The organism is Streptomyces sp. JN8 (assembly GCF_055808075.1).
Genome location: NZ_CM147852.1, coordinates 2,110,248 through 2,340,933, shown reverse-complemented (window position 1 = coordinate 2,340,933; position 230,686 = coordinate 2,110,248). Strand labels below are relative to the sequence as shown.

Sequence of the window (230,686 nt, the reverse complement as noted above, 5' to 3'; positions counted from 1 at the left end):
CCGGGGATCCGGCGACCGTCGGCGGGCCCGTGGCCCCGGAGGCGGACGGGCTCACCGAGCGGGAGACGGAGGTGCTCGTGCTCGTCGCCGACGGGCTCTCCAACCAGGAGATCGCCGGTCGACTGCGGATCTCCACGGCCACGGTGAAGACCCACATCAACAACCTGTTCGCCAAGACGGGGGTGCGGGACCGGGCGCAGGCCGTGCGGTACGCATATCAGCACGGTCTGGTCAGGCCACCTGGGAGAAGAGTCACCTGATGGGGTGAAGAGCAGGAGGAGAAGAGTCCGGGATCTTCCCGCTCTGTCCATCCTTGGGCACGCGGCCGAAACGGTTCGCTCGACAAGGAGAGTTGGTCGGTGGAGCAGGTGGACAAGCAGGAGGGGCTCGACGCTTCGGCGGTGCCCTTCGAGGACCCCTGGTACGGCGCGACGGCCGCCGACCGCGGCGAGCACGCGGGGGACACAGCCCGCGGTGACGGCCCCGGCGACGCGGTGCCGCGGCAGCGGGTCCACAGCGCGGCGGAGATCTATCTGGAAGTGCAGCGGAGCCCCGCCTTCCAGGAAGTGCGAAGCCGCTACCGCCGGTTCGTCTTCCCGGCCGCCCTCGCCTTCCTCCTCTGGTACCTCGCCTACGTGGTGGCGGCGACCGCCGCTCCCGGGCTCATGGCGCGCCCTGTGGCCGGGGCGGTGAACGTGGCGATGGTGGCGGGGCTCGGGCAGTTCCTCACCACCTTCCTGCTGACCTGGGCGTACGCGCGCCACGCGCGGCTGCGGAGGGACCGGGCCGCGCTCGACCTGCGCTGGGACACCCAGGAGATGACCCGAGGGGTGGGGCGGCGGTGAACGCGAACCACCAGACCCTGGCCCTCGTGCTGTTCAGCGTCTTCATCGCGGTCACCCTCGGCATCACCACCTGGGTGAGCCGCAACCGGCGGGGCTCGGCGGAGGAGTTCTACGCCGGGGGCAGGCTCTTCTCGCCGCTGGAGAACGGGTTCGCCATCGCGGGCGACTACATGTCCGCGGCCTCCTTCCTCGGCATCTCCGGACTGATCGCGCTCTACGGCTACGACGGCATGCTGTACTCCGTCGGATTCCTCGTCGCCTGGCTGGTCGTGCTGCTGCTCGTGGCCGAACTGGTCCGCAACTGCGGACGGTTCACCCTCGCCGACGTCGTCGCCGCGCGGATGGCCGAGCGCCCGGTGCGGATCGCCGCCGGCACCTCCTCGGTGGCCGTCTCCGTGCTGTACCTGGTGGCCCAGATGGTGGGGGCCGGAAGCCTGGTAGCACTGCTGTTGGGCGGGAGCAGCGAGGCGGCGCGCTCCTGGACGGTCATCGGCGTCGGCGCCCTGATGGTGATCTACGTGTCGCTCGGCGGCATGCGGGCCACCACCTGGATCCAGATCGTCAAGGCCGTCCTGCTCATGGCGGGCACGATCACGCTCACGGTGCTCGTCCTGCTGCGCTTCCACGGCGACGTGAACAGCCTGCTCTCCACGGCGGCCGAACGCAGCGGCCACGGAATGGACTTCCTCGCGCCGGGGCTCCGGTACGGGGGCGACTGGACGGCCCGCCTCGACTTCATCAGCCTCGGACTCGCCCTCGTCCTGGGCACGGCGGGGCTGCCCCACATCCTGTCGCGCTTCTACACCGTGCCGACCGCCCGGGCCGCCCGGCGCTCGGTCGTCTGGTCCATCGGGCTCATCGGCAGCTTCTACCTGATGACCATCGTGCTGGGCTTCGGCGCCGCCGCCCTCATCGGGCCCGAAGAGGTCCGCGCCTCCAACGCCTCGGGGAACACCGCCGTACCGCTGCTCGCCCTCGACCTCGGCGGTGGCGCGGGTTCCACCGGCGGCACCGTGCTCTTCGCGATCGTCGCCGCCGTGGCCTTCGCGACCATCCTCGCCGTCGTCGCGGGGATCACCCTCGCCTCCTCCGCCTCCGTGGCGCACGATCTGTACGCCTCGCTGCGGCGCAGGCACGCGAAGCAGTACAGCGAGGTGTCGGTGGCCCGGGTCGCCGCCGCGGTGATCGGTGCCGCCGCGATCGGTCTGGGACTGCTGGCCCGTGACCTCAACGTGGCCTTCCTCGTCGGCCTCGCCTTCGCGGTCGCGGCCTCCGCGAATCTGCCGGTGCTGCTGTACTCGCTGTTCTGGCGGCGGTTCACGACCAGGGGAGCCGTCTGGTCGGTGTACGGCGGTCTGATTCCGGCGGTGCTGCTCGTCCTCGTCTCGCCGGTGGTCTCCGGAAGTCCGGAGTCGCTGTTCCCCGGTGTCGACTTCCACCTCTTCCCGCTGCAGAACCCGGGAGCGGTCTCCATCCCGCTGGGCTTCCTGGCCGGCTGGATCGGGACGGTGACGTCGCACGAGCCGTCCGACGAGGCGCGTCACGCCGAGACCGAGGTCCGGTCGCTGACGGGCGCCGGAGCGGCCTGACGGCCCGCAAAACCGGGCTGAAGAGCCAGGGGGACGGGGCGGCGCGCGCCACCATCGGGGCCGCGGGCGCCGCCGCTCTCGGCGGGCTGCCGGGGGCCGCTCAGCCGGGGGGCGTGGAGGCCGTCCAGGCGTAGCGGTGCTCGGGGCGGCCCGTCTCGCCGTACCGGAGGGAGAGGCGGACCCGGCCGGTGCGTTCGAGGAGCTTGAGATAGCGCTGCGCGGTCTGGCGGCTGACGCCGGATCGCTCGGCGATCTCCTGGGCGGACAGCGGCCCACCGGCGGCGAGCAGCACCTGGCGGACCAGCTCGGCCGTGGTGGGGGAGTGACCCTTCGGCAGGTCCGGGGCCACGGAGCCCGCCGACAGGACCCCGAAGATCCGGTCCACCTCGGCCTGCTCGGCCTCGCCGCCGCTCTCCAGGGTGCTGCGGAGCGTCGCGTACGCCTCCAGCTTGGCGCGCAGCCCGGCGAAGTTGAACGGCTTGACCAGGTACTGGAGGGCGCCGTGCCGCATCGCCGCCTGCACGGTGGCCACGTCACGGGCGGCCGTCACCATGATCACGTCGCACTGGTGGCCGCGCGCGCGGAGCTCCCGTACGGCGGCGAGGCCGTTCTCGTCGGGCAGGTAGTGGTCCAGCAGGATCAGGTCCACCGGGTGGGCGTCCAGGGCGGCGAGCGCCTCGGCGGTGGAGTGGGCGGTGGCGGTGACGCGGAAGCCGGGCACCTTGGCGACGTAGGCGGCGTTGATGCGGGCGACCCGCGTGTCGTCGTCGACGACCAGGACGTCGATCACCGGGCCTCCTCCACGGCGTCCGGGAGCGGCCCCCGGGCGGCCGGGGCCTGCCCGGGACCCGATTCCCGCACCGGCGGGTCCGGGAGCGGCTCGGGCTCGTTCAGGGCGTCCGGGAGGACGACCGTGAACTCCGCGCCGCCGTCGGGCCCGTCCGCGACCCCTGCCGTGCCGCCCCGGCGCTCGGCGAGCCGGCGCACGAGGGGCAGGCCGAGGCCGCGCTTCCCGTGCGACGGAGGCTCCTTCGTCGACCAGCCCTCGGTGAAGATCAGCTCCCGGCGCTCCTCCGGGACCCCGGGACCGCTGTCCGTCACCCGCAGCAGGACCGTGTGCCCCTCGGTGCGGAACGAGACGTCGATGCGGGCGCCGGGGGTGCCGGCGACGGCGTCCAGGGCGTTGTCGACGAGGTTGCCGACGACCGTGACCAGCTCGCGCGGGTCGACGAGCCGGTCCGGCAGGAGGGAGTCGGGGGCGAGGCGCAGCGAGGCGCCGCGCTCGGCGGCGACCGTCGCCTTGCCCACCAGCAGGGCCGCCAGGAGCGGGTCGTGGATCTTCTCCGTGACCTGCTCGGCGGTGGCCCGGTGCACCCCGACGACCTCCGTGACGAACTCGACCGCCTCCTCGTGCATCTCCAGTTCCAGCAGCCCCAGGAGGGTGTGCATGCGGTTGGCGTGCTCGTGGTCCTGGGCCCGCAGGGCGTCGATCAGGCCCCGGGTGGAGTCGAGCTCGCGCCCGAGCCGCTCCAGCTCGGTGCGGTCGCGGAGGGTCGCCACGGCGCCGCCGTCGTGCGTCGGCATCCGGTTGGCGATGAGCACCCGGTGCCCGCGGACGGTGAGCAGGTCCTCGCCGGTCACCCGGCCCGTCAGGACGTCGGCGGTGCGGCCCCGCCCGAGCACCTCGTCGAGCGGCCGCCCGGCGGCCTCGGGGCCCAGCCCCAGGAGGCGCTGGGCCTCGTCGTTCATCAGCCGGACGGATCCGGTGCGGTCCAGGGCCACGACTCCCTCGCGGATGCCGTGCAGCATGGCCTCGCGTTCGGCGAGCAGCGCGGAGATGTCGGAGAAGGCCAGGTCGTGGGTCTGCCGCTGAAGGCGCCGGGAGATCAGATAGGCGGCCAGGGCGCCGACGGCGAGCGCGCCGCCCGCGTAGGCGAGGAGCCCCGGGATCGCCGCGAGGAGCCGGTCGCGGACGCTGTCGTACTCGATGCCGACGGAGACCGCGCCGACGATCCGGCCGTCCGCGTCCCGCAGCGGCGTCTTGCCGCGCGCCGAGCGGCCCAGAGTCCCGCTGTCGATCTCCATCACCGCGCGCCCGGCGAGCACGTCGGTGGGATCCGTGGAGACGCGCCTGCCGATCGCGGCCGGGTCGGTGTGGGACCAGCGCACCCCGCGAGTGTCCATGACGACCACGTACTCCGCGCCCGTCGAGGCGCGGATGCGCTCGGCCTCCGCCTGCACCGGCCCCCCGGCCGACGGCTCGCTGCCGGTGAGGTCCGCCGCCAGCCGGGGCGACGCCGTCGTCCCGGCGATGGCCAGGGCGCGCCGCATCGCCTGGTCGTCGAGCTGGGCGCTGAGCGGGGCCAGGAACAGCCCGGTGGCGAGCACCGTCACACCGGTCGCGATGGCCAGCTGCATCAGCAGGACCTGCGAGAACACCCGCCGCGGCCAGCCGAACCGCCGACGGCGCGCACGCGGGCGCGGGGGGCTGGTCTGTGCGGGGCTCATGCCGGAAACGGTAAGGGGGCGCGCCCCGGGACCGGAAATGGCGTCGGCACGGGTGTCCGTGCGGAAACCTATTCTGGGGATCCCACAGCCGTGGGGCCCGACGGAACCGGAGGCACGTCCCTTGACCACGCAGCAGATCCCCGTCGTCGTCCTGGCCGGGTTCCTCGGGGCCGGGAAGACCACACTCCTCAACCACCTGCTGCGCAGCTCCCGGGGGACCCGCATCGGCGTCATGGTCAACGACTTCGGCGACATCGGCATCGACGCCATGAGGATCGCCGGCCAGGTCGGCTCCACCGTCTCCCTCGGCAACGGCTGCCTGTGCTGCGCCGTCGACGCGAGCGAGCTGGACGAGTACCTGGAGGTCCTCACCCGCCCCGAGTCGCGGCTGGACGTGATCGTGATCGAGGCGAGCGGCCTCGCCGAGCCCCAGGAACTCGTCCGCATGGTCCTGGCCAGCGAGAACGAGCGGATCGTGTACGGGGGGCTCGTGCAGGTCGTCGACGCGGCCGAGTTCTCCGCCACCCGAGAGCGGCACCCCGAGACCGACCGCCACCTGCCGATCGCCGACCTCGTGGTCGTGAACAAGACCGACCGGGTCTCCGCGGCCGAGCTGCGCGCCGTCCACGAGACGGTGGGCGGCCTCGCCGGGAAGGCCGTCGTCGTCGACGCCGCCCACGGGCGGATCGACCCGGAGCTGCTCTTCGACCGGGTCGCCCCCGAGGGGGAGATCGAGGGGCAGATGTCGATCGAGGACATCCTCTACGGCGACGGCGACGGCGATCCGCACGTCCACCCTCACGCGTCGTACCAGACGGTCTCCCTGACCGCCGCGACGCCGCTCGATCCGCGTCGGCTGATGGCGTTCCTGGACGCGCGGCCCGAGGGCCTCTACCGGATCAAGGGCTTCGTCGACTTCGGTGCCGCCGACCCGGACAACCGCTATGCCGTGCACGCCGTGGGCCGCTTCCTGCGCTTCTACCCCGAGCGGTGGCCCGCGGGCGAGGAGCGGCTCACCCAGCTCGTCCTGATCGGCTCCGGCGTCGACGCCGAAGGCCTGCGCAAGGAACTGGCGGAGTGCGAGCGGACCGGGCCGCAGGACGCCCCCGACGAGCACGGCATGTGGGGCGTCCTGCGGTACGTGCAGCAGACGGAGGAGGAGCCGGCCTGACCGGACCGCCGCGCGCGGCGCACGAGGCTCGGCGGGCCTCGGCGAGCTCCCCGGAATCCGCCTCGTCGCGCACGGGGCCGTCCGCACCGTCGTCCACGACGACCTTGCCCGTCCCGGAGGACACCCGGGCCGGCAGGGCGGCCTTCTCGCCGGACGACAAGAGACCCCGGGCGCTCGGCTGTTCGCCGGGCGCCCGGGGTCTCTCGGAGGGGCGGGCGGTCAGGAGGCCGGGCCGGCCACCACGTCCACCGGGTGGGGGAGCGGGGTGCCCGAGCCGTCGCGGCGGGGGTCGACGGACGGGAGGTCCACCGGGGTGCCGGTCTTCCGGGCGGCGCGGGCCGGGGTGGTGCCCGCCCAGGCCAGGATCAGGACGTCCTCGCCCTTCAGGAAGCGCTGGCAGCGGACGCCGCCGGTCGCGCGGCCCTTGCGCGGGTACTGGTCGAAGGGCGTCAGCTTCGCCGAGGTGCCCGCCGAGGAGTCGAGCGTGCCCGTGGAGCCCGCGACGGTGAACACGACCGCGTCGGCCGCCGGGTCGACCGCCGTGAACGAGAGCACGTCGGCCCCCTCCGCCAGCTTGACGCCCGCCATGCCGCCGGCCGGGCGGCCCTGGGGCCGTACCTGCGCGGCCGGGTAGCGCAGGAGCTGGGCGTCCGAGGTGATGAAGACCAGGTCCTCCTCGCCGGTCCGCAGTTCCGTCGCGCCGACGATCCGGTCGCCGTCCTTGAGGGTGATGACCTCCAGCTCGTCCTTGTTGGCCGGATAGTCCGGCACCACGCGCTTCACCACGCCCTGGAGCGTGCCGAGGGCGAGCCCCGGGGAGCCCTCGTCGAGGGTGGTCAGGCAGACCACGGTCTCGTCGGCCTCCAGGGAGAGGAACTCGGAGAGCGGCGCGCCGCCGGCCAGGTTCGGCGCGGAGGCCGTGTTCGGCAGCTGCGGCAGGTCGATCACGGCGATCCGCAGCAGCCGGCCGGAGGAGGTCACCGCGCCGACATCGCCGCGCTGGGTGGCGGCCACCGACGACAGGACGACGTCGTGCTTGGCGCGCGCGGCGTCCGGGTCGACCGGCGGCAGCTCCGCCGTCGCCGTACGGGCGAGCAGTCCGGTCGAGGAGAGCAGCACGCGGCACGGGTCGTCCGCGACCTCGAGGGAGACGGCCGCGACGGGCGCGCCCGCCGACTCGAGCAGCACCGTGCGCCGGTCCGTGGCGAACTTCTTCGCGACCGCGGCCAGCTCCGCCGAGACCAGCTTCCGCAGCTCCGCGTCGGAGTCGAGGATCCCGGTCAGCTCGTCGATCTCGCCGTTGAGCCGGTTCTGCTCGGTCTCCAGCTCGATCCGGTCGAACTTGGTGAGGCGGCGCAGCGGGGTGTCGAGGATGTACTGGGTCTGGATCTCGCTGAGCGAGAAGCGCTCGATGAGGCGCTCCTTGGCCTGCGCCGAGTTCTCGCTCTCCCGGATCAGCCGGATGACCTCGTCGATGTCGAGCAGGGCGACGAGCAGGCCCTCGACGAGGTGGAGCCGGTCGCGCTTCTTGCCGCGGCGGAACTCGGAGCGGCGGCGGACCACCTCGAAGCGGTGGTCGAGGTAGACCTCCAGGAGCTCCTTGAGGCCGAGGGTGAGCGGCTGGCCGTCGACCAGTGCCACGTTGTTGATGCCGAAGGACTCCTCCATCGGCGTCAGCTTGTAGAGCTGCTCCAGGACCGCCTCGGGCACGAAGCCGTTCTTGATCTCGATGACCAGGCGCAGGCCGTGGTTGCGGTCGGTCAGGTCCTTGACGTCCGCGATGCCCTGGAGCTTCTTGGAGCCGACGAGGTCCTTGATCTTGGAGATGACCTTCTCGGGTCCGACCGTGAACGGCAGCTCGGTCACGACGATGCCCTTGCGGCGGGCGGTGACCGTCTCGACGCTCGTCGTGGCGCGGATCTTGAACGAGCCGCGACCCGACTCGTACGCGTCCTTGATGCCGGCGAGGCCGACGATCCGGCCGCCGGTCGGCAGGTCGGGCCCGGGCACGAAGCGCATCAGCGTCTCGAGGTCGGCGCCCGGGTGGCGGATCAGGTGGCGGGCGGCCGCGACGACCTCGCCGAGGTTGTGCGGGGGCATGTTGGTCGCCATGCCGACGGCGATGCCCGAGGCGCCGTTGACCAGGAGGTTCGGGTAGGCGGCGGGCAGTGCCACCGGCTCCTGCTCCTGGCCGTCGTAGTTCGGCGAGAAGTCGACCGTGTCCTCGTCGATGGACTCCGTCATGAGCAGGGCGGCCGAGGCCATCCGCGACTCGGTGTACCGCATGGCGGCCGGCGGGTCGTCGTTGCCCAGGGAACCGAAGTTGCCGTGGCCGTCGACCAGGGGGAGGCGCATGGAGAAGGGCTGCGCCATGCGGACCATGGCGTCGTAGATCGACGCGTCGCCGTGCGGGTGGAGCTTGCCCATCACCTCGCCGACGACTCGGGCGCACTTGACGAAGCCCCGGTCGGGCCGGAGCCCCATCTCGTTCATCTGGAAGACGATGCGCCGCTGGACGGGCTTCATGCCGTCGCGGGCGTCCGGCAGCGCACGCGAGTAGATCACCGAGTACGCGTACTCGAGGAAGGAGCCCTGCATCTCGTCGACGACGTCGATGTCGAGGATTCGCTCCTCGAACGCGTCGTCCGGCGGCGGTGTCTTCGTGCTGCGGCGGGCCATCGCGGCTGCGGCTCCTTCACCAACAAGGTTGATCTGACGCGGACCATTGTGGACCGTGCCACCGACAACGCCGACCGCGACCCGGAAGAGGGACATCTCCCGGGGTCGGGAACTTCGCCAGGTGTCGGCGCGCTTGCATACAGTGGCAGGACTTTTTCACATCGCGATCGAAGGGACGTACATGCCCATGGGTCACACGGCCACGGCCGAGGCCGGCTCCGGCGGCCTGACAGCGACCGAGCACCGGTTGGCGAACGGCCTGCGCGTGGTGCTCTCGGAGGACCACCTGACCCCGGTCGCCGCGGTCTGCCTCTGGTACGACGTCGGCTCGCGGCACGAGGTCCCGGGCCGCACGGGCCTCGCCCACCTCTTCGAGCACCTGATGTTCCAGGGCTCGAAGCAGGTCCACGGGAACGGGCACTTCGAGCTCGTACAGGGGGCCGGCGGCTCGCTCAACGGCACGACGAGCTTCGAGCGCACCAACTACTTCGAGACCATGCCCACCCACCAGCTGGAGCTCGCGCTCTGGCTGGAGGCCGACCGCATGGGCTCGCTGCTCGCCGCCCTGGACGACGAGTCCATGGAGAACCAGCGGGACGTCGTCAAGAACGAGCGCCGCCAGCGCTACGACAACGTGCCGTACGGCACGGCCTTCGAGAAGCTGACCGCCCTGGCCTACCCGGAGGGGCACCCGTACCACCACACGCCGATCGGCTCGATGGCCGACCTGGACGCGGCGACCCTGGAGGACGCGCGGAACTTCTTCCGCACGTACTACGCCCCGAACAACGCGGTGCTGTCGGTCGTCGGGGACATCGACCCGGAGCGGACCCTCGCCTGGATCGAGAAGTACTTCGGCTCCATCCCCGGCCACGACGGCAAGCCCGCGCCCCGCTCGGGCGAGCTGCCCGAGGTCATCGGCGAGCAGCTGCGTGAGGTCGTCGAGGAGGAGGTGCCGGCGCGTGCGCTGATGGCCGCCTACCGGCTGCCGCACGACGGCACGCGCGCGTGCGACGCGGCCGACCTGGCCCTGACGGTCCTCGGCGGCGGCGAGTCCTCCCGGCTGCACAACCGCCTGGTCCGCCGCGACCGCACCGCCGTCGCCGCCGGCTTCGGCATGCTGCGGCTGGCCGGCGCCCCCTCGCTGGGCTGGCTGGACGTCAAGACCTCCGGCGGGGTCGAGGTCCCGCAGATCGAGGCGGCCGTCGACGAGGAGCTCGCCCGGTTCGCCGCCGAGGGCCCCACGCCCGAGGAGATGGAGCGCGCGCAGGCGCAGCTGGAGCGCGAGTGGCTCGACCGGCTCGGCACCGTCGCGGGCCGCGCCGACGAACTGTGCCGCTTCGCGGTGCTGTTCGGCGACCCGCAGCTCGCGCTGACGGCCGTCGACCGCGTCCTGGCGGTCACCGCCGAGGAGGTGCAGGCCGTCGCCGCGGCCACGCTGCGCCCCGACAACCGCGCGGTGCTGGTCTACGAGCCCGTGGCGACCGAACAGAGCGACAGCGACGAGGAAGAGGGGGCGGACCAGTGACCGACGCTGCCGCGTCTTTGACGAGCATGGACTTCCACCCGCAGCCGACGCCCGGCGACGCCCGGCCCTGGGCCTTCCCGGCCCCGGACCGCGGTGCCCTGGACAACGGCGTGACGTTGCTGACCTGCCACCGCCCCGGCCAGCAGGTGGTGGCCGTGGAGATCTTCCTGCCGGCCCCGCTGGACGCCGAGCCCGCCGGTCTCGACGGTGTGGCCACCATCATGGCCCGGGCCCTGTTCGAGGGCACGGACCAGCACAGCGCCGAGGAGTTCGCGGCCGAGCTGGAGCGCTGCGGCGCCACGCTCGACGCGCACGCCGACCACCCGGGCGTGCGGGTCTCCCTGGAGGTTCCCGCCTCCCGGCTGTCCAAGGCGCTCGGTCTCGTCTCCGAGGCCCTGATCGCGCCGGCGTTCCTGGAGACCGAGGTCGAGCGCCTGGTGCGCAACCGCCTCGACGAGATCCCGCACGAGACGGCCAACCCGTCCCGCCGCGCCGCCAAGCAGCTCTCCAAGGAGCTGTTCCCGGCGGAGGCCCGGATCTCCCGGCCGCGCCAGGGCACCGAGGAGACCGTCGCGGCGATCGACGCCGCCGCGGTCCGCGCCTTCTACGAGGCGTACGTGCGGCCCGGCACGGCCACCGCCGTGGTCGTCGGCGACCTGACCGGTGTCGACCTGGACAAGGTCCTGGCCGAGACGCTCGGCGCGTGGACCGGCGAGCCGGCCGAGCCGCTCCCGATGCCGCCGATCACCGCCGACGACACCGGACGGGTCGTCATCGTGGACCGCCCCGGCGCCGTCCAGACCCAGCTGCTGATCGGCCGGATCGGGCCCGACCGGCACGACAGCGTCTGGCCGGCCCAGGTCCTGGGGGCCTACTGCCTCGGCGGCACCCTCACCTCGCGGCTCGACCGGGTCCTGCGCGAGGAGAAGGGCTACACGTACGGGGTGCGCGCCTTCGGGCAGGTGCTCCGCTCGGACGGCCGGGGGAACGGCGCCTCGATGCTCGCCATCAGCGGCTCCGTCGACACGCCCAACACCGGTCCGGCTCTTGACGACCTGTGGAAGGTGCTGCGGACGCTGGCCGAGGAGGGCCTGACCGACGCCGAGCGGGAGACGGCCGTGCAGAACCTGGTGGGGGTCGCGCCGCTCAAGTACGAGACGGCCGCCTCCGTCGCCGCGACGCTCTCCGACCAGGTCGAGCAGCACCTCCCGGACGACTACCAGGCGCAGTTGTACGCCCGGCTGGCCGAGACGGGCACGGTCGAGGCGACCGCGGCCGTGGTCAGCGCGTTCCCCGTGGACCGTCTCGTCACCGTGCTCGTCGGCGACGCGTCGGAGATCGCGGAGCCGGTGCGCGCGCTCGGGATCGGTGAAGTGACCGTCGTGACCGGCTGATTCACGCGGTCCGCAGGGCGGGGAGGACCCCGACGGCCTGGCCCGTCGGGGTCCTCCCCTTTGTCCGTATTGGGGCAAGGGTTGGCTTTTGCCTTGTGGCATGTCTTACAAAATGCCTGTCCGGTTGGTGATTGAAAGACGATCCGCATAGCGTCAGGCCGTCTGTCCGTCAGTTGCACGTGCCGCACCCGCGGCATCGGTCAGACATCGCCGAGTCCCCGTCAGGCGCGAGCCTGGGGAGCCGGGGACCCACACGCAGTCCCTGGGGTGAATCGGGCGCCTTCGTCTCGTACGGAGGGGCTCGTAGGAGACCTTCCTGCTCCGAACCCGTCAGCTAACCCGGTAGGCGAGAGGGAAGGAAAGGACCAGCCCCTACATGGCGTTCACCCGTGCCACCGGGAAGCATCGTGCTCCGAGCCGGATGGCGCGCCGCGGCGCGGGCATCGCCGGCGCGGCGACCCTCGCCACCGCCGGCGTCATCGGCACCCTGGCCTCCCCGGCGCTCGCCGCCGACACGGACGACCGCTCCCTCGAGGACACCGGCCTCACCAAGGTGATCACCGAGGACGACCTCGCCGAGCGGATCGACGCCCAGGCCGCCGCCCAGGAGCGGGAGGCCTTCGAGATCGCCGCCAAGGCCAAGGCCGAGGCCGAGGCGAAGCGCAAGGCCGAGGCCCGCGCCAAGGAGATCCGCGAGGCCGAGCAGCGCGCCGCCCGCGAGGCCGAGCGCCGCCGCCTGGCCTCCTTCCAGCTCCCGGTCGACGGCTCGTACGTGTCCACCGGCTACAAGACCGGCGGCTCGCTCTGGTCCTCCGGCAGCCACTCCGGCGTCGACTTCCACGCCGCCTACGGCAGCACCGTGGTCTCGGTCGGCTCCGGCACCGTCGTCGAGGCCGGCTGGGGCGGCGCGTACGGCAACAACATCGTCATCCGGATGAACGACGGCACGTACACCCAGTACGGTCACCTGTCCTCCATCGGGGTCTATGTCGGCCAGACCGTCGAGCCCGGTGAGCGGATCGGCATCTCGGGCTCCACCGGCAACTCGACCGGACCCCACCTCCACTTCGAGGCGCGGACGACCGCCGAGTACGGCTCCGACGTCAACCCGGTCGCATACCTGCGCGCCCGCGGCGTCAACGTCTGACCCGACGCCCCCGGGCGGCTCGTCGCGCCGCCCCCGCCCGCATCGCAAAAGCCCCGGCTCGTACAGAGCCGGGGCTTTTCGTCGCGCGCGGCACATCGATATTCCGCCGGGGCATCGGAAATTCCGGCGCGCTGCAATAGAGTCGCAGATCGGGCGCAGAACAGGCGCCGGTGTAATTGACTCGCGCGGACCAAGGCGGAGGTCGGACATGCGCATTCCCGCGCACTCGGTATGCACGGCGATCCGGGACGACATCGTCACGGGCGTCTTCGAGCCGGGCGCCCGGCTGACCGAGGACCAGCTCGCCCGCCGGTACGGGGTCTCCCGGGTCCCGGTCCGCGAGGCCCTGCGGACCCTGGAGTCCGAGGGCTTCGTGGTCACCCGCCGGCACGCCGGGGCGCAGGTCGCGGAGCCCACCGAGCAGGAGGCCGCCGATCTGCTCGACATGCGGGCGCTGCTCGAACCGCTGGGGGCCGCCCGCGCCGCCCAGCGGCGCACGGAGGCGCATCTCAAGGTGCTGCGCGGCCTGGTCAGGCTGGGGCAGGAGCGGGCCAGGCGGGGGCAGGGCGAGGATCTGCGCTCACTCGGGGGCTGGTTCCACGAGACGCTGGCCCAGGCCTCCGGCAGCCCGGCCCTGACGGCCCTGCTGACCCAGCTGCGGCACAAGATCGCCTGGATGTACGCGGTCGAGCAGCCCGAGCGGCCGGTGGACGCCTGGGCCGAGCACGGGGCGATCGTGGACGCCGTGGCGCGCGGCGACGCCGAGCGGGCCAGGACGCTGACCGCGCTGCACGCCGAGCGCACGCAGCCGCTGCACCGTCTCAAGAACCCGGCCGGCGGCCGTGTGAGGGTTTCGCAACATGCAGTCAACACGGCGGGTTCCCGGAATTAACGCGCGCATCGTATACATGGAATAGCAATTCGAGGCCGTCGCTCCGCGCTGCCCGAAAAGGCCGCGACGGAAATGAGAAAAGGCCGTGACCGCCGGAATTCCGGCGGTCACGGCCTTTTCGCCGTGCAGTGGGTGTCGACCCGGATCAGACGGTCTCGGGAAGCTCGTCCAGGCCCTCGGCGACCAGCTTCGCCAGACGGTCCAGAGCGGCCTCGGCGCCGTCGGCCTCCGAGGCGAGGACGATCTCCTCGCCGCCCTGCGCGCCCAGGCCGAGCACCGCGAGCATGGAGGCGGCGTTGACGGGGGTGCCGTCCGACTTGGCGATCGTCACCGGAACGCCGGAAGCCGTGGCGGCACGGACGAAGATGGACGCGGGGCGGGCGTGCAGGCCCTCGGCCCAGCCGACGTTGACGCGGCGCTCAGCCATGGTGTTGCCCTTCAAGTCTCAAGCGGGTTGTCTAGACCAGTCTCTCACGGGATGCTCCGTGCTCGCGCCGACCTTCGGCCCGGATCGGACCGCCCTTCGGCCCTCCCCGCCCTACGGGGCGTGCTCCCTACCTTGCACGGCCGACCCCCGCCGCGCGAGCGATGCCGCCGCCGTGTCGCGGTCGGTGCCGCCACCGGGGCGCGACCCGTGCCACCACCGATCCGCGGCCGTAGGCTGACCCCATGCAGAGCGCGTCGGACCAGCCGCCGGAGCACGACTACCCCGACCACTGGGAGGCGGACGTGGTGCTCCGCGACGGCGGCACCGCGCGCATCCGGCCGATCACGGCCGACGACGCCGACCGCCTGGTCAGCTTCTACGAGCAGGTCTCGGACGAGTCGAAGTACTACCGCTTCTTCGCCCCCTACCCCCGGCTCTCCGCCAAGGACGTGCACCGCTTCACCCACCACGACTTCGTGGACCGGGTGGGCCTGGCGGCGACCGTCGGCGGCGAGTTCATCGCCACGGTGCGCTACGACCGCATCGACGACCGGGGCATGCCCGCCTCCCTCCCCGCCGACGAGGCCGAGGTCGCCTTCCTCGTCCAGGACGCGCACCAGGGGCGCGGCGTCGCCTCCGCCCTGCTCGAACACATCGCGGCGGTCGCCCGGGAGCGGGACATCCGGCGCTTCGCCGCCGAGGTGCTCCCCGCCAACACCAAGATGATCAAGGTGTTCACGGACGCGGGCTACACCCAGAAGCGCAGCTTCGAGGACGGCTCCGTACGGCTCCACCTCGACCTGGAGCCCACCGACCGCTCCCTCGCCGTACAGCGCGCCCGGGAGCAGCGGGCCGAGGCCCGCTCCGTGCAGCGCCTCCTCACACCCCGGTCCGTCGCGGTCGTCGGCGCCGGGCGCGCCCCGGGCGGCGTCGGCCGGACCGTCCTGCGCAACCTCCTCGGGGCCGGGTTCACCGGACGCGTGTACGCGGTCAACGCCGCCCTCGGCGAGGGCGGCGGGGCCGTGGAGTTCGACGGCGTCCCCGCCCACCCCTCCGTCGCCGCCATCGGCGAGCCGGTCGACCTCGCGATCGTCGCCGTTCCCGCCGAACGGGTGCCGGAGGTCGTCGCGGACTGCGGCGAGCACGGCGTCCAGGGGCTGGTCGTCCTCTCCGCCGGCTACGCCGAGAGCGGTCCCGCGGGCCGCGAGCGGCAGCGCGAGCTGGTGCGGCAGGCCCGCTCGTACGGCATGCGGATCATCGGCCCCAACGCCTTCGGCATCATCAACACCGCCCCCGACGTCCGCCTCAACGCCTCCCTCGCCCCGCAGACGCCGGCCGCCGGGCGGATCGGGCTCTTCACCCAGTCCGGCGCGATCGGCATCGCCCTCCTCGCCGGACTGCACCGGCGGGGCGCCGGGCTGTCCTCCTTCATCTCGGCCGGCAACCGGGCCGACGTCTCGGGCAACGACTTCCTCCAGCACTGGTACGACGACCCCGGGACCGACGTCGTCCTCCTCTACCTGGAGTCGATCGGCAACCCCCGGAAGTTCACCCGGCTCGCGCGCCGCACCGCCGCCGTCAAACCGGTCGTCGTCGTGAAGGGCGCCCGGCACAGCGGCAGCGCGCCCCCCGGCCACCGGGTGCCCGTCACCCGCATCCCGCACGCCACCGTCTCCGCGCTGCTCCGCCAGGCCGGCGTCATCCGCGTCGACACCGTCACCGAGCTGGTCGACGCGGGCCTGCTGCTCGCCGCCCAGCCGCTGCCCGACGGACCCCGGGTCGCGATCCTCGGCAACTCCGAGTCCCTCGGGCTGCTCACCTACGACGCCTGCCTCACGGAGGGGCTGCGCCCGCTCCGGCCGCTCGACCTCACCACGGCCGCGGAGCCCGCGGACTTCCGGGACGCGCTCGCCGCGGCGCTCGCGGACGAGACCTCCGACGCGGTCGTCGTGACCGCGATCCCGTGGGTCGGCGAGAACGGCGCCACCGAGTTCGGCGACGGCGAGGTCCTCGCGGCCGCCCTCCGCGAGGCCGTGGCCTCCGCCCAGGCCCCCACCAAGCCGGTCGTCGTCGTGCACGTCGAGATGGGCGGCCTCGCGGAGGCCCTGGCCGTCGCCACGAGCACCCGCCCGACGGCCCCGGGCCGCGCCGGCGGCACGGACCCGACGCCCCGGCCGGCCGCGCCGGGCACCGGAACCACGGCGGGGGCCGCCCCGGGGACCCCGAGGGAAGCCGGTCACGGAACGGAACCCGGCGCCGGCGCCCGGACCGGAGCCGGCCCCGGAGCCCCGGCCGGTGTGAGCCCCGGCGCCCGTACCGGAGCCGGCCCCGGAGCCCCGGCCAGTGTGAGCCCCGGCGCCCCGACCGGTGTGGGCTCCGGTGTCCCGGCCGGGCCCGGACTGGCCGGGTCCGGCCCTGGTGTGCCGCCCGGCCACGACCGCGGGGTACCGCCCGGACACGACCGCGGTGTCCGGGCCGGTCACGGCGTCGGCGCTCCGGGGCCGGTCCCGGGCGCGGCCGCGTCCCCCGGACCGTCGGCCGGTGCGGCCACGCCTCCCGGACCGTCGGTCCCCGCCGGCCACCCCGGCGCGGCCCCCGCCCCGGCTCCCGCGACCGAATCCGCCGCCGCCTCCGACTCCGCCCCCGCCGTCGTCCCGCCCGCCGCCATCCCCTCCTATCCCGCCGCCGAGCGGGCGGTGCGGGCGCTGGCCGAGGCCGTGCGGTACGGGGAGTGGCGGCGGCAGGCCGCCGATCCCGGGCGGGTGCCCGAGTACGAGGACATCGACGAGGCGGGGGCGGCGGCGCTCATCGGACGGGTGCTCGGCGGCGAGGACGCCGACCCCCGCGGTGTGACCCTCGACACCGCCCAGGCGGGGGAGCTGCTCGGGCGGTACGGGATCGCCGTCCGCCCCACCCTGCCCGCGCCCACCCCCGACGAGGCCGTCGCGGCCGCCGCCCGGCTCGGCTACCCGGTGGCCCTGAAGACGACCGCGCCCCACCTCCGCCACCGCCCCGACCTCGGGGGCGTACGGCTCGATCTGGCGTCCGAGGGGCAGCTCCGCACGGCCTACGCCGAGCTGACGGAGGTCCTGGGCAAGCCGGAGGAGCTGCTGCCGGTCGTCCAGGCGATGGTGCCCCGCGGCGTCGACACCGTCGTCCGCTCCGCCATCGACCCCGCGGTCGGCGCCGTCCTCTCCTTCGGCCTGTCCGGGGCGGCGTCGGAGCTGCTCGGCGACACGGCCCACCGGCTGGTGCCGGCCACCGACCGGGACGTCGCCGACCTGGTCCGCTCCCTCCGCACCGCGCCGCTGCTCTTCGGCTGGCGCGGCTCCGCCCCCGTCGACACCCCCGCCCTCGAAGAGGTCCTGCTCCGGGTGTCGCGGCTGGTCGACGACCACCCGGAGGTGGTCGCCGTCTCCCTGGAACCGGTGGTCGTGGCGCCCCGCGGACTGTCCGTCCTCGGCGCCACCGTCCGGCTGGCCCCGCCGCCGCCCCGCACCGACCTCGGCCCGCGCAGCCTGCCGAGCTACTGAAGGGCCTGAGGGGGGCCCGCAGCCCCGTAGGATGGAGTCCATGGCGAAGACCGGTACGACGACCCAGGGGCTGCGCGCGGCGATCGAGCGCAGCGGCTACTACCCGGCCCTCGTGGCCGAGGCGGTGGAGGCCGCCGTCGGCGGCGAGGCCGTCGCGTCGTACGTCGTGCACCAGGAGACCACCTTCGACGCCAACGAGGTCCGGCGCCACGTCACCGTCCTCGTCCTGACGCCGCACCGCTTCATCGTCAGCCACACCGACGAGCAGGCCGCCGACAGCAGCTCCCCGACGCCGTACGCCACGACGTCCACCGAGTCCGTGAAGCTCGACCGGATCTCCTCGGTCGTCGTCAGCCGCGTCGTCGCCAACCCGGAGTCGTACACCCCGGGCACGCTGCCCCGCGAGGTCGTCCTCACCATCGGCTGGGGCGCCGTCTCCCGCATCGACCTGGAGCCGGCCGCCTGCGGCGACTCCAACTGCGACGCCGACCACGGCTACACGGGCAACGCGACCGCCGACGACCTCAGCCTCCGGGTGAGCGAGGCCGGCGACGGTCCGGACACCGTCCGGCAGACCCTCGTCTTCGCCCAGGCCCTGTCCGAAGCCATCGCGGCCACCGCCGCCCCGACCCGCTGATGGTGCAGCCGACCGCCGCGACCCACGGCTGGCCCGACGACCCGGTTCCGCTGGCCCCGGAGACCGCGCCGGTCCCCGAGTACGCCTTCGGCTCCCTCGGCGACGTCCTGCCGACGCTCGTCGCCGGTCAGGGCGTGCCCGGCTTCGACGCCCGGATCGCGGAGCTCTCCCCGGCCGACCGGAACTGCGTCTTCCTGATCGACGGGCTCGGCTGGGAGCAGATCAAGGCCCACCCGGACGAGGCCCCCTATCTGACCTCGCTCCTCGGCTCCTCCCGCGGGGGCACCGGCCGCCCGGTGACCGCGGGCTTCCCCGCGACCACCGCCACCTCGCTCGCCTCCGTCGGCACCGGCCGCTACCCCGGCACCCACGGGCTCCCCGGCTACACCGTGCGCGATCCCGACACCGGCGAGCTGATGAACCAGCTCCGGTGGAAGCCGTGGACCGCCCCGCACGTGTGGCAGCCCTACCCCACCGTCTTCCGGCTCGCGCACGAGGCCGGGGTCCACACCGCGCAGGTGTCCTCCCCGATCTTCGAGCAGACCCCGCTCACCAAGGTCGCGCTCAGCGGCGGAACGTTTCACGGGCGGCTCTCCGGCGAGGAGCGCATGGACTTCGCCGCCGAGCAGCTCGCCGCCGGCGACCGCTCGCTGGTCTACACGTACTACAGCGAACTCGACGGCGCCGGACACCGCTTCGGCATCGACTCCGACGCCTGGCGCGGCCAGCTGATGTTCGTCGACCGGCTCGTGCAGCGGCTCGCCGAGCAGCTGCCGCCCCGCTCGGCGCTGTACGTCACGGCCGACCACGGCATGGTCGACATCCCCTTCGACGAGCAGCACCGCATCGACTTCGACGAGGACTGGGAGCTCCGCGCGGGCGTCGCGCTCCTCGGCGGCGAAGGACGGGCCCGGCACGTCTACGCGGTGCCGGGCGCCGAGGCGGACGTCCTCACCTGCTGGCGCGAGGTGATCGGGGAGCAGTTCTGGGTCGCGAGCCGCGACGAGGCGATCTCCCTCGGCTGGTTCGGCGACGAGGTCGACGAGCGCGTGTACGGGCGGATCGGCGACGTCGTCGCCGCGGCCCACGACGACGTGGCGATCACCGCGTCCGTGAACGAGCCCCACGAGTCGGCGATGGTCGGCATGCACGGGTCCATGACCCCCGCGGAGCAGCTCGTCCCCCTCCTGGAAGTCCGCTCCTGACCCCTCCGGAACCCCGGACGCCCACCCCCCTCCACGCCCCGAAAGGTCCCCGCCCCGTCATGCCCGAGCTGGTCTTCTTCTCCGGAACCATGGACTGCGGGAAGAGCACCCTGGCACTCCAGATCGCCCACAACCGCGACGCGCGAGGGCTCCAGGGCGTGATCTTCACCCGTGACGACCGGGCGGGCGAGGGCAAGCTCTCCTCCCGCCTCGGCCTGGTGACGGAGGCGGTGGAGGCGCCGCAGGGCATGGACCTGTACGCGTACCTCGTCACCCAGCTGTCCCAGGGCGGCAAGGCCGACTACGTGATCGTCGACGAGGCCCAGTTCCTCGCCCCGGAGCAGATCGACCAGCTCGCCCGGGTCGTCGACGACCTCGAACTCGACGTCTTCGCCTTCGGCATCACCACCGACTTCCGGACCCGGCTCTTCCCCGGCTCGCAGCGGCTCATCGAGCTGGCGGACCGCATCGAGCAGCTCCAGGTCGAGGCGCTCTGCTGGTGCGGGGCCCGCGCCACGCACAACGCCCGCACCGTCGGCGGCGCGATGGTCGTCGAGGGCGAGCAGGTCGTCGTCGGCGACGTGAACCGGCCCGCCGAGGAGATCGGCTACGAGGTGCTGTGCCGGCGCCACCACCGGCGTCGGATGACCTCGGCCGCGGCGCGCGCGGGAGCCCTCTCCCCGGACGTGCTGCCGGTCAACGGCTGAGCCGTCCCCGGGGCCGGTCCGTACGACGGGACCGGAGCGGGAGGAGAACGGTATCGGGGCGCTCGACTCTGGCGGAGTGGTTCTCTGCAGGAGGAGTCTTCGATGAAACATCCCCCGGACCGGATCGACGTGGCCGAGGGGCTGCGCCACATCCTTCAGGAGCTGTCCGCCATCGAGCGGTCGGTCGAGGGCGGGCGCGCGGGTCTGCCCGATGCCCGTACGGACGGAGAGGGGCCCTGGGACGGGCCCGAGTTCACCGTCGAGACCGTCAGCGACAACAGCATGCACACCGTGGTGGACATCAGGGCGCTCAGCGGTCCCGGCCAGTCCCCGCCCGACCGCGCGGGGCCGGGCGAGCAGGAGGTCGCCGAGCTGCGCGCGACCGTGCGCGCGCTGCTCGACCTCGCGGACATCGGCTCGGGGCGGGTCCGTACCACCGTGGTCCTCACCGAGCGGGGGCCGCGGGTGGTCAGTTGCCGGCTGGGCGGCGGCGCGACCGTCTTCGCGCGTGAGCCGGGGGCCGGGACGACGGGCTGAGGAGTCCTCGGCGGCGTGGCCGCACCCGGGCCGACCTGGCGGTTCCCGGGTGCGTTCCCCTGCCGTACCGGCGGGCGGTATCGGCTCGGGAACGGTCCGGGAACGGGTCGCCGGAGAGTACGTGGTGTCGGGAAGCAGAACCGCGCAAACCACGTAAAGGGGATAGGTCATGGGACGCAAGTCGACTGGACTCGCCGGGATCGTCGTCGCCGCCGCCCTCGCCCTCGGGCTCGGGGTCACGGTGGAGGCGGGTCACCAGCAGAGCCGGCCGGCCGGCGTGCAGATCCAGGCCGACGACCAGGGCCCGACGGTGATCGGCAAGGGCGGGGTCGTCCAGGCGGGTGCGTCGGACGATCAGGGTCCGACCGTCGTGAAGCCGGGGGTTGTTCAGGCGGGTGCGTCGGACGATCAGGGTCCGACCGTCGTGAAGCCCGGGGTCGTTCAGGCCGGTGCGTCGGACGACCAGGGTCCGACTGTGGTGAAGCCCGGGGTTGTTCAGGCGGGTGCCGCCGACGACCAGGGGCCGACCGTCATCGGTCAGGGTCTGCTCGCCGTCTGAATCCCCGCCCGGTGAGGCGACCGCGTCGGCCGCGCCCGGACGGGCCCCGGCCGGCCCGCCGCGTCAGCCGCGGCGGCGTTCCGCCGGGACGCCCATCTCGCCGAACAGGTCCTCCGCCGCCCGCTCGTTGCGCCCCGCCTCGTCCGCGAGGCCGAGGGCGGCCTGGGCGCGGGCCATGCCGGACAGGGCGTAGGCCATCTCGATGCGGAAGTCGAGGGAGTGCGCCACCTCGTGGGCGCTCTCGTGCAGGCCGAGCGCCGCCACGTACTCCTTGCGCTTGTACAGATACCGGCCGACGGTGTTCTCGACCTTGGCCCGGCGCAGTGGAGAAACGTTTGGCCCGATGGTTTCGATGGCCCGGTCCGCGTACTGGACCGCCTGCTCGTCCCGGCCGAGGCGCTGGGCGACCTCCGCGAGGAGCGCCAGGGCCAGGGCCACCTGCCCTGGATCGCTGTTCTCGGTCGACAGGGCCCGTGCCCGCGCGAGGCACGTGTCGGCGGCCTCGTCGTCACCGAGGCAGGCGTGCGCGAAGGCGAGATCCGTGAAGGCCACCAACTTGTTCTCGTGCTGGCCGAGTTCGTCGCAGAGCGCGATCGCCCGGCGGGCCGCGGACGCCGCCTCCTCGTGCCGCCCCCACTGCTCGTACAGGGTGCTGAGCAGGGTGAGGCTCTCCGCCTCCGCCCGGCTGGCGCCCAGCTCGCGCTGGTGCGCGATCGACTTCTCCAGATGGGACAGCGCCTGCGGGAACCGGCCCAGCAGACTGTTCAGCTGGCCCAGCGCGCCCTCGCTGTGGGCCAGCGTCTGGACATCCCCGAGCCGTTCGGCGACGTCCCGGCCCTCCGTGGCGACCTCGATCCCCTCCGCGAAGCGGCCCAGCTTCCAGCACGCGACGCCCAGATTGGACAGGCTCACCCCCAGCAGCGGCAGTTCGCCGAGCCGGCGCGCGGCGGCCACCGCGAGGAGCCCCATCGAGCGGAACTCCTCCAACTGGCCCCGGGCACTGAGCTGGAAGGCCAGATTGCGGCTCAGGAACACGGTGTGACGGTCGTGGCCGAGCCGGTCGGCCAGGCCCACCACCCCCAGCAGGGACCCCTGCTCCCGGGCGAACCACTGCTCGGCCCGCCCGCCGTCCGCCAGCCGCGGCAGCCGCGGCAGCCACGCGTCCGCGTCCTCCACCTCCGCCACCCCGGTCGGGATGCGGCGCCTGCCCGGGAACATCACCCGGCAGGCCGACTCCGTCGCCGCCAGGTAGTAGTCGAGCAGCCGGCGCGCCGACGCGGAGTCGTCCTCCTCCGTCGCCGGCGCCCTGAGGCTCTGCGCGAAGCTCCGCACCAGGTCGTGGAAGGTGTACAGGCCGATCTCCGGCTGCTTCAGCAGGTGCACGTCCAGGAGGAGTTCGAGGATGTCCTCGGCGTCGGCCGGATCGGTCTCCAGGAGGGCGGCCGCCGCGTACACGTCGAGGTCGCCCCCGGGGTGCAGCGCCAGACTGCGGAACGCGGTCCGGCAGTCCTGCTCCAGGGCCTGGTACGACAGGCGCAGGGTGGCGGCGACACTGCGCTGCCCCGAACTCAGCTCGTCCAGCCGCCGCGTCTCGTCCCGCAGTCGGTCCGCCAGGTAACGCAGCGTCCAGCGGGGTCTGTTGCGCAGCCGGGCGGTGGCGATCCGCAGCGCCAGGGGCAGCCGGCCGCACAACCGCGCCAGCTCGGCGGCCGCCTCCGGCTCCGCCGCGTACCGCTGCTCGCCCAGCGTCTCCGCCATCAGAGCCGCGCACTCCGCCGGCGACATCACGTCGATCGAGATCCACTGCGCCGAGTCCAGGTCCACCAGCCGGGCCCGGCTGGTGACGAGGACCAGGCAGCCCGGCGTGGTCGGCAGCAGCGGGCGCACCCCGTCGGCGTCGGCCGCGTTGTCGAGGAGGAGCAGCAGCCGCTTCCCCGTGACGGTCGACCGCCACAGGGCCGTACGGCCCGCGAGGTCCTCGGGGATGCGCGAGCCCGGCACGCCCAGGGCGCGCAGCAGGCTGTCGAGCGCTCCGCCGGCGGTCACCGGCTGCTCGCCGGGGGTGTAGCCGCGCAGGTCGATGTAGAGCTGGCCGTCGGGGAACTCGGAGGCCAGCGAGTGCGCCGCGTGCACGGCCAGCGAGGTCTTGCCGCTGCCGCCCATGCCGTCCAGGGCCACGATCCGGGAATGCCGGGCGCAGTCCCGGCCGGCCGAGTCGAGCAGCTCCCGCAGCTCGTCGCCGCGGCCCGTGAAGTCCGCCAGGTCGTACGGCAGGGTGCAGGGGGCCTCGGCGGGCACCGCCTCCGCTAAGACGGCCGGGGCCGCGGTCGGCGGGGGAGCGGGGGCGGCCAGCTCCGGACTGTCGCGCAGGATCCCCTCGTACACCTTGGTCAGCCGGGGGCCGGGATCGACGCCCAGCTCCTCCACCAGGAGTTCCCGGACCCGGCCGTACTCCTCCAGCGCCTCGGCCTGCCGGCCCGAGCGGTACAGGGCGAGCATCAACTGGGCGCGCAGCGACTCGTGCAGGGGGTGCGCCTGCACCAGGTCCCGGAGGTCGACGACGAGTTCCGCCGTCTCGCCGAGCCCGAGACGGAGCTCGAAGAGCTGCTCCGCGGCGGCGAGCCTGCGCTCCTCCAGCGCCGTGGCCGCCGCCTCGATCACCGGGCCGCCCGCGCCCGACAGGATCGGACCGCGCCACAGGCCGAGAGCCCGGCGCAGATCCGCCACGGCGTCGACCGCCCGGCCCTCGCCCGGCGCGTCCCGAGCGGATTGCACAAGAAATCCGAACTCCGTCAGGTCGAGCTGCTCCGGGGCCAGGACCACCCGGTAGCCGGGACCGTCGGTGACGATGACCTCGCTGCCCGAGGGGATGCGCCGGCGGAGGTCGGCGACCGCCTTCCGGACCTGGTGCGAGGCCGTCGCCGGCGGGTCCTCGGACCAGGCCGACTCCACGAGCCGGCCGATCGTCAGCACCCGTCCCGGCTCCAGGAGCAGCGTGCCCAGCACGCGTTCCTGGATGAGGCCCCCCAGCCTCAGGCGCGCACCGCCGGCCCAGCCCTCCAGGGGCCCCAGCACGTTGAATCTCAGCGATTGCTCCTCGGCACCGGTCATCGCCGCGAGCACCCCCCCAGGTCTTCCGGCCACGCCCTCGGCGCCGGGTTTTGCGGATCCTAGCCCGTTCCCGCGACCCCCGGGAACGAGGCGGTACGCGATCGGTAAGCGGTTCCCGCACGGTAGGAACCACGAGGCCGACTCCTGCACGGCCCTCGCGACTGAGGACCCCCCATGCAGCAAGGAGACTGGTCATGACCGAACAGGCATCGCCGGACGGACTCGCCGAGCAGCTGCGGGCGGCACGGCAGTGGGCCGGCATCACCCAGGAGCAGCTGGCCGGCCTGTCGACCGTCAGCGTGCGGGCCATCCGGGACCTGGAGCAGGGACGCGTGCGCCACCCGCGCCGCGAGACGCTCCGGCTGCTCGCCGGGGCCATGCGGCTGAGCGACGCCCGCCGGGCCGCCCTGGAGCTGGCCGTCGAAGGGGCCGAGGCCGGCACGGTCATGCGGGAGACGTACGGCGCCGAGCTCGCCCCACCGCCCAAGCCGCTGCGCAGACTCGTCGGCCGCGCCGAGGAACTCCGTGCCCTGACCGGACTGCTGGCCACCGAGCACGAGCGGCTCGTCAGCGTCGTGGGTCTGGCCGGCGTCGGCAAGACCCGGCTGGCCCAGGAGGCCGCCCTGCTGCTCCACGGCCGCGACCGGACCCCGGTCGTCTGGGTCGACATGACCGGGACCGCGACGCCGCCCGCCGGGCCCGCGGGGACCCGCAGCCCGCGCTCCGCCCTGACGGGCTGGGCCCGCTCCCTGGCCCTCGGCGGCCGCGGGCTCGACGAACTCGCCTCCGTGATACGCGGCCGGGACACCCTGCTGGTCCTCGACGGCCACGACACCGGCCCCCACATATCGCCCCAGCTCCTGGAACTGCTGCACGTCTGCGAGCGCCTCACGGTGCTGATCACCACGCGCGAGCCGCACCGCACCCCGGGCAACCGGATGCTGCCGCTCGGCCCGCTGCCCGTGCCCGACCCGGAGCCCGGGGCGTCCGCCGGGGGGACCGGCGCGCCGGGCGCCTCCCTGACCGCCGGGCAGCCGGCCGTCGAACTCATGCTGTCGTACGTCGCCCACATGCGCCCCGACCTGATGCCCGGCGACTCGCTGGTGAGCACGGTGGCCCGGATCAGCCGGGCCCTCGACGGGGTGCCGCGGGCGATGGAGGCGGCCGCCTCCTGGCTGCTGCTGCGTTCGCCCGCGGAACTGCTGCGGATCGCGCGGACCGCGCCCCTCGACGTCGTCGACGACGTGACCGCCGCGGACCCCGGCGGCGACGCGGCCGGCGAGGGACTCGCCGCCCTGCTCGCGGACGCCGTGGCCCGGCTCGACGACGGGCCCGCCGCCCTGCTCGGCGACCTGAGCCTGCTGCCCGACGGCTGGAGCGCCGACGAGGCCGCGGCCGGCCTGTCCGCGACCCCGGCGGGAGTGGTGCGCGACGTCCACGCGCTGATGCTCCGCGGCCTGGTGCGGCGCCTGCCCGGCGAGGAGGACGGCGCCCCGCGGTTCGGGGTGCTCCACCTGGTGCGGCGGCTCGCCGCCGAGCGCGCCGCCTCCCTCGTACCGGCGACCGCCCTCGTCTCCTCCTGACGGGCCGGCGTCCGCCCCGTCCCGCTCGCTCCTCCCGCCCCTCGTCTCTCCTCCCGTCCCTTGCCTCTCTCCTCCCTCCCTCCTCCCTCCCGTCCTCACCGTCCTGGAAAGGTCCGTCCGCCATGCGCAACCTGATCTCGCTCGCCGACCTGAAGCCCGAGCAGCTCGCCCGTATCGTCGCCCGAGCCGTCGAGTTCGGCACCGGCCGCGTCGACGACCGGCCGCTGGCCGGACGGCAGGTCGGCGTCTACTTCCGCAAGTCGTCCACCCGGACCAGGACCTCGTTCTGGAGCGGCGCCACCCGGCTCGGCGCCGACGTCATCACCTTCGGCCCCGACGAACTCCAGCTGACCACCGGGGAGACAGTGGAGGACACCAGCCGGGTCCTCGGCCAGTACCTCGACGCCCTCGTCGTCCGCACCAACGGGGACGTCGCGGAGATGCGCCGCCTCGGCGGCAGCCCCGACCTCGCCGTGGTGAACGCCCTCAGCCTCGACGAGCACCCGACCCAGGCGATCGCCGACCTGACCACGCTGGCGGAGCACTTCGGGAAGCTCGACGGCCTCCACGTCCTCGTCGTCGGCGAGGGCAACAGCTCCGGCGCCGCCCTCGCCCTCGCCGGCGCGCTGACCCCCGGACTGCGGATCACCCTGCTGAGCCCGGAGGGGTACGAGGTGCCCAAGAGCACCATGGACCTCGTCGACGAACTGAGCGGGGGCAGCCACCAGGTGCGCCGGATCACCGACCCGGCCGAGGTCGACGGCCCCGTCGACGCGGTGTACACGAGCCGCTGGCAGACCATGGGCGTACCGAAGGCGGACCCGAACTGGCTCGCCGCCTTCGAGGGGTTCGCCATCGACCGCGCGTTCTTCGAGCGGTACAGCGGCCCGGACACCGTCTTCCTGCACGACCTGCCGGCCGTCCGCGGCCAGGAGGTCACCGACGAGGTCCTCGACGGCGAGCGCAGCCTCGCCTGGCGGCAGGCCCACCACAAGATGACCGCCGCCATGGCCGTACTGGAGTGGTGCGTCGTCGGCGAGGAGTGAGACCTCAGGTCCTCGGCGCCCGTCCGGGCCCGCCCCCGAGGGGCCGGGCCCGGGAACGGGACGGGGACGGAGAACGGGACGGGGGCGGCGTCGGTACCGGGTTCGCGAACCCGGTACCGACGCCGCCCCCGCGGGTGCGTGGCGGACGTCAGCCGCCCATCGCGGCGACGACCGAACGGGGCCGCAGATCCGTCCAGTTGGCCTCGATGTAGTCGGCACACTCCTGCTTGCCGCCCTCTTCGCGGACCAGCTGCCAGCCCTCCGGGCGGCGGATCCGGGCGGGCCACAGCGAGTGCTGGCCCTCGTCGTTGGCCAGGACGACGAAACGGCCGTCGGCGTCGTCGAACGGATTGGTTGCCATGGCTTCACCTCTGTGGGTTCCGTGGAACGGGGATCCGGTGCCGCACCGGTCCCTCGACGCTACGAGACCGCCTCCGCCGGTTCGGGCAGCCCGGGCGGCAGTTCGGCGGCAGCCCGCCCGCGCCCCGCGCCCTCCGGCCGGCCGCGCGGGCGGGGGCCTACACGAGGACCCGCGACACCTCGTTGGCGCGCGTGACGGCGATGCCGGTGGCGACCGCGGCCGCCCGCACCGAGCCGAGCGCCTCGCGCAGCAGCTCCGTCCGGAGCCGGGGCTGGTCGGCCAGCTCCGGCCGGTCGGCGTCGATCAGCTGCACGGCCGCCTCCAGTACGGCGAACTTCGCCTCGCCCAGGGGCTCGTGGCGGTCGGCCTCGGTCATGACGTCGCGCAGGGCCGCGGCCAGTTCCGCGGCGGGGGCGATCTGGGACATGGATCCACTCCTCAGGGTTCTCGGACGCGCGTGCTCCCGTGTTCCGCTCCGGCCGAAGGGGCTGCGCAGCGGCGGAACCCGACTGTAGGGCGGGCCGGGAGGGCGGCGGCGAAGGGCACCGGCAACTGCCGCCCGGCTGCCGCCCGGGGCGCCGGTCGGCGGGGTTCCGCGTTCCTACGATCGATGCCGAAGGGACGTTCCGAGCGATCCAGGACCTCCTTCTCCCACTTGTCATCCCACGATGTGGACGAAGTGATGATGCAGACTGCGGAATGGGCGTCCCGGGAGCGATCCGGGCCGCTGGACGTCGTTGTCACCGGACTGCCGTCCGATGCGCACACCTGGAATCTCGTTTTCATCCAGCTGCTGATCGAGGACCTGGGACACCACGTCCTCAACCTGGGCCCGTGCGTCCCCCAGGACGAGATCGTCGAGTCCTGCGGCAAGTACCAGCCCGACCTGCTGGTCGTCAGCACGGTCAACGGCCACGGCTTCCAGGACGCCGAACAGCTCATCCGGGCGATCCGCTCGCGCTGGGAGCTCGCCGGCCTGCCGGCCGTCATCGGCGGCAAGCTGGGCGTCCTCGGCGCCGAGCAGCGCGCCGGGCACGGCCGCCGGCTGCGCGAGGCCGGCTTCGACGCGGTGTTCCAGGACGGCCCGGAGCAGGGCGAGGACGAGGGCCTCGGCGCCTTCGCGGCGTTCGTCGCCCGACTCGACGCGGAACGCGGCCCGTTCGCCCCCCTGGCGGACGGCCCCGCGACCGCCGGCCTCGTCCCCTCCGGTTCCGCCCCGGTGGCGTCCGCCACCTCCCTCGAAGGGGTGGCAGGGTGACCTCCTTCGGCCGGTTCGTGGCCGCGGCGCACGCGAGGGGCGCCCTCGTGGTCCAGCCCCGCATGGGCTTCTCCGCACCCGCCCGGATGAGGACCGGGCTCGCGGCCACCAAGGCCGCCACGGACGCCGTCGCCGGCACCCTCACCATCGACAGCTACACCCGGGTCTGCGACGAGCCCTCGGCCGTCCGGGCCCTGGGCGAGGGCATCCCCCTCAACGGCTACCCGATCACCTCGTACAGCCCGAGCACCTCGCGGTGGGTCCTGGACGGCCTCGCGGACGAGACCTTCCCCGTGCAGGTCCGGCACGGCTCGGCGAGCCCGCAGCGGATCGTCGCCGCACTCGCCCGCCTCGGCCTCACCGCGACCGAGGGCGGCCCCGTCTCCTACTGCCTGCCGTACGGGCGCACGCCGCTCGTCGACTCGGTCCGCAACTGGCGGGAGACCTGCGAGCGGCTGGCCGCCCTGCGCGCCGACGGGGCCGAACCCCATCTGGAGAGCTTCGGCGGCTGCATGCTCGGCCAGCTCTGCCCGCCGGGACTGCTCGTGGCCCTCAGCGCCCTGGAGGGCGTCTTCTTCCACCGCGCCGGACTGCGCTCCGTCTCGCTCAGCTACGCCCAGCAGACCAGCCCCGAGCAGGACCGGCAGGCGATCCGCGCACTGCGCCGGCTCGCGGCCGAACTCCTCCCGGACACCGACTGGCACGTCGTCGTCTACACCTACATGGGCGTGTACCCGAGGACCACCCCCGGAGCCCACGCCCTCCTCGCCGACTCCGCCGAACTGGCGGTCCGCGCGGGGGCACAGCGGCTCATCGTGAAGACCGCCGCCGAGGCCCACCGCATCCCGACGGTCGCCGAGAACGTCCGGGCCCTGCGCATCGCCGCGGCGGCGGCTCGCCGCGCCGCCGCCACCGCGGGCACCGAGGACGACGAGGGGGCCGCCAACCCCGTGTACGCGGAGGCCCGCGCGCTCGTCGACGCCGTCCTCGACCTGCACACCGACCCCGGCAGCGCGCTCCTGAAGGCCTTCGAGCGCGGCTACCTGGACGTCCCCTACTGCCTGCACCCCGACAACGCCGGCCGCTCCCGCAGCCACATCGACGCGGCGGGCCGCCTGAGCTGGTCGCACATCGGAGCCATGCCCATCGGGCGGGTCGCCGGACGCAGCGGCGCCCGGCTCACCGCGACCGGACTGCACGACGCGCTGACCTTCGTCCAGCGCCGATACGACCACCACGACACCCGCACCGAGGACGCCGGCACCACCCCCGCCGACGTCCCACTCCTCCAGGAGGTATGACCGTGACCGCCATCATCGCCGAGGCCGTGGACGAGGCTCTCCTGCCGTTCCCGGCGTCGCCCGACGCGCACCTGACCGATCCGCTGACCCGGGCCACCCTGCGCGTGCAGAGCCGGATGCTCGCCGCCACCCGCGCCTTCCTGGCCGGCCGCGGATTCCAGGAGCTGCTGCCGCCCGTCATCGGCCCGGTCACCGACCCCGGCATCCGGGGCTCCAAGCAGGTGGACGTCGACTTCTACGGCCACAAGTACAAGATGATGACGAGCGCGATCCTCTACAAGCAGGCCTCGCTCCTCGCCTTCGACAAGATCTTCTACATCGCCCCCAACGTCCGGCTCGAACCCCTCGAGACGGCCGTCACGCACCGCCACCTCGCCGAGTTCCACCAGATCGACGTCGAGATCCGCGACGCCCGCCGCGAGGACGCGATGGACCTGGCCGAGCAGCTCGTCGGCCACGTCGTCGCCGAGGTCCTCAGCGGCATGCGGGCCGAGCTCGACCTGCTCGGCCGGGACACCGACGCCCTCCGCGAGGTCTTCGCGGGCGCCTTCGGACGCGTCGGCCACCAGGCGGCCACCGCCGAGCTGATCGGCCTCGGCCACCCCCAGGACCCCGCCGCCGAGATCGACTGGCAGGCCGAGGAGATCGTCTCCGCCCGCGCCGACCGCCCCTTCTTCATCACCGACTACCCCAAGGGCTCCCGCGGCTTCTACGACAAGGAGGACGCGGAACAGCCCGGTGTGCTCCGGAACTTCGACCTCATCGCCCCCGAGGGCTACGGCGAACTCGCCAGCGGCAGCGAGCGGGAGCACGACTACGCCACCCTCGTCACCCGCATGCGGGAGACCGGCGAGAACCCCGCCAAGTACGGCTGGTACCTGGACCTCGCCCGCCGCGGCATCCCCGCCAGCTCCGGTTTCGGCATCGGCCTGGAGCGCTTCACCCGGTACGTCACCGGCCGCCAGGCCGCCTGGCAGGCCAGCGCCTACCCGAAGCTCCCCGGGGTGGTGTCGGCGTGAGCACGGCACTCGTCGCGGACGGCTTCCCCGAGGAGCAGGTCCGCCGGCGCGCCCGGCACGGCGCCGGAGCCGTCTTCCCGGCCGAGGCGGACTACGGCACCGGGCTGCTCGGCGCCGCCCCCCGCGGCCTCCCGGCCGCTCACGGCCCGGCCGCCGGACCGGGCGGGCACGACCCGGACGACGAGCTGGAGCAGATCCGGATCGTGCCCCCCGTCTTCATGCCCGAGCGGCTGAAGAAGCTCATCGACCTCGCCCGCGAACCCCTGTACAGCGACGTCGAACTCGACACCGTCGTCGGCGGGTTCACCAGCCGACTGCCCCTGTACGTGTCGGCCTTCGGATCCACCCGGGCCGCCAGCCACGACCTCGGCGAGGCCGCCGGACGCCAGGCCGGAGCCCTCGGCATCCCGCTGGTCATCGGCGAGAACGTCGTCCCCGTCAACGGCTACCGGAGCGCGGACGAGGCCGGCGCCTCCCCCCTCCTCGGCCGGATCGCCGCCTACGCCGCGGCGGCCGACGACGAGCACGGCGGCGTCGTCGTCCAGCAGTCCACCGAGGACGCCGACGCCGAGGTGTGGAACCTCGTCTACAGCGATCCGGTCACGGAACCCCTGCTCGCCACCGGCCGCCTCGCCTTCGAGCTCAAGGTCGGGCAGGGCGCCAAGCCCGGCCTGGGCGGACTCACCCTCCTGGACCGGGAGACCGCGGGCCAGGTCGCCGAGCAGTACTCCCTCGACGAGGTGTTCGGCGCCGGCGGGGACCGGGTGCTCCGGGTCGCCAGCCCCGGCACCTTCACCGAGGAGATCCTGCGCCAGCAGATCCGCCTCATGCGCAACAACTTCCCCCGCGCCCGCGTGTGGGTGAAGCTGCACCCCGGCCGCGACGTGGCCCACGCCGCGGCCACCGCCTGGGCGGCCGGCGCGGACTCCGTCACCGTCGACGGCGCGGAGGGCGGCACGGCCTGGGCCCCCACCGGCTTCCTCGCCCACGTCGGCCTGCCGCTCGCCGACTGCCTGCGCCGCGTCGGCCGCACCGATCACTGCCTCCTCGCCAGCGGACGCATGTGGGAGGGCACCCGGGCCGTCAAGGCCCTCGCCCTCGGCGCCCGCGCCGTCGGCCTCGGCCGGGCCGCGCTCCTCGCCGTCGACGAGGACCGCGAGGCGGGACTGACCCGTCTCGTCGAGGCCCTGGCCCTCGAACTGCGGATGCTGACCAGCGCGGTCGGCAAGTACCACGTGAACGCCCTGGACCCGGAGGACCTGCTCCTGCCGGGCCGGTGGGAGCGGGGGCCGGCGGCCCCCGGCGCCGCCTAGCCGGACCGCCAGGTCCGCGAGGCCCGGTTCCGCCTCAGCACCACACACGCGATTCCCAGTCGTGGCCGTACGGGACGTCCGGCACGCCGCGAGACCCGTATCCGCCCGAACCTTCGAGAATGGTGTCGAGAAGATGTCTCACCAGCACTCCGTCCAGGCTCCCGCCGTCGACATCGACGCGTACAACAGCACCGCCGTCCGCCTCCCCGAGGGCGCCCTGCACGAGCTGTTCGCCGCCCAGGCCGCACGGACGCCGGACGCCGTGGCCGTGGTGTGCGGGGAACACGAACTCACCTACCGCGAGCTGGACTCGGCCGCCACCGTGCTGGCGCACCGCCTGCGGGAGCGGGGGGTCCGCTCCGGCCACGGCGTCGGCCTCTTCCAGGACCGGTCCCCGGCCTACGTCGTCGCGATGCTCGCCGTGCTCAAGGCGGGCGGGGCGTACGTGCCGCTGGACCCGCGTCAGCCGGAGGAGCGGCTCGCGTTCATCCTCGCCGACACCGGGTCCGTCCTCCTCCTCACCGACCGGGACCCGCGGGACGTGGCCTTCGCCGGCGACCTGCCGGTGGTCCGGCTCGCGGAGGACGTGACGGACCCGGAAGGGGACGAGGTGGCGGCGCTCGACGTGCCGGTTCACCCGGACCAGTTGGCGTACGTGATGTACACGTCGGGTTCGAGTGGGGTGCCGAAGGGGGTGGCGAACACCCATCGGAACGTGGTGGAGCTGGCGTCGGATCCGTGGTGGGGTGCGGGTTCGGGGGAGCGGCACCGTCGGGTGCTCGCGTACTCGCCGCTGGCGTTCGACTCGTCGACGTACGAGCTGTGGGTGCCGCTGCTGAGCGGTGGGACGGCGGTGGTGCTGGGCGCGCCGAAGTTGGACATCGGCGAGCTGGCCCGGGAGATCACCCGGCAGGGCATCACCGCGGTGTACTTCACGACGGCGCTGTTCGACGCGATGGCGTCGGAGGCGGTGGAGTCGCTGGCGGGTCTGCGGGAGATCTGGACCGGTGGGGACGTGCTGTCGGTGTCGGCGCTGCGGCGGGTGCTCGATTCCTGCCCGGAGACGTCCGTGGTGCATGCCTACGGTCCGACGGAGTCGACGGTGTTCTGCAGTTACCAGGCGTTCGGGCCCGCGGAGCGGGTGGTGGAGCGTCTGCATCTGGGGGTGCCGATGGCGAACACCCGGATGTACGTGCTGGACGCGGGGTTGCGGCCGGTCGTTCCCGGGGTGGTCGGTGAGCTGTATGTGGCCGGCAGCCATCTGGCGGAGGGGTATGTGGGTCGGGCGGCGCTGAGCGCCGAGCGGTTCGTCGCGGATCCGTTCGGTCCGGCGGGTGAGCGGATGTACCGGACGGGCGACCTGGCGCGGTGGAACGAGTACGGCGAGATCGTCTTCGAGGGGCGTGCGGACCAGCAGGTGAAGCTGCGCGGGTTCCGCATCGAGCTCGGGGAGATCGAGACCGCTCTCCTGGCGCATGAGTCGGTGGCGCAAGCGGCGGTGATCGTCCGCGAGGACCGGCCCGGCGACAAGCGCCTCGTCGCCTACGTCGTCCCCGCCCTCGACACCCGCGTCGACACCGAGGCCCTCCACCGGCACAGCACCGAGCGCCTCGCCGAGTACATGATCCCCTCCGCCTTCGTCGAGCTCGCCGCGCTTCCCCTGACCGCCAACGGCAAGCTCGACCGCCGTGCCCTGCCGCAGCCCGTGGCGGGCGGCGAAGGCGACGGCCGGGCCCCGCGCAACCCCGTCGAGGAGGTCCTCTGCGGACTCTTCGCCGACGCCCTCGGCGAGCCCGCCGTCTCCATCGACGACGACTTCTTCCGCCTCGGCGGACACTCGCTCCTCGCCACCCGCCTCGTCGGCCGGGTCCGCACCGCCCTCGCCACCGAACTCTCCCTGCGCGACTTCTTCCTCCACCCGACCGTCGCCGCCCTCGCCCGGCTGATCACCGCCGACGCCGGGCAGACCCTCCGCCCCGCGCTCACCCCGGCCGACCGGTCCGACGACCGGCTCCCGCTCTCCGCCGCCCAGCGCCGCCTCTGGTTCCTCGACCAGATGGAGGGCCCCTCGGCCACCTACAACATCCCCCTCGCCGTGCACCTCACCGGCGCCGTCGACCCGGACGTGCTGCGGCAGGCGCTCGCGGACGTGATCGCCCGCCACGAGGTCCTCAGGACCCGCTACCCGGTGGTCGGGGGCGAGCCCCGCCAGCACATCGCCGACCCCGAGCGGGTCACCGTGCCGCTCACGGTCGCCGCCGTCACCGAGGACGAGCTGCCCGCGCGGCTCGCGGAGGAGACCGGGCACCTCTTCGACCTCGCCGCCGACCTGCCGCTGCACGCCGTGCTCCTCGAACTCGCGCCGACCCGGAGCGTGCTCGTCCTCGTCGTGCACCACATCGCCTCCGACGGCTGGTCGAACACGCCGCTCATGCGGGACCTCGGCGCCGCCTACACGGCCCGCGCCCAGGGCGCCGCCCCCGCCTGGGAGCCGCTGCCGGCCCAGTACGCCGACTACTCCCTCTGGCAGCGGGAACTCCTCGCCGACCACGAGGAGGGCCAGCTCGCCCACTGGCGGCAGGCGCTCGACCGGCTGCCCGCCGAGGTGACGCTGCCCACCGGCCGGCCCCGCCCGGTCGTGGCCTCCTACCGCGGCGCCACCCACACCGTGCACTGCCCGGCGGAGACCCACCGGGCCCTCAGCACCCTGGCCAGGGAGCACGGGGTGACCATGTTCATGGTGGCGCAGGCCGCGACCGTGGCCCTGCTGTCCCGCTCCGGAGCGGGCACCGACATCCCCCTCGGCTCGCTCGTCGCCGGGCGGACCGACGAGGCGCTCGAAGACCTGGTCGGGTTCTTCGTCAACACCCTCGTCCTGCGGACCGACGCCTCGGGCGACCCGACCTTCCGCGAACTCCTCGACCGGGTCAGGGAGACCGACCTCGGCGCCTGGGCGCACCAGGACCTCCCCTTCGACCGGCTCGTGGAGGCCCTCAACCCCGAGCGGTCCGCCAGCCGCCACCCCCTCTTCCAGGTCATGCTCACTCTGGCCGAGGCCGCCGAGGCGACGCCCCGGCTGCCGGGCGTCCGCGCCGAGACCCGGCAACTGAGCGCGGGCATCGCCAAGTTCGATCTCACGGTCAACTTCTACGAGCACCGCGACCGGCTCGGCCACCCCCACGGCCTCGACATCGTCCTGGAGTACGCCACCGACCTCTACGACCCCGAGGCCGTCGAGACGGCCGGCGAACGGCTGGCCCGGGTCCTGGACGCCGTCGTCGCCGACCCGGACGTCAAGGTCTCCGACATCGAGCTGCTCTCCGAGACCCAGCGCCGCCGCCTGCTCGCCGACTACAACGACACCGCCGTCCGCCTCCCCGAGGGCGCGCTGCACGAGCTGTTCGCCGCGCAGGCCGCGCGGACCCCGGACGCCGTGGCGCTGGTGTGCGGAGAGCACGAGACGACGTACCGCGACCTCGACCGCGCGTCGGACGCGTTCGCCGCCCGGCTCGCCGCGCACGGAGTCCGGCCGGGTGGCGCCGTGGGCCTCTTCCTCGACCGCTCGGCGGAGTTCGTGGTCGCGGCCCTCGCCGTGCTCAAGGCGGGCGGGGCGTACGTGCCGCTGGACCCGCGTCAGCCGGAGGAGCGGCTCGCGTTCATCCTCGCCGACACCGGGTCCGCCCTCCTCGTCACCGACCGCCCCGCCCAGGACGTCGGATTCGCCCGGGACCTGGACACGCTGCCGGCTCCCGACCTGCGGTCCCTTCTCGCCGAGACGCGTATCCCGGCGTCCCGACCGGTCGTCCATCCCGACCAGTCGGCGTACGTGATGTACACGTCGGGTTCGAGCGGTGTGCCGAAGGGGGTGGCGAACACCCATCGGAACGTGGTGGAGCTGGCGTTGGACCCGTGGTGGGGTTCGGGTTCGGGTTCGGGTTCGGATTCGCGTTCCGGGGAGCGGCATCGGCGGGTGCTCGCGTACTCGCCGCTGGCGTTCGACTCGTCCACGTACGAGCTGTGGGTGCCGCTGCTGAGCGGCGGGACCGCGGTGGTGCTGAGCGCGCCGAAGGTCGACATCGGCGAGCTGGCCCGGGCCATCGTGGAGCAGCGGATCTCGGCGGTCTACTTCACCACGGCCCTCTTCGACGCGATGGCGTCGGAGGCGGTGGAGTCGCTGGCGGGTCTGCGGGAGATCTGGACGGGGGGCGACGTCCTGTCGGCCCCGGCGCTGCGGCGGGTGCTCGACTCCTGCCCGGACACGTCCGTGGTGCACGCGTACGGGCCCACGGAGTCCACGGTGTTCTGCAGTTACCAGGCGTTCGGGCCCGCGGAGCGGGTGGTGGAGCGTCTGCATCTGGGGGTGCCGATGGCCAACACCCGGATGTACGTCCTGGACGCGGGGCTGCGGCCGGTCGTTCCCGGGGTGGTCGGTGAGCTGTACGTCGCCGGCAGCCATCTGGCCCGGGGGTACGTGGGCCGCGCGGCGCTCACCGCCGAGCGGTTCGTCGCGGACCCGTTCGGTCCGGCGGGTGAGCGGATGTACCGGACGGGCGACCTGGCGCGGTGGAACGAGTACGGCGAGATCGTCTTCGAGGGGCGCGCGGACCAGCAGGTGAAGCTGCGCGGGTTCCGCATCGAGCTCGGGGAGATCGAGACCGCGCTGCTGGCGCATGAGTCGGTGGCGCAGGCCGCGGTGGTCGTCCGTGAGGACCGGCCCGGCGACAAGCGCCTCGTCGCCTACGTCGTCCCCGCGCCGGGGACCCGCGCCGACACCGACGGCCTGCGGAGGCACGCCGCCGGGCGCCTCGCCGAGTACACGGTCCCCTCCGCGTTCGTCGAGCTCGACGTCCTCCCGCTGACCCCCAACGGCAAGCTCGACCGCCGTGCCCTGCCCGCGCCGCGGCTCGGCACCGGGCCCGGCGGCCGGCAGGGCCGCACCCCCGTCGAGGAGGTCCTCTGCGGACTCTTCGCCGACGCCCTCGGTCTGCCCGCCGTCTCCATCGACGACGACTTCTTCCGCCTCGGCGGGCACTCCCTGCTCGGCACCCGGCTGGTCAGCCGCATCCGGCACACCCTGGGCGCCCAGGTGTCCGTGCGGGACCTCTTCCGCTGCCCCTCCGTCGCCGGACTCGCCGCCTTCCTCGCCGACCCCGGCGCCGACGGGCAGAGCCGGCGCCCGGCCCTCGTGGCGGGCGAGCGGCCCGCGCGGGTGCCGCTCTCGCCCGCCCAGCGCAGGCTCTGGTTCCTCGCCCAGATGGAAGGCGGCTCGGCCACCTACAACATCCCCCTCGCCGTCCGCCTCACCGGACTCCTCGACGCCGACGCGCTGCGGCTCGCCCTGGCCGACGTCGTCGGCCGTCACGAGGCGCTCCGCACGCTCTTCCCCGCCGAACAGGGCACGCCCCACCAGGTGGTCGTGCCGGCCGCCGAGGCGCGCCCCGAGCTGCCCGTCATCCCGGCGACCCGCGACGCACTGGCCGCCGTCCTGCGCGACCTGTCCGCGACGACCTTCGACCTGGCCCGCGAACTCCCCGTCCGGGCCGACCTGGTGCGGCTCGCGGACGACGAGCACGTGCTGCTCCTCGTCACCCACCACATCGCCTCCGACGGCTGGTCGAACACGCCGCTCATGCGGGACCTCGGCACCGCCTACACGGCCCGCACCCAGGGCGCCGCCCCCGCCTGGGAGCCGCTGCCCGTCCAGTACGCCGACTACGCGCTCTGGCAGCAGGCCCTGCTCGCCGCCGACGAGGAGCGGCAGCTCGACCACTGGCGCGAGGCGCTCGACCGGCTCCCGGAGGAGGTCACGCTCCCCGCCGACCGGCCGCGCCCCGCGACCGCCTCGTACCGGGGCGCCTCCCTCACCGTCCAGTGCCCCGCCGACCTGCACGGCGCGCTCACCCGGCTGGCCCGCGAGAACGGCACCACCCTCTTCATGGTGGCCCAGGCGGCCACGGCGGTCCTCCTCTCGCGCTCCGGCGCCGGCACGGACATCCCGCTCGGCTCCCCGGTCGCCGGACGGACCGACGAGGCGCTGGAGGACCTGGTCGGCTTCTTCGTGAACACCCTGGTGCTGCGCACCGACGTGAGCGGCGACCCGACGTTCCGGGAGCTCCTGGAACGGGTGCGGGCCACCGACCTGGCGGCCTGGGCCCACCAGGACGTGCCCTTCGACCGGCTCGTGGAGACCCTCAACCCCGAGCGGTCCGCCGCCCGCCACCCCCTCTTCCAGGTCATGCTCTCGGTCACCGACGCGGCCGGCCCCGTACCCCACCTCCCCGGCCTGCGCGCCACGTCGGAGTTCACGCCGCTCGACATCGCCAAGTTCGACCTCACGTTCACCTTCCACGAGCACCGGACGGCCGACGGAGGTCCGGCCGGCCTCGGCATCACCGTCGAGTACGCCACCGACCTCTACGAGGCGGCCGGCGTCTCGGCCGTCACCGCCCGCCTGGTCAGGCTCCTCGAAGCGGCGGCCGGCGCTCCCGACGTCCCGATCGGCGACCTCGACGTCCTGGCCGCCGACGAGCGCACCCGGCTCCTCGACACCTGGCACGGCGCCCGCCGGGCACGCTCCGCCGCCTCGCTGCCGCAGCTGTTCGCCGCGCAGGTCGCCCGCACCCCGGACGCCGTCGCCGTCACCCTCGCGGGCGAGCGGCTGACGTACGCGGAACTGGACCGGCGCGCCAACCGGCTGGCCCACCGCCTGATCGCCGAGGGGGTGCGCCCCGGATCGCGCGTCATCCTCTTCCTGGAACGCTCCCTGGACGCCGTCGTGTCGATCCTCGCCGTGGTCAAGGCGGGCGCCGTCTACGTCCCGCTCGACACCCGCTACCCGGCGGACCGCATCGAGCTGATCGTGCGGATGTCCGGACCGAGCCTGCTCCTCACCGACCGCGAGCGCGTGGACCTCGAACTCCCCGCGGGCGCCCGCGCCCTGACGGTCGCCGGGGCCGACGTCCAGGACCTGCCGGACACGGCCCCCGCGGTCGACGTCCACCCCGAACAGCTCGCCTACGCGATGTTCACCTCGGGCTCGACGGGCGTGCCGAAGGGCGTCGCCGTCACCCACCGGAACGTCGCCGAACTCGCCGCCGACGCCCGGTTCGCCGGCGGAGCCCACCGCCGTGTGCTCCTGCACTCCCCGCTCGCCTTCGACGCGACGACGTACGAGCTGTGGGCGCCCCTGCTGTCCGGCGGCACCCTCGTCGTCGCCCCGCCCGGCCTGCTCGACACGGCGGCGCTGGCGAAGGTGCTGGCGGAGGAGTCGATCACCGGCCTGTGGCTGACGGTGGGGCTGTTCCGCCTGGTGGCCGAGGAGGATCCGGGAGCGTTCCGGGGACTGGGGGAGGTGTGGACGGGTGGTGACGTGGTGCCGCCGGAGGCGGTGCGCCGGGTGATGGACGCCTGCCCGGAGCTGACCGTGGTGAACGGCTACGGTCCGACGGAGACGACGACCTTCGCGACCTCCCACCGGATCCACCGCCCCTTCGACTACGACGGCGCGCTGCCCATCGGCCGCCCCCTCGACAACACCCGCCTCTACGTCCTCGACGACCACCTCGGCCTGCTGCCCGCCGGCGTCCAGGGCGAGCTGTACATCGCGGGTACGGGACTCGCCCAGGGCTATCTCGACAGGCCCGCCCTCACCGCCGAACGGTTCGTCGCCGACCCCTACGGACCGCCGGGCTCCCGGATGTACCGGACGGGCGACCTGGTGCGCTGGTCGCGGGAGGGCGAGATCGAGTACCTGGGGCGGGCGGACCAGCAGGTGAAGCTGCGCGGCTTCCGCATCGAGCCCGGGGAGATCGAGTCCGTGCTGGTCGCCCACCCGTCGGTGGCGCAGGCCGCGGTGATCGTCCGCGAGGACCGGCCGGGCGACAAGCGACTCGTCGCCTACCTCGTCGGCACCGACGGCACCGCCCCCGACCCCGACCTGCTCCGCGGCCACGCCGACGGACTCCTCCCCGACTACATGGTCCCGTCCGCCTTCGTGGTCCTGGACGCCCTGCCCCTCACCTCCAACGGCAAGCTCGACCGCCGCGCCCTGCCCGCACCCGCCGTCACCGGCAGCGGCACCGGCCGGCAGCCGCGCACCCCGCGCGAGGAAGTCCTGTGCGGACTGTTCGCCGACGTCCTCGGCGTCCCCGCCGTCACCGTCGACGACGACTTCTTCCGCCTCGGCGGGCACTCCCTGCTCGCCACCCGGCTCGTCAGCCGGATCCGCACCGCCCTCGGGGCCGAACTCCCGGTCCCCGCCCTCTTCGAGAACCCGAACGTGGCCGCCCTGGCCGAGCGACTCGACCGCGCCGAGACCGCGCGACCCAAGCTGCGGCCGATGCGCCGGATGGGAGCCTCCCAGTGATCCCCCTGTCATACGCCCAGCAGCGCCTGTGGTTCCTCGCCCAGCTCGAGGGCCCGTCGGCGACCTACAACATCCCGCTGGCCCTCCGCCTCACCGGCACCCTCGACACCGAGGCGCTGACCCGGGCCCTCGGCGACGTCGTCGCCCGGCACGAGAGCCTGCGCACCGTCTACCCGGAGCGCGACGGCACGCCCCACCAGGAGATACGCGGGACCGACGAGGCACGGATCGACCTGCCCGTCCTCACGGCCACGGAGGAGACCCTCGCGGACGTCCTCGCCGCCGAGTCGGCCCACGTCTTCGACCTCGCCGTCGACCTGCCCGTCGAGGCGCGGCTGATCCGACTCGCGCAGGAGACCGCGGACGCCGACGACGAGCACGTCCTGCTGGTCGTCATGCACCACATCGCCTCCGACGGCTGGTCCATCGCCCCGCTGCTCCGCGACCTCGCCCACGCCTACCGGGCCCGGGTCGCCGGCCGCGCACCCGAGCAGGACCCCCTGGAGATCCAGTACGCCGACTACACCCTCTGGCAGCACGAACTCCTGGGCGAGGCCGACGCCGAGGACAGCGTCATGGCCCGGCAGATCGCCTACTGGCGCGACCGGCTGGCCGGCCTCCCCGCGGAGGCCACCCTCCCGGCGGACCGTCCGCGCCCCGCCGTCGCCTCCTACCGCGGCGACACCCGCACCCTGCACTGCCCGCCCGCCACCCACGCCGCCCTCGTCGAACTGGCCCGGGGGAGCGGCGCCACCCTCTTCATGGCGGCGCAGGCGGCGCTCGCCACCGTGCTGGCCGCCTCCGGCGCGGGAACCGACGTCCCCGTCGGCTCCCCGGTCGCCGGCCGCACCGACGAAGCCCTCGACGACCTGGTCGGCTTCTTCGTGAACACCCTGGTGCTGCGCACCGACGTGAGCGGCGACCCGACGTTCCGGGAGCTCCTGGAGCGGGTGCGGGCCACCGACCTGGCGGCCTGGGCCCACCAGGACCTGCCGTTCGACCGGCTCGTGGAGGCCCTCAACCCCGAGCGCACCGGCGACCGCCACCCCCTCTTCCAGGTCATGCTGACCCTGGTCCAGGCCGGCGCGGCGAACTCCGGCGCGGCCGCGGACTCCGACACCGGCTTCCCCGGTCTCCGGACGCGCGCCGAGTACTCGCCCACCAGCACCGCCAAGTTCGACCTCACCGTCGGGTTCGACGAGCACCTCACCGAGGACGGCCGCCCCGGCGGCCTCGACATCACCGCCGAGTACGCCACCGACCTGTACGACCCCGAGACCGTCGAGGCCCTCCTCGCCCGCCTCGGCCGGCTGCTCACCGAGGCCGTCGCCCACCCCGACACACCGCTCTCCGGGCTCGACCTGCTCGACGGGGCCGAGCGCACCCTGCTCCTGGACACCTGGACGGGCCGCCCCACCCCCGTACCGGACGCCTCCCTCGCGGAGCTCTTCGCCGCACAGGCCGCCCGCACCCCGGACGCGGTGGCCCTCACCCAGGCCGGCGCCGACCGCACCTACGCCGAGGTCGACGCCCTCACCAACCGCTTCGCGCACCGCCTCCGCTCGCTCGGCGTGGGACCCGAGACCGTCGTCGCCGTCCTCATGGAACGGTCGCCCGACCTGGTCCTGTCGCTGCTCGCCATCACCAAGGCCGGCGGCGTGTACGCCCCGCTCAACGCGGTCGACCCGGCCTCCCGGCTCTCCCTCATCCTCGCCGACACGGCCGCACCGGTCCTCCTCGTCGACCCGGCGCTGTCCGACCACGACATCCTCACCGAGGCGGACGGCGTCCGGATCGTCCTGGTCGACGGGCTCGACCGCGACCCGGAGCTCGACGCCCACCCCGAGACGGCGCCCGAGGTCGCCACGCACCCCGACCAGTGGCTGTACGTGATGTTCACCTCGGGCTCGACGGGCGTGCCGAAGGGCGTCGCCGTCACCCACCGGAACGTCGCCGAACTGGCCCTGGACCACCGCTGGACCAGGCCCGCCCACGGACGCGTGCTCTTCCACTCCCCGCACACCTTCGACGCCACGACGTACGAGCTGTGGGCCCCGCTGCTGACCGGCGGCACCGTCGCGGTCGCCCCGACGGGTGTCCTGGACACGGCGGCGCTCGCGGGGGTGCTGGCGGAGGAGTCGATCACCGGCCTGTGGCTGACGGTGGGGCTGTTCCGGCTCGTGGCGGAGGAGGACCCGGCGGCCTTCGGCGGTCTGGGGGAGGTGTGGACGGGCGGCGATGTCGTGCCGCCGGAGGCGGTGCGCCGGGTGATGGACGCCTGCCCGGAGCTGACCGTGGTGAACGGCTACGGTCCGACGGAGACGACGACCTTCGCGACCTCCCACGAGATCCGCCGTCCCTTCGCCTACGACGGCGCGCTGCCCATCGGCGGCCCCCTCGACAACACCCGCCTCTACGTCCTCGACGACCACCTCGGTCTCGTCGCGCCCGGCGTCCCCGGGGAGCTGTACATCGCGGGCGCCGGACTGGCCCGCGGCTACCTCGGCCGCCCGGCCCTCACCGCCGAGCGGTTCGTCGCCGACCCGTACGGCCCCGCCGCCGGCTCCCGGATGTACCGGACGGGCGACCTGGTGCGCTGGTCGCGGGAGGGCGAGATCGAGTACCTGGGGCGGGCGGACCAGCAGGTGAAGCTGCGCGGCTTCCGCATCGAGCCCGGGGAGATCGAGTCCGCGCTGGTCGCCCACCCGTCGGTGGCGCAGGCCGCGGTGATCGTCCGCGAGGACCGGCCGGGCGACAAGCGACTCGTCGCCTACCTCGTCGGACACGGCGGCAGCAGCCCCGCCGGAGACCTCGACACGGCCGCCCTGCGCCGACACGCCGCCGACGCCCTGCCCGAGTACATGGTGCCGTCCGCGTTCGTGGTCCTGGACGCCCTGCCCCTCACCGGCAACGGCAAGCTCGACCGCCGCGCGCTGCCGCAGCCCGTCCTGACCGGCGAGAGCGACGGCCGGGCTCCGCGCAACCCCGTCGAGGAGGTGCTGTGCGGCCTCTTCGCCGACGTCCTCGGCCGCGCCTCCGTCACCGTCGACGACCACTTCCTGCGGCTCGGCGGGCACTCGCTGCTCGCCACCCGGCTCGTCAGCCGGATCCGCACCGCCCTCGGCGCCCGGATCACCGTGCGGGACGTCTTCCAGCATCCGACCGTCGCCCAGCTCGGCGAGCTGGTCGCCGCGGGCAACGGCGAGCCGGCCCGCCCCGCCCTGACGGTCCAGGACCGCCCCGAACGGGTGCCGCTCTCCTCGGCCCAGCAGCGCCTCTGGTTCCTCGACCAGTTGGAAGGGCCGTCCGCGACCTACAACATCCCACTGGCCGTCCGGCTCACCGGCGCGCTCGACGCGGAGGCCCTGCGCCGCGCGCTCACCGACGTCGTCGGACGCCACGAATCCCTGCGGACCGTCTTCCGCACCACCGGCGGCGAGGCCCACCAGCACGTCCTGCCCGCCGACGGGATCGACGTCCCCCTGCCGACGGCGGCGGCGACGGAGGAGCAGCTGCCCGGGCTGCTCGCCGACGAGAGCGCCAAGGTCTTCGACCTGACCTCGGAACTCCCGCTCCGGGCGGCCCTGTTCATTCTGGCGCCGGACGAGCACGTCCTCATGGTGGTCACCCACCACATCGCCTCCGACGGCTGGTCGAACGCCCCGTTCTTCGCCGACCTCGGCCGCGCCTACGAGGCCCGCGGCGCGGGCGTCGCGCCCGACTGGGCGCCGCTCCCGGTCCAGTACGCCGACTACACCCTGTGGCAGCGCGAGCTCCTCGGCACGGAGCAGCCGCCCCAACTCGACCACTGGCGGAAGGCGCTGGCGGACCTCCCCGAGGAGGCCACCCTGCCGACGGACCGGCCCCGGCCCGCCGTCGCCTCCTACCAGGGCTCCACCCTCACCGTGTCCTGCCCCGCTCCCGTCCACCGGGCGCTGACCGGGCTCGCACGGGAGACCGGCACCACCGTCTTCATGGTGGCCCAGGCCGCCGTGGCCACCGTGCTCGCGCGGTGTGGTGCCGGCTGTGACGTCCCGATCGGTTCGCCGGTCGCGGGGCGGACGGATCAGGCTCTCGACGATCTCGTGGGCTTCTTCGTCAACACGTTGGTCCTGCGGACGGACGTGGGTGGTGATCCCACCTTCCGTGAGGTGCTGGGCCGGGTGCGGGAGACGGATCTTTCCGCGTGGGCTCATCAGGACCTTCCGTTCGACCGGTTGGTCGAGGTGCTCAATCCTGAGCGTTCGGCTTCCCGGCATCCGTTGTTCCAGGTGATGCTCACCGTGGGTGACACGGCGGTGGGCGCGCCTGGACTGGGTGGTCTGCGGGCGGAGTTCGTGGCTCCGGAGCTGCGGATCGCGAAGTTCGACCTGACGTTCGCCTTCGGTGAGAGGCGGGCGGCCGACGGCGGGCCGGACGGGCTCGACATCACCGTCGAGTACGCCACCGACCTCTACGAGCACTCCACGGCCGAGAGCGTCGCGCACCGTCTCGCCCGCCTCCTCACCGACGCGGTGACCGACCCGGACCGGCCGATCTCCCGGCTGGCGCTTCTCGGCGACGAGGAGGACCGGCGTCTGACCGAGTGGGCGGGACCCGCGACCACGGCGCCCCGTCTCGGTCTGGACGGTCTGTTCGCGGGGCAGGCGGCGCGGTCGCCGGAGGCGACGGCGCTGGTGTTCGAGGACCAGGTGGTGTCGTACGGGGAGCTGGACGTCTGGTCGAACCGGCTGGCCCGTCATCTGACGGGTCGGGGTGTGCGGCCGGGGGATCTGGTGGGTGTGCATGTGGAGCGTTCGCCGCAGATGGTGGCCGCGCTGCTGGCCGTACTGAAGGCGGGCGCCGGCTACACGATGCTGGACCCGCTGTTCCCCGTCGAACGCCTCAACGGCGTCCTGGCGCAGGTGGCGCCGGCGGCCGTCCTCACCCAGTCGCACCTCGCCCCGCTGTCCACGCCCGCGGTGGTCGTCGACCTCACGGCGGAGATCGCCGAGGTCAGCGGGCTCTCGGGAGCCCCGGTGGAGACGGGCGGTTCACCCGAGTCGGTGGCGTGCGTGATGTTCACGTCGGGTTCGACGGGTCTGCCGAAGGGGGTGATGGCCTCGCACCGTGCGCTGGCCGCGACGTTCGTGGGTCCGGACTATCTGGCCTTCGGGCCGGAGCAGACGTTCCTGCAGTGCTCGCCGGTGTCCTGGGACGCGTTCGCCCTGGAGGTGTTCGGTCCGCTGCTGCACGGAGGCGTCTGCGTCCTCCAGCCCGGCCAGCACACCGACCCGTACCTCGTCGCGGAACTGGTCGAGAAGCACCAGGTCACGACCCTTCAGATGTCCGCCAGCCTCTTCAACCACATGCTCGACGAGTACCCCGCCGTCTTCGGGGAGATCCGCGAGGCCATGACCGCCGGAGAGGCCGCCTCTCCCGCCCACGTGGCCCGCGCCCTGGCCGATCACCCGCAGCTGCATCTGCTGAACGGCTACGGTCCGGCGGAGAGCATGGGGTTCACGACGGTGTTCGTGATCGAGCCGCGTGCGGCCGCGGGTGCGGCGAGCATCCCGGTCGGCGGTCCGCTCTCGGGCAAGCACGCCTATGTGCTGGACGCGAACCTGGAGCTGGTCGCGCCGGGTGTGCCGGGGGAGTTGTATGTCGCCGGTCATGGTCTGGCGCACGGTTACATCGGGCAGTCGGCTCTGACCGCGGACCGGTTCGTGGCGAACCCGTACGGGCCGGCGGGGGCGCGGATGTACCGGACGGGTGACCTGGCCCGCTGGAACAAGCAGGGTGCCCTGGAGTACCTCGGTCGTGGCGACGAGCAGATCAAGCTGCGGGGCTTCCGCATCGAGCCCGGCGAGATCGAGGCGGCGCTGATGGCCAACCCGGCGGTGGTGCAGGCGGCCGCCGTCGTCCGTGAGGACCGTCCCGGCGACAAGCGGCTCGTCGCGTACGTGGTGGGGGAGGCGGCTCCGGAGGAGCTGCGCCGGCATGTCGCGGCCCGCCTGCCCGAGCACCTGGTGCCCTCGGCGTTCGTGGTCCTGGAGGCGCTGCCGCGTACGGTCAACGGCAAGCTCGACCGCCGTGCCCTCCCGGCCCCCGACGACAGCGCCGCCGCCGAGGGCGGACGAGCACCCCGCAACCCCGCCGAGGAGATCCTCTGCGGACTCTTCGCCGACAACCTCGGACTCGCATCCGTCGGCATCGACGACAACTTCTTCCACCGCGGCGGACACTCCCTCCGCGCCACCAAGCTCACCTCCAGGATCCGCGACGCCTTCGGCGTACGCCTCGGCGTGCGGGAGGTCTTCCAGCACCCGACCGTGGCACGGCTCGCCGAGCTGATCGCGCGGAGCGGCGGCGACGAGGAACGCCCCGCGCTGACGGCGGGCGAGCGCCCCGAACTGCTCCCGCTCTCCTCGGCCCAGCAGCGCCTCTGGTTCCTCGACCAGCTGGAGGGGCCCTCGCCCACGTACAACATCCCGCTGGCCGTCCGGCTCACCGGCCCGCTCGACGCGGAGGCCCTGCGCCGCGCGCTCACCGACGTCGTCGGGCGCCACGAATCCCTTCGGACCTCCTTCCCCTCCGAGGCCGGGACGCCGCACCAGGCGATCCGCCCTCTCGCGGCGACCGACCTCGCGCTCCCGGTGACCCCGGTGACGGAGGAGTCGCTGCCCCAGGTGCTGGCCGGACTGTCCGGCACCACGTTCGACCTCTCCACGGACCTGCCCATCCGCGCGGATCTGCTGGAGCTGTCCCCCGAGAAGCACGTGCTTCTGGTGGTGATGCACCACATCGCCTCCGACGGCTGGTCGAACGGCCCGCTCCTGCGGGACCTCGCCACGGCCTACACGGCCCGCGGCGCGGGCGCCGCGCCCGACTGGGCGCCGCTCCCGGTCCAGTACGCCGACTACACCCTGTGGCAGCGGAGCCTCCTCACCACCGACGAGGAGCGCCAGGTCGCCTACTGGCGGCAGCAGCTGGCCGAACTGCCCGAGGAGGCGACGCTGCCGGCGGACCGGCCCCGGCCCGCCGTCGCCTCCTACCGCGGGGCCACCCACCAGGTGACCGCCCCCGCGTCCACGCACGCCGCCCTGACCGGGCTGGCGCGCGAGACCGGAACCACCCTGTTCATGGTCGCCCAGGCGGCCGTCGCCACTCTCCTCGCGCGGTGTGGTGCCGGCTGTGACGTCCCGATCGGTTCGCCGGTCGCGGGGCGGACGGATCAGGCTCTCGACGATCTCGTGGGCTTCTTCGTCAACACGTTGGTCCTGCGGACGGACGTGGGTGGTGATCCCACCTTCCGTGAGGTGCTGGGCCGGGTGCGGGAGACGGATCTTTCCGCGTGGGCTCATCAGGACCTTCCGTTCGACCGGTTGGTCGAGGTGCTCAATCCTGAGCGTTCGGCTTCCCGGCATCCGTTGTTCCAGGTGATGCTCACCGTGGGTGACACGGCGGTGGGCGCGCCTGGACTGGGTGGTCTGCGGGCGGAGTTCGTGGCTCCGGAGCTGCGGATCGCGAAGTTCGACCTGACGTTCGCGTTCGGTGAGAGGCGGACGGCCGACGGCGGGCCGGACGGGCTCGACATCACCGTCGAGTACGCCACCGACCTCTACGAACCCGGAACGATCGAGCGACTCCTCGACCGCATGCTGCTCCTCCTGGAGTGCGCCGCCACCGCACCCGACTCCCGCGTCGGCGCGATGGCGCTCCTCCACGAGGACGAGCGGGCACGCCTGACGGCCTGGGCCGGCGAGCCGACCCCGGGACCGGAGCTCGGTCTGGACGGTCTGTTCGCGGGGCAGGCGGCGCGGTCGCCGGAGGCGACGGCGCTGGTCTTCGAGGACCAGGTGGTGTCGTACGGGGAGCTGGACGTCTGGTCGAACCGGCTGGCCCGTCATCTGACGGGCCGGGGTGTGCGGCCGGGGGACCTGGTGGGTGTGCATGTGGAGCGTTCGCCGCAGATGGTGGCCGCGCTGCTGGCCGTACTCAAGGCCGGCGCCGGCTACACGATGCTGGACCCGCTGTTCCCCGTCGAACGCCTTGAAGGTGTCCTGGCGCAGGTCGCACCCACCGCCCTCCTCACGCAGTCGCATCTGCCGCGGCTCGCCACGGAGGCGGTCGTCGTCGACCTCACGGCCGACGTCGCCGAGGTCAGCGGGCTCTCCGGGACCGCCGTGGAGACAGGAGGTTCACCCGAATCCGTCGCCTGCGTGATGTTCACGTCGGGTTCGACGGGTCTGCCGAAGGGTGTGATGGCCTCGCACCGTGCGCTGGCCGCGACGTTCGTGGGTCCGGACTATCTGGCCTTCGGGCCGGAGCAGACGTTCCTGCAGTGCTCGCCGGTGTCCTGGGACGCGTTCGCCCTGGAGGTGTTCGGTCCGCTGCTGCACGGAGGCGTCTGCGTCCTCCAGCCCGGCCAGCACACCGACCCGCATCTCATCGCGGAACTGGTCGAGCGGCACGGGGTCACCTCGCTCCAGATGTCCGCGAGCCTCTTCAACCACATGCTCGACGAACACCCCCTGACCCTCGCCCACGTCAAGGAGGCCATGACCGCCGGAGAGGCGGCGTCCCCGAGCCACACGGCCAGGGCTCTGGCCGATCACCCTCAGCTGCATCTTCTGAACGGCTACGGTCCGGCGGAGAGCATGGGGTTCACGACGGTGTTCGTGATCGAGCCGGGTGCGGCCGCGGGTGCGGCGAGCATCCCGGTCGGAGGCCCGCTGGCCGGCAAGCACGCCTACGTGCTGGACGCGAACCTGGAGCTGGTCGCGCCGGGTGTGCCGGGGGAGTTGTATGTCGCCGGTCATGGTCTCGCACACGGATACATCGGGCAGTCGGCGCTCACGGCCGACCGGTTCGTGGCGAACCCGTACGGGCCGGCGGGGGCGCGGATGTACCGGACGGGTGACCTGGCCCGCTGGAACAAGCAGGGTGCCCTGGAGTACCTCGGTCGTGGCGACGAGCAGATCAAGCTGCGGGGCTTCCGCATCGAGCCCGGCGAGATCGAGGCGGCGCTGATGGCCAACCCGGCGGTGGTGCAGGCCGCCGCCGTCGTCCGCGAAGACCGCCCCGGCGACAAGCGGCTCGTCGCGTACGTGGTGGGGGAGGCGGCTCCGGAGGAGCTGCGCCGGCATGTCGCGGCCCGCCTGCCCGAGCACCTGGTGCCCTCGGCGTTCGTGGTCCTGGAGGCGCTGCCGCGTACGGTCAACGGCAAGCTCGACCGCCGTGCCCTCCCGGCCCCCGACGACAGCGCCGCCGCCGAGGGCGGACGAGCACCCCGCAACCCCGCCGAGGAGATCCTCTGCGGACTCTTCGCCGACAACCTCGGACTCGCATCCGTCGGCATCGACGACAACTTCTTCCACCGCGGCGGACACTCCCTCCGCGCCACCCGGCTGATCAGCCGCATCCGCGCCGTCTGGGACACCCGCATCACCATCAGCGACCTGTTCCGCAGCCCCACGCCCGCGCTCCTCGCCGAGCAGATCGCGGCGGGCAGCGGTGACGACCCGCTCGGCACCGTGCTCCCCATCCGCGCCGCCACGGCGACGGGCTCCGGCGAACCGCCCCTGTTCTGCGTCCACGCCGTGTCCGGGATGAGCTGGGGATACGCGGGCCTGCTGCCGCACCTCGACCAGGACCGGCCGGTCGTCGCGCTCCAGGCCCGCAGGCTCGGCGGCACCCACGACGCACCGGCCTCCCTGGAGGAGATGGCCGACGACTACCTCGCCGAGATCCGCAGGATCCAGCCCCACGGCCCCTACCACCTGCTCGGCTGGTCCTTCGGCGGTCTGGTCGCGCACGCCGTGGCGGCCCGGCTCGAAGCGGCGGGGGAGGACGTGGCCCTGCTGGCCCTGCTCGACTCCTACCCCCTCCCCGAGGGCTTCACCGCACCGGAGATCGACGGCCGGCACGTGCTGACCGCCCTCCTCGGCTCCGCCGGCGAGACGGTACGGGTGCGCTGCGCGGACACGGCGCCCGACGTCGACGAACTCGCCGACGCCCTGCGCCGGTCCGACCCGGTGCTCGGCGCCCTGGAGCACGCGCAGGCGGCGGCCGTCGTGGCGGCCACCCTCGACAACCTGCGGATGCGGTACCGGTACGTGCCGGACGTACGGTTCGGCGGCGACGCGCTGTTCTTCGACGCCACCGGCACACCGGCACCCGCCTCGGGCGCCGAGGCCTGGGCGCCGTACGTCACGGGCCGGGTCGAGGAGTTCGCCGTCGACTGCGAGCACGCCCGGATGACCGAGGCGGAGCCGCTGCGGGCCGTCGGACAGGTCCTCGCCCGCCGCCTGAGGCCCGCACGCATCTGAACCACCCCCGCACACCCGGGCCCGTACGGCCGCTCCACCGCCGTACGGGCCCCGGCGCGTCCGGCGGCCGCGCGCCGAACTGCCCGCATACTGCCGCCCGACCAGCCGGATCCCGGCCCCCGCGCTGCCTAGCGTGTGGATGTCCGCACGATCGGCCAGGCCCTGTGAGCGGTGCGGTCCGGCCCCCAGAGGAAGTCAAGGACATGGTGGATCATTCCGGTTGGCGGGTCGGCGTCGCCTCGGCCCCGATACATCACGGCGAAATTCTCCAGGGCGTCTTTCCGCACCAGGGCCAGCTCACCCGGGGACTGGTCACCCTGCCCTGCACCGTCCACACCACCCGGGCCTCGTTCATCCCCGCGCGGGGCGAGAAGCTGACCGTCTACCCGACCTGGAAGACCAAGGCGGCGCGGGCCGCGCAGCTCACCGCCGAGGCCTGCCTGCCGCCAGGGGAGGGACCGGTGGGCGGGCACCTCGAACTCACCGGCGACGTCCCGCTCTGCCGCGGCTTCGGCTCCTCCACGAGCGACGTGCTCGCCGCCGTCTGGGCCGTACAGGACGCCCTGGTGTCCCCGCTGCCCCCGGAGGAGATCGCCAGGATCGCGGTGCGGGCCGAGACGGCGTCCGACTCCCTGATGTTCAACGAGAGTTCGGTGCTGTTCGCGCAGCGCGAGGGCAAGGTCATCGAGGACTTCGGCTACCGCATGCCGGCCGTGCGCGTCCTCGGCTTCGGCTCCCGCCCCGAGAACGAGGGCAGAGGCGTCGACACACTGGCCTTCCCGCCCGCCGAGTACGGCGGCGCCGAACTCGAACTCTTCGCCGAACTCCAGGTGATGCTGCGCGAGGCCATCCACACCAAGGACGTCGCCCTCGTCGGCGCCGTCGCCACCGCCAGTACCGACATCAACCAGCGGCACCTGCCCATCCCCCGCCTCGACGGGCTGCGCTCCATCGTGCGGGAGACCGGCGCCCTCGGCATCCAGGCCGCGCACAGCGGGGACATCGCCGGGCTCCTCTACGACCGGGACGACCCCGACGTCGAGGCCCGCACCGAACACGCCCAGCGACTCCTGCACAACATCGGCATCCACGAGCAGTGGATCTTCACGACGGGTGACTGACATGACTACGACCACGATCGCGGGCGTCGGCAGGCTGCACGACTCGGTGGTGGACGCCACCGAACTGCCCCGCATCATCCAGGTGACCGACAACCTCTACGCGGCCGCGTTCAGCCTCATGAAGCTGCTGCCGGCGCGCTACATCATCGACCGGGCCGAGGCCGCCGGACTGCTGCGTCCCGGCAGCAGGATCATCGAGACCTCCTCCGGCACCTTCGCGCTCGGCCTGGCGATGGTCTGCCGGCTGCGCGGCTACGACCTCACCATCGTCGGCGACTCCGCGATCGACCGCGACCTGCGCAACCGGCTGGAGATGCTCGGCGCCACCGTCGAGATCGTCGAGTACGCCGGGCAGAGCGGCGGCATCCAGGGCGCCCGCCTCGCCCGCGTCGAGGAACTCCGCCGCCTCCACCCCGACAGCTTCGTGCCCGGACAGTACGACAACCCCGACAACCCCGGCGCCTACGCCGTCGTCGCCGACCTCATCGGCGAGACCGTCGGCTCCGTCGACTGCCTCGTGGGCCCGGTCGGCTCCGGCGGTTCCACCGGCGGCCTCGCCGCCGCCCTGCGGCCCGCCGACCCGGCCCTGCACCTCGTCGGCGTGGACACCCACGGGTCCATCATCTTCGGCTCGCCCGACGGCCCGCGCACCCTGCGCGGCCTCGGCAGCAGCATCCACCCGGGCAACGTCCGCCACAGCGCCTACGACGAGGTGCACTGGGTGACCGCCCCCGAGGCCTTCCACGCCACCCACGAACTCTTCCGCAACCACGGCCTGTTCATGGGACCCACCAGCGGCGCCTCCTTCCAGGTCGCCTCCTGGTGGGCCGCGCGCAACCCGGACAGCAAGGTCGTCATGGTGCTGCCCGACGAGGGCTACCGCTACCAGTCCACCGTCTACCACGCCGAGTGGCTGCGCGAGCAGGGCATCGAACCGGCGCCCGCCCCCGGCGGCCCGGTCACCGTCGACCACCCGCTCGACGCCCCCTCCGCGTGGACCCGCCTCGTGTGGGCCCGGCGCGGCTTCGACGACGTGATGACGCCGGAGGTCCCCGACCTCGGCGCCCTGGCCGCCCCGGACGCCGGAGACCTCGGAGAGCCGACGCCGGAGGTCCGGTCGTGACCGCCCCGCTGCTGCTCCTCGTCGAGTCCAACACCACCGGCACCGGGCGCCAGTTCGCCGCCCGGGCCCGCGACCTCGGCGTCGTCCCCGTCCTGCTGAGCGCCGATCCCGGCCGCTACCCGTACGCCGCCGAGGACGGACTGCGCACCGTCGTCGTGGACACCTCCGACGGCGACGCCCTCCGGTCCGCCGTGGCCGGCCTGGCCGCCGCCGAGCCGGTCGCCGGGGTGCTCTCCAGCTCCGAGTACTACGTCGCCACCGCCGCGGACCTCGCCGCCGGCCTCGGGCTCCCCGGGCCGTCCGCCGACGCCGTCCGCGCCTGCCGCGACAAGGCCGCGCAGCGCCGCACCCTCGCCGCGGCCGGGGTGCCCGTACCGCTCTTCTCGGCGGCCGGCGACGTCGCCGAGGCGATCGCCGCCGCCCAGTGGATCGGCGGCCCCGTCGTCGTCAAGCCGGTCCAGGGATCGGGCAGCCTGGGCGTACGCCTCTGCCGCGACCGGGACGAGGCGGCCGAGCACGCCGGCGGTCTGCTGGCCGCCACCGTCAACGAACGCGGCCTGCGCACCCCGGGCGTGGTCCTCGTCGAGCAGTACCTGACCGGCCGCGAGTTCTCGGTCGAGGTCTTCGGCGAGGAGGCCGTCGTCACGGTCGCCAAGCACGTCGGCGCGCCCCCGGTGTTCGTCGAGACCGGCCACGACGTGCCCGCCGTCCTGCCCGCCGCGCAGTCCGCCGCGCTCGCCGACACCGCCGTCCGCGCCGTCCGCGCCCTCGGCCTCGGCTGGGGCGCGGCCCACGTCGAACTGCGGCTCGACGGCGACACCGCCCGGGTCATCGAGGTCAACCCGCGGCTCGCCGGCGGGATGATCCCCGAGCTCGTGCGCCGGGCCCGCGGGGTCGACCTGGTCGGCGCCCAGGTACGGGCCGCCCTCGGTGCGGACGTCGACCTCTCCGGCACCCCGGACGCCGCGGGCGCGGCGTCGATCCGCTTCCTGACCGCCGGCACCGACAGCGTCCTCGCCGACGTCACCGCCGCCGGGACGGCCGCCCGCGCCGTGCCCGGCGTCGTCGACGCCGCCCTCTACCGCCCGGCCGGGACCGAGGTCGGGCCCGCCGAGGACTTCCGGGGACGGGTGGGCCACGTGATCGCCACCGGTACGGCTCCCGCGGAGTCCGCCGCCGCGGCCGACACCGCCCTGACCCTCGGACTCGCCACCGCGCTGACCCCCCTGACGGCGGGCGCACCGGTGGCCGGAGCGGCCGCGAGGGAGGCGGTGCCGGCATGAGCGGCGGCACCACCGGCACGAGCGGCCCCGAGGCGGGCGTCCACACCGGCCGGCTGCGGACCGGCCTCGACCCGCGCGCCCACCGCATCGTGTACGACCAGTACCGCACCGACGACGGCGACCCGGTCGGCGACGAACTACGCCTGATCAGCGAGGTCGACCGGGCCCACCTGGTGATGCTCGCCGAACGCGGCATCGTCGACCCGGCCCGCGCCGCGGCCCTCCTCACCACCGTCGACGCGCTGCGCGCCGAGGACTTCGCACCCCTTCGCTCCCGGCCCATGCCCCGCGGCCTGTACCTGGCGTACGAGGGCTGGCTCGTCGACCGGCTCGGCCAGGAGACCGGCGGGGTGCTGCACACCGGGCGCTCCCGCAACGACCTCAACGCCACCACCGTCCGGCTCCGGGTCCGCGGCCCCTACGGCCGGCTCCTCGACGAAGTCGCCGAACTGGCGCGGGTCCTGCTGGACAAGGGGGAGGCGTACCGGGACGTCACCATGCCCGCCTACACCCACGGGCAGCCCGCCGTGCCCATCAGCTACGGCCACTACCTGACCGGGATCGCGGGCGCCGTCCTGCGCTCGCTCGCCGGACTGCTCGACGCCGGCCGGGAGATCGACGTCAACCCGCTCGGCGCCGGAGCCGTCGGCGGCACCTCGGTGCCGGTGGACCCGGCCCGCACCGCGGACCTCCTCGGCTTCACCGCCGCCGCGCCCAACTCGGTCGACGCCGTCGCCTCCCGCGACTTCGTCCTGCGGATGCTCTCCGCCTCCGCGGTCCTCGGCGTCCTCCTCGCCCGGACGGCCCGTGACCTGACGTGGTGGACGACGGAGGAGTTCGGGCTGCTCAGGATGGCCGACGACCTGGTCGGCTCCAGTTCGATGATGCCGCAGAAGCGGAACCCCTTCCTGCTCGAACACATCCAGGGCCGCTCGACCTCCGCGCTCGCCGGCTTCACCGGCGCCGCGGCGGCCATGTCGACCGCCGGCTACACCAACGCCATCGCCGTCGGGACCGAGGCCGCCCGCCACCTGTGGCCCGGTCTCGCCGACACCACCCAGGCCGTCACCCTCCTCCGGCTCGTCGTCGACGGCGCGGAACCCGACCGCGACCGGATGCGCGACCGCGCCCGGGAGGGCTTCACCTCGGCCACGTACCTCGCCGAACGCCTCGTCGTCGACGGCATGCCCTTCCGCACCGCCCACCACCTGGTGGGCGAGACCGTCCTCGGCGCCCTCGACGGCGGCACGCCGCTGTCCGACGCGGCCCGCGCCCACCCCGGCGTGGCCGCGGCCGCCGCCGGATACCCGGCCGACTGGCTCGAACCGGAGACCGTGGCCGCGGCCTGCGCCCACGGCGGCGGACCCGGCGGCGCCGGACCGGCCGAGGCGATGGCCCGGGCGCGTACCGAACTCGCCGCCCTCACCGCCGAGTCGGACGCCCGCCGGGACCGCTGGGCGGACGCCGCCGCACGGCTGACCGCCGAGGCCGCCGGGGTGGTGGCCGCCGCGTCGGACGGCTCGGCGCCCGGCGCGGCCACCGAGGCGGTGGCCGCCCGATGACCGCGCGACGCCGGGACGGGCTGCTGCGGCAGCGCGACTTCCGGCTCCTGTGGGCGGGGGAGACCACGAGCCGCTTCGGCAGCAACATCACCGGCGTCGCCATGCCGTTGGTCGCCGTGGTCACCCTGGACGCGAGCACCTTCTGGGTGAGCGCCCTGGCCGCCGCCGCCTGGCTGCCGTGGCTCTTCCTCGGGCTGCCCGCGGGCGCCTGGGTGGACCGGCTGCCGCGTCGCCCGCTGATGGTGGCCTGCAACGTGGCCTCCCTGGTGCTCCTGCTCAGCGTGCCGGCCGCCGCCTGGCTCGACGTGCTGACCATGACGCAGCTGCTCTTGGTCGCCCTGCTCACCGGCGTCGCGAACGTCTTCTTCTCCATCGCGTACCGGGTGTACGTGCCGTTCGTCGTCCCCCGCGAGCACCTCACCGAGGCCAACGCCAAGCTCCAGGGCAGCGAATCGGCCGCGCAGCTCGCCGGACTCGGCGGCGGCGGCGCCCTCGCGGGCGCGTTCGGAGCGGTCGCCGGTCTCGTCGCCAACGCCGCGACCTTCCTGGTCGCCACGCTGTGCCTGCTCGGCATCCGCGCCCGGGAACCGGTACCGGAGCGCCCCGAACGGCCCCAGGCCCTGCGCAAGGACGTCACCGAGGGGCTGCGGCACACCGTCCGCGACCCCTATCTGCGCGTCCTGACCACCTACGGCACCGTCACCAACCTGCTGCTCACCGGCTACCAGGCCATCCTCACCGTGTTCCTCGTCCGCGAACTCCACGTGGGCGAGGCCATGGTGGGCTGGCTGCTGGCCGGCAGCAGCGTGGGCGGCCTGCTCGGCGCCGTCGTCGCCACCCCCGTCGCCCGCCGCTTCGGCACCGCGCGCGGCATGCTGCTCTGCAAGTTCGCCACGGCCCCGTTCGGGCTGCTCATCCCGCTGGCCGAACCCGGCTGGCGGGTCGTGCTGCTGCCCGTCGGCGGAGCCTTGCTGGCGCTCGGCGTCGTGTCCGCCAACGTCATCCAGGGCGCGTTCCGCCAGCAGTACTGCCCGCCGCAGCTGCTCGGCCGGATCACCGCCAGCGTCTCCGTCGCCAACTTCGGTGCCATCCCCGTCGGTTCGCTGCTGGGCGGCGCGCTGGGCGGGACGCTCGGACTGCGGCCCGCGCTGTGGCTCCTCACCGCCGGTCTCGCGGTCAGCTCCGTCCTGCTGCTCGCCGGGCCGCTGCGCACCCGCCGCGACCTGCCCACCGAACCGCCGGCCGAGCCGCCCACCGGGGAACCCCCCGAGAGGCCCGCCGGGCAGGGCGGCGGGGCGCCCGTACCGGCGGACCCCACCGAACCGGCCGATCGGCGGGCCCTCCGGCACGCCGTCCCCGAACAGGGCTGATCCGTCCCGACGGTCGGCCGCCTCCGCGCATCCGTCATCGAACAGGAGGGGTCCCGTGAGCGATCCCAGAAGCGGTCCCCGGAGTCCCGCGAGCGGCGCCGTGCTGCTCGCCCCCCTGCCGCCCCCGCGCGCCCTGCCCCGGCCGGGCTCCCTGGACCTGTGGCTGCTCCGGGTCTCCGACGCCCGGGGCGCCGGGCTCGACGCCGGGGTCCTGGACGCCGGCGAGCGGCAGCGCGCCGCGGGTCTGGCGCACGCGGAGGACCGGGTCCGCTTCACCGCCGCCCACCTGGCACTGCGCCGGCTGCTCGGCACCTACCTCGACACCCTGCCGCAGGACATCCGCTACGGCCGGGAGACCTGCCCCTGCTGCGGCGGCCCGCACGGCCGGCCGACCGTCCTGGGGGCCTCGCGCGGCCTGCACTTCTCGCTCTCCCACCGAGGGGACCTCGTCCTCGTGGGCACGGCGGTGGCGCCCATCGGCGTCGACGTCGACCTGGTCGCCGACCCGGGCGGCGCGGCGGAGCTCGCCGCCATGCTGCACCCCGCGGAGCAGCGCGAGATCGAGGCACTGCCTCCGCCGCGCAGGCCGAGGGCGCTGGCCCGGCTGTGGACCCGCAAGGAGGCCTACCTCAAGGGGCTCGGCACCGGCCTGGGCCGCGATCCGGCCGCCGACTACGTGGGCTCGGGCAGCCCCGACGGGCCGCTGCCACCGGCCGGCTGGACCCTGCTCGACATCCCCGTCGACCGCGGCTACGCGGCGGCGGTCGCCGTCCACGGCGAACTGACCACGCTCTCGCCCCGGGTGAACCGCCTGTCGGAGCGGGACATCAGGGGAGACCCGGCGGCCCGCCCGTGAGGGCCCGGCGCACACGCGGAAGGTCCCCGGACGATCTGTCCGGGGACCTTCCGCGTGTCCGGGTGCGGCCGGGCGGCCGACTCCGCCGCTCAGCCGGCCATCGCGATCCACTCGTCGAGCTGCTCCTGCGTGGTGGCCGGATCGGCCACCAGGTCGGCCAGCGCGTCATCGGCGTGGTGGCGGGTGGAGACGGCGGGGCAGCGCCCGCACGCGGCGACCCCGGTCTGCTTCCACCACTGGCACCGGGCCCTGAGGTGACACCGCGGGACGGGGCCGTCCTCCTGCGCGGCGGGCCGCGCGAGCACCCGCTCCACGAGCGTGCAGTCGCCGCCCCTGCGGTTCACGCAGTCACTCACGCAGTGCGACGCGAACCGCAGGACGCGCCGCGGCTCGATGCCCTCCGGCACCTCGCCGAGCACCTCGGCGGCCGGCACGGGATCGGCCAGGTACACCACGCGCCCGTCCTGCCCGGACCGTACGCCCAGGACGACGGACTCCGGCGCGTGCGCCTCCCCGCTGGGGCACCAGGTCTGCGAGGGGCCGCCCTCGCCCACGGTCGTCACCTCGGCCTCAGCAGGTTCCGGAGTCGGTGCCGGCCACCTGCGTCACCCTGCCGCCGACGCTCCGGCTCAGGGACTGCTCCCCGGCCTGCTCCTCCTGGGCGACGGCGAGCCGGATGCTGTCCTTGAGCTGGGACACCGAGGTGATGCGCTCGGCCCGGCCGCTGTCCGCCGCGTTCGCCGCACCGGCTCCGGTGACGACGAGTCCGGCGGCGAGCAGTGCGGCGGCACCGGCCGCGGCCACCTTGCGAGTCGGGTTCTCCATGGCGTACTCCTCCTCCTGGTATGGGAGTTGCGAGCGTAGGCCGGTGGAGCGCCGTGGCCGGAACTTTGCGGCGGCAGTTGACCGGCGGTTCCGCCGCCGGGGCCGGGACCTGCGAAGACGCGGCCGCGGGCGGGGCGGCCGCCGGTGCCGTTCGGGGCGGGGACGCCGTCCGCGGCCGGGCCGGTGGCCAAGGGGGGACGGGGCCGCCGGCGGGTGGCGGGGAGCGGGAACGCCGCTACGGCGCGGAGGGCGGCAGCAGGGCGCCGGCGAGCCGGTCGAGGGCGTCGCCGTCGGGGCGGGCCGCGCCGGTGAGGGTTCCGACCAGGGCCTGGGCGAGGACGGTCGCCGCGCCGATCCGGTCGTCCTCGCGCTCGTCGCCGGTGACCTTCCCGATCACCGCGTCCCGTACCGCCGGGGAGGTGTCGGAGTCCCCGAACAGGTCGGGGAAGGACAGCGCCATCATGCACACGCCCACGTTGGCCGAGAGGATCGAACGCCCGGCGAGCTCCGGGCTGGTCCGGAGCCGGCCGGCGTCGCGGCAGCGTTCGACCGCCTTCAGCAGGATCGCCTGCGCCTCCTTGACGGCCCCGGGCTTCGCGTCGCCGGCCGGCGTGAACATCAGCCGGTAGAGGTGGGGGTTGCGGAGCGCGAAGGCGACGTGGCTGTCCCAGGCCGTCCGCAGGTCCTCGACCGGATCGTCCGTGAGCGGGTTCCTGCGCTTCTCGGCGAGGAAGCGGGCGAAACCGGCGTCGGCGACCGCCGTGAGCAGCCCCTGCTTGTCGCCGAACTGCCGGTAGATCTCGGGCATGCCGACCTTCGCCCGGTCGCAGATGGCGCGGGTCGAGATCGACAGTGCGTCCTTGGTGGCGAGGAGTTCCTCGGTGGCTTCCAGGATGCGCGCGCGTGCCGTCGACATGCTCCCCACGATAACAGCGCTAACAAGCGACGTAAGCGATGCTGACAAACTGTGTTAGCGTTGAAAACACCCCGGGGGTCCGGCGCCGCCTCCGACCCGAGCACCTGCTTCGCTCCCTCTCTCCGTCTTGGAAGGAACCCCATGACCGCCTCCACCACCCTCCGCGACGTGATCGGCCTGCCAAAGGACCTGCCGCGCCTGGCCGATTCCACGCTGATCATGATCGACTTCCAGAACACCTACCGCTCCGGCGTCATGCGGCTCGACGGCGCCGAGGCCGCCCTCGCCGCCGGCGCGCGCCTGCTGGCCGCGGCACGCGCCGCGGGAGCTCCCGTGGTGCACGTCGTCAACGACGGCGGTGAGGGCACCCCGTACGACATCCGGGCCGAGATCGGCGCCATCAGCGACGAGGTCGCCCCGGTCGAGGGCGAGAAGGTGGTCGTCAAGCAGTTCCCCGACGCCTTCCACGCCACCGACCTCGAAGCGGCCCTGAAGGACCTCGGCGCCGGCGGGGACCTGGTCATCGCCGGCTTCATGACCCACATGTGCGTCCTCTTCACCGCGCAGGGCGCCTTCAACCGGGGCCACCGCCCCACCGTCGTCGCCGAGGCCACCGCCACCCGCCCCCTGGAGGGCCCGGACGGCACCGTCACCTCCGCGGAGGCGCTCCAGTCCGCCGCCCTGACGACGGTCAGCGACCTGTTCGGCACGGTGGCCCGCACGGTCGACGAGCTCGTGCGCTGACACCACCCCGACGTCCGGGTGTCGTGTCCCGGCCCGCACGGGGGGGCCGGGACACGACACCCCCACCGGGCCCGAGCCCCCGACCGGCCCCCCGACACCGGGAGTTCACCCGAGGTGCGCCGGAACACCGCCCGGTGATCGGTTGCGGGTCGCCCGGCTCGGCGGTAATGGCCGTCCGCCCGTGACGGCTCACCCGGGCGTCCCGTTCCGAACGCCCCCTGGAGGACGTGTGCCCCCCGCCGCCGAGACCCTGCTCGACGAGGTCGACGGTGAGGAGGGGGCGGGCGGCCCGCACCACCCGCTCCGAGCCCCGCGGCGCCCGCGCTCCCCGGCCGTCCTCGGCCCTGCGGCGGCCGCCCTGCTCGCCGCCGCACTCCTCGCCCTCGCCACCCGGCTCTCGGGCGGGTACCCCCTCGGCCCGACGACCAGGAACACCGTCGACCTCGGCCAGCAGTACCTGCCCTTCCACGCGTACTGGCGCTCCCTCCTGCTCGGCGAGACCCACGGAGACGCCTTCCTCAACTGGAACTCCGGATTCGGCGCCAACTTCCTCGGCGACATCGGCACCTATCTGAGCAGCCCCTTCGACCTGCTCGTGGTGCTCTTCCCGGCGGACCGCGCCGAACTCGCCCTGTACGCCGTCACCGTCCTCAAGATCTCCGCCGCCGCGGCGGCGATGGCCCTGCTGCTCCTGCGGCTGCGCCCCGGCCCCTGGCCGGTCGCCGCCGTACTCGGCACCGCCTACGCCCTCTCCGGATGGACCTTCGACTTCGGCACCACCGTGCCGATGTGGCTCGACGGGCTCATCGCGTTCCCGCTGCTCTGCCTGGTCGGCGAATGGGCCCGCGCCGGACGCCGCCCCGTCCTCGGTCCGCTCGTGGTCGCCCTGGCCTGGACCGCCAACTTCTACACGGCCTACATGGCCACCCTCGGCGCCGCCGTCGTCCTGCTCGTCCGCCTCCTCACCGCCGAAGAGGCGGCGGGCGCGCGGCAGCGCCTGGCCGGGGCGCTGCGCGCCGCCCGCGGCGTGCTCCTCGGCATCGGCCTCGCCGCGCCCCTCGTCGCGGTCGTCTTCCTCGGCACCAAGGTCGCCGACCCCACCCCCGAGGCGACCTTCGCCCCCGCCGCCTGGACGGAACTCCTCGCCCGGTTCCTGCCGGCCACCGCGAGCCTCGCGAGCCCCGCCCTCTTCATCGGCACGCCCGCCCTCGCCCTCGCCCTCACCCTGCCCTTCAACAAGGCCGTGGCCCCACGCGTCCGGGCCGGCTGGTCGGCCGCCGTGCTCCTGGTGACGCTCTCCCTCCAGTGGGAGCCGACGCACCTGCTCTGGCACGCGGGCGCCTCGCCCAACGGAGGCCCCTACCGCCAGGCCTTCGTCCTGTGCGGACTGCTGGTCGTCACCGGATGGTTCTCCGCCGCCCGGGGCGTCCCCCGCCCGCCCTCGCTCCTCGCCGGCGGCGCCCTGCTCGCACTCCTGGCCGGCGCGGCCCGCGGCAGCGTCGACGTCGACCGCTGGACCTACCCCGCCTTCGGCACCGCCGCCGCCCTCACGCTCGCCGCCGCCCTCGCCGCCCTCCCGCACCGGCGCCGCACCCCGAAAACCGCCCGCGTCCTCGCCGCCGCCCGCGCCCTCCCCGTCCTCGCCCTCGTCCTCCTCCTCGCCGCGCAGGCCGGCGAGACCGTCGTCACCGGCAAGCGGATCGAGGAGCAGCAGCGCGACGAGGTCGCCTGGTCGCCCCGGATCGGCCCCTGGCACACCGCCGTGGCCGAGGCGGCGGCCCGCGCGGACGCCTGGCCGGAGCACCGGACGGAGCCCGGGGAGATCCCCGGCGGCAACGACGCACTGATCGCGGGCGGACAGGGCGCCGACTACTACAGCAGCCTCACCGCCGAGGCGACCTCCCGGACCCTGGCCGACCTGGGCTTCGGGTACTACGCCAAGGGCCGCCACCCGGTCACCCTGGACAACCCGGTGGCCGACGCCCTCTTCTCCGTCGGCACCCGGATCCGCTCGGTGCCGACCGAACCGGTGCGCAAGGACACCCCGCCCCGGGCCGAGGTGTCCGTCACCACCACCCCCGTACCCCCGCTGGTCACCGTCCGTCCGGAGAAGCGGCCCCCGACCCACCCCGGGGACTCCGCGTTCGCCCGGCAGGAGCGGCTCCTCGGCGCCGACGTGTACGAGCTGCCGGAGGTGACCCGGGACGGACGGACCGTCACCGCCCGCTGCCCGGCGGGCTCGCAGCTCTGGTTCTGGGCCCCCGAGTACCACGGCGGCGCCGCCCTCGCGGGGGAGCCGCCCGTCGACTTCGACGGCCGGCCGCCCGCCGTCCGCGCCGCCATGCGGGCCCTCGGCACCGTGCCCGCCTCCGGCGAGGTGCGGATCGGACTGAGCCCCGAGCGGGCCGTCCGGCTGCCCAGGCAGCCGGTCGGCTGCCTGCTCCGGGACCGGCTCGACTCCGCCGTGCGGCGGCTGACCGCCACCGGCGCCACCGCGGTGCGCGCCACCGGACACACCGTCACGGCCGAACTCCCCTCCGGCAGCACGGGGACCGCGGTGCTCGCCGCCCCCCGCATCTCCGGCTGGCGGTGCGCCGCGGGCGACGAGGAGCCGCGCCCGGCGCGCACCTACCAGGGCCTCGTCGCGATCCCGCTCGACGGCCGGGCGACCACCGTCACCTGCGCCTTCCGCCCGCCCGGGCTCACGCTCGGCGGAGCCGTCGGCCTGACCGCGCTCCTCGCGCTGATCGCGACGGGGACCCTGCACCGGCGCGCCCGGCGGCGGGCCGGGCGGTCCGACGGCCCGCCGGCCGCCGGCTGAGGCCGGTTCCGCGCCGGCTTTCCACGGGGGACGCCAAGAGTTCACCCGGAGTGCACGCGCGGATCGTTCGCCCGGAAATGCGAGCCGTTACGGTACCGGCCGTAGCGGGGTTGAACTGTTCGATTCAGTATGGGGATTCCGAGTGCCGAAACTGTCCGTCGTCGTACCGTTCCACAATGTCGGGGCGTACGCGCCCGACACCCTGCGCAGTCTCGCGAACAACGCGGATCCGGAATTCGAGTTCCTGCTGGTCGACGACTGCTCGACGGACGACACCCCGGAGATCCTCGACCGCTGGCGCGACCGCCTGCCGAACGCCACCGTCCTCCGGCACGAGACGAACAGCGGGGTCGCCCAGGCGCGGAACACGGGCATCGACGCGGCCCGCGGCGACTACCTCACCTTCCTCGACGGCGACGACTGGTACGCGCCCGGCCACCTGAAGGCCATGGTGGCCGGGATCGAACGCCTGGGCTGCGACTTCGCCCGCACCGACCACGTCCTCTCGGAGGGCCGGAAGCGGAACATCCGCTATGCCCCGGCCAAACGCCGCGACACCGTCATGGACCCCCGCGACGGAATCTCGCCCGCCAGCATGGTGACGATGGTCGACTATCCGTTCGTCCCCTTCGGCATTTACGCCTCCCGGCTCTTCCAGAACGGCGCATCCCGTTTCGAGACGTCCCTGAGAACGGCCGAGGACCGCCTCTGGGTATGGCGTCTCCATCTCCGGGCGCGCACGTTCGCCGCGCTTTCCCTGCACGGCGTCTTCTACCGCAGGGGCGTCACCACCTCGCTCACCCAGATCACCGACAACCGGCAGCTGGACTTCATCCCGTCCTACGACACCCTGCTCGCCGACGTCTCCCGCGACCCCGAGGCGGACCGGTTCCTGCCGAAGGCCGTCCGCACCTACTGCGCGATGATCGCCTTCCACATGGGCAAGGTCGGCACGTACGAGCCCGCCGTCGCCGAGCGGCTCCGCGCCGACGTCCGGGACGCGCTCCACCGGATGCCCCCGCAGGTCCTCGAAGAGACACTCGCCACCATGGACACCCCCCGCAGCACCCTCCTCCGGAGCCTGCGCGACACCGTAAGGACCGCCTGACCCATGGCCCCCGCCCCCGAGAAGGCACCGGCGCCCCACCCGGCCACCGACGGCCGCCCGGTCCAGATCTTCCAGGTGTCCACCCTCTACGGCGCCGCCACCCTCGCCGCCTCCCTGGACGCCGGACAGTTCGGCCCCCGGGAGGACGCCCGCCGCCTCCTGCTGATCTCGCGCAACGCCGAGATCCCGGAGACCGCGCTGCGCATGGAGACCATGACCGGCTACGAGCGGATCGCCGGCCGCTTCGACGGCGTCCTCGACTGGAACGAGACGATCCACCCGTACCACCCCGCCGCCTGGGCCCCCCGCCCCGAGGAGGCACCGCTCTGGCAGCGCGTGCTGCGCACCGCGTGGGACCTCGGCGGCGCCCCGGTGGAGCTCATCGTGGAGTCCATCCAGGTCAACCCCGCCAAAGCACTGGCCGGCGCCTTCCCCGAGAGCGCCGTCCACGTCTACGCCGACGGCCTGATGAGCTACGGCCCGACCCGCAACGACCTCGCGCAGTCGATCGCCTGCCGGATCCGCCGGGTCCTCCACCTCGACCTGGTGCCGGGACTGCGCCCCCTCCTGCTGAGCGAGTACGGCGTGGAACCGGAGATCGTCCCCGACAGCGCCTTCCGCGCGGTCCTCGCCGAGATCGCGGCGGAGGCGGCCGACGACCCCGGGATCCTCCGGGCGGCCGCCGCCGGCCCCACCGCCCTGATGCTCGGCCAGTACCTCGCCGCCCTCGACCTCCTCACCGTCGACGAGGAGGAGGACCTGCACGTCCGGATGCTCCGCGGCGCCGCCGCCGCGGGACACCGCTCGGTGGTCTTCAAGCCGCACCCGTCCGCGCCCGCCGGCTACTCCGCGGCGCTCCGCGCGGAGGCGGAGCGGTCGGGCGTCCGGCTCACCGTGCTCGACGGACCGCTGCTCGCCGAGACCTTCTACGAGCGGTGCAGGCCCCGGCTCGTCGTCGGCTGCTTCTCGACCGCGCTGTTCACCGCCGCCGTCTACTACGGCGTCCCCGTCGCGCGCGTCGGCACCGCCGAGGTCCTCGCCCGGCTCACCCCCTACGAGAACAGCAACCGGATCCCGCTCACCGTCGTCGACCACCTCGTCCCGGACCTGGAGGGCGACGAGGCGCCGGCGGTCCCCGGAGCGGCCCCGGACTCACTCACCCCGCTCGTCCGCGCGGTCGGCTACTGCATGCGGCACAAGAGCCACCCGGGGATGCGGGAGGAGGCCGCCGCCTTCCTCGCCGCGCACCACGCCGACCCGGACGTCGCGCACCACTTCGACACCGAGCGCCTCGGCCTGCTCGGCCTGCCGGGCGGCACCGGCGCGGCAGCGCGGGGGAGCGGCCTGCAGTCCCGGCTCCGCCGGAGCCTGGCACGGCCCCGGCGGGGCTGAACCGGCCCGCGGGCCGGGCTCCGCCGGAGCCCCGCACGGCTGGACCGCCCGAGCGGGGCCGCCCCACCCGGGCGGGCGGCGGCCCCCGGCCTCACCCGGCGTCGGACCTGACGAGGGTGAAGACCGCACCCTCCGGGTCCGTGACCAGCGCGAGCCGCCCCGCCGTCGCGTCGCGCGGGGGACTCAGCACATGACCGCCGAGCTGCAGCACGAGCCGGGCGGCCGCGTCCGTGTCGGCGACCTCGAAGTACGTCATCCAGTGCGGGCCCCGGTCCCGGGGCAGCGCGGAGCCGACGCCGTGCAGCGAGGCCACCGGCGCGCCGTCCACATGGAGCGTCGCGTAGTCGTGGTCGGGGGACACGACCGGCTCCACCTCGTGCCCGAAGACCGTCCGGTAGAACTTGCCGACCGAGGACGTCTCGTACGTCAGGAGCTCGTTCCACACGGGCGTCCCGGGCGGTCCCGCCGCCGCCGTCCCGTGGTGCGCCTCCGCCTGCCAGATCCCGAAGACCGCGCCCACCGGGTCGGAGCAGACCGCCATCCGGCCGGCCTTCCCCGCGTCCAGCGGACCCACGGCCACCGTGCCGCCGCAGCAGCGGATGCTCTCGGCGGTCTCGTCGGCGTCGTCGGTGGCCAGGTACGGCGTCCACGCGATCGGCAGGTGCCGGTCGGGCGGGAGCTGGCCGATGCCCGCCACCTCCCGCCCGTCGAGCAGCGCGCGCACATACGGTCCGAGGTGCTGCGGACCGGGTGCGAACTCCCAGCCGAACAGCGCGTTGTAGAACTCCTGGGTGGCGTCAAGCCCGTGCACCATCAAGCTCACCCAGCAGGGCGTGCCGGGTGTGTGCCGAGTCGCCTCGGTCATCGTGACTCTCTCCTCGGACCGTCGTCGTGCCCGTGTCCCGTCCGATGGTGTCACCGAAGGGGCCGCGGCGCGCCCCGGTCCCACCAAAGAGTGGCGCGATCACGCCGGGTCGACGCGGGGCGGACGCCGGGTCCGCTCCCCGCGGCCGTGCGGCTGCGCGAGGATGGCACCCATGAAGCCCATCATCGCCGTGAGTGAACTGCTGAGCGAGTCGGCCGGGGCCCGGCCGCCGGTCCTCCTGGACGTCCGCTGGACGCTGGGCGGTCCGCCCGGACGCCCGGCGTACGAGGCCGGGCACCTGCCCGGCGCGGTCTACGTCGACCTGGACGCGGAGCTCGCGGGCCCGCCCGGCGCCGGGGGCCGGCACCCGCTGCCCGACCCGCAGGCCTTCGGCGCCGTGATGCGCCGGGCCGGCGTCTCCGCGGACACCCCCGTCGTGGTCTACGACGGCGGCCTCGGCTGGGCCGCCGCCCGCGCCTGGTGGCTGCTCCGCTGGGCAGGCCACCGGGACGTCCGGGTCCTGGACGGCGGTCTCGCCGCCTGGACGGGGGAGCTGACGGAGAAGGAGCCGGCGCCGGAGCCGGGCGACTTCCGGCCGGAGCCGGGCGCCCTCGGGCTGCTCGACGCCGACGCGGCGGCGGCCTTCGCCGGCTCGGGGCTGCTCCTGGACGCCCGGGCGGCCGAGCGCTACCGGGGCGACGTGGAGCCGATCGACCGGGTCGGCGGGCACATCCCGGGCGCGGTCTCGGCGCCCACGACGGAGAACGTGGACGCGGAGGGGCGCTTCCTCGCCGCCGACGTGCTGCGGGACCGGTTCGGCTCGCTCGGCGCCGTGGAGGGGACGCCGGTGGCGGTCTACTGCGGCTCGGGCGTCTCCGGTGCCCACGAGGTGCTGGCCCTGGAGATCGCGGGCATCCCGGCCGCCCTGTACGCGGGCTCCTGGTCGGAGTGGTCCGCCGACCCGGCCCGGCCGGTGGCGACGGGCCCGGACCCGCGGTAGCCCGTACGCGGCGAGGGCCCGCGCCGATCCCGGCGCGGGCCCTCCTCCACGGCCGGGGCCGTCAGTCCTGCTTCTTCCTGCGGGTGCCGAAGACGATCTCGTCCCAGCTCGGCACGGCCGCGCGGCGGCCCGGGCGGACGCCGTCCGCCTCCGCCTGGCGGTCGGTGGTGCCGGTGAGCCGGTCCCGGTGGCCCGTGACCGCGCGCGGCATGAGCACGTCGGCGTAGGCGGCGCCGGCGCCCGCCGAGGCGGCCGGGGCCGGGGGCTCCTCCGCCTCGATCTCCTCGGAGGGCTCCGAGTCGGGCTGCTCGGGCACGACCATGTCGCCGCGGAAGCTCGGCACGGCCTCCAGGAGGCTGGTGAGGGAGTCCCGCTCGTCCTCCTGCTCGGCGGACGCGGACGCCCGCTCCAGCTGACGGTGGTCGAGCTGCCGGTCCAGGGCGCGGTCGAGCGGCCGGTCCCGGGGAAGCCGGGCGATCCGCGGCACGAACGGGAAGCTGGGCTCGGGCGCGGCGGCGATCGTGTCGTCCGTCTCGCCGATCAGGGCGCGGGCCTCGTCGTCCACGGCCTGGACGAGCCGCCGGGGCGGGTCGTAGGTCCAGCTGGCCGTGTGGACCTCGCCGGCGACGCGGTAGACGAGCAGCACCTCCCAGGTGCCGTCGTCGCGGCGCCAGGAGTCCCACTGCACGGTGTCCTTCTCGGCACCGCGCAGCAGCAGCCGCTCCTGCACGGCCTCGCCGAGCTGGGGGCCGCTGTTCTCGCCGGGCCGGCGGACGGGCGTCTTGCGGGCCCGCTCCGCCATGAAGGCGCGCTCGGCGAGCACGGGGCCCTCGAAGCGCCGCACGCGGTCCACGGGGATGCCGGCGAGCTGGGCGACCTCCTCCGCGGAGGCACCGGCCCTTATACGGGCCTGGATGTCGCGGGGGCGGAGGTGGCTCTCCACCTCGATCTCGATCTGGCCGAGGCGCGCGCGGTCGTTGCGCACGGCGGCGCGGAGCCGCTCGTCGATCGGAAGTGTGTACTCCGTGCTGTCAGCAGCCTTCAGCACCAGTCGTGTGCCGTCGTTGGAGACGGCCACGACACGCAGTTCGGGCATGGGGACCTCCCGGGTGGTGCCTGCCGACGTCACGTGCGTCGCTGCTTCCGCTAGTCGAGTGTGGCCTGCCCGGGTGCAGCCTGCCACTACCTTGCCGAGTTGCCCGGCGTGTCGGGCGTGGACCCTGGAACGCCGTTATGACACGGTGACCTGTTGGCTACCCGGAGTGACTGGCGGTCACTCTGCGTAGTCGGTTGCCGTGCCCTGTCCAGGCGCCGCCGGTTCGAGCGCCGTCTCCGGCCCCCTCCCCTTGATCCAGGGCACCCGTGAAGGCGTCCGGACCCAGGGTTCGCCAATGTACTCCATTCGGGCCACCTGGGTGGACCGGCGCGCCGCCCAACTTCTCGGGTCGTACGGGAGTTGAGTGTCCGCGATCTTCCCCCGTACGTGTCGCTCTTCACAGAAAGAGTCGAAACGGAACTATTCCCTTCGCCCATTTGTCCCTTCTGGGTGCAAGGCGAACGGATGAGCCAGCAGGAGCTGGAGCAGGGGTTGGAGATGCGCCACAGGCCGGACACCGACACGGACGAGCGGGAGGAGACGGAGGGCGGAAGGAGAAGGATCGACCTGAGCGTGGCCCAGGTCTCGGGCAGCGCCCTGGCCGCGGTCATCGCCGCCAAACTCGCCTCCACCCTCGGCGTGTACGGCACGATCCTCGGCGCCGGTGTGATCAGCGTCATCGCCACCTGCGGCGGTCCGCTCTTCCAGCACCTCTTCCGGCGCACCGGCGAGCAGGTCCGCGACGTGCGGGTGGCGGCCAGGCCGAAGGCGCGTCAGGTGCCGCTCGCCCCCGGCCCGGAGGACGACCGCACCCTGGTGACGGGCACGGTCCGGGCGCCCGGACCGGACGCCGGGCCGCTCGACGGGGAGTTCGGCACCGCGACCACCCACGGCACCCGGGTCCGCGGCTGGAAGCGCCCGGCGATCGCCGCCGCCCTCGTCTTCGGCGTCACCATGGGCGGCATCACCACGTACGAACTCGTCTCCGGCCAGGACTTCAGCGGCAAGCAGGGGACCACCACCTTCGGCTCCGTCGTCCGCGGCGGCGGCACGGGGCAGGACGCCCCGACCGAGGACCGGGGCCCGACCCCCGCCCCCTCCGGGTCCGCCGGGGACACCGGTCGGCCGGACGGCGGCGCCGGCACCCCCTCGACCGGCTCCGCGCCGTCCCCGGGCGACCGGGACGCGGGGGAGCGCGGCAGCGCGACCCCCTCGCCCGAGCCGACGCCCTCCGGGTCGACCGGAGGCGGCGCTCCCGAGCCCACGCCCACCGCCCCGACGACGGAACCCACCGCCCCGACCGGGGAGCCCACCACGGGAACGGGGACGCCGGGCACGCCGCCGACCCCGACGGCGCCGACCCCGCCCGCCGGGGACGGGGGTGACGCGGCGACCGGCTGAACGTCAGTCGCCCAGGACCCGGCGCAGGTAGTCGTTGGCGAAGAGCCGGTCCGGGTCCAGCCGGTCGCGCAGCGCCGTGAACTCGGCGAAGCGCGGGTACGCCTCGGCGAGGTAGGCGGCGTCGCGGGTGTGGACCTTCCCCCAGTGGGGGCGACCCCCGTGCGCCGTCATGATGCGCTCCACCGCCGTGAAGTACGCGCGGTGGGGCGTCCCCTTGTAGAGGTGGACGGCGATGTACGCGGTCTCCCGGCCCGATGCCGTGGAGAGGGCGATGTCGTCCGCCGGGGCCGTCCGCACCTCCACCGGGAAGCTCACCTTGAGCGGCGAGCGCTCGACCATCGCCTTGAGCTCGCGCAGCGCGGCGACCGCCGCCTCGCGCGGCAGCGCGTACTCCATCTCCAGGAAGCGCACCCGGCGCGGCGAGGTGAAGACCTTGTACGGGATGTCGGTGTACGTACGGGCCGACAGCGCCCGGCTGGAGAGCTTGGCGATCGAGGGGATGACCGGCGGCACCGCGCGGCCCAGCGAGCACGCCACCTGGAAGAGCCCGTTGGAGAGCAGCTCGTCCTCGACCCAGCCGCTGACCCGGCCGGGAGGGGCCGCGGGGCCCGCGCTGCGGTTGTTGCGCTTGGTGTTGCAGTTGTCCGTGTGGGGGAACCAGTAGAACTCGAAGTGCTCGTTCTCCGCGTGCAGCGCGTCGAACTCCGAGGTGACCCGGTCGAAGGTCATCGGCTCCTCCCGCGCGGTGAGCAGGAAGACCGGCTCGACCGCGAAGGTGAGGGCGGTGACCACGCCGAGGGCGCCGAGCCCGATCCGGGCGGCGGCGAAGACCTCCGGATTCTCCTTCTCCGAACAGGTGAGCAGTTCGCCCGCCGCGGTCACCAGCTCCAGCTCGCGGATCTGCGCGGCTATCGAGGCCGAGTCGCGGCCCGTGCCGTGCGTTCCGGTGGAGGCGGCGCCGGCGACGGTCTGCTCCATGATGTCGCCCATGTTCGTGAGCGACAGGCCCTCGCGGGCCAGCGCCACGTTGAGCCGCTTGAGCGGGGTGCCCGACTCGACCGTCACGGTCATCGCCTCGCGGTCGATCCGGCGGATCCCGGTCAGCAGTCCGGGCCGGATGAGGACGCCGTCGGTGGCCGCGATCGAGGTGAAGGAGTGGCCGGTGCCGACGGTCTTCACCCGCAGCCCGTCCCCGGCCGCCCGGCGCACCGCCTCGGCGAGCTCCTCGGCCGAGGCCGGGCTCACCTCCCGCACCGGGCGGGAGGTGACGTTCCCCGCCCAGTTACGCCACGGGCTGCCCGTCGTCCTGCTGCTGCCCGACTCCGCTGTCCCCGCTGCTGTCGTCGTGCTCACGCTGCCCCTCCCGGTTCGGCGCCGGCCTGCGCAGCCGGCGGTGTCCGAGGAGACCCACCGCGACCGCGACCGCGCCCGAGACGACGGGCACCACGTACCCCGCCTCGGCCCCCGACGCGTCGACCACCCAGCCGGCGGCCGACGAGCCGAGCGCCACGCCGATCGCGAGCCCGGTACCCGTCCAGGTCATGCCCTCGGTCAGCTTGGTGCGCGGTACGTGCGCTTCGACGAGGGCCATGGTGGTCACCATCGTCGGTGCGATGGACAGGCCCGCGACAAAGAGCGCCACGGCCAGCAACGGAAGGTTCCCGGCCAGTAGGAGGGGGATCATACTCACGGCCATCGCGCAGATGCCCAGCAGCCAGCGGCGGGAGGGCTCGCTCCTGAGGTGGAGCAGTCCGAAGACGGCGCCGGCCAGGCCGGAGCCCAGCGCGTAGACGGCCAGGACGAGGCTGGCCGCGGCCTTGTGGCCCTGCTCCTCGGCGAAGGCCACGGTGACCACGTCGATCGAGCCGAAGATGGCGCCGGTGGCCACGAACGCGAGGGCGAGCACCTGGAGGCCGGGGGAGCGGAGCGCGGAACCGCCCTTCTCGCCCCGGTGGGGGTGCGGGACCGGCTCGGTGGCCCGCTGCGCGGTCAGCCAGAACACGCCGACGGTGAGGAACACCCCGGCGAACAGCGGACCGGCCTCGGGGAACCAGGTCGTCGACAGCCCGATGGAGAGGATCGGACCGAAGATGAAGCACACCTCGTCGACGATCGACTCCCAGGAGTACGCCGTGTGCAGGCGCCGCTCGTCGCCGCGGTAGATCTCCGCCCAGCGGGCCCTGGTCATGGCGCCGACGCTCGGCACGCAGCCGATCACGGCCGTGAAGACGAAGAGGGTCCAGTCGGGGGCCTGCTGCTGCACGCAGAGGAGGAGCCCGGCGGCGGCCACCAGGGAGACCAGGGTCACCGGGCGGAGCACCCGGCGCTGACCGTGCCGGTCGACGAGCCGGGAGACCAGGGGGCCGAGGACCGCGGCGGACGCGGCGAGCGTCGCGGAGAGGGCGCCGGCCAGCCCGTAGCGCCCGGTGACCTGCGAGATCATGGTCACGATGCCGATGCCCATCATGGACAGCGGCATCCGTCCGAAGAAGCCGGCGACGGAGAACCTCGCGGTGCCGGGCGCGGCGAAGATCGCGCGGTAGGGACTGGGCAAGGGGCTCTCCGGATCTCCGTGCTTCGGAGCGGGCTCCGCGCGACGACTCAACACGTGTAATTAATAGCTAAAGCCTACGGTGTTGAAGTCGATGGGTCATCCCCCTTTTTCCGGCCGCGGCCACCGGCCCGGCCGACGCCCGCGCCCGCGGCCGGAAACCACCCGCCGCACGTCCGGTCGGGCGGCGTCCGCCGGGCCGCGCCGCTCGCCGTCCGGCGCGGGTGGGAGGATCGGTGCCATGTCCGATCAGCACGATCCCGCCCCGTACGACGCCCTGCTGCTGCTCTCGTTCGGCGGCCCCGAGGGCCCGGACGACGTCGTCCCGTTCCTGGAGAACGTGACGCGCGGCCGAGGCATCCCGAAGGAACGGCTCAAGGAAGTGGGCCGGCACTACTTCCTCTTCGGCGGCGTCTCCCCGATCAACGACCAGAACCGCGCGCTCCTCGACGCGCTGCGGACCGACCTCGCCGCGGCCGACCTGAAGATCCCCGTCTACTGGGGCAACCGGAACTGGGCCCCGTACCTCACCGACACCCTCCGCGAGATGGTCACCGACGGCCACCGCCACATCGCCGTCCTCACGACCAGCGCCTACGCCTCGTACTCCGGCTGCCGCCAGTACCGCGAGAACCTCGCCGACGCGCTCGCCGCCCTGGAGGCGGAAGGGCTCCCGCTGCCCCGGGTCGACAAGCTCCGCCACTACTTCAACCACCCCGGCTTCGTCGAGCCCATGATCGAGGGCGTCCTCGCCTCCCTCGACGCGCTCGACCCGTCCGTCCGCGCCGGCGCCCACCTGGCCTTCACCACCCACTCCATCCCGGACTCCGCGGCCGCCTCCTCCGGACCCGTCACCGAGCACGGCGACGGCGGAGCCTACGTCCGGCAGCACCTCGACGTGGCGCGGCTGATCGCCGACGCCGTCCGCGAGCGCACCGGGAACGACCATCCCTGGGAGCTCGTCTACCAGTCCCGCAGCGGCGCCCCCCACATCCCGTGGCTGGAGCCCGACATCTGCGACCACCTGGAGGCGCTGCACGGCGCCGGCGTGCCGTCCGTCGTCATGGTCCCCATCGGCTTCGTCTCCGACCACATGGAGGTCCTCTACGACCTCGACACCGAGGCCACGGCCAAGGCCGCCGAACTGGGCCTGCCCGTCCGGCGCTCGGCCACCGTCGGCGCCGACCCCCGCTTCGCCGCCGCCGTCCGCGACCTCCTCCTGGAGCGGGCCGCGCACGAGCGGGGCACCCGCGCCGAACGGTGCGCCCTCGGCGCCCTCGGCCCCTCCCACGACCTGTGCCCGATCGGCTGCTGCCCGGCCCGGACCGAGCGCCCGGCGGCCGCCGGCGCCGACAGCCCGTACGCCTGAGGCACCCCGTGACCGAGACGGCCGACGACGCGACCGAAGGGACCCCCGTGACCGACCCGCTGCTCACCGAACTGCTCGACCTCGCCCTGGGAGCCGCACGACGGGCCGGAGCGCTGCTGCGCGACGGCCGGCCGGACGACCTGTCCGTGGCGAAGACCAAGACGAGCCCCATCGACGTCGTGACCGAGATGGACATCGCCGCCGAGAAGCTGATCACCGGCTTCCTCTCCGACCACCGCCCACAGGACGGCTTCCTCGGCGAGGAGGGCGCGTCGAGCCCCGGCACCAGCGGCGTCCGCTGGGTGATCGACCCCCTCGACGGCACCGTGAACTACCTCTACGGGCTGCCCACCTGGGCGGTCTCGATCGCCGCCGAACGGGACGGCGAGACCGTGGTCGGCGTCGTCGCCGCCCCGATGCGCGGCGAGACCTACCGCGCGGTCCTCGGTGGCGGCGCCCACGTCGAGGGCGGCCCCGGCACGGAGGCGCGGCGCCTCGCGGTCCGCCCGGCGCCCGAGCTCGCCCAGGCCCTCCTGGGCACCGGCTTCGGCTACGTGCAGGCCCGGCGGGCCCACCAGGCCGAGGTCGCCCGGCTCGTGATCCCGCAGGTCCGCGATATCCGGCGCGGAGGCTCCGCCGCGATCGACCTCTGCGACGTCGCCGCCGGCCGCCTGGACGCCTACTACGAGCGGGGCCTCAACCCCTGGGACCTCGCCGCCGGCGCCCTCATCGCCCGCGAGGCGGGCGCGCTGACCGGCGGCCGCCCGGGAGAGCCGGAGTCCGGCGAACTGGCCCTGGCGGCCCCTCCGGGCCTCTTCGAGCCCGTCCAGGGACTCCTGGAGGAGCTTGGCGCCTGGCACGACTGACGGACGCGTGAGGGCCCCGGTGCCGGGAACGGCACCGGGGCCCTCACGCGTCCACGGGTCGGATCGGTCGAACGCCCCGGTCTGCGGGTCGGTCGCGGTCGGTCGGGCAGCGGGTCGGACGGGTCAGACGCTGGGCGCGGCTACCTCCACGCCGTGCTCGGCGGCCAGCCGGTGCAGGTCGTCGAGTTCCGCCTGCTCCACCTCCGCCAGGTAGTCGTCGCCCGTCTCACGAGCCCGCGTGAGGTCCGTCTGCGTGGTCCTGATGCGGTGCAGCAGGCCTGCGGTGAAAGCGTCCATCGTGCGCCCCCTCGTCATGGGTCCGGTGGCACGGGGGTGTGCCGAGGGTGGGTGGATCACGCACCGCGGCCTCTGGGGGACAGAGAGCGGTAGGTGGCGCGCCACATACAGGGCGTGATCACGGGGTGTGCAGTCGTCCTCCCCAACCCCTTCCTCAGAGAAACCTCAACTGACCCGTGAATCCGGTGAATTCTGCGGACGCCGTCCGGCGCCCCCGCCCGCCGCCCGCGCTCCCCGGGCCCCGCACCGCCGTCTTACAGCCGGTTTACGCGCGTACGGGGCAGGATGGACACGCACAGTCAGTGCGCGGAATCCAGCCGGTCCGCCTCCGGGCCGCAGCTCCAACGGGAAGGATGTACGACGTGCGCGTACTCGTCGTCGAGGACGAGCAGCTGCTCGCCGATGCGGTGGCCACCGGACTGCGCCGGGAGGCCATGGCCGTCGACGTCGTGTACGACGGCGCCGCGGCCCTGGAGCGCGTCGGGGTGAACGACTACGACGTCGTCGTCCTCGACCGCGACCTCCCCCTCGTCCACGGCGACGACGTCTGCCGCAAGATCGTCGAGCTCGGCATGCCCACCCGCGTCCTGATGCTCACCGCCTCCGGGGACGTCAGCGACCGCGTCGAGGGCCTCGAACTGGGCGCGGACGACTACCTGCCCAAGCCCTTCGCCTTCACCGAGCTCACCGCGCGCGTGCGCGCCCTCGGCCGCCGCACGAGCGTGCCCCTCCCGCCCGTCCTGGAGCGGGCCGGCATCAAGCTCGACCCCAACCGCCGCGAGGTCTTCCGCGAGGGCCGCGAGGTCCAGCTCGCGCCGAAGGAGTTCGCCGTGCTGGAGGTCCTCATGCGCAGCGAGGGCGCCGTCGTCTCGGCCGAGCAGCTCCTGGAGAAGGCCTGGGACGAGAACACCGACCCCTTCACCAACGTCGTCCGGGTCACCGTCATGACCCTGCGCCGCAAGCTCGGCGAGCCGCCGGTCATCGTGACCGTCCCCGGCTCCGGGTACCGGATCTGACGCGATGCCCACCACGTCAGCGCCCCACCCCCAGGCACCCCCGAAGCCGACCTGGGACCCCCGGGACCCGGTCCGGCCCCTGCTGCGCCCGACCATCCGGATACGGCTCACCCTGCTCTACGGCGGCATGTTCCTGATCGCCGGCATCCTGCTGCTGTCGATCATCTACCTGTTCACCGCGCAGGCGCTCACCGACAGCGCGGCCCAGCTGCCCTTCAAGATCGTCAAGGGCGAGGTCCAGCCCACCACCTCCTGGTGCGAACTGCCGAACACCGGCACCGGGGAGCAGTTCAACAACGCGGTCTCCGTCTGCCTCCGCCACCAGAGCGACCTGGCGCTGGACGACCTGCTGCGCCGCTCGCTCTTCGCCCTGCTCGGCCTCAGCATCATCGCCTTCGCCTTCGGCTACGCCATGGCGGGCCGGGTGCTCTCCCCGCTCGGCCGGATCACCCGGACCGCCCGCCAGGTGGCCGGGTCCGACCTCTCCCGGCGGATCGAGCTCGACGGCCCCGACGACGAGCTCAAGGAGCTCGCCGACACCTTCGACGAGATGCTGGACCGCCTGGAGCGGGCCTTCACCGCCCAGCAGCGGTTCGTCGCGAACGCCTCGCACGAGCTGCGGACCCCGCTCGCGATCAACCGCACCCTCCTGGAGGTCCACCTCTCCGATCCGGGGGCGCCCGTCGAGCTCCAGCAGCTCGGCAAGACCCTGCTCGCCACCAACGAACGCAGCGAGCAGCTCGTCGAGGGCCTCCTGCTGCTCGCCCGGAGCGACAACCAGATCATCGAGCGCAAGCCCGTCGACCTCGCCGAGGTCGCCGAGCGCGGCGTCGACCAGGTGCACGCCGAGGCCGCCGCCAAGGGCGTCGAGATCCGGAGCGAGTGCGAGCCCGCCGTCGTCCAGGGCAACGGCGTCCTCCTGGAGCGGATCGCCCTGAACCTGCTCCAGAACGCCGTCCGGTACAACGTGGCGGAGGGAGGATGGGTGGAGGTGACCACGTCCACCGAGCACGGCCAGGCCGTCCTGGTCGTCTCGAACACGGGTCCCGTGGTCCCCGCGTACGAGATCGACAACCTCTTCGAGCCGTTCCGGCGCCTCCGGCAGGAGCGGACCGGCAGCGACAAGGGCGTCGGCCTCGGCCTGTCGATCGCGCGGTCCGTGGCCCGCGCCCACGGCGGCCGTATCATCGCGGAACCCCGCGAGGGCGGCGGTCTCGTGATGCGCGTCACTCTGCCGATCTGACACACTGCACGGGCCGACCCGGTTCCGTTCGCTTTGCGCGGAATTCCGAAGGCCCGCTCCTGAGGCGCTCATGTGTGATCGATCACAGGAGGGGGTGTCCGGGCATCCACTCTCCGTAACGGGGAAATCCCCGCGAAAACCCGGAAAAGTCCGGGTTTCCCGGGCCTGGATTGACGGGAAGTACACGGGGTGGCGCCTGTAAGGCGCGCCCCCTGGACCGTGTACGGTCCGGTTCGCCACCCGAAGCCGATCACTCGCGAGAGACCGGAACGGGTGTCGATTGAGTAACAGACCTTGATGTGAGGCAAAATCTCCGCCTCAGGTCGGGCACAAGTCCGACCTCTCACGCGTTACGTGCGCTGGAGACACCGCAACCACCCAGAGGGGGAGAGCGACATGGCAACGGACTACGACACCCCACGCAAGACCGACGACGACGTCGATTCGGACAGCCTTGAGGAACTGAAGGCCCGCCGGAACGACAAGTCGACCTCGACCGTCGACGTCGACGAGTTCGAGGCCGCCGAAGGCCTGGAGCTTCCCGGCGCCGACCTCTCGAACGAGGAACTGGCCGTCCGGGTCCTGCCCAAGCAGGCCGACGAGTTCACCTGCATGAGCTGCTTCCTCGTGCACCACCGCAGCCAGCTGGCCAGGGAGAAGAACGGCCAGCCCATCTGCCGCGACTGCGACTGAGACCCTCGGTCGTGGCAGGCGACACACCGTCCCGGAAGCGGCGTCTACGGCTCCCTGGGAGCCCCCGGACGCACAAGGGCGGCTCGGGCCCGGCGGAGGGCGCCCAGGAGGCCCCTGAGGCCGAGCGCACCGCCTCCCCGCCCTCCCTCGGCGTACGTGACGACGAGCGAGGCCACCCGGCCTCGCTCGAGGTGGTCACCGAGCCGGAGCCGGCACACCTGCCGGCGGCGCGGGGAGCGGGGCGGAACGACGTCTCGGACCCGGCGGAGGACGACGAGACCCGGCAGGACGGGCGCCTCGGCGCCGTCAAGCGGCTCGCCAACCCCGCGCGCGCCCAGCTCGACAGGATCAGGATCGACTCCGACCGGATCGACGCCGTCCGGCGCGGCGTCGCGCAGGGCGTCCGCCAGGGCGTGAAGCGCGGCGGAGACAGCGCCAAGGCGGGCATCGGACATCTGGCCGACCGCCTGATCGACCTCGCCCCGCGGATCCCCGTCCGCGATCTGGCGACCCTGCGCAAGCAGTTTCCCGGGCTCGGCCCGGAGGAGCTCGCCGACAAGCTCGTCACGGGCGCGGCGAACGCGAGCTCGACCGTCGGCGCCGGCGTCGGCGCCGCCGCCATGCTCCCCGTGCCCCCGGCCATGCCGGCGGAGCTCGCGGCCGAGATCACCGGCGTCGCCGCCGTGGAACTCAAACTCATCGCCGAACTGCACGAGGTCTACGGGCTGCGGCCCCCCGGCCGGCTCACCCAGCGTTCGGCGGCCTACCTGACCTCCTGGGCCGAGGAGCGGGGCATCGACCCCACCAAGCCCACCACGGTCAACGCGGCGCTCGGCGGACAGCTCAAGCGCGAGCTGCGCCAGCAGATCATGAAGCGCATGGTGCGCAACCTGCCGAACCTCACGCCCTTCATGGTGGGCGCGGCGGTCGGCGCGGTCATGAACCGCCGCGACACCAAGAAGCTCGCCGCCCACATCCGCAAGGACCTGCGGAACCGCCAGGTCCCCTGGGACTCCCTCCGGAACCTGCCCCCGCTGGAGCAGCCGGAGAACCCCAAGGAGATCGGCTTCTAGGCCGTCCCCCGGACCCCGCGCTCCGGCGCGGGCCCGGCCCGTCCACGAGCGCCGGCCCGACGGAGCGACGCCCGCCCGGTCCCGCCCGCTCAGTCCCGGGCGTCCGCGCGGACGGCGTCCAGGGCCGCCACCAGCGCCTCCGGCTCACGGCTGGAGAGGTACACGTACGGGGTCGGGTCCGCCGGGTCCACGACCTCGATCCGCACCGCCCGGGGCACGTAGCCGCGCATCACCATGTACGCGCGCGGGTCCGCCTTGTGCGTGCGCCACGCGCGCGCCTCCTCCGCGTCCAGCGCCTCGGCCGCGCCCAGCGCCGAGACGGGGATCCGCGCGTCACCCGCCACCAGCGAACCGGCCACCACCCGGATCCGGGCGGAGCCGTACGCGGAGACCGCCGCACCGGCCAGCACCGCCGCCACGATCAGACCGCCCAGCATCGGGACGGTGCCCAGCGGGAACATGATCAGCCCGCCCGAGAGGCCCAGCAGTCCGGCGATCAGCCACCAGGACCGGGGCGCCGTCAGCCGCTCGTCGAAGCGCGGCGCGGCGGAGGGCGCGGGGGAAGGGGCGGGGGACGGCGCGGGAGGCTGCATGCGTCCTAGCTTGGCACGGCGCGACCTGCGCCCATCCGCGCGGGTAAGGTCTGCGGCTGTGACTGGAACATCTGCCGCCCTCACCCCGCCGGCCGACGCCATACCGCCGGTACGCCACCCGGACGCCCCGGCCCCCGGCGAGCTGCTCGGTTCCCACTACGAGCACTGTTTCGGATGCGGCGGCGGGCAGCCCCACGGCCTCCACCTGGAGGCGCGCGCGGGCGAGGGCGTGACCGTCACCGCCGAGTTCACGGTGACCCCCGACCACCAGGGCGCCCCCGGCCTCGCGCACGGCGGCGTGCTCGCCACCGCGCTCGACGAGACCCTCGGCTCCCTGAACTGGCTGCTGCGGGTCATCGCCGTGACCGGACGGCTGGAGACCGACTTCGTCCGGCCCGTCCCGGTGGGCACCGTGCTCCACCTGGAGGCCGCCGTCACCGCCGTGCGCGGCCGCAAGATCTACTCGACCGCCGTCGGCCGGATCGGCGGGCCCGAGGGTCCCGTCGCCGTCCGCGCCGAGGCACTCTTCATAGAGGTCAAGGTCGACCACTTCATCGACAACGGCCGCCCGGAGGAGATCCAGGCCGCCATGTCCGACCCCGACCAGGTCCGGCGCGCCCGCGCCTTCGAGGTGAACCCCTGATGAGCAACCCTGTCGACGTACTGATCCGGCGCGTGGACCCGGACGTGCCGATCCCGGCGTACGGCCATCCCGGCGACGCCGGGGCGGACCTCGTCACGACCGAGGCGGCCGTCCTGGCCCCCGGGGAGCGCGCCGTGCTGCCCACCGGCATCTCGATCGCCCTGCCGGACGGGTACGCGGCCTTCGTGCACCCGCGCTCCGGACTGGCCGCCCGCTGCGGACTGGCGCTCGTGAATGCCCCGGGGACGGTGGATGCCGGGTACCGTGGAGAGATCAAGGTGATCGTGGTCAATCTCGACCCGCGCGAGACCGTGCGGTTCGAACGATTCGACCGGATCGCCCAACTTGTCGTCCAACAGGTCGAGAAGGTGCGCTTCCACGAGGTGGCGGAGCTTCCCGGCTCGGCGCGGGCCGAGGGGGGCTTCGGGTCCACCGGCGGTCATGCCGCCGTGGACGGCACGACGGGTGGGAATCGATACGCTTCGGTCGTATCCGACCGGGAAGGACAGTGACGTGTTCGGACGTCGCAAGAAGAGCGGTGCCGCAGAGGACGCGGCGGGCGAGGCCGAGCAGGTCGTCGACGCGGTGGACGGCGAGGACGCGGACGACGCGGCCCCGCGCCGTGTGAACCTTCCGCCGGCGCCCCGGCCCGACGGACCCTGGGACATCTCCGAGGTCTCCAAGCCCGAGGACGGCCGTGTCGACCTGGGCGGAGTCTTCGTCCCCGGGGTCGAGGGCATGGAGCTGCGGGTGGAGGTGGCGGGCGACGCGATCGTCGCGGCCACCGTCGTCCTGCGTGACAGCGCCGTGCAGTTGCAGGCCTTCGCCGCCCCCAAGAACGAGGGCATCTGGGGCGAGGTCCGCGACGAGATCGCCACGGGCATCGTGCAGCAGGGCGGGGTCATCGACGAGGTCGAGGGCCCGCTGGGCTGGGAGCTGCGCGCGCAGGTCCCCGTGCAGCTGCCGGACGGCAACCGCGGTGTGCAGCTGGTCCGCTTCGTGGGGGTCGACGGACCCCGCTGGTTCCTGCGCGGAGTGATCTCCGGGCAGGGTGCGGTCCAGCCCGAGGCGGCCGGTCTGCTGGAGCAGATCGTCCGGGACACCGTGGTCGTCCGCGGTGACGGGCCGATGGCCCCCCGCGACCCGATCGTCCTCAAGCTGCCCAACGACGCGCAGATGGTGCCGGACGGCGTGCAGCAGGAGGAGCAGGAGAACTCCCGCTTCTCCGGCGGCATGGGCCAGCTCCAGCGCGGTCCGGAGATCTCCGAGATCCGCTGAGCCTCCGGCCCGGACCGGTGGGCCCCCGGGCCCACCGCGCACGGGTCCAGCCGTCGTGCGGACCGGCTGCCGGGTGACGGCGCACACGCCTGATCCGCGGCCGCACGGGACGCCGTGCCGTGACGTGCCCGGCTTCCGGGCCGACGCGAGACGAGCCCGGAGCGGGCTCCGACGCACTTTTCCGGAACCGATGGGCCGGTCCCCGTACCTCGTACGGGGACCGGCCCATCGGCCGTTCCGCCCGGGTTCCGTCCGGGTTCCGTCCGTGGACCCTGGCCCCGGGGCCGGGGCCCGGACCATACTGGCCGGGCACATGATCGAGGAGGGGGAGCACAGGGTGAGCGAGAGCAGCACGCGGTCCGCGACGGCCGTCGCCGAGGATCCGGCCGGTCCGCCGATGGTCCGGGTGAAGGACCTGCGCCGGTCGTACGGCACCGGCGACGCGGCCGTCCACGCCCTGCGCGGGGTCTCCTTCGACATCCCGCGCGGCGAGCTCGTCGCGCTCAAGGGCCGCTCCGGCTCCGGCAAGACGACCCTCCTCAACCTGGTCGGAGGCCTGGACAGCGCGGACGGCGGCTCCATCGTCATCGACGGCGTCGACCTCTCCACCCTCGGCGAGGACGGCCTCCTGGAGCTGCGCCGCGACCGGATCGGCTTCATCTTCCAGTCCTTCGGACTCCTCCCGATCCTCTCCGCCGCCGAGAACGTCGGCGTCCCGCTCCGGCTGCGGAAGACCGACCCCGCGGAGCGCGAGGAGCGGGTGGCCCTGCTGCTCGGCCTGGTGGGACTCGCCGACCACGCCGACCAGCGGCCCGGCGAGCTCTCCGGAGGACAGCAGCAGCGCGTGGCCATCGCCCGCGCCCTCGCCAACCGGCCGGCCCTGCTCATCGCCGACGAGCCGACCGGCCAGCTCGACCAGGAGACCGGGCTCGCCGTCATGCAGCTGCTGCGCGCGGTCGTGCGCAGCGAGGGCTGCACGGCCCTCGTCGCCACCCACGACCCGCAGCTCCTGGGCCTGGCCGACCGGGTCCTGGAACTGAGCGACGGCGAGATCGCCGAGCACTGACCCGGCCCGCCCGACCCCACCGCTCCGGCCCGGCCCCCGCGACTCCGGTCGCCGCCGGCGGGGCCCGGCCGATCGCCCCGGGAGACCGCGCCGGCCGGACCTCAGCGGGCCGGTGCGGTCCCGACATCAGAAACACGTCAAGACCGCACCGGCGTCCTCCCCGCGTACGGAATGTCCGATTGGCTGGACGTATGGTCGTCCCATGGGACGCGGCAAGCTACGCATCTACCTCGGCGCTGCGCCGGGCGTCGGCAAGACCTACGCGATGCTCTCCGAGGGCCACCGGCGGGTGGAGCGCGGCACGGACTGCGTCGTCGCGTTCGTGGAGCACCACGGGAGGCCCCGCACCGAGGTCATGCTGCACGGTCTGGAGCAGGTGCCCCGCCGCACCCTGGAGTACCGGGGGACCGCCTTCACCGAGATGGACGTCGACGCCGTCCTGGAGCGCCGCCCCGCCGTCGCCCTCGTCGACGAACTCGCCCACACGAACGTGCCGGGCTCCCGCAACCCCAAGCGCTGGCAGGACGTCGCCGAGCTCCTCGCGGCCGGCATCGACGTCATATCGACCGTCAACATCCAGCACCTGGAGTCACTGGGCGACGTCGTCGAGGCGATCACCGGCGTACGCCAGCGGGAGACCGTCCCCGACGAGGTGGTCCGCCGCGCCGACCAGATCGAGCTGGTCGACATGTCCCCGGAGGCGCTGCGCCGCCGGATGGCCCACGGCAACGTCTACACGTCGGACAAGGTCGACGCGGCCCTGTCCAACTACTTCCGCCCCGGCAACCTCACCGCCCTGCGCGAGCTGGCCCTGCTCTGGACCGCCGACCGGGTCGACGAGTACCTCCAGCAGTACCGCGGCGAGCACAACATCCGCTCCACCTGGCAGGCTCGCGAGCGCATCGTCGTCGGCCTGACCGGTGGCCCCGAGGGCCGCACCCTGATACGGCGCGCCACCCGGCTCGCCGAGAAGGGGGCCGGCGGCGAGGTCCTCGCCGTCTACATCGCGCGCAGCGACGGGCTGACCGCGGCCTCGCCCAAGGAGCTCGCCGTCCAGCGCACCCTGGTCGAGGACCTCGGCGGCACGTTCCACCACGTCATCGGCGACGACATCCCCTCGGCCCTCCTGGAGTTCGCCCGCGGGGTCAACGCCACCCAGATCGTCCTCGGCTCCAGCCGCCGCCGCTCCTGGCAGTACGTGCTCGGCCCCGGCGTCGGCCAGACCGTGGCCCGCGAGTCGGGCCCCGACCTCGACGTCCACATCGTCACCCACGGCGAGGTCGCCAAGGGCCGCGGCCTCCCGGTCACCCGCGGCGCCCGGCTCGGCCGCTCCCGGATCATCGGCGGCTGGGTCGTCGGCGTCGCCGGACCCCTGCTGCTCGCCCTGCTCCTCACCCATGTCGACGCCGACCTCGGCCTCGCCAACGACATGCTGCTCTTCCTCGCCCTCACCGTCGCGGCGGCCCTGCTCGGCGGATTCCTGCCCGCGCTCGCCTCCGCGGCGGTCGGCTCCCTGCTGCTCAACTGGTTCTTCACCCCGCCCCTCCACCGGCTGACCGTCGCCGACCCCAAGAACATCGTGGCGATCGCCGTCTTCCTCGGCGTCGCCATGTCGGTGGCCTCCGTGGTCGACCTGGCCGCCCGGCGCACCCACCAGGCGGCCCGGCTGCGCGCCGAGTCGGAGGTGCTCTCCTACCTCGCCGGCAGCGTGCTGCGCGGCGAGACCAGCCTCGACGCCCTCCTCGAACGGGTCCGGGAGACCTTCTCCATGGAGTCCGTCGCCCTCCTCGAACGGGCGGACGACGTCGAGCCCTGGACCCGCGCCGCGAGCGTCGGCCCCCACCCGGCGGCCCGGCCCGAGGAGGCGGACGTCGACATGCCCGTCGGCGACCATCTGGCCCTCGCCCTGTCCGGCCGGGTGCTGCCCGCCGAGGACCGGCGCGTCCTCGGCGCCTTCGCCGCCCAGGCCGCCGTCGTCCTCGACCGGCAGCGCCTCGTGGGCGAGGCCGAGGAGGCCCGCAAACAGGCCGAGGGCAACAAGATCCGCACCTCCCTGCTCGCCGCCGTCAGCCACGACCTGCGGACCCCGCTCGCCGGCATCAAGGCCTCCGTCTCCTCCCTGCGCTCCGACGACGTCGAGTGGTCCGAGCAGGACCGCGCCGAGTTCCTGGAGGGCATCGAGGCCGGCGCCGACCGGCTCGACCACCTCGTCGGCAACCTCCTCGACATGTCCCGCCTCCAGACCGGCACCGTCACCCCGCTGATCCGGACCGTCGACCTCGACGAGGTCGTCCCGATGGCCCTCGGGGGAGTGCCCGACGGCAGCGCCGAGCTCGACATCCCCGAGAGCCTGCCCATGGTCGAGGTCGACAAGGGGCTCCTGGAGCGGGCCGTCGCCAACATCGTCGAGAACGCCGTCAAGTACAGCCCCGAGGGCATCCCCGTGGCGGTCGCCGCCAGCACCCTCGGCGACCGCGTCGAGCTGCGTGTCGTCGACCGCGGCCCCGGCGTCCCCGACGAGGCCAAGGACGGTATCTTCGAGCCCTTCCAGCGGTTCGGCGACGCCCCGCGCGGCTCCGGCGTCGGCCTCGGCCTCGCGGTCGCCCGCGGCTTCGTCGAGGCCATGGGCGGGACGCTCGGCGCCGAGGACACCCCGGGCGGAGGCCTGACGATGGTGCTCACCCTCAGGGCCTCGCGGGGCGGACCGCCGGCGCCGGCCGCCGACCTCCCGGCGCACGCCGTGACCTGAGCCCGGCGGCCCGGGACCGCACCACGCGCGCCGCCGGGCGCCCGGCGCGCCACCCGCCTCCGCCCTCGTACGCAGCCGCCCCGCCCGTACTCCGTCCCCCCCCCCGCACACTCCTCCGCTCCCGCACCTCCCGCCCCGCCCGCCGCGGGCGACCGAAGAAGGAAGGCCCCCCTCCATGACCCGGGTTCTCGTGGTCGACGACGAGCCGCAGATCGTCCGTGCCCTGGTGATCAACCTCAGGGCCCGGAAGTACGAGGTCGACGCCGCGGCCGACGGCGCCACCGCCCTCCGGCTCGCCGCCGAGCGCCACCCCGACGTCGTCGTCCTCGACCTCGGCCTCCCCGACATGGACGGCGTCGAGGTCATCAAGGGCCTGCGCGGCTGGACCCGGGTGCCGATCCTGGTCCTCTCGGCGCGGCAGACCTCCGACGAGAAGGTCGAGGCGCTCGACGCCGGCGCCGACGACTACGTCACCAAGCCCTTCGGCATGGACGAGCTGCTCGCCCGGCTGCGCGCCGCCGTCCGCCGGGCCGAGCCCGTCGGCGGCGGCGACGACGGGGTGGTGGTCGTGGAGACCGAGGGCTTCACCGTCGACCTCGCCGCCAAGAAGGTCCACCGCGACGGCCGGGACGTCCGGCTCACTCCGACCGAGTGGCACCTCCTGGAGGTCCTCGTCCGCAACAGCGGCCGCCTGGTCAGCCAGAAGCAGCTGCTCCAGGAGGTCTGGGGACCCTCGTACGGCACGGAGACCAACTACCTCCGGGTGTACATGGCGCAGCTCCGCCGCAAGCTGGAGAGCGACCCCTCGCACCCCCGGCACTTCGTCACCGAACCGGGCATGGGCTACCGCTTCGAACGCTGAGCGGACGCGGGCCGCCGAGGACCCCGCCGACCGCCCCGGACAGGGGGTCCGGGGCCGCTGTCGGTCGCCCGGGTGGCCGGTACGCTTTCTGTATGAGTGCTGCACCGCGTACAGAGAAGCCGGCCGGTAGGTTCCGCCGGATGCTCGACCGGCTCTCCTCCTCCGCGGAGGACCTGGAGTCGGAGGAGCTCCAAGAGGACGCCGAGGCGTCGGGGTGCACGCGCATCTGTGACTGCTCCGACCGCCAGATAGTCAAGGTGACTGGTACCTTGCGCACGGTCACGCTGCGTCCCCGGGCCGGTGTGCCCGCGCTGGAGGCCGAACTCTTCGACGGCACGGCACCGCTGGACGTCGTGTGGCTCGGCCGGCGCTCCATCGTGGGCATCGAGCCGGGCCGCAAGCTGATCGCCTCCGGCCGGATCTCCCTGAGCCACGGCCGGCGGGTCCTCTTCAACCCCAAATACGAGCTCCGACCGCTCGGACAGGAGTAGCCGGTGACGTCCCTCGACAAGCCGACCACCACGGACCAGGACGCCCAGGCATCGAAGGAGGTCACCGAGGCCGCGCTGTTCGAGGCCTTCGGCGGCCTGCGGGGCATGGTCGAGACGGTCGTGCCGGGCCTGCTGTTCGTCACGATCTTCACGATCAACAAGAACCTGCACGTCTCCGCGATCGCCGCGCTCGCGGTCTCCCTGGTCCTGGTCGCCGTCCGGCTGATCCGCCGGGACACCGTCAAGCACGCGTTCAGCGGTGTCTTCGGCGTCGCCTTCGGCGTCGTCTTCGCGATGATGACCGGCAACGCCAAGGACTTCTACCTGCCGGGCATGCTGTACACCCTGGGCCTCGCCCTGGCGTACATCGTCACCGCGCTGGCCGGGGTGCCGCTGATCGGCCTCATCCTCGGCCCGGTCTTCAAGGAGAACCTCTCCTGGCGGACCCGCAACCCGGGCCGCAAGAAGGCCTACACGAAGGCGAGCTGGGCCTGGGGCCTGATCCTGCTCGGCAAGTGCGCGATCCTCTTCCCGATGTACTGGTGGGCCGACACGACCAAGTTCGGCTGGGTCCTCGTGGCACTGAAGATCCCGCCGTTCCTGCTCGCCGTCTACCTCACCTGGGTGTTCCTCGCCAAGGCTCCGCCGCCCATCGACGTCTTCGCCGAGATGGAGGCCGAGGAGCGCGCCGAGAAGGAGCGCAAGGCGGCCGCCGCCGGGCAGAGCCACCCGGAGGCCTGAGACGACACGCGAGAGGGCCCGGACCTGATGCACAGGTCCGGGCCCTCTCGCGTACCCTCCGGGGCCTCAGCCGGGCGCTGGGGGCTTCCGTCGGCCCGGTGCAGCGCCGTACCCTCCCGTGCGCCCGGCTGACGCGCCGTGCCCTCCCGTGCGCCCGGGGCAGCGCCGTGCGCGGGCCGGGGGCGCGGTACGGGCGCGGGGCCGGGGGCGCGGTACGGGCGCGGGGCCGAGGGCGCGGTACGGGCGCGGGGCCGAGGGCGCGGTGCGGGTGCGCGGGCGCCGGGGTCCGCCTCAGGAGTACCACCGGCCCCGCGGCCCTCAGGAGTCCGTCGGCTCGCGGCGGACCTGGAGCAGGTCCTCCAGCTGCTCCTCGCGCGCCTGCGCGGCCACGAACAGCAGCTCGTCGCCGGCCTCCAGCGTCTCCTCGGGACTCGGCGTCAGCACCCGGGACCCGCGGATGATCGTCACCAGCGAGGTGTCCTGCGGCCAGGCCACGTCCCCGACCGAGGTGCCGGCGACCGCCGACTCCGGCGGGAGCGTCAGCTCGACCAGGTTCGCGTCGCCGTGGCTGAAGCGCAGCAGCCGGACCAGGTCGCCGACGCTCACCGCCTCCTCGACCAGGGCGGACATCAGACGCGGCGTCGAGACGGCCACGTCCACGCCCCAGGCCTCGTTGAACAGCCACTCGTTCTTCGGGTTGTTCACCCGGGCCACGACCCGCGGCACGCCGTACTCGGTCTTGGCGAGCAGCGAGACGACCAGGTTCACCTTGTCGTCGCCGGTCGCCGCGATCACCACGTTGCAGCGCTGGAGCGCCGCCTCGTCGAGCGAGGTGATCTCGCAGGCGTCCGCCAGCAGCCACTCCGCCTGCGGCACCCGCTCCACCGAGATGGCGGTCGGCGCCTTGTCGACCAGCAGGACCTCGTGCCCGTTCTCCAGGAGCTCGCCCGCGATGGAACGGCCCACCGCGCCCGCGCCCGCAATTGCGACACGCATCAGTGACCGCCCTCCTCGGGACCCTCGGCGAAGGCCTCCTCGACCTTGGCGATCTCGTCCGTACGCATCATCACGTGCACCAGGTCGCCTTCCTGGAGCACCGTCTGGGAGGTGGGCAGAATCGCTTCGCCCAGCCGAGTGAGGAACGCGACACGGACGCCGGTCTCCTCCTGGAGGCGGCTCACCTTGTGGCCGATCCAGGCCGGGGAGGTGTGCACCTCCGCGAGCTGCACCGCGCCGCTCGGGTCGCGCCACAGCGGCTCCGCGCCCGAGGGCAGCAGCCGCCGCAGCATCTGGTCGGCGGTCCAGCGGACCGTCGCGACCGTCGGGATGCCCAGGCGCTGGTAGACCTCGGCGCGCCGCGGGTCGTAGATCCGCGCCGCCACGTTCTCGATGCCGAACATCTCGCGCGCGACCCGCGCGGCGATGATGTTCGAGTTGTCGCCGCTGCTCACCGCGGCGAAGGCGCCCGCGTCCTCGATGCCGGCCTCACGCAGCGTGTCCTGGTCGAAGCCGACACCCGTGACGCGCCGACCGCCGAAACCCGACCCCAGACGACGGAAGGCCGTCGGGTCCTGGTCCACCACCGCGACGGTGTGCCCCTGCTGCTCCAGGGTCTGCGCGAGAGCGGCTCCCACTCGCCCGCAGCCCATGATGACGATGTGCACGTCCCCTTACCCCGCACTCCTGATCGCCCTGCTGACCTGCGAAAACACCCTGCTCACAACTTTCCTCACCCGATGCGCCCGGGTCGCGGCGGGCGACACCCTGCCGGGTCACCCGGTCCGAGCTTATGCGGCAACGCTGGCCGGGACCGCATCCGAGGTGGTACTGAGGGAGATTCGGTGCGGATCGGGGGTGCCGGTGCGCATGGCTGTTTTCGAACGCTTACGATCCTCTCCGTGTCCAAACTGACCGACCTTCCCAAACGGATCCTGATCGGGCGGGCCCTGCGCAGCGACAAGCTCGGAGAGACCCTGCTCTCCAAGCGGATCGCGCTCCCCGTCTTCGCCTCCGACCCGCTGTCCTCGGTGGCGTACGCACCCGGCGAGGTGCTGCTCGTTCTCTCCGTGGCCGGACTGTCGGCCTACCACTTCAGCCCGTGGATCGCCCTCGCGGTCGTCGTCCTGATGTTCACGGTCGTCGCCTCGTACCGGCAGAACGTCCACGCGTACCCGAGCGGCGGCGGCGACTACGAGGTCGCCAACACCAACCTCGGGCCGAAGGCCGGACTCACCGTGGCGAGCGCCCTGCTCGTCGACTACGTCCTCACCGTCGCCGTCTCGATCTCCTCCGGCATCGAGAACCTCGGCTCGGCGATCCCCTTCGTGGTCGAGCACAAGGTCGCCTGCGCGGTCGGCGTCATCGTGCTCCTCACCGTGATGAACCTGCGCGGCGTGAAGGAGTCGGGCTCGCTCTTCGCGATCCCGACGTACGTCTTCGTCGCCGGCGTCTTCATCATGATCGCCTGGGGCGCGTACAAGGGCATCGTCCTCGACGAGACCATGAAGGCCCCCACCGCGGACTACGAGATCAAGCCGGAGCACCAGGGCCTCGCCGGGTTCGCGCTGGTCTTCCTGCTGCTGCGCGCCTTCTCCTCCGGCTGCGCCGCCCTCACCGGCGTCGAGGCCATCTCCAACGGCGTCCCCGCCTTCCGCAAGCCGAAGTCGAAGAACGCCGCCACGACCCTCGCCCTCATGGGCGGCCTGGCCGTCACCATGTTCTGCGGCATCATCTTCCTGGCCATGGCCACCGACGTGCGGATGGCCGAGAAGCCCGCCGAGGAACTCCTGAACAACGGCGTCCCGGTCGGCGCGGGCTACGTCCAGGACCCGGTCATCTCCCAGGTCGCGGCCGCCGTCTTCGGCGACGGAACGTTCTTCTTCGTCGTCCTCGCCGCCGCCACCGCGCTCGTCCTCTTCCTGGCCGCGAACACCGCGTACAACGGCTTCCCGCTCCTCGGCTCGATCCTCGCCCAGGACCGCTACCTGCCGCGCCAGCTGCACACCCGCGGCGACCGCCTCACCTTCTCCAACGGCATCGTGCTCCTCGCCGGCGCCGCCGCCCTCCTCGTCTGGGTCTACGGCGCCGACTCGACCAAGCTGATCCAGCTGTACATCGTCGGCGTCTTCGTCTCCTTCACGCTGAGCCAGACCGGCATGGTCCGGCACTGGAACCGCCACCTGGCCTCGGAGCGGGACCCGGCCAAGCGCCGCCACATGATCCGCTCCCGCGCGATCAACGCCTTCGGCGCCTTCTTCACCGGCCTCGTCCTCGTCGTCGTCCTCGCCACCAAGTTCACCCACGGCGCCTGGGTCGCCCTGCTCGGCATGGTGATCTTCTACGGCGTGATGAGCGCGATCCGCAGGCACTACGACTCGGTCTCCGAGGAGATCGCCGCCGCCGAGGAACGCCCCGACGAGTACGTGCGCCCGTCCCGGGTGCGCTCCATCGTCCTCGTCTCCAAGCTGCACAAGCCCACGCTCCGCGCCCTGGCCTACGCCAAGCTCATGCACGCCAACGAGCTGGAGGCGCTGACCGTCAACGTCGACCCGGTCGAGACCAAGGCGCTCAGGGACGAGTGGGAGCGCCGTGGCATCAACGTCCCGCTCAAGATCCTCGACTCGCCGTACCGCGAGATCACCCGGCCGGTGATCGAGTACGTCAAGAGCATCCGCCGCGAGAGCCCCCGCGACGCCGTCTCCGTCTACATCCCGGAGTACGTCGTCGGGCACTGGTACGAGCACCTGCTCCACAACCAGTCCGCGCTGCGCCTCAAGGGCCGGCTGCTCTTCACGCCGGGCGTCATGGTGACCTCCGTCCCGTACCAGCTCCGCTCCTCCGAGGCCGCGAAGAAGCGGGCCAGGAAGCGCCAGGAGTGGAACGCGCCGGGATCGGTCCGCCGCGGCCCGGTCGAGAAGGGCCAGAAGGAACCGGCCGCAAAGAACAACTAGACTGGTGGGCTGCCGTCCAAACGGCAGCCCACCATCGCGTCCCCTTGGAGCTTCCCCGCCATGCAGAACACCCCTGTTTCGTCGTTGGTCGGGGAAGAGTACGAGGTCGAGGTCGGTCCGGTCGCGCACGGCGGCCACTGCATCGCCCGCACGGAGGCCGGCCGCGTCCTGTTCGTCCGGCACGCGCTGCCCGGCGAGCGGGTCGTCGCCCGCGTCACCGAGGGCGAGGAGACCTCCCGCTTCCTGCGCGCGGACGCGGTCACGATCCTCGACCCCTCCAAGGACCGGGTCGAGGCGCCCTGCCCCTTCGCGGGCCCGGGCAGGTGCGGAGGCTGCGACTGGCAGCACGCCAAGCCCGGCGCCCAGCGCCGCCTCAAGGGCGAGGTCATCGCCGAGCAGCTGCTGCGGCTCGCCGGCCTGACCCCCGAGGAGGCCGGCTGGGACGGCACGGTCATGCCGGCCGAGGGCGACAAGCTCCCGCAGGGCGAGGTCCCGCAGTGGCGGACCCGCGTCCAGTACGCGATCGACGCGGACGGCAACGCCGGCCTGCGCAAGCACCGCTCGCACGACGTCGAGGTGATCGACCACTGCATGATCGCGGCCCCGGGCGTCTCGGAACTGGGCGTCGAGAAGCAGGACTGGCCGAACATGGCCTCGGTCGAGGCGATCGCCGCCTCCGGCTCGCACGACCGCCAGGTCATCCTGACCCCGAAGCCCGGCGGCCGCCTGCCGCTGGTCGAGCTGGACAAGCCGGTCTCGGTCCTCCGCGTCGACGAGAAGGACGGCGGGGTCCACCGCGTCCACGGCCGCGCCTTCGTCCGCGAGCGCGCCGACGACCGCACCTACCGCGTCGGCAACGGCGGCTTCTGGCAGGTCCACCCGAAGGCCGCGCAGACCCTCATGCTCGCCGTCATGCAGGGCCTCACCCCCCGCAAGGGCGAGACGGCCCTCGACCTCTACTGCGGCGTCGGCCTCTTCGCGGGCGCCCTCGCCGACCGCGTCGGCGACCAGGGCGCGGTCCTCGGCATCGAGTCCGGCAAGCGCGCGGTGGAGGACGCCCGCCACAACCTGGCCGGCTTCCCGCGCGTCCGCGTCGAACAGGGCAAGGTCGAGTCGGTCCTCCCGCGCACGGGCATCACGGAGGTCGACCTCATCGTCCTCGACCCCCCGCGCGCCGGCGCCGGCAAGCAGACGGTCCACCACCTCGCCGCCCTGGGCGCCCGCCGCATCGCCTACGTGGCCTGCGACCCGGCAGCCCTGGCCCGAGACCTGGCGTACTTCGCGGAACGCGGCTACAAGGTCCGCACGCTGAGGGCGTTCGACCTGTTCCCGATGACGCACCATGTGGAGTGCGTGGCGATCCTGGAGCCCGCCTCGAAGGGCTCCTGACCTGCGGTTCCCCGTGCGCATTGTGTGCGGTGTGGGCGTTACGGGCGATATCTTGACGCATATTCGACGCACGTGACGCACGTTCGACGTACGGACGGGGTGGTTTCGGACAGCTCGCCGTGCGCGCGTGGCGACCGCCAGGTGGAGCCCTCGGCTGTGGAACGGTAGAGCTCTTGAGGTGGCTGCGAAACTGTTGCCCGTTTCGCCTCTCGGTCGGCTTCGTAGCTTTCGTCGACAGGTGCGGCGGCTCGCTGCCCGCTCAGGTTCGATTCGCCCAAGAGGGCCATGGAGCGCGACCCGTAGCCGCTCGCCGGCAGTCCCGCCGAGCGGCACCACTTGTGACTCGTCAGACACCATCCGAGGGCATCAGGAAACCGTCCGCTTCACGGATCGCCCCCTTCGCGACGAGCTCATCCACATCGCTCGTGAGCGCATCCCTGATATCAGGACCCAGCCGTGTCCATCCGAAGAAGCGTGCGACCTCGCGGAGCAGCTCTTCTCGGTGGACGCCCGGACTTTCCTCGACCACATGTCCCACGACGAGCCGCCGCTCGATCGACGGGACCTGCCCGACCTTGCGCGCCACGGTTGCTGTCGGAGTACGAGCGAAGGCCAGCTCCCGGCCGGGAACGTCGTACGCCTCGCCGACTCGCATGATCTGCCCTGCGGAGGAGATCCTCCGCAGAGCTCGACGAACCGAGTCCCGGACCACCGCGCCCGCCCTTGAGATGCCCCAGGCCGAACGGACCCGGGTGAAGATCAGATCCTCCGTGATCGGGCCCTCAGCCTTGATCACGGAGTGGGCGACGTCGGCGACGACTCCCACGGCGTCCGGGTCTTGCAGCTCCGCATCCCGCATGCCGCGACGCTTGGCGGACGTGACCCGCAGGTTGACCAGTTGAACGTCGACGAGTTCCTCATACACCCGGCTCCACGCGGGGGCCCGGTCGTCCACCGCCACGAACGTCACCGACGGCCCCAGGTCCACCGCCGCGTCCGGCGCGGCAGACCCCTCTGCTGGAGCCTCCTCGCTGATCAGCTCCTCCGGTCCCACCCGAAACGGGTCCCGCGCGCACGCCTCCTCTACCGCGGCGCGCAGGCGGGCCATCGCGTCCCGGCGGTTGCGGTACCAATCCGTGCCCCAGATGCGGTGCAGATTCCAGCCGAGGTCGCGCAGTACAGCCTCCCGCAGCCGGTCGCGGTCGCGGGCCGCGCGCGAGGAGTGGTACATGACGCCGTCGCATTCGACGCCGAGGGCGTAGCTGCCTGGGGCGGCAGGGTGCCGTACCGCCATGTCGATGCGGAAACCCGCGACGCCAACCTGGGGCTGCACGGAGTAGCCCCAGTCGCGCAGGACGTCCAGGACTTCTTCCTCGAACGGGCTCTCCGGCACGGCGTCCGGGTTGGCCGCAGCCGTCTCCAGGATGTGGGGGCCGTGCTCGGCGTACTGGAGGTAGCGCTTCAGGTGCTGGACGCTCTTATTGATACTGTCGGCCAGCTCGGAACCATGGAAGGAGGCGACGACCTCCATCCGTCGCCGGGCGCGGGTCACGGCAACGTTGAGACGGCGCCAGCCACCGTCCCTGTTGATGGGGCCGAATGTCGAGAGCAGCTTGCCCCGGTGGTCCGGACCGTAGCCTACGGACAGGATGATGACGTCGCGCTCGTCGCCCTGGACGGTTTCCAAGTTCTTGACGAAGAAGCCATCGAGACGATCTTCGGTGAAGAAGCGATCGAGGTCGGGTCGGGCGGTTCGCGCCTTCTGGACGGCTTCCTCGATGGCTTCGGCCTGCGCCTTGGACAGGGCGACCACGCCCAGGCTGAGCCCCGGCCTGGTGGCGAAGTGGTGGATCACGCGCTGTGCGACCGCCGCCGCCTCGCCCGGGTTGTTGCTTCGACCACCCCGGTCGTAGACACCGTCGGCCTTGAAGAACTCGACGCCGAGGTCAGGGCTCTGCTCATACGCACCCGGGAAGGTCACCATGGTGTTGTCGTAGAAATCGTTGTTGCTGAAGGCGATGAGGTTCTCGTGGCGGCTCCGGTAGTGCCATCGCAGCGGCAGGCCACGCAGCACGCCGCTGGCCTTGCACGCGTCGAGCACTGATTCGAAGTTGTCTGCGCCCTCCTCGTCCCATTCGTCGTCGTCGCCGTCGCCGCCAGCGCTGAAGAACGAGGTCGGCGGGAGCCGCTTCTGGTCGCCCGCCACGATCAGCGCGCTGCCGCGGTAGACGGAGTTCACCGCATCCTGCGGCAGCACCTGGGACGCCTCATCGAAGATGACGACGTCGAAACGGAAGTCCGGCGGCAGGAACTGGCTGACCGTCAGAGGGCTCATCATGAAGCAGGGCTTGATGAGTCGCACGACATCCCGTGTCTCACCCAGCAGCTGCCGTACAGGCTTGTGACGGCGTTTCAACTGCGACTGGCGGCGCAACTCAGCCGCGGGGCCGATGTTGGTTCTACGCGGACGGCGGGCATTGCATGCCGCGATGACCTCAGCGTGGGCAGCCTCCACAAGGGCGCGATCCGCGTCTCGGAATCGCTCGACGAGCTGATCGCGGTCAGCCGCACGCATGGGCGGCCCCTCTGGCTCCGCCGTCAGCGATGCGGCTTCTCACGCGTCAACTCACGCACGCGGAGCATCTCCAGGAGCCAGGCGTCCATCACCGCCCACTTCGCGTGCCCGGTCGACGACTTGTACTGCGTACACGTGCTTCCGACCCGTGGGTCGATGGTCGCACTTCTGGTCTCCGCATGACTGATGAGTTGGCGTACGTCGGAGGGCGCGCGACCTGGGGTGGCGAGGTGTTCGGGGCCTCAGGGCGTCGGCGGGTCGTCGCGGAGTCGCTGGCCCGGGACGGGCTTGCCCAACGTGATGCTCAGATAGGCGTGGGGCTGCCCGGAGGAGTACCGGGCCTTCCTGCTTTACGTGGGTGCGGCCGGCGTCAGCCCCGTATAAAGGCCTGTTCCTGGTGCGGTGCGTGTCTTGAGCTTGATCCTGCGCGTTCGATGAAGGTCGGCGGGCGCGGGCGACTGCCCGCATGACCCAAACGGACAACTTGTGCAAGTCTCTGGGAGCTCCCGGCCCAATCGTGATCACCGGAGGATAGACCTCGCCCGGCGGCGCGAGTCGGCCCAGGACCGGACATGAGGCCTCGACGACCTTCCTGCCCGCCGATGTCGAACGAGGGGGTACACACGGTGAGCGGGTCCTCGTCGATGTCTTCCTGTTCTGTGAAACTGAGGTGACAGATCGTTTCGAGCGTTGCCCGGTCTCATGCGTCGACTGCCTCAGGCGGTGGTCCGCTCGGGAAGGAAGGGGCTCGGGATGCCGTGCCAGGAGACGCGCAAGGCGTCCCTTGCCCGCGTACAGGCGACGAACAGCAGACTCAGTTCACCCATGAGGTCCTCCCGGTGCTGCTGGGGGTCGACCTCCTCAGGGGTGAGGGCGCTCTGCATCGGCACGACCGTGTCGCTCACACCGGCGACGGCCACGCAGCGGAATTCGAGCCCCTTCATGCGATGCATGGTCCCGATCCGGACTCCGTCACCGGCTGCCGCCGACGCCCCCAGGACGAGCGAGGGAATCCCCGCATGCTCCAAGGCTTGGGCGATGTCCTTGCCCATCTGGACGTACCGCACGGCGACGCCGATCTCGTGCGGTGCGACCTCCGTCCCGATCCACTCGGAGATCCGGGTGACCAGGCCCGCGATCTCCTCCGGCTTGGTGGCTGCGCCTCCGAGCTCCGGCCTGGCGCCCCGGTACGCGGACCGGTAGCCGACGAGCGAGTCCTGCCCGCCGTCCATGTCGTCCACGCTCGCGTCCGCGAGGAGCCGGGTCGACCAGGTCAGGATCTCCTTCGTCGTGCGGTAGTTGATGCGCAGCCGGGTCGACCGGCCGGCCACCGAGATGCCGAGACCGCGCAAGGACACCCGGTTTCCGTAGATCCGTTGGTGGGTGTCGCCGGCGATGAAAAGGTCGTCCGGCCCCGGGGCGACCAGAGCACGCAGCACACGCCACTGGGCAGGGTGGAGATCCTGCGCCTCGTCGATCACCACATGGCGGAAGGGGCGGTCCCCGCCTCGGTCCTGGAGGATGCGCGCGGCCTCCGCACACACCTCGAGGAAGGTCCACTCGTCGGCCCGCCGCAGCTCCTGGGTGAAGGCTTCGACGGCACGCCACACCTGGGCCCGCTTGAGCGGGCTGAGCGCGGCTCCGCGTCCGGAGCGGGAAGCCTTCAGGTACGTCTCCGGCGACCGGAGGTCCTGGGCCAGGATGACGTGCCGCCATTCCTGGTCGAGAAAGACGTCCGTGAAATCGATCTCCAGCCTCTGGGCCGCCCGGCTCCAGCGGGTGAGGATCTCCTTCTGCGCGGCCACCAGCGCCAGCGGTGCGCCGCGGTCCTCCCGGACGATCTGGTTGGCCAGGGCGTCCACGTTGACGACCCGGATCTTCGCCCGCAGCGCGGGCTCGGGGATCAGTAGTTCGAGGTTGCTGCGCAGGTCGGCCGCGAGGTCGCGGGTGAAGGTGGTCAGGAGGATCGACTCGTCGGGTGCGTCCGCCGGCAGCTGTTGGGCGAGGTGCAGGGCGCGGTGCAGCGCGACCACGGTCTTCCCCGTGCCGGGACCGCCGGTGACGCGTGCCGGTCCCGTGTACGAGGAACGGTAGGCGAGCTTGCGCTGGCTGGGATGGAGGAAGATCCGCCAGGCGTCGAAGGGCCGGGACAGGATGTCCGTCAACTCGTCGGGGCCGGAGACGAGCGCGATCCGTCCCTGGGACCGTGCCATGGCCGCGGAGAACTCGTCCTGCTCGACCGGGGGCGCGGGCTGCTCGGTCCCCGACACCTGGGCTTCGCGCGGGGCCGAGGAGCGCTGCTCCAGCTGTACGGCGACGACCTCGCGCCACACGTCTTCGGGCGTCATACCCGCCGCAAGCCCGGCCAGCACGTCGTACTGCTGCTCGGGAAGGACCTTGTGCAGGGCGTCGAGATGGGCCTCGGTGCCGAGATGCCGGACCAGGGGGAGCAGTTCGGCGTCGATGCCCAGCTTGATCAGGTCCTTGTCGGAGACCTTTCCGAACAGCCCTCCGGTGCCATCGGCGGCTCCAGGCACGTCGCTCGGAAGGGCTTCCACGCCGGCGGTGGCGCGTTCCAGAGCGACGTCGTCGCGCAACTCGATGCCTTGGGTCGCCGAGTTGACGGTCGCCCGGTGCTTGACCGCCCAGGCGATGGCATCGTCGTGCGGCATGACCTTGAGCAGGAGGAAGCTGTCCCCCACCTCCGGAGCCAGCACCACGCCGCGCATGAACTGGTTGATGCGGATGGTTCGGATGCGCGGGTCGCGGGACTTCTCCAGCTTCTCCAGGTGCAGGCCGGCGTGCCGGTGCTCCCGGAACTTGTCGAAGACCTCATGCACACGTTTCTGGACAGGCTTCTCCAACTTGGCGAATTCCAGGAGGAAGTCCTTGTGGATTCCCAGTGTCGCCATGGTGCGCCCCCGGTCGTACGGTCGTCGATTCCGCTGATCACCGTACCCGGGTACGGCACAATGGCGGGCCGATGGGGCAAGAGCCGACGAGGGGACGGGCGTGCACGCGCAGGAGACGACGTTCAGCAAACTGGTCCACGGTGAGACCCAGTTCCAGGTCCCGCTGTATCAGCGCACCTACACCTGGCAGCGTGACGAGCTGCGGCAGCTGTGGGACGACGTGCTGGAACTCGTCGAGGACAAGCTGGAGGACAGGGAGCCGGCTGCTCACTTCCTCGGGTCGGTGGTGCTCGCGCCGGAGCGGGTCGCAGCGGGCGGGATGCAGCGCTGGCTCGTCGTGGACGGCCAGCAGCGTCTGACCACGCTCATGCTCGCCTTCACCGCCCTGCGGGATCATCACCGCGCTCGCGGGCGGGAGAAGAAGGCCGCCCGCATCCATGACCTCATCCTGGTCAACGGCTACCAGGACGGGAAGGATCACTACCGTCTCCTGCCGACGCAGGCCGACCGTGAGACGTTCATCGCCTGTGTGGAATCGCTCCCCACAGCCGGCGGCGCGGGCAACATCGGTGGTGCCTACCGGTTCTTCCTGGCCGCTCTGACCGAGGGTGAGGAGCGCGGCGCCGAGAAGTGGACCGCCGCCGTGGAGTCCGTGCTCAGGGACTTCCTGTCCATCGTCTCGATCACCGCCGCCGAGGGCGACAACGTGTACCGGATCTTCGAGTCCATCAACAACACGGGTGTCGGCCTCAGCCAGAGCGATCTGCTGCGCAACTACCTCTTCATGTGCCTCCCCAAGCGCGGCGAGACCGTCTACCGCACCCTGTGGCTGCCGATGCAGGAGCTGCTCGGCCCGGCCAGGCTGGAGCTGCTCGTCTGGCTCGACCTGGTCGTCGACGGTGACAACCGGGCCAAGCAGAGTGAGATCTACCGGGACCAGAAGAAGCGCCTCGAACCGATCAGTTCGGACGAGGACGCACTGGAGGCGGAGGTCTCGCGGCTGTACGTGCGGGCCGGTCGCCTCATGCGGATCGTCGAGCCGTCGCGGGAGAGCGACGCCGGTCTTCGTGAGGTCCTGGAGCGGCTTGCCCGTTGGGGCGGCCAGACCCACTATCCGCTCGCGCTCCAGCTGCTCGACCGGCTGGACGAGGGGGCCTGCGACCCCAAGGAGGCGAGCGCCGCCCTCGCCTACGCCGAGAGCTACATGGTGCGTCGTCTGTTCGCCGGCAACTCCACCACGGGCAACAACCGCACCTTCATGGAGCTGCCCAAGGAGGTGGAGAAGGAGCTGGAGAACGGGCGTCCGCTCGCGGACGCGGTACGACGCGCCCTGTCCGCCAAGACGGGGACGCGGGTCTGGCCCTCCGACGCGGTGACGCGGGAGTCGATCCGCAGCCGCCCCTTCTACAAGTCGGGACGTTCGCACCAGCGCTTCGAGATCCTGCGCCGCTTCGAGGAGAGCTACGCCGCCAGCGAGCCCGTCGACTACGGCAAGGCGAAGCTCACCGTGGAGCACGTGCTGCCGCAGCACCCCGCCCAGCAGTGGTTCGACCTCCTCGCGGAGGAGGCCGGAGAGACCGAGAGCCCGGAGGAGCTGCACACCCAGCTGGTGCACACCCTCGGCAACCTCACGCTCTCCGGCGACAACACCCGCCTCTCCAACCACCCCTTCCACCGCAAGCAGCAGATCCTCGACTCCAGCGCCCTGCGCATGAACCAGCGCATCGCGGCCCAGGAGCGTTGGGGGAGGGCGGAGATCCTCGCCCGCGCCGAGGAGATGAGCGACCGGGCCGTGGAGCTGTGGCCCGGACCCATCGACGGGGTGGTCCACGCCGACGCCGAGTGGGCCGGCTGGGGAGAGCTACGCCAGGCACTGCTGAGCATGCCGGCCGGTACGTGGACGACGTACGGTGACCTCGCCGCCCTCATCGGCACCCATGCCGTCGCGGTCGGCAGCCACATCAGCATCCGTCCCGCGCTGCACGGGGCCTATCGGGTGTTGATGGCCGACGGCAAGATCTCGCCCGGTTTCCGCTGGCCCGAGGGACAGGAGAACGCGCCCGACCCGCGGAGCGTTCTGGAGTCCGAGGGCGTTCCGTTCGACGAGTGGGGTCGTGCTCGCCGGGCCCATCGACTCACGGCGGCGGACCTGGCCGCTCTGGTGGGCAAGGACGACTTCGAGGACGAGACACCGGTTCGAACCGCCGAGGGGGCGGGAGACTCCGGGGGCATCGGCGACGGGGAGACCGCGGCGGCACGATTCGAGACGCTGTTGCGCGACAACCAGACGCCCGGCACGGCGGAGGGAGTGTTCGCGACCCTGCGGTTCTGGGAGGAGCAGGGCGGCTCTTTCGACTACGGGAAGAAGAGCGAGACCAGCTGCTTCCCGATGCTGTCCCTGGGCGGCGCTGGCGCCCGATCGCTCTGGCCCCTGGCCCTGTATCCGGTGACGGGCACCGCAGAGGTGGTCCTCCAGCACCTGAAGCGCCGGCCGCCCTTCGACGACGAAGTGCTGCGTCGCGAGCTGATGGCGCGACTGAACCAGGTGGACGGCATCGTGCTCGCGGAGGCGAAGCTGGACCTGCGCCCCTCGTTCCCGCTGGAGGTCTTTGCCGACAAGGGTGAGGAGCTGCGGGGCGTCCTGGAGTGGTTCGTCCACACGGTCGCGCTCGCGGAGGCCCGCCGGCCTGTCGACGATGCTCCCGAGGGCGCCGAGTGAACCCGCCCGACGCGACCTGACACGCTCGTGGGCTCTGGCCGGATCTGTCCTTAACGCAAGATCACTGCTCGGTTACTCTGCCGGGCAGTGATCGGTGTCACTCCGGGGCGTGGGCGCGTGGCGGGTGGCCTGCGACCGGAGCGCGGGGGCGGATGGAGCACAACAACCACCAGGGCTGGTACGGGGAGACCTTCGTGGCCGCCATCGCCGCCGCGGCGGGTTTCCAGGTGGCCGTGCCCTACCCGGACATCGGCAAGGACATGATCCTCGGGCGGGACCACGAGGACCCCGAGCTCGACGTCCAGATCGCCCTTCAGGTGAAGACCCGGAGGATCGGCGAAATCGCGCTCACCGGATCCGGGATCGGTATCACGCTGCCGATCGATCAGTTCAAGCGCCTGCGGGGCCGTCGGCAGGTGCCCTGCTACCTGGTGATCGTCCTGGTACCGAGAGACCCCGCCGAGTACATCAGCGTAGGCGTGCCCGAGTTGATCCTGAAGCACTCGGCGTACTGGGTCTCGCTGGAAGACCGTCCGCTCCCGATTCAGCAGGGACAGAAGAGTGTCACCGTCACTGTCCCGAGGGAGAATCTGCTCACGATCGACGCGCTGCACGAGTTCTTCCACCGGGCGTGCGAGGAGGTGCCCGCACCATGACGGCAGTAGGGGTGCCCGAGCGTGAGCTGGAGCGGCTGCGGCCGCGCGATGTGGAGCGTTATCTGTACCAGAGGGGCTGGCGCCGGGGCGGTCGCGTCCGCTACAGCGCGCGCTGGGAGCGGGAGTGGGACGGCCGGCCTCGCCGCGTACTGCTTCCCCTGGACCGCGAGCTCGCCGACTACGCGGACCGCATGGCCGATCTGATCGGCACGCTGGCCGAGCTGGAGGGTCGGCCCCCGGCCGCCGTGCACCAGGACCTGGCCCTGTCCGGTCTTGACGTGCAGTACATCCGGACCATGCCGCGCACACCGTCGGGGACCATTCCGGTACAGGCCGCGGTGCTGGCGGTCACCAGCGCGCGGGACCTCCTGATGGCGGCCGCGTGCGACACCGTCCTGGACGGACCGCGCCTGGTCCATCCGCGGCGCAAGCCCCAGCGGGCCAAGGACTTCGTCGACAGTGCCCGATTCGGCCCGTCGGCGCCGGGAAGCTACGTCTTCCAGGTCCAGGTGCCGTTGCCGGAGGCGGCGGCGTCGCAGGGACACCTCTTCGAGGACGAGCCCGAGTGGGACATGGCGCCGGAGCCGTTCGCCCGTAAGGTCTCGAGCCGGATGTACGGCGCGGTGTCGGCCGCGCGCTGGGCAGTGGGGCTCGCAGCCAGCCGGGACGACTCCGCCCCGTTCGTGGCGGGCGCCCGCGTCGGCATCTCGGCGGACCTCTGCGAAGCCCTCGCCGGCATGGGCGGTCACGATGGGCGGGACTCTCCGACGCTCCACGGCTTCTCCCTTTCGTTCGCCTGGTCCCCGGCCTGGCCGGCTCCCGCCGACACCCACCCCGTGTCGTTCTCCCCGAGGGACGTCCAGATCCTGCGTGAGGGCGCGCAGGACCTCCGCCGCCAGGAGCCCGAGCGCGGCGTGACGATCGTGGGCCGGACCACGAAGCTCAAGCGCGCCGCCGACATCGGGCCCGGTGACGTGACCGTCGTGGCCCGGCTGATGCGGGAGAACGGCGACCTCGTCGGTCAGGAACGGCAGATCCACATTCACCTCACGGAAGCCGAGTACGACCGAGCCACCGACGCCCACCGGGACCGGCGGGACCTTCGGATCGAGGGCGACCTGACACGGCGCGGCAACTACCACGAGCTGTCCCGGATCACCGGATTCGACGTGCTGTGACAACACCGGTACGTCGGGTGTCCGGCCGTGCCAGAGTGGGCCCGATGGGCTGCCGCCCACGTGCTTGAATGGCTGTGTTCGACGTATTCGCCCAGGCCGGGGCGGTAAGAGGAGTGCGGAGAGCGATGACGACGCCGACCACCGACCTGGCGGGTGTGGCACAACGGGCGGTCCGCCGGAGCGCCGAGGCCGGCGACGAGCGGGCGGTCCCCGAGATCGGCGACCTCGTCGAGGTCCGGGGCCTGCGCTGGGTCGTGGCCGAGGTCGACCAGGGCGGGGCGGACACGGGCGGCACCGACAGGCCCGGCGCGGGCTCGCTCGTGACCCTCAACAGCGTCGAGGAGGGCCGCTACAACGACACCCTCTCCGTCATCTGGGAGGTCGAGCCGGGGCGGCGGAGGCTGCCCACCGGCTCCCTCCCCGACGTCTCGGCCGGCAAGTTCGACCCGCCGGAGCGTCTCGCCGCCTTCCTCGACGCCGTTCGCTGGTCAGCGGTCACCTCGGCGGACGTGCGGACGCTCCAGGCGCCTTTCCGCTCCGGCGTCGCCATCGAGCCCTACCAGCTCGAACCGGTGTCCCGGGCCATCGCGGCGCCCCGCGTGAACCTGCTCCTCGCCGACGACGTCGGCCTCGGCAAGACGATCGAGGCCGGCCTCGTCGCCCTCGAACTGATCCTCCGCAACCGCGCCCACAAGATCATGATCGTCTGTCCGGCCGGTCTCACCGTGAAATGGCGGGACGAGATGGCCGAGAAGTTCGGCCTGGACTTCACGGTCATCGACTCCGAGCGCAGCGCCGAGGTCCGCCGCACCCACGGAAGCGCCGCCAACCCCTTCAACATCTACCCGTTGTCGATCGTCAGCCTGCCCTGGCTGCGCGGAGCCAAGGCCCAACGCCTGCTCTCCGAGGTCCTGCCCGCCCAGGACTCCGACACCGCCGTACCCACCAAGCGTCCCTTCGACCTGCTCATCCTCGACGAGGCGCACCACGTCGCCCCCTCCGCGCCCAAGCAGCTGTACCCCGTCGACTCACAGCAGACCAAGCTCATCCGCCGCCTCGCCCCGTACTTCGAGCACCGGCTCTTCCTGTCCGCCACCCCGCACAACGGCTACCAGGAGTCGTACACCGCCCTCCTCGAGATCATCGACGGCCAGCGCTTCGCCCGTGGCATGGAACCCGACCCGGAAGCAGTCAAGGACACCGTCGTCCGCCGCCTCAAGGACGACATCCGTGATCCGGAGACCGGCGAACGCCGCTTCCTGAAGCGCGGGACGAAGGCGCTGCCCGTCGACTACACCGAGGACGAGCGGCGCATCCACCAGCTCCTCAAGGAGTACGCCGCGCTGCGCCGCGCCAAGCTCGGCACCCGCTTCAAGGGCGGACGCAAGGCCGCCGACCTCGTCACCCTGCTCCTGAAGAAGCGCCTCTTCTCCTCCCCGGACGCCTTCGCCCGCACCATCGAGGTCTACCTGGAGACCCTGCGGACCAGGAAGCAGGAGGCGGCCGAGGAGATCGAGGACTGGCAGGAGACCTTCTTCGACGACTACGCGGACTACGACGACGAGCCCCTGGCGGACGCCGAGGACGACGCCATCGCCCGCGCGACCACACTCCAGCCCAGCACGGACGGCGTCGAGGCCGGGCTCCTGGAGCAGATGAGGGAGTGGGCCGTCCGCCACCAGGCCCAGGCCGACTCCAAGGCCCGCGAACTGATCGACTACCTCAAGGCGGAGTGCCTGACCGCCGACGGCGGGCACTGGCTCAACGAGCGCGTGGTCGTCTTCACCGAGTACCGCGACACCCAGGTCTGGCTCCAGAACCTCCTCCGCGACCACGGCCTCGGCGGCGACCGCGTCGCCCTCCTCCACGGCGGCATGAACGCCGGGGAACGGGAGCAACTCCGCCTCGCCTTCCAGGCCGAGCCAGCGGAGAACGACCTCCGTATCCTGCTGGCCACCGACGCCGCCAGCGAGGGCATCGACCTCCAGCGGCACTGCCACCGCCTGGTCAACTACGACATCCCCTTCAACCCCAACAAGCTGGAGCAGCGGATCGGCCGCATCGACCGCTACGGCCAGACCACCGCTCCGCAGATCGTCCACTTCATCGGCAGCGGCTTCGAGAAGACCCTCGACACCTACGACGCCGACCTCGAATTCCTTTCCCGGGTCGCCATCAAGGTCGCCCGTATGGAAGAGGACCTGGGCAAGGTCAACGCCGTCCTCGCCGAGGCCGTCCAGCGGCGGATGACCGGCGACCTCGGCGCCGACTTCGACGTCGCCCGGGCCGAGGTGTACGCGAACAAGAAGGCCCGGCGCGGCGGCAACGTCACCGCCGAGCGAGACGCCCAGGCCCAGGCCCAGCGCCTCAAGGAGCAGGTCGACGCCACCGTCGAGACGCTCGGCATCACCCCGGGCAGGGTGGCCCGGGTCGTCTCCACCGCCCTTCCGCTCGCCCGCCAGCACGACATCCGCCCGGTCCCCGACGAGCGGGGTCGCGCGGACGGCTTCTACGAGGTCCCCACGCTCACCAGCTCCTGGGAGCGTGCCACGCAGGGCCTGGCGGACAAGCTGCGCCCCGAGGTCCAGCGCCCCATCACCTTCGACGCGGCCTCGGCGAAGGGCCGCGACGACGTGGTCCTCGCCCACCTCGGCCACCCCCTGGTCTCCATGTCCACGCGCCTGCTGCGCGCCGCCGTGTGGAACAAGAACCAGGCCGGCCTCGCCCGGGTCGCCGCCGTCGTCAGCGACCACCCCGAGCTGGAAACCACCCTCGTCGGCGCGTTCGCCCGCTTCGTCCTCGTCGGCGCGGACGGCATCCGCCTCCACGAGGAGGTGCTCCAGGCCGGCGGCTGGCTCCGCGAGGAGGCCGGAGCCCCGGCCCGCTTCAGCCGTCTGGAGAAGGTCACCACGGTCCGCGAGATTCTCGACGACGCCCTCACCGACTCCACCCAGGCCTCTCCGCTGCTCCGGGACCGCCTCACCACGGCCTGGCCCCACGTGGGCGAGGGCCTCGTCTCCTCGCTGGAGTGGCGCGCCCGCAACCGCCAGACCGCCCTGGAGAGCCGCCTGGAGAACCGCCGCCGCGACGAGGCGGAGCGGATCTCCGCCCAGATCGACCGTTTCCGCGACTCCCTGCGCGCGGCCATCGGGAGGACGGACACCGAGGAGGGCCAGCTGGAGCTGGAGTTCGAGGAGGCCGAGCAGCAGCGCCGCGACCGCGAGAACTGGGAGCGGCGCGTCCACGCCCTGGAGAGCGAGAAGGAGCGCGAACTCGCCTCCGTCGCCGCGCGCTACGCCGACCCCAAGCCGCTCCTCTTCCCCGTCGCCGTCGTCTTCGTCGTTCCCCGCCGGGAGGCCGTCAAGTGAGCACCAACCGTACGAACGGCACCGGCGGCCGGGGCCGCGTCAGCGGCGGAGCCTTCCGCCCGGCGGCTCCCGACGGCAAGCAGCAGCATCTCGACTGGCTCAGCCTGATCGACGTGTCCGGCCCCTTCCTCACGCTTCCCGTCCTGCTCAAGGCCTGGCCGCAGCTCGACGCCATCGACAAGCCCCTGCGGACGAGCCTTCGCTACGAACACGGCGTCTGGCTCTCCGACCCGACGGCCGGCCAGGAGGCGTGGACCGACTTCGTCCTCGGTGAACTCCTCGGCTGGGGAGACGCGTTGCGGACGGGCGAGGGCCTGACCGAGCCCCTCACCGTCGACATCCCGGAACACGACGGCGAGCGGGTGGCCCCCACCTTCGCCCTCCTGGAGCCCGGCAGCACCGCCACCGACACGGCCTCCCTGGTCGCCGACTGCGCGATCCTCGGCCTGTCCGTCCCCGCCGGCCAGCACCCCGCCAAGCGCGTCCCCGCCTCCACCTGGTCCGCCACCCCCGTCGACCGCATGGCGCACCTCTGCCGCCACCACGGCATCGAGCTCGGCCTCGTCACCGACGGCCGCTGGTGGGCCCTGGTGTGGGCGCCGCGCGGCGGCGTCACCACCTCCGCCGTCTTCGACACCATCGACTGGCCCGCCCCCGCCGAACGCGCGGTCGTCCGCGCCTTCCGCTCGCTCCTCAGCCGCCGCCGCTTCTTCTCCGTCGAGGACGACGAGATGCTGCTGCCGCTGCTCCGCGAGTCCCTGGACAGCCAGGAGGACGTCACCGACGCCCTCGGCGTCCAGGTCCGCCAGGCCGTCGAACTCCTCGTCGAGGCCATCGGCCGCGCCGACATCAACGAACGCGCCGAGGGCCGCCGCGGACTCGCCGAGGTCCCCGCCCACGACGTCTACCGGGGCGCCGTCGCCATCATGATGCGCGTCGTCTTCCTCCTCTTCGCCGAGGAACGCGGCCTCCTCCCCAGCGACAACGAGCTGTACGTCCAGTCCTATTCGGCCGGCAGGCTCAGCAAGGACCTTGAGGACCGCGCCGCCGAGACCACCGAGGAGGACCTGGAGCTCTCCTGGGCCGGCTGGCACCGCCTCATCGCCCTCTTCAACGCGGTCTACGGCGGAGTCGACCACCCGTCGTTGTCGATGCACGCCTACGACGGCTCGATCTTCGACCCCAACGCCTTCCCCTGGCTCGAAGGCCGCGGCACGGGCGCCGACGACCCCACGGACCCCCTCCCGATCGACGACCGGACCGTCCTCCACATGCTCCAGTCCGTCCAGTACGTCTCCATCGGTACGGGCAAGAAGCGCGAGCGCCGCCGCCTCACCTTCCGCACCCTGGACGTCGAGCAGATCGGTTACGTGTACGAGGGCCTGCTCTCCTACCAGGGCCGGCGCGCCGAGGACACCATCGTCGGCCTGGTGGGCAAGCCGGGCCTGGAGGCGGAAGTCCTGCTGACCCGCCTGGAGTCGTTGGCCCGCACGCGCGGGGACGGCCTGGGTGCGGCCCTCGCGGACGAGTACAACAAGACGACCGGTCTGGGCGCGGCGGCCAAGGTGACGAAGGCGCTGGCCCCCTTGGAGGAGCCGGCACTGGGCGAGGCCCGGCGTAAGCTCCTCGCGGCGACTGCTGGTGACGCGGAGCTTGCGGAGCGGCTGCTCCCCTTTTACGGCATCATCCGCCTGGACCTGCGCGGCCTCCCGGTCGTCATTCAGCCCGGAGCCCTGTACGTGACGGAGTCCTCGCTCCGCAAGAACACGGGCACGCACTACACCCCGAAGACCCTGGCCCAGCAGGTCGCGGACGGGGCGCTGGAGCCGCTGATCTACGAGTACGGCCCGCTCCAGACGGCGGACCGGAGCCAGTGGCGCCCGAAGCCGTCGAGCGAGCTGCTGAAGCTGAAGGTCGCCGACATCGCGATGGGCTCGGCGGCGTTCCTGGTGGCGGCGTGCCGGTACCTGGCCGTCGCGCTGGTGGAAGCCTGGAGTCGCGAGGGCGACGAGCGGGCTGCGGCCTACCTGGAGGCGGCGGGCTCGCTGTCCGCCTCGGCGGTGGACGCGGAGGCGGACCCGGTGATGGTGGAGGCGCGCAGGCAGGTCATAGAGCACTGCCTGTACGGCGTCGACATCAATCCGATGGCTGTGGAGATGGCGAAGCTGTCGCTGTGGCTGGTCTCCATGGACCGAGATCGCCCGTTCACGTTCCTGGACGACAGGCTGGTGGCGGGTGACTCGCTGCTGGGCGTCACGTCGGTGGAACAGTTGGAGGCGATGCACCTGGACCCGGCGCGTGGGCGAAAGCTCCACGGGGACGGCATCGACTTCACGGGCGGCGTACAGCGGGTGATGACAGAGGTCGCCGAGGAGCGGCGGAAGCTGGCGGGCATCCCGGGCACAGGTCTGGAGCAGCTGGAGGAGAAGCGCGCGATTCTGGCGCGGGTGCGGGAGAAGACCCGGCAGGCGAGCGTGTACGCGGATCTGGTGGTGGGCGCGGCGCTGGCGAGCGCGGGCCGGGGCGAGAAGGAGCAGGACCGCCTGTCCTTCGAGGCGGTGACCGCTGCGCACAATGTGGCGGACGCGCCGGAGGGTGTCGCTGAGGCGGAGGAGCTGCGGGCGGCGGAGCGGCTGGCGCGGGGGTGGCTGGCTACGGGGCAGCCGGAGGGTGCGTTCGACCGGGAGCCGGTGCACTTGCCGCTGGTGTTCCCGGAGGTGTGGGAGGAGCGGGGCGGGTTTGATGCGGTGGTGGGGAATCCGCCGTTCTTGGGCGGTCAGAAGCTGACGGGCGCGATGGGGGAGGCGTATCGGGAGTACCTGGTGGGGGAGTTGGGCCGGGGGGCGCGGGGGAGCGCCGACCTGGTGGCGTACTTCTTGCTGCGGGCTCATGAGTTGCTTAACGGGGATGGGCAGGCGGGCTTGGTCGCGACGAACACGCTGGCGCAAGGGGATACGCGCCAGGTGGGCTTGGACCAGATCGTTGCGGACGGCGTAGAGATCCGGCAGGCAGTGAAGAGTAAGGCGTGGCCTTCGCGGAGTGCGGTGCTTGAGTACTGCGCGGTGTGGACGAGTAGTGCGGCGTTGGCAGAGGGGGCTGTGCGGCTGGCAGACGGTGGGACTGCGAAGGTGATTACCCCGGCGCTTGAAGGTGGGTCACGAATCACGGGCGAGCCCAGCAGGCTCGTCGAGAACCAGAGGCTTGCATTTCAGGGATCCATCGTTCTGGGTACCGGATTCACGCTGGAACCGGAAGTTGCGCAAGCGTGGATCGCGGCAGACGAGCGCTACCGGAAGGTCCTGTTTCCGTACCTTAACGGGCAGGATTTGAACTCTCGTCCGGATGGCTCTGCGAGCCGTTGGGTCATTAACTTCCACGACTGGGACGAAGAGCGTGCGAAGCAGTACCCGGTTGCTTACGAGCAGGTTCGACAACTGGTCAAGCCGGACCGCGATAAGAACAAGCGGGCGGCCCGAAGGGAACGCTGGTGGCAGTATGCCGAGCGTGCCACTGGCTTGCTCCGTGCGATTGAGCAGTTGGATCGCATGATCGTAATCACTAGGCACAGTAAGTCGGTTATGCCTCTGTTCGTGCCTGCGGGCCAAGTTGCCAGTGAGGCAACGGTGGTCTTCGCTTCTATGGACGCCGCAATGCTTGCGGTGCTCAGCGGTGCTGTCCACTACTGGTGGGCTCTTACTCACGCGGGCACTATGAAGGGCGACCTCCGCTATGGCCCTTCCGACGTGTTCGAGACCTTCGCGCGCCCCGAACTCACCCCCGCCCTCCGCGAGCTGGGCGACCAGCTCGACACCCGCCGTCGCGAGATCATGCTCAAGCGCGGTGGGCTGACCGCCACCTACAACCTCGTCCACGACGAGACCTGCACTGACCCCGACATCGCCGAACTCCGCGAGATCCACCGCGCCATCGACGAGGAAGTCGCCCGCGCCTACGGCTGGGACGACCTCCTCACCCAGCCCGGCGGTCTCGACCACGGTTTCCACGACACCCGCCAGGGCCCCCGCTACACCGTCGGCCCCGTCGTCCGTCAGGAAATCCTCGACCGGCTCCTCGAAGAGAACCAGCGCCGCTACGCCGCCGAAGTCGCGGCCGGCCTGCACGACAAGAAGGGCGCCAAGAAGAAGGCGGCGGCCCCCGCCAAGCGGAAGTCGAAGCCTCCTGCCGAGGAGCCGCCGAGCCTGTTCTGACCCGTAGGAGAAGGGCGGCGGTGTTCCAGGGTGCCACCGCCCGACCCTCACCCCGCGCACCCCCGCAACACCGACGCCAGCCGCCTCGCCACATCCGGCCGACACCGCCCGAGGTCCACGAGTACGGGCCCGTACGCGCTGGCCAGGGACACGGTGTCCAGCCCCAGGGACGGCAGCAGCACGTCCACCTCCGTCAACGCCTGCCGCAGTTCGTCCCGCGCGGCCTTCGCGTCCGCGATCGCCTCAACAGTCGCCCCCTGACTCGCCGTTCCCATAGTCCGCGCACCTTCCTCGTCGTCCGTGACTTCCTGTGACGAGCATGGATGCGTATGGCTACGATCACTAGGGGTAACGGTTTTCGGAACCGCAGAGCGAAAACGGGGGACCGCCAGTGCCCGCACCGAAGGAACTCGACCCATCGGCCTCCCTCGCGGCCCTGTACGGCGCGAAGTTGCGCAAACTCCGCTTGCGCGCCGGGCTCACCCAGCGCCAGTTAGGCGCAGAGGTCCCCATCGCGCACAGCCGGATCGCTCAGTTCGAACTGGGCAACGAGGTTCCGCCGGAGGATGTGGACGCCAAACTGGACAAGATCCTGGGCGCCGATGGTGACCTGACGGACCTGTGGGGCCACATCCACCGGACGCCGTTCCCGGACTGGGCCAGCAAGTACATGGCGCTGGAGCGCAAAGCAATCAAGATGCTCAAGTACATGGCGCAGGCCGTGCCCGGTCTGTGGCAGACGGAGGCGTACGCGCGCGCTCTGCTCCGTACCAGCCGCCCTCGTGACACCGACGAGGAGATCGAGAGGCTGGTCGTCGCGCGAATCGAGCGGCAAAGCATCCTGTGGCGGATCAGCCCGCCGTTGTTCTGGTGCATCCTGGACGAGGCGGTTCTCCGGCGCCCCGTGGGCTCCCCTGGCGTCATGCACGAGCAGCTTGCGTCGCTCGTGAGCTTCGCGCGGTCACCGCATGCGGTTCTCCAGGTGCTGCCGTTCAGCGCGGGAGAACATCCCGTCATGGGCGGCTCATTGACGCTGCTCGGCTTCGAGAAGGGGCCTGATGCGGCGTACACAGAGAGCTCGCACTCGGGCGAACTCGTCGAGAGCCAGAACGAAGTGGCCGAATACGCACTCGCTTACGATCTGCTGCAAGCGAAGGCCCTCGCCCCGGAGCCATCGCTGGATGTGATCCGTTCCGTCATGGAGGAGTACCGAGCATGGCCGCACGCCACGACCTGAGCGGCGCCGCGTGGCGCAAGAGCACCTACAGCAACGGGCAGGGCGGCGACTGCGTAGAGATCGCTGACAACATCCCCCACGCCGTCCCCGTCCGCGACAGCAAGAACCCCGCCGGCCCCGCCCTCCTCATCCCCGCCCCCGCCTGGGCTGCCTTCGTTGAGGCGATCAAGCGCGCCTGATCGCTCACCGGGGCGCGCTCCCGCGCGTCCCGGTCGCCTGCGTCACCCAAAGAGAAAGAACCGGGTGAGAACCCACTCAACCAATCCCCGTCCCCACTCGTACGGGTGACAGATCGTCCGGAACCCGGACAGGTGCGGTACGGTCGGCCCCGACAACCTCATAAACGCATTCGGCCCCCGACAGGACTGCAATCCTGACGAGGGCCTGACCAATCTGGAAGAGAGAAGCTTCCCGATGGCTGACCCGCAGTCTAACGCGGCCCCGTCCGCGTACCCCGAGATCCCCGCCGACGCCCCACCCTCCGGCGTGATCCACATCCGGCACCGCCACACCGAGCGCTTCACGGTCGTCGGCAACCACCTCGCCCAGCACGCCGAGCTCTCCGCCGCCGCGATCGGCATCGCCGTCTACATCCAGTCGCTCCCGGATGGCGTCTCCGTGACCGCCAAAGCCCTGGCGCTCCACTTCAGCGAAGGCGAGACGACCATCCGCCGGGCCCTGAACGAACTGGAGCGCGCCGGATACATCGCCCGCCCCCGCGTCCCCCTCGGCGGCGGCAGGTTCGCCACCCGCACGGTCTCGTACGACAAGCCCGGCTGCCTACCGGATGCGAAGCCGAAGCCGAAACCGGCCTCCGCGCAGGATCCCGCACCGAGCGGTCCCCAGGCACAGCCTCAGCCCCAGCCCCAGGCCCGTTCAGAGCCGCCGCACCCTCCCACCGGCCCCGCCGCCGACCTCCTCGCCCGTCTCCGCCTCGCCGACCCCCGCCTGCTGCTCTCCGCCGGAGACGTCCAGCGCCTCGCGCCCGCCGTCGAGACCTGGCTCTCTCGCGCCGCGACACCCGCTCAGATCACCCGGACTCTGACCGCGAACCTCCCGCCCGAGCCCGTACCGATCCACCACCCGGCCCGGTTCCTGGAGTACCGGCTCAGAAACCTCCTCCCGCCGCCACTCCCGGCGCAGGGGCCACAGCCGCCCGGCCCCGCACCCCTCGTCACCTGCGACGGCTGTGAGAGGGCCTTCCGCAGCCACGACCCGGACGCGTCCTGCGGGGACTGCCGAGAGGTCGGCGCCGCGTGAGTCAGGCCCCGTCCACGACCGCCAGGTGATGGCGCAGTTCGTCGGCCACCCGCGCCGCGTCGCCCGCACCCGGCAGGCGCCAGTCCGTCTCGATGCCCTGGTCCACGGCCGCCTCGCTGCTGAAGCGGATCACATCCGGAGCGGGCAGGTGGTTGTCCCGCAGCCAGATCAGGAAGGGCGCGGCCTCACCGGCCGTCGTGTCGGCCAGCACCACGCAGTCCCGCCCGTGGACGGTGGCCGTGCCGTCGTACTCGGTGCCGTCGTCGGTGGCAGCCCAGAAGGAGAGGTACGGCTCGCCCTGGTGGGTGTGGTCCTGGCGGACCTTGTAGCGGACCTCGGTGAACGACTGCCGCAGCGCCTCGCCCAGGCCGGCGAGGTCCAGGGACCAGGCGTGCGGCTGCCGCTCCGGCGCGTAGAAGAGAAAGGTGGTCCGGTCGTCGTCATCGGGCGTCACGAGTCGAGTCCTTCGGAGAGGGCACGGTCAGGAGGAAGGCAAGGGGAACGGGGCGGCGACGAGCCCCGCGTCACTTCACATAGCGGGCCGTGCCAGGAACCTGCTGGAGAGCCATGAGTGTCTGCCAGTACGGCACGGCCTCCTTGTCATTGGTGACGATCTCCAGACCCCGGATCTGGTCGTGCTCGTTCATCGCCTGGCGGTACTTCTCGAGTTCACCCTCGTCCTTGCCGATGAGGACGTCCTTCTTGCTCCACTTCTTCGTCCCGTCCTCCTTGTAATCGTCCTCGATCTCGAACGTGGACTGGCGACGCCAGGTGCTCTTCCGGCAGTCGTCGTCGGCGTCCTTGACGTACTTGGCGTCCACCATCATCCCGTCGGAAGGCCGCATGCCGTCCGCGCCGATCGAGGGCTTCTCGTAGTCCGCGGGCAGGGGGACGATCCGCTCGGGATAGCCGGCGATCCGCAACTGGTACGCGTTCTCGGGAGCGGTGGGATCAGGCTTGCCTCCGAAGTGCGCCGGCTCCAGGCCGTTGACCCAGCTGACGAAGTCCTTCCGCTCGTCCGGCGTGAGCAACCGTGGCGGAGGCACTGCGGCCGGCGGAATCGGGTCCCGCCACGGGATGCCCGGATCGGGATCCCGGTAGACCGCGGGCACGATCCCCGGCATCCCGCCGGTGTACGAGGCGAGGACGAGCGGCACAGGGGCCGGTACCGGCACCGGAACAGGGATCAGCGGAGGCAGGAACGGCAGACCCGGCGCACTCGGTCCCCTACCGCCCTCCGGCAGCCGTACCCGCTTCTCGGCCGAGTCCAGGGCATGTCCCACCCCGCCCAGGCGCCGGATCCAGGGGTCGCCCAGGACCGCGTCGAGAAGGCCGCCGTCGAAGCCGTTCCCGCCGAGCATCGGACTGTCCCAGGGCATGTCCATCGCGAAGAGGTCCAGCTTGTGCTGCCGGATCGCCGACTCGGCCGCTTCGACGTGCTCGGCGTATCGGTCGCAGGCCTTCGCGATCTCGTTGCAGGCGGCCACGAGGTTGGCGACGAGCGGCTCGTCCTCCTGGACCTGGCCGGGCGGGCAGGTCAGTCCGACGGACATCTTGAAGTACGCCCGGAACGCGTCGGCGGCTTCACCCGAGTGCGCCTTGTCGGCCGTCATGGCCGATGCCTGGGCGTCCTCCAGGAATCGCAGCATCAGCCTGCCCCCACGACGCCAGGACCCCGCCACCTCGCGCAGCTTCTCGGGTGATCCCCGGTACCGGTCGCTGCCGCCGCCGGGGGCGTACTGCTCGTACCACGCGGTCTCCCCGACGGTCTCCGGAAGTTCTCGGCCCAGGCCGAGGTAGTTCTCGGGGCAGCCGTCCCCGGGGTCGCCCATCCCGGCGGTCAGATCGGCCTGCCTGCCGAGGAGCGCGGCCACGACCGCGCTCTCCTGGGCCATGAACTCGCGAGCGTTGCGCATCAGCCCGCGGCTGGCCTCGCCGAGCACGTACGAACTGGAGCCGATCTTGTCCAGCGTGGCCGCGGCCGCCGATCGATACACCTTCGCGAACGCGCGCCCCGCGTCGTCGTCACCCGCCATCCCGCGCTGCCGGTCCAGCTCGTGGTACAGGGCGATGGCGGTGTCCCGAGCCCCCCGCATGGTGTCGGTCAGGCCCATCGCGCCCTTGATCATTCCTTCGGCGACGAACTTGAGGTGCGGTGCCAGTCCGCTCGTCACTTCGCCTTTCCCGTACCCCGCGTCGCGGGTGCGAACAATCGACCGTGTGAGGACAGTTCTATCGCACGGCGACGACAACCGGCTTCGACGGCAGTGCGCTGCGGTAACTTGGCCGGTGTGACTGCCCTGGCCATCGAAGAGGTCCGCCTCACCGCGTTCAAGAGCTTCCGGGACGAGAGGTTCCCGCTCGCGCCGCTGACCGTCCTCATCGGGCGCAACAGCAGCGGCAAGTCGAACGCGCTCGACGGCCTCGAAGTGCTGTCGAGGCTGGCCCGCGGCGAGGACATCATCGAGGCCCTGGAGAGCCGGCGCAGCTCCTCCGGACCGGTGCGCGGTGGCCTCGCCGGGTGTGTGCCGCACGGGTCCGACCGATTCTCCCTCGGCTGCACGGTACGGACCGAGGACGGGCCCCTGGACCTGGACGTGACGGTCCAGGTGGAGCCCGAGGTGCGGATCATCGACGAGCGCCTGACCAGGCGTACGGCCAAGGGGCCCCGGAAGATCCTCGTCAGCGGCGAGCCGAGCCCGTTCTCCGGCGACATCCAGGCGTCCTGGCACAACGGCAAGCCCGGCAAGAACCCCAGCGGCCCCTTCCGCGGGTCCCGTCTGCTGACCTCCCAGCTCCCCGGCCGCGTCGCCGGCGAGAGCGAGGGGGAGTGGGAGACCATCTGGTGCGCCGAAGCCATGCTGGCCGCGCTCGTCGGAGTCTTCCACCTCGACCCGGTCCCGCACCTCATGCGCCAGTACGTCCAGGCCCGGGACAGCCGCCTCCGCCGTACCGCGGAGAACCTCTCTGCCGCCGTCGGCGGGATCCAGCGGACCCAGCCGGAGCTGTTCGAGTCCCTGGTGCACCAGCTCCGGGACCTCGCCGACCACGACATCGAACGGCTGTCCGTGACCAAGTCCGAACTCGGCGACGTGATGCTCGCGCTCGACGAAGGCGTGCTCGGGCTCACACCCGCCCGTGAGATGAGCGACGGCATGCTGCGCTTCCTCGCCATCACCACGGCACTGCTCACCGGCGGCGACGGGCTCGACCTCGGCTCCTCACCCTCCTCCAGCTTCAAGGAGGGGACTTTCCTGATGATGGTGGTCGAGGAACTGGAGAACGGACTGCACCCCACCCAGGCTTCCCAAGTGCTCAAGCTCGTACGGGACGCCAGCGCGGCGAACGGCACCCAGGTCCTCGTCACCACCCATAGCCCGGCACTCCTCTCCGCCCTGGAGAGCACCGACCACGAAGGGGTCGTGGTGTGTTCCCGTGACCGGAAGACGGGCACCAGCAGACTCGTCCGGCTCACCGAGCTCGACGGCTACCCCAAGGCGATGGCGGCCGGGTCGCTGGGGGACGTCGTCACCCAGGGGCGGCTCGACCTGGCCGGCCGGGCCGAGCGCGACTACAGCGAGTTCAACCGGCTCTTCGGGATCGGGTGAGGCATGGCCCGCCGAGTGGAATTCGTCGACACGTCGATCCTGTGCAACCTCCTCGAGGTGCCGGGCAAATGCCAGGACCTGGAGAAGGTCAGGGAAGAACTGCAGGGAAAGCTGGCGGCACACGACTGCGACCTGCTGCTCCCGGTGACCGCCGTCATCGAGACCGGCAACCACATCGCGCAGCTGGCCGACGGGTTTCAGCGCCGTACCTGTGCGGAGAAGTTCGTCGCCGTGCTGCGCTTGGTCGTGGCGGGTGAGGCGCCCTGGGCGCTGAACGAGGTCGAGTGGAACGCGGCCCACCTCGAAGCGCTGGTCGCGGGCGGCAGCTCGGGGATGAGTCTCGTCGAGCACGCCGTGAGCGGCGTCGGCTGCGGAGACGTCAACATCCTCATCGAGCGCGACCGTTACCTCGCCCGCACCTCCGGCGTGCGGGCCACGGTGTGGACGCTGGACGGGGGACTGGCCGCGCACACCTGACGGACATCCGCTCCGCGCCTGGTCAGAGCGGCGACGCGTCGTGACCATGGGGGCTTGTCAGTGGGGGCTCCTAAGGTCGTGGACAACACGTCAGCCGTGGCCGTCGTCCCCTTCCCAGGAGTGTCGCCCGATCATGACCTCGTCCGTGCCCCACGCGTCCACCTGCCTTGCCGACCTCGTCCCCGCCCTCCGGTACGCCGACCCGCACGCGCTCGCGGAGCGGCTCGACGACGAGCGGCTCCCGCTCGGCTGGTGGTACGCGACCCCGCTCACGACGGCCGAGCGGACGATCGGATCCACGGTGCTGGCCTCCGTGGTTGCCCGGACGCTTCGGGCGCTGTGGCCGCAGATCCAGACCGGAGAACTCCTCCCCGTGTCGCGGCTCCTGGACGCCGAAGCTGTCGCTCTTTGCACGAGTGCGGAAGAGGCCGGGGAGGAGACGTTCGCCGCTCTGGTGCGCATGCTGCTCGACCGGCTCCACGGGCGCGGCGCGCCCCGTGCCACCCCGGGCGTCCGAGCCGCGGTGGCCGTGATCTCCGAGTGGCTGCCCGCCGACGCGCCGGCCGAGGTGCGCGCGGCCCTCGCGGTGCTCCGGGAGCTGGAACAGGACCACGCCGAGGCTCCCGAGGAGCATGGGGCGCGGGGCTGTGCCGAGCGTCGCTCCGCCTCAGCCGCCGTGCCGGAGCCCGTCGCTCTGCCCGCGCAGCGCGCCCAGGAGGAAGTCGCCGCACCACCGGCTGCCGAGGCCGTTGCACCGGCGGCGGAGGACGCGGTGGAGGAGGGCTCGGAGCCGACAGCTTCCGAGCTCACGGCTTCCGCTCCGGCGGATCGGGAGGCCCAGCCCGGCAGCGAGCTTCCTGCCGTCCACCTCAACCTGGCGGACACCCCGCTCGCGGCCTTCGCCGCTCACGCCTCCACCTGGCACGAGAGGGAGCGCACGATCGCCGCGCGGCGTGTTTTCGCCGCGCAGCCGGAGACCTTCGCGACGCTCGGCGACCGCTTCGAGGTCAGCCGGGAGCGCGTCCGCCAGCTGGAGCGGTCCCTTCTCGAATCGATCGCGCAGTGGCTCGCGCACGACGAGCAAGGCCGTCGCTTCGCCGCGCACTTGGCCGCCGTCGCGGGACGTCTCGGCGCGGTGGGACTCCTCGCGGAGGTCCGTATGATGCATCCCGACCACGTCCGGCCCGTGGACGCGCTCGGTCTGCCGCTCGGAGACGTCGTCGCCCGCCTCCTCCCCGACCGTGCCGTCGACGGCGAGTGGATCGTCCAGGGAGACGCCGCCGCACTGAGGACGGCCATGGCGGACGACCTGCTCGCCGCCTGCGGCGAGACCCCCCTCGCGTGGGACGAAGCCGTCGCCGTCGGTGAGCGCCATGGAGTCCGGGCCGAGGTGCTGGCGGACTGGGCGGCCGAGATCGGCCGGTTCAAGACCATGGACGGCCACGTGCTGCACTGGGGCCGATCGGTCAACGACCGCGCGGTGGCCGTGCTCTCCCTGCGCGGAGAGCCGATGTCCATGGAGGACATCCACGACCGGCTCGCCGACGGCACCGCCATCAACAGCATGCGCAACCAGATCTGGACCGACGAGCGCTTCGCCCGGCTCGACCGGAACCTGTACGGGCTGCGTCAGTGGGGCGGAGAGGAGTACCTGGGCATCCGGGAGATGATCACCCGGGAGATCCGGCAGGCCGGCGGGGAGATCGAGGTCAACGCCCTCGTCGACGCGATCTGCGGCCGCTTCGACGTCGTCCCTGCCTCCGTACGCACGAATCTTGCCGCACCCGAGTTCACCCGCACCCGACGCGGCTGGGTGGGGCTCGCCGCGGAGCAGCCCAAGGACGGCGAAGCCACTGCGTACAACCCGCGCAAGAGCGTGGCCAGGACCAGGCGATGCTTCGTCGGTACCGACGGCCGTTGGTGGTATCGCTTCGAGGTCACCGGGGACCATCTGCGCGGTTCCGGTGCCCCCGTCCCGTCCGGCTGGGCAGCACACGTCGGTGCCGCGCCCGCCTGCGAGCCGATCCTGTTGCGGCACGAGGCGGGCGAGAGCGTGCTCCAGTGGAGGACACAGCCCGTCCTCGGTTCGATCCGCCCGCTGATGGAGCACATCGGGGCGACCGTCGGCGACCAGGTCTTCCTCAACGCGACCGACGGCGAGCTGAGGGCGCTGCGGCTGCCGGCCGCGCAGCCGGAAGCCCGGCCGGAGGCCAGAGCGGCCCGGCTGACCGGCTGGACCGCCGCCGTGACCACGGCCGAGGCGATCGAGGTCATCGGGCTCCGGGCCGGCATGGGTCCCGGGCAGGAAGCGACCGCTCTGCTCCAGCACCTCGGTGACCGAGGGGACCGGGACATCGTCGGACTTCTTGAGCAGGCGCTGACCGGCACTGTTCCGGTGAGCTGACTGGCTGTCGGAGGTGGCCGTTAGCATCGGGACCGTGGCAGGTCGTCACGGTCCCGGCGGAGCAGCCGCACAACCGAACGACCCGCACGGGCCACGTACGAGGGACGAGAAAGGGGACGCCGCGGATGCCGCCGACCAAGAACGCCGACGTGTCGACCGGATCGCTGGAGCAAGACCTTCTCCAGCGGGTCCGCGAGGTGTCGCAGTCGTTCGGTCCCGCCACGTCCTACCAGGTCAGGGAGGAGCTGGGCGAACTCATCAGCCGTGACCTGCTGGGACCCTGGGGCGGCTCCGACGAGGAGTTCGACTACCGGGCCGCCGGTCCGAGGGACCGCTACCTGGTGGGGTTGATCGGCCCCAAGCGGGCGTTGACCACCTCGCCCACGGCCGCCGACACCCAGACGCTGGACGACTCCGACGGCGAAGGGGACGGCACCGACCAGGGGCTTCCCGAACGGCTCACCACGCAGAACGCCGGGCGCATGTGGGCCTCCTCGATGGGCCTCATGTGCGCTGTACCGGCGGACGAGGGCGTGGACGCGATCTCCGTCAGGGCCCGATGGGGCCGCTACCACCGTTCCCAGGTGATGAACGACGAGGGCGTCGCGCGGTCGACGTGGACCCGGGAGCAGGTCGAGGAGACCCGTGAGGTCCGGCTCGACGGCCGGGCCCGGCAGGTGCTGTCGCTGACCTCCGAGGATCCGGAGGCGCCTGGAGTGCGTCTGCTCGCCGAGGTCCGGCACCGCCCCGGACCTGCCGGCCCCACCCGCGTCGTGGAGCTCGCCCTGGTCAACGCCCAGGAAGAGCCCTCGGCGGCCAAGGACACCGCCTGGCTGTTCCAGACGGAGCTGCACGTCACGGCCATGGACGGGGGCTCCGCCGTCTTCCTGCCGATCTCCGACCCTCTCGACGAGGCGGCGCAGGGCGAGGACGGCTGGGGGCTCGACGACCCCGAGGAGCAGCACCTCACACTCCTCTACCGTGACCGCCTGAAGCACGCGGCGGGCCGCAACGTCGCCGTGGACGTCGTACGCGAGGACGGCAGCCGCCGTGCCCGCGCGCTCACCACGACCTGGCTTCCCGCGCACGACGTACCGGCCACGATCGCTCCGACCGGGCGACAGGGGGCACATCTGAACGGTCTCGAGCTCTCCATGGACGAGCTCGCCCAACTGCCTCCCGCGGCACTGCGAGAGGCTCTCGCCCCGCTCGCCGACGGCTACAGCGCGTGGCTCGACGAGCGCGAGTCCGAGGCCGAGCAGCTGCCCGGATCCCTCCGGGACAGCGCCCTGAACGCCGTGCGACAGGCCCGGGACTCGTCCGTCCGCATCGCGCTCGGCGTGGACCTGCTGTCGCACCCCGGGCGTCCGGACGTCCTGGAGGCGTTCCGCTTCGCCAACCGGGCCATGGCACTGCAGCGGCGCCACACGGCCATCGCCGCCCTCCGCGAACGGGAGGGCCTCGGCTTCGAGGCGGCCCGCGAGCGGGTCGCGGAGCAGGGGCCGGAAGGCGCGTCCTGGCGCCCGTTCCAGCTGGCGTTCTTCCTGCTCAACCTGAGGGCACTCGCCAATCCCACCTCGGCGGAGCGGGAAGCCTCCCCCGCGGCCCTGGTCGACCTCCTGTTCTTCCCGACCGGCGGTGGCAAGACCGAGGCGTACCTGGGACTCGCCGCCTTCACCTTCGCCATCCGGAGACTCCAGGGCACCATCGGTACCGGTGAGGACGCCCGCAGCGGCGACGCGGGCGTGGCCGTGCTGATGCGGTACACCCTGCGCCTGCTCACCGCCCAGCAGTTCCAGCGCGCCGCCGCGCTGGTCTGCGCCGCCGAGGTGCTGCGCCGCGAGGCGTACGACGGGGGCGACTACCGGTGGGGCGCCACCCCCTTCCGCATCGGGCTGTGGGTCGGCGGAGCGGTCTCACCGAACCGCTACGAGGAAGCCGCCCAGCAGATCGCCGAGGCGAAGCAGGCGGGCAGCGGGCGGGGCGCCAAGGTGCTCCAGACCCTCGCCTGTCCGTGGTGCGGTACGGCCCTGAGCGCCCAGGACGACCTGCACCCCGACGACGACCTGCGCCGGGTCCTCCTCTACTGCGCCAACGGCGAGGGCAAGGGCGCCTGCCCCTTCTCGAAGCGCCGCTCGCCCCGCGAGGGCCTGCCGATTCTCACCGTGGACGAGGAGATCTACCGGTTGGCGCCCAGCCTGCTGATCGCCACCGTGGACAAGCTCGCCCAGCTGCCGTGGCGTGGGGCGGCGGGCATGCTCTTCGGCAGGGTCACCGACCTCTGCCCGCGCCACGGCTACCGGCACGCCGATCTCGACGCCCGCACGAAGTGCGGCGAACGGCACCACGCCAAGGGCAAGCTGGAGGCCGTCAAGAGCACGGAGGTGATCCGGCTGCGCCCGCCGGACCTGATCATCCAGGACGAACTCCACCTGATCTCGGGCGCGCTGGGCACGACGGTCGGGCTCTTCGAGGCGGCGGTCGACGAGCTGTGCACCTGGCGCGCGCCCGCCCCGGACGGCGGCCTCCGGCTCGTCGGGCCCAAGATCGTCGCATCCACGGCGACCACCAAGCGTGCGGCGGAGCAGATCACAGGCGTGTTCGCGCGGAAGTCGGCGATCTTCCCGCCCCAGGTCATCGACATCGGTGACACGTTCTTCTCGCAGCAGGTCGAGCTCTCGGAGAAGGCTCCCGGCCGTCGCTACCTCGGCATCTGCGCCCACGGCGTAAGGATGAAGCAGGCCGAGATCAGGGTGGCGGAGATCCTCCTGCTGGCGGGCCAGACCCTGTTCGACGAGCACGGAGCCGTCGCCGACCCCTACATGACGCTCGTCGGCTACTTCAACGCCACCCGTGAACTGGCCGGTATGCGGCGCTTCCTGGACGACGACATCTCCACGCGCGTGCGTGTCCACGGCACCCGCAAGGGCCTCTCGAACCGCCTGCTCCGCCGGACCGAGATGCTCTCCGTCCAGGAGCTCACCTCCCGTATCTCCTCGGGCGACATCACGGAGGTGCTGGCCCGGCTGGAGATCGGTTTCGACGAAGAGATGGACACGACGATCCGCCGCCAGGCTGTCGTCGAGGAACTGAAGGCGGCGGCGCAGCACAAACAGCGTCTGGACGTCTCGAAGCTGGGCCTCCGCAACGAGGGGGCCGGGGCCGTGGACGCGGTGCTCGCCACCTCCATGCTCCAGGTCGGAGTGGACGTGTCCCGCTTCGGCCTGATGCTGGTGGTGGGCCAGCCCAAGAACACCGCCGAGTACATCCAGGCGTCCTCGCGTGTGGGCCGTGACGCCAAGCGCCCCGGACTCGTCGTCACGCTCTACAACTGGACCCGGCCACGGGACCTGGCGCACTTCGAGAACTTCGGCCACTACCACGCCACCTTCTACCGACAGGTCGAGGCCCTCTCCGTCACCCCGTTCGCGCGCCGCTCGCTGGACCGCACGACCGCGGCCGCCTGGATCGCCGCCGTGCGCAACGCGACCGCCCCCCATTCCCGCAACCAGGACGCGTACGACGTCGACCTGGACGGCGCACTCGCACAGAGTGTCACCGAGCGCTTCCTGGCCCGGGCCGACGTCGTGGGCGGCCCGCGCGCCCGGGGCTACCTTGCCGAACGCATCGAGGTGCTCAAGGACGCCTGGGCACGCAAGAAGCAGGGCAGCGCCCGTCTCGGCTACGAAGAGGCCAAGTGGCAGGGGCAGCAGCTCAGCGGACTGCTCAACCGGGCGACGGGCGCCGGCTGGGACGAGCTCACGGTCGCCCAGTCGATGCGTGAGACGGAGCACGAGATCAATCTGCTGCTGCCGGGCAGCGGTCTGTTCGACGTGGTCGGCGGAGCCCCGGACTGGAGCTCCTCCGGCTCGGGCGGACCGGACGCCGCCGGGGACGAGGAATCGCCCGAAGGAGACGAGACCGGCGCGGTACTGGACACCCGATCCGGAGCCGCCGGGCAGCACGGGAAGAAGGCCCAGGCATGACGGAGCAGCCCCAGTACCGCCGACGTGTCGGCTCGGTGCGCCCCAGCCACCTGATGTACACCGGCGGCGTCGGCGCGCTCGTCGACCTGCCCAACTTCGCCGTGCTCGTCCGGGGGATCGACGACTGGAACTACGACTCCTTCGAATGGACGGACCTCAAGGAGCCCCGGCTGCTGCGGGCGGTCAACGGACTCCTCGGCGACCAGAACGGACCGCAGGTCACCCAGCTACGGCCGGCCCCTTGGACGGACGGAACCGACTCCGACCCCAGCGGTCCCGCCGCCCGCGTGGGAGTGCCCGTTCTCCCGTTCCCGCAGTGGCTCCGCTGCACCGCCTGCAATGCGCTCGGCGGACTCGACTCGAAGATCTTCAAGTTCGAGAACGCCAAGCCGCGCCGTCCCGACCACGCCCGCTTCTTCCACGAGAACTGCACGGCCAAGCGCAAGGGCAAGCGTCCGCTCGCGGTCGCCGCTCGCTTCGTCCTGACCTGCTCCGACGGTCACCTGGACGACTTTCCCTACACCTGGTTCGTGCACCGGGGAGGCGAGTGCGACAAGGCGAGCCATCCCCGTCTGGAGATGCTCGACCACGGCGGCAATCAGGCCGCCAACGTCAAGGTGCGGTGTGTGAACTGCGGCAAGGACCGCAACATCCGCGACGCCATGGGCCAGCGCGGCGAGTCCACGCTGCCGCGCTGCCGCGGCCGACACCCCCACCTGGCGGCGTTCGCCCCCCACGGCTGCCTTCAGCCTCCCAAGCCGCTGGTCATCGGTGCCTCCAACCAGTGGTTCGCGCAGACGCTCAGTGTGCTCGCCGTCCCGCCGACGAGCGGCAGCGCCCTTCAGGGCAAGGTCGAGCAGCTGTGGGGGGACCTCCAGGCAGCAACCTCCCCCGAGATCCTCAATGCCTTCTGGGGACTCCAGCAGTTCCGCCCTCTGCACCAGTGGAGCCAGCCCGAGGTATGGGAGGCGATCGAGGCACAGCGCTCGGGGGCCCAGGACACGCCGGCCGCGCAACCTCCCGCGTACCCCGACCTGCTGACTCCCGAGTGGGAGATTTTCACCAGCCCGCAGGTGCCTGAACCTACCGAGGACTTCGCGCTTCATGACGTCCCCGTCCCTCCGGCCCTGAGCGGAGTGTTCTCCCACGTGGTCCAGGCGGAGCGGCTGAGAGAGGTGCGCGCGCTCATAGGGTTCACCCGCCTCGACGCGCCGGATCCCGAGGATCCGACCCTCGTGGCCCGTGCCCCGCTGTCCCGTGCCCGGGTTCCCTCGTGGGTGCCGGCGAGCGAGGTACGGGGCGAGGGGATCTTCCTTCGGGTCGAGGACTCCCTGGTCGCCGACTGGGAGCAGCGCGTCGCGGGATCCGCCGCTCTCGCAGCGCATCGCGACGCCTACGTCGAGTTCCGCCGCAATCGGTACTCCGGTCGGGTGCAGGATGCCGACGACCCCCTGCGCGGTTGGCCCGGGGCCCGCTACATCGCCCTGCACACCTTGTCGCACCTGTTGATCCGTGCGATCTCCCTGGAATGCGGCTACTCCTCGGCGAGCCTGTCCGAACGCATCTACGCCGGCCGCGAGGACGACCGGCGTACCGGCATCCTCATCTACACGGCGGTTCCTGACGCGGAGGGAACCCTGGGCGGCCTGGTGTCGCTCGCCGAGCCGGAGAAGTTCGTACGGATCGTCCAGCGCGCGCTCAGGGACGCCCAGCGCTGCTCCTCCGACCCCCTCTGCGCGGACCGGCTGCCCCGCCCGCCGCACGAGGACTTCCTGCACGGCGCGGCCTGCCATGTCTGCCTCTTCGTCTCCGAAACGACATGTGAACGAGGCAACCGTTTTCTGGACCGTCGATTCGTCGTCCCCATCGACGACCCGGAACTCGTTCTGCTCCAGAGCCTCAAATGAATCCGACGACCTTGCACCTGGCAGCCTCGCAAGCTCTGGCTGCGATAGGCGCCGAAGCACTCAGGACGCTGGCCGACGCCATGGCATCGGGCCGCCCACGGGCAGAGCTGCTGACGGCCCGTGCCTCGACGGACTACATGGAGGCAGCGGCCGTGGTCCTGGACGCCGCGATGACGGACGGGGCGTCACCGCAGGAGGCAGCGGCGTACCTGCACGGTCTCGCCGCCGGATACGAACTCAGAGCACTGGAACAGGACGTCGCACTGGTGTGGAGCGGACCGTCCACCCACCGCGTCCCGGTGAGATCGACAGCCCGGGTGCTGCTCCAGCTCGTCACGGAGGCGAGGGCCGAGCTGACCCTGATGACCTACTCGGCAAGACGCTACGCACCGCTGGAAGAAGCCCTTCGGGCCGCGATCGCCCGCGGTGTAGTCGTCGACGTCGTCGTCGAGACCCTGCAGGGCGCGGGCAACGCTCTCACCGGAGCGGAGCCCGCAACGGCATTCGCCGAGGTGACCGGTATCCGCCTCTGGCACTGGCCCACAGGCCGCAGAACCGAGAAGGGTGCCAAAACCCACGCGAAACTGGCGGTGGCCGACCGGCGCACGCTCCTGACGACGAGCGCGAACTTCACCCTCTCGGGAGTCGACCGCAACATAGAGGCAGGCGCGCTCATCACTGGCGGCTCCGCCCCCGCGCGAGCGGCGGAACACGTGCAGGAGCTGCAGCGGCGGGGGGTGCTTGAGCGCTACTGGTGAAGCCTGGGGCCGTTCACTGTGCACGGCACCAGACCTCATGCAGAAAGCGAGGGCCGGCCCTTCAGCGTTTCCGCCGAGAGAGTTCCTGCGTGCTCAGACCGTGGCGGGCACGCTGGAGTCCTGGGCCACGGCCGCCGAGCGAGGGGCCCACGTCGCCGGCGACGCCGTCGACTGGATTCGCCGCCAGGCGCACCTGGCCGCGCCCCCGGGGTGACAGGTGGACAGCGCGAAGGCGATGCAGGCGGTGTTCGCCGCCGCCAGGGCAGCGTTCAAACGGTGGAAGCCCTGGATGTTTGTGCGAGTTCGTTCCAGATCTTCCGATGAGGCACCCCCCAGCTGTCCGCGTGCCGCGGACCCGGAGACGCGGCTGGACCCCGTACCCGATCGAGCGGGTGCGGGGTCCAGTGCGGGCGGCGTGGTGCCGGGCCCGGGGGGTCTGGTGCCGGGGCCTAGTGGCGGAGGTTGTCCTTCATGTTCTCCTTCGCCTCGCGGGCGTTGCCCTTGGCCTGGTCGGCGTGGCCCTCGGCGGTCATCCGCTCGTTGCCGACGGCGCGGCCGACGGTCTCCTTGACCTTGCCCTTGGCCTGCTCGGCGTGCGCCTTGGTCTTCTCCGTGCCCGACATCGGGACCTCCTCGTTGCTGTACCGGATTGGTCGTGACCACCTCCTGCTCGCGAACTCCGGCCGTAAACACGAATACTTCGCCGGCATTGTCGAAGGCGGTGTGACCGGGTGGCGAGCGGGATCGTATGCCCGCCCGTTCGAATAAGAAACAGGTAAGTTTCGCACGCATGGCCGGAAGGATGTCGGGCACATTTCGTTGCGGAGGTTGATAATCATGGTTCCCCTGCTTCTTGTTCTTCTGCTCATCCTGATCCTCTTCGGCGCCGGTTTCGCGCTGAAGGCTCTGTGGTGGATCGCGATCGCCGTGCTGGTCCTGTGGCTGATCGGATTCGTCGCGCGACCCAAGGGCGGTAGCGGCCGCTGGTACCGCTGGTAGCCGACCGGCCCCGGAGCAGTCCTGGGGCGGTCTGAACATGACGGTGGCCTCCCACCCCTCACCGGGGTGGGAGGCCACCGTCATGTGCGGCCGCGGATGATTGGTTTTCCGCTTCCGGTTGAAATCGGATGAAGCGGGTAACCGGAGGCGGGTCGGGGCGGCGGCCGTGACGCAGCAGGGAACTGCTCACCTCCAAAGATCGGCGGCCGTCCCGGCGCGGAGGGGAATCCCGGACGTGTAGTCGCGTTGATGCGGGGCAATCGGATTTCGAGCAGGAAGACAGTTTCTTTCACTGGCAGCGTGCGCTGAGGAGAGACCGGTCGAGGACTTTCCTTCCCGGCTGTTCTTCCGTTTACCGGAGAGGATTTCCACCATGACTGAGAACGTATGGGGCTACCGCGAGACGTCCGGCCGTCCGGCCGGTGGCGACCTGACCGGCTACAAGGTCGAGGCGACCGACGGCAGCATCGGCAGGGTCGACAAGCACTCCGACGAGGTGGGCTCCGCCTACATCGTGGTCGACACCGGCCCGTGGATCTTCGGCAAGGAGGTCCTCCTGCCCGCCGGCACGGTCAGCCACGTCGACGCCGAGGACCGGAGGATCTTCGTGGACCGCACGAAGGACCAGATCAAGGACGCTCCGGAGTTCGACAAGGACAAGCACCTCGGCAACGCCGAGTACCACGAACAGGTCGGCGGCTACTACGGCGGCCCGCGCGGATTCTGAGACGCGCCGAACGACCGTACCCGGGGCGGGGCGGCAGCCGCACGGCTGCCGCCCCGCCGCGTCACTTCCGGCCGGGGGTCCATTTCATGCCGAGCCGGTACGCGCGGGAGATCACGTCCTGGACCCCGGGGCCGTCCGCAGGTGTGAACCAGCGGACTTCGCGTCCCACGACGAGCTCGCCCTTCTGTCGCTTGACGAGGGCGATGGCGCACGCGTGTGCCTGCGGCGGGCATTCGTCCAGTACCACCCGGAAGCGGTCGCCGCGGTCGGAGGTCAGCGTCACCACCGCGTCGAGGCCGCGGAAGTCGCCCGTCCCCTCGTAGATGTAGACGAAGAGCAGGAGTTTCTGAAACTCGGCCCGGTGGTCCAGGTTGATGACGAGGTTCTCTCCCGTCTCCCTGGCCCCGGTCCGATCGTCCGCGTCGAGCGCGACGTAGGGAAACCGGTCCACCGCGCCGAAGGCGTTGCCCAGGGCCTGGACCACGGTCTTGGAGCCGTCGGTGCAGCGGATCATGCAGCCGAGGTCGAGGTCCACCTTCCGGGCGGCAGCCGAGCGCAACGACGCCCTGATCCGTCCGAACAGGCCGCGGGGCTCTCCGGCCGCCCTCTGAGCGGCGGCCTGTGGCGAGGTCCAGTTGAGGTTGACCCTGATCGTTCCCGAGGTCACGCCGTGTTTGTCGAGAGAGACCGTCGGCGAGGCCTTCGTCAGGTTCACCGTCGCGGGCTTGGTCATGAGGCATCTTTCGGGGAAGGCCCGGCGAGCCGGGATGGTCGACGACCGGCCATGCGAGGCCGTGAGGTACCGCAGGGAATCGGTTCCCGACCGTCTGGCACGAGGACGGCTTCTCGAGCGGCGGTGAGGCGTTCCAGGCGGATGGGCCGCCTTGCCCCTCGGAGCAAGGCGAGCCCCGGTGGCATCCTGGTGCCGCCGGCCGGTGCTAGAGCGGGACGCCCTTGCTGCGTTCCAACAGTCGGTTGACCTTCGGCTCGAACTCGTCGGCGATGCGCATGAACTCATGGTTGTCCTTGCAGAACCTGCGGCCGGCTTCGACGACCGAGAGGATCCGGCGGAGGGTGTCGTCGACCTGCCCCACGGACAGAGAGACCTCGCATGCCTCCACCCACTCGGTTCCCCGTCGTGCGACCACCGAGAAGGAGTGAGGCGATGCCCCGCCGTGACGCCGAGTGACATCCTCCAGCACGCCGATGGCCTCGAACGCACGGTCGCGAAGGCTGCCGTCGGCAGGGCTCTCCGTCGACCGGCGCAGTCGTATCGCACTCCACGCGGTGAGAACGAAGTGATCGGTCGCTCCTCCTTCGCACCCCTGAGCGGTTTCCAGGTGGTTCTCGGCGATCCCGAGATCACCCCGTTCGAGCTCGTACTCCCCACGCTGCAACCAGTAGTGGAAGTTGTCCTGGAGCAGTTCGTGCACGGTGTCGTAGATGTTTCGGACCTGTGTGGGCTGGAGCCGGAGCGACACCATGAGGGAATGGTTGAGCAGCCGGATCAGGATCCTGCGGTAGGGGTCGTCGTTGTCGCGGCTGTCGGCTGCGTACTGCGCGTAGAACCTCAGCAGGTACTCGATGACCCCGGCCAGTTGGATCGCGTTCTTCTTGAGGACCGTCTCGACCACGGTGTCCGCGATGGTGCGCTGCCGGCAGCGCACGGTTCCGTCCGGGGCGAGGGTGAGGAAGCGCCTGTCCACGAGCCGGTTGATCGCCCGGTTCAACGACGGTTTGGGGGCGCCCCGTCCGGAGACGATCTGAAGCAGGTCCACCTGCTCGATGCCACGCTTCTTGAAGACGATGGCGGATTCGAAGACGCACACGGTTGCGTAGACCGCGACTTGCTCGGGATCCAGTTCGTGGTACTCACTGGCGATCTTCTCCTCGAAGCGCTTACCGGTGACCACCTGGATCATGGCCACGAGCAGACTGCGGTCGCACAGCTCCCGCAACTTGTGGATCTTCTCGGGGCGGAGTCGCTGCCGCTTGAGAATCCCCGGAAGGCCGTGTGCGTGCAGCACGTCGACGATGTGCCCCAGGTCCTCGTCCATCAGCGGATCGTCCGCTGAGACCCGCCGGGACTGGAAGGTGACGTCCAGTTCGTCGGATCGGGTGGTGCGGATGGCCGCGACGACCAGCTTCTTGCCCCCGTTGCTGAGCTCTCTGAGCAGGGATGCGCCCAGGCTTCCGAAGATGTCGACATCGTCCACGAAGATCGAGTCCGCCGACATGCTGAGGGCTTGGGCCTTCAGGTTCGGCAGCGGGTCGGTCGCCTCCCGGTCGATCCACGCGACGGTCCGTCCCGCCTGATGCAGTTCGTACGCGTACTGCATGATGGCCGTGGTCTTGCCGGACCCGGCTCGACCCTCCACCAGGACGATCTTGTGCCTTCCGTCCGCAGCGGGTCGCGCACTGGTGCGGATGCGGTCGGTGATGGAGAGCTTCACAGCGAAGCCGTCCTTGACATCGCCCCACGTCGGGTCCTGGCCCTTCAGGAACTCCACGCTGCCCTCTGGCGCGTTGTCGACGAGGGACGAGACCAGCTTGATGCCGGAGCCACGTCGTGCACCGACACGAATATCGGCCAGTCGTCTCCTGCCCTGCTGGAGGATCTCCAGCCCCGGCCGTAGCCGCCGCACAGCGAAGTCATCCGGAGACACCTGGATGTGCGTCAGGCCGGCCTGCCGGATCCGAGCGCGGTCTGCGGCGGTACCCGGTCCGGTGATGAGGAACCGGGGAAAGTGCTCCGCCTCGGGCTGCGACTGGGTCAGGGCCAGCGCGTTCCACAGCGACCGGCTGCTGGGGGAGGCGGCCATGAAGACAATGGGGTGGGTCAGCAGCTCGGCCTTCAGCTTCCGGAACCACAGGGCGCGGGGCGAGAGATCGTCATCGGCGGGGATGGTGAAGTCGAGAGCTTCGGGGCCGGTGGGGTTGCCGTGCATGGCCACGGCCTCGACCGTGGCGTTGCCGGCCGCGGGCTTTCGCACCAGTGCGTTGACGAACGTGTTGGTCTCCGCTGTCCGCGGGTCGATCTCGGCGAGGGAGGAGAAGACGTCCGTCGCCGTGAAGTCGTAGATGCGCCACCAGGGGGCCTGCAGGACACGACGTACGGATGCCGCGGCCTCGGGCTCGGTGACGCGTAGTGCCGCGACGTGCTGGTCGACGGCCCGAGAGCCCAGTTCGGTGAGCGCGGTGGTCCAGATCTCGGCTGTGGTGGGCGCCGGGTCCGGTATCACGCCGTACACCGCCTGGGTCAGTTGCCGGGTGAGCTCGTCGGCGTCGACGGGGCTGCTCTTGCCGTGGACGCCCGAGACGGCTACCAGGATCATTCGGCCGGTGCCGATCTGCTGGTAGAACTCGTCCACGGCGGTCTGCTCGTCGTAGTTCTCCGGTGTGGCGGAGCGCGTCGCCCCGACGCGGTTCCCGACCCGCCTCCGGCTCGGCAGATTGACCGGCTGTTCGGCAGGCGGCGCCGCGAGATCGCGGACCTTCACCAGCCCTGCGGGTGTGATCTCCACGCGCAGAAGCCTGTGCTGACGCGTCGTGCCCTGAGGAGTGACCAGCCACCGGGCATGTGACCCGGATCGGGCGGAGTCGCCGTCGAGAGCGAGCAGCACGGTCTTCGGCAACAAGGGTGTGAGGGGTGCCGGGACCGAGGCGGAGTGACCCGCCACCATGAGGGTGAGGTCGTTCGCGTTGGCCCACTCCAGGTAGTCCCCGCCGACAGCGCCGTCCAACTGCCCCAAGGTGCAGGTGGCCAGTTCTGCGGTGCTGTCGGACGCCGCCATCCGGAAGACGGTGTTCGCGACGACGATGCCGAAGGTGCCTGTACTCGTTTCGAGTCTTACGGATCCCTCGCCCGCCAGGACGCCCGAGTGCCACTGAGGAAAGCCTGTGTGCTTCTCGGACCGTGCGACGAAGTCCGCGAAGGGGATGTCGCGAAGTGCCTCGACGATGTCCTGCTCTTCACCCCGCCATAACCCGCCCTCGGTGTCGCCCCAATAGCGTGTGAGTGCCTTGGCGAGCATTCCGTGGCCGGGCCCGAGCTTGCGGATGTCGTGCCGCACCGGGACGCTCGTCACCGGAGGCAGCTGCTCCGCGCCGCCCTCCAGGCATTCCAGCATCACCGTCTCGATGAAGTCGTCGGTAGGGCAAGATCCGGTTCGTTGTGATTCTCCGGTGTTGGAGCCCAGGACGAAGACGCCGTCTATTCGATCGCCCTTGGCATACACCGACCGCAGCACCCCGAGGGCGGTTTCGGGTTGGACGAGCGGAGTGAAGAACAGGAGATGGAAGACCTCGCTCATACCGTGGTCACTCCCCTTCCATGGCGATCGCTTGGATGGCTGACTTGGGAATCACCAGCTCGATCTTCTTGTCCGCCCCGTTGCCGCATTCCTTCGAAGCCACCGTGATGCTGACGAAGGGAGTGCCGAGCGAAGCCTTGTCGATTCTGCCGGTTATTCGGGCGTCCTTGACGGTGCACACCTTGTTGATGTTCTTCGTGTAGGCGGGCGAGACGACGACCGCACCGGAGGCCTTCTCCTCCTTCGGGCCCCCGACGGCCGCGAGGCCGACGGTGAGCACGCTGACGATCAAGGCCCCCACGACTACGCGGTTCGCGTGCTTCTGCCGCCTGTCGACCTGCGCGGCTTCGTCGTCGGCCCTCTTCAGCACGGCGTTGAGCAGGTCCAGGCGATCCCTCGCATGGCTGGGCCCCGCAAGGGGCCCGACCGGCTGTGCCACCGCGCGCAGATAGAGGACGGCGGCGAGCAGCCACAAGGTCACCGCACCGACGCCGGCCAGCTGTGTGGTCAACGCTCGGTTGGCCAACTGTGTGAATGTCAGTGCCGCCACGATGCCGCCCGCGAACAGCGTGACGGTGGACTGGGCCGCCTGGGCCCTGGCGCGCGCTCCGCTGCCCGACCGGACGCGCTCGGCGTAGTAGGCCTCGCTGGCCGGCCCCAATACGGCGTCGAGTACCCGTTCGCGCTCGTCGACTGTGCTGATATCAGATGATGATTGCGTCGTCATCGTGCCCCCGTTGCACTCATCGGATGAGCATCATAGAGGGCGATGTGGGCGTTGTTGAGTGATGTGTCGAAGTCCGGTCGATTCCGCTGGAAACTGCCAGGCGCACGTTCTCGCAGTTCACGCCCCCGCATGACGTGGGCAGATGCACCAGGTGGTTTTCCGTCACCGCGGTCGGGTAGCGGCGCCCCGCCCCCGTCCCGGAAACGGCAACAAAGATTGTTCCCGTTTCCGGGGGGCCGCACCCTGGCCGTGGAGGTGATCGCCATGACCGGCGCACACATGGAGAACAGGGTCCGGACCTCGTACGACGTGATCGTCATAGGCGGCGGGGCGGGTGGGCTCAATGCCGCGCTCGTGCTCGCCCGGGCGCGGCGCAGTGTCGCCGTCGTCGATGCCGGGGAGCCGCGCAACGCTCCCTCGGCCCATATGCACAGCTTCCTCTCCCGTGACGGAGTGTCCCCGCTGAGCGTGCTGGAGACCGGGCGCGCGGAGATCGCGCGCTACGGGGCCGTGCGGATCGAGGGGCGGGTCGACCAGGTGGAGCCCCGCGACGAGGGGGGCTTCGTGGTGCGGCTCGACGGGGGCGCGTCGCTCGACGCGCGGCACGTCGTGCTGGCCACCGGACTGCGCGACCAGCTGCCCGAGATCCCCGGCGTCCGCGGGCTCTGGGGCGGCGACGTGCACTTCTGCCCCTACTGCCACGGCTACGAGGTGCGGGACGAGAAGATCGTCGTGCTCGGTGTCCACCCGGCGTCGGCCGGGCAGGCGCTGCTGCTGCGGCAGTGGTCCCACGACGTCGTGTACGTCTCCCACGACCGCCCGCTCAGCGAGGACGAGCGGGAGCTCATGGACGCCCGCGGGGTCCGGGTGGTCGAGGAGTCCGTGACCAACCTGCTCAGCAAGGACGGGCGGCTGCACGCCGTCGAGCTCGCCGACGGGCGCACCGTCGACTGCGCCGGTGTCTTCCTCTTCCCGAAGATGACCCCGAACGACTCCGCCTTCGACGGGCTCGGCTGCGAGCGCGACGAGCAGGGCTGGCTGGTCACCGACCGCGCCGGGCGCACCAGCCGCCCCGGTCTCTGGGCCGTCGGCAACGTGGTGGACTCGCGCGCCCAGGCCGTCACCGCGGCCGGCATGGGAGCGGCTGCCGCCTTCGCGCTCAACCACGACCTGGTGGACGAGGAGATCGCGCGCGACCTGGCCGCCCACCGGGCCGCCGCCGGGGAGTCGGAACCCGTGCCCGCGGCCTGACTCCGGGCCGCTGCAACGGCGTTGGACCCGGCGGGTGGCTTGCCGATCAGGCCGGGCTCGCCCTGATCGACAGGACACCCCCTGGCGCCGCCTCCCCCCTCACGCCCGTCTCCGGCTCAGTCGCCGGAGGCGGGCGTCCGGCCTGTCGGCCTCGCGCGGATGTGCATGCGCTCGCCCTGGCGGCCGAAGAGGCTCAGGACTTCGACCGAGCCCTGCCCCGTGCTGCCGAACCAGTGCGGCAGCCGGGTGTCGAACTCGGCCACCTCGCCCGGGTCCAGGACGATGTCGTGGTCGGCCAGAACGAGCCGGAGCCGTCCGGAGAGCACGTACAGCCACTCGTATCCCTCGTGGGTGCACAGCTCCGGGGTGTCGCGGCTCGCCGGGAGGACCATCTTGTAGCTCTGCAGCGGGCCCGGCTGCCGGGTCAGCGGCAGCACCGTGTTGCCGTTCACCGCGTGCGGCTTCAGGCGCACCCTGGGGTCGCCCACGTCGGGCGCGCCGACCAGTTCGTCGATCGGGACCTGGTGGGCCTGGGCGATGGGCAGCAGCAGCTCCAGGCTGGGGCGGCGCTGGCCTGCCTCCAGGCGGGAGAGGGTGCTCTTGGAGATGCCGGTCACCTCCGACAGGGCGGCGAGCGTCACGCCGCGGGCGGTGCGCAATCGCTTCAGTCGGGGACCGACGGCGGACAGGGCCTGGGCGATGGACGAGGGCTGCTCCACGCCGTCATTACATGCAGTCGTCCCGGAATTTGCAAAGAGAGGTGCTGTTTTCGGACGTCCCCCTCCTCCCCCCCGGCCGTACTCGTCAGGCACGCCCGACGCCCCGCCCGGCGCGCGTCGGGGGTGGGCGCGCGCCGGGCGGGGCGGTCTTCGGGGGCGGCCCGCGTCAGAGGCCCATCGAACGGCCGATCAGCTCCTTCATCACCTCCGTCGTCCCGCCGTAGATGGTCTGCACGCGGCTGTTGGCCCACTCGCGGGAGATCGCGCTCTCCTTGAGGTAGCCGTAGCCGCCGTGGATCTGGAGGCAGCGGTTGGCGATGTCCACCTGGAGCTCGGTCGTCCACCACTTGACCTTGGCGGCGTCCGTCACCGACAGGCGGCCGCCGTTCAGCTCGGTGACGCAGTGGTCGAGGAACACCTGCGCGACGGTCAGTTCGGTGTCCATGGTGGCCAGTTGGAAGCGGTTGTGCTGGAAGCCGCCGATCGGCCGGCCGAAGGCCTCGCGGGTCTTCGCGTACTCCAGGGTGTCGGCGAGCATCCGCTCCGCCGCCCCCACCGCCACGGTCGCGATGCTCAGCCGCTCCCGGGGCAGTCCGGCCATCATGTAGGCCAGGCCGGCGTTCTCCCTGCCGATCAGGTTCTCGGCCGGTACCCGGCAGTCGTCGAAGAACAGCTCGCAGGTGTCGCTGGCGTGCCAGCCCAGCTTCTCCATGCGGCGTCCGCGGGTCAGGCCGGGCGTGCCGCGCTCCACCACCAGGAGGCTGATGCCCTGGGCCCCGCGGTCGGGGTCCGTCTTCACGGCGACGACGACCACGTCGGCGTTCTCGCCGTTGGTGATGAAGGTCTTCTGCCCGTTGAGGACGTACGAGTCCCCGTCGCGGACGGCGGTCGTACGGATGTCGGCGACGTTGGAGCCGGCGTCCGGCTCGCTCATCGCGATGGCCGCGATCAGTTCGCCCGCGCACAGGCCGGGCAGCCAGCGCTTGCGCTGGTCCTCGGTGGTCCGCTCCGCGAGGTACGTGGCGATGACGTCGTTGTGCGCGACGAAGCCGGGCGCGGTGGCCCGGGCCCACATGATCTCCCGCTGGAACACCGCCGGGTAGCGGTAGTCCGGCTCGCCGCCCCCGCCGTACGCCGGGTCGACGCCGATGCCGAGGAGCCCGGCCCGGCCCGCCGCCCGCCACACCTCGCGGTCGACGATGCCGTCCCGCTCCCAGCGGGCGTGGTGCGGGAGGACCTCCCGGGCGAGGAACTCCCGGCAGGTCTCCCGGAACTGCTCGTGCTCCGGCTCGTACCGGATCGGCGGGCGGCTGCCTCGGTGCTGTGTCACGGCTCAGTCCTCCCCGGGGCCGGTGTCGTCGGTGATGATCGTCAGCGTCTCCGCGGGGTGCCGGACGGCCGCGAAGTGGCCGCCCTCGATCTCCACCCGGCGGACCGGCGCGGAGCTGTGCGCGTCCCAGGGCCAGACCCGCTCCGGCGGGGCGTGGACGTCCTCCCGCGCGGCGATCAGGGTGAGCGGGAAGTCCACCCGCAGGCCCGCCGCCTCCCGGGCGAACTCCGCGCGCACGCAGTCGTCCTCGCGGAGCATCCGCAGCAGGATCCGGCTCATCGTCGGTTCGGCGAGGACCGCCGGCGGGGTCCCGCCGTCGGCGGCGGTGCGGGCGAGGAGCTCCTCGTCGGGGACGGCGGCGAGCAGCGCCCCGGGCCGCTGGAGGGCGGGCGGGACCGCCCCCGACAGCACCGACCGGACCGGCTTCACCCCGGTCTGCCGGGCGACGTGCTCGGCCACCGCGAGGCTCATGGTGGCCCCGAAGCTGTGCCCGAAGGTCGCCCAGCGCAGCCCGGGGGACCGCTCGCGCTCGGCCAGCAGGTCGGCCGCCACCTGCTCGGCCATGGCCCGTACCAGACCGTGGTAGTTGACCGCCTTGCGCTCCTGGCGGCGCGCGCCGCGGCCGGGGGCGTCCACGCCCCGGATCCGCAGCCGGGGCTCGCCCAGCGGCTGCCAGCCGCGGTAGACCTGCGAGGTCGCGCCCGCGTGCGGGAAGCAGTAGAGCCGCACCGGAGGTCTCGTGACAGGGTGCACGGTCATTCCTCCATGCTCAGGGCCAGCTTCTCGGCCAGCATCAGGGTGGTCAGGTTGGTGGGGGCGCTGGGGATCGTCGGGAAGAGCGAGGCGTCGACGATCCGCAGTCCGCGGGTGCCGTGCACCCGGCCCTCCTGGTCGGCGACGGCGTACGGATCGGAGTCCGGGCCCATCCGGCACGAACCGGCGGCGTGCCAGCCGGGGTTCATGATGTGCCGGACCCCGCTGCGCAGCACGCCGTCGTTGGCGACCATCCGGTCGCTCCAGAACTGCGTCCGCGTCAACCGGGCCGACAGACCGGGGGAGCGCAGGAAGCCCCACGCCCTGCGGACCCCGTGGCAGAGGCGCTCGACGTCCTCGGGGTCGGTGCCGAGGCCGAGTTCGATCACGGGCGCGGCCAGCGGGTCCGCGCTGTCGAGGAAGACCCGGCCGCGGGAGCGGGGGCGCAGCAGCATCACCGACATGCCGACGACCAGGGGCCAGCCCAGCCGGTCGACGAAGCCGGGGATGGTGTGGCTCTCCACGTTGTTGAGGAGCCCCATCTGGATGTCGACGTCCTCGTCGAAGCCGCTGCTCATCCGGGCCGCCACCTGGCGCCACGGCAGTCCGGGGGTGCACACGCCGTCGGCCGGCCGGGACCAGATGACGACGGACGGGTGGTCGACGAGGTCGCGGCCCACCCCGGGCAGGTCGGCCACCGGGTCGATGCCGAGGGCCCCGAGCAGGGCCGGGTCGCCGACGCCGGAGCGCTGGAGGATCGCGGGGGTGCCGACGGCTCCGGCGGCGAGGATCACGTTCCGGGCGCGGAGGGTGTCGAGCCGTCCGTCCCGTTCGGTCTCCACGCCGACGGCGCGGGTGCGGTCCCGCGGGTCGAACAGCACCCGGGTGACCCGTACCCCGGGGCGTACGTGGAGCCGGGGCAGTTCGCGGACGCCGGAGAGGAAGGCGGTGGCGGCGTCGATCCGTTCCCCGTCGACGGTGTTGCCGGGGATCGGGCCGACCCCGGCCTCCTCCCCGGAGTTGAGGTCGGGGAGGTCCGCCACGCCCCGGCGGCCGCACTCCTCCCAGAAGGCGGCGTCCAGCGGGTGGACCCGTTCGCGCGGGGTCCGCCGGATCGGGAGCGGCCCGCCGTCGCCGTGCGCCGCGGAGCCGGGGTGGTCGGCGTCGTTCTCGATGGCCCGATAGAAGGGCAGCACCCGCTCCCAGGACCAGTCGGGGTTGCCCTGCGCCGCCCAGTCGGCGAAGTCGCGGGGCAGGCCGCGCAGGGCGATCGCCCCGTTGACGGCGGAGCCGCCGCCCACGACCTTGCCGAGCTGGTAGGGGAAGCGCTCCCAGAGCGCGCGGGCCGGGTGCGCGGTTCCGTCGCCGCCCTTGAGGAGGTCCTCCAGGCGTCCGCTGCTGCGGAGGTTGGCCCGGTAGTCCCAGTTGAACCCGGCGAGGACCAGCCGGCCGGCGTCGGCGAGCGGGTGGGCGCGGTCGCGGGGGACCGGCTGGTCGGGGCCGGCCTCCAGGAGCAGGACGGTGCCGGAGTCGCGGGCGGCGAGCCGGGCGGCGACGAGCGCCCCGGCCGAGCCGCCGCCGACGACGACGTGGTCCCACTCGGCGACGGCGGTGTCCGGGGCGGCCGCCGGGGTCGTGGTCATACGGCGGACTCCTCGGTCGCCGGAGCCTGCGTGGACGGAGTGGACGGAGTGGACGGAGTGGACGGAGCGGACGGAGCGGACGGAGTGGACGGCGCGGACGGAGAGGACGGCGCGGCCGAGGCGGGTCGGGCCGACTCCGCCGCAGGGGCGATCAGTTCGGCGAAGGACGAGATCGAGGCGTTCATGAAGAGGCCCTCGACCATCTCCTGCTCCATGTCGGCCTCGATGCCGAACTCCGCGCGGAGCACCGTGAGCAGTCCGACCGCGTGCAGGGAGTCGCCGCCGATGTCGAAGAAGCCCTCCTCGACGCCGAAGTCCTCGTGCCCGAGCTGCTGGGACCAGAGCGCGAAGAGGCGTTCCTCGATCCGGCTGCGCGGGGCGACCCGGCCGCCGGCGGCCTCGGTGTCGTCGTTCCACGGCGTCGGCAGCGCCTTGTGGTCGATCTTGCCGTTGGTGGTCAGCGGCAGGGTCTCCAGCGTGAGGAAGCGGCTGGGCACCATGTAGCCGGGCAGGACCGCGGCCAGCGCCTCGCGCAGCTCGACCGGGTCGGGTGCCGCGCCCGCCTCGGGCACCACGTACGCCGCGATCTGCCGCTGCCCGGTACGGGCGTGGGCGGGCGCGGTGACCAGGGCGGTCCGCACGTCGGGCCGGCGCAGCAGCGCGGCCTCGATCTCGCCGAGTTCGACGCGGTAGCCGTTGATCTTCACCTGGAAGTCCTCGCGGCCGAGGATCTCGATGTCGCCGCCGGGCAGGTAGCGGCCGAGGTCGCCGGTCCGGTAGATCCGCTCCCCGGTGACCGGGTGGACCGGGAAGCGTTCGGCGGTCCGCCCGGGGTCCCCGAGGTAGCCCTGGGCCACGCCGGTGCCGCCGATGTGGATCTCGCCGGTGACGCCGACGGGGGACGGCTCCTGCCACTGGTTGAGGACGTGCATCGTCTGGTTGGCGAGCGGCTTGCCGTACGGGATGCTCGACCACTCCGGGCGGACGGTCTCGACGGGGTGGTGGATCGACCAGATCGAGCCCTCCGTGGCGCCGCCGAGGCTGATCACCCGCATCGCGGGGAGCTTCTCGCGGATGCGGGCCGGCAGGTCGACCGGGATCCAGTCGCCGCTGAGCAGCGCGAGGCGGAGCCGGCAGCCGCGCGGCACCGCGCCCTCGCCGAGGGCGTCGATCCACATCCGCATGGGCGCCGGCACGCTGTTCCAGATGGTCACCCCGTACCGGCCGACGAGCTGGGACCAGTGCGCCAGGTCGTTGCCGCGCGCCGGGTCGGGCACGACGACGGTCCCGCCGGCCCCGAGGACGCCGAACAGGTCGTACACGGACAGGTCGAAGCCGGCCGGCGCGAGCGCCATCGTGCGGTCGTCGGGGCCGACGTCGAAGCGCCGGTTGATGTCCTGGACGGTGTTGGCGGCGCTCCGGTGGGTGATCATCACGCCCTTGGGCTCGCCGGTGGAACCCGAGGTGAAGATGACGTACGCGAGGTCGTCGGGCCCCTGCCGGGTGCCGGGCGCCCACTCCGGGCAGGCCAGCGTCTCCGGGTCCTCGGGGGTCAGCACGGTCACGCCGTCCGGCCAGGCGAGCGACGCGCGCAGCTCGGGGTCGGTCACGACGGCCCGCACCGAGCAGCGGTCGAGCAGCCGCAGGCGCCGCTCCTCGGGCAGTTCGGGGTCGATGGCGACGTAGGCGGCGCCGGTGTGCAGGACGCCGAGCAGCGCGGCGTACTGCGCGGCGCCGGGCCGCATCGACACGGCGACGATCTCGTTCGGCGCGGCGCCCGGGGAGCGGAGCAGCCGGTGCGCGATCCGGTGGGCGGACTCGGTGAGCTGCCGGTACGTGGTCTCCGCACCGGGCGTGATCACCGCGGGCGCGTCGGGGCTGCGGCGGGCCGACTCGGCGACCAGCTCGTGGAGCAGTGCGGCGGGGATGTCCTGGGCGGTGGCGTTGGCCCGGTCGCGCTCCGCGGCCTGCGCGGCCGGCAGCGGCACGACGCCGCGGGTGGCGTCCCAGAGGTCCGGCTCGTCGGTCAGGCGGTCGAGCAGCGTGGTGTACGCCGCGAACATGGCCTCCAGGGTGCCGGCCGGGAACAGGCCCTCGACGGCGTTCCAGTTGACCGAGAGCCGGCCGTCGAGCTCCAGGATCTGGTTCTCCAGCCACACCTGCGGCGTACGGCTGTGGTCGTGGACCAGCGGCCCGAAGGACTCCAGGCGTCCGGCGCCGGGCGCGCCGCTGCCGCCGGCTCCGAGCGTGCTGGAGAAGACCACGGGCAGCGACGCCCGGCCGTCGTCCCGGCGGCGGGCCAGGTCGCGCAGCACCCGGATCCCGCCGTGCGGGTGCGCCAGGTCCTCCAGGAGCCGCTGCTCCAGGTCGCGGGCGCGCCGGACGAAGCTCTCCTCGGGGCGGCCCCCGACGGCCAGGAGGCTCGGGTCGAGGAAGTTCCCGACGACGTCCTCGATCCGCGGGTGCAGGCCGAGCCGGTGGAACTGGGTGACGGTCAGGGTGAACTCCTGCCGCCGCGACCAGGTGCGCAGCACCTCCGCGTAGGCGGCGAGCAGCACGCCGGACGCCGTCAGGCCGTGCCGCTCGGCCGCCGCCCGGAGCGCCGCCCAGCGCGCGGGGGCGAGCTGCGCCCGGTGCCGTACGAAGCCGGGGGTGCCGAGCTGCTCCGGCGCGGCGGCCAGCGGGAGTTCGGGCGCGCCCGGGAGGTCGGCCAGGCGGTCCGCCCAGTAGGCGGCGGACTCCCGCCCCAGGGCGTCGCCGCGCAGCTCCTCCCGGGCGAGGACGTAGTCGCGGAACGAGACCTCCGGCGGTTCGGGCCGCCACGCCGGGTCGTCGTAACATCGGCGCCACTCGTCCATGAGGCGGTGGAGGCCGCGCATGTCGAGGAAGAGCAGGTCCGCGGTGACGTGGAGGCGCATCCGGTCCTCGTCGAGCCGGGTGGCGCGGACGTCGAGGAGCGGGGCCCGGTCCAGGGGCATGAGCAGGCCGGTCAGTTCGGAGCGCAGCTGCTCCAGGGCGGCCGACCTCTCCGCCTCGGACCGCCCGCGCAGGTCCGTGACCTGGAGGTCGTACGGCTCCACCTCGGCCGCGGGGACGACGCGCTGGGTCTGGTCGGTCCCGGCCACCGTGCGCAGGGCCTCGTGGCGGGTGATCACGGTGTGCAGGGCGCCGGCGAGCCGGACCGGGTCGAGTGCGGGACAGTCGAACTCCAGGTAGTACTGGCTGGAGATGCCGCCCAGTTCCAGCCCCTTGTGGCGGCCGATCAGGTACGCCTGCTGGATGTCGGTCAGCGGGAAGGGGTCGTGCCGGTGTTCCGGCCGCGGCTTGAGTTCGAGGAGCCGGTCCTCGTCCAGGCGGGGGTGACCGGCACCGCCGCGCAGCCTTGCGAAGAGATCCTCCATCGTCGTCCGTCCCTTTTCCTCGGATGCCCTGCCGGGCTTTCGAATTCCCTTGCGAGAAGCGACGTTAGGCAGTGCGGCCAAACGGTCTCAATACGGTGGGACCGTAGGGACGACCGAAGGGTTTCCGGGCCGCCGCCCGTCCGCCGGACTTTCGCTGGACCGGCTCTGGACGCGCCCTGTCGCCTCCCGAAGGCGCCCTTGACCTGCGGCGGGACGGCGGCGGCATCATCGGCCCATGGGAATTCGAAACTCCCCGGAGTCGACCGGGAAACGCATACTCATCGGTGCCACCGGATCCATCGCGGTGACCAGGCTCCCCATCTATGTGGAGGCGATGCGCCGACAGATCGAGGGCAGCACGTTCACCGTTCTGATGACCCACACGGCCACCTCGTTCCTTTCCCCGGAGAGCGTCGCGCTCTTCGCGGAAAGGGTGGTGAGCGGGGAGTCCCCGGCGGACTGGCCGACCGACAAGCCCTCCCGGCTCGCCGCCGACCACGACATCCTCGCGGTGCTGCCGTCCACCGCCCACACGCTCGCCTCGGCCGCCGCCGGCGCCGCGCCGAACCGTCTCCTCACGGTCGCGCTGTCGGTGGACTACCCGGTGGTCCACTTCCCGGTGATGGGCGCGAAGATGTGGCACAAGCCGGCCGTGCGGCGGAACATCGCGCGGATCCGCGAGGACGGCGGGCTCGTCAACGAGCCCGAGTGGCACGACGGTTTCGACCCCACCACCGGGACGGCCGGCCGTCACCCGGCACTGCCCGCGCCGGAGACGGTGGCGGCGGTGATCGAGGACCTCCTGGCCAAGCAGCACACGCTGTCCTGAGGCCCGGGACCCCGGGACCCCGCGCCCGGAGCCTTGGGGTCCCGCGTCCGGAGCCTTGGGGCCCCGCCTCCGGATCCCTGAGACCCCGGGGCCCCGCGCCCGGAGCCCCGGCCCCGCCCGGCCCCCGCCCCGGCCGCTCCCCGGACGCGCGTCAGGGCCCCGCCGTGACCGGCGGGGCCCTGATCCGTGCCTGCGCGTCCTGCCGTACCGCCGCGCCCCGCGGGGGACGGGGCGCGGCGGTACGGCTACTCGGCGACCGCCGTGGCCTCGATCTCGATGAGGAAGTCGGGCTCGGCGAGGGTGGCCACCCCGACCAGGGTGGTCGGCTTCACGACGTCGGCGCCGATCCGGGCGGCCGCGCGCTCGGCGCCCGCGGTGACCGCCTCCCACTTGTCGAGCGACCAGTCCTTCGCGTAGATCGTCAGCTTCACGACGTCCTCGAAGCTCGCGCCTGCCGCCTCCAGACCGGCGGCGATGTTCAGGTAGACCTGCTCGGTCTGCGCCGCCAGGTCGCCGGTGCCGACCGGCTCGCCGTCCGCGGTGCGCGGGGTCTGGCCGCTCAGGAAGATGACGCGGCTTCCGGTGCCGACGGCCAGCTGGTGCCAGCCGTACGGCTTGGTGAGGCTGGGCGGGTCGATGTTCTCGACAGCCATGGGGTGTCCTTTCGGGTGGGGCCGGTCGCGGTGGACGGGTGCGGGAACGCGCCGGTGGTCAGCGGTACTCGCGGCAGGTCGCGTAGTACTTCCGCAGCAGGCTGACCAGCTCCGGGTCGAAGCGGGAGGCGAAGAGGAGCTCGGCCGGCGGGGTGAACTCGGGGTCGAGCTCGTCGGCCCAGGCGAGGGTGGCCGGGCGCAGGTCCATCTCGATCCACTGGTGCCACTCGACGGGGATCGTCCAGTCCTGCTCGTACCCGATGCCCATCTGGTGGTCGATGAGGAGGTCCACGATCTCCTCGCGGGTGCCGGTGCGGTACGGCTGCCGCAGCGGAGCGAACCGGTCGAGGTCGGCCTCCGGCTCCTCGCCGAGGATGCGGGCGGCGAAGTCCCGCGCGAGCAGCGGCGACAGGTGCAGGCCGTCCCGGTAGGTGCCGGTCATGATGGTCAGGCCCCGCATGCCGCCGTCGCCGAGCAGCGGGAAGCCGTCCATGGAGACCGGCCGGTTGCCGACCTGGACCTTGGTGACCTCGCTGTTCCAGAGGTTGCGGCGGACCTGGCGGTGGGCGCACTGGAGCAGGAAGACCAGGTCGCGCATCTCGGGGGTGTCACGCGGCTCCACGGCGATGACGTTGGTCGCGCCGACGTAGACGTGTCCGTCGCCGCGGGGCACCACGTGCAGGCCGCACGCGAAGGAACGGTTCGGCGTGCGGATGACGCTGTCCGGGCTGGTGCCGTCCTGCGTCTTGATCAGCGAGGAGACGCCGTAGCCGCTGACCAGCCGGGGGATGCGGGGGCCCACGGGCAGGCTGTCCAGGAGTTCCTGGGTGCGCGCCCCGGCGGCCAGGGTGACGTGGTCGGCGGAGATCGTGCGGCCGGAGGCGAGCACGACACCGGTGACCCGCTCGCCCTGGTACTCGACGCGGGTGGCGAACTCGGGGACGAGGGTCGCGCCGGCCCGGACCGCGGCCGATTCGAGCCGCTCCAGGAGGGCGGCGGCGTTCACCGCGTGCTCGCCGGGTATGTGGAAGGCCTTCAGCGGACGGGAGATCGGTTCGGCGTCGACCCAGTCGAGGTCGGCCGGCTCGACGTTCTCGAACGGCTCCTCGTAGCGGGTGAGTTCGGCCTGGATGGCGTTGTAGTTGGCATCGTCGATCTCGGCGGTGCCGATGGTGTTGAGGACGACGGTGGTGCCCTGGGCGGTCCTGACCGGCGCGCCCTCCGTCTGCTCCTCCAGCTCCTCCAGCCACGGACCCCACATCTCGGTCGCCTTGATGCCGAGTTCGAGCTTGTGGCGACCGTGCTCGGTGGCCAGCAGCGAGGTGGTGACCTCGCCGAAACAGCCGAGCATGGCGCCGGCCGCGGCCGATCCCGCCCAGGGCCGGTGGGGTTGGCCGAGCACGGCGACGCGCTGTCCGCGTCGCGCCAGGACCCAGGCGAGCGACAGTCCCAGGACTCCGTTACCGGCGATGACGGTGTCGAAGCCGGTGCCGACCGCGTCTGCGTTCCTGTTGGCGTTCATCAATGTCCAATCTCCCGGGGCGCCGGCAGGGCGCCCCGATGGGTGTGGGTGGGTCGATGGCGTCGGAACTGCTGGTGCGTGGTGCGGGGAAGGTGCGCGGGAGCGGCGCGGGTCAGCGGCGCCGGAACTCGTAGAGGGTGAAGTCCATGTGGACGATGCCGCGTTCGTCGGTGTGCGCCGCGACCACGGGCGAGTCGCCGAAGTCGGCGGCGGGCAGTTCGACGGACTCGGTGCGCAGGCGCTTGCCCTCGAAGCCGGCCTCGTCGGCGGCGCGCAGCATCTTGAAGGGGTTGCCCATGGCCTCGCTGGTGCCCAGGTAGACCCGGCCGTCGGGGGCCAGATGGCGGACCACGTCCCGGAAGAAGCGGTTCACCAGGCCGTACCCGGGGTCGAAGACCGCGCGCTCGATGTGCCCGGCGTACGGGCGGTCGGCGGGCGCCTCGATGAACGGGGTGTTCCAGAAGACCGTGTCGAGCCGCTCGTCGGGGTCCAGCCCGTCGAAGAGGTCGCTGGTGAGTGCGGTGAACCGGTCGGCCACCCCGTGCCGTTCGGCGTTGCGCCGGGCGTTCTCCACGGCGGCCGGGTTGATGTCGGTGGCGAGCACCCGCGCGGCCCCGTGCTGCGCCGCGAGCACCGCGGCGATGCCGGCGCCGCAGCCCAGCTCCAGGAAGCGGGTACCCCGCTCGTACGGCACCCAGGACGCGAACAGGCCGGGGCCGGGGTCGGTGTAGGGCGGGAACACCTCGGGCAACAGGTCCCATTCCCTGCCGAGCAGCGAGAAGGTCGACTGCGTGGGGCGGTCGGGGCTCTGGATCTGTGTCACGACCCAGGTGCCGAGTTCGTAGCCCAGCTCGTTGTCCATGAGGTCCTCCCTGTGGGGGAGCCGGCGGAGAGTCCCGGGGGACGGAGCTCTCCGCGGCTACCGGTGGTGTGCCATGACGGTGGTCAGTTGTCCGTGACCGCCTGCGCGGTCGTGCCCGCCGGGGCGCTCGCGGTCTCGGCGGTGCGGGCGGCCCGGTTGCGGGCCATCGTGCGCTCGACCAGGACGACCGGGATGGTGAGGACGGCCAGTCCCGCGCCCAGCCACGGGATCGAGGTGAGGCCGGCACCGGCGCCGAGGGCCACGCCCGCGAGGACGGGGACCACGCTGATGCCGAGCTGGAACATGGAGACGGCGGTCGCCCCGGCGAGCGTCGGAGCGCCGGACGCGACGGTGAACACCCGCCCGTAGATCGCCGGGTTGAGGACGAAGCCGGCGACGCCCAGGAGCAGGACGAGCGGGACGACGGCCACCGCGTACTCGGCGAGGAGCGCGAGCAGCACGGAGCAGACGAGGATCCCGCCGGCCCCGATGAGCAGGGCGTGGTGGGGGCGTCCGTCGGCGATCCGGCCGCCGATGGAGAGGCCGATGAAGGCGCCGATGCCGAAGAGGACCAGGATGCCGGGCACCCACACCGAGTCGACACCGGTGATGTCCGTGAGGAAGGCCGCGAGGTAGTTGTACGAGATCATGTACGCGGCGGTGCTGAGCAGGGTCGCGGCGTACACCACCCACAGCTGAGGCTGCCGCATCGTCCGCAGCTCGCGCTTCACGCTGGGCTCCTGCGCCGCCTTGGTGGCGGGCACGGCGACGATCGTGGCGATCGCGCTCAGCACGGTCAGCGCGACCACCGCCCAGAACCCGCCCTGCCAGCCGGTGAAGTGGCTGAGGAAGGCGCCGGCCGGGCCGCCGGCGACCATGGCGATGCTGAGGCCGCTGACCACGACGCCGGAGGCCCGGGCGGTGCGGTCGGGGGTGACGAGGGAGATCGCGGTGACCGCGGCGACGGCCCAGAACCCGGCGTAGGCGAGGCCGATCAGGAAGCGGGTGACCAGCAGCACGGTGAAGTCGTCGGTCAGCAGACCGACGGCGACGCCGGCGGCGAACACCGCCTGGGAGATCACCAGGGTCGTCCGGCGCGGCCAGCGCAGGGTCAGGACGGCCAGCGGAGGCCCGCCGATCACCACGCCGATGGCGAAGGCCGAGATGAGGGCGCCCGCGGAGGAGAGGGAGATGTCGAGGTCGTCGGCGATGTCCGGGAGGACGCCGGCGAGCAGGAACTCGGCGCTGCCCATCGCGAACAGGCTGAACGCGAGCAGGTAGACGGCGAGCGGAAGCCGTCCGCCGGCCTTGGGCGCGGCCGCTTCCTGGGGCTCGGTCTGGACGCTCATCGCCGGCCGCCTCCCGTCTGCGTGCCGGTGGTCGCCGGGGTCGTGGCGGGGTGCGGGACGGTGCTGGGGCGGGGTGCGGCGACGGGGTGCGGGGGGACGCGTCGCACAGCCCCGGGGGTGGCCAAACGCATGAGCGGACTCCTCGTTGAGACGGTTCGGGCAGGTGGATCAGGGCGGGTGCGCGCCGGTCTGCCGGCCTCGGCGGTCCGCCGGATCGTGGTGATCACCAGTGGCCCCCATGCTGGAACCGGGCTCCGCGTGCGGACAACATTTGTTGCCGATACCGGGACGGCGCGGCGGCCCGGGGGAGGGCCGGTTCCGGCGGGCGTCCCGGGGACCGCGCCGGCCGGCGCCCCGGAGGCCGGGCCCGGGGTCACTCGTCACCGGGTACGCCCTCGCCCCAGCCCCACTTCTTGATGGTGGTGCGGCTGCCGGGGCCGACGCCCGGCTGCGAGTTGGCCATGGCGCGGCGCGAGCCGAACTCGATGTAGCCGACGAAGGCCGAGCGGAACTCGGCGTCCTCGGGCAGCCCGACCTCGTCCATCGCCGTCAGCATCAGCTCCACCCAGCGGGCCCGCTGCTCCGGCTTGATGGCCCGGCCCCGGTGGCGGGAGACCATGTGCGGGTAGCCGCCGTGCTGCTCGGTGTAGTGCGTCGGCCCGCCCAGCACCTCGCCGAGGAAGGTGGCGACGTGCTGCGGGTGGTCGTCGTCCATGTGCCGGAAGAGCGGGGCGAGGATCTCGTCCTTGCGGACGCGTGCGTAGAACGCCTCGGTGAGCCGCTCCAGCGCCTCGGTGCCGCCGATCCATTCGTAGAGGGTGGGTACGGGGGGCGCGTCCTGGTGCCGCGCCGGGTCCTGGTCCGTGGCCGGGTCCGTCACTGTGTCGCCTCTCTCGGGTGTCTGTGCGGTGGGGAGCGGGAGGGGGTCGGGGGCGCGGGTGGGAAGCGCGGCGCCGGGCGGGGGAGGTGCGGGTGGGGAGGGGGGCGGGGTCAGGCCGCGTAGAGGTCGAAGGTCGGGGTCGGCCGGCCGCCGTGGGCGGGGGCGTCCAGGCGCGGATCGACCGAGAGCATCGCCTGGTGCAGCCGCTGGAGTCGCGGGGCGGGCTCCACGCCCAGCTCCTCGACGAGCCGCCGCCGCAGGCCCCGGTAGAGCTGGAGCGCCTCGGACTGGCGGCCGGCGCGGTAGAAGGCCACCATCGCCTGGGCGTGGAGCCGTTCGTTGGCGGGGTGGAGGCGGGTCAGCTCGACGAGCTCGGCGAGGAGCTCGCCGTGCAGCCCGAGCCGCAGTTCGGCGTCGAGCCGGCGTTCGGTGGCGAGCAGCCGCGCCTCTTCGAGACGGGCGGCGTGGATCCGCAGCGCCGCCCCGGCCCGCACGTCCACCAGGGCCGGCCCCTTCCACAGCGCGAGGGCCTCGCGCAGCAGCAGGGCGGCACGGGCGCTGTCGCCGTCGGCGAAGGCGCTGTGCCCGGCCTGCGCGGCGCGCTGGAAGGCGAAGGCGTCGACGTCGCTCTCGGCGACGCGAAGGAGGTAGCCGTCGTGGCCGGTGGCCAGCAGGGCCCGTGCCCGTGCCGCTCCGCTGCCCGCGCCCCTCCCCTCCGTGCCGTACGGCCCGCCGAGGGCGGCGGCCAGGGACCGGCGCAGCCGGAGGACGTAGGTCTGGAGGGTGCTGTGCGCGCTGCTCGGCGGCAGCGCGCCCCAGAGTTCCTCCTTGAGGACGGCCACCGGGACGGGGTGGCCGGGGTGGAGCGCCAGGAGCGCCATGATCTGCCGTGTCTTGGCCGCGCTCGGGACGACCGGGGCTCCGGCCGTCTCGGCGTGCAGCGGGCCGAGAATCCGTATCCTCACGTGTCCTCCGTCCATCGCCCGGGTGCCGTCCGGATCGGTTCCTTTCCGGATCGGCCGTTCTGGGAAGGAACGTAGGAGTGCGGGGGTGAGGGCCTCAATACGGTGGGACCGTAGGGCTGACCGAAGAATCTGCGGGGGGTGCGTTCCTACGGGCCTGGTGCGGGTGCGGTCCGTAAGCGCGGGCAAGGGGTGCGGGTGGTGAGCCGGGACCGTGGGACGGGGCTTACGGGAGAGGCGCGGATTCCGGACATGCCGAAGGCCCCCGAGGGCGGGCGCGCTTCGGGGGCATTGCGGAAGGAGGGGCGCTGCTAATCTCCTTAGTTAATTCGTTCTCCTTTTCCGTCGCTGATCGGATGTCGCCAAGGTGACGAATTCACCGGCCGGATTCAGCGGTCGGCGAGGGGCCGGCACAAACGCGCGGTGTGCACGGTGACGGCGGTCAGGTAGAAGGCGTCGGGCCGCCACAGGACCCCGGTGCAGGCGTCCCCGTCGAGGAGCTGCTCGACGGTGAGCCGGTCGACGAGGTCGAGGCGCTCGCCGAGGTCGGCGAGCAGTTCCCGCAGCCGGGCGTGGAGGTGGCGCCGCACCGGTACGTCGAGCGGGGCCGGGAACTCGATGAGGAAGGTGCGGGTGCCGGCGGGGACCAGCCCGGCCGAGGCCAGCATGCAGGGCCAGTCCTCGACCACGGAGGTCGCCCCGGGGAGCCGGGACCGCCGGGCCGTGACCTGCTCCTCGGCCGCGGCGTCCAGGCGCGCCTGGAGTCCGGGCCGCCCGATGCCGATGTCCCGCGGCAGGAACCGCGGCGGCAGACCGCGTTCGGCGACGGCGAGCAGTCCGCCGGGCCGCAGCGCGGCGGCCATGCTCCGCAGGGCGGCCTGCTGGTCGCCGAGGTGGCGGCAGACGTTCCCGGTCCAGATCAGGTCGACGGGGCCGGACCGGGCGAACTCCTCGGGCCGTTCGGCCCGCCGTGTGGTGATCCGGTCGGCCAGCCCGTGCTCGGCGGCCAGGGCGCGGGCCCGGGCGAGCATGGCGGCCGACCGGTCCACGGCGACGACCCGCGCCTCCGGGAAGGCGTCGGCCAGCGCGCGCGAGGCGACACCGGGGCCGCTGCCGATGTCGAGGATCCGGTGGACGCCCGTCCCGGCCCGGTCCGCCGGGCCGAGCAGGCCCCGCAGCCAGTGGACGGCCTCGGCCAGGAAGCCGGCGTGCAGCTCGGCCTCCTGCTCGGCGTGGTCCTCGGCCCGGGCCTCGGCTTCCTGCTCGGCCGGGTGTCCGGCCTGGTCCTGGGCCGGCTCTGCGGTCCCCTCCGCGGGCCCGCCGGCGGATCCCGCCGCGGGCCCGTCCGTGCGCCGGTCTCCGTGTCCCCCTGCGTGTCCCCCCGCGCGTCCCGCTCCGTCCGCGCCGTCGCCCCCGGCCCTGTCCGCGGTGCCGAGGGCGTCACCGGCGGGGCCTCCGGTGTCCTGTGTGGGTGTCATGCGGTCACCTCCGCGGGCCAGGATGGGGACGCGGGGGACACCGGACAACTCTTGTTGCCGGTTCCGGGACCGGCCGCCGGACCACGCGGAACGGAACCGGCCGGTACGCGGGGACGGCCGCCGCCGACGGCCCGCGGAGCGCGCACCCGGGGGCGCATCAGGTCCCGGCTGAAGGTGTCGAGCAGCTCCCAGCGGGCGGTGAGCGGGAAGTAGTGGCCGCCGGTGACGGTGTCGACCCGCAGGGGTCGCCGGGTGCAGCGGCGCCAGCCGGCCAGGTCGGCCCCGGTGACGCTCGGGTCCTCGCTGCCCCCCATCGCGGTGACCGGGCAGTGCACGATGTGGCGCGGGTCGCGCCGGTACGCCTCCAGGACGGCGAGGTCGGCGCGGAGCGCGGGCAGCACCCGGGGCGCCCGCAGCGGGTCGAGGGCGCCCGGGGGGATCCGGCCCCGCCGGCCGAGCCGCCGCAGCAGCTCGGCGTCCGGCAGCTGCGCGAGGGCGTGCTCGGGGGCGCGCCGGTGGGGGACCCCGGCCCCGGAGACGTACAGCCGCTCCGCCACCGCGTCGTACTCCCACTCCAGGCGGGCGGCGATCTCGTACGCGAGGAGGGCGCCGAAGCCGTGCCCGTAGAGGGCGAACGGCCGGTCCCGCATGCGGGCGACGTACGGGATGACCTCGGCGAGCAGCGGCTCCAGCCGGCCGCAGGGACGGGTGCGGGGATGCCGGCCGCGGCCCGGCAGCTCGACGGGGGTGACGACCACCGAGGTCCCCAGCGCCTCGGCCCAGGGCAGGTAGACGCCCGCCGAGGCCCCCTCGAAGGGCAGGCAGAACAGCCGTACCGACGTGTCGCCGCTCATCGCGCCACCGGTCCCCGGGCGAGGGCGGCGGTCCGGGGGGTGCCGCCGCGCAGCAGCACCGCGTACGCGTCCGCGGCCTCCTCGAGGATCCGCAGCCCCGCCTGCCGGTCCATCAACTCACGGGCGTACCGCCAGGCGAAGGTCCAGTCGCGGTCCGAGCGCCGGATCAGGGTCGCGCACATCAACGGGGCCCGGTCGAGGGGCAGTCCGGTCGCGGACTCGCCGGCCAGGCGCTCGGCCAGCCGGGCGTCCTGCACCGCGGCCCGGGTGGCCCGCCAGTCCACGATCTGGAGCCGGAAGCGGACCTCGGGCCGCAGCGTGCGGCGCAGCAGGCCGTCCGGGCCGCGGTGGAGCGCGGTGCGGGACAGGGGGGTGCCGTCGAGGACGGACTGCCAGGCCTGCTCGTACACGTACGGCACGACTCCGCGCAGGGACATGACGAACTGTTCGGTGCGGAGCTCCTCGCTGATCGCGGACACGCGGGTACCGCTCCCTCCATCAGATTCACGCCAATTGGCCGGTGGTGAACTGCCGTGCGCGGCACCGCATTCCGGGACGTTCACTGGTCACCGCCGTGCATGGGTGCCGACCGTACCCGTGCGGCCCCCATTTCCCTCAATACGGTGGAACCGAAGCAATGGCCGAAGGAATACGTCCGGAATCCGTGCGACGAGATCCGCTGTACAAATATGGCGGCCCCCGTGTTAGCGTCGGGATCCTCGGAGGTGTGGGCCGTTCACCGGTGTTCGGGGGATCGGCGTGGAGGACTTCGATCGATCTCCACGTCGTCTGAAGAAGGCATTTCCAGTAGGACGGCGGCGTTTCGGGCCATGACCTGAAAAGGGCCTTGACGGCGTCGGCTCCACAGCTTTTCCGTTTGACCTCCCCCTGCCGAAGTGGCGACCTCGTCCGAGTCATTCCACTGTTCGGCAGGGAGGTGTGGGGCGGTGCCCAAGGAGCTGTTCGGCAGGAGCGGGGAATCGAAGACCATCATCGAGATACTGGCCGCCGCGAGAGCGGGCGCGGGCGCCGTGGCCCTGCTGGAGGGCATCATCGGCACCGGCAAGACCTCGCTGCTGCGCTGGGCCGAGGAGACGGCCCGCGACGAGGGGATGCTCGTCCTCTCCGCCACCGCGTCACCGGCGGAGCAGCGCTTCCCGCTCGGGGTCGTGCACCAGCTGCTCGGGACGCTGCCGGACACCGCCCACGACTGGGACCGCACCTTCGCCGCCTACGGCGAGCCGCACGAGGGCGGCCGGGTCCAGCCCGACTACCCGCTCCTCGCGGAGCTCTGCGCGAGCGTGGGCCGGGCCGCACGGCGCACCCCGATCCTGCTGACCGTCGACAGCGTCCAGCACGTCGACTGCCCGTCGCTGCTGTGGCTCGGCTTCCTGAGCCGCCGTCTGGAGAACCTCCCCGTCGTCCTGCTGGCCACCAAGCGCTGCGGCGAACCGGCCAGCGACCAGCACCTGCTGGTCGAGTTCATGGAGGGGCTGCGCCCCGACCGCCACATCCACCTGAGCGACCTCAGCCCGAGCGCCGCCCTCGACCTGGCCACCTCCCTGTGCGGCCACGGCCACGGCCACGAGGCCGTGGACGCGCTCGTCGCGGGGACCGGCGGCAACCCCTACCTGCTGACCGAGCAGATACGGACCGGCCCCGCGATCCGCTCCGGACCCCTCGTCCCCGCGGGCGCGGACCACGGCGCCGGGCCGGCCGGTCCCCGCGGCGGGGCCGGCCCGCGCCGCAGACGGCCCCCGGATACCCGGCGTTCTCCGCGCACCCCGGCTACCCCGCCCTGCCCGCGCACCCGGCCGAGGGGCGCGCCGGCCGGACCCCGGGCGCCCCGCCGGACGAACGACTGGGACTCCAGGCCGTCAAGGAGCGCATCCTGTGCATGCTCCGGCGGATCGACCCGCACGGACTGGACATCGCCCGCGCCGCCAGCATCCTGCGCGGCCCGGTGGACGCCGCCCTCCTCGCGGACCTCTGCGGCGTCCCCACCGAGGACGCGTGTCGATGTATCAGCAGACTCACCGAGTCCGGACTGCTCTGTCCCCACGACATGAAGTTCCGCCACCCCCTCCTCGCCGGACTCCTCTACCAGGACATCCCCTGCGCCGAGCGCGCCGAACTGCACCGGCTCGCCGCCCGCAGGATGCGCTACCGCGGCGACCCGAGCGAGGACGTCGCCGCCCATCTGCTGCGCTCCCACCGCCTGGACGAACCCTGGATGGCGCAGCTGCTCATGGAGGTGGCGCAGGGCGTGGTCGAGCACGACCCGGCGGGCGCCCGCCGGCTCATCGAGAAGGCCGTGCTGCACGGCGTCCCCGCGGGGCACGAGCGGCGGGCGGAGGCCCTGCGGATCCAGGCCCTCAGCGGCCTCGACCTGCCCGCCGCGGCCCGCGCCCTGACCGCCCACTCCTCCACCGTCACCGCGCCCGCCGAAAGGTTCCGGCACGCCCTGCGGCTCTCCTACCTCAGGCTGCGCCTGGACGACACGGCGGGCGCCCTGGAGGTCCTGGAACAGGCGCGGCGCGAGACGGAGGGCACCCTCGGCCCGACCGCCGCGGCCCGGCTCCGCGAGGCGGTGGCGCAGGTACGGTTCCACGACGGCGGCCGCGCGCCCGGCACGGGCGAGGGACACCCCGGCGACGACGGCCACCGGGCCGGGGACCGCGCCCCCGGCGGCGACCCCCGCGCCGAGCCGGCCCACCCCCTCCACGGGCGCCACCACCCCGCCGAGGAGGACCGGCTGCTCCGGGTCCTGCTGCTGCGCACCGCCACCGGCGACTCGGCGTCCGCGGCGCGCCGGATCGCCGACCGGCTGCTGTCCGTCCCCCGCGCCCCGTACGGCTCCGCCCGCTGGTACCAGGCCCTGCTCGCCCAACTGTGGGCGGGCGACGCGGAGGAGGCCCGGCGGCACATCGACACCGAGGTCGGACTCGCCCGCGCCGACGGCCGCGCGACCCGGATCGCCGAGGCCCTCGCCGTACGCGGTCTGGTGCAGCTGCACCGCGGCCAGCTGGCCCGGGCCGAGAGCGACGCCCGCGAGGCGCTCGACCTGCTCACCCGCATCCGTGCCGGACGGTTCCACGTGGGCCCGCTCGCCCGCAGCGTGCTCATCGACGTCGCCCTGGAACGGGACGACGTCGCCGCCGCCGGGGCCCTTCTCGACGATGCCCCGCCGCTGCCCGGCGACCGGCCGGTCACCTGGTGGCGGCTGCACCTCCTGCACAGCGCCGGCCGGGCCCTGGGCCGGCTCGGCGAGGCCCGGCGCGGCCTGGTCCTCCTCGCCCACTGCGAGGAGGAGCTGACCCGGCGCGGGATCACCAACCCGGCGGTCCTCCCGTGGCGTTCCACCCGCTCCGCCCTCCAGCTGGCCCGCCGCAACGTCACCGCGGCCCGCCGCGCCGCCCAGGAGGAGACCGCGTCGGCCGAACGCTGGGGTGCTCCCTTCGCGCTCGGCCGGGCCCTGGTCGCCGAGGCGGAGGCCGGCTCCGGCCGCGAGGCCCTGAGGCTCGCCGACCGCGCCGTGGAACTCCTCGAACCCACCCCCTCCCCGCTGCTGTTCGCCCACGCCCTGTACGCGGCGGGCCGCGCCCACCGGCAGGGCGGCACACCCCGCCGGTCCCGCGAACTGCTCCACCGCGCCAACGAGGTCGGCATCTCGCTCGGCGCCGACGGCCTGGTGGAGGCGGTGCAGCGGGAGCTGCGGGACGCGGGCGGCCGCCCCGACCCGCGCAAGGACTCGGCGGAGTCGCTGCTCACCCCCACCGAGCGCCAGGTGTCCGAACTGGCCGCCCGCGGTCTGAGCAACCGCGACATCGCGCGGCTGCTCCAGGTGAGCCTGCGGAACGTCGAGTCCCATCTCACGCACTCGTACCGGAAGTTACGCATCAGCGGCCGCCACGAGCTGGCGCGCTTCTTCCCGGCCGACGATCCCCCGGATCCGGCCCCGGTCCTGCTCTACCAGCCCCGGACCGCGCTGACGGCCAACCCCTGAGGAGCACCCCGCCGGCCGGGCCGCGCGCCCGGCCGGGGGGGCGGGTCCGTCCGCGCCTCAGGGGGTTGTCCTGTCGATCAGGCCCCGCGAGCCCGGCCTGGTCGGCAGGACAACCCTAGGGTTCGATCAGCCCGACCCGGATGGCGTACCGGGTCAGCTCCAGGCGGTCCCGCATGCCCAGCTTCTGGAGGAGGTTGGCGCGGTGGCGTTCCACCGTCTTCGGGCTGATGACGAGGAGGTCGCCGATCTCCTTGGAGCTGTGGCCCTCCGCGACCAGCTTGAGGATCTCCTCCTCGCGCTCCGTGACGGCCTTGTCGGGCAGCGGCCTGCCCTGCTCGGCACGGTCGAGGTAGGTGCGGATGAGGGCCGTCTCCGCGCCCGGGTAGATGAAGGGCTCGTCGCGGACCGCGGCCCGGCACGCCTCCACCAGGTCGCGGTCCGCCACCGACTTCAGGACGTAGCCGCTCGCGCCCGCCTTCAGGGCCTCGAAGAAGTACTGCTCGTTGTCGTACATGGTGAGGATGAGGATCCTCAGCTCCGGCCGGAGGCGGCTGAGTTCACGCGCGGCCTGGAGCCCGGTCATGCGCGGCATCGAGATGTCCAGGACCGCCAGGTCGACGGCTTCGGAGCGGGCCAGCGCCACCGCCTCCGCACCGTCCGCCGCCTCCGCGACGACCGTCAGGTCCGGCTCCGCGTCCAGGATCAGGCGCACCCCGCCGCGGACCAGCGCGTGGTCGTCCGCGAGGAGGATCCGGGTGGGGGAGGCAGGTTCCGGGGCCGGGGGAGGTGTGGGGGCCGTCATGGCGTCGCCTTACCGCTCGGTGTGCTCAAGTGGACTTCCGTGCCGCCGCCTTCGCCGTCGCGGATCGTCAGCCGCGCGCCGATCAGCAGGGCGCGCTCCCGCATGCCGCTGAGGCCCGCGCCCTCCGGCGCGTGCCCGATCCCGCGGCCGTCGTCCTTGACCAGGAGGCCGACCCCGCGGTGGGGCAGCAGGCCCAGGCGGAGGTCGACGCGGGTCGCGCCCGCGTGCCGGGCGGTGTTGGTCAGGCCCTCCTGCGCCACGCGGTAGAGGACCAGTTCCGTCTCGTGGTCCAGCTTCGGGAGGCCCGCCTCGATGTGGGACCGCACCGTGAGACCCGGCGTGGAGAACTCCGAGGCCAGCGACTTGAGCGCACTGTGCAGGCCCAGCTCCTCCAAGACCCCGGGCCGCAGCCGGCGTGCGATGCGGCGGATCTCGTCCAGGCTCGCCCGGGTGGTCTCCTGGGCCTGGTGGAGCTCCGGGCGCAGCTCGTCCGGGGCGTGGTTCGCGGCGTGCCGCAGCTGGAGCAGCACCGCCGTGAGGGTCTGCCCCACCTCGTCGTGCAGCTCCTGGGCGATCCGCCGCCGCTCCTCCTCCTGCGCCGAGAGGGCGCGTGCGGTGCTCGCGGCCCGCTCGGCCTCCAGCCGGTCGAGCATCGTGTTGTAGGTGCGCGTCAGGTCGGCGAGCTCGCCGCGCCCCGCCACCTCCGCGCGCCGCCCGGGCCGCAGCAGGTCCGCCGTCCGCATCGCGCGGGTGAGGCGCTGGAGCGGCGCCAGGCCGAGACGCAGCAGCAGGGCGTTCGCGAGGAGCATCGCGACCAGGCCCGCCACGAGCACGATCGCCTCACCCGCGAGGACGGGCGTGGAGACCGTCACCGGGCCCAGCAGCAGGAGGACGGCGACGATGAGCACCGAGGCGTTCAGGAGGAAGATGCGCCAGTACAGCGACATGTCTCGCGACTCTCTCCCTTGCCTGCTCCGAGCCCCTGACCTGCGACGGGACCCATGTCCCCGCCTCATCCTGACCAGTTTCCGGCGTCTTGTCCATCCGTGCCGGCACCCATGCCCCGGCCCCCGGGTGGCGGTGGGCCGCCCGTCGGGCGTACCCGGGCCGGCTCCGCGCGGGGTCGCGGGTGAGCGGGTGAGCGGGGGATCATCCGCTCACCCGCGACCGTCCGGGGCGCTCAGCCCGCGATCTCGATCGACTCCGCCGGCGGTCCCGTCCGCTCCGCGGGCGGGTTCTCCGCCTGCTTGCGCGTGATGCCCTGGAGCAGCTGCGCGAGGTCCACGCCCGTCGTGGCGGACAGCAGCTCCACGCCCTGCGCGACGTTGTCCGCGACCGTACGGGACAGCTGACCCGCCCCGTCCGTCGAGATCACCGTCATCTTCTCGACGGCCGACAGCGGCTCCGAGGCCTTGGCCACGACCTGGGGCAGGACCTCGACGAGCATCTGGAGGACGGCCGCGTCCCCGTACTGGGCGTAGGCGTCCGCCTTCTTCCGCATGGCCTCGGCCTCGGCGGAACCCTTCGCGGCGATCGCCGCGGCCTGCGCCTCGCCCTCGATGCGGACGGCGTCGGCGAGGGCCGCGCGGTGGGCCTTCTCGCCCTCACCGGTGAGCCTGGCCCGCTGGGCGTCCGCCTCCGCCTCCTTGACCAGCCCGATCCGGCGGGCCTCGGCCTCCTGCTCGGCCTGGTAGCGGGCGGCGTCGGCGGGCTTGCGGACCTGGGTGTCGAGCTGGCGGTCGGTCAGCGCGGCCTGGCGCTGGGCGACCTTCTCCTGCTCGCCCAGGATGTCCTGCTGGCGGGCGGCCTCGGCGAGCGGGCCGGCGGCGTTCGCCTGGGCCGCGGCCTCGTCCGTCTGTGCCTTGATCTCGGCCTGCTTCAGGTAGAGGGTCCGCTGGGCGATCGCGATCTCCTCCTCCGCCTTCAGCCGCGCCTGCTCGGCGGCGCGCCGTGCGACGGCCTCGGCGATGTCCGCCTCCTGCTTGGCGCGGGCGGCCTCGGGCCGGCCCAGGTCCTCCAGGTACGAGCCCTCGGTGGTGATGTCCTGGATCTGGAAGGCGTCGAGGACCAGGCCCTGACCGGAGAGGCTGGCCTCCGCCTCCTCGGCGACCTGCCCGGCGAACGCGGCCCGGTCCCGGATGATGTCCTCGACCGACATCCGGCCGACGATGGAGCGCAGCGCACCTGACAGGACCTCCTGGGTGAAGCCCACGATGCCGTTCTGCTGCATCAGGAAGCGCTGCGCGGCCGCGCGGATCGAGTCCTCGGTGCCGCCGACCTTGACGATCGCGACGCCCTCCAGGTTGGCCTTCACCCCGCGCAGGGTGACGGCGCCGCGGACCGCGACCGGGATGTGCCGGCTCGACAGGTCGAGGGTGAACTTCTGCTGCACGAAGGGGACGACGAACACGCCGCCGCCGACCACGACCTTCTGGCCGCTGTTGTCGGTGAACACCCGCCCCGTGGCCGGGTCGGTGGCCTTCTTGCCCCGTCTGCCGGTGATGATGAAGGCCTCGCTGGGGCCGGCCACCTTGTAGCGCGTGACGACGACGAGGCCGAGCAGGACGACGAGGACGACTATCCCCACGACGGCGGTCAGCACAGGGCTCATGCGGGAATCCCTTCGATGAAGCGAGATGAACGAGGTGAACGAGGTGAGCGAGATGAACGAGGTGAGCGAGGTGAGCGAGGTGAGCGAGGTGAGCGAGGTGAGCGAGGTGAGCGAGATGAGCGAGATGAACGAGGTGAGCGAGATGAACGAGGTGGCCGAAGCGGCCGGGTGACGCGTGCGGCACGGGCGGCCGGACGCGCCGGGGGACGACCGCGCACCGGCAGCCCGCACGCGGGACGCCGTACTCCGGAGGCCGTACGCGGGACACCGATCGGAGGGGGTCAGCGCTCCACGGGGCGGACCGTGACCGACGTGGGCGACAGCACCGACTCCACCCACACCTCGGCGCCCCGGGCCACCGGCGCCGCCGCCTTCGCCGCGTACTTCACCGGCTGGCCCGCCAGATGGAGCAGGACCTCGCCGTAGCCGCCGGCCGGGATCGCCGTGACGACCGCCCCCGCCGTACCCCGAAGGTCCTCGCCCCGGGGTGCGGGCGCGCCCCCGTCACGGAGCAGCGCCCGGCTGAACCACCAGGTCGCCCCACCCGCCAGGGTGCCCGCGGCGATGCCCGTGAGGGTCGCGACGACCGCTCCGGCGCCCGCCGCTCCCGTGGCGAGCGCGCCCGTGAACCCGAGGGCCGACACGAATCCGGCGATCACCGGGAGCGAGAGGAGGCCGTCGAGGCCCCCGCCGACGGCCTCCAGGACGCCGTCGAAGACGAGGGAGAGCGCGAGGACGACGAGACCCGCGATGCCCAGTCCCAGAAACCAACCCATGTGCCGATCCCCCTCGCGCCGCTCGTTCCTCCGCTATTCCTGAATTGTTCCATGTAGGGGGCATGTAGGGACATGGGTGCCGACACCCATTGACTCCCGGGGGCGGCCGGGCCGTTCAGTACGATGGGCTGCTGTTCCTACGTGGAGGAGGGCGTCGTGGTGGAGCGGGACGAGGGCGGAGCGGAGCCCTCCGCGCGCCGGCGCGGACAGGGCGAGCTGGAGTCCCAGGTGCTCGCCGTGCTGCGCGAGGCGTCCGAGCCGGTGCCCGTGGCCTGGGTGCGGGAGCGCCTCGGCGGCGGCCTCGCCTACACCACCGTCATCACCATCCTCACCCGCCTCCGGGCGAAGGGCGCCGTCGAACGCGAGCGCGACGGCCGGTCGTTCCGGTGGACGGCGGTCGCCGACGAGGCCGGGCTCGCCGCCCTGCGGATGCGCAAGGTGCTCGACGCGGAGGCGGACCGGCAGGCCGTCCTCGCCAGCTTCGTGACCGGCCTCTCGCCGAACGAAGAGCGACTCCTTCGTGAACTGCTCGCCAAGGCCGCAGAGGAGGAGGAAGGCTAGCCGCCATGGGAGTCTTCGTCTTCCTTCCCCTGGTCCTTCCGCTCACCGCCTGGCCGGTCGCCCGCCTGGCCGAGCAGCGGCTCCACCCCCGCACCGCGACGCGCCTGCTGGCCGCCGTCGCCGGTGTCTCCGCCGTGTGCAGCACCCTCTGCCTCGGCCTGCTCATGATCGTGGGCACCGCGCAGCTCCCGGGCAACCCGCTCCCGGACAGCTGGTCCGACCCCGATGTGCGCGCCGCCCTCCCGTACGACGAGATCGCCGGCCGTGCGGCCATCCCCGCGCTTCTCGCCGTCCTGGTCTCGTGCGCCGTGACGGCCTGGCGCCAGGTGCGGGTCCGGCGCCGGGTCGTGGCGGCCCTCGCCGGCCTTCCGCGGACGCCCGTCGCCGTCCTGCCGGACCGCACCCCGTACGCGTACGCCGTACCGGGCGGCGGACCGCGCGGCCGCCGCCGCGCCGGCGGGGAGGCCCGGGGCCGCGGGGGAGCGGTCCGGGGCCACGGTCGCGTGGTGGTCAGCACCGGGATGCTCGCGGGCCTCGCGCCCGCCGAGCGACGGGCCCTCTTCGCGCACGAGCGGGCCCATCTGGCCGGGCGCCACCACCGGCACCTCCTGACGGTCCATCTCGCGGCGCGCGCCAACCCGTTCCTGCGCCCGCTGCGCACCGCCGTCTCCTACACCGCCGAGCGCTGGGCCGACGAGGAGGCGGCCGCCGAGGTCGGCAGCCGCCGCTCCGTCGCCCGGGCGATCGGCAAGGCCGCGCTCCTCGCGCCGCGCTCGCCGGCCGCCGGGCTCCCCGCCCTGACCGGCGGGGACGCCGGTCCGGTGCCCCGGCGGGTGGCGGCCCTGATGCGGCCGGCGCCCGCGGGGCGCGCGTGGCCCCCGGCGGGCACGGCCGTGGGCCTCGCCGTCTGGTGCGCCGCCTGCGGGGCGACGGTGTCGGCGCTGTCCTCGGCGAACTCGGCGGTCACGCTCTTCCTGGTGCTGCGCGCCGCGGCCGCGCCGATGTGACCGGCGGCGCGCCCGCGTGGCGCCCGTACCCGAGGCTCAGAGGTCGAACTCGTGCGGCGGCAGGTCCAGGGTGAAGCAGGCCTCGCGGACGACGGCCTGCTCCGTCTTGTCGAAGTCGCCGTCGGCGCCGCCGATGACGATGCCGATCTGGACGATGGCGCGCGCCTCGGCCGGCTTCTTCTTCGCCTTGGCGATCTCCTGGAGCACGCTCACCTTGCCGAAGTCGAAGTCGGCCGTGAGCTTGTCCAGGTTGGCGTCGAAGCGGCGCTGGAGGTCGAGCGCGTCGAAGTTCTGCAGGACCTCGTTGGTCGAGATGAGCTGGGCGACCCTGCGCCGCTCGGCGGGGTCGATCGTCCCGTCGGCGGCGGCGACCAGCGCGCACATGGCCATGCTCGCGTCCCGGAACGCGCCGCTCTTCAGGTCGTTCTTCTTCGCCACCAGCTGGGTCTGCATCGTCGATGCGGATTCCTTGAGGCGGTCCCACAGGGCCATGAGTACTCCAGGGGTCGAGTTACTTCTACGGTCTTGTAGAACGTAGCAGGGGGGCATCGAGTTCCCGGGTCCCTCCACCTGGCCGGCAGCCGGGTGCATCCCCCGCCCGGCAGTCGGCTGCCGTCACGTGCCGAACAGGTGGAGCGAGCCCCAGAGCGCCACCGTCGAGACCGCGAGCGCCGCCGGAACGGTGAGGAGGCCGAGACGGCTGAACTCGCCCAGGCCCACGGGGTGGTCGTGGTCGTGGGCGATCCGGCGCCACAGGAGCGTGGCGAGGGAGCCGGCGTACGTGAGGTTGGGGCCGATGTTCACCCCCAGCAGGACGGCGAGCACCGCGCCCGGACCCGAGGCCGCGGCGAGCGGCACCAGGGCGAGGGTCGCCGGGATGTTGTTGATGAGGTTGGCCAGGACGGCGGCCACGGCGGCGACGCCCAGCAGGGCGGGCAGCGAGGTGCCGTCGGGGAGGACGTGGGCCAGGACGGAGCCGAGCCCGTTGTCGACGACCGCCCGGACGACGATCCCCAGGGCCAGGACGAACGCCAGGAACGGCAGCGCCGCCGCGCCCACGATCGCACCCGGGGTCGTGGTGCGGCGGACCAGGGCCCGCACGGCGAGCACCCCGGCGCCCGCCGCGGCCGCCCACGCCGGGTCCACCCCGGTCGCCGAGGCGAGGGCGAAACCGCCCAGGGTCCCGGCCACGGTGAGCAGGGCGAAGAGGGGGACGGGCGCGGGCGGCGGGGGATCGGTGGGGGTGGCCGGGGCGGCCAGGTCGCTGGCGAAGAAGCGCCGGACGACGACGTACTCCACGGCGATCGCCGTGAGCCACGGGAGCAGCATCAGCAGCGCGAACCGGGTGAAGCCCAGACCGGTGGCCGTGAACGCGAGGAGGTTCGTGAGGTTCGAGACCGGCAGGAGCAGCGAGGCCGTGTTGGAGAGGTGGGCGCTCGCGAAGGAGTGGGGTGCGGGCCGGGCTCCCATCCGGCCGGCCGTCGCGAAGACGACGGGGGTGAGCAGGACGACGGTCGCGTCGAGGCTCAGGACCGCGGTGATCAGCGAGGCGAGGACGAAGACGGCCCCCAGCAGCCGCTGCGGCCGGCGGCGGGCCCAGCGGGCCATCCACGTGCCGCAGGCGTGGAAGAGCCCTTCGTCGTCGCAGAGCTTGGCGAGGACGAGGACGGCCGCCAGGAACCCGATCACCGGCCCCAGCCGCTCCGCCTCCTCGCGCACGGCCCCGGAGGAGACCGCGCCCACGGCGAGCACGGCGCCCGCGGCCGGCACGGCGAAGACCGCCTCGGGCAGGCGGAAGGGCCGGGCGACGGCGCAGATGAGCACCACGGCCAGGGCGAGTACGGACACGACGGGAGCGAGCATGCGTTCGATCATCCGGGTTCGGTCGGCGGGGCTCCGCCGGGGGGTGCCCGGCGAGCGGCACGAGGCCGGGCGCAACCGGCTCCGTCCGCGGCCCCATCAGGAGAAACGTGACATTGTACGATGCTCCCCCGTGACATCTCGGAGGACGCACGATGGGTGACCTGAAGCAGTACGGCCTCGTCAGGGCCCAGGAGCGGCTCCGCGACCAGGTCGGGCACGCCCTCCGCGCCGCCCTGATCGCCGGCGAGCTCCGCCCCGGCCAGGTCTACTCCGCCCCCGGACTCGCGAGCGACCTCGGCGTCTCCGCGACCCCGGTCCGCGAGGCCATGCTCGACCTGGCCCGGGAGGGCCTGGTCGAACCCGTCCGCAACAAGGGATTCCGGATCACCGAGGTCAGCGAGCGGGACCTCGACCAGTTCACCGAGCTGCGCACCCTGATCGAGGTCCCGACCGTCGGCCGCATCACGAGGACGGCCGACCGCGAGCGACTGGAGGCGCTGCGCCCGGTCGCCCAGGAGATCGTCTCGTGCGCCCGGGCGCACGACCTCATCGGCTACCTGGAGGCGGACCGCCGCTTCCACCTCGCGCTCCTCGCGCTCTCCGGCAACGACCGCCTGGTCGAGACGGTGGGGGACCTGCGCAAGCGCTCCCGCCTCTACGGCCTGACCGGTCTGGACGAGGCCGGCAGGCTCGTCTCCTCCGCCGAGGAGCACCTGGAACTCCTCGACCTGATGATCGCCGGGGACGTCTCCGGCGCGGAGGAGTGCATGCGGCGCCACCTCGGGCACGTGCGGTCGCTCTGGGCCGACGCCCGCGACGAGCCGGTCGGCCGACCGGGGTAGGCGCTCCCGAGGCCGGCCTCCCCGGCTCCTCGGCCGCCTCCGCGAGGTCCTGCCGGAGCCGTCCGGGAGCGCCGGGGAGCGGAGTTGACGGACATCCGGCCGCACCCCGGGAGCCGGGCGCGCCGCCGCCGGCCCCGCGCGGCGAGCGGCCGTGACCTGGAAAGGCCTGGTCCGGGGCGCGAAGGGGTGAACCTGTCCCGGCACGTCATCCCCTCGTGTCGTTGTTGGGCCGAACGGGTGAGGAGCGGGAGGATGTCCCCATGAGTAGGTACGAGAGGTACGACGTCACCGACGAGCAGTGGGAGGGCCTCGCCCAGGTCGTGCCCCTGCGCGGCCGTGACGAATGGCCGTCCAGGGTCGACCACCGCACGATCCCCGAGCAGTACGAATCCGCCGAGCACCGCCGCATGGTCGTGCTCCGCGTGCAGGTGTTCGCCGACGCCCGCGAGGTCGCCGAGTACCTCATCGCCCAGATCCCGGTGCTCCTCGACCTGACGAGCGCCGACACCGAGGTCGCCAAGCGCATCCTCGACTTCAGCAGCGGCGTGGTCTTCGGCCTGGGCAGCGGCATGCACCGCGTCGACCGGAACGTCTTCCTGCTGGCTCCGGCCGGCACGGAGGTCGAGGGCGCGGAGGGCGAGGACGAGGAGAGCATGGTGGACGGCAGGACCGCCGGCGTCCCCCGATCGTAGGAAGGTCATCTAGCCGTAACGGTTCGTCAGGGAACGCACTGCGTACGGTCCGGGCATGGACCTCACCGGTGGCTTCACGCTCGACCACTCCGACTCCCCGGCCGCGCCCCGCTCCGGCACCCCGTCCCCGGGGGCACCGTCCACCGGCGTTCCCGCCCCGGGCGCCCCGCCCCGGCTGCCGGCCCAGGGCGGGGCCGGGCGACGGGCCCGACCCGGCACCGACGCGCCCCCGCGCGCGGGAGCGGGCGACCGGCCCGGACTCGCGGGCGGGGCGGCCGAGGCCCGCGGCCGCGCCGGCGACGGCGGGGCGGGCGTCCGCGCCGGAGCCGGGACCGCCGACGGGCGAGGCGGCGGAGGACTCCGCGCACGGCCCGCCGTCACCGAACTCCGCCTGTCCGCGTTCGCCCGGCACCGCTCCGCGGCGCACCGCCTCGGGCCGGTCACGCTCTTCACCGGACCCAGCGGCAGCGGGAAGTCCACCACCCTGCGCGCGTACGAGGCGCTGGCCCGGCTCTGCGCGGGCGACACCCTCGGCGAGGTGTTCCCCGACGCCGCCGACTGCGTCCCCGAGCGGGCCCGCCCCGACGCCCAGGGCCGGCGCGGCTTCCGCGTCGGGTGCACGGTCGACGGACCCGAGGGCCCCGTCCACCTCGACCTCGCCGTCCAGGTCGAACCCCGGCTCCGGATCGTCGGCGAGCGGCTCACCGGCCGCGGCCGCACCCTCCTCGCCACCGCCCTGCGCGACCCGGGCCGCCCCACCGTCCAGGCCGAGTGGCACACCGCCGGCAGCACCCCCGTCACCCGGGCGCCCTTCCCCGACGACCTCCTCGGCACGGCCCTGCTGCCGCTGCGGGTCGCGGGCAAGACCCCCGGGCAGCTGGAGGTCCTGGCGGCCGCCGAGCAGGCGGTCGTCGGACTGCGGTCCGCCTTCGCCTGCGACCCCCGACCCGCGAGCATGCGCACCCCGGTACCGCCCGGCGAGGGGCGGCTGCGGCGCGGCTGCGGCAACCTCGCCGAGGTCCTGCACCGCACCCACACCGACTGCCCGCGCCGGCACCACCGACTCGCGGCGGTCGCGGCGGCCGGCTGCGCGGGACCCGTCACCGGAGTCGGCGTGCAGGAGCTCCCGGAGGGCACCGTCCGGGCCGTCCTGGAGCGGGGCGGCCGCCCCGCGACCCCGCTCGCCCGCCTCGGCGACGGCGAACTGCGCTACCTCGCGCTCGCCCTGACCCTGCTCACCGGCCCCGGCGTCCTGGAGATGGACCGGATCGCCGAGGTGCCGGAGGCCATGCAGTCCCTGACGCTGCTCGCCGACGGACTCGACCGGGGGCTCGACGAGCGGCAGGCCGGCGAACTGCTGGCGCTCGCCGCGGGCATCGCCGCCGACGGCCACGTCAGGGTCGCCGGCACGGTCGGGGCGCGGACGGCGGCGCAGGCCCGCCGGACTCCCGGGGTGACGGTGGTAGACCTGGGCACGTGACGGACGACGACGTAGCGGGACTGCAGCGGAGGCTGGCCGAGTTCGCGGCCGCCCGCGACTGGCAGCCCTACCACACGCCCAAGAACCTGGCGGCGGCACTCAGCGTGGAGGCGGCCGAACTTCTGGAGATCTTCCAGTGGTTGACGCCCGAGCAGGCGGAGCGGGTGATGGACGACCCGGACTCCGCGCACCGGGTCGCCGACGAGGTGGCAGACGTGCTCGCCTACCTCCTGCAGTTCTGCGGGGTGCTCGGTGTCGATCCGCTGGCCGCGCTCGCTGCCAAGATCGACCGGAACGAGGTCCGGTTTCCCGCCCGGAAGCGGGGCGGCGAGCCGAAGACCGGAGGAACGGAGGGGGATCCGGGAGGAACGGAGGGGGATCCAGGCGGAGATCGTCACTCTGCGGAGTGATCGGCTTTTCCCCGTCGAGCCTCCTGTCCACAGATTTCCGAAATCCCCTGGTGGTGGGGCTCAGGCCGCCTCACTCTGGGTAGTGGACTCAGTGGGCAGATAAGTCGTACGAACGGGGGCGGCGTTGATGGAAGCGGAACGACTCGTCGCGCTTGGCCGGCACGCGCTGGCGGAGAGCGGATCGGCACAGGACATCGTGGCGGAGGCCTGGCAGGCGCAGGCGCTCGCCCAGGCGATAGGGAGCCGGCTCGCGCTCTGCGGACCGCAGGAACTGCGCGGCGAGGCACGGGGACTGAGCGAGATCGGGGAGTACCCGGCGTGGGGCGCCGGCGGGCCGCGGGCGGCCCGGCTGTCGGAGGTGGCGGACCCGCGCGGGGCGCTGACCGCGCTCGGTGAGCTGCTCGGGGAGGTGGGCATCGCCCTGGTCGCCGTGGCCTGCGCCACCGACGACGAGGGGCTCTACTGGCAGTGCATCGAGGCCATCGACGCCGCCGACGAGTCGAGCGACCGGGTCCGCGGGATGCTGCGGCGCCTCGCCGTGCGGGACGGCGAGCGGGCCCGCCCGCCCGACGCCGCCCGGGACCGCGCGGGCCCGGGGCGGGGCCGGTGGTGAGCGCCGCGCGGCTCGGGGCGCCGGGCCGGGCCGGGCGGGTCTCCCGGTATCAGTGCCCGAGGAGTTCGGGCCGGTCGTCGGCGGGCCGCTCGGGAGCGAGGCGGTCGGCGGCGGACCGGGGGTCGGCGTCGAGTCGGTCGGCGGTGGACTGGAGGTCGGCGTCCAGCCGGTTCAGGTCGGCCGAGAGCGCCGCCATCATCTCCTCCATCTGCTGGAGCAGGCCCTTGGGGGCGCCGGCGCCCTTCTGCTCGGGCACGGTCCGCGGCGCCGGATGTTCGGGTACGGCCTGCTCCGGCGCGGCTTCCTGGGACATGGGGGCCTCCTCGGCCCGGACCCCGCCGCCGAGGACGGGGCCGCGAGAGAGAGCGGCGCACCGGCAGCGGCCGCCGGCACGCGGGCCGGGCGGTCCGGCTCCGCCCGAGCCAACGACGGGTGCGGGCGCCGGTCACTGGCCGGGCCGGACGCCGCCCGCCACGGGGAGGGATATTCACCCGACCGAGCCGGGGGCCACGAGGAGCTGACGGAGAGGTTGACACGCACCCGACGGTGCAGGATGGAGGCATGGATCTTCGCATCTTCACCGAGCCCCAGCAGGGCGCCGACTACGACACCCTCCTCACCATGGCGAAGGCCACCGAGGAGCTCGGCTTCGACGCCTTCTTCCGCTCCGACCACTATCTCGCGATGGGGTCCGCCGACGGGCTGCCCGGACCGACCGACGCCTGGATCACCCTGGCCGGGCTGGCCCGGGAGACCAAGCGGATCCGCCTCGGCACCCTGATGACGGCCGGGACCTTCCGGCTCCCCGGCGTGCTCGCCATCCAGGTCGCCCAGGTCGACCGGATGTCGGGCGGGCGGGTCGAACTCGGCCTCGGCGCGGGCTGGTTCGAGGAGGAGCACAAGGCCTACGGCATTCCGTTCCCGAAGGAGAAGTTCGGCCGGCTGGAGGAGCAGCTGGCGATCGTCACCGGGCTGTGGGAGACCGAGGTCGGGAAGACCTTCACCCACGAGGGGGAGTTCTACCGGCTCACCGACTCCCCGGCCCTGCCCAAGCCGGCGCAGGACCGGATCCCGGTCCTCGTCGGCGGCCACGGCGCGCGCCGCACGCCCCGGCTGGCCGCGCGGTACGCCGACGAGTTCAACATCCCGTTCGCCTCGATCGAGGACAGCGAGCGGCAGTTCGGCCGCGTCCGGGCCGCCGCCGTGGAGGCCGGGCGGGCCCCCGACGACCTGGTGTACTCCAACGCCCTGGTCGTCTGCGTCGGCAAGGACGACGCGGAGGTGGCCCGCCGGGCCGCCGCCATCGGACGGGACGTGGACGAGCTCAAGGCGAACGGTCTCGCGGGGTCGCCCGCCGAGGTCGTCGACAAGATCGGGCGGTACGCGGCGATCGGTTCCAGCCGGGTCTACCTCCAGGTCCTCGACCTGGACGACCTGGACCACCTGGAGCTGATCTCGGCCCGGGTCCAGTCGCAGCTGGGATGAGGGGGGCGAGCCGATGACACCGGACCGTACGTTCGCCGAGGCCCTCGCGGCGGAGGTCCTCGTCCTCGACGGAGGGCTGTCCAACCAGCTGGAGGCGCAGGGCTGCGACCTCTCGGACGCGCTCTGGTCCGCGCGGCTCCTGGCCGACGGGCCCGAGCAGATCGAGGCGGCACACGCGGCGTACGTGCGGGCCGGTGCCCGGGTGCTCATCACCTCCAGCTATCAGGCCACGTTCCAGGGCTTCGCCCGACGGGGCACGGGCCGGGAGGAGGCGGCGCGGCTGTTCGCCCGCAGTGTGGAGCTGGCCCGGGCCGCGGCGGCCGGGGCGCGGGAGGAGGTGTGGGTCGCCGGATCCGTGGGGCCCTACGGCGCGATGCTCGCGGACGGCAGCGAGTACCGGGGACGGTACGGGCTGTCCGTACGGGACCTCGAGGCCTTCCACCGGCCCCGGATCGAGGCGCTGGCGGCGGCGGAGCCGGACGTGCTGGCGCTGGAGACCGTCCCGGACGTCGTCGAGGCGGAGGCGCTGCTGCGGGCGGTGGAGGACTGCGGGATCCCCGTGTGGCTCTCGTACACGGTCGACGGCGGGCGGACCCGGGCCGGGCAGGACCTGGCGGAGGCCTTCGCGGTCGCCGCGGGGAACGACCGGGTCCTCGCCGTCGGGGTGAACTGCTGCGACCCTGCGGAGGCCGGGGCGGCCGTGGAGCGCGCGGTCGCCGCGAGCGGGAAGCCGGCCGTCGTCTACCCCAACAGCGGGGAGCGGTGGGACGCGGCCGCCCGGGGCTGGCACGGCGCCACCGCCTTCGACCCGGCCCTGGCCGTCGGGTGGGCGGCGTCCGGTGCGCGGCTCGTCGGCGGCTGCTGCCGGGTGGGCCCGGCGACGATCTCCGCCCTCGGCCCGACCCTGGCCGCCGCGGAGGGCGGCGGCTGAGTCGGGGCCCGTACGCGGCGCCGTACCGGGCGGCTATGCGGCGCCGGCCCGTGCCCGTACGCGACGGCGGCCCGTGCCCGGGCCGCACTCGGCGGCGGGCCGGGCACGCGTCCGCCCGTTCCGCCGCACGCCCCGTTCCGCCGTGCCCGCCCTGCCGCGTCCGCCCGTTCCGCCGTGCGCCCCCGTCGGGCCGCGGGGCGCGACGGCGGGGCGGGGGTGCCGCAGCGCCGGTGTGCCGGGAAAAATGCCTGGTCGCGAGGGTGGTCGCGGATCATACTCGGACGTGTGTTCCTGACGATCAGTACGACCGGCAACCCGGAGCGTCCCGCGACCGATCTCGGCTTCCTGCTGCACAAGCATCCCGAGCGGGCCCAGACGTTCTCCACCTCGCACGGCACGGCGCACGTCCTCTACCCCGAGGCGAGCCCCGAGCGGTGCACGGCGGCACTCCTCCTGGAGGTGGACCCCGTGGCGCTGGTGCGCCGCGGCAAGGGCAAGGGCCGGGGCGGCGCCCCGGACTCCGCGCTCGCCCAATACGTGAACGACCGGCCCTACGCGGCGTCCTCGCTGCTCGCCGTCGCGCTCGCGAAGGTCTTCAAGACGGCGCTGCACGGCGTCTGCCAGGCGATGCCCGAGCGGGCCGCCGCGCCGCTGCCGCTGCGCGTCGAGGTGCCCGCACTGCCCGCGCGGGGCGGCGCCGAGCTGGTCCGCGCGCTGTTCGGGCCGCTGGGCTGGGACACCGTGGACGCCGAGCCGGTGGTGCTGGACGAGGATTTCCCCGAGTGGGGCGACTCCCGCTACGTGCGGCTGGTGCTGGAGGGCGAGCTGCGGCTCGCGGACGCCCTCAACCACCTCTACGTCCTGCTGCCGGTCCTCGACGACGCCAAGCACTACTGGGTCGCGCCCGACGAGGTCGACAAGCTGCTGCGCGCCGGTGACGGCTGGCTCGCCGGCCACCCCGAGCGGAAGCTGATCACGGCGCGCTACCTGTCCCGTCGCTGGGGGCTGACGCGCGAGGCGAGCGAGCGGCTCGAACTCGTGCGGCTCGCCGAGGCCGAGGGGCTCGACGTCGACGAGGTCGACAACGCGGTGGACGAGTCGACCGACACCGAGGAACGGCCGGTGCCGCTGGCCGAGCAGCGCCGGACGGCGATCCTCGCCGCCCTGGAGCAGGCGGGGGCGAGCCGCGTCCTCGACCTCGGCTGCGGGCAGGGCCAGCTGGTGCAGGCGCTGCTCAAGGACACCCGCTACACCGAGATCGTCGGCGTCGACGTGTCCGTCCGCGCCCTGACCGTCGCCGCGCGGCGGCTGCGGCTGGAGCGGATGGGCGAGCGGCAGGCCTCCCGGGTGAAGCTCGTCCAGGGGTCGCTCGCGTACACCGACAAGCGGCTGACCGGCTACGACGCCGCGGTGCTCAGCGAGGTCGTCGAGCACCTGGACCTGCCGAGGCTCCCGGCCCTGGAGTACGCGGTGTTCGGCTCGGCCAGGCCGCGCACGGTGCTCGTGACCACGCCGAACGTGGAGTACAACGTGCGCTGGGAGTCACTGCCCGCCGGGCACGTCCGGCACGGTGACCACCGCTTCGAATGGACCCGCGAGGAGTTCCGGAGCTGGGCGGCCTCGGTCGCCGAACGGTACGGGTACGGCGTCGGCTTCACCCCCGTCGGCCCGGACGACCCCGAGGTCGGACCGCCCACCCAGATGGCCGTCTTCACCCGCTCGCAGGACCAGGAGACGACCCCCGTGAAGGACCGCACCCCCGGCCCGACCGCCGGGAAGGAGGAACAGGCATGACCACCGAGACCGTGAACCCGGCCGGCACCGCCCGCGCCCGCACCCTGCCCGTCACCGACCTGTCCCTCGTGGTGCTCGTCGGCGCCACCGGCTCCGGCAAGTCCACCTTCGCGCGCCGCCACTTCAAGCCGACCGAGATCGTGTCCTCCGACTTCTGCCGGGGGCTCGTCGCCGACGACGAGAACGACCAGTCCGCGAGCCGGGACGCCTTCGACGTCCTGCACTACATCGTCGGCAAGCGCCTGGCGGCCGGTCGGCTCGCCGTCGTCGACGCCACCAACGTCCAGCAGGAGGCGCGGCGACAGCTCGTCCAGCTGGCCCGGTCGTACGACGTGCTGCCCATCGCGATCGTCCTCGACCTGCCCGAGGAGGTCTGCCGCACGAGGAACGCCGCACGGCCCGACCGCGCGGACATGCCCGCGCACGTCATCCAGCGGCACCGCCGCGAACTGCGCCGTTCGCTGCGCGGCCTGGAGCGCGAGGGCTTCCGCAAGGTGCACGTGCTCCACTCCGTCGAGGAGGTCGACGCCGCACAGGTCGTCCTGGAGCGCCGCTTCAACGACCTGCGCCACGTCACCGGCCCCTTCGACATCATCGGTGACGTCCACGGCTGCCGCTCCGAGCTGGAGACCCTGCTGGGGAAGCTCGGCTACGTCGACGGCCACCACCCCGAGGGCCGCACGGCGGTCTTCGTCGGCGACCTCGTCGACCGGGGGCCGGACTCGCCCGGCGTCCTGCGCCGGGTCATGGGGATGGTCGCCGCCGGCGACGCCCTGTGCGTCCCCGGCAACCACGAGAACAAGCTGGGCCGCTGGCTCAAGGGCCGCAAGGTGCAGGAGACGCACGGGCTCGCCGAGACCATCGAGCAGCTCGGCCGCGAGACCGAGGAGTTCCGGGCGGAGGTCGCCGGGTTCATCGACGGGCTCGTCAGCCACTACGTCCTCGACGGCGGCGACCTGGTCGTCTGCCACGCCGGTCTGCCGGAGAAGTACCACGGCCGGACCTCGGGGCGGGTGCGCTCGCACGCGCTGTACGGCGACACCACGGGCGAGACCGACGAGTTCGGGCTGCCGGTGCGCTACCCGTGGGCCGAGGAGTACCGGGGGCGGGCCACCGTCGTGTACGGCCACACCCCCGTGCCGAACACCTCCTGGATCAACAACACCCTCTGCCTCGACACCGGAGCCGTCTTCGGCGGGAAGATGACCGCGCTGCGCTGGCCGGAGCGCGAACTCGTCGACGTACCGGCCGAGCGCGTCTGGTACGAGCCGGCCCGGCCGCTCGCGACCGAGGCGCCCGGCGGGCACCAGGGACGCCCCCTGGACCTGGCGGACGTGCACGGCCGGCGGATCGTGGAGACCCGGAACCTCGGCAACGTCGCCGTCCGCGAGGAGAACGCGGCGGCGGCGCTGGAGGTGATGAGCCGGTTCGCCGTCGACCCGCGGCTGCTCGCCTACCTGCCGCCGACGATGGCGCCGACCGCCACCTCCCGGGAGGAGGGCTTCCTGGAGCACCCGGCCGAGGCCTTCGCCCAGTACCGGGCGGACGGCGTCGAGCGGGTCGTGTGCGAGGAGAAGCACATGGGCTCGCGGGCCGTCGCCCTGGTCTGCCGGGACGCCGACGCGGCCCGGGAGCGCTTCGGCGTGGACGCCGAAGGGGTGACGGGTGCCCTGCACACCCGGACCGGGCGGCCCTTCTTCGACGATCCCGCCGTCACCGAGCAGGTGCTCGACCGGCTGCGGACGGCGATCGGCGCCGCCGGGATCTGGGACGAGCTCGACACGGACTGGCTGCTGCTCGACGGCGAACTCATGCCGTGGTCGCTGAAGTCGGCCGGGCTGCTCCGCGCGCAGTACGCGGCGGTCGGCGCGGCCTCGGGAGCGGTCCTCCCGAGCGCGGTCTCCGCGCTCGAACAGGCGGTGGCGCGCGGGGTCGAGGGCCTCGACGGGCTGCTCGCCAAGCAGCGGGAGCGCACGGTGGACGCGGCGGCGTTCACCGAGGCGTACCGCAGGTACTGCTGGCCGACCGAGGGCCTGGAAGGGGTGCGGTTCGCCCCGTTCCAGCTCCTCGCGGCGCGCGGGCGCTCGCTCGCGGCCGTCCCGCACGACGAGCAGCTCGCCTGGCTGGACCGGCTGGTGGAGCACGACCCGACGGGTCTGCTCCAGGTCACCCGCCGGCTGGTGGTCGACACGGGCGACGAGGCCTCGGTGCGGGCCGGTGTCGAGTGGTGGCTGGACATGACCGCCGCCGGCGGCGAGGGTATGGTCGTCAAGCCGCTGGCCGCGCTCGTCCGCGACCGGAAGGGCAGGCTCGGCCAGCCGGGCGTCAAGGTGCGCGGGCGGGAGTACCTGCGGATCATCTACGGCCCGGAGTACACCCGGCCGGAGAACCTGGAGCGGCTGCGGCAGCGCTTCCTCGGCCACAAGCGGTCGCTGGCCCTGCGCGAGTACGCCCTCGGCCTCGAAGCGCTCGACCGGCTGGCGGACGGCGAGCCGCTGTGGCGGGTCCACGAGGCCGTGTTCGCGGTCCTGGCCCTGGAGTCGGAGCCGGTGGACCCGAGGCTCTGAGCCGGCTCGGCGGCTGCCCCGCCGACCCGGCCGGGCAGCCGCCGCGCAACCCCCGGGGCCGCGGAAGTTGCGCGGCGACGGGGGCGGAGACCGCGGGCGGGTGTCCCGGCGACGGGGCCGGGCCCGGCACGCCCCCCAGGAGTCGCGGGGCGCCGCGGGGCCCCGCCGGGTGCCCCCGGCAAGGCCGCGCCCGACAGCCCCTCCTCGGCCGGGGGTCTCCGCGGCCCCGGCGCCGCGGAGACCCCCGGCCGTGCGCCCCGCCTCCGGACGCCCTCGCGGAGAACCGCCCCCACCGGGCGGGGATCCGCGAGGGCTTCGCCGTGTCCGCACACCGTCCCCGCAGGGCCTCCACACGCTCCCCGCCGGGTCTCCGTCCCGTCCCGGCGGGGGGCGCAGGGGTGCCGGGGGCGGCGCTCCCCTGCGCCCCCCGTGCCCGTTGACGCGTTTCTTCCGCACCCTCTAGCGTTCTTCACCCCATGACGTGACACAGCGTCAACAGTGTGACGAGACAGGTCACTTGAGGTGGGAACACGCGCACGATCACGCCGGTCGATCACCGGCGGCCGGTCTTCCCCGGAGGGCCCGAGGACGGTACGGGGGTGAGCGGGCGGTGAGTCTCTTCGGCCAGGACCGCTCCTTCCTCCACGCCCTTCCCGCGGCCGACCGGCGGTCCCTGCTCGCCGAGGGCGCGCGGCGCGTCTACGAACCCGGGGAGGTCATGATCCGCGAACGCGACGACAGCGCCTTCGTCCTCGCGCTGCTCTCCGGCTGGTCCGTCGTCTCCGTGGGCACCGAGCGCGGCTCGCGGCTCATCCTCGCCCTCCGGGGCGCCGGCGAGGTCGTGGGCGACCTCGCCGCGGTCGACCGGCGCCCCCGCAGCGCGAGCGTCACCGCGCTGGGCAGGGTCGAGGCGGTGGCGATCTCCGGGGACCGGTTCCGGGGCTTCCTCGCCGCCCGCCCGCACGCCACCTCGCTGATCATGCGCCAGCTCGCCACCCGGCTGCGCAGCGCCGACGTCGAACGCCGCGCGCTCGCCTCCGAGACCGTGCTGCAGCGCCTCGCGGCCCGCCTCGTCGAACTCGCCGAGCGCGCCGGACGGCAGGCCGAGACGGGGACCGTGCTCGAACTCCCGCTGCCCCAGCACGACCTGGCGGCGGCCATCGGAGCGACCCGGGAGGCGGTGGCCAAGGTGCTGCGCCTGCTGCGGGAGCAGGACGTGGTCCGCACCGCGAACCGCACCGTCGTCGTGATCGACATGCGGGTCCTGGTGCTGCTCGCGGAGGGGCGCGCGCGCCCCGGCGGAGAACCGGCGGACGAATCCCCGCCGGGTGTGTAAACGGCTACATCGCCGGCCGCGGAAGGCGGCCAGTCTGGACACGCACCACCACGGCACCAACGGCACCGGGGCAGCACACAGGGAGTCCGAGAGTGAGCAGTGCGGGAGTGAACGGGGAAGTGGGCGGGCACGCGGGCGGGATCCACCGGTTCGTCGTCTTCGGCGACATCTGCGGCTCCGGGACGCTCGACCTGGCCGAGAAGAAGCACCAGAGGGCGGCCATGTACGCCGCCTTCGACGACGCGTACAGCTCCGTCGGCGTCGAGCCCGGCACCTTCCACCAGGAGGACCGGGGGGACGGCATCCTCGCCGCCCTGCGACCCGACGTGCCGCCGACCCTCATGGTCGGCCGGTGGATCGACACGCTGTACGAGAGCCTGCGCACCCACAACCAGGGCCGGGCGCGGCCGCTGCGGCTGCGGATCGGGATGAACGCCGGACTCGTCGCGCAGGACCGGCACGGGCTCGTCGGGCGCGCGGTGGACCTCGCCGCCCGGCTCTGCGACAGCACCCCGGCCAAGCGGATCATGAACGAGACCCCGGAGATCGACCTCGTGGTCGTCGTCTCCGACTGGCTGTACGGCAACGTGGTCGCCGAGGGCGGGCGGTACGTCGAGCCCGACCACTACCGGTCGGCCCGCATCCGGTCCAAGGAGACCGACGAGGCCGCCTGGTTCCACGTACCGCGCAGGCCCGCGCCGCCGCTCATCGGGCGCGACGGGGAGCTGCCGCCGGAGGGGGAGCGGCCGCCCGCGGGGGACCCGGAGGCCGCGGGGGAGCGGCCGCCGGCGGGGGCGGCACGGACGGGCGTTGGGCCGTCGCGGGGGGACGGCCCAACGCCCCGGCCCGTGGGCGGGAACCGTGAGTACCACGTCGGGGGCGACCTCCTCGACGTCCACGGGAACACCATCCACGGCGGGTTCACCGGAATCCGCAAGGACTCCGGCCGCGGCACCGGCTCCGCCCCCTCCGGTACGGGGGCGGGCACCGGTGCGGCCACCGGCGCGGGTGAGCCGGAGTGAGCGACCAGGACGACGACGCGCCGCAGAGCGACCCGGCGGACGGCGGACACGGCGACCGGTCGGAGGCCCCGGACCGGGGCGGAGACCGGGGCTCCGACCGAGGCGGCGACCGGAGCGACCGGAGCGACCGGAGCGACCGCGGTGGCCGCGGCGACCGGGAGCGGGACCGCTCCGGCGGGTCCGACCGCGGGGACGGCCCCGAGCAGACCCGCGAGCCGAGCGTCTTCGCCGCCGCCGACCGCGGCCCGCTCGGCGCCGAGAGCGAGACCGGCGGGGCCGCCACGGCACGCCGGGCCGTCCAGACCTGGGCGGCCGGCGCCGCCGACCGCACCACCACCATCCACGGCGACGGAACCGTCTTCGAGGGCAACCAGATCTTCGCCCTGTACGGCTCCGACCGCACCGCGCACTTCGTCCAGGGACCCGTCCCGCCCGAGACGCTCGACCACCTCGGCCGGGTGTACTGCGCCACCGCCGGCTACCGGCGGATGCGGGACCGGCTGCGCGACCACCGGGTCCTCGTCCTGTGCGGCGAACCCGGCAGCGGCCGCAAGGCCACCGCGCTCGCCCTCCTCGACGAGCTGACCGGCGGCAAGGTCTTCCGCCTCGACCCGCGCCACGGCGTCGACGAGATCACCGACGAGGCCCTCCAGGAGGCCGGCGGCCACCTCCTGGAGCTCCGCACCGAGGACGTGCGCGAGGCCGAGGGCGAGCCGCGCCCCGCCCGCGGGGGCCGGGGCGAGCACCCCACCGCCGTTCGGCGGCCCGCCACCCGGCTCTCCGAACTGCACCTCGACCGCTTCGGCGACCTGCTGCGCGGCCGGGACGCCTACGGGGTCGTCCTCGTCGAGAACGGGGAACTCGCCGACCGCCTGCTGCGCGGCCGCTACGGCATGTACTGCGCGCCGCCCGCGGCCGACGAGGTCCTCCACCGCCACCTCTGGAACGAGCTGCGCGCCGAGTCCGACCAGGCCCTCGGCGACGCCCGGGCGCGCGGCGCCCGGCGGGACGTCGCCGAGGCCCTCGGCCTGGAGGAGCTGCGGCCCCGCGAGGCGGCCCGGCTCGCGCACCACCTCGCCCGGCACTGGCGCGGCGAGGTGACGGACGAGGAACTCCTCGCCGAGTGCGCCTCCTTCGTACGCTCCCAGGCCCGCGAGTGGTTCGCCGGCGCCGACCGTCCGGGAGCGGTCCCCGAGGCCCTCCCCGCCCTGGGCGTCGGTGCGTTCCGCATCGCCGTCGCCGTCTTCGACGGATCCGCGTACAGCCTCGCCGCCGAGGCCGCCGAGCTGCTCGCCTGGGAGCTCGCGGTCACCCTCGACCCCGAACACCCGCCGGGCCGCCGCCTCTTCGGGACGCACGCCGAGCACCGGCCGGTACAGGCCCGGGCCGTCCTGGAGGACGGCGAGCTGGACCTCGGCCCGGCCAAGGTGCCGGTACGCGCCGTCCGCTTCCAGGGCGAGGCGCTCGCCGGCGCCGTCCTCGGCGAGGTCTGGCACGGCTACCACAACGTCCGCGGCCCGGTGGCCCGCTGGCTGCGGGCGCTCTGCGACGACCCGCGCCCCGAGGTGTGGGTGCGGGCGTCCATCGCGGCCGGCGTCCTCTGCTCCTGGGACTGGATCCACGGCTTCCGGGACCTGGTGGTCCCCCTCGCCGTGACCGACGACGCGGTGGCCCGCATGGCGGCCGCCACCGCGCTGGCCGAGTCCGCGCGGGACCCCCGTGTGCGGCCCGCGGTCGCCGACGTGCTGAAGAACTGGGCCTCCTCCGGCCAGGAGCCGCTCGTCAGGACCGCCCTGCTCGCCCACGGCTACGTCCTGGCCGCCGGCACCGTCTCCGGCTCGCTCGACGCGATCGCCCGGGTCGTCAGGACCCGCGAGGCGACCGACGTGGACGTCCTCGTGCCCGCCGCGTTCAGCGTGGCGCGGCTGCTCGCCTGCGGCGAACCCGAACCCGTGCTCCGACGGCTCCGGCAGTGGCTGGAGGACGGCCGGCTGAACCTCGCCAACCTCGTCCACCTCGCCGTCATCCGGGCCCTGAGCACCCGGACCACCCATCTGTGGGGGCTGCGGGAGGTGCCCGAGCTGGACGGCCACGCGTCCCGTCCGCTGCTGGTCGCCCTGCTCGCCACCCGCCCCGGGCTCGCCGCCGAACTGGCGGCGCTGCTGCGGTCCACGCTCACCACGGCCCGCTCGGGCGAGTCCGCCCTCGAAGCACTCGGCGGGATGCTCCGGCGGGCCGCGAAGGACCCGGAGTCGCTCCGGCACGTCTGCGCCTTCCTGCCGCGGCTCGCGGTGGACCGGCGCGACCGCGACCGGCTCAGGGGCTTGCTGAACGAACTGGTCCGGGACCGTGACCGGCCCCTGGACAGGGGCGCGGCGCGCCGGATGTGGGACGCCGTGACGGAAGGAGCGAACCGATGACCGGGCCCGAGCAGGACAGGAACGCGCGGTCCGACGAGCGCACGCGCTGGATCGACCGGGACCGTGCGGAGCGCGGCCGCGAAGGCCGGGGACGGGACGAGCGGGCCCGCGACGAGCGGGGCAGGGCCGAGCGGCCCCGGGACGGCCGCGACCGGGACGACCGGGAGCGGCAGCGGCCCTGGGAGCAGCAGGGCGACCGGCCGAGGGACGGCGGGCGCCGCTACGACGGACAGAACGGCGGCCGGCACGCCGGCGGCCGGGGCGAGGACACGGACGAGGACACGGCCATGGACCGCGACGAGGACCTGGACCGGGAGCAGCGGCAGGGCGGGGGACGCGGCCGGAGCGGGCGGTGGAGCGGGGAGGGCACCGGCGGGTCCGCGCCGGGGGCCCGCCCGGGCGACCGGCCGCGCGGGCCGCTGATCGGCGAGTACGCACCCCCGTACCGACGCCGGAGCGGGAAGGTCGCCGCCGTGCTCCTCTACCGCAACGGCGGCCACCGGGTGGTCTGGCCGGACCGCACGGAGGACGTCAACAAGCCCCTGCTCGGCTCCGCCTACACCGTCTTCGAAGTGCAACTCGGTCGTAATGTCACCGAGTTCAGGCTCCAGCTGCCCGCCGCGGGCGACGGCGTCTTCTTCGAGGCCCTCGCCCGGGTCCAGTGGGTGGTGACCGACCCCCACCTGGTCGTCCGGGAACAGGTCGAGGACGTCGCCGAGTTGCTGCACGACGAACTCCTCGACGGACTGCGCCGGATCTCCCGGCGGTTCCGGATCACCGAGGCCCAGCGGGCCGACGAGGCGGTACGCGAGGAACTGGGCGCGGGACGCCTCCGGTTCGGCGCCGACATGGGCCTGCGGACCCGGGTCCACGTCTTCGTCGACCTCGACGACTCCGTCAAGGCAGAGATCTCGCGGCGGGACCGGGTCGGCGTCACCATGGAGGCCGACGAGCGCGTCGCCGAGGCCGAACGCCGCCGGGACGCCGCCGACCGCGCCCTGGTCGCCGACCGCGCCCGGGAGATGGAGGCCCTCTTCCGGCGCGGCGACCTCGCCCAGATCGCCCACCACATGGCCATGCACCCCGACAAGCAGTGGGAGATCCGCACCCAGCTCCAGCGCGAGCGGCGCGAGGGCCAGGAGGACTACCTGGCCGTCTTCAACCGGCTCCTCGACACCGGAGTCCTCGAACGGCACGACATCGGCGAGCAGATGTACCAGGTGCTCATGTACCTGCGGACCCAGACCGGCACCGTCCTCGACGGCATCACCAACCGGGTGCTCAACCCCTCGGGCGACCCCCCGCCGCGCCGCCTCGCCCTGGAGGACGCCGTACCCGAGCCGAACCGCCCCGACTGGTACGAGGACCGGGACCGCGGCGAGCCCCCGGCTCCGGACGGGCCCCGGGTGTACGAGCCGACCCGCGTCGAGTCCGGCTCGGAGCGGGAGCGTGAGCGGGGCAGGGCGCGCGACCGGGGCCGCGACGGCGACGACCGCGACGCCGACCGGGACCGCGGCCGTCCCCGGGACCGGTACGACGACCGCCACGACGACGGGCACGACCGGTACGAGGACGGCGACGCGTACGGCAGGGGCGACGCCTACGAGCGGAACGACCGCTACGACCGCGACGACCCCTACGACCGGGACGGCCGCGACCGCCCCCGGCGGACCGCCCGACCCGCCCGGCCCAGCGCCGAGTTCGACGACTGGGACGACGCGTGACCACGGCCCCCGGGCCCGGACGGGAGTCCGGACCCGGCTCGCGGGCCCCCGCGCGGGACCGGAGCGGACCGCCCGCGCCGGACCCCGACCGGACCCGGGGCCCCGACCCCGCGGCGACCTGGGAGCAGGTCCCCGGCTCCGCGGCGACCCGGGAGCAGGCTCCCGGCTCCGCGGCGACCCGGGAGCAGGCTCCCGACCCCGCTCCGGACCGGGAGCAGGCCCCGGGCCCAGCCCCGGACCGGGCCGCCGCACCCGGACCGCCCCCCGCCCCCGTACCCGCCGAGGAGCTGAGGTTCATGGCCGAACGGCTGCTCGCCACCGTCCGGGAGGACATCGGCCGCGCCGACACCAAGGCCGCGATCCTGCTCTCCGGCGCCCTCGCCTTCCTGGCGGTCGTCTTCTCCGGCGACCGCCCCCTCCCGCCGCCCGCCGGCCCCGGACTCGTCCTCCTGCTCCTCGCGGGCGCGCTCTGGACGGCCGGGGTCCTGATGCTCGTCTCGGTGGTGCTGCCCCGCACCCGGATCGGCGCCGACCGCACGTTCCTGCGCGACCTCACCGGCGGACCGTCGGAGACCGCGCTGCGCGAACGGCTCTCCGCACCCGGCGCGGACGCCACCGGCTGGCTCCTCGAACAGGCCAGCGTGCACGGCCTCGTGCTCGCGGCGAAGTACCGGTGGCTGCGCCTGGGCGTGTCCGCGCTCGCGCTCGGCGCCCTTCTGGCCCTCTTCAGCGAACTGTGGTGAGAGAGAACATGCAGTGGATCGACAAGGGGGGCGCCCTGCTCCTCGCCGGGGCGCTCCTCGCGCTCTCCGGCCCGCTCGCGGCGACCCCCGCCTCGGGCGCGCCCGGCGCCCCCGGCGCGCGGACGGTCCCCCGTACCGCCTCCGCCGACCCCGCCGAAGGGCCCGACCCCATCGACTTCGCCGTCGTCGTCGACCAGTCGGCGAGCCTCGCCGACAAGGACCTCGCGCGCGAGACCGAGGCCGCGGCGCTGCTCGTCCAGGGCGAGATATCGGAGCGCTCCCGAGCCGCCGTGATCGGCTTCGGCAGCTCCGAGAAGCGCGGCCAGTCGCCCGTGCGCGAGGTGTGCCCGCTCATCGTCGCCGACGCGGCTGGCCGCGAGCGGCTCAGCGACTGCGTGCAGCGGCTGGGGCGCCGCGACACCGCACGGACGGGCCCCGGCACCGACTTCCCCGCCGCCGTCCGCCAGGCCGTCACCCGCCTCACCGGCACCACGGCCGGAGCCGCGAAGCCCGGCGCCCCCAAGGTCGTCTTCCTGCTCACCGACGGCAGGCTCGACGTCGCCGACAGCCCCGAGTACGGCACCGACCGGGAGAGCCGCCAGGCGAACGGGGAGAAGCGGCTCACCGAGGAACTCGCCCGCGCCCGGGCCGCCGGCGTCCAGATCTGGCCCCTCGGCTTCGGCGGCGAACTCGACCGCGCCTCCCTCACCGCGATGGCCGAGGGCGGCTACCGCGGCGCCTGCTCCGAGATCCCCGGGTCCGCCCCGCGCATGCGGGTCGTCGGCACCTCCGCCGAGATCGACAAGGCACTCCAGGAGACCTTCGCCGCCGCCCGCTGCGCCCGGATCGCGCACGGCACCGTCGGCCGGCCGCCCGCCGACCTGACCGTCACCATCCCGCCCATCGCCACCGACGGCTCCCTCACCGTCGCCAAGCACGACCCCGCGGTCCAGGTCACCTACTACGACCCGGCCGGCCGCAAGGTCCCCGTCCGGGGCGAGTTCGACGGCTCCTCCTTCGAGGTCAGCGGGCAGAACGGCCCCGTCGAGGCCCTGCGCGTGAAGAACCCGCTGCCCGGCCGATGGCGGGTGCACATCGAGGCGCCGCCCGGCCACCGGGACCGCGAGGTCGCCGTCCGCGCGATCTGGCAGGGTCGGCTGCGCTCCGCCGTCGTCCTCGACCCGGCGTCCCCGCGCGCCGGCGAACGGGTCGAGATCGAGGTCCAGATGCAGACCCGGCGCGGGGTCGTCATCACCGATCCCCGCCAGCTGGCCGGCCTCTCCGTCGCGGCCGAGCTGAGCGGCGAGGGCTTCGCCCCCGTCGACTTCCGGCTCGCCGACGACGGCAAGGGCCCCGACGCCAAGGCCGGCGACGTCCGGTTCACCGGCACGCTCACCGTCCCGAAGAGTGCCACCGGCGCCCTGGAACTCGTCACCCGCATGGACGCGCCCGGCATCACCTCCGACCGGCGCCCCCTGCACGCCGTCGTCGCCGAGGGCGCGCCCCTGGTCACCGCCGCCCTCACCGTCGACGGCGCCACCGTGCACCCCGGCGCCACCGTCCGCGGCACCCTCGACGTCACCAACAACGACTCCGCGCCGCACACCCTGCGGCTGGCCCTCGCCGACCAGACGCCGGGCGCCGAACTCGCCGTCGCCCCGGCCGCCGTCACGGCCCCGCCGAACCGCAGCACCCGGATGCCCTTCACCGTCACCGTGGGACCCGACACGCCCTACGGCCCCCTCGGCGGCCGGGTCACCGTCGTGGACACCACGGACGGCGACCGCGCCCTGCGGGGCGCCTTCCTCGACGTCCGGGTGGTGGCGCCGCCGACCTGGTGGGAGCGCTGGTGGAAGGCCGTGGCCGGCGGAGCCGCCGCGGCCCTCCTCCTCGGCACCTTCGTCGGCATCCGGCTCGTGTTCCGGCGCCGCCGCCGCGACCTCACCGGCGTCACCCTCGAACTCCGCCAGGACGGGCGGACGCTCGACTCGCTGACCGTCCGCCGCGGGCAGAGCCCCGGCGGCATCTTCGCCTTCGCCGTCGACGAACCGTACGGGACGCCGGCCACCCTGCGCCGCGTCCCCGGCGCCGGCTCCTCCGCCCACGTGCTGCGCCGCACGGGCGCGGGCGAGCTGCTGCTGCGCCCCCGCGGCGGCGCACAGGTCCCCGTCCGCCCCGGTGAGCCGGCCGGCCTCGGCGACCACGAACTGGTCGTGCGGGGCGGCCACCCCGCCCCGGCCGCCGGCCGCGGCACGCCGTGGACCCGCCGCCCCCGCCGCACCGGCGGAGCGGACCGCCGCACGGGCACGGACGCCGGCCCCCTCACCGGATCGGGACCGGACGGCTCACCCGACGCGAGCACCTACGACGTCAACTTCTGAACGGGTCCCGAGGAGAACGCCATGAAGATCTACCAGCCCATGCTCTTCGTCGGACTCGGCGGCACCGGCGGACGCATCGGCAGCGAACTCGAACGCAGCCTCCGACGGGAGCTGTGCGGCCCCGACGGCACGGACCTCGTCGACGGCGGCAGCCGCCTGCCCTTCCAGCTGCCCGACTGCCTCCAGTTCGTCTACGCCGACTTCAGCGAGGCCGAACTGCTCAACTATCCGCAGTTCAAGGCCAAGGGCGCCGAGGGCGCCGCCTTCGCCCGCACCTCCAGGATCGTCCGCGACCTGCTGCCCACCGACTTCGACTCCTCGCCCGAGGTGACCCGCATGCTGCGCGTCTCGGTCCCCGAGGAGACCCGGAGCTGGCTGCCGCCGCAGGCCCGCCAGCCGCGCGTCGCCCCGCTCAACAGCGGCGCGGGACAGCTCCCCACGGTCGGCCGCTCCGCCCTCTTCGCCACCCTCCGCTCCGGCCTCGAACCCGTCCTGCGCCAGCTCCGCGAGGCGATCGGCGCCATCGGCCAGTCCGCCGGAGACCTGCGGCGGGTCGGCGGCGGCCGGATCCGGGGCTGCGACGTCTTCGTCGCCTTCTCCGTCGCCGGCGGCACCGGCGCCGGCATCTTCTACGACTTCATCCACCTCATCGGCCACGAGTTCCGCAACGCCCGGGTGCCCGGGGTCAAGATCTACCCGCTCGTCGTCATGCCCTCCGCCTTCCCGCCCGAGGCCGGCGGCGGACGCGAGGCCGAACTCAACTCCGCCCGCGCGCTCGTGGACCTCTCGCGGCTCGTCGACGACCAGAACGTGCCCGACGCCCTCGACCAGGTCGGCGACGTCGAGGACCGCGGCCGGCTCAGCGTGACCTACCCCGGCGACGGCGTCGTCGCCCTGCGCCCCGCCACCATGCAGACCGCGTTCCTCTTCTCGAAGCCGTCGGTCATCAACAGCGAGGACCTACGGCGCTCCATCGCTGCCATGGTGATCTCGCTCATCGGCACCGACCTCGGCGCGGACGGCGGTGCGGCGACCCGCGCCGAGGAGGACTACCAGTCCTTCGCCGCCAGCTTCATCAACAAGGCGGTGGAGCGCTCCACCCCGGCCCGCACGGGCATCGGCTACCGGGGCATGTCCACCAGCCTCGCCGCCGCCCTCACCGTCCCCGTCGACGACCTCGCCGAGATCGTCGCCGCCCGGCTCCTCGCCCAGGCCGTACGCGGCATGACCGAGCGCGCCCGCCGCCCCGACCGCGAGGGGCAGAACCACGTCAAGGAGCTGTTCAACCGCTCCGGCATCGGCCGCCTCTGGACCCGGGACGCCCCGGACGTGCCCCTCCCCGAGCAACTGCCCCGGGGGAAGACCAGGATCACCCAGGAACTGCGGAACCGGCTCGGGGACATGGAGGAGTCCCTGCGCCGCCTCGACACCGGCCTCGCCCGCGAGATCCCGCGCCTCACCGAGGACTTCAGGCCCAGCGCCGGAGTCCGCGAACTCCTCGGCGCCATGGACCCGTTCCAGATCAAGGTCATCCTGACCGGACTGCCGAACCACCCCGACCGGGTGGCGCGGGAGGGCTTCACCGGCATGATCGACAACCGGCGCAACGAACCCGAGCGGCCCCCCGACGTCCGCACCGCCGCCCCGAACATCCCCCCGATCAAGGGCCCGGTCGGCGGGGTCGTACCGGCCCGGTGGAGCGACCCCGACGTCCAGGAGGCGCTCGCCGCGCAGCAGGCCTGGTACCAGTGGCGGGCCCGCACCCTCTGGCACCACGGCTGGCAGAACGGCGAGGCCCAGTGGCGCCCGTCCCTGAACAAGGCGACCTCCGAGGTCGCCGAACTCGTCAAGGCGCTCCGCCTCCACGAACAGGACGAGCGCAAGTCCTTCGCCGACAGCCGCCGCGACCTCTACCGCGACGACCGCGCGGGCATCGCCTACCTGCTGCCCCCGCAGAACACCCTGCGCGCCTTCTACGACGACGTCGTCGACCGGCTCGCCCAGAGCGAGGGCCTGCCCGAGGGCGCCGACGCCGCCGGACTGCTCGGCCGGATCGTCGGCCCCGACGACTGGCGGCGGGCCCTCGACTCGGTCCGCCGGTCCTCCGGCGCGGCGGTGAAGGAGATCAAGCAGGTCGTCGAGCGGCGGGTCAAGCGGCTCTTCGGCGAGTCCAACGAGGACGCCTTCGCCCGCCCCCTGCTGCCCTCCATGGAGCTCCTGCTCCGGGCCGCAGCCGGCGACGAGAACGCCGAGGCGAAGATCGACCCGCGCTGGCTCGACCAGTTCCGCTCCCGGCTCGCCGGGCTCATCCCGGTGGGCTTCGTCCCCGACGGCAGCGGGCCGCTGAAGATCCTCATCGTGCACCCGGCGAGCGAGTCCGACGGCCGCGCCCGCGAGTACCTGGAGCAGGCGCTCAACCTGCCCTCCCGGGTGACCCCGGAGAGCCGGGCCGGCGACACCGACTCGATCACCGTCGTGTTCTTCCGCAGCGGCATGAACCTCACCGACGTCTCCGAGGTCCGCAACGTCCTCAGCCTGTGGTCGGAGGCCCGCGACTCGGCCGGCGAGGACGACTTCCTCCACTGGCGCCAGCGCCTCGGCTACGAGGACGACTGGCTGGTGTCCACCGAGCACGACCGGCAGCGGATCCTGCACCGGCTGCTCTGCGCGATGTGGAACGGGCACATCGAGACCGAGGGCCCGGCCGCCTCGCCGCACCGCGTCCGCATCCGGCTCCAGGACGGCGAGTCCGCCACCATGTCGCTGCGCCTGGAGGAGTTCGACGGTTCGCTCACCAGCTGGGCGGGGCTGCTGCGCGCGTACGAGCGCTGGGCGCTGCTCGACGAGGGACAGATCATCGAGCAGTTCTGCGAACGCCTCATGCAGGCGCTGCCCCGGGGCCTCGCGCAGGTCCCGTCGCCCCCGTCGCCCCTCTTCACCCTCTTCGTGGAGCAGGTCGCCCCGCGCCAGCTCGCGCTGATCGACCGACTCGTCGCGGAGCAGGGGGAGTACGGCGACGCGGACCCCGAATGGCTGACCCCGCTCCGCCACTTCTGGGAGGTCACCTTCCCCGGCGCCCTCGACATGCGCTTCCCGAGGGCGGCGAAGGCGACCCGGTCGACCCTGCGGGCCCTGTACGAACGGCACGCACCGCGGGCCGTCGCGGCGCACGGCCGGGGCGGAAACCCCGGACAGGCCCCGCGGCAGCCCGGCCCGGGGCAGGCGCGGGGGCCGGGACGGGGGCCGTGGGAGGGCGAGGGCCCGCAGCGCGTCCGCCGGCCCCGGCCGTACGAGCCTGGCGGACGGCCGTCGTACGAGCCCGGCGCACGCCCGTCCTCGTACGAGTCCGGCGCACGGCCGCCCTACGGGAGCGGGGGAGCCCCCGATCCGCGGGCCGCCTACCGGAACGGGGACGGTCCCGGCCCGCGCGCGGCGGAGCAGCCGCCCCGGCGGACCTCCGCCTTCGAGGACGACTGGGAGCGGGAGCCGGAGCCGGAACCCGACTTCGGCCCGGACGACGAGCCCGACCACGGAGCCGGTCACGGAGCCGACCTCGGAACCGACCGCGGAACCGGCCGCGAGGCGGGTGACGAGGCGGACTACGCGTCCGGCTATGAAGGCGACTACGAGGGCGGCTACGGCTCCGACTCCGGGTACGGCTCCGACCGTGACCGCGGCTCCGACCCCGGATACGGCCGCGGCTCCGACTACGGCCCGGATCCCGGCTACGGCTCCGACTCCGGGTACGGCTCCGACCGTGACCGCGGTTCCGACCCCGGGTACGGCCGCGGCTCCGACTACGGCTCGGAGCCCGGGTACGGCTACGGCTCCGACTCCGACTCCGGGTACGGCTCCGACCGTGACCGCGGCTCCGACCCCGGTTACGGTCCCGGACCCGACTACGGCCCGGACCCCGACCGCGATGTCGACGGCGCCCCCTACCGTCGCGGTCGGGCCGGGGAGGCGGAGTGAGCGTGCGCGTCCTCCCCGAGCGGCCCCTGCCGGGGCACGCCGTCTGCCTCGACCTGCGCACGGCCGGCGCGTACGACCCCGACGCCGTCGTCCGCGCCGCGCTCGACGTCCCGCAGCCCGGCGGCGAGCGCCGCTTCCTCGTCCTCGACGAGGCCGACCGGCTCGTCTCCCACCAGCTGCTCTACGAACGGCTGTCCTCCTACGGGCCGGCCCGGATCGTCGCCGTCGCCGTCGCCGAGCGGGGCGAGCGGGCCGTCCGCCGGACGCTCACCCTCCGTCCGCCGGCGGCGGGCGTCCTGTGGGTCTTCGACACGGCGGAGGACGGCGTCCCGGCCGAGGCCGTGCTGCGTCCGCTCGTCGACGTCCTGTCCACGCCCGAGGTCTTCGACGCGGCCCTGCGCGCGCTCGGGGAGGTGGTGCACGGCGTGGCCGTGCCCGCCGTGCGGGTCCTGGAGCACGACCTCACCGAGGAGGCGCGGGCGCGCGCCTGGCGCCAAGCGGTGGAGGGCCTCATCGGCCCCGAGGTCCCGGCCGGCACCGCCTCGGCCGACCAGGTGCCCCCGGCGCTCGGGCTGCTGCTCGACGAGGGCCTGCCGCGTTCGCTCGCCGACCACCGCTGGCTGCCCGCGCGGGGCCGCGCGGGGCTGAGGCTCGTCGGCTGCGACGAGGCCGTCCAGGACGCCGTCGACGGCCACCGGCGGGTGCGCGGCGCGGCCGGACTCCTGGCCGGGGCCGGCCGCGAGGTCGACCTGCCGGGCGACATCGAGCGGGTGGCGGGCGAGCTGGAGGGGTTCAGGACCGCCGTGGCGGACGCGTTCGCCGCCGCGGGCGGCAGCCGGCTGACGGCCGAGCACCGGGGGGTGCTGCGGGACCGGGGCATCGAACTGCCCGAGATGCCGAGGGAGATCACGCGGACCGGCATCGTCCCCGCCCTGCGCGACCACACCCGCGAACTGATCGGGAGGGGACTGCCGCTGCGTTCCGTGGCGGCGCGGCTCTCCGCGCTGTCCGCCCGCACCGCGCCCGTCGGCAGCGCCGCCCGGCTCGCCCGGCTGGACGCGATCTGCGGGCCGGAGCGGCTGCGGCGGCTCGGCGCCCGCCACCCGTTCACGGCCGGCGGTCCGCGGCCGGTCGCCTTCGCCGTGACCGGTCTCCTCGCCCTGCTCGCCGGGGTCTGGCCGGTCCTGGGCTGGGTCCTGGGCCCGGCCGTCGGCGTGCTGGCCGCCGGGCTCGCCCACCTCATGCTGCGGCGCAGGCCGAACCGCTCGCCGGACGGCCGGATCGACGGGGGCGGCACCACCGGGGCCGCGCCCCGGCTGGCCGGCGGGGTGCTCGGCGGGCTCCTCGGGGCGGGCCTCGGCCAGCTCCTCGGGCTGCCCGCGTGGGCGGGGGCGTCGGCCCTCGCGGCGTCCCTGGCCGCGGTGCTGCTGCTCGCGCTGCGCGACTGGAGCCGGGCCGTCGACGCGTGGTGGGCCCTGGCGGACCCGGAGGACGCCCGGCGGATCCTCCGCGAGGTCCAGGCCCTGGTGGTCACCACCGCGGTGCACGACTGGCTCTTCGCCGAGGTGCGGCACCACTGCTCGGCGGGTGCGGGAGCGGTGGCACGGCTGCTCCGCGGCCTCGCGGACACCGCCGACGCGTACGGCCGCGGCCCCTCCCGCGCGAGCGGACCCGGGGACGACCGCGGCGCGTGGGCGGGCCCGGAGGAGCCGGCCGGGCGCGGGCACCGGAGCGAGCGGGACGCGCCGCCGGCGGCGGACGCCGGTACGTCGTCGTGGAGTTGGGACGACTGGGGCGACGGCGAGGCGGACGACGTCTGGTCGGACATGGACGAGGAGCCCCGCGCGCCCGGCGGGTTCCCGCACGACCCGGGTCCGTCCGGAGCGTCCGCCCCGCACGCCCCCCGCGGTCCCTCCGGCCGGAGCGATCCCACCGAACCGCCGTACCTCTCCGACCCGTTCGGATCCCGGGTGCCCCCGGACCCGTACTCCGCCGGGGCCTTCGGCGCGGCGTCCCGGGGCGGACCCGGCCCCGCGGACGAGCCGGCGCCCGCCCCCGCGTGGCTGGAGCGCCGCTACGGCGACGGCGGCCCGCTGCTCGTCGACACGCTCGTCGGCGACCTGGTGGCCGGGACCCTGCTGATCCTCGACCGCTGCTGGGCGGGCATCGAACGCGACCCCGCGGCCGTGGTGCCCGCGGTCCACGCGGGGCGGATCACGGACCTCCTGGACGAGACCCGGGTCCGGCTGGAGCGCGACGTCGCCGCCTCGCCGCCGCCCCGGCACGACGGCCTGCGCGACCCGGACGCCCTCTCGGGGCTCGCCGCCCTCACCGACCGCACCGACCGGCCCGACGCCGCCCGGCTGACCGGGGTCGCACCGGACGCGGTCGCCCGGCTGATCCTCACCGACGACGACCCCGGCCGGACGGTCGCGCTCTGCGGACCCGAGCACATGCGGCTGCTGTCCCACGACCCGCTCGCCGCCCGGCAGGTCCGGTTCGTGCCCGAGGCCATGCGGCGCGGGGCGGCCGGGGACGACATCTGGCGGGGCACCGCCGAGGACGTCGTATGGACCGGTGCGGGACGCCACGCCGGGATCCTCCGCCTCGTACCCCTGCGCGCGGACGTCGTGCACACCGTCCGCGCCGAGGAGGCGGGAGAACCGTGACCGACCCGAACCATCCGAACGACCAGCGCGACCCGAACCAGCGGATCGGCCCGGACCACCCGGACCACCTCAGCGAACCCAGCCCGCCGCCCCATCCGTACTACCGGGAACTGGAGTTCCTCACCCCACGGGAGGCGCAGAGCCGCTTCGCCGTCCGGTTCGGGGAGGACCGCAGGCCCCCCGGCCGCCCCGGGTTCCTCGCCCGCCGCGCGGTCCTGGGGGCCGGTGGCGTGCCCGTCGTGCAGTACCGGCTCGCCCCGTCGGGGGCGCCGGGCGATCCGCAGGCGTACGCGCTCCTGGAGCGCGAGGTGGCGGCCTCGGTCGCGCTCGAACGGCGCTACGGAGCGGAGAAGTTCGTCGGCGTCCTCACCCGGGTCGTCGGCTTCGACCTGTCCGCCGCCGAGCCCTTCGTGCTCTACCGTCCGCCGATCGGGCGCCCGCTCACGGAGTGGGCGGGCCGCCTCGACGGCGAGGCCCAGGAGCGGATCACCGGCCAACTCGCCATGGCCGTCCGCCTCATGGCGGAGCTCGGGATCGTCCACCGGGCGATCACGCCCGAGAACGTCCGCTGGGACGGGGCCCGCGTGCGGCTCTGCGAACCGTACGCGGCCCTGCGCGCGGGGGAGGGGCGCACACCGTACGGGGCGGCGCCCTGGGCCCCGCCCGAGCAGCGTGCGGGCCACGGCGCCGTCGACCCGCGCGACGACCTGTGGTCCGTCGCCGCACTCGCCTACCACCTGCTCTCCGGCCGTACGGACCGGGGCGAGGGGCCTCCGGCCGACCTCGGCGACTACCGGCGGCTCGCCGCCCTCCAGCACAGCGGCCTGTTCTCCCCGCACGCGTCGGAACGACCGCACCCGGACGAGCTGTTGAGGCTCCTCCACGTGCCCGACCCGCTCGCGTCCGGGGCCGAGGCGGTCGACGTGCTCGAACCCTTCCGGGCGCGGTACGACGCCCAGCTCGCCCGGAAGCGCGCCCTGACCGGGGAGCGCCGTCCGGCCGGCCCTCCGGCCGAGGAGGCCCCGGACGCCCTCGTCCGGGACCCGCGCCCGTCGTCGCGTTCCTCGCTGATCAAGAGGATCATCAGGGGCGGCGAACCGCCCCGTCCGGCCGCGGCGCCCCCCGTCGCCCCGCCCGCCTCCCCGCCATGGGGCCCGCCCTCCGAGATCGTCCAGCCGCCGCCGTCCCGCAGCCGGATGTGCCCGCACTGCCTGCTCCCCGTCGCGTTCGACGAACGGCTGCTCGTCACCATCGACGCCAAGGGCAACCGCGTCCCGCTCGACCTCGGCGCCGAACGCCGCCCCGCCCACCGCGCGGACGCCCTGCGCAAGGCGTACCACCTGTGCCCGCACACCGTGGACGGCGACGAGGGCCACGAACTGCCCCTGCCCTACCTCGTCAACGGCGAGCCGCTCTCCATCGCGCTCGTCGGCAGCTCGTCGGTCGGCAAGACCCACCTCCTCGCCGCCATGCTGGGCGAGGTCGAACTCGGCGGCCTCGAACCGTACGGACTGAAGTGCCTGCCGCTCAATCCCGAGGCGCACCGCACCTATCTCCGCGAGCGCGTCCAGAGCCTCCAGCAGGGCAGACAGCTGGGCCGTACCGGACAGCAGAGCTTCGCCCGCTTCGCCGACGGCCTGCTCGTCTCGGCGGGCGGCGCCGTGCCCCGGCCCGTCGTCTTCTTCGACCTCGCGGGCGAGGACCTCGCCCAGGACAGCGAGGTCGGCCGCTTCCTGATGGGCGTGGACGCCTTCGTCTTCGTCCTGGACCCGCTGCGCGCGCTCCGGCTGCCCTCCCTCGAACCGGTACGGGAGCAGAGCGGGCTGCGGCTGCGCGACCTCGGCGACGAGGCCTTCGCCACCGTGCTCAACCGGATCCCCCGGCAGCGCGGCGGGCTCGTCGCCGCCCCCGCCGCGCTCGCCGTCAACAAGAGCGACCTGGTGCGCTTCGAACCGGTCGTCGACCGCTGGCTCGGCCGCGCCCTGCCGGGCCGTCTCGACCCCGCAGCGCTCCGGGCCGAGAGCCGGGACGCGTACGCCTTCCTGGCCCGGGCGGCCAGCCCCGCCTGGCTGAAGCCCTTCGACGACTGCGCCGACTGCACCCTGCACTTCGTCGCCGCGACCGGAGGTCAGGCGCGCGGCGACCGATTTCCGCACGGGGCCCGGCCGCGCCGGGTCCTCGCGCCACTGCTGTCGCTCTTCGCCCAGTGCGGGCTGCTGCCCGGGGCCGAACCCGCGGGACCTACGGAGGGGATCGACCGATGACGCGGTCGGAGAACGAGGTCGACCAGATCGTGTTCCGGTGGGACAGCGAGAACCTCACCGGCAACACCGGCTTCGGCCCGGTGGCCTGGTCCGGGCCCCGTGAGGAGGCCGAGAACCTCTTCCGGACGTCCGGGACCGTGCTCCGCGCCAGCGGTGAGGAGACCCGCCCGGCGCTGATCCGGCTCCAGCGGCGCTCGGAGGTGATGCTCATCCACCGCACGCTGTTCAAGGACGCCGACGGCGGCACGTCCGTGCTCTGCCACGCCCTCGTCGGCTCGCCCGAACTCCTCGAACCCGCCACCTGCCTCGGGCTCCACGCCTGGGACTGGGAGGGGGCGGCCATGGACGGGGCGCGCGTGCGCGGGCAACTGCCCGTGATCCCGGAACACGTCCTGGTCCCCGCGACCGGCCGCGGCCAGGGGCAGCTCGACAGCGCGCTGGAGCACGCGGACGCGGAGCTCGTCGGGATGGTCGCGGAGCTGCTGCGCCACCCGGAGGAGCGCTTCACGGTCCTGGACGAGCGCGGAGACACCGCGGGCCCGGTGCTCTGGGGGCTGCACAGCATGTTCGGCGCGCTCACCGGCCGCCGGTGGACCTTCGCCACCCATGACACCGCGGAACTCACCGCGCTGCGCTTCGTGTTCGTCGGCCGCTGGGCGGGGGCGGCGAGCCGCAACGCCGACCGCCGCCGCGTCGACCCGCGCGAGCGCGTCGGCGACCGGGCGGAGGAGGTCGCGGCCCGGCTCGTCCACCACCACCTGAGGGGCGTCGCGGAGGGGGAGGGCCGGGAGTACGCGGTCGGCAGCGCCCTGCACGGCGCCTCCTCCGCCGTCCGGGGCCTGTCGCTCCTGGAGACGTCCGTGCGGGCGCTGGACGTCCTCGACCGCCGCCACCCCGGCGGGTACGCGCCCGCCCCGACGCCGCCGGGACGTCCGGCCGGCCCCCCGGCACCGGACACCCGCCCCCCGTCCCCGCCGGCCCCGCCGGTCCCGCCCGCCCCGGAGCCCCGGCGGAGGTGGGGCTGGGGCCTCGGGGGCCGGAGTGCCGGGGAGGGACCGACGGCGGACGGCACCACGTCCGCCGGTCCCGCCCGCGGCGGCGAACCCGCCGGCGGATCCCCTCGGGGCGAGGGCCGCCCCGGCCCGTACGAGAGCCCGGAGGAGTGGTTCCGCCCGGACCCCCCGGAACACCGACCGCCCCAGCCCTCCCGTCGCCCACCGGAGAACGGGCCAGCGTCGGACCGGCAGGAACACCGGCCGGCCCAGTCTTCCCGACGTCCGCCGGAGGACCGGCCGGTGCGGGAGCCGCTGGCCCCGCCGGAGGACCGGCCTGCGCTGAAGCCTTCGGACCCGCCGGGAAACCGGCCGGTCCCGTTCCCCCGCCCGGCGGAGAACCGGCCGGACCGGGAGCCTTCGACCCCGGCGGGCGACCGGCCGGTTCGGGAGCCTCTGAAGCCGGCGGCCGACCGGCCCGGGCGGGAGCCGCTGGCCCCGCCGGAGCACCGGCCCGCCCGAGCGTCACTGGCCCCGCCGGAGAACCCGCCCGTCCAGAACCCCCCGTACCCGCCGGAAGGCCGGCCCGGGTCCTCATCCGCGCACCCGCCGGGGCGGGCCGCGGAGGGCGGCCGCCCGTCGCAGGACCCGTCCCGCCTGCCCGACCCGGCCCAACCGACCCACCCGGCCCCCGACCCGACCCCGTCCCGCTCGCTTCGCAAGCCCCCCGCGCCCCCGGCACCTCCTTCGCCCCCCGCCCCGGAGGCCGCCCCGAGCCGCGGGTCCCGGCCGTACCCCTCGCACCGCCCTCCCCACCCCGCACCCGACCCCACCCCGTCCCCCTCGCCCCGCCCGTCCCGTCGGCCGGCCGAGGCCGAGTCCGACTCCCACCGCCCGCCTCCGCCGGAGACCGCACCCGGTCACCCGTACCGCGAGTCCCGCACGGACCCCGAGGCCGCCGACGAGCGGTCCGCACCGCTCGTCCCCGACCGGCCCCGGGCCGACGCCCCAGGGTCCGCCGAGTCCGGCGTCCGACCGCCCCGGGGACCCGGCGCCGTGGCCCACCCCCGGCCCGACCTGCCGCTCGTCGCGCCCGTCTGGACCGGCTCCGGGGCGGCCCCGGGGCGTGTCTGGGCCGCGGTGCGGGCGCGCGGCAGGGAGCGGCAGGCCGAGACCGGCCTGCTGCACAAGCTGCCCGCCGCGCGGACCGTCGACGAGGCGCGGGAGCTCGTCGAGCACGGCGGCGACCGCGAGCTGCTGGAGTCGCTGCGCGGCCCGCAGGCGTACTCCGTCCTCACCCTCCTCCTGCGCGAGGTCGCCCGCCGCCTGCCGTCCTGGGAGCACGCGCTGCGCCGCGAACTGTGCGAGGTGGCCATCGCCCGGGAGTTCTGGGCCGTCGCGCCGGCGGGCGCCGCGACCGACCCCTCCGACCCGCCGCCGGAGCAGCGCGCGGCCAACGCCGCCGAGCTGCACCGCTGGGCGGTCCGCCCGGTCCTGGCCGGCGGCGACGCCCCGGTCGGCACGGTCGCGGAGCTGCTCGTCCGGCTGCGGGCGAGCCCGGTGCCGTCCGCCCGCGAGACGTTCTGGCTGATCGTCGAGGGCGAGCGCCCCGGACTGCCGGAGGCCGTCTGGCGCACCCTGCTGACGGACGCGTACGGGCTGCCGCGCACGGCCCGCCGCCCGGCGGCGACCGTGCCGGGGGACGCGGTCGCCCTCCCGGACGACGACGGCAGCGGCTACACCCGGCGCTTCCTGCGCCGGGCCGGGCTGCTGATCGGGGGCCTGGTGGTGGCGATCGTGCTGCTCGTCTCGGTCCGCGCGTGGTTCGGCTGACCGGGGCGACCGCTCCGGCGGGGCGCGGGCGCGGGCACGGAGGCGTGGCCGGGGGCGGGGCCGTCGCGGGCCGTCCGACGCGCCCCGCCCCGACCTGCTCCGAAACACGGGCCGCCGACGCCTCGCTCCGTCAGGATGGGCGCATGGGATTCCACGTCGACTCCGAGACCGGGCGGCTGCGCCGCGTCATCCTGCACCGGCCCGATCTGGAGCTGAAGCGGCTCACCCCGACCAACAAGGACGCGCTGCTCTTCGACGACGTGCTCTGGGTGCGCAGGGCGCGGCAGGAGCACGACGGTTTCGCGGACGTGCTGCGCGACCGGGGCGTGGAGGTGCACCTCTTCGGCGACCTCCTCAGCCAGGCCCTGGACGTGCCCACCGCCCGCGCGCTGGTGCTCGACCGCGTCTTCGACGAGAAGGAGTACGGGCCGCTCGCCACCGACCACCTGCGGGCCGCGTTCGACTCGCTGGACGCGGCGGCGCTGGCCGAGGCGCTCGTCGGCGGGATGACGAAGCGGGAGTTCCTGGCGGCGCACCGGGAGCCGACCTCGGTCCGCTTCCACGCCATGGACCTGGACGACTTTCTCCTCGGTCCGCTGCCGAACCACCTCTTCACCCGGGACACCTCGGCGTGGATCTACGACGGCGTCTCGATCAACGCGATGCGCTGGCCCGCCCGGCAGCGCGAGACCGTCCACTTCGAGGCGATCTACAAGCACCATCCGCTCTTCACGGGGGCCGAGGCGGGGCCCTTCCACCACTGGTCGGAGGGGCAGGGCGACTACCCGTCGACGATCGAGGGCGGGGACGTGCTCGTCATCGGCAACGGCGCGGTACTCATCGGGATGAGCGAGCGGACGACGCCGCAGGCGGTGGAGATGCTGGCCCGGGGGCTGTTCGCGGCGGGTTCGGCGCGGACGATCGTCGCCCTCGACATGCCGAAGCGGCGGGCGTTCATGCACCTGGACACGGTGATGACGATGGTCGACCAGGACACCTTCACGCAGTACGCGGGGCTGGGGATGCTCCGCTCCTACACGATCGAACCCGGGGACGCGGGCCAGCCCCTGCGGGTGACGGACCATCCGCCGGAGCAGATGCACCGTGCGATCGCCGCGGCGCTGGGACTCCCGGAGATCCGTGTCCTGACCGCCACGCAGGACGTGCACGCGGCCGAGCGCGAGCAGTGGGACGACGGCTGCAACGTGCTCGCCGTGGAGCCGGGGGTGGTGGTCGCCTACGAGCGGAACGTCACGACCAACACCCATCTGCGGAAGCAGGGCATCGAGGTGATCGAGATCCCCGGCAGCGAGCTGGGCCGGGGCCGGGGCGGCCCGCGCTGCATGAGCTGTCCGGTGGAGCGGGACGCCGCCTGACACCGCCCGAGCCGCCCGGCACCGCGCCGGGCCCCGGGTGCCGGTCACCACCGGAGCGGCCGGAGGCGGATGCCCGCACGAGGGGGCTGTATATAAATGTTGATGTACGTATAGACTTCCAGGGTCCTGTCGTCGCCCCCTCGCCGACCCCCCGACCGTACCCACAGGAGCGCGTCCCATGGCCACAGACCTCATCGGCCGCCACTTCCTCAAGGAGCTGGACTTCACCGCCGAGGAGTTCCGCGGCCTGATCGCGCTCGCCGTCGCACTCAAGGCCGCCAAGAAGGCCGGCGCCGAGGTCCAGCGGCTGCGGGGCCGGAACATCGCGCTGATCTTCGAGAAGACCTCCACCCGCACCCGCTGCGCCTTCGAGGTCGCGGCCGCCGACCAGGGGGCCAGCACCACCTATCTGGACCCCTCCGGCTCCCAGATGGGCCACAAGGAGTCCGTGAAGGACACCGCCCGCGTCCTCGGCCGGATGTTCGACGGCATCGAGTACCGGGGCGACGGGCAGTACGTCGTCGAGGAACTCGCCGCCCACGCCGGCGTCCCCGTCTTCAACGGCCTCACCGACGACTGGCACCCCACCCAGATGCTCGCCGACGTGCTCACCATGACCGAGCACACGGACAAGCCGCTGGACGGCATCGCGTACGCCTACCTCGGCGACGCCCGCTTCAACATGGGCAACTCCTACCTGGTCACCGGCGCCCTGCTCGGCATGGACGTCCGGATCGTCGCCCCGCGCGCCTACTGGCCGTCCGAGGAGGTCGTCGCCGCCGCCCGCGCGCTCGCCGAGGACAGCGGGGCCACGGTCACCCTCACCGAGGACGTGGCCGAGGGCGTCCGGGGCGCCGACTTCGTCGCCACCGACGTCTGGGTGTCCATGGGCGAGCCCAAGGAGATCTGGGACGAGCGGATCGCCGCCCTCGCCCCGTACTCCGTGACGATGGACGTGCTGCGCGCCACCGGGAACCCCGAGGTCGGGTTCCTGCACTGCCTGCCCGCCTTCCACGACCTGGGCACGGCCGTCGGGCGCGATCTCCACGCCCGGCACGGCCTCACCGAGCTGGAGGTCTCCGACGAGGTCTTCGAGTCGGCGCACTCGCTCGTCTTCGACGAGGCGGAGAACCGGATGCACACGATCAAGGCGGTCCTGGTCGCGACGATGGCGGGCGGCCCGCTCCCGACCCCCTAGGGCCCCTACTCCTCCGACGGCGGCCGCTGCGCCGGTATCCCCGGCAGGGTGAACCAGACCGCCTTGCCGTGCGCGGTGGGCCGGTGGCCGCAGTCGCTGCTCAGGGCCCGGATCAGCAGCAGACCCCGGCCGTGCTCCTGCCAGGGGTCGACGTCCCCCGGCTCCGGGCAGACCAGCCCCTCCGGGCGGGCCGGCTCGGCGTCGTGGACCTCGATCTGGCAGCCGCCGGGCGCGGCGAGCAGCTCCACGACCAGCTCGATGGGGCCGAGTCCCGCCGTGTGCTCCACGGCGTTGGCCACCAGCTCGGCGGTGAGCAGTTCCGCCGTGTCCCGGTCGGGGCGGCCCGCGGTCCCGGGGACGAGGTCGGCGAGCGCGGTGCGGATCAGGGCGCGGGCGATCGGCACCGCTGCGGTCGTGTGGGGCAGCTGGACGCGCCAGGAGGCGGGCGGACCGCCTGGCCCGGCGGGGGTGCCGGCTGCGGGTCCGGCGGCTTCGGGCATGGGGGGCAGGCTCCCTTCACCGGAGTGGGGGTGGGTGAGTGGGGTGGAGGCGTCCCGGGACGTCCTGGTTTCAACCCTACGAGGCGCCCCACGGATCTCCAGGGGCGGGCCTCCCCGATCGACGGGGACTTCCGTCACGGACGGCCGGGGACCTTGTACGGGGCACCGCCCCTCCTTCTCTATCGCGCAGTCGTGACGACAGTCACAGCAGAGTGATACCCTCCGAACGGAGGAAGGAGGCCGTTCCGGATGAGCCCCTTTACCGGCTCCACGCCCCGCACGGCACGCTGGCACCACCTGCGCCTCGACATCGACCGGGGCGTCGCCACCGTCACGCTGGCCCGCCCCGCCAAGCTCAACGCGCTGACCTTCGGCGCCTACGCCGACCTGCGCGACCTCCTCGCCGAGCTCTCCCGCGAGCGGTCCGTCCGCGCCCTCGTCCTCGGCGGCGAAGGACGCGGCTTCTGCTCCGGCGGCGACGTGGACGAGATCATCGGCGCCACCCTCGCTCTCGACACCGCCCAGCTCCTCGACTTCAACCGGATGACCGGCCAGGTCGTCCGGGCCCTCCGCGAATGCCCCTTCCCGGTCGTCGCGGCCCTCCACGGCGTCGCGGCGGGCGCCGGGGCCGTCCTCGCCCTCGCCGCCGACTTCCGGATCGCCGACCCCACCACCCGCTTCGCGTTCCTCTTCACCCGGGTCGGACTCTCCGGCGGCGACATGGGCGCGGCGTACCTGCTGCCCCGCGTCGTCGGCCTCGGCCACGCCACCCGGCTCCTCATGCTCGGCGAACCCGTCCTCGCCCCCGAGGCCGAGCGCATCGGCCTGCTCTCCGAGCTCACCGAGGAGGGCGCGGCGGGGGAGCGGGCCGCGGAACTCGCCCGCCGCCTCGCCGACGGCCCGGCGCTCGCCCTCGCCCAGACCAAGGCGCTGCTCACCGCCGAGCTCGACATGCCGCTCGCCGCCTCCGTCGAACTCGACGCGGCCACCCAGGCCCTGCTGATGAACGGCGAGGACTACGCCGAGTTCCACGCCGCCTTCACCGAGAAGCGGCCTCCGAAATGGCGGGGGTGCTGACGGTGCCGGGCCCCGGTCCGGACCCGGGCACCCGCGCCCGCCCCGCGCCCTCCCGGGCGGCCGTCGTCGGCGGCGGCCCCGGCGGGCTGTACGCCGCGGCCCTCCTCAAACGGCTCGACCCCGCCCGCGAGGTCACCGTCTGGGAGCGGAACGCCCCCTCCGACACCTTCGGCTTCGGCGTCGTCCTCTCCGACGAGACCCTCGGCGGCATTCGCGACGCCGACCCCGTCGTGTACGAGGCGCTCCGCCGCGACCTCGTCCGCTGGGACGACATCGACGTCGTCCACCGCGGCCGGCGCACCACCTCCACCGGCCACGGCTTCGCCGCCCTCGGCCGCCGCAGGCTCCTGGAGATCCTGCACGCCCGCTGCACCGACCTGGGCGTACGGCTCCGCTTCCGAGCCGAGGCCCCCTCCGGCGACCTCCTCGCCGCCGGCCACGACCTGGTCGTCGCCGCCGACGGCGTCCACAGCCGCACCCGTGAGGCCCACGCCGCCCACTTCCGCCCCCGGATCACCACCCACCGCTGCCGCTACATCTGGCTCGCCGCCGACTTCGCCTTCGACGCCTTCCGCTTCGAGATCGCCGAGACCGAGTACGGCGTGATGCAGCTGCACGCCTACCCGTACGAGGCCGGCGCCTCCACCGCCATCGTCGAGATGCGCGAGGAGGTCTGGCGGGCCGCCGGCTTCGACGCACTCGACGAGGCGGAGTCCACCGCCCGCTGCGCGAAGATCTTCGCCGAGGCGCTCGGCGGCCGGGAGCTGCGCTCCCACCGCTCCGCCTGGACCGCCTTCCGCACGGTCGTCAACGAGCACTGGTCGTACGGCAACACCGTGCTCATCGGCGACGCCGCCCACACCGCGCACTTCTCCATCGGCTCCGGCACCAAACTGGCCGTCGAGGACGCCCTGGCCCTGGCGCAGAGCCTCCGCGACCACCCCGCCCCGGCAGACGCCCTCGCCGCCTACGAGGCGGAACGGCGGCCCGTCGTCGAGTCCACCCAGCGCGCGGCCGTCGCCAGCCTCCAGTGGTTCGAGGAACTCGCGGGCCACGTCGACCGGTCGCCCCGCCTGTTCGCCTTCGACCTGCTCACCCGCAGCCGCCGCGTCACCCACGCCAACCTCCGGCTCCGCGACCCGGTCTTCACCGCCACCGTCGAGTCGGACTACGGCTGCCCGCCCGGCACCCCGCCCATGTTCACCCCCTTCCGGCTCCGCGGCCTGACCCTGCGCAACCGGATCGTCGTCTCCCCGATGGACATGTACCTCGCCGAGGACGGCGTCCCCGGCGACTTCCACCTCGTCCACCTGGGCGCGAGGGCCCTCGGCGGCCCCGGGCTCGTCATGACCGAGATGGTCTGCGTGAGCCCGGAGGGCAGGATCACCCCCGGCTGCACCGGACTGTGGACCGACGAGCAGGCCGACGCCTGGAGCCGGATCACGGCCTTCGTCCACGACCGGGCGCCCGGCGCGGCGATCGGCGTCCAGCTCGGCCACTCCGGCCGCAAGGGCTCCACCCGGCGCATGTGGGAGGGCATCGACCAGCCCCTGCCCGAGGGCAACTGGCCGCTCGCCGCCGCCTCGCCCCTCCCGTACCGGCCCGGCGTCAACCAGACCCCCGGCGCCCTCGACCGCGCCGGACTCACCGCCGTGCGCCAGGAGTTCACGGCCGCCGCCCGGCGTGCCGCGCGGGCCGGCTTCGACCTCCTCGAACTGCACTGCGCCCACGGCTACCTGCTCTCCGGCTTCCTCTCCCCGCTCACCAACCACCGCACCGACGGGTACGGCGGCGACGTCGACGGCCGGCTGCGGTTCCCGCTCGAAGTCTTCGACGCGGTACGCGGGGTGTGGCCCGAGGGCCGCCCCATGACCGTCCGCATCTCGGCCACCGACTGGGCCGAGGGCGGGACGACCGGCGAGGACGCGGTCGCCATCGCCCGCGCCTTCGCGGCGCACGGCGCCGACGCGATCGACGTCTCCACCGGCCAGGTCGTCCCCCACGAGACCCCCGCCTACGGCCGCTCCTACCAGACGCCCTTCGCCGACCGGATCCGCACCGGGGCCGGCGTCCCGGTGATCGCGGTCGGCGCGATCTCCTCCTGGGACGACGTCAACTCCCTGCTCCTGGCCGGTCGGGCCGACCTGTGCGCACTCGCCCGGCCGCACCTGTACGACCCGAACTGGACCCTGCACGCCGCCGCCGAACAGGGCTACGAGGGGCCGGCGGCACCCTGGCCCGCCCCGTACCGCGCGGGCAGCCGGCCGCCCCCGACGGGCCGCCGGGGCTGACAGCCGCCCGGGGCGCTGGACGCTCGCGCATGCGCGGGCGACGCTCGCGCATGGTCCCCGCCCACCCGCCGCCCTTGAATGGGGACATGACAGAGCAGCGGGGCGGGAAGGGTGCCGGGGCGGTCCTCGGCGCGGCGACGGCGGCGACCGGACTGGTCGCGGGGGTGTGGTTCGCGTACGTGTGCTCGGTGATGCCGGCACTGGCGCGCAGCGACGACCGGGTCTACGTCGAGGTGATGCGGAACATCAACGAGGTGATCCAGAACCCGGTCTTCTTCACCCCCTTCTTCGGGGCGACCGTGCTCGCGGCGGTGGCGGCCCGGCAGCACCGCGGCACCCGCGCACTGCCCTGGACGCTCGCGGCCCTCGTCCTCTCCGTCGCGGTCCTCCTCGTGACCTCGGCGGCGAACGTGCCCCTGAACGACGCCCTGGCCCGGGCGGCCGACCCCGCGGCCGCCCGCGCCGCCTTCGAGGGACCCTGGACGGCGTGGAACCTGGTCCGCGCGGCCCTGACCGCGGCGGGCTTCGCCTGCCTGCTCAGGGCCCTGGCGGTCCGGCCCCGGAAGACCCCCTAGCGGGGCCTCGGCTACGCGTCCGCCGCGGCCACGGTGTCCGTGCCGGACAGGTGGGGGCGGACGAACTCCGCGCCCCGGTCACGCAGCAGCTCGTGCAGGGCCGCGAAGACCTCCGCCGAGCGCCGCCCCGGCCAGTCGTCGGGCAGCAGCTCGGCCGGGAGCACCGGGTCCGCGTACGGCAGCCGGCGCCAGGAGTCGAGGACGAGCAGGTAGTCCCGGTAGGCCTGCTCGGCGTCCCGCGCCTCCGGGGCCTCCCGCCAGGCCCGCAGCACCGGTTCGTGGGCGGCCAGGAAGTCCTCGTGGAGCCGGGCCACCGCCGGCAGGTCCCACCAGCGGGCCACCGCCTCCGCCGTCGCCGCGTACCCCAGGTGGTCGCCCCGGAAGAGGTCCACGTACGGGGCGAGCCCCAGGCGCTCCAGCGCGTTCCGGGTCTCCTCCTGGAGCCGCGCGGGGGCGATCCAGACGCCGGGCGCCGCCGTGCCGAAGCCGAGGCGGGCGAGCCGGGAGCGCAGCAGGTGCCGCTTGTGCCGTTCGGCCTCGGGCACCGAGAAGACGGCCAGGACCCAGCCCTCGGACAGCTTGGGCTCGGTGCGGGCGTAGATCCGCCGGTCGCCGTCGTCCAGGAGTCGGCGGGCGTCGTCCGAGAGGGCGTATCCGGCGGCCCCGTCGGCCGTCCGGGCGGGCAGCAGCAGTCCCCGCCGCTTCAGCCGCGACACCGAGGAGCGCACCGAGGGCGCGTCCACCCCGAGCACCGCCAGCAGCCGGACGAGCCCGGCCACCGGCAGCGGCGCCCCGTCGGGCGTACGGCCGTACGCGCCGTAGAGGGAGACGATCAGGGAACGGGGGGTGTGCTGCTCGGCCACGTGATCACTGTAGAGGGTGGCGCGCCGGAGGGTCCGGGCCGGGCGGGGGAGCGGGCGCCGCGGCCGTCAGACCGGGGCGCGGAGCCGGAAGCGCTGGAGCTTGCCCGTGGGGGTGCGCGGCAGCGCGTCGAGGAAGACGATCTCGCGCGGCGACTTGTACGGGGCGAGCCGGGCGCGCACGAAGGCGCGCAGCGCGGCTGCGGTGCCGGCGTCGCGCGGCACCCCGTCCCGCACCACCGTGTAGGCGACGACGACCTGTCCGCGCAGCTCGTCCGGGCGGCCGACGACCGCGGTCTCCACCACGTCGGGGTGGTCGAGGAGGACCTCCTCGACCTGGGGTCCGGCGATGTTGAACCCGGCCGAGATGATCATGTCGTCGGCGCGCGAGACGTAGCGGAAGTAGCCGTCGGGCTCGCGGACGTAGGTGTCGCCGGTGACGTTCCAGCCCTCCCGCACGTACTCCGACTGCCGGGGGTCGGCCAGATAGCGGCAGCCGACCGGGCCGCGCACCGCGAGCAGCCCCTCCTCGCCGTCCGGGACGTCCCCGCCGTCGTGGTCGACGATCCGGGCCTGCCAGCCGGGGACCGGGCGGCCGGTGGTGCCGGGGCGTATGTCGCCGTCGGCGGCGGAGATGAAGATGTGCAGGAGCTCGGTGGCGCCGATGCCGTTGATCATGCGGAGGCCGGTGCGCGCGTACCAGGCCTTCCAGGTGGCCTCGGGCAGGTTCTCCCCGGCCGAGACGCAGCGGCGGAGGGAGCGGAGGTCGGGGGCCGTGCCCTGGGTGAGCTCGTCGATCATGACCCGGTAGGCGGTGGGGGCGGTGAAGAGCACGGAGATCCGGTGCCGCTCGATCGCGGCGAGCAGCTGCTTGGGTCCGGCCTGTTCGAGGAGGACCGCGCTCGCCCCGGCCCGCAGGGGGAAGACGACGAGCCCGCCGAGGCCGAACGTGAAGGCGAGCGGCGGCGAACCGGCGAAGACGTCGTCGGGCAGCGGGCGCAGGACGTGCGCGGAGAAGGTGTCGGCGACGGCCAGGACGTCCCGGTGGAAGTGGACGCAGCCCTTGGGCCGCCCCGTCGTGCCGGAGGTGAAGGCGATGAGGGCCACGTCGTCGGCGGCCGTCTCCACCGCCGTGTACGGGCCGGGGCGGCGGGCCGCGAGGGCGAGCAGGTCGTCCGGGCCCTCCCCGCCGAAGGGGGTGACGCGGAGCCCCGGTATCCGGGCCGCTTCGAGCTCGCCGAGGACGCTCGCGTCGCACAGGGCGTGGGTGCAGCGGGCCGCGTCGGCCATCGTGGCCAGTTCGGGGGCGCGCTGCTGGGCCAGGACGGTGACGGCGACCCCGCCGGCCTTCATCACGGCGAGCCAGCAGGCGGCGAGCCAGGGGGTGGTGGGGCCGCGGAGGAGGACCCGGTTGCCGGGCCGGACCCGCAGGTCGGAGGTGAGCACGTGGGCGATGCGGTCGACCCGGTCCTGGAGCTCCCCGTAGGTCCAGACGCCGCCGTCGCCGTCGTGGAAGGCCGGCCGGTCGGCGCCGAAGCGCTCCGCCGTGCGGTCGAGGAGTTCGGCGCCGCAGTTGAGCCGGTCGGGGTAGGCCAGCTCGGGGAGGTCGAAGACGAGCTGCGGCCACCGGTCCGGCGGGGGCAGCCGGTCACGGGCGAAGCTGTCGTGGTGGGCCGAGGGTGTCAGCTCCATGAGTCCGTCCCCCTGTCGTGGTGGGGTCGACCGTCGCCCCACGAGCGTATCGTGTTGGTGACGGCAGTCAACGGTTCGCGACAAGGGTGCTCCCGGGCGCCCGGACCAAGGCCCCGCACGGCGCGCGGACGCCGGGCGGGACAGGGACGCACGTGCCGGGCGGCACCAGGACGCCGCCCGGTGCGGGGACGAAGACGCCAGAGGGCGTCAGAGAGGGCCCACATGCCCGCATTCTCGCTCGATCCGGCCCAGACCACCTGGTGTGCGGAGCTCCGCACCCTCGCCGCCGAACGCCTGCGGCCCCTCGCCGACAAGGGCGAACCGGGCCGGGTCAACCGCCCCCTGGTCGCCGCCCTCGGCGAGCTCGGCCTCCTCGCCCGGCTCTTCGACGCGGGCGCCCTCGACCTCTGCCTCCTGCGCGAGTCCCTCGCCCGGACCTGCACCGAGGCCGAGACCGCCCTCGCCCTCCAGGGCCTCGGCACCCACCCCGTCGCCGCCTTCGGCACCCCCGCCCAGCGCGCCCGCTGGCTCCCCGAGGCCACCGCGGGGCGCGCCGTGGCCGCCTTCGCCCTCTCGGAGCCGGGTGCCGGCTCCGACGCCGCCGCCCTGGCCCTGGAGGCCCGCCCCGACGGCGCCGGCGGCTGGCGTCTGCACGGCGAGAAGCGCTGGATCTCCAACGCCCCCGAGGCCGACTTCGCCACCGTCTTCGCCCGCACCTCCCCGGACGCCGGGGCCCGCGGGGTCACCGCCTTCCTCGTCCCCGCCGACCGGCCCGGGCTCGGCGGCGAGGCCCTCGACATGCTCGCCCCGCACGCCCTGGGCACCCTCACCTTCGACGGCGTCCCCGTCGGCCCCGACGACCTGCTCGGCGCCCCCGACCGGGGCTTCCGGGTCGCCATGCACACCCTGAACCTCTTCCGCCCCAGCGTCGGGGCCTTCGCCGTCGGCATGGCACAGGCCGCCCTGGACGCGGCCCTCGCCCACACCGCCGACCGCCCCGCCTTCGGCGGACACCTCGCCGACCTCCAGTCCGTCGCACACCGGATCGCCGAGATGTCCACCCGCACCGAGGCCGCCCGCCTCCTCGTCTACGCCGCCGCCGCCGCGTACGACGAGGGCGACCCGGACGTCCCCCGACGCTCCGCCATGGCGAAGCTCCTCGCCACCGAGACCGCCCAGTACGTCGTCGACTCCGCCGTCCAACTCCACGGCGCCCGGGCCCTCCAGCGCGGACACCTCCTCGAACACCTCTACCGGGAGGTCCGCGCACCCCGCATCTACGAGGGGGCCACCGAGGTCCAGCGCACCATCATCGCCAAGGAGTTGTACGCCTCCCACCGACGGACCCACTCCCGCCAGGAGGAGCCGACCCCATGAGCCTGCACCGGCACAACCCCGCCGACCTCGCCCCGCCGACCGGCTTCTCCCACGCCGTCACCGCCACCGGCGGCCGGCTCGTCTTCCTCGCCGGGCAGACCGCCCTCGACAGCGAGGGCGCCGTCGTGGGGGACACCCTGACCGAGCAGTTCACCACCGCGCTCGCCAACCTGCTCACCGCCCTGCGGCACGCCGGCGGCACCCCGGCCGACCTCGCCCGCGTCACCGTCTACACCACCGACGTCGACGACTACCGCACCCACGCCCCCGAACTCGGCCGGATCTGGCGGCGGTTGGCGGGCCGCGACTATCCCGCCATGGCCGTCATCGGAGTCGTACGGCTCTGGGACGAGCAGGCCCGGGTGGAGCTGGACGGCTTCGCCGTACTGGACGAACCCTCCCCTACTTGATCAATTGGTCACCCGGAGGGGCCGGGCTTAGTGTCGAAAGGTGGACTGACCGGCCCACGGCCCCGTCAGGTGAGGGTGCGATGCGCCATGAAGAACCATGAGTAGGACGCCCGAGCCGCAGACCCCGACGGCGACCGCCCCCCGCAGGAGCGGCAAGGACGGCAAGGGCATCGCTCTGTTCGTGATCGCCTCGTGTCAGCTGATGGTGGTCCTCGACATCACCATCGTGAACATCGCCCTCCCGCACATCCAGACCGCGCTGGACTTCTCCACCACCAGCCTGTCGTGGGTGGTCAACGCCTACACCCTGACCTTCGGCGGCCTCCTCCTCCTGGGCGGACGCGCCGGCGACATCCTGGGCCGGCGACGCGTGTTCATCTTCGGCGTGCTGCTCTTCGGGCTCGCGTCCCTCTTCTGCGGCCTCGCGCAGAGCGAGTGGCAACTCCTCGCGGCCCGCGCCCTCCAGGGCGTCGGCGGCGCGATCGCCTCGCCGACCTCCCTCTCCCTGATCACCACGACGTTCGACGAAGGCCCGGAGCGCAACCGGGCCTTCGGCGTCTTCGCGGGCGTCTCGGCCGGCGGCGGCGCGATCGGCCTGGTCGCGGGCGGCATGCTCGTCCAATGGCTCGACTGGCGCTGGATCTTCTTCGTCAACGTCCCGATCGCCCTGCTCATCGCCTTCCTCACCCCGCGCCACGTCAAGGAGTCCGAGCGGCACCCCGGCCACTTCGACCTCGCCGGCGCGCTCACCTCCACCCTCGGCATGGTCGCCCTGGTGTACGGCTTCATCCGGGCCGCCCAGGAGGGCTGGAGCGATCCCTACACGATCGGCTCGTTCGTCGCGGCGGTCGTCCTCCTCGCCGCGTTCATCCTCATCGAGCGGCGCTCCCAGCAGCCCATCACACCGCTCCACATGTTCGCCGACCGCAACCGCTCGGGCACCTACGTCATCATGCTCTGCCTGGCGGCGGCCATCTTCGGGATGTTCTTCTTCCTCACCCTGTTCGTCCAGCAGGTGCTGGGCTTCAGTCCGCTCGCGACGGGACTCGCCTTCCTGCCGGTCAGCGCGATCATCGGGGTCGGCGCCGGCCTCACCTCCAACCTGCTGCCCCGGTACGGCCCCAAACCCTTCATGGTGGTGGGCTCGGTGCTCGCCGCGGCGGGACTGTCCTGGCTGACCCTGACCGACGTCGACTCCACCTACCTCGGCAGCATCCTCGGGCCGATCCTCGTCTTCGGTCTCGGCATGGGACTGATGTTCGTCTCGCTGACCATCATGGCGCTGTCGAACGTCGAGCCGCAGGAGTCGGGCGCCGCGTCCGGCCTGCTCAACGCCATGCAGCAGGTGGGCGGTTCGCTGGGCCTGTCGATCCTGGTGACGGTCTTCGGCACGGCCAGCCGCAACGAGGCGAACACCCAGGTCCCGGCCTTCCTGTCGCAGGCGACCCCGCTGCAGAAGGCCGAGTTCGCCAGAACGGGCCAGCTGCCCGCCCCCTGGGGCGACCAGGTGCTGACCTCCGGCGTCTCCGCGGGCTTCGTCACGGCGGCGATCTTCGCCGTGGTCGGCGCGCTGGTGGCCCTCTTCGTGATCCAGGTCCGCCAGTCCGACATCGACCGCCTCAAGGGCGGGGTGGGCCCGGGCGTGGGCGTCTGAGCGGGCGCCGCTGCGAGGCGGTCCGGGGCGGGGGCCGCGGGGGCTGGGGCCGGCCCTAGGGGCCTCCCGACTCGAACCCCGCCCGCTTGTAGGTGCGCATCAGCACGGCGACCTCCGCCGACGTGACGCCGTCGAGCGCCCCGAGGACGCGCACGGTGAAGTCGTGCAGGTCCCGGGTCGAACGGTGGCTCGAATACCCGAGGAGCGCCGTCGTGCCGGTCGTCACCACGAGGTGGCGGACGGCCGGCGCCCGTGCCAGGCGCCGGATCGCCTCGTCCAGGCGGGCCTGCCCGACGGCCAGCCGGAACCGCGCCTCCACGGGATAGCCGAGCACTTCGGGCTCCGCGTGCAGCCGCAGGTGCAGGACGTGGGAGGCCATCAGCCGGGCCAGCCGGCGGCGCGCCGTGGTCTCGCCGACCCGCAGCTCCCGCGCCAGCCGGGTGGTGGACATCCGGGCGTCCCGGTGGAGCAGCGCGACGAGCCGCCGGTCGAGCTCGTCCACCAGCGGCGGCTCGGGCAGCGGCCTGCCCTCCACGGCGTGGCGGCGCACCTCCGTGGGCTCGTCGTCGTAGGGGGCCCAGTCGCTGGTGGTGAGGAGCAGCCGCAGCACCACCGAGGTGTGGATGTCGACGACTCCGTCGAGCCGGCCGATGCCCGCGTCCACGAGGGTGAGCAGGGCGTCGTGGTCGGGCACGATCAGCTCCGCGAACACGTCGAGCGCGCCGGTGGCGACCTTCACCGACCGCGCCTCCGGGCGGCGGGAGAGGGCCAGCGCGGTGTCGTGCACGCGGCCGGGGGCGCAGCGTACGGCCACCTCCGCCGTCACCCCCTCGCCGAGGTACTCGGGGACGAGGGCCGCGGTGAACCCGACCGCCCCCGTCGCGGTCATCCGGTCGAGCCGCCGCGCGGCGGTGCGCTCGTGCACGCCGGCCGCGGCGGCGACCTCGGAGAAGGGGGCCCGGGGGTCGCGGTGGAGCGCCCGCAGCACGGCGTGGTCCAGGGCGTCGAGCGCCTCGGGCCGTGCGGGTCCGGTCGGCATCGGGGACCTCCTGGGGGCGGAAGGGGTGCGGGCGGGGCGGAAGGGAACGGCCGGGTGCGGAGGGGAGCGGTGGGGGCGCGGCGCCGGGTGCGGACAAGTGCGGAGGGGAGCGGCCGGGGGCGGGGCGCCGGGAGCGGACGAGGTGCGGTCGGGAGGGGCCGGGGTGCGGACGGGAGGGGCCGGGGTGCGGACGGGGCGCGGGCCCGGACCCTACGGCGCGGGTCCGGTGGCGTGCGAGGGCGTGCCGGAGGCGGGACGCCGGAGGGCGGACCGCGCCAGGATCCGCCGATCGACGGCCGCCGAATGACGCCTTCACCCGATTGTGAGGCGCACTCTTGCCCGATCGCCCGCCGGCTGGGGACATTGTGGTGCGGATTCCGCCATGCGGCCGCCGGTCGACGACCGGCCGGGCCGCCGGCCACTCCGCCGCCCGCTCGCGCGGCCACCGCGCTCCCGGCACTCCCCGCCCCGGCCCCCCGGCCCCTTCCCCCCGAACAGGTGGTACGTATGACGGACACCGACACCCTGCGGACGCCACCGGCGTCACGGGCCGTCGTCCGCGCGACCCCCGGCGCCGCCGTGATCGCCTCCGTCGCGCTCGTCGAGCTGTCCAGCGGCATCACCCAGGGCTTCCTCTCCCCCCTCCTGAAGGGGCTCACGGAGACCCTCCGGGTCACGGCCGCGGAGCTGAACTGGATCAGCATCGCCAACCTGCTCGCGTCGGTCGCCTTCACCCCGGTCCTGTCCCGGATGGGCGACCTCTACGGCCACCGTCGCATCCTGCGCTGGAACCTCGCGATCGTCCTGCTCGGCTCCGTCCTGGTCGGCTTCAGCCGCTCCTTCGGCGTGCTGCTCGCCGGCCAGATCCTCCAGGGCGCGTTCGCGGGCTTCTTCCCGCTGCTCGTCGGCATCCTCCGCAACCGCGGCGGGAAGGACGGCGACGGGGAGTCCCGCCGCGGCATCAGCTACATGGTCGCCGCGCTCGTCGCCGGCATCGCGGTCGGCCTGGTCGCCAGCGGCTTCGTGGCCCGTACCGTCGACAGCCCCACCGCCGCCCTCTGGGTCCCCACCGCGGCCGTCGGCCTGGCCCTCGCCGTCACCTGGCCGCTGCTGCCCGAGTCCGAGGCGCGCCCCGGCGGACGGATCGACTGGGCCGGCGGGATCCTCCTGTGCGTGGGGCTCGTCGCGATCATGCTCGGTCTCGGCATGGGCGGACTGCCCGGCTGGGAGTGGACCTCGCCGCGCACCCTCGGCTGCCTCGTGGGCGGCGCGCTGGTCACCGCCCTGTGGGTCCGCGTCGAGCTGCGGATCCCGGAGCCGATGATCGACGTCCGGATGTTCCGGCGCCGGAACGTCGTCACCGTCTCCCTGGTGACCGTGACCTTCACCGTCCCGATGATCGGCCTCCAGGTCGCCAACCCCGTCTTCATGGGCACCGGGCCCGAGCACGGCTACGGGCTGGGCCTGGACCCCTTCGCCACCGGCCTGGCGATGCTCCCCAACATGCTCGCCATCGCCGCCGGAGCGCTGGCCGCCCCCAAGGTCGCCGCGGCGGTCTCCGACCGCCTCACCCTGTGCGCCGGCTCCCTGCTCATGGCCGCCGGCTACCTCGCCTCCCTGACCTGGCACGGCTCGATGCCGCTGTTCCTCGCCGGCACCGCCGTCGCCGGGCTCGGCATCGGCTTCCTCCAGCACTCCACCCGCACCCTGGCCGTCGAGTCCGTGCCGCCGGACCGGACGTCCGTCGGCTCGGGGATCAACGAACTCCTCATCAACGTCGGCGGCTCCGTCGGCGCGGCGATCGTCCTCACCGTGTTCGCCGCCCGCACCCCGGCCGGCGAGACCCTGCCCGAGCTGGGCGCCTACACCACGTCCTGGACGATCTGCGCGGTCGTCTCCCTGGCGGGCGCCGCGCTCGCCCTCCTCTACCGCACGCCGAAGGACCGCGAGGCCCGCTCATGACCACCACCGCGACCGCCCCCCTGGACCGGCTGCGCGCCCGCACCCGCGACCTCGTGACCCGGCGGCAGGACGACCTCCTCGCCCTCAGCCACCAGCTGCACGCCGACCCCGAACCGGCCTACGAGGAGCACCGCGCCGCCCGCCGCATCACCGACCTGGTGGAAGCGTCCGGCTTCGACGTCACCCGCGGGGTCTGCGACCTGCCGACGGCGTTCACGGCCACCGCCGGCAGCGGCGACCTGGTCATCGGCGTCTGCGCCGAGTACGACGCGCTGCCGGGCATCGGCCACGCCTGCGGCCACAACGTCAACGGCTCCGCCTCCGTCGCCGCGGCCCTGGCGCTCGCCCCGCTGGCCGACGAACTCGGCATCACCGTCAAGCTGCTGGGGACCCCTGCGGAGGAGTCCGGCGGCGGCAAGGTCGACATGCTGCGCGGCGGCGCGTTCGACGACGTCGCCGCGGCGATGATGGTGCACGCCGCGCCCGCGGACTCCGTGGGGATGAGCTCGCTCGCCATCAGCAGCTGGAAGGTCGGCTACACGGGCCGCGCGGCGCACGCGGCCGCCATGCCCGAGCGCGGCGTCAACGCCGCCGACGCCATGATGATCGCCCAGGTCGCCATCGCCGCGTACCGCCAGCAGATGCGACCCGGAGCGGTGGTCTCCGGCGTCGTCACCCGGGGCGGCGACGCGGCCAACGTCATCCCGGCCCGCACCACCGCCGACTACGACTGCCGCGCGGTCACCCACGAGGAGCTCCGCGAGCTCCAGGCCCGCATCCGCGCCTGCTTCGAGGCCGGCGCCCTCGCCACCGGCGCGGAACTGGCCCTGGAGGCCGTGGGCAACGACTACGCCGACCTCCGCCAGGACCTCGCCATGGCCCGCTCGTACCTCACCGCCGTCCGCGCGCTGGGCCGCGACGCGAAGGCCGAGGACCCCTCGATCCGCGGCGGCTCGACCGACATGGGCAACGTCTCGCACCACGTCCCGACCATCCACCCCATGATCGGCTACGACTGCGGCGACACGATCATGCACAACCCCGAGTTCACCCGCTACGGCACGACCCCGCAGGCCGACCGCGCGGTCCTCGACGGCGGCCTCGCGATGGCCTGGACGGCCCTGGACCTGGCCACCGACCCCACCCACCGCACGACCCTCCTGACCCGCCTCCAGACCCGCGCCCCGTACCGGGACCCGGACACCCCGACACCCGCCTGACACTCCAACACCCCAACGCCCCGACACACCCCCGACACCCCCGCCGCCCGGGACCCGTCCCCGACCGTCCCCGACCCGAGACACCCGCAGGGACACACCCCGACACCCCCACCCCGCGCGAAAGGCCCCCTCGCTCCGTGAGCGAGGGGGCCTCGGCGTGCACACCGGGTCGGGCCGGCCGCCTCCCGGTCCGTGCGGACGGGCGGGTGGCTCAGATGTCCCGGAAGATCTCGATCTGCGCGCCGATCGAGTTCAGCCGCTCCGCCAGGTCCTCGTAGCCGCGGTTGATGACGTACACGTTGCGGAGGACCGACGTGCCCTCGGCCGCCATCATCGCGAGGAGGACGACCACCGCCGGGCGCAGGGCCGGCGGGCACATCATCTCGGCGGCGCGCCAGCGGGTGGGGCCCTCCACCAGGACCCGGTGGGGGTCGAGGAGCTGGAGGCGGCCGCCGAGGCGGTTGAGGTCGGTGAGATAGATGGCGCGGTTGTCGTAGACCCAGTCGTGGATGAGGGTCTTGCCCTGCGCCGTCGCCGCGATCGCCGCGAAGAAGGGGACGTTGTCGATGTTCAGGCCGGGGAACGGCATCGGGTGGATCTTGTCGATCGGCGCCTCCAGCTTGGAGGGGCGGACCGTCAGGTCGACCAGGCGCGTCCGGCCGTTGTCCGCCGGGTACTCGGCCGAGCGGTCGTGGTCGAGGCCCATCTCCTCCAGGACGGCGAGCTCGATCTCCATGAACTCGATCGGGACCCGGCGGATGGTCAGTTCGGATTCCGTGACGACCGCCGCGGCCAGCAGGCTCATCGCCTCGACCGGGTCCTCGGAGGGGGAGTAGTCGACGTCCACGTCGATCTGCGGCACGCCGTGCACGGTCAGCGTGGTGGTGCCGATGCCGTCCACCCGTACGCCCAGGGCCTCCAGGAAGAAGCACAGGTCCTGGACCATGTAGTTGGAGGAGGCGTTGCGGATGACGGTCACGCCGTCGTGGCGCGCCGCCGCCAGGAGGGCGTTCTCGGTCACGGTGTCGCCGCGCTCGGTCAGGACGATCGGGCGGTCGGGGGAGACGGAGCGCTCCACCTGGGCGTGGTAGATGCCCTCGGTCGCGGTGACGTCGAGGCCGAAGCGCCGCAGCGCGATCATGTGGGGCTCGATCGTGCGCGTGCCGAGGTCGCAGCCGCCCGCGTACGGGAGCTTGAAGCGGTCCATGCGGTGCAGCAGCGGGCCGAGGAACATGATGATCGAGCGGGTGCGGATCGCGGCCTCGGAGTCGATCGAGTCCATGTCCAGCTCGGCCGGCGGCACGATCTCCAGGTCGACGCCCTCGTTCACCCAGCGGGTGCGCACCCCGATGGAGTTGAGCACCTCCAGGAGCCGGAAGACCTCCTCGATGCGGGCGACCCGGCGCAGGACGGTGCGGCCCTTGTTGAGGAGGGAGGCGCAGAGCAGCGCGACACAGGCGTTCTTGCTCGTCTTGACGTCGATGGCGCCCGAGAGGCGGCGGCGGCCGACGACCCTGAGGTGCATCGGTCCCGCGTAACCCAGGGACACGATCTCGCTGTCGAGGGCCTCGCCGATCCGGGCGATCATCTCAAGGCTGATGTTCTGGTTGCCGCGCTCGATCCGGTTCACGGCGCTCTGGCTCGTGGCCAGTGCTTCGGCGAGCTGCGTCTGGGTCCAGCCGCGGTGCTGGCGGGCGTCACGGATGAGCTTGCCGATGCGTACGAGGTAGTCGTCTGCCATGGCGTCACGTTATCTCAGATATGAGATGGGGCCTGCTGTTGGGGTAGGCCATCAGGGTGACAGGGTGTGCGCGGTCGGGTGGCGCGGCTCGTACAGGGGGAGTTCGGTGCCGCTCGGCAGCCGTACGGCGGAGAGCAGACCCCAGCCCTGGTCGGTGATGGCGCGTGAGATCTCCGCGCCCCGGTCCTCCAGGTCCTTCAGGGTCGCCGTGAGGTCCTCGCACATGAGGTAGACCTCGTGCTTCGGCTCGTCCGACGACGGGTGGACGGCGATCTCCGCGGGCGGCAGCGCGAAGACGAGCCAGCCGCCTCCGGCGTCGACGTGCGGGAAGCCGACGACGTCCTTGAGGAAGGCCCGGTCGGCCTCCGCGTCCGGCGTGTAGAGGATCACGTGCGCGCCACTGAACATGTCCCGATCGTCGGCCGCCCGTACGGCCGCGGCAATTCCTCCGCGGCCGTACGGGCGGCTCCGGCGCTCGGGTCAGTGCGCCGAGCAGCCGCACGCCCGGTGCCGGCCGCCGTGCACCGCCGCGTACGACGAGGGGCGCGGCGCGGCCACCGCGCGGGCCAGTCCGGCGGTCGCCGTGCGGCCCGAGGCGGACTCCGCGTCGTGGACCACGCGGCCGCCCACCAGGGTGAGCCGCACCGCGGTGTCGCTGATGTCGGCGACCGGACACGTCATGACGTCCCGGTCGAGGACCACCAGGTCGGCGGCGCGTCCCTCCCGGACCGTCCCGGTCTCGCCGTCCATGCGCAGCTGCCAGGCCGTGCCGTACGTGTGCATCCGCAGCGTCGAGGACCGGCTCAGCGCCTCCAGCTCGCGGTACAGCGGGCCCTCGCCGTGCGAGCCCTGCCGGTCGATCGCCGTCCGGATCTGGTTCCACACCTGGAGGGCGTCCACCGGCCAGTCCGAGCCACCCGAGAGCACGGCGCCGTGCCGTTCGAGGGAGCGCGCCGGGTACATCCAGCGGTGCCGCTCGGGCCCGATGTACGGCAGGAGCGCCTCCATCGTCCAGGTGTCCGCGGCCGCCCACTGCAGCTGCATGCAGGCGGCGACCCCCAGGGCGGCGAAGCGCCGCAGGTCGGCCGGGTCGACCAGTTGGAGGTGGGCGACCGCGTTGCGCGGATCGCGCAGTCCGGTGACGCGGCGCGCGTACGCGTAGCCGTCGAGCGCCGTCCGCACGGCCCGGTCGCCCAGGCCGTGGGCGTGCATCTGCCAGCCCGCCCGGTTGAGGACGGCCGACAGCCGGCCGTAGTCCTGGGCGGAGACGTACAGTTCGCCCCGGTTCGCGGTAGGCCGTCCCTCCTCGTCCAGGTACGGCTCCAGGAGCGCCGCCGTCTGCGCCGGGTACTCGATCACCCCGTCGAGGAACACCTTGATCATCCCGAAGCGCAGCCCGCGCACGTCGCCGAACTCCCGGCGCAGCCCCCGGGCGTAGGCGAGCGCCGCCGCCGGGTCCTTGGCCTGCTCCGGGTCGAGCCGGATCGCCGGGACGATCCGCTGCGGCAGCTTCCCGGCCGCCGCGAGCGCCCGGTACGTGCTCAGCTCCCCGCGCCCGACCAGGGCGTCCATCATCGTGGTGACCCCCGAGGCCGCCGCCTGGGCGAGCACCCGCGCGCAGGCCGCGACCAGCTCGGCCTCGCTCGGCTCCGGGATGTGCCGGGTCACCAGCGGCTGGGCGTCGTCCTTGAGCACCCCGGTGGGCCGCCCGTCCGCGCCCTTCACGATCTTTCCGCCCGGCGGGTCGGGAGTGGCGGCCGTGACGCCGGCGATCTCCAGCGCCCGGCCGTTGACCCAGACGTTGTGCCCGTCGCCGCCGACGAGGGCGACCGGGCGGCGGGTGGGCAGGGCGTCGAGCAGCGAGTGGTGCGGGAGGGTGCCCTGCGGCAGCAGGCCCACCGGGTTCCAGTCCTCCACCACCAGCCAGCCGTCCGGCTCCTGCCCGGGGCTGTCCTTCAGGAAGCCGGTCAGGATGGCGAGCAGTTCCTCGCGCGTGGTCTCCGCCCCTTCGAGGGAGGGCCGCAGCGAGCGGCTGCCCGCGCCCAGCGGGTGGACGTGCCCGTCGTGGATCCCGCTCATCACGGTGGCGCCGCGCGCGTCGACGACCTCGGTGTCCCGGCCGACGAGGCGGCGCAGTTCGCCGCCCCGGCCGGTGGCCAGGATCCGTCCGTCCCGGCCGACGGCCACCGCCTCGACCGGACGGCCGCCGGGGGTGCCGGTGAACACCCGCGCGCCGTGCACGACCAGCGCGGCCGACCGGGGGCGGCGCGAACCCGCCGCGGCGGGGCTGCCGGCGACCCCGACGAGACCCGCCGCGCCGGCGGCGGCGAGCACGGTGCGCCGGCTCAGGGAAGAAGTCATGACCACTCCAAACGTTGGCTGTGGCCGGACGCTCGCTGATTAACGTCGTAACCAGTACCCTCCCCGGACCGCGGAATCCGTACGATGACGCGCATGGCAGGGCCCACCCTCACCGACATCGCCCGCGCCGCGGAGGTGTCCACCGCCACGGTGTCGCACGCCCTCAACGGCACGGGCCGGCTCGGCGAGTCCACCCGGCGCCGGGTCCGCGAGGTGGCGGCCGCCCTCGGCTACGGATCGCGGCGGACGCCGCTCACCCGGACCGGGACCCTCGGCCTCGCCGTCACCACCTACGCGGGCGCCGCCTGGAACTACCTGGAGGTCCCCTACTTCTCCCGCCTGCTCACCGCCGCCGCGGCCACCGCGCACGCCCACGGCTACGCGCTCACGGTCCTGCCGGCCGTGCGCGGCGGCGAGACCCTCTGGCACACCCTGAGCGTCGACGGCATGCTCCTGCTCGACAGTCCCGAGGACGACCGGGTGCTGCGCGCCCTGCGGGCCAGGGGCATCCCCGTGGTCTTCGACGGCCGCCCCACCGACCCGCACCCCGGCGACGTCTGGGTCGACAACGACCACGCCGCGACCACCCGGGAGGTCCTGGACCACCTGGCGGCGGCCGGTGCGGACCGGATCGCCCTGCACGCCGGCTTCGGCCGCGAGTACTACACCGGAGCCGTGACCCGGGCGTACGGGGAGTGGTGCCGGGAGCGCGGCCGGGAGCCGGCGGTGATCGCCTTCGACCCGGACGACGCGCCGGGCCACGCCTTCGACCGGGTCTTCTCCGGTCGGTCGTGCGACGCCGTCCACTCCGTGTACGACCCCGGCGGACGGCAGGTCCTGGCCGCGGCGGCCCGGCACGGTCTGCGGATCCCCGACGACCTGCTCCTGGTCTGCGCCAGCGAGGATCCCGCCTACGGCGGCCCCGGCCCGGCGGTGACGACGGTGTCGCTGCGGCCCGAGGCCATCGCGGAGACCGCCGTGACGGCCCTGGCCGCGCTGCTGGACCCCGCTCTGCCCGACCCGCCGCCGGGCGGGCTGACGGTCCCGGCCCGGCTGTGTCCGCGCGCGTCGAGCCGCCGGGGGAGCGGCTGAGCGCCGCCGGGCCTCCGGTCGGCCGGGTCGCGGGCGCGATGATGACGCCCGTCACAGGCATGCCGGGCATGACCGCGCAGCGGGGATGCACTAGAGTTATCTCGACATCGAGATAACTGCTTACGGCGCACCGCGGCCGCCCACCCGGTAAGGGTTACCTAACTAAGCCTTACCTTAGCGGATCGGCGAGGGAGTCGTGGCGGCAGCATGGCGGTAATACGCGCACATTGATGAAGGAGACTGTCGTGTCGGCGAACAGCTTCGACGCCCGCAGCACGCTGCGCGTGGGCGACGAGTCGTACGAGATCTTCAAGCTGGACAAGGTCGAGGGCTCCGCGCGCCTCCCGTACAGCCTGAAGGTCCTCCTGGAGAACCTGCTCCGCACCGAGGACGGCGCGAACATCACCGCCGACCACATCCGGGCCCTCGGCAACTGGGACTCGCAGGCCCAGCCGAGCCAGGAGATCCAGTTCACGCCGGCCCGCGTGATCATGCAGGACTTCACCGGCGTCCCCTGCGTCGTCGACCTCGCCACCATGCGCGAGGCCGTCGCCGCGCTCGGCGGCGACCCGGCGAAGATCAACCCGCTCTCCCCGGCCGAGATGGTCATCGACCACTCCGTCATCGCCGACAAGTTCGGCACGAACTCCGCCTTCGCCGAGAACGTCGAGCTGGAGTACGGCCGGAACAAGGAGCGCTACCAGTTCCTGCGCTGGGGCCAGACCGCCTTCGACGACTTCAAGGTCGTCCCGCCGGGCACCGGCATCGTCCACCAGGTGAACATCGAGCACCTGGCCCGCACGGTCATGGTCCGCAACGGCCAGGCGTACCCCGACACCCTCGTCGGCACCGACTCCCACACCACCATGGTCAACGGCCTCGGTGTGCTCGGCTGGGGCGTCGGCGGCATCGAGGCCGAGGCCGCGATGCTGGGCCAGCCGGTCTCCATGCTCATCCCGCGCGTCGTCGGCTTCAAGCTGACCGGCGAGCTCCCGGCCGGCACCACCGCCACCGACCTGGTCCTCACGATCACCGAGATGCTGCGCAAGCACGGCGTCGTCGGCAAGTTCGTCGAGTTCTACGGCGAGGGCGTCGCCGCCACCTCCCTCGCGAACCGCGCCACCATCGGCAACATGTCGCCGGAGTTCGGCTCCACCGCCGCCGTCTTCCCGATCGACGGCGAGACCCTGAACTACCTCAAGCTGACCGGCCGCTCCGCGCAGCAGGTCGCGCTCGTCGAGGCGTACGCCAAGGAGCAGGGCCTCTGGCTCGACCCGGCCGCCGAGCCCGACTTCTCCGAGAAGCTGGAGCTCGACCTCTCCACGGTCGTCCCCTCCATCGCCGGCCCGAAGCGCCCGCAGGACCGCATCGTCCTCGCGAACGCCGCCGCGCAGTTCGCCCAGGACGTGCGCAACTACGTCTCGAACGACGACGAGGCGGGCAAGGAGTCCTTCCCGGCCTCCGACGCCCCGGCCGTCTCCAACGGCGTCCCGTCGAACCCGGTCGAGGTGACCGCCCCCGACGGCACCACCTACACGATCGACCACGGCGCCGTCACCGTCGCCGCGATCACCTCCTGCACCAACACGTCGAACCCGTACGTGATGGTCGCGGCGGCGCTCGTCGCCAAGAAGGCCACCGAGAAGGGCCTGACCCGCAAGCCGTGGGTCAAGACCACCCTCGCCCCCGGCTCGAAGGTCGTCACCGACTACTTCGACAAGGCGGGCCTCACCCCGTACCTCGACAAGGTCGGCTTCAACCTCGTCGGCTACGGCTGCACCACCTGCATCGGCAACTCCGGCCCGCTGCCGGAGGAGGTCTCCAAGGCCGTCAACGAGCACGACCTGGCCGTGACCTCGGTGCTCTCGGGCAACCGCAACTTCGAGGGTCGCATCAACCCCGACGTCAAGATGAACTACCTGGCCTCCCCGCCGCTGGTCGTCGCGTACGCCATCGCGGGCTCCATGAAGGTGGACATCACCAAGGACGCCCTCGGCGTCGACCAGGACGGCAAGCCCGTCTACCTGGCCGACATCTGGCCGACGGAGGCCGAGGTCAACGACGTCGTCGCCAACGCCATCGGCGAGGACATGTTCAACAAGTCCTACCAGGACGTCTTCGCGGGCGACGCCCAGTGGCAGGCGCTGTCGATCCCCACCGGCAACACCTTCGAGTGGGACGCCGAGTCCACCTACGTCCGGAAGCCCCCGTACTTCGAGGGCATGACGATGGAGACCACCCCGGTCACCGACATCACCGGCGCCCGCGTCCTGGCCAAGCTGGGCGACTCGGTCACCACCGACCACATCTCCCCGGCCGGCGCCATCAAGGCCGACACCCCGGCCGGCAAGTACCTCACCGAGCACGGTGTGGAGCGTCGTGACTTCAACTCCTACGGCTCGCGCCGAGGCAACCACGAGGTCATGATCCGCGGCACCTTCGCCAACATCCGCCTGCGCAACCAGATCGCGCCGGGCACCGAGGGCGGCTTCACCCGCGACTTCACCGTCGAGGGCGCGCCGGTGTCGTTCATCTACGACGCCTCGCAGAACTACCAGGCCGCCGGCACCCCGCTGGTCATCCTGGGCGGCAAGGAGTACGGCTCCGGCTCGTCCCGCGACTGGGCCGCCAAGGGCACCGCGCTCCTCGGCGTCAAGGCCGTCATCACCGAGTCGTACGAGCGCATCCACCGCTCGAACCTCATCGGCATGGGCGTCCTGCCGCTCCAGTTCCCGGCCGGCCAGTCGGCCGACTCGCTCGGTCTGACCGGCGAGGAGACCTTCTCCATCGCGGGCGTCACGGAGCTGAACGAGGGCACCACGCCGAGCACGGTCAAGGTCACCACCGACACCGGTGTCGAGTTCGACGCGGTCGTCCGCATCGACACCCCCGGTGAGGCGGACTACTACCGCAACGGCGGCATCATGCAGTACGTGCTCCGCAACCTGATCCGCGGCTGACACCGCCGGATCCGGTCACGGCAAGGGCCCCGCTCCTCGGAAGAGGAGCGGGGCCCTTCGGCGGTCCCGGGCGGACCCGGAAGCCGTCCGGAAGATCCGAGCGATCCGAGCGATCCGAGCGATCCGAGCGATCCGAGCGATCCGAGCGCTCCGGGTCACCGGAGCGATCCGGTCACCCGGAGCGGCGGGAGGATCAGAACATGATCTTGAAGCCGTTCCAGCCGGACGTGCCGATCTTGACCTTGGTGTGGAACGGCGAGGAGGCGTTGCCCGTGCCCTTGTACAGCCACAGGGCGCCGGCCGTGTCGCGGGCGACGAGGTCCGCGATGCCGTCGTAGTTCATGTCGCCGATCGACAGCAGGTAGTTGAACATGTTCCAGCCGCCGCCGATGCGGGTGGCGGAGGAGAAGGGCGCGCGGTAGTTGCCGGTGCCCTTGTAGAGGAACAGCTCGCCGTTGCTCTTGCGCGCGACGATGTCGGCCTTGCCGTCACCCGTCAGGTCGCCCTTGCCGGTGATCTGGTCGTAGATGTTCCAGCCCGAGCCGACCTTGACGCGCGGCGCGATGCCGCCGTTGCTGTAGCCGAGGTACAGCCACAGCACGCCGGCGCTGTCGCGGGCGAGCAGGTCGTCCGCGGCGGCGCCGCCGATGTTGGACGGCGAGAAGACGCGGTTGTAGATGTTGTAGCCGCCGCCGAGGTCACGACGGTCCTGGCTCCAGGGACCGTAGTAGAGGCGGTTGTTCTCGACGAACCAGATGCCGTCCGACGAGCCGTTGTTGTTGACGTCCGTCTGGGTGACGAACTTCTTGTACTGGAAGCCGTAGCCGGTCTTCTCGGAGGCCGTGAGGCCGCCGGAGCCGGTGAGACCGTACCCGTAGATGTCGCCGGCGCTGTTGATGCCGTACAGGGCGTTGGTCGGGGTGACCGAGGCGGAGGTGGCGGCGAAGGTGCCGGCGCGCGGGGCGGCCGGGGCGACGTCGGCGGACTTCGCGGACGCCACCGGCGTCTCCGCGGCCATCGCCGTCGTCGTGGTGCCCACGAGGGCGGCCGTTATCGCGGCCACGGTGACACGGGACAGGAGACCCGAGCGGTTCAGGCCAGAAGAGTTGGCCACGTAGTACTCCATAGGAGAGAGGGACACAGTCGATCCACCGGTCGCTCGAACGCGTGCGCGAGGTCGGCGGTCTCCCTATGATCGCCCGTCATCCTCACAGGATCCTTACTTTTCAAGGTGTCTGTGACAGAACTGTTTCGATCCCGGCCGTATGTACCGTTTGCCCTCCCATGTCTTCTCGCGACGCCGTGGCGCACCCCCGCGAACCGCTCCATTACGGGTCGGCCTGAGGGGGTGTCAAGGGCAGGGACGGACGAATGGTTGGACGAAACGCCGCAGATCCAGCGTGCTTATCCCGGAGGTCTCAACTCGGGAAAGATGGCCGTCAAAACCTGCTTTCGATCTTGCTCAGGCGAAGGGAAGTGGACTATACCTGTCGGCGTCCAGCCAGTCGGTTCCATCACACGACGGCCCGACGCCTGCACGACCCGGCTGCAAATGACCGCGGTGGCGGGGCCCTTCGCCTGTGGCGAGCGAGTACGGGCGACCGGTACACCGCCTGAGTCCTGAATGAAGGCGAGGACTTGAGCATGGGATCCACCTCCGCTCAGACCAATGAGGGCCTTGGCCGTCGCGATCTGATCAAGCGTTCTGCCGCGATCGGCCTGATTTCGGTGCCGACCATGGGCTTCCTCTCCGCTTGCGCGAGCAGTGACAGCGGAGGCAACGAGAAGGTCGAGAAGGGGACGAAGTCCGACAAGAACCCGCTTGCGGTGAACGAGTCGGCACCGCTCGATTTCGTCCTCTTCGACGGCGGATTCGGCCAGCAGTACGCCAAGGACGCGGTCAAGATCTACGAGACCAATTACCCCAAGGCGAAGGTCAAGTTCACCCCGACCCAGAAGATCACCACCACGCTGCAGCCGCGCTTCAACGGCGGCAACCCGCCGGACCTCATCGACAACTCGGGCGCCGAGCAGATGGACATGGGCGTCCTCGTCGGCCAGAAGCAGCTGGCGGACCTCACCCCGCTGCTGGACGCGCCGTCCATCGACGACCCGAGCAAGAAGGTCCGCGACACCCTGCGGCCCGGCATCGTCGAGATGGGCCAGTTCGACGGCGAGCCGTGCTGGATCCTGAACTACGCCTACACGGTCTACGGCGTCTGGTACTCCCAGAAGCTCCTCGACTCGCTCGACGCGAAGTACCCGGAGACCTGGGACGAGATGCTGGCCGTCTGCGAGAAGGCCAAGAAGAAGGGCGTCGCGGGCTGGACGTACGCGGGCAAGCACCCGTACTACGTGCCCTTCTCCCTCTACCCGATGATCGGCAAGGTCGGCGGCCGCGAGGTCCTGGACGCCATCGACAACCTGGAGCCGAAGGCCTGGGAGCACCCCGCGGTCAAGGCGTGTTTCGAGGCCTACTACGAGCTCGTCCGCAAGGGCTACATCCTCAAGGGCACCCCCGGCCTCGACCACATCCAGTCGCAGACCGCCTGGACCGAGGGCAAGGCGCTGTTCATCCCGAACGGCTCCTGGGTCGAGAACGAGGCCGCGAAGACCATGCCGGCCGACTTCGGCCTCGCCGTCTCGGGCCCGACCGGCCTCGACGCCTCGGACAAGATGCCGTTCGGCACCATCTGGGCCGCCGGCGGCGAGCCCTTCATCGTCCCGGCGAAGGCGGCGAACCCGGCGGGCGGCATGGAGCAGCTGCGCATCATGCTCAGCGAGGCCTCCTCGAAGAACTTCACCCAGTCGGTGAAGTCCCTGACCGCCCTGAACGGCGGCACCGACGGCATCGAGCTGTCCCCGGGCCTGAAGTCCGGCGTCGCGGCGCTGGAGAAGGCCGGCCAGAACGTCGTCAACCCGCGCCTCCAGGACTGGTACGTCGCCCTCCAGAAGGAGAAGATCGGTGTCGCCGGTATCGGTGAGCTGATGGCGGGCCGGGCGACCCCGGCCGAGACGATCAAGAAGATCCAGAAGTACGCCGACGAGGCGGCCAAGGACTCCTCGATCAAGCACTACAAGCACCAGTGAGCAGTGCCGGGGCCCCTTCCCGCCGACCGGGAGCGGGCCCCGGGCCCTTCGCGCGTCACAGCAGGGGCGCGCCTTCGCGGGAAGATCGGGGTCGGTAGGAATGCAACACGGCAAGTACCGTTTCATCGTGGGGTTCCTGGCGGCCCCCCTGGCGCTTTACGCGCTCTTCGTCATCTGGCCCTTCATCCAGTCCATCTACTACTCCTTCACGGACTGGACGGGACTGAGTCCCGAATTCGGGATGGTCGGATTCGACAACTACAGCAGAATGCTGGACGACGAGGTCTTCTGGAAGTCCGTCCAGCACAGCCTGATCTTCGCGCTGGTGCTGCCCCTGGTGACCGTCGGACTCGCGCTGTTCTTCGCCTTCATGCTCAATGTCGGCGGTCGGCGCCGCAAGGGCGCGGCCATCGCGGGTGTGCGCGGATCGTCTTTCTACAAGATCGTCTATTTCTTCCCGCAGGTGCTCTCGATCGCGATCGTGGCACTGCTCTTCCAGTTCGCGTACAACCCGAACAGCGGAGCGATCAATTCCGTTTTGAAGGGGGTCGGTCTCGGCGACGTCCAGCCCGACTGGCTGGGCGACCCGGACCTCGCTCTCATCTGCGTGATGGTGGTTCTCGTCTGGTCGACCGTCGGATTCTTCGTGGTCCTCTTCTCGGCCGGCATGGCGTCCATTCCGAGGGACTTCTACGAGGCGGCCCTGCTCGACGGCGCGAACCGGTTCACCACGTTCTTCAAGATCACCCTGCCGCTGCTCTGGGACACCGTGCAGTCCGGCTGGATCTACATGGGCATCCTCGCCCTCGGCGCGGAGTCCTTCGCGGTCGTCCAGATCATGACCGTCGGCCCCAACGGCGGCGGGCCCGACTACTCCACCATCGTCCTTCCGCTGTACGTGTACCAGAAGGCGTTCCGGGACGGTCAGGCCGCCTACGCCACGACCATCGGTGTCGCGCTCCTCATCGTCACGCTGGCCTTCGCGGCCGTCGTGATGAAGGTGGGCCGGCGCGAGCGGCTGGAGTTCTGATGAAGACGACCGACACTGCCACCACCGGCGTCGAGAGCCACGGCACCCCGGGCGGCTCCGGGCCCGTGGTCACCAAGACGCTGCCCTCCGCGCCCCGCCGGGAGCCGAAGAAGGAGGGCGCGACCCTCAACGTCTTCTCGCACGGCGTCCTGATCATCTGGGCGATCATGGTCGTCATGCCGCTGCTCTGGGCGGTCATGACCTCCTTCAAGACGGACAAGGCGATCTTCACCTCGCCCTGGTCGCTGCCCGACAAGCTGCACTTCGAGAACTGGTCGCGCGCCTGGACCGAGGCGCACATGAGCGACTACTTCCTGAACACGATCCTGGTGGTCGGAGGCTCGCTCGTCGGCACCCTGCTCTTCGGCTCGATGGCGGCCTACGTCCTGGCCCGCTTCGATTTCCCGGGCAACCGGTTCATCTACTTCCTCTTCATCGGAGGGATGAGCTTCCCGATCATCCTGGCGCTCGTGCCGCTGTTCTACGTGATGCAGAACATGGCCCTGCTGAACACGCTGCACGGCCTGATCCTCGTGTACATCGCGTACTCGCTGCCGTTCACCGTCTTCTTCCTCACCGCCTTCTTCCGGACCCTGCCGACCTCGGTGGCGGAGGCGGCCTTCGTGGACGGTGCCTCGCACACCCGGACCTTCTTCCAGGTCATGCTGCCGATGGCGAAGCCGGGCCTGATCAGCGTCGGCATCTTCAACTTCCTCGGGCAGTGGAACCAGTACCTGCTGCCCACCGTGCTGAACACCGAGCCGGAGAAGAAGGTGCTCTCCCAGGGCCTCGTCCAGCTGGCGGTCAGCCAGGGCTACAAGGGCGACTGGTCCGGTCTCTTCGCCGGGCTCGTGATGGCGATGCTGCCGGTCCTGGCCGCGTACATCATCTTCCAGCGGCAGGTGGTGGCCGGTCTGACCGCCGGTGCCGTGAAGTAGCACTCCCGTCCCGCAGTCCCCAGGGCCCCCGGCGCAACCGCGCCGGGGGCCCCGTGCGTGGGGCGGTTGCGCGCGGTGTGACACAGACCCTCCCCACCTCAAGGTCTTGACGGGGAGCAAGCCGAAAGCGTCCCCTTAGAGTTCACATGTTGGAGAAAACGGTGGGAGTGAGTGAGTCGATGGAGACTCCGGGGTCGCAGACGTCTCTGCACAGGGCCAATCTCGAACGGGTCGTCCGGGCGGTGCGCATGGCCGGCTCGCTCACCCAGGCGGAGATCGCCCGGGCGACGGGCCTGTCCGCCGCGACGGTCTCCAACATCGTCAGGGAGCTGAAGGACGGCGGCACCGTCGACGTCACGCCCACCTCGGCGGGCGGCCGCAGGGCCCGCAGCGTCTCGCTCTCCGGCGACGCCGGCATCGTCATCGGCGTGGACTTCGGCCACACCCACCTCCGGGTCGCCGTCGGCAACCTCGCCCACCAGGTCCTCGCCGAGGAGGCGGAGCCGCTCGACGTGGACGCCTCCGCCGCCGAGGGCTTCGACCGGGCGGAGCAGCTGGTCAACCGGCTGATCGAGGCCACCGGGATCGGCCGGGACAAGGTCATCGGCGTCGGGCTCGGCGTGCCGGGCCCCATCGACGTCTCCTCCGGGACCCTCGGCTCGACCTCGATCCTGCCGGGCTGGAGCGGGATCAATCCCGCCGAGGAGCTCTCCGGCCGCCTCGGCGTGCCCGTGCACGTCGACAACGACGCCAACCTCGGCGCGCTCGGCGAGCTGGTCTGGGGCAGCGGGCGGGGCGTCAAGGACCTCGCGTACATCAAGGTGGCCAGCGGCGTCGGCGCCGGCCTCGTCATCGACGGGCGGGTCTACCGGGGCCCCGGCGGCACCGCCGGCGAGATCGGGCACATCACGCTCGACGAGTCGGGCCCGGTCTGCCGCTGCGGCAACCGGGGCTGCCTGGAGACCTTCACCGCCGCCCGGTACGTGCTGCCGCTGCTCCAGCCCAGCCACGGCCCGGACCTGACCATGGAGCGGGTCGTCCAGCTGGCCCGCGAGGGCGACCCCGGCTGCCGCCGGGTCATCGCCGACGTGGGGCGGCACATCGGCAGCGGCATCGCCAACCTCTGCAATCTCCTGAACCCGAGCCGGGTGGTGCTCGGCGGGGACCTCGCGGAGGCCGGGGAGCTGGTCCTGGCGCCCATCAGGGACTCCGTGTCGCGCTACGCGATCCCCAGTGCCGCCCGGCAGCTCTCGCTGGCCCAGGGGGCCCTGGGGGGCCGCGCCGAAGTACTCGGCGCCCTGGCCCTCGTACTGAGTGAAATGGGCGATTCGACCCTGTTGGAGAGTGCCCTGCCGGCGGCCGCTCCGGCCTCACGCCTTGCGTTCACTTAGATAACGAACACCACCGTTGTCATCTCGTTAAGAATTTACTTCTTGACGGCAACCGTGCGGCCGAGTTGACTTCGTGCCACCTCGGCCGCAACGTCGCGGCCTCGTCAGGGAGGCAACCCCACATGAACGCAGTGACGCGTCGTGCCGTCATAGCAACGGCCGCGGTCTCGATGGCCCTCTCGCTCGCCGCCTGCGGCCAGGCCGGCGGCGACGACAGCGGTGACAAGGGCAGCTCGACCAAGATCGGTCTGCTCCTTCCGGAGAACAAGACCTCGCGCTACGAGGCTCTGGACAAGCCCCAGTTCGAGAAGGCCGTCAAGGCCGCGTGCGGCGACTGCGAGGTCGTGTACAACAACGCGGTCTCCGACGTCGTCAAGCAGAAGCAGCAGTTCGACCAGCTGATCGCCGACGGCATCAAGGTCATCGCGCTCGACCCGGTCGACGCGACCAAGGCCGAGGGCTGGGTCACCGAGGCCAAGGCCAAGGGCGTCAAGGTCGTCGCGTACGACCGTGCCGTCAAGGGCGCCGACGCCTACGTCAGCCACGACAACAACAAGGTCGGCGAGCTCCAGGGCCAGGCCCTCCTCGCCGCCCTCGGCGCCAAGGCCGCCACCGCCAACGTCGTGATGATCAACGGCGACGAGAAGGACCCGAACGCGGGCCTCTTCAAGAAGGGCGCCCACACCGCGCTCGACGGCAAGGTCGGCAAGATCGCCTACGAGGCGTCCGGCGAGTGGGACCCGAAGGTCGCCGGCGAGAAGATGTCCGCCGCGATCTCCTCGGTCGGCAAGGACAAGATCAACGCGGTCTACTCGGCCAACGACGGCATGGCCGGCGGCGTCATCACCTCCCTCGAGAACGCCGGCATCAAGGGCATTCCGGTGGGCGGCCAGGACGCCGAGGTCGCGGGCATCCAGCGCATCATCGCCGGCTCGCAGACCTTCACCATCTACAAGTCGCCGCTCCAGCTCGCCCCCGAGGCGGCCAAGTTCGCGGTGAACCTGCTCCAGGGCAAGGACCTCGGCGCCCAGGGCGCGACCGACGGCGTGCCGTCGACGCTCTTCCCGCCGGTCGTGGTCGACAAGACCAACATCCAGACCACGGTGATCAAGGACGGCATCTACAAGGCCGCCGACCTCTGCACCTCGGACCTGGCCGCCAAGTGCACGGAACTGGGCATCAAGTAACCCCTGAGCCGTGCCCGCCGGGCCCCCAGGGGGCCCGGCACCACGGATCCCGACACCGGCCCGCGTACAGGGCCTGAAGCCCCGGCCACGGGGCGGACGGCCCCGCCGGGGCGCCAGCCCCGCGAGAGGGCGCGCCCCCGCCGCACGCCCGGAGCCCGTCGACCGGATCCGCCCCTCCGCCCGTCCGGCCCCCGGCCGACCCAGACCCCGCTGTCGGTCCGGGGGCCGGACGAGCTCAGCCCCCCTCGAACTTTGGCGCTGCACCGGTGGCGCGACATGCCGCCGCCCGCGCGCGGCGAAGGAGTTGGTTCACGTGTCCCAGACGCAGGCGCCCGTGCTGGCGTTGCGCGGGATCTTCAAGCGGTTCGGAGCGGTTCAGGTCCTCTCCGGTGTCGATCTCGAAGTCCACGCAGGAGAGGTCGTCGCGCTCGTCGGCGACAACGGCGCGGGTAAGTCCACGCTGGTCAAGACGATCGCCGGTGTCCACCCGATCGACGAGGGCGTCATCGAGTGGGAGGGCGAGCGGGTGGAGATCCAGCGCCCGCACGACTCCCAGAACCTCGGCGTCGCGACCGTCTACCAGGACCTCGCGCTCTGCGACAACCTGGACGTCGTCGCCAACCTGTTCCTCGGCCGCGAGATCAAGAAGGGCGGCGTCCTCGACGAGGTCGCCATGGAGAAGCGGGCCAAGGACCTGCTCTCCACGCTCTCGATCCGCATCCCCAGCGTCCGCATCCCCGTCGCCGCCCTCTCCGGCGGCCAGCGCCAGGTCGTCGCCATCGCGCGCGCCCTGGTCGGCGACCCCAAGATCGTCATCCTCGACGAGCCGACCGCGGCCCTCGGCGTCGAGCAGACCGCACAGGTCCTCGACCTGGTCGAGCGGCTCCGCGAGCAGGGCCTCGGCGTCATCCTCATCAGCCACAACATGGCCGACGTGAAGGCCGTCGCCGACACCGTGGCCGTGCTGCGCCTGGGCCGGAACAACGGCACCTTCCCGGTGGCCACCACCACGCACGAAGAGATCATCGCCGCGATCACCGGTGCCACGGACAACGCCGTGACCCGTCGTCAGGCCCGCAACGCGGAGGTAGCGAAGTGAGCAACACCCCTCCCACCGCGAGCGAAGAGGCAGCGGTGCCCGAGCCCCGTACCCCCGACGAGACGGCCCCGGTGACCGAGGTCCCGGCCGCCGCCGCGATACCCGCCGTCGACCCCCGCCTGCTCGTGCGCGAGCAGGGCTTCAAGGGCTACGTCGAGGAGTTCAAGCGCAAGATCCGCTCCGGTGAGATCGGCTCGCTGCCCGTCGTCGTCGGCCTCATCGTCATCGGCATCGTCTTCCAGGCCCTCACCGGCAACTTCATCACCTCGTACAACCTCGACCAGATCACGCTGTACGCGGTCGGCCCCGGCATCATGGCCGTCGGCATCGTCTTCGTGCTGCTGCTCGGCGAGATCGACCTCGCCGTCGGTTCCGTGGCCGGCCTCGCCGGCTCGGTCTGGGGCGTCCTCGGCACCGACATGCCGGACTCCCTCGCGATCCTCCTCGGCATCCTGTCCGGCACCCTGCTGGGCGCCTTCCACGGCCTGGTCTTCGCGAAGATCGGCGTTCCCGCGTTCGTCGTCACCCTGGCCGGCTTCCTCGGCTGGGCCGGTCTCCAGACCTGGGTGATGGGCGACAAGTCGACCATCCCGACCCCGATCGGCAGCTTCGTCGGCGACCTCACGAAGTACTACTTCTCCGACGTCGCCGCCGCCTACGGCCTCGCCGTGGCCGTCGTCGCCGCGTTCTACCTGGCCCAGCTGCGCGACTCCCGCCGCCGCAAGGCCGCCGACCTGCCGCACCGCCCGCAGAGCGAGATCATCCTGCGCACGGCCGTCCTCGCGGTCCTGGTCCTCGTCGCCGCGTACGGCTTCAACCAGGAGCAGGGCCTGCCGCTGTCCCTGGTGATCTTCCTGGTCATCCTGCTCGTCACCGACTTCGTGCTG

At 73.1% G+C, this 230,686-nt stretch carries 167 protein-coding genes and 1 riboswitch (2 of these 168 only partly in view); of the genes, 111 read left to right on the top strand and 56 right to left on the bottom strand.

The features are described from left to right. The 3 genes from ACY0MR_RS09985 to ACY0MR_RS09975 form a co-directional block, all read left to right on the top strand. Window positions 1-260: the end of a response regulator gene (locus ACY0MR_RS09985; RefSeq protein WP_473560358.1), read on the top strand. The gene continues 556 nt to the left of window position 1, outside the view; only the last 260 of its 816 coding nucleotides appear in the window; its start codon lies beyond the left edge, outside the window; its stop codon occupies window positions 258-260. A gap of 99 nt (window positions 261-359) precedes the next feature. Then, window positions 360-845: a DUF485 domain-containing protein gene (locus tag ACY0MR_RS09980; protein WP_404081731.1), complete on the top strand. Its 486-nt coding sequence runs from the start codon at window positions 360-362 to the stop codon at window positions 843-845. Beyond that, window positions 842-2,434 carry a solute symporter family protein gene (locus tag ACY0MR_RS09975; RefSeq protein ID WP_392865071.1) on the top strand — a complete coding sequence of 531 codons (1,593 nt, stop codon included), beginning with the start codon at window positions 842-844 and terminating at the stop codon, window positions 2,432-2,434. Before ACY0MR_RS09980 ends, ACY0MR_RS09975 begins: the two co-directional genes overlap by 4 nt. 100 nt (window positions 2,435-2,534) lie before the next feature. Here the strand turns inward: ACY0MR_RS09975 and ACY0MR_RS09970 are convergent, their stop codons facing one another. Next, window positions 2,535-3,224 carry a response regulator gene (locus tag ACY0MR_RS09970; RefSeq protein WP_392865068.1) on the bottom strand — a complete coding sequence of 230 codons (690 nt, stop codon included), beginning with the start codon at window positions 3,222-3,224 and terminating at the stop codon, window positions 2,535-2,537. After that, on the bottom strand, window positions 3,221-4,942 hold the full coding sequence (locus ACY0MR_RS09965) for a sensor histidine kinase (RefSeq protein WP_473560355.1): 1,722 nt from the start codon (window positions 4,940-4,942) through the stop codon (window positions 3,221-3,223). The genes ACY0MR_RS09970 and ACY0MR_RS09965 overlap by 4 nt, the downstream gene beginning before the upstream one ends. A gap of 121 nt (window positions 4,943-5,063) precedes the next feature. Between ACY0MR_RS09965 and ACY0MR_RS09960 the strand changes: the two genes are divergently transcribed. Continuing rightward, a complete protein-coding gene (locus ACY0MR_RS09960) occupies window positions 5,064-6,113 on the top strand; it encodes a CobW family GTP-binding protein (protein WP_473560353.1) in 1,050 nt (349 codons plus the stop codon). A gap of 219 nt (window positions 6,114-6,332) precedes the next feature. Here ACY0MR_RS09960 and ACY0MR_RS09955 read toward each other — a convergent pair whose 3' ends face one another. Continuing rightward, window positions 6,333-8,792, bottom strand: coding sequence for a DNA gyrase/topoisomerase IV subunit A (locus ACY0MR_RS09955; protein ID WP_388806808.1), 2,460 nt, complete (start codon window positions 8,790-8,792; stop codon window positions 6,333-6,335). 181 nt (window positions 8,793-8,973) lie between these two features. On the opposite strand from ACY0MR_RS09955, the gene ACY0MR_RS09950 reads away from it, so the two are divergent. The 4 genes from ACY0MR_RS09950 to ACY0MR_RS09935 all read left to right on the top strand — a co-directional run bounded on the left by ACY0MR_RS09950 (window position 8,974) and on the right by ACY0MR_RS09935 (window position 13,753). Further along, entirely contained in the window at window positions 8,974-10,320 is a 1,347-nt protein-coding gene (locus tag ACY0MR_RS09950) for a M16 family metallopeptidase (RefSeq protein ID WP_361846389.1), read from the top strand. A 26-nt stretch (window positions 10,321-10,346) separates the two neighbouring features. After that, a complete protein-coding gene (locus ACY0MR_RS09945) occupies window positions 10,347-11,714 on the top strand; it encodes a M16 family metallopeptidase (RefSeq protein WP_361846463.1) in 1,368 nt (455 codons plus the stop codon). A gap of 198 nt (window positions 11,715-11,912) precedes the next feature. Then, a riboswitch (cyclic di-AMP (ydaO/yuaA leader) is annotated at window positions 11,913-12,078 on the top strand. 12 nt (window positions 12,079-12,090) lie between these two features. Next, complete coding sequence (locus ACY0MR_RS09940; protein ID WP_361846387.1) at window positions 12,091-12,861, top strand: M23 family metallopeptidase; 771 nt, start codon at window positions 12,091-12,093, stop codon at window positions 12,859-12,861. 208 nt (window positions 12,862-13,069) lie between these two features. Continuing rightward, window positions 13,070-13,753 carry a GntR family transcriptional regulator gene (locus tag ACY0MR_RS09935; RefSeq protein ID WP_361846385.1) on the top strand — a complete coding sequence of 228 codons (684 nt, stop codon included), beginning with the start codon at window positions 13,070-13,072 and terminating at the stop codon, window positions 13,751-13,753. 145 nt (window positions 13,754-13,898) lie between these two features. Here the strand turns inward: ACY0MR_RS09935 and ACY0MR_RS09930 are convergent, their stop codons facing one another. Further along, entirely contained in the window at window positions 13,899-14,180 is a 282-nt protein-coding gene (locus ACY0MR_RS09930) for an HPr family phosphocarrier protein (RefSeq protein ID WP_015036698.1), read from the bottom strand. A gap of 242 nt (window positions 14,181-14,422) precedes the next feature. Between ACY0MR_RS09930 and ACY0MR_RS09925 the strand changes: the two genes are divergently transcribed. The 6 genes from ACY0MR_RS09925 to ACY0MR_RS09900 all read left to right on the top strand — a co-directional run bounded on the left by ACY0MR_RS09925 (window position 14,423) and on the right by ACY0MR_RS09900 (window position 21,358). Next, window positions 14,423-17,713 carry a bifunctional acetate--CoA ligase family protein/GNAT family N-acetyltransferase gene (locus tag ACY0MR_RS09925; protein WP_473560349.1) on the top strand — a complete coding sequence of 1,097 codons (3,291 nt, stop codon included), beginning with the start codon at window positions 14,423-14,425 and terminating at the stop codon, window positions 17,711-17,713. Window positions 17,714-17,753: 40 nt separating this feature from the next. Continuing rightward, window positions 17,754-18,350 carry a DUF5998 family protein gene (locus tag ACY0MR_RS09920; RefSeq protein ID WP_361858623.1) on the top strand — a complete coding sequence of 199 codons (597 nt, stop codon included), beginning with the start codon at window positions 17,754-17,756 and terminating at the stop codon, window positions 18,348-18,350. Next, window positions 18,350-19,555, top strand: coding sequence for an alkaline phosphatase family protein (locus ACY0MR_RS09915; RefSeq protein ID WP_361858620.1), 1,206 nt, complete (start codon window positions 18,350-18,352; stop codon window positions 19,553-19,555). Before ACY0MR_RS09920 ends, ACY0MR_RS09915 begins: the two co-directional genes overlap by 1 nt. Before the next feature lie 59 nt (window positions 19,556-19,614). Then, entirely contained in the window at window positions 19,615-20,262 is a 648-nt protein-coding gene (locus ACY0MR_RS09910; protein ID WP_148006500.1) for a thymidine kinase, read from the top strand. Between the two features lie 102 nt (window positions 20,263-20,364). Further along, window positions 20,365-20,799 (top strand): hypothetical protein, encoded by a 435-nt coding sequence (locus ACY0MR_RS09905; protein ID WP_403317829.1) that lies wholly within the window; start codon window positions 20,365-20,367, stop codon window positions 20,797-20,799. A 169-nt stretch (window positions 20,800-20,968) separates the two neighbouring features. Beyond that, complete coding sequence (locus tag ACY0MR_RS09900; protein ID WP_473560346.1) at window positions 20,969-21,358, top strand: hypothetical protein; 390 nt, start codon at window positions 20,969-20,971, stop codon at window positions 21,356-21,358. Between the two features lie 63 nt (window positions 21,359-21,421). Here ACY0MR_RS09900 and ACY0MR_RS09895 read toward each other — a convergent pair whose 3' ends face one another. Further along, a complete protein-coding gene (locus ACY0MR_RS09895; protein WP_473560344.1) occupies window positions 21,422-24,469 on the bottom strand; it encodes an AfsR/SARP family transcriptional regulator in 3,048 nt (1,015 codons plus the stop codon). 194 nt (window positions 24,470-24,663) lie between these two features. Here ACY0MR_RS09895 and ACY0MR_RS09890 point away from each other — a divergent pair, with 194 nt between their 5' ends. Both ACY0MR_RS09890 and ACY0MR_RS09885 read left to right on the top strand, forming a co-directional pair. Beyond that, window positions 24,664-26,052, top strand: coding sequence for a helix-turn-helix domain-containing protein (locus tag ACY0MR_RS09890; protein ID WP_473560342.1), 1,389 nt, complete (start codon window positions 24,664-24,666; stop codon window positions 26,050-26,052). A 122-nt stretch (window positions 26,053-26,174) separates the two neighbouring features. Then, window positions 26,175-27,098 carry an ornithine carbamoyltransferase gene (locus ACY0MR_RS09885; RefSeq protein ID WP_388806794.1) on the top strand — a complete coding sequence of 308 codons (924 nt, stop codon included), beginning with the start codon at window positions 26,175-26,177 and terminating at the stop codon, window positions 27,096-27,098. 148 nt (window positions 27,099-27,246) lie between these two features. Here ACY0MR_RS09885 and ACY0MR_RS09880 read toward each other — a convergent pair whose 3' ends face one another. Both ACY0MR_RS09880 and ACY0MR_RS09875 read right to left on the bottom strand, forming a co-directional pair. After that, entirely contained in the window at window positions 27,247-27,459 is a 213-nt protein-coding gene (locus ACY0MR_RS09880; RefSeq protein ID WP_329283812.1) for an MbtH family protein, read from the bottom strand. A gap of 157 nt (window positions 27,460-27,616) precedes the next feature. Further along, complete coding sequence (locus ACY0MR_RS09875; RefSeq protein WP_148001796.1) at window positions 27,617-27,886, bottom strand: hypothetical protein; 270 nt, start codon at window positions 27,884-27,886, stop codon at window positions 27,617-27,619. A gap of 255 nt (window positions 27,887-28,141) precedes the next feature. Between ACY0MR_RS09875 and ACY0MR_RS09870 the strand changes: the two genes are divergently transcribed. The 12 genes from ACY0MR_RS09870 to ACY0MR_RS09815 all read left to right on the top strand — a co-directional run bounded on the left by ACY0MR_RS09870 (window position 28,142) and on the right by ACY0MR_RS09815 (window position 58,340). Then, the gene (locus ACY0MR_RS09870; protein WP_473560340.1) at window positions 28,142-28,717 is read left to right on the top strand and encodes a cobalamin B12-binding domain-containing protein; all 576 of its coding nucleotides are present in this window, start codon (window positions 28,142-28,144) and stop codon (window positions 28,715-28,717) included. Beyond that, entirely contained in the window at window positions 28,714-30,018 is a 1,305-nt protein-coding gene (locus tag ACY0MR_RS09865) for a methylaspartate mutase (protein WP_473560338.1), read from the top strand. The genes ACY0MR_RS09870 and ACY0MR_RS09865 overlap by 4 nt, the downstream gene beginning before the upstream one ends. Continuing rightward, window positions 30,015-31,037, top strand: coding sequence for an asparagine synthetase A (locus ACY0MR_RS09860; RefSeq protein WP_473560336.1), 1,023 nt, complete (start codon window positions 30,015-30,017; stop codon window positions 31,035-31,037). Before ACY0MR_RS09865 ends, ACY0MR_RS09860 begins: the two co-directional genes overlap by 4 nt. Continuing rightward, on the top strand, window positions 31,034-32,350 hold the full coding sequence (locus tag ACY0MR_RS09855; protein ID WP_473560334.1) for a glutamate synthase-related protein: 1,317 nt from the start codon (window positions 31,034-31,036) through the stop codon (window positions 32,348-32,350). The genes ACY0MR_RS09860 and ACY0MR_RS09855 overlap by 4 nt, the downstream gene beginning before the upstream one ends. Window positions 32,351-32,483: 133 nt before the next feature. Then, window positions 32,484-40,715, top strand: a complete 8,232-nt coding sequence (locus ACY0MR_RS09850; RefSeq protein ID WP_473560332.1) for a non-ribosomal peptide synthetase — start codon at window positions 32,484-32,486, stop codon at window positions 40,713-40,715. Continuing rightward, window positions 40,712-51,025, top strand: a complete 10,314-nt coding sequence (locus ACY0MR_RS09845; protein WP_473560330.1) for a non-ribosomal peptide synthetase — start codon at window positions 40,712-40,714, stop codon at window positions 51,023-51,025. The genes ACY0MR_RS09850 and ACY0MR_RS09845 overlap by 4 nt, the downstream gene beginning before the upstream one ends. 203 nt (window positions 51,026-51,228) lie before the next feature. Then, window positions 51,229-52,146, top strand: a complete 918-nt coding sequence (locus tag ACY0MR_RS09840; protein ID WP_361850097.1) for a GHMP family kinase ATP-binding protein — start codon at window positions 51,229-51,231, stop codon at window positions 52,144-52,146. Between the two features lies 1 nt (window position 52,147). Beyond that, on the top strand, window positions 52,148-53,269 hold the full coding sequence (locus ACY0MR_RS09835; protein ID WP_392865034.1) for a PLP-dependent cysteine synthase family protein: 1,122 nt from the start codon (window positions 52,148-52,150) through the stop codon (window positions 53,267-53,269). Beyond that, on the top strand, window positions 53,266-54,552 hold the full coding sequence (locus tag ACY0MR_RS09830; RefSeq protein ID WP_473560327.1) for an ATP-grasp domain-containing protein: 1,287 nt from the start codon (window positions 53,266-53,268) through the stop codon (window positions 54,550-54,552). The genes ACY0MR_RS09835 and ACY0MR_RS09830 overlap by 4 nt, the downstream gene beginning before the upstream one ends. Then, window positions 54,549-56,114 carry a lyase family protein gene (locus tag ACY0MR_RS09825; protein ID WP_473560325.1) on the top strand — a complete coding sequence of 522 codons (1,566 nt, stop codon included), beginning with the start codon at window positions 54,549-54,551 and terminating at the stop codon, window positions 56,112-56,114. The genes ACY0MR_RS09830 and ACY0MR_RS09825 overlap by 4 nt, the downstream gene beginning before the upstream one ends. After that, a complete protein-coding gene (locus tag ACY0MR_RS09820) occupies window positions 56,111-57,484 on the top strand; it encodes an MFS transporter (protein WP_403317852.1) in 1,374 nt (457 codons plus the stop codon). Before ACY0MR_RS09825 ends, ACY0MR_RS09820 begins: the two co-directional genes overlap by 4 nt. A gap of 55 nt (window positions 57,485-57,539) precedes the next feature. Beyond that, window positions 57,540-58,340, top strand: coding sequence for a 4'-phosphopantetheinyl transferase family protein (locus ACY0MR_RS09815; RefSeq protein ID WP_388803387.1), 801 nt, complete (start codon window positions 57,540-57,542; stop codon window positions 58,338-58,340). Between the two features lie 89 nt (window positions 58,341-58,429). Here ACY0MR_RS09815 and ACY0MR_RS09810 read toward each other — a convergent pair whose 3' ends face one another. The 3 genes from ACY0MR_RS09810 to ACY0MR_RS09800 all read right to left on the bottom strand — a co-directional run bounded on the left by ACY0MR_RS09810 (window position 58,430) and on the right by ACY0MR_RS09800 (window position 60,081). Further along, on the bottom strand, window positions 58,430-58,903 hold the full coding sequence (locus tag ACY0MR_RS09810) for a hypothetical protein (RefSeq protein WP_361850109.1): 474 nt from the start codon (window positions 58,901-58,903) through the stop codon (window positions 58,430-58,432). Window positions 58,904-58,910: 7 nt separating this feature from the next. Next, entirely contained in the window at window positions 58,911-59,165 is a 255-nt protein-coding gene (locus tag ACY0MR_RS09805) for a hypothetical protein (RefSeq protein ID WP_388803381.1), read from the bottom strand. Window positions 59,166-59,400: 235 nt separating this feature from the next. Then, window positions 59,401-60,081, bottom strand: coding sequence for a TetR/AcrR family transcriptional regulator (locus ACY0MR_RS09800; RefSeq protein ID WP_473560322.1), 681 nt, complete (start codon window positions 60,079-60,081; stop codon window positions 59,401-59,403). Window positions 60,082-60,222: 141 nt separating this feature from the next. Between ACY0MR_RS09800 and ACY0MR_RS09795 the strand changes: the two genes are divergently transcribed. From ACY0MR_RS09795 to ACY0MR_RS09780, 4 genes are all read left to right on the top strand, one after another. Beyond that, complete coding sequence (locus ACY0MR_RS09795) at window positions 60,223-60,825, top strand: isochorismatase family protein (RefSeq protein WP_392865025.1); 603 nt, start codon at window positions 60,223-60,225, stop codon at window positions 60,823-60,825. Window positions 60,826-61,054: 229 nt separating this feature from the next. Then, entirely contained in the window at window positions 61,055-63,646 is a 2,592-nt protein-coding gene (locus ACY0MR_RS09790) for a YfhO family protein (protein WP_473560319.1), read from the top strand. Window positions 63,647-63,788: 142 nt separating this feature from the next. Further along, window positions 63,789-64,754, top strand: coding sequence for a glycosyltransferase family 2 protein (locus ACY0MR_RS09785; protein WP_388803369.1), 966 nt, complete (start codon window positions 63,789-63,791; stop codon window positions 64,752-64,754). 3 nt (window positions 64,755-64,757) lie between these two features. Continuing rightward, on the top strand, window positions 64,758-66,146 hold the full coding sequence (locus ACY0MR_RS09780; RefSeq protein WP_392865019.1) for a polysialyltransferase family glycosyltransferase: 1,389 nt from the start codon (window positions 64,758-64,760) through the stop codon (window positions 66,144-66,146). A gap of 91 nt (window positions 66,147-66,237) precedes the next feature. On the opposite strand, the gene ACY0MR_RS09775 is transcribed toward ACY0MR_RS09780, so the two are convergent. After that, window positions 66,238-67,011, bottom strand: a complete 774-nt coding sequence (locus tag ACY0MR_RS09775) for a VOC family protein (protein WP_361851437.1) — start codon at window positions 67,009-67,011, stop codon at window positions 66,238-66,240. A gap of 172 nt (window positions 67,012-67,183) precedes the next feature. On the opposite strand from ACY0MR_RS09775, the gene ACY0MR_RS09770 reads away from it, so the two are divergent. Then, a complete protein-coding gene (locus ACY0MR_RS09770; RefSeq protein WP_388803362.1) occupies window positions 67,184-68,011 on the top strand; it encodes a sulfurtransferase in 828 nt (275 codons plus the stop codon). A gap of 61 nt (window positions 68,012-68,072) precedes the next feature. On the opposite strand, the gene sepH is transcribed toward ACY0MR_RS09770, so the two are convergent. Next, window positions 68,073-69,140, bottom strand: coding sequence for a septation protein SepH (sepH, locus tag ACY0MR_RS09765; protein ID WP_404081786.1), 1,068 nt, complete (start codon window positions 69,138-69,140; stop codon window positions 68,073-68,075). A 432-nt stretch (window positions 69,141-69,572) separates the two neighbouring features. Here sepH and ACY0MR_RS09760 point away from each other — a divergent pair, with 432 nt between their 5' ends. Continuing rightward, the gene (locus ACY0MR_RS09760; protein WP_473560316.1) at window positions 69,573-70,508 is read left to right on the top strand and encodes a hypothetical protein; all 936 of its coding nucleotides are present in this window, start codon (window positions 69,573-69,575) and stop codon (window positions 70,506-70,508) included. A 3-nt stretch (window positions 70,509-70,511) separates the two neighbouring features. Here ACY0MR_RS09760 and ACY0MR_RS09755 read toward each other — a convergent pair whose 3' ends face one another. Together ACY0MR_RS09755 and ACY0MR_RS09750 are read right to left on the bottom strand one after the other, a co-directional pair. Beyond that, window positions 70,512-71,861 carry a D-arabinono-1,4-lactone oxidase gene (locus tag ACY0MR_RS09755; protein ID WP_473560314.1) on the bottom strand — a complete coding sequence of 450 codons (1,350 nt, stop codon included), beginning with the start codon at window positions 71,859-71,861 and terminating at the stop codon, window positions 70,512-70,514. Continuing rightward, window positions 71,791-73,062 carry an MFS transporter gene (locus ACY0MR_RS09750; RefSeq protein ID WP_361851422.1) on the bottom strand — a complete coding sequence of 424 codons (1,272 nt, stop codon included), beginning with the start codon at window positions 73,060-73,062 and terminating at the stop codon, window positions 71,791-71,793. The genes ACY0MR_RS09755 and ACY0MR_RS09750 overlap by 71 nt, the downstream gene beginning before the upstream one ends. 238 nt (window positions 73,063-73,300) lie before the next feature. Here ACY0MR_RS09750 and ACY0MR_RS09745 point away from each other — a divergent pair, with 238 nt between their 5' ends. Then, complete coding sequence (locus ACY0MR_RS09745) at window positions 73,301-74,428, top strand: ferrochelatase (protein WP_388803352.1); 1,128 nt, start codon at window positions 73,301-73,303, stop codon at window positions 74,426-74,428. 47 nt (window positions 74,429-74,475) lie between these two features. After that, complete coding sequence (locus tag ACY0MR_RS09740; protein ID WP_404081792.1) at window positions 74,476-75,294, top strand: inositol monophosphatase family protein; 819 nt, start codon at window positions 74,476-74,478, stop codon at window positions 75,292-75,294. Window positions 75,295-75,417: 123 nt separating this feature from the next. Here ACY0MR_RS09740 and ACY0MR_RS09735 read toward each other — a convergent pair whose 3' ends face one another. Further along, a complete protein-coding gene (locus ACY0MR_RS09735; protein WP_361851416.1) occupies window positions 75,418-75,591 on the bottom strand; it encodes a hypothetical protein in 174 nt (57 codons plus the stop codon). A 362-nt stretch (window positions 75,592-75,953) separates the two neighbouring features. On the opposite strand from ACY0MR_RS09735, the gene ACY0MR_RS09730 reads away from it, so the two are divergent. The 4 genes from ACY0MR_RS09730 to ACY0MR_RS09715 all read left to right on the top strand — a co-directional run bounded on the left by ACY0MR_RS09730 (window position 75,954) and on the right by ACY0MR_RS09715 (window position 79,616). Further along, window positions 75,954-76,607, top strand: coding sequence for a response regulator transcription factor (locus ACY0MR_RS09730; protein ID WP_361851413.1), 654 nt, complete (start codon window positions 75,954-75,956; stop codon window positions 76,605-76,607). 4 nt (window positions 76,608-76,611) lie between these two features. Continuing rightward, on the top strand, window positions 76,612-77,850 hold the full coding sequence (locus tag ACY0MR_RS09725; RefSeq protein ID WP_392209407.1) for a sensor histidine kinase: 1,239 nt from the start codon (window positions 76,612-76,614) through the stop codon (window positions 77,848-77,850). Between the two features lie 396 nt (window positions 77,851-78,246). Next, window positions 78,247-78,543: a DUF4193 domain-containing protein gene (locus tag ACY0MR_RS09720; protein ID WP_003955561.1), complete on the top strand. Its 297-nt coding sequence runs from the start codon at window positions 78,247-78,249 to the stop codon at window positions 78,541-78,543. Window positions 78,544-78,554: 11 nt separating this feature from the next. After that, on the top strand, window positions 78,555-79,616 hold the full coding sequence (locus ACY0MR_RS09715; protein ID WP_473560308.1) for a hypothetical protein: 1,062 nt from the start codon (window positions 78,555-78,557) through the stop codon (window positions 79,614-79,616). Window positions 79,617-79,705: 89 nt separating this feature from the next. Here the strand turns inward: ACY0MR_RS09715 and ACY0MR_RS09710 are convergent, their stop codons facing one another. Beyond that, window positions 79,706-80,209 (bottom strand): DUF3093 domain-containing protein, encoded by a 504-nt coding sequence (locus tag ACY0MR_RS09710; protein WP_388803340.1) that lies wholly within the window; start codon window positions 80,207-80,209, stop codon window positions 79,706-79,708. A gap of 58 nt (window positions 80,210-80,267) precedes the next feature. Here ACY0MR_RS09710 and ACY0MR_RS09705 point away from each other — a divergent pair, with 58 nt between their 5' ends. From ACY0MR_RS09705 to ACY0MR_RS09670, 8 genes are all read left to right on the top strand, one after another. After that, on the top strand, window positions 80,268-80,852 hold the full coding sequence (locus ACY0MR_RS09705; RefSeq protein ID WP_361851401.1) for a PaaI family thioesterase: 585 nt from the start codon (window positions 80,268-80,270) through the stop codon (window positions 80,850-80,852). Beyond that, a complete protein-coding gene (gene dut, locus ACY0MR_RS09700; RefSeq protein ID WP_361851398.1) occupies window positions 80,852-81,364 on the top strand; it encodes a dUTP diphosphatase in 513 nt (170 codons plus the stop codon). The genes ACY0MR_RS09705 and dut overlap by 1 nt, the downstream gene beginning before the upstream one ends. A 1-nt stretch (window position 81,365) precedes the next feature. Next, entirely contained in the window at window positions 81,366-82,130 is a 765-nt protein-coding gene (locus ACY0MR_RS09695; RefSeq protein WP_015036724.1) for a DUF3710 domain-containing protein, read from the top strand. Between the two features lie 397 nt (window positions 82,131-82,527). Beyond that, window positions 82,528-83,196, top strand: coding sequence for an ABC transporter ATP-binding protein (locus ACY0MR_RS09690; protein WP_473561752.1), 669 nt, complete (start codon window positions 82,528-82,530; stop codon window positions 83,194-83,196). Window positions 83,197-83,398: 202 nt separating this feature from the next. Then, entirely contained in the window at window positions 83,399-85,945 is a 2,547-nt protein-coding gene (locus tag ACY0MR_RS09685) for a DUF4118 domain-containing protein (RefSeq protein WP_388803330.1), read from the top strand. A 175-nt stretch (window positions 85,946-86,120) separates the two neighbouring features. Next, a complete protein-coding gene (locus tag ACY0MR_RS09680; protein ID WP_473560305.1) occupies window positions 86,121-86,807 on the top strand; it encodes a response regulator in 687 nt (228 codons plus the stop codon). Window positions 86,808-86,899: 92 nt separating this feature from the next. Next, window positions 86,900-87,298, top strand: a complete 399-nt coding sequence (locus tag ACY0MR_RS09675) for an OB-fold nucleic acid binding domain-containing protein (protein WP_361849562.1) — start codon at window positions 86,900-86,902, stop codon at window positions 87,296-87,298. A gap of 3 nt (window positions 87,299-87,301) precedes the next feature. After that, complete coding sequence (locus tag ACY0MR_RS09670; protein WP_361849564.1) at window positions 87,302-88,039, top strand: DUF3159 domain-containing protein; 738 nt, start codon at window positions 87,302-87,304, stop codon at window positions 88,037-88,039. Window positions 88,040-88,357: 318 nt separating this feature from the next. Here ACY0MR_RS09670 and ACY0MR_RS09665 read toward each other — a convergent pair whose 3' ends face one another. Further along, window positions 88,358-89,035 (bottom strand): potassium channel family protein, encoded by a 678-nt coding sequence (locus tag ACY0MR_RS09665; RefSeq protein WP_361849566.1) that lies wholly within the window; start codon window positions 89,033-89,035, stop codon window positions 88,358-88,360. After that, window positions 89,035-89,703 (bottom strand): potassium channel family protein, encoded by a 669-nt coding sequence (locus ACY0MR_RS09660; protein ID WP_388803325.1) that lies wholly within the window; start codon window positions 89,701-89,703, stop codon window positions 89,035-89,037. The genes ACY0MR_RS09665 and ACY0MR_RS09660 overlap by 1 nt, the downstream gene beginning before the upstream one ends. Window positions 89,704-89,937: 234 nt before the next feature. On the opposite strand from ACY0MR_RS09660, the gene ACY0MR_RS09655 reads away from it, so the two are divergent. After that, the gene (locus ACY0MR_RS09655; protein WP_361849570.1) at window positions 89,938-91,989 is read left to right on the top strand and encodes an APC family permease; all 2,052 of its coding nucleotides are present in this window, start codon (window positions 89,938-89,940) and stop codon (window positions 91,987-91,989) included. A gap of 60 nt (window positions 91,990-92,049) precedes the next feature. Continuing rightward, on the top strand, window positions 92,050-93,378 hold the full coding sequence (locus ACY0MR_RS09650) for a class I SAM-dependent RNA methyltransferase (RefSeq protein WP_473560301.1): 1,329 nt from the start codon (window positions 92,050-92,052) through the stop codon (window positions 93,376-93,378). 346 nt (window positions 93,379-93,724) lie between these two features. Here the strand turns inward: ACY0MR_RS09650 and ACY0MR_RS09645 are convergent, their stop codons facing one another. Then, the gene (locus ACY0MR_RS09645; RefSeq protein WP_473560299.1) at window positions 93,725-95,953 is read right to left on the bottom strand and encodes a DUF3320 domain-containing protein; all 2,229 of its coding nucleotides are present in this window, start codon (window positions 95,951-95,953) and stop codon (window positions 93,725-93,727) included. 716 nt (window positions 95,954-96,669) lie between these two features. Continuing rightward, window positions 96,670-98,865 carry a UvrD-helicase domain-containing protein gene (locus tag ACY0MR_RS09640; protein ID WP_404081914.1) on the bottom strand — a complete coding sequence of 732 codons (2,196 nt, stop codon included), beginning with the start codon at window positions 98,863-98,865 and terminating at the stop codon, window positions 96,670-96,672. A 100-nt stretch (window positions 98,866-98,965) separates the two neighbouring features. On the opposite strand from ACY0MR_RS09640, the gene ACY0MR_RS09635 reads away from it, so the two are divergent. From ACY0MR_RS09635 to ACY0MR_RS09615, 5 genes are all read left to right on the top strand, one after another. Next, the gene (locus ACY0MR_RS09635; RefSeq protein ID WP_473560296.1) at window positions 98,966-101,584 is read left to right on the top strand and encodes a GmrSD restriction endonuclease domain-containing protein; all 2,619 of its coding nucleotides are present in this window, start codon (window positions 98,966-98,968) and stop codon (window positions 101,582-101,584) included. 152 nt (window positions 101,585-101,736) lie between these two features. After that, the gene (locus ACY0MR_RS09630) at window positions 101,737-102,240 is read left to right on the top strand and encodes a DUF4365 domain-containing protein (protein WP_473560294.1); all 504 of its coding nucleotides are present in this window, start codon (window positions 101,737-101,739) and stop codon (window positions 102,238-102,240) included. Next, window positions 102,237-103,418 carry a hypothetical protein gene (locus ACY0MR_RS09625; protein WP_404081922.1) on the top strand — a complete coding sequence of 394 codons (1,182 nt, stop codon included), beginning with the start codon at window positions 102,237-102,239 and terminating at the stop codon, window positions 103,416-103,418. Before ACY0MR_RS09630 ends, ACY0MR_RS09625 begins: the two co-directional genes overlap by 4 nt. Window positions 103,419-103,543: 125 nt before the next feature. Then, window positions 103,544-106,786, top strand: coding sequence for a DISARM system SNF2-like helicase DrmD (gene drmD / locus ACY0MR_RS09620; protein ID WP_473560292.1), 3,243 nt, complete (start codon window positions 103,544-103,546; stop codon window positions 106,784-106,786). After that, complete coding sequence (locus ACY0MR_RS09615) at window positions 106,783-110,994, top strand: Eco57I restriction-modification methylase domain-containing protein (protein WP_473560290.1); 4,212 nt, start codon at window positions 106,783-106,785, stop codon at window positions 110,992-110,994. Before drmD ends, ACY0MR_RS09615 begins: the two co-directional genes overlap by 4 nt. A 47-nt stretch (window positions 110,995-111,041) precedes the next feature. Here the strand turns inward: ACY0MR_RS09615 and ACY0MR_RS09610 are convergent, their stop codons facing one another. Beyond that, window positions 111,042-111,269, bottom strand: coding sequence for a hypothetical protein (locus ACY0MR_RS09610; protein WP_355735644.1), 228 nt, complete (start codon window positions 111,267-111,269; stop codon window positions 111,042-111,044). A 116-nt stretch (window positions 111,270-111,385) separates the two neighbouring features. Between ACY0MR_RS09610 and ACY0MR_RS09605 the strand changes: the two genes are divergently transcribed. From ACY0MR_RS09605 to ACY0MR_RS09595, 3 genes are all read left to right on the top strand, one after another. Next, on the top strand, window positions 111,386-112,231 hold the full coding sequence (locus ACY0MR_RS09605; RefSeq protein WP_473560288.1) for a helix-turn-helix domain-containing protein: 846 nt from the start codon (window positions 111,386-111,388) through the stop codon (window positions 112,229-112,231). Next, window positions 112,210-112,410, top strand: a complete 201-nt coding sequence (locus ACY0MR_RS09600) for a DUF397 domain-containing protein (RefSeq protein ID WP_473560286.1) — start codon at window positions 112,210-112,212, stop codon at window positions 112,408-112,410. The genes ACY0MR_RS09605 and ACY0MR_RS09600 overlap by 22 nt, the downstream gene beginning before the upstream one ends. Window positions 112,411-112,645: 235 nt before the next feature. Beyond that, entirely contained in the window at window positions 112,646-113,491 is an 846-nt protein-coding gene (locus ACY0MR_RS09595) for a helix-turn-helix domain-containing protein (RefSeq protein ID WP_473560284.1), read from the top strand. Window position 113,492: 1 nt separating this feature from the next. Here ACY0MR_RS09595 and ACY0MR_RS09590 read toward each other — a convergent pair whose 3' ends face one another. Then, on the bottom strand, window positions 113,493-113,945 hold the full coding sequence (locus tag ACY0MR_RS09590; RefSeq protein WP_403317895.1) for a hypothetical protein: 453 nt from the start codon (window positions 113,943-113,945) through the stop codon (window positions 113,493-113,495). A gap of 70 nt (window positions 113,946-114,015) precedes the next feature. Continuing rightward, complete coding sequence (locus ACY0MR_RS09585; protein WP_473560282.1) at window positions 114,016-115,665, bottom strand: restriction endonuclease fold toxin-2 domain-containing protein; 1,650 nt, start codon at window positions 115,663-115,665, stop codon at window positions 114,016-114,018. 117 nt (window positions 115,666-115,782) lie between these two features. Between ACY0MR_RS09585 and ACY0MR_RS09580 the strand changes: the two genes are divergently transcribed. The 6 genes from ACY0MR_RS09580 (at window position 115,783) to drmC (ending at window position 126,631) form a co-directional block, all read left to right on the top strand. Next, entirely contained in the window at window positions 115,783-117,099 is a 1,317-nt protein-coding gene (locus ACY0MR_RS09580; RefSeq protein ID WP_473560280.1) for an AAA family ATPase, read from the top strand. 3 nt (window positions 117,100-117,102) lie between these two features. Beyond that, complete coding sequence (locus ACY0MR_RS09575) at window positions 117,103-117,576, top strand: hypothetical protein (RefSeq protein WP_388947151.1); 474 nt, start codon at window positions 117,103-117,105, stop codon at window positions 117,574-117,576. A 133-nt stretch (window positions 117,577-117,709) separates the two neighbouring features. Beyond that, window positions 117,710-119,980: a hypothetical protein gene (locus ACY0MR_RS09570; protein WP_473560278.1), complete on the top strand. Its 2,271-nt coding sequence runs from the start codon at window positions 117,710-117,712 to the stop codon at window positions 119,978-119,980. A gap of 125 nt (window positions 119,981-120,105) precedes the next feature. Beyond that, the gene (drmA, locus tag ACY0MR_RS09565) at window positions 120,106-123,966 is read left to right on the top strand and encodes a DISARM system helicase DrmA (protein WP_473560276.1); all 3,861 of its coding nucleotides are present in this window, start codon (window positions 120,106-120,108) and stop codon (window positions 123,964-123,966) included. Next, window positions 123,963-125,873, top strand: coding sequence for a DrmB family protein (gene drmB / locus ACY0MR_RS09560; protein ID WP_473560274.1), 1,911 nt, complete (start codon window positions 123,963-123,965; stop codon window positions 125,871-125,873). The genes drmA and drmB overlap by 4 nt, the downstream gene beginning before the upstream one ends. Further along, entirely contained in the window at window positions 125,870-126,631 is a 762-nt protein-coding gene (drmC, locus tag ACY0MR_RS09555) for a DISARM system phospholipase D-like protein DrmC (protein ID WP_473560272.1), read from the top strand. The genes drmB and drmC overlap by 4 nt, the downstream gene beginning before the upstream one ends. Before the next feature lie 449 nt (window positions 126,632-127,080). Here drmC and ACY0MR_RS09550 read toward each other — a convergent pair whose 3' ends face one another. Next, window positions 127,081-127,254, bottom strand: coding sequence for a CsbD family protein (locus ACY0MR_RS09550; protein ID WP_361849610.1), 174 nt, complete (start codon window positions 127,252-127,254; stop codon window positions 127,081-127,083). 214 nt (window positions 127,255-127,468) lie between these two features. On the opposite strand from ACY0MR_RS09550, the gene ACY0MR_RS09545 reads away from it, so the two are divergent. Further along, the gene (locus tag ACY0MR_RS09545) at window positions 127,469-127,630 is read left to right on the top strand and encodes a hydrophobic protein (RefSeq protein ID WP_361849612.1); all 162 of its coding nucleotides are present in this window, start codon (window positions 127,469-127,471) and stop codon (window positions 127,628-127,630) included. Between the two features lie 373 nt (window positions 127,631-128,003). Continuing rightward, on the top strand, window positions 128,004-128,357 hold the full coding sequence (locus ACY0MR_RS09540) for a PRC-barrel domain-containing protein (protein ID WP_473560269.1): 354 nt from the start codon (window positions 128,004-128,006) through the stop codon (window positions 128,355-128,357). 61 nt (window positions 128,358-128,418) lie between these two features. Here ACY0MR_RS09540 and ACY0MR_RS09535 read toward each other — a convergent pair whose 3' ends face one another. From ACY0MR_RS09535 to ACY0MR_RS09525, 3 genes are all read right to left on the bottom strand, one after another. Further along, entirely contained in the window at window positions 128,419-129,090 is a 672-nt protein-coding gene (locus tag ACY0MR_RS09535) for a hypothetical protein (RefSeq protein ID WP_388803272.1), read from the bottom strand. Between the two features lie 205 nt (window positions 129,091-129,295). Next, the gene (locus ACY0MR_RS09530) at window positions 129,296-132,670 is read right to left on the bottom strand and encodes a P-loop NTPase (protein ID WP_473560267.1); all 3,375 of its coding nucleotides are present in this window, start codon (window positions 132,668-132,670) and stop codon (window positions 129,296-129,298) included. A gap of 7 nt (window positions 132,671-132,677) precedes the next feature. After that, window positions 132,678-133,397, bottom strand: coding sequence for a hypothetical protein (locus tag ACY0MR_RS09525; protein ID WP_404081966.1), 720 nt, complete (start codon window positions 133,395-133,397; stop codon window positions 132,678-132,680). A 264-nt stretch (window positions 133,398-133,661) separates the two neighbouring features. Here ACY0MR_RS09525 and ACY0MR_RS09520 point away from each other — a divergent pair, with 264 nt between their 5' ends. After that, window positions 133,662-134,648 (top strand): NAD(P)/FAD-dependent oxidoreductase, encoded by a 987-nt coding sequence (locus ACY0MR_RS09520; RefSeq protein WP_388803263.1) that lies wholly within the window; start codon window positions 133,662-133,664, stop codon window positions 134,646-134,648. Window positions 134,649-134,764: 116 nt separating this feature from the next. On the opposite strand, the gene ACY0MR_RS09515 is transcribed toward ACY0MR_RS09520, so the two are convergent. From ACY0MR_RS09515 to ACY0MR_RS09495, 5 genes are all read right to left on the bottom strand, one after another. After that, a complete protein-coding gene (locus tag ACY0MR_RS09515) occupies window positions 134,765-135,367 on the bottom strand; it encodes a helix-turn-helix domain-containing protein (RefSeq protein ID WP_055603314.1) in 603 nt (200 codons plus the stop codon). A 166-nt stretch (window positions 135,368-135,533) separates the two neighbouring features. Next, entirely contained in the window at window positions 135,534-136,697 is a 1,164-nt protein-coding gene (locus ACY0MR_RS09510; protein WP_388803260.1) for an acyl-CoA dehydrogenase family protein, read from the bottom strand. Between the two features lie 3 nt (window positions 136,698-136,700). Continuing rightward, a complete protein-coding gene (locus ACY0MR_RS09505; RefSeq protein WP_473560264.1) occupies window positions 136,701-137,456 on the bottom strand; it encodes a thioesterase II family protein in 756 nt (251 codons plus the stop codon). Next, window positions 137,453-139,093, bottom strand: a complete 1,641-nt coding sequence (locus ACY0MR_RS09500; RefSeq protein ID WP_473560262.1) for a GMC family oxidoreductase — start codon at window positions 139,091-139,093, stop codon at window positions 137,453-137,455. Before ACY0MR_RS09500 ends, ACY0MR_RS09505 begins: the two co-directional genes overlap by 4 nt. Then, window positions 139,090-142,494 carry a non-ribosomal peptide synthetase gene (locus ACY0MR_RS09495; protein WP_473560260.1) on the bottom strand — a complete coding sequence of 1,135 codons (3,405 nt, stop codon included), beginning with the start codon at window positions 142,492-142,494 and terminating at the stop codon, window positions 139,090-139,092. The genes ACY0MR_RS09500 and ACY0MR_RS09495 overlap by 4 nt, the downstream gene beginning before the upstream one ends. Before the next feature lie 235 nt (window positions 142,495-142,729). On the opposite strand from ACY0MR_RS09495, the gene ACY0MR_RS09490 reads away from it, so the two are divergent. Then, window positions 142,730-143,323, top strand: coding sequence for a flavoprotein (locus ACY0MR_RS09490; protein ID WP_361853154.1), 594 nt, complete (start codon window positions 142,730-142,732; stop codon window positions 143,321-143,323). Between the two features lie 245 nt (window positions 143,324-143,568). Here the strand turns inward: ACY0MR_RS09490 and ACY0MR_RS09485 are convergent, their stop codons facing one another. The 9 genes from ACY0MR_RS09485 to ACY0MR_RS09445 form a co-directional block, all read right to left on the bottom strand. Further along, window positions 143,569-143,976: a RidA family protein gene (locus ACY0MR_RS09485; RefSeq protein ID WP_073906487.1), complete on the bottom strand. Its 408-nt coding sequence runs from the start codon at window positions 143,974-143,976 to the stop codon at window positions 143,569-143,571. A 58-nt stretch (window positions 143,977-144,034) separates the two neighbouring features. Continuing rightward, a complete protein-coding gene (locus ACY0MR_RS09480) occupies window positions 144,035-145,498 on the bottom strand; it encodes an NAD(P)/FAD-dependent oxidoreductase (RefSeq protein WP_388803248.1) in 1,464 nt (487 codons plus the stop codon). A gap of 112 nt (window positions 145,499-145,610) precedes the next feature. Continuing rightward, window positions 145,611-146,360 (bottom strand): methyltransferase, encoded by a 750-nt coding sequence (locus ACY0MR_RS09475; protein WP_403317922.1) that lies wholly within the window; start codon window positions 146,358-146,360, stop codon window positions 145,611-145,613. Between the two features lie 83 nt (window positions 146,361-146,443). Further along, window positions 146,444-147,709 (bottom strand): Cmx/CmrA family chloramphenicol efflux MFS transporter, encoded by a 1,266-nt coding sequence (locus tag ACY0MR_RS09470; RefSeq protein ID WP_388803242.1) that lies wholly within the window; start codon window positions 147,707-147,709, stop codon window positions 146,444-146,446. A gap of 373 nt (window positions 147,710-148,082) precedes the next feature. Further along, a complete protein-coding gene (locus ACY0MR_RS09465; RefSeq protein ID WP_361853143.1) occupies window positions 148,083-148,589 on the bottom strand; it encodes a group II truncated hemoglobin in 507 nt (168 codons plus the stop codon). Window positions 148,590-148,699: 110 nt separating this feature from the next. Beyond that, window positions 148,700-149,554: an AfsR/SARP family transcriptional regulator gene (locus ACY0MR_RS09460; protein WP_392045615.1), complete on the bottom strand. Its 855-nt coding sequence runs from the start codon at window positions 149,552-149,554 to the stop codon at window positions 148,700-148,702. A gap of 386 nt (window positions 149,555-149,940) precedes the next feature. Further along, on the bottom strand, window positions 149,941-151,029 hold the full coding sequence (locus ACY0MR_RS09455) for a class I SAM-dependent methyltransferase (protein WP_473560256.1): 1,089 nt from the start codon (window positions 151,027-151,029) through the stop codon (window positions 149,941-149,943). Further along, window positions 151,026-151,883: a thioesterase II family protein gene (locus ACY0MR_RS09450; protein WP_473560254.1), complete on the bottom strand. Its 858-nt coding sequence runs from the start codon at window positions 151,881-151,883 to the stop codon at window positions 151,026-151,028. The genes ACY0MR_RS09455 and ACY0MR_RS09450 overlap by 4 nt, the downstream gene beginning before the upstream one ends. After that, on the bottom strand, window positions 151,880-152,362 hold the full coding sequence (locus ACY0MR_RS09445; RefSeq protein WP_473560251.1) for a hypothetical protein: 483 nt from the start codon (window positions 152,360-152,362) through the stop codon (window positions 151,880-151,882). Before ACY0MR_RS09445 ends, ACY0MR_RS09450 begins: the two co-directional genes overlap by 4 nt. A gap of 468 nt (window positions 152,363-152,830) precedes the next feature. On the opposite strand from ACY0MR_RS09445, the gene ACY0MR_RS09440 reads away from it, so the two are divergent. Together ACY0MR_RS09440 and ACY0MR_RS09435 are read left to right on the top strand one after the other, a co-directional pair. Next, window positions 152,831-153,952 (top strand): BREX system ATP-binding domain-containing protein, encoded by a 1,122-nt coding sequence (locus tag ACY0MR_RS09440; RefSeq protein ID WP_473560249.1) that lies wholly within the window; start codon window positions 152,831-152,833, stop codon window positions 153,950-153,952. Continuing rightward, on the top strand, window positions 153,949-155,889 hold the full coding sequence (locus tag ACY0MR_RS09435) for a LuxR C-terminal-related transcriptional regulator (protein ID WP_473561750.1): 1,941 nt from the start codon (window positions 153,949-153,951) through the stop codon (window positions 155,887-155,889). Before ACY0MR_RS09440 ends, ACY0MR_RS09435 begins: the two co-directional genes overlap by 4 nt. A gap of 115 nt (window positions 155,890-156,004) precedes the next feature. On the opposite strand, the gene ACY0MR_RS09430 is transcribed toward ACY0MR_RS09435, so the two are convergent. The 3 genes from ACY0MR_RS09430 to ACY0MR_RS09420 all read right to left on the bottom strand — a co-directional run bounded on the left by ACY0MR_RS09430 (window position 156,005) and on the right by ACY0MR_RS09420 (window position 159,302). Continuing rightward, window positions 156,005-156,691: a response regulator transcription factor gene (locus ACY0MR_RS09430; RefSeq protein ID WP_361858234.1), complete on the bottom strand. Its 687-nt coding sequence runs from the start codon at window positions 156,689-156,691 to the stop codon at window positions 156,005-156,007. After that, window positions 156,688-157,638 carry a HAMP domain-containing sensor histidine kinase gene (locus tag ACY0MR_RS09425; RefSeq protein WP_388803220.1) on the bottom strand — a complete coding sequence of 317 codons (951 nt, stop codon included), beginning with the start codon at window positions 157,636-157,638 and terminating at the stop codon, window positions 156,688-156,690. The genes ACY0MR_RS09430 and ACY0MR_RS09425 overlap by 4 nt, the downstream gene beginning before the upstream one ends. Before the next feature lie 233 nt (window positions 157,639-157,871). Then, window positions 157,872-159,302 (bottom strand): flotillin family protein, encoded by a 1,431-nt coding sequence (locus ACY0MR_RS09420; protein WP_388803217.1) that lies wholly within the window; start codon window positions 159,300-159,302, stop codon window positions 157,872-157,874. A 25-nt stretch (window positions 159,303-159,327) separates the two neighbouring features. On the opposite strand from ACY0MR_RS09420, the gene ACY0MR_RS09415 reads away from it, so the two are divergent. Further along, entirely contained in the window at window positions 159,328-159,474 is a 147-nt protein-coding gene (locus ACY0MR_RS09415) for a hypothetical protein (protein WP_473560246.1), read from the top strand. Window positions 159,475-159,583: 109 nt separating this feature from the next. Here ACY0MR_RS09415 and ACY0MR_RS09410 read toward each other — a convergent pair whose 3' ends face one another. Continuing rightward, entirely contained in the window at window positions 159,584-160,078 is a 495-nt protein-coding gene (locus tag ACY0MR_RS09410; protein ID WP_388803214.1) for a hypothetical protein, read from the bottom strand. Between the two features lie 159 nt (window positions 160,079-160,237). On the opposite strand from ACY0MR_RS09410, the gene ACY0MR_RS09405 reads away from it, so the two are divergent. Further along, window positions 160,238-160,639, top strand: coding sequence for a BlaI/MecI/CopY family transcriptional regulator (locus ACY0MR_RS09405; RefSeq protein WP_388803427.1), 402 nt, complete (start codon window positions 160,238-160,240; stop codon window positions 160,637-160,639). Window positions 160,640-160,644: 5 nt separating this feature from the next. Next, on the top strand, window positions 160,645-161,646 hold the full coding sequence (locus ACY0MR_RS09400; protein ID WP_473560244.1) for a M56 family metallopeptidase: 1,002 nt from the start codon (window positions 160,645-160,647) through the stop codon (window positions 161,644-161,646). A gap of 36 nt (window positions 161,647-161,682) precedes the next feature. On the opposite strand, the gene ACY0MR_RS09395 is transcribed toward ACY0MR_RS09400, so the two are convergent. Both ACY0MR_RS09395 and ACY0MR_RS09390 read right to left on the bottom strand, forming a co-directional pair. Further along, window positions 161,683-162,138 (bottom strand): tellurite resistance TerB family protein, encoded by a 456-nt coding sequence (locus ACY0MR_RS09395; RefSeq protein WP_473560242.1) that lies wholly within the window; start codon window positions 162,136-162,138, stop codon window positions 161,683-161,685. A 123-nt stretch (window positions 162,139-162,261) separates the two neighbouring features. Then, a complete protein-coding gene (locus tag ACY0MR_RS09390) occupies window positions 162,262-163,509 on the bottom strand; it encodes an SLC13 family permease (RefSeq protein ID WP_473560240.1) in 1,248 nt (415 codons plus the stop codon). A 152-nt stretch (window positions 163,510-163,661) separates the two neighbouring features. Here ACY0MR_RS09390 and ACY0MR_RS09385 point away from each other — a divergent pair, with 152 nt between their 5' ends. The 5 genes from ACY0MR_RS09385 to ACY0MR_RS09365 all read left to right on the top strand — a co-directional run bounded on the left by ACY0MR_RS09385 (window position 163,662) and on the right by ACY0MR_RS09365 (window position 167,546). Next, a complete protein-coding gene (locus ACY0MR_RS09385) occupies window positions 163,662-164,351 on the top strand; it encodes a GntR family transcriptional regulator (protein WP_473560237.1) in 690 nt (229 codons plus the stop codon). A 260-nt stretch (window positions 164,352-164,611) separates the two neighbouring features. Further along, the gene (locus ACY0MR_RS09380) at window positions 164,612-165,043 is read left to right on the top strand and encodes a cell division protein SepF (RefSeq protein ID WP_388803202.1); all 432 of its coding nucleotides are present in this window, start codon (window positions 164,612-164,614) and stop codon (window positions 165,041-165,043) included. A gap of 55 nt (window positions 165,044-165,098) precedes the next feature. Continuing rightward, a complete protein-coding gene (locus tag ACY0MR_RS09375; RefSeq protein WP_404082005.1) occupies window positions 165,099-166,523 on the top strand; it encodes an AAA family ATPase in 1,425 nt (474 codons plus the stop codon). Next, window positions 166,520-166,933: a nucleotide pyrophosphohydrolase gene (locus ACY0MR_RS09370; protein WP_388803196.1), complete on the top strand. Its 414-nt coding sequence runs from the start codon at window positions 166,520-166,522 to the stop codon at window positions 166,931-166,933. Before ACY0MR_RS09375 ends, ACY0MR_RS09370 begins: the two co-directional genes overlap by 4 nt. 127 nt (window positions 166,934-167,060) lie before the next feature. Beyond that, complete coding sequence (locus tag ACY0MR_RS09365) at window positions 167,061-167,546, top strand: DUF6099 family protein (RefSeq protein ID WP_388803193.1); 486 nt, start codon at window positions 167,061-167,063, stop codon at window positions 167,544-167,546. Window positions 167,547-167,595: 49 nt separating this feature from the next. On the opposite strand, the gene ACY0MR_RS09360 is transcribed toward ACY0MR_RS09365, so the two are convergent. Continuing rightward, entirely contained in the window at window positions 167,596-167,859 is a 264-nt protein-coding gene (locus tag ACY0MR_RS09360; RefSeq protein ID WP_473560234.1) for a hypothetical protein, read from the bottom strand. Window positions 167,860-168,107: 248 nt separating this feature from the next. On the opposite strand from ACY0MR_RS09360, the gene ACY0MR_RS09355 reads away from it, so the two are divergent. The 16 genes from ACY0MR_RS09355 to argF all read left to right on the top strand — a co-directional run bounded on the left by ACY0MR_RS09355 (window position 168,108) and on the right by argF (window position 198,253). Next, the gene (locus ACY0MR_RS09355; protein ID WP_361863353.1) at window positions 168,108-169,031 is read left to right on the top strand and encodes an LLM class F420-dependent oxidoreductase; all 924 of its coding nucleotides are present in this window, start codon (window positions 168,108-168,110) and stop codon (window positions 169,029-169,031) included. Between the two features lie 13 nt (window positions 169,032-169,044). Beyond that, window positions 169,045-169,962, top strand: coding sequence for a homocysteine S-methyltransferase (mmuM, locus tag ACY0MR_RS09350; RefSeq protein ID WP_388803187.1), 918 nt, complete (start codon window positions 169,045-169,047; stop codon window positions 169,960-169,962). A 285-nt stretch (window positions 169,963-170,247) separates the two neighbouring features. Next, window positions 170,248-171,756, top strand: coding sequence for a 3' terminal RNA ribose 2'-O-methyltransferase Hen1 (locus ACY0MR_RS09345; RefSeq protein WP_473560231.1), 1,509 nt, complete (start codon window positions 170,248-170,250; stop codon window positions 171,754-171,756). Then, entirely contained in the window at window positions 171,753-174,323 is a 2,571-nt protein-coding gene (locus tag ACY0MR_RS09340; protein WP_361862609.1) for a polynucleotide kinase-phosphatase, read from the top strand. The genes ACY0MR_RS09345 and ACY0MR_RS09340 overlap by 4 nt, the downstream gene beginning before the upstream one ends. Before the next feature lie 610 nt (window positions 174,324-174,933). Beyond that, window positions 174,934-175,659: a Crp/Fnr family transcriptional regulator gene (locus tag ACY0MR_RS09335; protein WP_473560229.1), complete on the top strand. Its 726-nt coding sequence runs from the start codon at window positions 174,934-174,936 to the stop codon at window positions 175,657-175,659. Between the two features lie 92 nt (window positions 175,660-175,751). Further along, on the top strand, window positions 175,752-176,681 hold the full coding sequence (locus ACY0MR_RS09330; protein ID WP_392864944.1) for a nucleotidyl cyclase domain-containing protein: 930 nt from the start codon (window positions 175,752-175,754) through the stop codon (window positions 176,679-176,681). Continuing rightward, on the top strand, window positions 176,678-179,101 hold the full coding sequence (locus tag ACY0MR_RS09325) for a hypothetical protein (RefSeq protein ID WP_473560227.1): 2,424 nt from the start codon (window positions 176,678-176,680) through the stop codon (window positions 179,099-179,101). Before ACY0MR_RS09330 ends, ACY0MR_RS09325 begins: the two co-directional genes overlap by 4 nt. Then, complete coding sequence (locus ACY0MR_RS09320; protein WP_473560225.1) at window positions 179,098-180,825, top strand: hypothetical protein; 1,728 nt, start codon at window positions 179,098-179,100, stop codon at window positions 180,823-180,825. Before ACY0MR_RS09325 ends, ACY0MR_RS09320 begins: the two co-directional genes overlap by 4 nt. Beyond that, the gene (locus ACY0MR_RS09315; RefSeq protein ID WP_473560223.1) at window positions 180,822-181,568 is read left to right on the top strand and encodes a Pycsar system effector family protein; all 747 of its coding nucleotides are present in this window, start codon (window positions 180,822-180,824) and stop codon (window positions 181,566-181,568) included. Before ACY0MR_RS09320 ends, ACY0MR_RS09315 begins: the two co-directional genes overlap by 4 nt. 8 nt (window positions 181,569-181,576) lie before the next feature. Continuing rightward, entirely contained in the window at window positions 181,577-183,949 is a 2,373-nt protein-coding gene (locus ACY0MR_RS09310; RefSeq protein ID WP_473560221.1) for a VWA domain-containing protein, read from the top strand. 21 nt (window positions 183,950-183,970) lie between these two features. Beyond that, window positions 183,971-187,921 carry a tubulin-like doman-containing protein gene (locus tag ACY0MR_RS09305; protein WP_473560219.1) on the top strand — a complete coding sequence of 1,317 codons (3,951 nt, stop codon included), beginning with the start codon at window positions 183,971-183,973 and terminating at the stop codon, window positions 187,919-187,921. Next, window positions 187,918-190,590 carry a hypothetical protein gene (locus ACY0MR_RS09300; protein ID WP_473560217.1) on the top strand — a complete coding sequence of 891 codons (2,673 nt, stop codon included), beginning with the start codon at window positions 187,918-187,920 and terminating at the stop codon, window positions 190,588-190,590. Before ACY0MR_RS09305 ends, ACY0MR_RS09300 begins: the two co-directional genes overlap by 4 nt. After that, the gene (locus ACY0MR_RS09295; protein WP_473560215.1) at window positions 190,587-192,854 is read left to right on the top strand and encodes a hypothetical protein; all 2,268 of its coding nucleotides are present in this window, start codon (window positions 190,587-190,589) and stop codon (window positions 192,852-192,854) included. Before ACY0MR_RS09300 ends, ACY0MR_RS09295 begins: the two co-directional genes overlap by 4 nt. After that, window positions 192,851-195,679 carry a hypothetical protein gene (locus ACY0MR_RS09290; RefSeq protein WP_473560213.1) on the top strand — a complete coding sequence of 943 codons (2,829 nt, stop codon included), beginning with the start codon at window positions 192,851-192,853 and terminating at the stop codon, window positions 195,677-195,679. Before ACY0MR_RS09295 ends, ACY0MR_RS09290 begins: the two co-directional genes overlap by 4 nt. 143 nt (window positions 195,680-195,822) lie before the next feature. Next, entirely contained in the window at window positions 195,823-197,055 is a 1,233-nt protein-coding gene (locus tag ACY0MR_RS09285) for an arginine deiminase (protein ID WP_473560211.1), read from the top strand. Between the two features lie 178 nt (window positions 197,056-197,233). Then, window positions 197,234-198,253, top strand: coding sequence for an ornithine carbamoyltransferase (gene argF, locus ACY0MR_RS09280; RefSeq protein WP_361854576.1), 1,020 nt, complete (start codon window positions 197,234-197,236; stop codon window positions 198,251-198,253). A 5-nt stretch (window positions 198,254-198,258) separates the two neighbouring features. Here argF and ACY0MR_RS09275 read toward each other — a convergent pair whose 3' ends face one another. Then, window positions 198,259-198,753 (bottom strand): ATP-binding protein, encoded by a 495-nt coding sequence (locus ACY0MR_RS09275; RefSeq protein WP_388803145.1) that lies wholly within the window; start codon window positions 198,751-198,753, stop codon window positions 198,259-198,261. A gap of 249 nt (window positions 198,754-199,002) precedes the next feature. Between ACY0MR_RS09275 and ACY0MR_RS09270 the strand changes: the two genes are divergently transcribed. The 3 genes from ACY0MR_RS09270 (at window position 199,003) to ACY0MR_RS09260 (ending at window position 202,696) form a co-directional block, all read left to right on the top strand. Further along, a complete protein-coding gene (locus tag ACY0MR_RS09270; protein ID WP_361854582.1) occupies window positions 199,003-199,830 on the top strand; it encodes an enoyl-CoA hydratase family protein in 828 nt (275 codons plus the stop codon). Beyond that, window positions 199,815-202,121: a bifunctional salicylyl-CoA 5-hydroxylase/oxidoreductase gene (locus ACY0MR_RS09265; RefSeq protein ID WP_473560208.1), complete on the top strand. Its 2,307-nt coding sequence runs from the start codon at window positions 199,815-199,817 to the stop codon at window positions 202,119-202,121. Before ACY0MR_RS09270 ends, ACY0MR_RS09265 begins: the two co-directional genes overlap by 16 nt. Window positions 202,122-202,207: 86 nt before the next feature. Further along, window positions 202,208-202,696, top strand: coding sequence for an anthrone oxygenase family protein (locus ACY0MR_RS09260; RefSeq protein ID WP_388803136.1), 489 nt, complete (start codon window positions 202,208-202,210; stop codon window positions 202,694-202,696). Between the two features lie 11 nt (window positions 202,697-202,707). On the opposite strand, the gene ACY0MR_RS09255 is transcribed toward ACY0MR_RS09260, so the two are convergent. Both ACY0MR_RS09255 and ACY0MR_RS09250 read right to left on the bottom strand, forming a co-directional pair. Beyond that, a complete protein-coding gene (locus ACY0MR_RS09255) occupies window positions 202,708-203,559 on the bottom strand; it encodes a PaaX family transcriptional regulator (RefSeq protein WP_388803133.1) in 852 nt (283 codons plus the stop codon). Between the two features lie 66 nt (window positions 203,560-203,625). Next, entirely contained in the window at window positions 203,626-205,248 is a 1,623-nt protein-coding gene (locus ACY0MR_RS09250) for an AMP-binding protein (protein WP_392045554.1), read from the bottom strand. A gap of 222 nt (window positions 205,249-205,470) precedes the next feature. Between ACY0MR_RS09250 and ACY0MR_RS09245 the strand changes: the two genes are divergently transcribed. The 3 genes from ACY0MR_RS09245 (at window position 205,471) to ACY0MR_RS09235 (ending at window position 208,689) form a co-directional block, all read left to right on the top strand. Next, window positions 205,471-206,625 (top strand): acyl-CoA dehydrogenase family protein, encoded by a 1,155-nt coding sequence (locus tag ACY0MR_RS09245; protein WP_392864923.1) that lies wholly within the window; start codon window positions 205,471-205,473, stop codon window positions 206,623-206,625. Continuing rightward, window positions 206,622-207,035, top strand: coding sequence for a RidA family protein (locus ACY0MR_RS09240; RefSeq protein ID WP_388803124.1), 414 nt, complete (start codon window positions 206,622-206,624; stop codon window positions 207,033-207,035). The genes ACY0MR_RS09245 and ACY0MR_RS09240 overlap by 4 nt, the downstream gene beginning before the upstream one ends. Before the next feature lie 97 nt (window positions 207,036-207,132). Further along, window positions 207,133-208,689: an MFS transporter gene (locus tag ACY0MR_RS09235; RefSeq protein ID WP_392208630.1), complete on the top strand. Its 1,557-nt coding sequence runs from the start codon at window positions 207,133-207,135 to the stop codon at window positions 208,687-208,689. 55 nt (window positions 208,690-208,744) lie between these two features. Here the strand turns inward: ACY0MR_RS09235 and ACY0MR_RS09230 are convergent, their stop codons facing one another. After that, window positions 208,745-209,728 carry an Lrp/AsnC family transcriptional regulator gene (locus ACY0MR_RS09230; RefSeq protein ID WP_473560205.1) on the bottom strand — a complete coding sequence of 328 codons (984 nt, stop codon included), beginning with the start codon at window positions 209,726-209,728 and terminating at the stop codon, window positions 208,745-208,747. 507 nt (window positions 209,729-210,235) lie between these two features. Here ACY0MR_RS09230 and ACY0MR_RS09225 point away from each other — a divergent pair. Both ACY0MR_RS09225 and ACY0MR_RS09220 read left to right on the top strand, forming a co-directional pair. Next, window positions 210,236-211,690, top strand: coding sequence for an MFS transporter (locus ACY0MR_RS09225; protein WP_361854609.1), 1,455 nt, complete (start codon window positions 210,236-210,238; stop codon window positions 211,688-211,690). After that, window positions 211,687-212,910, top strand: a complete 1,224-nt coding sequence (locus ACY0MR_RS09220; protein ID WP_473560202.1) for a M20 family metallopeptidase — start codon at window positions 211,687-211,689, stop codon at window positions 212,908-212,910. The genes ACY0MR_RS09225 and ACY0MR_RS09220 overlap by 4 nt, the downstream gene beginning before the upstream one ends. 211 nt (window positions 212,911-213,121) lie before the next feature. Here ACY0MR_RS09220 and ACY0MR_RS09215 read toward each other — a convergent pair whose 3' ends face one another. From ACY0MR_RS09215 to ACY0MR_RS09205, 3 genes are all read right to left on the bottom strand, one after another. Next, window positions 213,122-214,651 carry a helix-turn-helix domain-containing protein gene (locus tag ACY0MR_RS09215; RefSeq protein ID WP_388803109.1) on the bottom strand — a complete coding sequence of 510 codons (1,530 nt, stop codon included), beginning with the start codon at window positions 214,649-214,651 and terminating at the stop codon, window positions 213,122-213,124. A 51-nt stretch (window positions 214,652-214,702) separates the two neighbouring features. Further along, window positions 214,703-215,059, bottom strand: coding sequence for a VOC family protein (locus ACY0MR_RS09210; RefSeq protein ID WP_388803106.1), 357 nt, complete (start codon window positions 215,057-215,059; stop codon window positions 214,703-214,705). 72 nt (window positions 215,060-215,131) lie between these two features. After that, the gene (locus ACY0MR_RS09205) at window positions 215,132-217,012 is read right to left on the bottom strand and encodes an amidohydrolase (RefSeq protein WP_404082060.1); all 1,881 of its coding nucleotides are present in this window, start codon (window positions 217,010-217,012) and stop codon (window positions 215,132-215,134) included. 93 nt (window positions 217,013-217,105) lie between these two features. Between ACY0MR_RS09205 and ACY0MR_RS09200 the strand changes: the two genes are divergently transcribed. Both ACY0MR_RS09200 and acnA read left to right on the top strand, forming a co-directional pair. After that, on the top strand, window positions 217,106-218,104 hold the full coding sequence (locus ACY0MR_RS09200) for a LacI family DNA-binding transcriptional regulator (protein WP_388803101.1): 999 nt from the start codon (window positions 217,106-217,108) through the stop codon (window positions 218,102-218,104). Window positions 218,105-218,349: 245 nt separating this feature from the next. After that, on the top strand, window positions 218,350-221,064 hold the full coding sequence (acnA, locus tag ACY0MR_RS09195) for an aconitate hydratase AcnA (RefSeq protein ID WP_388803098.1): 2,715 nt from the start codon (window positions 218,350-218,352) through the stop codon (window positions 221,062-221,064). 193 nt (window positions 221,065-221,257) lie between these two features. Here the strand turns inward: acnA and ACY0MR_RS09190 are convergent, their stop codons facing one another. After that, complete coding sequence (locus ACY0MR_RS09190) at window positions 221,258-222,178, bottom strand: FG-GAP repeat domain-containing protein (RefSeq protein WP_361850625.1); 921 nt, start codon at window positions 222,176-222,178, stop codon at window positions 221,258-221,260. A gap of 530 nt (window positions 222,179-222,708) precedes the next feature. Between ACY0MR_RS09190 and ngcE the strand changes: the two genes are divergently transcribed. From ngcE to ACY0MR_RS09155, 7 genes are all read left to right on the top strand, one after another. Beyond that, complete coding sequence (gene ngcE / locus ACY0MR_RS09185) at window positions 222,709-224,154, top strand: N-acetylglucosamine/diacetylchitobiose ABC transporter substrate-binding protein (RefSeq protein ID WP_361850623.1); 1,446 nt, start codon at window positions 222,709-222,711, stop codon at window positions 224,152-224,154. A 100-nt stretch (window positions 224,155-224,254) separates the two neighbouring features. Continuing rightward, the gene (locus ACY0MR_RS09180) at window positions 224,255-225,184 is read left to right on the top strand and encodes a carbohydrate ABC transporter permease (RefSeq protein WP_361850621.1); all 930 of its coding nucleotides are present in this window, start codon (window positions 224,255-224,257) and stop codon (window positions 225,182-225,184) included. Further along, on the top strand, window positions 225,184-226,122 hold the full coding sequence (locus tag ACY0MR_RS09175; RefSeq protein ID WP_361850619.1) for a carbohydrate ABC transporter permease: 939 nt from the start codon (window positions 225,184-225,186) through the stop codon (window positions 226,120-226,122). The genes ACY0MR_RS09180 and ACY0MR_RS09175 overlap by 1 nt, the downstream gene beginning before the upstream one ends. 179 nt (window positions 226,123-226,301) lie before the next feature. After that, the gene (locus ACY0MR_RS09170; protein WP_361850617.1) at window positions 226,302-227,513 is read left to right on the top strand and encodes an ROK family transcriptional regulator; all 1,212 of its coding nucleotides are present in this window, start codon (window positions 226,302-226,304) and stop codon (window positions 227,511-227,513) included. Between the two features lie 122 nt (window positions 227,514-227,635). Next, window positions 227,636-228,700, top strand: a complete 1,065-nt coding sequence (locus ACY0MR_RS09165; protein ID WP_388803090.1) for a sugar ABC transporter substrate-binding protein — start codon at window positions 227,636-227,638, stop codon at window positions 228,698-228,700. A gap of 304 nt (window positions 228,701-229,004) precedes the next feature. Then, window positions 229,005-229,799 (top strand): ATP-binding cassette domain-containing protein, encoded by a 795-nt coding sequence (locus ACY0MR_RS09160; RefSeq protein WP_319321169.1) that lies wholly within the window; start codon window positions 229,005-229,007, stop codon window positions 229,797-229,799. Then, window positions 229,796-230,686, top strand: partial view of a sugar ABC transporter permease gene (locus tag ACY0MR_RS09155; RefSeq protein WP_388803086.1) — the 5' portion only. The gene runs 429 nt beyond the window's last position; only the first 891 of its 1,320 coding nucleotides appear in the window; its start codon is at window positions 229,796-229,798; its stop codon lies beyond the right edge, outside the window. The genes ACY0MR_RS09160 and ACY0MR_RS09155 overlap by 4 nt, the downstream gene beginning before the upstream one ends.

What these genes read in the sequence shown, in the direction of transcription:
- ACY0MR_RS09725 (WP_392209407.1), top strand. Translation starts at nt 76,612, where the DNA reads ATGCCCACCACGTCAGCGCCCCACCCCCAGGCACCCCCGAAGCCGACC.
- ACY0MR_RS09265 (WP_473560208.1), top strand. Translation starts at nt 199,815, where the DNA reads ATGGCGGGGGTGCTGACGGTGCCGGGCCCCGGTCCGGACCCGGGCACC.
- ACY0MR_RS09900 (WP_473560346.1), top strand. Translation starts at nt 20,969, where the DNA reads ATGGGACGCAAGTCGACTGGACTCGCCGGGATCGTCGTCGCCGCCGCC.
- ACY0MR_RS09310 (WP_473560221.1), top strand. Translation starts at nt 181,577, where the DNA reads ATGCAGTGGATCGACAAGGGGGGCGCCCTGCTCCTCGCCGGGGCGCTC.
- ACY0MR_RS09205 (WP_404082060.1), bottom strand. Translation starts at nt 217,012, where the DNA reads ATGACTTCTTCCCTGAGCCGGCGCACCGTGCTCGCCGCCGCCGGCGCG.
- ACY0MR_RS09910 (WP_148006500.1), top strand. Translation starts at nt 19,615, where the DNA reads ATGCCCGAGCTGGTCTTCTTCTCCGGAACCATGGACTGCGGGAAGAGC.
- mmuM (WP_388803187.1), top strand. Translation starts at nt 169,045, where the DNA reads ATGACACCGGACCGTACGTTCGCCGAGGCCCTCGCGGCGGAGGTCCTC.
- ACY0MR_RS09550 (WP_361849610.1), bottom strand. Translation starts at nt 127,254, where the DNA reads ATGTCGGGCACGGAGAAGACCAAGGCGCACGCCGAGCAGGCCAAGGGC.
- ACY0MR_RS09250 (WP_392045554.1), bottom strand. Translation starts at nt 205,248, where the DNA reads ATGGAGCTGACACCCTCGGCCCACCACGACAGCTTCGCCCGTGACCGG.
- ACY0MR_RS09570 (WP_473560278.1), top strand. Translation starts at nt 117,710, where the DNA reads ATGACCTCGTCCGTGCCCCACGCGTCCACCTGCCTTGCCGACCTCGTC.
- ACY0MR_RS09260 (WP_388803136.1), top strand. Translation starts at nt 202,208, where the DNA reads ATGACAGAGCAGCGGGGCGGGAAGGGTGCCGGGGCGGTCCTCGGCGCG.
- ACY0MR_RS09940 (WP_361846387.1), top strand. Translation starts at nt 12,091, where the DNA reads ATGGCGTTCACCCGTGCCACCGGGAAGCATCGTGCTCCGAGCCGGATG.
- ACY0MR_RS09955 (WP_388806808.1), bottom strand. Translation starts at nt 8,792, where the DNA reads ATGGCCCGCCGCAGCACGAAGACACCGCCGCCGGACGACGCGTTCGAG.
- ACY0MR_RS09455 (WP_473560256.1), bottom strand. Translation starts at nt 151,029, where the DNA reads ATGACACCCACACAGGACACCGGAGGCCCCGCCGGTGACGCCCTCGGC.
- ACY0MR_RS09825 (WP_473560325.1), top strand. Translation starts at nt 54,549, where the DNA reads ATGAGCGGCGGCACCACCGGCACGAGCGGCCCCGAGGCGGGCGTCCAC.
- ACY0MR_RS09520 (WP_388803263.1), top strand. Translation starts at nt 133,662, where the DNA reads ATGACCGGCGCACACATGGAGAACAGGGTCCGGACCTCGTACGACGTG.
- ACY0MR_RS09215 (WP_388803109.1), bottom strand. Translation starts at nt 214,651, where the DNA reads ATGGCAGACGACTACCTCGTACGCATCGGCAAGCTCATCCGTGACGCC.
- ACY0MR_RS09720 (WP_003955561.1), top strand. Translation starts at nt 78,247, where the DNA reads ATGGCAACGGACTACGACACCCCACGCAAGACCGACGACGACGTCGAT.
- ACY0MR_RS09930 (WP_015036698.1), bottom strand. Translation starts at nt 14,180, where the DNA reads ATGGCTGAGCGCCGCGTCAACGTCGGCTGGGCCGAGGGCCTGCACGCC.
- ACY0MR_RS09475 (WP_403317922.1), bottom strand. Translation starts at nt 146,360, where the DNA reads ATGGACAACGAGCTGGGCTACGAACTCGGCACCTGGGTCGTGACACAG.
- ACY0MR_RS09760 (WP_473560316.1), top strand. Translation starts at nt 69,573, where the DNA reads ATGAGCCAGCAGGAGCTGGAGCAGGGGTTGGAGATGCGCCACAGGCCG.
- dut (WP_361851398.1), top strand. Translation starts at nt 80,852, where the DNA reads ATGAGCAACCCTGTCGACGTACTGATCCGGCGCGTGGACCCGGACGTG.
- ACY0MR_RS09375 (WP_404082005.1), top strand. Translation starts at nt 165,099, where the DNA reads ATGGACCTCACCGGTGGCTTCACGCTCGACCACTCCGACTCCCCGGCC.
- ACY0MR_RS09875 (WP_148001796.1), bottom strand. Translation starts at nt 27,886, where the DNA reads ATGTCCCAGATCGCCCCCGCCGCGGAACTGGCCGCGGCCCTGCGCGAC.
- ACY0MR_RS09925 (WP_473560349.1), top strand. Translation starts at nt 14,423, where the DNA reads ATGCAGAGCGCGTCGGACCAGCCGCCGGAGCACGACTACCCCGACCAC.
- ACY0MR_RS09915 (WP_361858620.1), top strand. Translation starts at nt 18,350, where the DNA reads ATGGTGCAGCCGACCGCCGCGACCCACGGCTGGCCCGACGACCCGGTT.
- ACY0MR_RS09285 (WP_473560211.1), top strand. Translation starts at nt 195,823, where the DNA reads ATGGGATTCCACGTCGACTCCGAGACCGGGCGGCTGCGCCGCGTCATC.
- ACY0MR_RS09165 (WP_388803090.1), top strand. Translation starts at nt 227,636, where the DNA reads ATGAACGCAGTGACGCGTCGTGCCGTCATAGCAACGGCCGCGGTCTCG.
- ACY0MR_RS09890 (WP_473560342.1), top strand. Translation starts at nt 24,664, where the DNA reads ATGACCGAACAGGCATCGCCGGACGGACTCGCCGAGCAGCTGCGGGCG.
- ACY0MR_RS09470 (WP_388803242.1), bottom strand. Translation starts at nt 147,709, where the DNA reads ATGAGCGTCCAGACCGAGCCCCAGGAAGCGGCCGCGCCCAAGGCCGGC.
- ACY0MR_RS09380 (WP_388803202.1), top strand. Translation starts at nt 164,612, where the DNA reads ATGAGTAGGTACGAGAGGTACGACGTCACCGACGAGCAGTGGGAGGGC.
- ACY0MR_RS09685 (WP_388803330.1), top strand. Translation starts at nt 83,399, where the DNA reads ATGGGACGCGGCAAGCTACGCATCTACCTCGGCGCTGCGCCGGGCGTC.
- ACY0MR_RS09390 (WP_473560240.1), bottom strand. Translation starts at nt 163,509, where the DNA reads ATGCTCGCTCCCGTCGTGTCCGTACTCGCCCTGGCCGTGGTGCTCATC.
- ACY0MR_RS09200 (WP_388803101.1), top strand. Translation starts at nt 217,106, where the DNA reads ATGGCAGGGCCCACCCTCACCGACATCGCCCGCGCCGCGGAGGTGTCC.
- ACY0MR_RS09530 (WP_473560267.1), bottom strand. Translation starts at nt 132,670, where the DNA reads ATGAGCGAGGTCTTCCATCTCCTGTTCTTCACTCCGCTCGTCCAACCC.
- ACY0MR_RS09410 (WP_388803214.1), bottom strand. Translation starts at nt 160,078, where the DNA reads ATGGGTTGGTTTCTGGGACTGGGCATCGCGGGTCTCGTCGTCCTCGCG.
- ACY0MR_RS09735 (WP_361851416.1), bottom strand. Translation starts at nt 75,591, where the DNA reads ATGGACGCTTTCACCGCAGGCCTGCTGCACCGCATCAGGACCACGCAG.
- ACY0MR_RS09225 (WP_361854609.1), top strand. Translation starts at nt 210,236, where the DNA reads ATGACGGACACCGACACCCTGCGGACGCCACCGGCGTCACGGGCCGTC.
- ACY0MR_RS09400 (WP_473560244.1), top strand. Translation starts at nt 160,645, where the DNA reads ATGGGAGTCTTCGTCTTCCTTCCCCTGGTCCTTCCGCTCACCGCCTGG.
- ACY0MR_RS09210 (WP_388803106.1), bottom strand. Translation starts at nt 215,059, where the DNA reads ATGTTCAGTGGCGCGCACGTGATCCTCTACACGCCGGACGCGGAGGCC.
- ACY0MR_RS09360 (WP_473560234.1), bottom strand. Translation starts at nt 167,859, where the DNA reads ATGTCCCAGGAAGCCGCGCCGGAGCAGGCCGTACCCGAACATCCGGCG.
- ACY0MR_RS09540 (WP_473560269.1), top strand. Translation starts at nt 128,004, where the DNA reads ATGACTGAGAACGTATGGGGCTACCGCGAGACGTCCGGCCGTCCGGCC.
- ACY0MR_RS09885 (WP_388806794.1), top strand. Translation starts at nt 26,175, where the DNA reads ATGCGCAACCTGATCTCGCTCGCCGACCTGAAGCCCGAGCAGCTCGCC.
- ACY0MR_RS09895 (WP_473560344.1), bottom strand. Translation starts at nt 24,469, where the DNA reads ATGACCGGTGCCGAGGAGCAATCGCTGAGATTCAACGTGCTGGGGCCC.
- ACY0MR_RS09850 (WP_473560332.1), top strand. Translation starts at nt 32,484, where the DNA reads ATGTCTCACCAGCACTCCGTCCAGGCTCCCGCCGTCGACATCGACGCG.
- ACY0MR_RS09870 (WP_473560340.1), top strand. Translation starts at nt 28,142, where the DNA reads ATGATGCAGACTGCGGAATGGGCGTCCCGGGAGCGATCCGGGCCGCTG.
- ACY0MR_RS09230 (WP_473560205.1), bottom strand. Translation starts at nt 209,728, where the DNA reads ATGCCGACCGGACCCGCACGGCCCGAGGCGCTCGACGCCCTGGACCAC.
- ACY0MR_RS09290 (WP_473560213.1), top strand. Translation starts at nt 192,851, where the DNA reads ATGACGCGGTCGGAGAACGAGGTCGACCAGATCGTGTTCCGGTGGGAC.
- ACY0MR_RS09640 (WP_404081914.1), bottom strand. Translation starts at nt 98,865, where the DNA reads ATGGCGACACTGGGAATCCACAAGGACTTCCTCCTGGAATTCGCCAAG.
- ACY0MR_RS09480 (WP_388803248.1), bottom strand. Translation starts at nt 145,498, where the DNA reads ATGAACGCCAACAGGAACGCAGACGCGGTCGGCACCGGCTTCGACACC.
- ACY0MR_RS09835 (WP_392865034.1), top strand. Translation starts at nt 52,148, where the DNA reads ATGACTACGACCACGATCGCGGGCGTCGGCAGGCTGCACGACTCGGTG.
- ACY0MR_RS09525 (WP_404081966.1), bottom strand. Translation starts at nt 133,397, where the DNA reads ATGACGACGCAATCATCATCTGATATCAGCACAGTCGACGAGCGCGAA.
- ACY0MR_RS09770 (WP_388803362.1), top strand. Translation starts at nt 67,184, where the DNA reads ATGAAGCCCATCATCGCCGTGAGTGAACTGCTGAGCGAGTCGGCCGGG.
- ACY0MR_RS09600 (WP_473560286.1), top strand. Translation starts at nt 112,210, where the DNA reads ATGGCCGCACGCCACGACCTGAGCGGCGCCGCGTGGCGCAAGAGCACC.
- ACY0MR_RS09340 (WP_361862609.1), top strand. Translation starts at nt 171,753, where the DNA reads ATGACCACCGAGACCGTGAACCCGGCCGGCACCGCCCGCGCCCGCACC.
- ACY0MR_RS09500 (WP_473560262.1), bottom strand. Translation starts at nt 139,093, where the DNA reads ATGACCACGACCCCGGCGGCCGCCCCGGACACCGCCGTCGCCGAGTGG.
- drmA (WP_473560276.1), top strand. Translation starts at nt 120,106, where the DNA reads ATGCCGCCGACCAAGAACGCCGACGTGTCGACCGGATCGCTGGAGCAA.
- ACY0MR_RS09180 (WP_361850621.1), top strand. Translation starts at nt 224,255, where the DNA reads ATGCAACACGGCAAGTACCGTTTCATCGTGGGGTTCCTGGCGGCCCCC.
- ACY0MR_RS09355 (WP_361863353.1), top strand. Translation starts at nt 168,108, where the DNA reads ATGGATCTTCGCATCTTCACCGAGCCCCAGCAGGGCGCCGACTACGAC.
- ACY0MR_RS09950 (WP_361846389.1), top strand. Translation starts at nt 8,974, where the DNA reads ATGCCCATGGGTCACACGGCCACGGCCGAGGCCGGCTCCGGCGGCCTG.
- ACY0MR_RS09805 (WP_388803381.1), bottom strand. Translation starts at nt 59,165, where the DNA reads ATGGAGAACCCGACTCGCAAGGTGGCCGCGGCCGGTGCCGCCGCACTG.
- ACY0MR_RS09320 (WP_473560225.1), top strand. Translation starts at nt 179,098, where the DNA reads ATGACCGGGCCCGAGCAGGACAGGAACGCGCGGTCCGACGAGCGCACG.
- ACY0MR_RS09630 (WP_473560294.1), top strand. Translation starts at nt 101,737, where the DNA reads ATGGAGCACAACAACCACCAGGGCTGGTACGGGGAGACCTTCGTGGCC.
- ACY0MR_RS09820 (WP_403317852.1), top strand. Translation starts at nt 56,111, where the DNA reads ATGACCGCGCGACGCCGGGACGGGCTGCTGCGGCAGCGCGACTTCCGG.
- drmD (WP_473560292.1), top strand. Translation starts at nt 103,544, where the DNA reads ATGACGACGCCGACCACCGACCTGGCGGGTGTGGCACAACGGGCGGTC.
- ACY0MR_RS09270 (WP_361854582.1), top strand. Translation starts at nt 199,003, where the DNA reads ATGAGCCCCTTTACCGGCTCCACGCCCCGCACGGCACGCTGGCACCAC.
- ACY0MR_RS09690 (WP_473561752.1), top strand. Translation starts at nt 82,528, where the DNA reads ATGGTCCGGGTGAAGGACCTGCGCCGGTCGTACGGCACCGGCGACGCG.
- ACY0MR_RS09395 (WP_473560242.1), bottom strand. Translation starts at nt 162,138, where the DNA reads ATGGCCCTGTGGGACCGCCTCAAGGAATCCGCATCGACGATGCAGACC.
- ACY0MR_RS09935 (WP_361846385.1), top strand. Translation starts at nt 13,070, where the DNA reads ATGCGCATTCCCGCGCACTCGGTATGCACGGCGATCCGGGACGACATC.
- ACY0MR_RS09780 (WP_392865019.1), top strand. Translation starts at nt 64,758, where the DNA reads ATGGCCCCCGCCCCCGAGAAGGCACCGGCGCCCCACCCGGCCACCGAC.
- ACY0MR_RS09680 (WP_473560305.1), top strand. Translation starts at nt 86,121, where the DNA reads ATGACCCGGGTTCTCGTGGTCGACGACGAGCCGCAGATCGTCCGTGCC.
- ACY0MR_RS09675 (WP_361849562.1), top strand. Translation starts at nt 86,900, where the DNA reads ATGAGTGCTGCACCGCGTACAGAGAAGCCGGCCGGTAGGTTCCGCCGG.
- ACY0MR_RS09535 (WP_388803272.1), bottom strand. Translation starts at nt 129,090, where the DNA reads ATGACCAAGCCCGCGACGGTGAACCTGACGAAGGCCTCGCCGACGGTC.
- ACY0MR_RS09245 (WP_392864923.1), top strand. Translation starts at nt 205,471, where the DNA reads ATGCCCGCATTCTCGCTCGATCCGGCCCAGACCACCTGGTGTGCGGAG.
- ACY0MR_RS09800 (WP_473560322.1), bottom strand. Translation starts at nt 60,081, where the DNA reads ATGTCGACGGCACGCGCGCGCATCCTGGAAGCCACCGAGGAACTCCTC.
- ACY0MR_RS09880 (WP_329283812.1), bottom strand. Translation starts at nt 27,459, where the DNA reads ATGGCAACCAATCCGTTCGACGACGCCGACGGCCGTTTCGTCGTCCTG.
- ACY0MR_RS09920 (WP_361858623.1), top strand. Translation starts at nt 17,754, where the DNA reads ATGGCGAAGACCGGTACGACGACCCAGGGGCTGCGCGCGGCGATCGAG.
- ACY0MR_RS09170 (WP_361850617.1), top strand. Translation starts at nt 226,302, where the DNA reads ATGGAGACTCCGGGGTCGCAGACGTCTCTGCACAGGGCCAATCTCGAA.
- argF (WP_361854576.1), top strand. Translation starts at nt 197,234, where the DNA reads ATGGCCACAGACCTCATCGGCCGCCACTTCCTCAAGGAGCTGGACTTC.
- ACY0MR_RS09435 (WP_473561750.1), top strand. Translation starts at nt 153,949, where the DNA reads ATGAAGTTCCGCCACCCCCTCCTCGCCGGACTCCTCTACCAGGACATC.
- ACY0MR_RS09795 (WP_392865025.1), top strand. Translation starts at nt 60,223, where the DNA reads ATGACCGCCTCCACCACCCTCCGCGACGTGATCGGCCTGCCAAAGGAC.
- ACY0MR_RS09625 (WP_404081922.1), top strand. Translation starts at nt 102,237, where the DNA reads ATGACGGCAGTAGGGGTGCCCGAGCGTGAGCTGGAGCGGCTGCGGCCG.
- ACY0MR_RS09905 (WP_403317829.1), top strand. Translation starts at nt 20,365, where the DNA reads ATGAAACATCCCCCGGACCGGATCGACGTGGCCGAGGGGCTGCGCCAC.
- ACY0MR_RS09710 (WP_388803340.1), bottom strand. Translation starts at nt 80,209, where the DNA reads ATGCAGCCTCCCGCGCCGTCCCCCGCCCCTTCCCCCGCGCCCTCCGCC.
- ACY0MR_RS09495 (WP_473560260.1), bottom strand. Translation starts at nt 142,494, where the DNA reads ATGGAGGATCTCTTCGCAAGGCTGCGCGGCGGTGCCGGTCACCCCCGC.
- ACY0MR_RS09595 (WP_473560284.1), top strand. Translation starts at nt 112,646, where the DNA reads ATGGCTGACCCGCAGTCTAACGCGGCCCCGTCCGCGTACCCCGAGATC.
- ACY0MR_RS09365 (WP_388803193.1), top strand. Translation starts at nt 167,061, where the DNA reads ATGGAAGCGGAACGACTCGTCGCGCTTGGCCGGCACGCGCTGGCGGAG.
- ACY0MR_RS09840 (WP_361850097.1), top strand. Translation starts at nt 51,229, where the DNA reads ATGGTGGATCATTCCGGTTGGCGGGTCGGCGTCGCCTCGGCCCCGATA.
- ACY0MR_RS09385 (WP_473560237.1), top strand. Translation starts at nt 163,662, where the DNA reads ATGGGTGACCTGAAGCAGTACGGCCTCGTCAGGGCCCAGGAGCGGCTC.
- drmB (WP_473560274.1), top strand. Translation starts at nt 123,963, where the DNA reads ATGACGGAGCAGCCCCAGTACCGCCGACGTGTCGGCTCGGTGCGCCCC.
- ACY0MR_RS09415 (WP_473560246.1), top strand. Translation starts at nt 159,328, where the DNA reads ATGAACGAGGTGAACGAGGTGAGCGAGATGAACGAGGTGAGCGAGGTG.
- ACY0MR_RS09575 (WP_388947151.1), top strand. Translation starts at nt 117,103, where the DNA reads ATGGCCCGCCGAGTGGAATTCGTCGACACGTCGATCCTGTGCAACCTC.
- ACY0MR_RS09220 (WP_473560202.1), top strand. Translation starts at nt 211,687, where the DNA reads ATGACCACCACCGCGACCGCCCCCCTGGACCGGCTGCGCGCCCGCACC.
- ACY0MR_RS09945 (WP_361846463.1), top strand. Translation starts at nt 10,347, where the DNA reads ATGGACTTCCACCCGCAGCCGACGCCCGGCGACGCCCGGCCCTGGGCC.
- drmC (WP_473560272.1), top strand. Translation starts at nt 125,870, where the DNA reads ATGAATCCGACGACCTTGCACCTGGCAGCCTCGCAAGCTCTGGCTGCG.
- ACY0MR_RS09860 (WP_473560336.1), top strand. Translation starts at nt 30,015, where the DNA reads ATGACCGTGACCGCCATCATCGCCGAGGCCGTGGACGAGGCTCTCCTG.
- ACY0MR_RS09650 (WP_473560301.1), top strand. Translation starts at nt 92,050, where the DNA reads ATGCAGAACACCCCTGTTTCGTCGTTGGTCGGGGAAGAGTACGAGGTC.
- ACY0MR_RS09420 (WP_388803217.1), bottom strand. Translation starts at nt 159,302, where the DNA reads ATGAGCCCTGTGCTGACCGCCGTCGTGGGGATAGTCGTCCTCGTCGTC.
- ACY0MR_RS09275 (WP_388803145.1), bottom strand. Translation starts at nt 198,753, where the DNA reads ATGCCCGAAGCCGCCGGACCCGCAGCCGGCACCCCCGCCGGGCCAGGC.
- ACY0MR_RS09965 (WP_473560355.1), bottom strand. Translation starts at nt 4,942, where the DNA reads ATGAGCCCCGCACAGACCAGCCCCCCGCGCCCGCGTGCGCGCCGTCGG.
- ACY0MR_RS09490 (WP_361853154.1), top strand. Translation starts at nt 142,730, where the DNA reads ATGGGAATTCGAAACTCCCCGGAGTCGACCGGGAAACGCATACTCATC.
- ACY0MR_RS09665 (WP_361849566.1), bottom strand. Translation starts at nt 89,035, where the DNA reads ATGCGTGTCGCAATTGCGGGCGCGGGCGCGGTGGGCCGTTCCATCGCG.
- ACY0MR_RS09430 (WP_361858234.1), bottom strand. Translation starts at nt 156,691, where the DNA reads ATGACGGCCCCCACACCTCCCCCGGCCCCGGAACCTGCCTCCCCCACC.
- ACY0MR_RS09610 (WP_355735644.1), bottom strand. Translation starts at nt 111,269, where the DNA reads ATGGGAACGGCGAGTCAGGGGGCGACTGTTGAGGCGATCGCGGACGCG.
- ACY0MR_RS09645 (WP_473560299.1), bottom strand. Translation starts at nt 95,953, where the DNA reads ATGCGTGCGGCTGACCGCGATCAGCTCGTCGAGCGATTCCGAGACGCG.
- ACY0MR_RS09485 (WP_073906487.1), bottom strand. Translation starts at nt 143,976, where the DNA reads ATGGCTGTCGAGAACATCGACCCGCCCAGCCTCACCAAGCCGTACGGC.
- ACY0MR_RS09450 (WP_473560254.1), bottom strand. Translation starts at nt 151,883, where the DNA reads ATGAGCGGCGACACGTCGGTACGGCTGTTCTGCCTGCCCTTCGAGGGG.
- ACY0MR_RS09545 (WP_361849612.1), top strand. Translation starts at nt 127,469, where the DNA reads ATGGTTCCCCTGCTTCTTGTTCTTCTGCTCATCCTGATCCTCTTCGGC.
- ACY0MR_RS09745 (WP_388803352.1), top strand. Translation starts at nt 73,301, where the DNA reads ATGTCCGATCAGCACGATCCCGCCCCGTACGACGCCCTGCTGCTGCTC.
- ACY0MR_RS09235 (WP_392208630.1), top strand. Translation starts at nt 207,133, where the DNA reads ATGAGTAGGACGCCCGAGCCGCAGACCCCGACGGCGACCGCCCCCCGC.
- ngcE (WP_361850623.1), top strand. Translation starts at nt 222,709, where the DNA reads ATGGGATCCACCTCCGCTCAGACCAATGAGGGCCTTGGCCGTCGCGAT.
- ACY0MR_RS09175 (WP_361850619.1), top strand. Translation starts at nt 225,184, where the DNA reads ATGAAGACGACCGACACTGCCACCACCGGCGTCGAGAGCCACGGCACC.
- ACY0MR_RS09775 (WP_361851437.1), bottom strand. Translation starts at nt 67,011, where the DNA reads ATGACCGAGGCGACTCGGCACACACCCGGCACGCCCTGCTGGGTGAGC.
- ACY0MR_RS09305 (WP_473560219.1), top strand. Translation starts at nt 183,971, where the DNA reads ATGAAGATCTACCAGCCCATGCTCTTCGTCGGACTCGGCGGCACCGGC.
- ACY0MR_RS09505 (WP_473560264.1), bottom strand. Translation starts at nt 137,456, where the DNA reads ATGACCGTGCACCCTGTCACGAGACCTCCGGTGCGGCTCTACTGCTTC.
- ACY0MR_RS09240 (WP_388803124.1), top strand. Translation starts at nt 206,622, where the DNA reads ATGAGCCTGCACCGGCACAACCCCGCCGACCTCGCCCCGCCGACCGGC.
- ACY0MR_RS09425 (WP_388803220.1), bottom strand. Translation starts at nt 157,638, where the DNA reads ATGTCGCTGTACTGGCGCATCTTCCTCCTGAACGCCTCGGTGCTCATC.